202 protein-coding genes, 2 tRNA genes and 2 pseudogenes (1 of these 206 cut by a window edge) are annotated in these 226,129 nt (G+C 72.1%); 115 read left to right on the top strand and 91 right to left on the bottom strand.

Going from position 1 to position 226,129, the window contains the following annotated elements:
- The 11 genes and pseudogenes from ACZ6JS_RS11035 to ACZ6JS_RS10985 form a co-directional block, all read left to right on the top strand.
- Window positions 1–48, top strand: the 3' end of a protein-coding gene (locus ACZ6JS_RS11035; protein WP_469297346.1) for an SRPBCC family protein. The gene continues 783 nt to the left of window position 1, outside the view; the window shows 48 of its 831 coding nt (coding positions 784–831); its start codon lies beyond the left edge, outside the window; the stop codon is at window positions 46–48.
- A gap of 50 nt (window positions 49–98) precedes the next feature.
- Window positions 99–881: an aldose epimerase family protein gene (locus tag ACZ6JS_RS11030; RefSeq protein ID WP_469297345.1), complete on the top strand. Its 783-nt coding sequence runs from the start codon at window positions 99–101 to the stop codon at window positions 879–881.
- A 21-nt stretch (window positions 882–902) separates the two neighbouring features.
- Window positions 903–1,442, top strand: coding sequence for an orotate phosphoribosyltransferase (gene pyrE, locus ACZ6JS_RS11025; RefSeq protein ID WP_381784957.1), 540 nt, complete (start codon window positions 903–905; stop codon window positions 1,440–1,442).
- A 238-nt stretch (window positions 1,443–1,680) separates the two neighbouring features.
- Window positions 1,681–2,703 (top strand): class II fructose-bisphosphate aldolase, encoded by a 1,023-nt coding sequence (fbaA, locus tag ACZ6JS_RS11020; protein ID WP_469297344.1) that lies wholly within the window; start codon window positions 1,681–1,683, stop codon window positions 2,701–2,703.
- 282 nt (window positions 2,704–2,985) lie between these two features.
- Window positions 2,986–3,099 (top strand): annotated as a pseudogene (locus ACZ6JS_RS11015) (hypothetical protein); the annotation flags it as partial.
- Window positions 3,100–3,394: 295 nt separating this feature from the next.
- Window positions 3,395–3,691 (top strand): hypothetical protein, encoded by a 297-nt coding sequence (locus tag ACZ6JS_RS11010; protein WP_469297676.1) that lies wholly within the window; start codon window positions 3,395–3,397, stop codon window positions 3,689–3,691.
- 480 nt (window positions 3,692–4,171) lie between these two features.
- Complete coding sequence (locus ACZ6JS_RS11005; protein WP_469297343.1) at window positions 4,172–4,585, top strand: DUF3151 domain-containing protein; 414 nt, start codon at window positions 4,172–4,174, stop codon at window positions 4,583–4,585.
- A 166-nt stretch (window positions 4,586–4,751) separates the two neighbouring features.
- The gene (locus ACZ6JS_RS11000; protein ID WP_469297342.1) at window positions 4,752–5,597 is read left to right on the top strand and encodes a tryptophan 2,3-dioxygenase family protein; all 846 of its coding nucleotides are present in this window, start codon (window positions 4,752–4,754) and stop codon (window positions 5,595–5,597) included.
- Window positions 5,590–6,810 (top strand): kynureninase, encoded by a 1,221-nt coding sequence (gene kynU, locus ACZ6JS_RS10995; protein ID WP_469297341.1) that lies wholly within the window; start codon window positions 5,590–5,592, stop codon window positions 6,808–6,810. The genes ACZ6JS_RS11000 and kynU overlap by 8 nt, the downstream gene beginning before the upstream one ends.
- Window positions 6,811–6,981: 171 nt before the next feature.
- Window positions 6,982–7,860 (top strand): alpha/beta hydrolase family protein, encoded by an 879-nt coding sequence (locus ACZ6JS_RS10990; protein ID WP_469297340.1) that lies wholly within the window; start codon window positions 6,982–6,984, stop codon window positions 7,858–7,860.
- A gap of 312 nt (window positions 7,861–8,172) precedes the next feature.
- Window positions 8,173–8,346, top strand: a complete 174-nt coding sequence (locus ACZ6JS_RS10985; RefSeq protein WP_469297339.1) for a hypothetical protein — start codon at window positions 8,173–8,175, stop codon at window positions 8,344–8,346.
- Window positions 8,347–8,388: 42 nt separating this feature from the next.
- Here ACZ6JS_RS10985 and ACZ6JS_RS10980 read toward each other — a convergent pair whose 3' ends face one another.
- From ACZ6JS_RS10980 to ACZ6JS_RS10970, 3 genes are all read right to left on the bottom strand, one after another.
- The gene (locus tag ACZ6JS_RS10980) at window positions 8,389–9,348 is read right to left on the bottom strand and encodes an MASE1 domain-containing protein (RefSeq protein ID WP_469297338.1); all 960 of its coding nucleotides are present in this window, start codon (window positions 9,346–9,348) and stop codon (window positions 8,389–8,391) included.
- A 44-nt stretch (window positions 9,349–9,392) separates the two neighbouring features.
- Window positions 9,393–10,268: a PP2C family protein-serine/threonine phosphatase gene (locus ACZ6JS_RS10975; RefSeq protein WP_469297337.1), complete on the bottom strand. Its 876-nt coding sequence runs from the start codon at window positions 10,266–10,268 to the stop codon at window positions 9,393–9,395.
- A gap of 199 nt (window positions 10,269–10,467) precedes the next feature.
- Window positions 10,468–11,751: an adenylosuccinate synthase gene (locus ACZ6JS_RS10970; RefSeq protein WP_469297336.1), complete on the bottom strand. Its 1,284-nt coding sequence runs from the start codon at window positions 11,749–11,751 to the stop codon at window positions 10,468–10,470.
- Window positions 11,752–11,934: 183 nt separating this feature from the next.
- Here ACZ6JS_RS10970 and ACZ6JS_RS10965 point away from each other — a divergent pair, with 183 nt between their 5' ends.
- From ACZ6JS_RS10965 to ACZ6JS_RS10955, 3 genes and pseudogenes are all read left to right on the top strand, one after another.
- On the top strand, window positions 11,935–12,774 hold the full coding sequence (locus tag ACZ6JS_RS10965) for a diacylglycerol kinase catalytic domain-containing protein (protein WP_469297658.1): 840 nt from the start codon (window positions 11,935–11,937) through the stop codon (window positions 12,772–12,774).
- Complete coding sequence (locus tag ACZ6JS_RS10960) at window positions 12,771–13,331, top strand: hypothetical protein (RefSeq protein ID WP_469297335.1); 561 nt, start codon at window positions 12,771–12,773, stop codon at window positions 13,329–13,331. The genes ACZ6JS_RS10965 and ACZ6JS_RS10960 overlap by 4 nt, the downstream gene beginning before the upstream one ends.
- Window positions 13,295–13,441 (top strand): annotated as a pseudogene (locus ACZ6JS_RS10955) (ABC transporter); the annotation flags it as partial. The gene ACZ6JS_RS10960 and the pseudogene ACZ6JS_RS10955, both read left to right, overlap by 37 nt.
- Window positions 13,442–13,542: 101 nt before the next feature.
- Here ACZ6JS_RS10955 and ACZ6JS_RS10950 read toward each other — a convergent pair.
- The 7 genes from ACZ6JS_RS10950 to ACZ6JS_RS10920 form a co-directional block, all read right to left on the bottom strand.
- Window positions 13,543–14,751, bottom strand: a complete 1,209-nt coding sequence (locus ACZ6JS_RS10950; protein ID WP_469297334.1) for a cytochrome P450 — start codon at window positions 14,749–14,751, stop codon at window positions 13,543–13,545.
- A gap of 29 nt (window positions 14,752–14,780) precedes the next feature.
- Entirely contained in the window at window positions 14,781–15,440 is a 660-nt protein-coding gene (locus ACZ6JS_RS10945) for a response regulator (RefSeq protein WP_469297333.1), read from the bottom strand.
- The gene (locus ACZ6JS_RS10940; protein WP_469297332.1) at window positions 15,437–16,774 is read right to left on the bottom strand and encodes a sensor histidine kinase; all 1,338 of its coding nucleotides are present in this window, start codon (window positions 16,772–16,774) and stop codon (window positions 15,437–15,439) included. Before ACZ6JS_RS10940 ends, ACZ6JS_RS10945 begins: the two co-directional genes overlap by 4 nt.
- Window positions 16,775–16,862: 88 nt before the next feature.
- A complete protein-coding gene (locus tag ACZ6JS_RS10935) occupies window positions 16,863–17,534 on the bottom strand; it encodes a response regulator (protein ID WP_469297331.1) in 672 nt (223 codons plus the stop codon).
- Window positions 17,531–18,892 (bottom strand): sensor histidine kinase, encoded by a 1,362-nt coding sequence (locus tag ACZ6JS_RS10930; protein ID WP_469297330.1) that lies wholly within the window; start codon window positions 18,890–18,892, stop codon window positions 17,531–17,533. Before ACZ6JS_RS10930 ends, ACZ6JS_RS10935 begins: the two co-directional genes overlap by 4 nt.
- Complete coding sequence (locus tag ACZ6JS_RS10925; protein ID WP_469297329.1) at window positions 18,885–20,078, bottom strand: acyltransferase family protein; 1,194 nt, start codon at window positions 20,076–20,078, stop codon at window positions 18,885–18,887. The genes ACZ6JS_RS10930 and ACZ6JS_RS10925 overlap by 8 nt, the downstream gene beginning before the upstream one ends.
- Window positions 20,071–21,186, bottom strand: a complete 1,116-nt coding sequence (locus tag ACZ6JS_RS10920; RefSeq protein WP_469297328.1) for an alpha/beta hydrolase — start codon at window positions 21,184–21,186, stop codon at window positions 20,071–20,073. Before ACZ6JS_RS10920 ends, ACZ6JS_RS10925 begins: the two co-directional genes overlap by 8 nt.
- A 215-nt stretch (window positions 21,187–21,401) precedes the next feature.
- Between ACZ6JS_RS10920 and ACZ6JS_RS10915 the strand changes: the two genes are divergently transcribed.
- A complete protein-coding gene (locus ACZ6JS_RS10915) occupies window positions 21,402–21,893 on the top strand; it encodes an HIT family protein (RefSeq protein WP_469297327.1) in 492 nt (163 codons plus the stop codon).
- Between the two features lie 92 nt (window positions 21,894–21,985).
- Here the strand turns inward: ACZ6JS_RS10915 and ACZ6JS_RS10910 are convergent, their stop codons facing one another.
- The 4 genes from ACZ6JS_RS10910 to ACZ6JS_RS10895 all read right to left on the bottom strand — a co-directional run bounded on the left by ACZ6JS_RS10910 (window position 21,986) and on the right by ACZ6JS_RS10895 (window position 25,436).
- On the bottom strand, window positions 21,986–22,228 hold the full coding sequence (locus ACZ6JS_RS10910; protein WP_469297326.1) for a nuclear transport factor 2-like protein: 243 nt from the start codon (window positions 22,226–22,228) through the stop codon (window positions 21,986–21,988).
- Window positions 22,229–22,453: 225 nt separating this feature from the next.
- Window positions 22,454–24,016, bottom strand: coding sequence for a serine/threonine-protein kinase (locus ACZ6JS_RS10905; protein ID WP_469297325.1), 1,563 nt, complete (start codon window positions 24,014–24,016; stop codon window positions 22,454–22,456).
- A gap of 282 nt (window positions 24,017–24,298) precedes the next feature.
- Window positions 24,299–24,814, bottom strand: coding sequence for a MarR family winged helix-turn-helix transcriptional regulator (locus ACZ6JS_RS10900; protein ID WP_469297324.1), 516 nt, complete (start codon window positions 24,812–24,814; stop codon window positions 24,299–24,301).
- A complete protein-coding gene (locus ACZ6JS_RS10895; RefSeq protein ID WP_469297323.1) occupies window positions 24,807–25,436 on the bottom strand; it encodes a DJ-1/PfpI family protein in 630 nt (209 codons plus the stop codon). Before ACZ6JS_RS10895 ends, ACZ6JS_RS10900 begins: the two co-directional genes overlap by 8 nt.
- Window positions 25,437–25,753: 317 nt before the next feature.
- Between ACZ6JS_RS10895 and ACZ6JS_RS10890 the strand changes: the two genes are divergently transcribed.
- From ACZ6JS_RS10890 to ACZ6JS_RS10880, 3 genes are all read left to right on the top strand, one after another.
- A complete protein-coding gene (locus ACZ6JS_RS10890; protein WP_469297322.1) occupies window positions 25,754–27,112 on the top strand; it encodes an aminotransferase class III-fold pyridoxal phosphate-dependent enzyme in 1,359 nt (452 codons plus the stop codon).
- A gap of 192 nt (window positions 27,113–27,304) precedes the next feature.
- Window positions 27,305–27,970 carry a GntR family transcriptional regulator gene (locus tag ACZ6JS_RS10885; protein ID WP_469297321.1) on the top strand — a complete coding sequence of 222 codons (666 nt, stop codon included), beginning with the start codon at window positions 27,305–27,307 and terminating at the stop codon, window positions 27,968–27,970.
- A 96-nt stretch (window positions 27,971–28,066) separates the two neighbouring features.
- The gene (locus tag ACZ6JS_RS10880) at window positions 28,067–28,717 is read left to right on the top strand and encodes a hypothetical protein (protein ID WP_469297320.1); all 651 of its coding nucleotides are present in this window, start codon (window positions 28,067–28,069) and stop codon (window positions 28,715–28,717) included.
- Between the two features lie 159 nt (window positions 28,718–28,876).
- Here ACZ6JS_RS10880 and ACZ6JS_RS10875 read toward each other — a convergent pair whose 3' ends face one another.
- A complete protein-coding gene (locus ACZ6JS_RS10875) occupies window positions 28,877–29,626 on the bottom strand; it encodes an SLATT domain-containing protein (RefSeq protein WP_469297319.1) in 750 nt (249 codons plus the stop codon).
- A 290-nt stretch (window positions 29,627–29,916) separates the two neighbouring features.
- Between ACZ6JS_RS10875 and ACZ6JS_RS10870 the strand changes: the two genes are divergently transcribed.
- The 7 genes from ACZ6JS_RS10870 to ACZ6JS_RS10840 all read left to right on the top strand — a co-directional run bounded on the left by ACZ6JS_RS10870 (window position 29,917) and on the right by ACZ6JS_RS10840 (window position 36,016).
- The gene (locus tag ACZ6JS_RS10870) at window positions 29,917–30,261 is read left to right on the top strand and encodes a YbaB/EbfC family nucleoid-associated protein (RefSeq protein WP_076044258.1); all 345 of its coding nucleotides are present in this window, start codon (window positions 29,917–29,919) and stop codon (window positions 30,259–30,261) included.
- A 52-nt stretch (window positions 30,262–30,313) separates the two neighbouring features.
- Entirely contained in the window at window positions 30,314–30,913 is a 600-nt protein-coding gene (gene recR / locus ACZ6JS_RS10865; protein ID WP_030010802.1) for a recombination mediator RecR, read from the top strand.
- The gene (locus tag ACZ6JS_RS10860; RefSeq protein WP_469297318.1) at window positions 30,906–31,553 is read left to right on the top strand and encodes a DUF5063 domain-containing protein; all 648 of its coding nucleotides are present in this window, start codon (window positions 30,906–30,908) and stop codon (window positions 31,551–31,553) included. The genes recR and ACZ6JS_RS10860 overlap by 8 nt, the downstream gene beginning before the upstream one ends.
- A gap of 120 nt (window positions 31,554–31,673) precedes the next feature.
- Window positions 31,674–32,948 carry an aspartate kinase gene (locus ACZ6JS_RS10855; RefSeq protein WP_031147550.1) on the top strand — a complete coding sequence of 425 codons (1,275 nt, stop codon included), beginning with the start codon at window positions 31,674–31,676 and terminating at the stop codon, window positions 32,946–32,948.
- Window positions 32,945–34,021 carry an aspartate-semialdehyde dehydrogenase gene (locus ACZ6JS_RS10850; RefSeq protein ID WP_469297317.1) on the top strand — a complete coding sequence of 359 codons (1,077 nt, stop codon included), beginning with the start codon at window positions 32,945–32,947 and terminating at the stop codon, window positions 34,019–34,021. The genes ACZ6JS_RS10855 and ACZ6JS_RS10850 overlap by 4 nt, the downstream gene beginning before the upstream one ends.
- Before the next feature lie 169 nt (window positions 34,022–34,190).
- Window positions 34,191–34,925 carry a SigE family RNA polymerase sigma factor gene (locus ACZ6JS_RS10845; protein ID WP_469297316.1) on the top strand — a complete coding sequence of 245 codons (735 nt, stop codon included), beginning with the start codon at window positions 34,191–34,193 and terminating at the stop codon, window positions 34,923–34,925.
- Window positions 34,922–36,016, top strand: coding sequence for a hypothetical protein (locus tag ACZ6JS_RS10840; protein ID WP_469297315.1), 1,095 nt, complete (start codon window positions 34,922–34,924; stop codon window positions 36,014–36,016). The genes ACZ6JS_RS10845 and ACZ6JS_RS10840 overlap by 4 nt, the downstream gene beginning before the upstream one ends.
- Here the strand turns inward: ACZ6JS_RS10840 and ACZ6JS_RS10835 are convergent.
- Both ACZ6JS_RS10835 and ACZ6JS_RS10830 read right to left on the bottom strand, forming a co-directional pair.
- The gene (locus ACZ6JS_RS10835) at window positions 35,983–36,807 is read right to left on the bottom strand and encodes an SURF1 family protein (RefSeq protein WP_469297314.1); all 825 of its coding nucleotides are present in this window, start codon (window positions 36,805–36,807) and stop codon (window positions 35,983–35,985) included. The two genes, ACZ6JS_RS10840 and ACZ6JS_RS10835, sit on opposite strands and share 34 nt — an antisense overlap.
- 37 nt (window positions 36,808–36,844) lie before the next feature.
- On the bottom strand, window positions 36,845–38,656 hold the full coding sequence (locus ACZ6JS_RS10830) for a S9 family peptidase (RefSeq protein WP_469297313.1): 1,812 nt from the start codon (window positions 38,654–38,656) through the stop codon (window positions 36,845–36,847).
- A gap of 87 nt (window positions 38,657–38,743) precedes the next feature.
- On the opposite strand from ACZ6JS_RS10830, the gene ACZ6JS_RS10825 reads away from it, so the two are divergent.
- The 5 genes from ACZ6JS_RS10825 to ACZ6JS_RS10805 are packed head-to-tail and all read left to right on the top strand — an operon-like array spanning window position 38,744 to window position 41,710.
- Window positions 38,744–38,911: a hypothetical protein gene (locus ACZ6JS_RS10825; RefSeq protein WP_469297312.1), complete on the top strand. Its 168-nt coding sequence runs from the start codon at window positions 38,744–38,746 to the stop codon at window positions 38,909–38,911.
- A gap of 25 nt (window positions 38,912–38,936) precedes the next feature.
- Window positions 38,937–40,238, top strand: a complete 1,302-nt coding sequence (gene codA / locus ACZ6JS_RS10820; RefSeq protein WP_469297311.1) for a cytosine deaminase — start codon at window positions 38,937–38,939, stop codon at window positions 40,236–40,238.
- 6 nt (window positions 40,239–40,244) lie between these two features.
- Window positions 40,245–40,829 (top strand): HD domain-containing protein, encoded by a 585-nt coding sequence (locus ACZ6JS_RS10815; RefSeq protein WP_469297310.1) that lies wholly within the window; start codon window positions 40,245–40,247, stop codon window positions 40,827–40,829.
- A 59-nt stretch (window positions 40,830–40,888) separates the two neighbouring features.
- Window positions 40,889–41,383: a DUF5956 family protein gene (locus ACZ6JS_RS10810; RefSeq protein ID WP_469297309.1), complete on the top strand. Its 495-nt coding sequence runs from the start codon at window positions 40,889–40,891 to the stop codon at window positions 41,381–41,383.
- A 48-nt stretch (window positions 41,384–41,431) separates the two neighbouring features.
- The gene (locus tag ACZ6JS_RS10805; RefSeq protein WP_469297308.1) at window positions 41,432–41,710 is read left to right on the top strand and encodes a hypothetical protein; all 279 of its coding nucleotides are present in this window, start codon (window positions 41,432–41,434) and stop codon (window positions 41,708–41,710) included.
- A 70-nt stretch (window positions 41,711–41,780) separates the two neighbouring features.
- Here the strand turns inward: ACZ6JS_RS10805 and ACZ6JS_RS10800 are convergent.
- Window positions 41,781–41,854, bottom strand: a tRNA-Pro gene (locus tag ACZ6JS_RS10800).
- Window positions 41,855–41,955: 101 nt separating this feature from the next.
- Window positions 41,956–42,894 carry a metallophosphoesterase gene (locus ACZ6JS_RS10795; RefSeq protein WP_469297307.1) on the bottom strand — a complete coding sequence of 313 codons (939 nt, stop codon included), beginning with the start codon at window positions 42,892–42,894 and terminating at the stop codon, window positions 41,956–41,958.
- A gap of 67 nt (window positions 42,895–42,961) precedes the next feature.
- On the opposite strand from ACZ6JS_RS10795, the gene ACZ6JS_RS10790 reads away from it, so the two are divergent.
- The gene (locus ACZ6JS_RS10790; protein ID WP_469297306.1) at window positions 42,962–43,423 is read left to right on the top strand and encodes a GatB/YqeY domain-containing protein; all 462 of its coding nucleotides are present in this window, start codon (window positions 42,962–42,964) and stop codon (window positions 43,421–43,423) included.
- 100 nt (window positions 43,424–43,523) lie between these two features.
- Here the strand turns inward: ACZ6JS_RS10790 and ACZ6JS_RS10785 are convergent, their stop codons facing one another.
- The gene (locus ACZ6JS_RS10785; RefSeq protein WP_469297305.1) at window positions 43,524–45,809 is read right to left on the bottom strand and encodes a transglycosylase domain-containing protein; all 2,286 of its coding nucleotides are present in this window, start codon (window positions 45,807–45,809) and stop codon (window positions 43,524–43,526) included.
- Between the two features lie 385 nt (window positions 45,810–46,194).
- Between ACZ6JS_RS10785 and ACZ6JS_RS10780 the strand changes: the two genes are divergently transcribed.
- On the top strand, window positions 46,195–46,545 hold the full coding sequence (locus ACZ6JS_RS10780) for a WhiB family transcriptional regulator (RefSeq protein ID WP_030648100.1): 351 nt from the start codon (window positions 46,195–46,197) through the stop codon (window positions 46,543–46,545).
- Window positions 46,546–46,574: 29 nt separating this feature from the next.
- Here the strand turns inward: ACZ6JS_RS10780 and bagB are convergent, their stop codons facing one another.
- On the bottom strand, window positions 46,575–47,828 hold the full coding sequence (gene bagB, locus ACZ6JS_RS10775) for an ATPase BagB (RefSeq protein WP_469297304.1): 1,254 nt from the start codon (window positions 47,826–47,828) through the stop codon (window positions 46,575–46,577).
- A complete protein-coding gene (gene bagA, locus ACZ6JS_RS10770) occupies window positions 47,825–48,805 on the bottom strand; it encodes an ATPase BagA (protein ID WP_469297303.1) in 981 nt (326 codons plus the stop codon). The genes bagB and bagA overlap by 4 nt, the downstream gene beginning before the upstream one ends.
- Window positions 48,806–48,877: 72 nt before the next feature.
- Here bagA and ACZ6JS_RS10765 point away from each other — a divergent pair, with 72 nt between their 5' ends.
- From ACZ6JS_RS10765 to ACZ6JS_RS10745, 5 genes are all read left to right on the top strand, one after another.
- Window positions 48,878–49,039, top strand: coding sequence for a DUF4177 domain-containing protein (locus ACZ6JS_RS10765; protein WP_007264966.1), 162 nt, complete (start codon window positions 48,878–48,880; stop codon window positions 49,037–49,039).
- Window positions 49,036–49,509 carry a RidA family protein gene (locus tag ACZ6JS_RS10760; RefSeq protein WP_386189401.1) on the top strand — a complete coding sequence of 158 codons (474 nt, stop codon included), beginning with the start codon at window positions 49,036–49,038 and terminating at the stop codon, window positions 49,507–49,509. The genes ACZ6JS_RS10765 and ACZ6JS_RS10760 overlap by 4 nt, the downstream gene beginning before the upstream one ends.
- Window positions 49,510–49,635: 126 nt before the next feature.
- Window positions 49,636–50,544 (top strand): NUDIX hydrolase, encoded by a 909-nt coding sequence (locus tag ACZ6JS_RS10755; protein WP_469297302.1) that lies wholly within the window; start codon window positions 49,636–49,638, stop codon window positions 50,542–50,544.
- Window positions 50,541–51,386 (top strand): MBL fold metallo-hydrolase, encoded by an 846-nt coding sequence (locus ACZ6JS_RS10750; RefSeq protein WP_469297301.1) that lies wholly within the window; start codon window positions 50,541–50,543, stop codon window positions 51,384–51,386. Before ACZ6JS_RS10755 ends, ACZ6JS_RS10750 begins: the two co-directional genes overlap by 4 nt.
- A complete protein-coding gene (locus tag ACZ6JS_RS10745) occupies window positions 51,383–51,685 on the top strand; it encodes a hypothetical protein (RefSeq protein ID WP_469297300.1) in 303 nt (100 codons plus the stop codon). The genes ACZ6JS_RS10750 and ACZ6JS_RS10745 overlap by 4 nt, the downstream gene beginning before the upstream one ends.
- Window positions 51,686–51,714: 29 nt before the next feature.
- Here the strand turns inward: ACZ6JS_RS10745 and ACZ6JS_RS10740 are convergent, their stop codons facing one another.
- Together ACZ6JS_RS10740 and ACZ6JS_RS10735 are read right to left on the bottom strand one after the other, a co-directional pair.
- Window positions 51,715–52,536, bottom strand: a complete 822-nt coding sequence (locus tag ACZ6JS_RS10740) for a nucleotidyltransferase domain-containing protein (RefSeq protein WP_469297299.1) — start codon at window positions 52,534–52,536, stop codon at window positions 51,715–51,717.
- A gap of 144 nt (window positions 52,537–52,680) precedes the next feature.
- Window positions 52,681–53,355, bottom strand: coding sequence for a Crp/Fnr family transcriptional regulator (locus ACZ6JS_RS10735; RefSeq protein WP_003981529.1), 675 nt, complete (start codon window positions 53,353–53,355; stop codon window positions 52,681–52,683).
- A gap of 249 nt (window positions 53,356–53,604) precedes the next feature.
- On the opposite strand from ACZ6JS_RS10735, the gene nth reads away from it, so the two are divergent.
- The 3 genes from nth to ACZ6JS_RS10720 all read left to right on the top strand — a co-directional run bounded on the left by nth (window position 53,605) and on the right by ACZ6JS_RS10720 (window position 56,496).
- On the top strand, window positions 53,605–54,474 hold the full coding sequence (gene nth, locus ACZ6JS_RS10730) for an endonuclease III (RefSeq protein WP_469297298.1): 870 nt from the start codon (window positions 53,605–53,607) through the stop codon (window positions 54,472–54,474).
- An 83-nt stretch (window positions 54,475–54,557) separates the two neighbouring features.
- Complete coding sequence (locus ACZ6JS_RS10725) at window positions 54,558–55,280, top strand: NUDIX hydrolase (RefSeq protein WP_469297297.1); 723 nt, start codon at window positions 54,558–54,560, stop codon at window positions 55,278–55,280.
- Window positions 55,281–55,293: 13 nt separating this feature from the next.
- Window positions 55,294–56,496: a MarP family serine protease gene (locus ACZ6JS_RS10720; protein ID WP_469297296.1), complete on the top strand. Its 1,203-nt coding sequence runs from the start codon at window positions 55,294–55,296 to the stop codon at window positions 56,494–56,496.
- A gap of 322 nt (window positions 56,497–56,818) precedes the next feature.
- Here ACZ6JS_RS10720 and ACZ6JS_RS10715 read toward each other — a convergent pair whose 3' ends face one another.
- From ACZ6JS_RS10715 to ACZ6JS_RS10695, 5 genes are all read right to left on the bottom strand, one after another.
- On the bottom strand, window positions 56,819–57,778 hold the full coding sequence (locus tag ACZ6JS_RS10715) for an alpha/beta fold hydrolase (RefSeq protein ID WP_469297295.1): 960 nt from the start codon (window positions 57,776–57,778) through the stop codon (window positions 56,819–56,821).
- Window positions 57,775–58,233: a phage holin family protein gene (locus ACZ6JS_RS10710; RefSeq protein WP_469297294.1), complete on the bottom strand. Its 459-nt coding sequence runs from the start codon at window positions 58,231–58,233 to the stop codon at window positions 57,775–57,777. The genes ACZ6JS_RS10715 and ACZ6JS_RS10710 overlap by 4 nt, the downstream gene beginning before the upstream one ends.
- 67 nt (window positions 58,234–58,300) lie before the next feature.
- A complete protein-coding gene (nhaA, locus tag ACZ6JS_RS10705; RefSeq protein ID WP_469297293.1) occupies window positions 58,301–59,734 on the bottom strand; it encodes a Na+/H+ antiporter NhaA in 1,434 nt (477 codons plus the stop codon).
- Window positions 59,735–59,942: 208 nt separating this feature from the next.
- Window positions 59,943–61,940, bottom strand: a complete 1,998-nt coding sequence (gene acs / locus ACZ6JS_RS10700) for an acetate--CoA ligase (RefSeq protein ID WP_469297292.1) — start codon at window positions 61,938–61,940, stop codon at window positions 59,943–59,945.
- Between the two features lie 161 nt (window positions 61,941–62,101).
- A complete protein-coding gene (locus tag ACZ6JS_RS10695) occupies window positions 62,102–64,597 on the bottom strand; it encodes a bifunctional SulP family inorganic anion transporter/carbonic anhydrase (RefSeq protein ID WP_469297291.1) in 2,496 nt (831 codons plus the stop codon).
- A 237-nt stretch (window positions 64,598–64,834) separates the two neighbouring features.
- Here ACZ6JS_RS10695 and ACZ6JS_RS10690 point away from each other — a divergent pair, with 237 nt between their 5' ends.
- The gene (locus ACZ6JS_RS10690; protein ID WP_469297290.1) at window positions 64,835–66,136 is read left to right on the top strand and encodes a polysaccharide deacetylase family protein; all 1,302 of its coding nucleotides are present in this window, start codon (window positions 64,835–64,837) and stop codon (window positions 66,134–66,136) included.
- Here the strand turns inward: ACZ6JS_RS10690 and ACZ6JS_RS10685 are convergent.
- Window positions 66,090–67,148, bottom strand: coding sequence for an ATP-binding protein (locus ACZ6JS_RS10685; RefSeq protein WP_469297289.1), 1,059 nt, complete (start codon window positions 67,146–67,148; stop codon window positions 66,090–66,092). The genes ACZ6JS_RS10690 and ACZ6JS_RS10685 overlap by 47 nt on opposite strands.
- A 109-nt stretch (window positions 67,149–67,257) precedes the next feature.
- On the opposite strand from ACZ6JS_RS10685, the gene ACZ6JS_RS10680 reads away from it, so the two are divergent.
- On the top strand, window positions 67,258–68,079 hold the full coding sequence (locus ACZ6JS_RS10680) for a Fic family protein (protein WP_469297288.1): 822 nt from the start codon (window positions 67,258–67,260) through the stop codon (window positions 68,077–68,079).
- A 371-nt stretch (window positions 68,080–68,450) separates the two neighbouring features.
- On the opposite strand, the gene ACZ6JS_RS10675 is transcribed toward ACZ6JS_RS10680, so the two are convergent.
- Complete coding sequence (locus tag ACZ6JS_RS10675; protein WP_469297657.1) at window positions 68,451–69,287, bottom strand: HAD family hydrolase; 837 nt, start codon at window positions 69,285–69,287, stop codon at window positions 68,451–68,453.
- A gap of 532 nt (window positions 69,288–69,819) precedes the next feature.
- Here ACZ6JS_RS10675 and ssd point away from each other — a divergent pair.
- From ssd to ACZ6JS_RS10640, 7 genes are read left to right on the top strand one after another with little or no spacing between them, the layout of a single operon-like run.
- Window positions 69,820–71,028, top strand: coding sequence for a septum site-determining protein Ssd (ssd, locus tag ACZ6JS_RS10670; protein WP_469297656.1), 1,209 nt, complete (start codon window positions 69,820–69,822; stop codon window positions 71,026–71,028).
- Window positions 71,025–72,173: a TadA family conjugal transfer-associated ATPase gene (locus ACZ6JS_RS10665; protein ID WP_469297287.1), complete on the top strand. Its 1,149-nt coding sequence runs from the start codon at window positions 71,025–71,027 to the stop codon at window positions 72,171–72,173. The genes ssd and ACZ6JS_RS10665 overlap by 4 nt, the downstream gene beginning before the upstream one ends.
- The gene (locus ACZ6JS_RS10660; RefSeq protein ID WP_469297286.1) at window positions 72,170–73,054 is read left to right on the top strand and encodes a type II secretion system F family protein; all 885 of its coding nucleotides are present in this window, start codon (window positions 72,170–72,172) and stop codon (window positions 73,052–73,054) included. The genes ACZ6JS_RS10665 and ACZ6JS_RS10660 overlap by 4 nt, the downstream gene beginning before the upstream one ends.
- Complete coding sequence (locus ACZ6JS_RS10655) at window positions 73,054–73,827, top strand: type II secretion system F family protein (RefSeq protein WP_469297285.1); 774 nt, start codon at window positions 73,054–73,056, stop codon at window positions 73,825–73,827. The genes ACZ6JS_RS10660 and ACZ6JS_RS10655 overlap by 1 nt, the downstream gene beginning before the upstream one ends.
- Window positions 73,828–73,874: 47 nt before the next feature.
- On the top strand, window positions 73,875–74,072 hold the full coding sequence (locus ACZ6JS_RS10650) for a DUF4244 domain-containing protein (RefSeq protein WP_469297284.1): 198 nt from the start codon (window positions 73,875–73,877) through the stop codon (window positions 74,070–74,072).
- Window positions 74,073–74,115: 43 nt separating this feature from the next.
- Window positions 74,116–74,445, top strand: a complete 330-nt coding sequence (locus ACZ6JS_RS10645) for a TadE family type IV pilus minor pilin (RefSeq protein ID WP_469297283.1) — start codon at window positions 74,116–74,118, stop codon at window positions 74,443–74,445.
- Window positions 74,442–74,891 (top strand): Rv3654c family TadE-like protein, encoded by a 450-nt coding sequence (locus ACZ6JS_RS10640; protein WP_469297282.1) that lies wholly within the window; start codon window positions 74,442–74,444, stop codon window positions 74,889–74,891. The genes ACZ6JS_RS10645 and ACZ6JS_RS10640 overlap by 4 nt, the downstream gene beginning before the upstream one ends.
- Before the next feature lie 45 nt (window positions 74,892–74,936).
- Here ACZ6JS_RS10640 and ACZ6JS_RS10635 read toward each other — a convergent pair whose 3' ends face one another.
- Window positions 74,937–77,408, bottom strand: coding sequence for a DEAD/DEAH box helicase (locus tag ACZ6JS_RS10635; RefSeq protein ID WP_469297281.1), 2,472 nt, complete (start codon window positions 77,406–77,408; stop codon window positions 74,937–74,939).
- A gap of 81 nt (window positions 77,409–77,489) precedes the next feature.
- On the opposite strand from ACZ6JS_RS10635, the gene bldG reads away from it, so the two are divergent.
- The 10 genes from bldG to ACZ6JS_RS10585 all read left to right on the top strand — a co-directional run bounded on the left by bldG (window position 77,490) and on the right by ACZ6JS_RS10585 (window position 93,515).
- Window positions 77,490–77,831 (top strand): anti-sigma factor antagonist BldG, encoded by a 342-nt coding sequence (gene bldG / locus ACZ6JS_RS10630; protein WP_030028781.1) that lies wholly within the window; start codon window positions 77,490–77,492, stop codon window positions 77,829–77,831.
- 122 nt (window positions 77,832–77,953) lie between these two features.
- Complete coding sequence (locus tag ACZ6JS_RS10625; protein ID WP_469297280.1) at window positions 77,954–78,394, top strand: ATP-binding protein; 441 nt, start codon at window positions 77,954–77,956, stop codon at window positions 78,392–78,394.
- 257 nt (window positions 78,395–78,651) lie between these two features.
- On the top strand, window positions 78,652–81,051 hold the full coding sequence (locus tag ACZ6JS_RS10620) for a sodium-translocating pyrophosphatase (RefSeq protein ID WP_469297279.1): 2,400 nt from the start codon (window positions 78,652–78,654) through the stop codon (window positions 81,049–81,051).
- 162 nt (window positions 81,052–81,213) lie between these two features.
- Entirely contained in the window at window positions 81,214–81,780 is a 567-nt protein-coding gene (locus ACZ6JS_RS10615; protein WP_469297278.1) for a small secreted protein, read from the top strand.
- Between the two features lie 135 nt (window positions 81,781–81,915).
- On the top strand, window positions 81,916–83,430 hold the full coding sequence (locus ACZ6JS_RS10610; RefSeq protein ID WP_469297277.1) for a DUF7059 domain-containing protein: 1,515 nt from the start codon (window positions 81,916–81,918) through the stop codon (window positions 83,428–83,430).
- 590 nt (window positions 83,431–84,020) lie between these two features.
- Window positions 84,021–86,846 carry a type I DNA topoisomerase gene (gene topA, locus ACZ6JS_RS10605; RefSeq protein ID WP_469297276.1) on the top strand — a complete coding sequence of 942 codons (2,826 nt, stop codon included), beginning with the start codon at window positions 84,021–84,023 and terminating at the stop codon, window positions 86,844–86,846.
- 122 nt (window positions 86,847–86,968) lie between these two features.
- Window positions 86,969–90,199: a dTMP kinase gene (tmk, locus tag ACZ6JS_RS10600; RefSeq protein ID WP_469297275.1), complete on the top strand. Its 3,231-nt coding sequence runs from the start codon at window positions 86,969–86,971 to the stop codon at window positions 90,197–90,199.
- A gap of 73 nt (window positions 90,200–90,272) precedes the next feature.
- The gene (locus ACZ6JS_RS10595) at window positions 90,273–91,484 is read left to right on the top strand and encodes a DNA polymerase III subunit delta' (RefSeq protein ID WP_469297274.1); all 1,212 of its coding nucleotides are present in this window, start codon (window positions 90,273–90,275) and stop codon (window positions 91,482–91,484) included.
- 234 nt (window positions 91,485–91,718) lie between these two features.
- Entirely contained in the window at window positions 91,719–93,290 is a 1,572-nt protein-coding gene (locus tag ACZ6JS_RS10590; protein ID WP_469297273.1) for an alpha/beta hydrolase, read from the top strand.
- 151 nt (window positions 93,291–93,441) lie between these two features.
- Window positions 93,442–93,515, top strand: a tRNA-Thr gene (locus ACZ6JS_RS10585).
- A 745-nt stretch (window positions 93,516–94,260) separates the two neighbouring features.
- Here ACZ6JS_RS10585 and ACZ6JS_RS10580 read toward each other — a convergent pair.
- From ACZ6JS_RS10580 to ACZ6JS_RS10555, 6 genes are all read right to left on the bottom strand, one after another.
- Window positions 94,261–98,352: a non-ribosomal peptide synthetase gene (locus ACZ6JS_RS10580; RefSeq protein WP_469297272.1), complete on the bottom strand. Its 4,092-nt coding sequence runs from the start codon at window positions 98,350–98,352 to the stop codon at window positions 94,261–94,263.
- Window positions 98,353–98,426: 74 nt separating this feature from the next.
- Window positions 98,427–99,728, bottom strand: a complete 1,302-nt coding sequence (locus ACZ6JS_RS10575; protein WP_469297271.1) for an MFS transporter — start codon at window positions 99,726–99,728, stop codon at window positions 98,427–98,429.
- A 13-nt stretch (window positions 99,729–99,741) separates the two neighbouring features.
- Window positions 99,742–100,995, bottom strand: coding sequence for an aspartate kinase (locus tag ACZ6JS_RS10570; protein WP_469297270.1), 1,254 nt, complete (start codon window positions 100,993–100,995; stop codon window positions 99,742–99,744).
- A gap of 15 nt (window positions 100,996–101,010) precedes the next feature.
- The gene (locus ACZ6JS_RS10565) at window positions 101,011–101,829 is read right to left on the bottom strand and encodes a homoserine O-acetyltransferase/O-succinyltransferase family protein (protein WP_469297269.1); all 819 of its coding nucleotides are present in this window, start codon (window positions 101,827–101,829) and stop codon (window positions 101,011–101,013) included.
- Window positions 101,826–103,205: an aspartate aminotransferase family protein gene (locus ACZ6JS_RS10560; RefSeq protein WP_469297268.1), complete on the bottom strand. Its 1,380-nt coding sequence runs from the start codon at window positions 103,203–103,205 to the stop codon at window positions 101,826–101,828. Before ACZ6JS_RS10560 ends, ACZ6JS_RS10565 begins: the two co-directional genes overlap by 4 nt.
- An 11-nt stretch (window positions 103,206–103,216) precedes the next feature.
- Window positions 103,217–104,554, bottom strand: a complete 1,338-nt coding sequence (locus tag ACZ6JS_RS10555; protein WP_469297267.1) for a SidA/IucD/PvdA family monooxygenase — start codon at window positions 104,552–104,554, stop codon at window positions 103,217–103,219.
- Between the two features lie 434 nt (window positions 104,555–104,988).
- On the opposite strand from ACZ6JS_RS10555, the gene ACZ6JS_RS10550 reads away from it, so the two are divergent.
- The 3 genes from ACZ6JS_RS10550 (at window position 104,989) to ACZ6JS_RS10540 (ending at window position 110,853) form a co-directional block, all read left to right on the top strand.
- Window positions 104,989–108,114 carry an AfsR/SARP family transcriptional regulator gene (locus tag ACZ6JS_RS10550; RefSeq protein ID WP_469297266.1) on the top strand — a complete coding sequence of 1,042 codons (3,126 nt, stop codon included), beginning with the start codon at window positions 104,989–104,991 and terminating at the stop codon, window positions 108,112–108,114.
- A gap of 157 nt (window positions 108,115–108,271) precedes the next feature.
- A complete protein-coding gene (locus ACZ6JS_RS10545; RefSeq protein ID WP_469297265.1) occupies window positions 108,272–110,185 on the top strand; it encodes a RiPP maturation radical SAM C-methyltransferase in 1,914 nt (637 codons plus the stop codon).
- Window positions 110,185–110,853, top strand: a complete 669-nt coding sequence (locus tag ACZ6JS_RS10540; RefSeq protein WP_469297264.1) for a DUF5825 family protein — start codon at window positions 110,185–110,187, stop codon at window positions 110,851–110,853. The genes ACZ6JS_RS10545 and ACZ6JS_RS10540 overlap by 1 nt, the downstream gene beginning before the upstream one ends.
- Window positions 110,854–110,891: 38 nt before the next feature.
- Here ACZ6JS_RS10540 and ACZ6JS_RS10535 read toward each other — a convergent pair whose 3' ends face one another.
- From ACZ6JS_RS10535 to ACZ6JS_RS10470, 14 genes are all read right to left on the bottom strand, one after another.
- On the bottom strand, window positions 110,892–112,988 hold the full coding sequence (locus ACZ6JS_RS10535; RefSeq protein WP_469297263.1) for a protein kinase domain-containing protein: 2,097 nt from the start codon (window positions 112,986–112,988) through the stop codon (window positions 110,892–110,894).
- Between the two features lie 20 nt (window positions 112,989–113,008).
- Complete coding sequence (locus tag ACZ6JS_RS10530) at window positions 113,009–115,207, bottom strand: protein kinase domain-containing protein (protein WP_469297262.1); 2,199 nt, start codon at window positions 115,205–115,207, stop codon at window positions 113,009–113,011.
- The gene (locus ACZ6JS_RS10525) at window positions 115,207–116,142 is read right to left on the bottom strand and encodes a protein kinase family protein (protein ID WP_469297261.1); all 936 of its coding nucleotides are present in this window, start codon (window positions 116,140–116,142) and stop codon (window positions 115,207–115,209) included. Before ACZ6JS_RS10525 ends, ACZ6JS_RS10530 begins: the two co-directional genes overlap by 1 nt.
- 39 nt (window positions 116,143–116,181) lie before the next feature.
- The gene (locus tag ACZ6JS_RS10520; protein WP_469297260.1) at window positions 116,182–116,688 is read right to left on the bottom strand and encodes an immunity 49 family protein; all 507 of its coding nucleotides are present in this window, start codon (window positions 116,686–116,688) and stop codon (window positions 116,182–116,184) included.
- 36 nt (window positions 116,689–116,724) lie between these two features.
- Window positions 116,725–117,579, bottom strand: a complete 855-nt coding sequence (locus tag ACZ6JS_RS10515; protein ID WP_469297259.1) for an immunity 49 family protein — start codon at window positions 117,577–117,579, stop codon at window positions 116,725–116,727.
- A gap of 17 nt (window positions 117,580–117,596) precedes the next feature.
- Window positions 117,597–120,461, bottom strand: coding sequence for a hypothetical protein (locus tag ACZ6JS_RS10510; protein ID WP_469297258.1), 2,865 nt, complete (start codon window positions 120,459–120,461; stop codon window positions 117,597–117,599).
- Window positions 120,458–120,886, bottom strand: a complete 429-nt coding sequence (locus tag ACZ6JS_RS10505; RefSeq protein ID WP_469297257.1) for a DUF6507 family protein — start codon at window positions 120,884–120,886, stop codon at window positions 120,458–120,460. The genes ACZ6JS_RS10510 and ACZ6JS_RS10505 overlap by 4 nt, the downstream gene beginning before the upstream one ends.
- 56 nt (window positions 120,887–120,942) lie before the next feature.
- Entirely contained in the window at window positions 120,943–121,257 is a 315-nt protein-coding gene (locus ACZ6JS_RS10500) for a pore-forming ESAT-6 family protein (protein WP_031147707.1), read from the bottom strand.
- A gap of 66 nt (window positions 121,258–121,323) precedes the next feature.
- Window positions 121,324–121,656, bottom strand: a complete 333-nt coding sequence (locus ACZ6JS_RS10495; protein WP_469297256.1) for a hypothetical protein — start codon at window positions 121,654–121,656, stop codon at window positions 121,324–121,326.
- A gap of 130 nt (window positions 121,657–121,786) precedes the next feature.
- Window positions 121,787–123,205, bottom strand: a complete 1,419-nt coding sequence (locus ACZ6JS_RS10490; protein WP_469297255.1) for a DUF6177 family protein — start codon at window positions 123,203–123,205, stop codon at window positions 121,787–121,789.
- Between the two features lie 16 nt (window positions 123,206–123,221).
- On the bottom strand, window positions 123,222–127,196 hold the full coding sequence (gene eccCa / locus ACZ6JS_RS10485; RefSeq protein WP_469297254.1) for a type VII secretion protein EccCa: 3,975 nt from the start codon (window positions 127,194–127,196) through the stop codon (window positions 123,222–123,224).
- 2 nt (window positions 127,197–127,198) lie between these two features.
- Window positions 127,199–128,524, bottom strand: a complete 1,326-nt coding sequence (locus ACZ6JS_RS10480) for a MinD/ParA family ATP-binding protein (RefSeq protein WP_469297253.1) — start codon at window positions 128,522–128,524, stop codon at window positions 127,199–127,201.
- A gap of 21 nt (window positions 128,525–128,545) precedes the next feature.
- Window positions 128,546–129,901: a type VII secretion integral membrane protein EccD gene (eccD, locus tag ACZ6JS_RS10475; RefSeq protein WP_469297252.1), complete on the bottom strand. Its 1,356-nt coding sequence runs from the start codon at window positions 129,899–129,901 to the stop codon at window positions 128,546–128,548.
- Between the two features lie 109 nt (window positions 129,902–130,010).
- Window positions 130,011–130,412 (bottom strand): hypothetical protein, encoded by a 402-nt coding sequence (locus ACZ6JS_RS10470; protein WP_469297251.1) that lies wholly within the window; start codon window positions 130,410–130,412, stop codon window positions 130,011–130,013.
- 475 nt (window positions 130,413–130,887) lie between these two features.
- On the opposite strand from ACZ6JS_RS10470, the gene ACZ6JS_RS10465 reads away from it, so the two are divergent.
- From ACZ6JS_RS10465 to ACZ6JS_RS10455, 3 genes are all read left to right on the top strand, one after another.
- Window positions 130,888–131,415, top strand: coding sequence for a GNAT family N-acetyltransferase (locus tag ACZ6JS_RS10465; protein ID WP_469297250.1), 528 nt, complete (start codon window positions 130,888–130,890; stop codon window positions 131,413–131,415).
- A gap of 56 nt (window positions 131,416–131,471) precedes the next feature.
- Window positions 131,472–131,987 (top strand): SigE family RNA polymerase sigma factor, encoded by a 516-nt coding sequence (locus ACZ6JS_RS10460; protein ID WP_469297249.1) that lies wholly within the window; start codon window positions 131,472–131,474, stop codon window positions 131,985–131,987.
- A 67-nt stretch (window positions 131,988–132,054) separates the two neighbouring features.
- A complete protein-coding gene (locus tag ACZ6JS_RS10455; protein ID WP_469297248.1) occupies window positions 132,055–133,344 on the top strand; it encodes a hypothetical protein in 1,290 nt (429 codons plus the stop codon).
- Window positions 133,345–133,357: 13 nt separating this feature from the next.
- On the opposite strand, the gene ACZ6JS_RS10450 is transcribed toward ACZ6JS_RS10455, so the two are convergent.
- Window positions 133,358–135,073 carry a bifunctional 3'-5' exonuclease/DNA polymerase gene (locus ACZ6JS_RS10450; RefSeq protein WP_469297247.1) on the bottom strand — a complete coding sequence of 572 codons (1,716 nt, stop codon included), beginning with the start codon at window positions 135,071–135,073 and terminating at the stop codon, window positions 133,358–133,360.
- Between the two features lie 208 nt (window positions 135,074–135,281).
- Here ACZ6JS_RS10450 and ACZ6JS_RS10445 point away from each other — a divergent pair, with 208 nt between their 5' ends.
- On the top strand, window positions 135,282–136,478 hold the full coding sequence (locus ACZ6JS_RS10445) for a DUF2786 domain-containing protein (RefSeq protein ID WP_469297246.1): 1,197 nt from the start codon (window positions 135,282–135,284) through the stop codon (window positions 136,476–136,478).
- Window positions 136,479–136,717: 239 nt separating this feature from the next.
- Window positions 136,718–136,963, top strand: coding sequence for a DUF397 domain-containing protein (locus ACZ6JS_RS10440; protein WP_030656519.1), 246 nt, complete (start codon window positions 136,718–136,720; stop codon window positions 136,961–136,963).
- A gap of 101 nt (window positions 136,964–137,064) precedes the next feature.
- On the opposite strand, the gene ACZ6JS_RS10435 is transcribed toward ACZ6JS_RS10440, so the two are convergent.
- Window positions 137,065–137,574, bottom strand: a complete 510-nt coding sequence (locus tag ACZ6JS_RS10435; RefSeq protein WP_469297245.1) for an ATP-binding protein — start codon at window positions 137,572–137,574, stop codon at window positions 137,065–137,067.
- 339 nt (window positions 137,575–137,913) lie between these two features.
- On the opposite strand from ACZ6JS_RS10435, the gene ACZ6JS_RS10430 reads away from it, so the two are divergent.
- The 9 genes from ACZ6JS_RS10430 (at window position 137,914) to ACZ6JS_RS10390 (ending at window position 147,284) form a co-directional block, all read left to right on the top strand.
- Complete coding sequence (locus ACZ6JS_RS10430) at window positions 137,914–138,792, top strand: helix-turn-helix domain-containing protein (RefSeq protein WP_469297244.1); 879 nt, start codon at window positions 137,914–137,916, stop codon at window positions 138,790–138,792.
- 89 nt (window positions 138,793–138,881) lie between these two features.
- Window positions 138,882–140,339 (top strand): aldehyde dehydrogenase family protein, encoded by a 1,458-nt coding sequence (locus ACZ6JS_RS10425; protein ID WP_469297243.1) that lies wholly within the window; start codon window positions 138,882–138,884, stop codon window positions 140,337–140,339.
- Between the two features lie 61 nt (window positions 140,340–140,400).
- Window positions 140,401–142,500, top strand: a complete 2,100-nt coding sequence (gene mrdA, locus ACZ6JS_RS10420) for a penicillin-binding protein 2 (protein ID WP_469297242.1) — start codon at window positions 140,401–140,403, stop codon at window positions 142,498–142,500.
- Between the two features lie 83 nt (window positions 142,501–142,583).
- Window positions 142,584–143,096 (top strand): DinB family protein, encoded by a 513-nt coding sequence (locus ACZ6JS_RS10415; RefSeq protein WP_469297241.1) that lies wholly within the window; start codon window positions 142,584–142,586, stop codon window positions 143,094–143,096.
- Between the two features lie 117 nt (window positions 143,097–143,213).
- A complete protein-coding gene (locus tag ACZ6JS_RS10410; RefSeq protein ID WP_469297240.1) occupies window positions 143,214–143,828 on the top strand; it encodes a PadR family transcriptional regulator in 615 nt (204 codons plus the stop codon).
- 82 nt (window positions 143,829–143,910) lie between these two features.
- Window positions 143,911–144,843 carry an ATP-binding cassette domain-containing protein gene (locus ACZ6JS_RS10405; protein WP_469297239.1) on the top strand — a complete coding sequence of 311 codons (933 nt, stop codon included), beginning with the start codon at window positions 143,911–143,913 and terminating at the stop codon, window positions 144,841–144,843.
- Window positions 144,840–145,622, top strand: a complete 783-nt coding sequence (locus ACZ6JS_RS10400) for an ABC transporter permease (RefSeq protein WP_469297238.1) — start codon at window positions 144,840–144,842, stop codon at window positions 145,620–145,622. Before ACZ6JS_RS10405 ends, ACZ6JS_RS10400 begins: the two co-directional genes overlap by 4 nt.
- A 75-nt stretch (window positions 145,623–145,697) precedes the next feature.
- A complete protein-coding gene (locus ACZ6JS_RS10395; RefSeq protein WP_469297237.1) occupies window positions 145,698–146,456 on the top strand; it encodes a MerR family transcriptional regulator in 759 nt (252 codons plus the stop codon).
- Between the two features lie 117 nt (window positions 146,457–146,573).
- Window positions 146,574–147,284, top strand: a complete 711-nt coding sequence (locus ACZ6JS_RS10390) for a DedA family protein (protein ID WP_469297236.1) — start codon at window positions 146,574–146,576, stop codon at window positions 147,282–147,284.
- Between the two features lie 169 nt (window positions 147,285–147,453).
- Here the strand turns inward: ACZ6JS_RS10390 and ACZ6JS_RS10385 are convergent, their stop codons facing one another.
- Together ACZ6JS_RS10385 and ACZ6JS_RS10380 are read right to left on the bottom strand one after the other, a co-directional pair.
- On the bottom strand, window positions 147,454–149,097 hold the full coding sequence (locus tag ACZ6JS_RS10385) for a threonine/serine exporter family protein (protein WP_469297235.1): 1,644 nt from the start codon (window positions 149,095–149,097) through the stop codon (window positions 147,454–147,456).
- Window positions 149,098–149,274: 177 nt separating this feature from the next.
- Window positions 149,275–149,769 carry an inorganic diphosphatase gene (locus ACZ6JS_RS10380; protein WP_030031597.1) on the bottom strand — a complete coding sequence of 165 codons (495 nt, stop codon included), beginning with the start codon at window positions 149,767–149,769 and terminating at the stop codon, window positions 149,275–149,277.
- Window positions 149,770–149,902: 133 nt separating this feature from the next.
- Between ACZ6JS_RS10380 and dacB the strand changes: the two genes are divergently transcribed.
- The 6 genes from dacB to folE all read left to right on the top strand — a co-directional run bounded on the left by dacB (window position 149,903) and on the right by folE (window position 157,512).
- Window positions 149,903–151,375, top strand: coding sequence for a D-alanyl-D-alanine carboxypeptidase/D-alanyl-D-alanine endopeptidase (gene dacB / locus ACZ6JS_RS10375; RefSeq protein WP_469297234.1), 1,473 nt, complete (start codon window positions 149,903–149,905; stop codon window positions 151,373–151,375).
- A 38-nt stretch (window positions 151,376–151,413) separates the two neighbouring features.
- Window positions 151,414–152,565, top strand: coding sequence for a zinc-dependent metalloprotease (locus ACZ6JS_RS10370; RefSeq protein WP_469297233.1), 1,152 nt, complete (start codon window positions 151,414–151,416; stop codon window positions 152,563–152,565).
- A gap of 309 nt (window positions 152,566–152,874) precedes the next feature.
- Window positions 152,875–153,945, top strand: coding sequence for a tRNA lysidine(34) synthetase TilS (gene tilS, locus ACZ6JS_RS10365; RefSeq protein WP_469297232.1), 1,071 nt, complete (start codon window positions 152,875–152,877; stop codon window positions 153,943–153,945).
- A gap of 64 nt (window positions 153,946–154,009) precedes the next feature.
- A complete protein-coding gene (gene hpt, locus ACZ6JS_RS10360; RefSeq protein WP_030228417.1) occupies window positions 154,010–154,570 on the top strand; it encodes a hypoxanthine phosphoribosyltransferase in 561 nt (186 codons plus the stop codon).
- 203 nt (window positions 154,571–154,773) lie between these two features.
- Complete coding sequence (ftsH, locus tag ACZ6JS_RS10355) at window positions 154,774–156,798, top strand: ATP-dependent zinc metalloprotease FtsH (RefSeq protein WP_469297231.1); 2,025 nt, start codon at window positions 154,774–154,776, stop codon at window positions 156,796–156,798.
- A 105-nt stretch (window positions 156,799–156,903) separates the two neighbouring features.
- Window positions 156,904–157,512 carry a GTP cyclohydrolase I FolE gene (folE, locus tag ACZ6JS_RS10350; protein WP_030845998.1) on the top strand — a complete coding sequence of 203 codons (609 nt, stop codon included), beginning with the start codon at window positions 156,904–156,906 and terminating at the stop codon, window positions 157,510–157,512.
- Between the two features lie 22 nt (window positions 157,513–157,534).
- Here folE and ACZ6JS_RS10345 read toward each other — a convergent pair whose 3' ends face one another.
- The 6 genes from ACZ6JS_RS10345 to ACZ6JS_RS10320 form a co-directional block, all read right to left on the bottom strand.
- Window positions 157,535–158,023 carry a DUF3180 domain-containing protein gene (locus tag ACZ6JS_RS10345; protein WP_469297230.1) on the bottom strand — a complete coding sequence of 163 codons (489 nt, stop codon included), beginning with the start codon at window positions 158,021–158,023 and terminating at the stop codon, window positions 157,535–157,537.
- A gap of 52 nt (window positions 158,024–158,075) precedes the next feature.
- Window positions 158,076–158,684 (bottom strand): 2-amino-4-hydroxy-6-hydroxymethyldihydropteridine diphosphokinase, encoded by a 609-nt coding sequence (folK, locus tag ACZ6JS_RS10340; protein WP_469297229.1) that lies wholly within the window; start codon window positions 158,682–158,684, stop codon window positions 158,076–158,078.
- Window positions 158,681–159,040 (bottom strand): dihydroneopterin aldolase, encoded by a 360-nt coding sequence (folB, locus tag ACZ6JS_RS10335; protein WP_030010912.1) that lies wholly within the window; start codon window positions 159,038–159,040, stop codon window positions 158,681–158,683. Before folB ends, folK begins: the two co-directional genes overlap by 4 nt.
- A 132-nt stretch (window positions 159,041–159,172) precedes the next feature.
- Window positions 159,173–159,616: a nuclear transport factor 2 family protein gene (locus ACZ6JS_RS10330; RefSeq protein WP_365193201.1), complete on the bottom strand. Its 444-nt coding sequence runs from the start codon at window positions 159,614–159,616 to the stop codon at window positions 159,173–159,175.
- A gap of 25 nt (window positions 159,617–159,641) precedes the next feature.
- The gene (gene folP / locus ACZ6JS_RS10325) at window positions 159,642–160,514 is read right to left on the bottom strand and encodes a dihydropteroate synthase (RefSeq protein WP_469297228.1); all 873 of its coding nucleotides are present in this window, start codon (window positions 160,512–160,514) and stop codon (window positions 159,642–159,644) included.
- Between the two features lie 163 nt (window positions 160,515–160,677).
- Complete coding sequence (locus tag ACZ6JS_RS10320) at window positions 160,678–162,525, bottom strand: phosphatidylglycerol lysyltransferase domain-containing protein (protein ID WP_469297227.1); 1,848 nt, start codon at window positions 162,523–162,525, stop codon at window positions 160,678–160,680.
- Window positions 162,526–162,677: 152 nt separating this feature from the next.
- On the opposite strand from ACZ6JS_RS10320, the gene ACZ6JS_RS10315 reads away from it, so the two are divergent.
- On the top strand, window positions 162,678–163,787 hold the full coding sequence (locus ACZ6JS_RS10315) for an alpha/beta hydrolase (RefSeq protein ID WP_469297226.1): 1,110 nt from the start codon (window positions 162,678–162,680) through the stop codon (window positions 163,785–163,787).
- A gap of 59 nt (window positions 163,788–163,846) precedes the next feature.
- On the opposite strand, the gene ACZ6JS_RS10310 is transcribed toward ACZ6JS_RS10315, so the two are convergent.
- Complete coding sequence (locus tag ACZ6JS_RS10310; protein WP_469297225.1) at window positions 163,847–164,809, bottom strand: ABC transporter ATP-binding protein; 963 nt, start codon at window positions 164,807–164,809, stop codon at window positions 163,847–163,849.
- 150 nt (window positions 164,810–164,959) lie between these two features.
- Between ACZ6JS_RS10310 and ACZ6JS_RS10305 the strand changes: the two genes are divergently transcribed.
- The 4 genes from ACZ6JS_RS10305 to ACZ6JS_RS10290 all read left to right on the top strand — a co-directional run bounded on the left by ACZ6JS_RS10305 (window position 164,960) and on the right by ACZ6JS_RS10290 (window position 168,445).
- On the top strand, window positions 164,960–165,658 hold the full coding sequence (locus ACZ6JS_RS10305) for an ABC transporter permease (protein WP_469297655.1): 699 nt from the start codon (window positions 164,960–164,962) through the stop codon (window positions 165,656–165,658).
- A gap of 3 nt (window positions 165,659–165,661) precedes the next feature.
- Window positions 165,662–166,330 (top strand): ABC transporter permease, encoded by a 669-nt coding sequence (locus ACZ6JS_RS10300; RefSeq protein ID WP_469297224.1) that lies wholly within the window; start codon window positions 165,662–165,664, stop codon window positions 166,328–166,330.
- Between the two features lie 32 nt (window positions 166,331–166,362).
- Complete coding sequence (locus tag ACZ6JS_RS10295) at window positions 166,363–167,343, top strand: ABC transporter substrate-binding protein (protein WP_469297223.1); 981 nt, start codon at window positions 166,363–166,365, stop codon at window positions 167,341–167,343.
- Between the two features lie 97 nt (window positions 167,344–167,440).
- On the top strand, window positions 167,441–168,445 hold the full coding sequence (locus ACZ6JS_RS10290; RefSeq protein WP_469297222.1) for a hypothetical protein: 1,005 nt from the start codon (window positions 167,441–167,443) through the stop codon (window positions 168,443–168,445).
- Window positions 168,446–168,463: 18 nt separating this feature from the next.
- On the opposite strand, the gene ACZ6JS_RS10285 is transcribed toward ACZ6JS_RS10290, so the two are convergent.
- Window positions 168,464–169,057, bottom strand: coding sequence for a TetR/AcrR family transcriptional regulator (locus ACZ6JS_RS10285; protein ID WP_469297221.1), 594 nt, complete (start codon window positions 169,055–169,057; stop codon window positions 168,464–168,466).
- Window positions 169,058–169,171: 114 nt separating this feature from the next.
- On the opposite strand from ACZ6JS_RS10285, the gene ACZ6JS_RS10280 reads away from it, so the two are divergent.
- Window positions 169,172–170,038, top strand: a complete 867-nt coding sequence (locus tag ACZ6JS_RS10280) for an NAD(P)-dependent oxidoreductase (RefSeq protein ID WP_469297220.1) — start codon at window positions 169,172–169,174, stop codon at window positions 170,036–170,038.
- A gap of 25 nt (window positions 170,039–170,063) precedes the next feature.
- Here ACZ6JS_RS10280 and ACZ6JS_RS10275 read toward each other — a convergent pair whose 3' ends face one another.
- Genes ACZ6JS_RS10275 through ACZ6JS_RS10265 form a run of 3 tightly spaced genes read right to left on the bottom strand, consistent with a single transcriptional unit; the run spans window position 170,064 to window position 172,375 of the window.
- Window positions 170,064–170,273, bottom strand: coding sequence for a hypothetical protein (locus tag ACZ6JS_RS10275; RefSeq protein WP_469297219.1), 210 nt, complete (start codon window positions 170,271–170,273; stop codon window positions 170,064–170,066).
- A gap of 29 nt (window positions 170,274–170,302) precedes the next feature.
- Complete coding sequence (locus ACZ6JS_RS10270) at window positions 170,303–171,187, bottom strand: arylamine N-acetyltransferase family protein (RefSeq protein WP_469297218.1); 885 nt, start codon at window positions 171,185–171,187, stop codon at window positions 170,303–170,305.
- Between the two features lie 45 nt (window positions 171,188–171,232).
- Window positions 171,233–172,375, bottom strand: coding sequence for an NADH-quinone oxidoreductase subunit D (locus tag ACZ6JS_RS10265; RefSeq protein WP_469297217.1), 1,143 nt, complete (start codon window positions 172,373–172,375; stop codon window positions 171,233–171,235).
- Between the two features lie 31 nt (window positions 172,376–172,406).
- On the opposite strand from ACZ6JS_RS10265, the gene ACZ6JS_RS10260 reads away from it, so the two are divergent.
- The 4 genes from ACZ6JS_RS10260 (at window position 172,407) to ACZ6JS_RS10245 (ending at window position 175,328) form a co-directional block, all read left to right on the top strand.
- Window positions 172,407–172,898 carry a PH domain-containing protein gene (locus ACZ6JS_RS10260; protein WP_469297216.1) on the top strand — a complete coding sequence of 164 codons (492 nt, stop codon included), beginning with the start codon at window positions 172,407–172,409 and terminating at the stop codon, window positions 172,896–172,898.
- Window positions 172,895–174,391 carry a PH domain-containing protein gene (locus tag ACZ6JS_RS10255; protein ID WP_469297215.1) on the top strand — a complete coding sequence of 499 codons (1,497 nt, stop codon included), beginning with the start codon at window positions 172,895–172,897 and terminating at the stop codon, window positions 174,389–174,391. Before ACZ6JS_RS10260 ends, ACZ6JS_RS10255 begins: the two co-directional genes overlap by 4 nt.
- A 71-nt stretch (window positions 174,392–174,462) precedes the next feature.
- Complete coding sequence (locus ACZ6JS_RS10250; RefSeq protein WP_469297214.1) at window positions 174,463–174,735, top strand: hypothetical protein; 273 nt, start codon at window positions 174,463–174,465, stop codon at window positions 174,733–174,735.
- On the top strand, window positions 174,732–175,328 hold the full coding sequence (locus tag ACZ6JS_RS10245; RefSeq protein ID WP_469297213.1) for a hypothetical protein: 597 nt from the start codon (window positions 174,732–174,734) through the stop codon (window positions 175,326–175,328). The genes ACZ6JS_RS10250 and ACZ6JS_RS10245 overlap by 4 nt, the downstream gene beginning before the upstream one ends.
- Before the next feature lie 44 nt (window positions 175,329–175,372).
- On the opposite strand, the gene ACZ6JS_RS10240 is transcribed toward ACZ6JS_RS10245, so the two are convergent.
- Window positions 175,373–176,047: a response regulator transcription factor gene (locus tag ACZ6JS_RS10240; protein WP_030846041.1), complete on the bottom strand. Its 675-nt coding sequence runs from the start codon at window positions 176,045–176,047 to the stop codon at window positions 175,373–175,375.
- 17 nt (window positions 176,048–176,064) lie between these two features.
- Window positions 176,065–177,267 (bottom strand): sensor histidine kinase, encoded by a 1,203-nt coding sequence (locus ACZ6JS_RS10235; protein WP_469297212.1) that lies wholly within the window; start codon window positions 177,265–177,267, stop codon window positions 176,065–176,067.
- 106 nt (window positions 177,268–177,373) lie between these two features.
- Here ACZ6JS_RS10235 and ACZ6JS_RS10230 point away from each other — a divergent pair, with 106 nt between their 5' ends.
- On the top strand, window positions 177,374–178,384 hold the full coding sequence (locus ACZ6JS_RS10230) for an SAM-dependent methyltransferase (RefSeq protein ID WP_469297211.1): 1,011 nt from the start codon (window positions 177,374–177,376) through the stop codon (window positions 178,382–178,384).
- 105 nt (window positions 178,385–178,489) lie between these two features.
- On the opposite strand, the gene ACZ6JS_RS10225 is transcribed toward ACZ6JS_RS10230, so the two are convergent.
- Both ACZ6JS_RS10225 and ACZ6JS_RS10220 read right to left on the bottom strand, forming a co-directional pair.
- Complete coding sequence (locus ACZ6JS_RS10225) at window positions 178,490–180,040, bottom strand: M28 family metallopeptidase (RefSeq protein WP_469297210.1); 1,551 nt, start codon at window positions 180,038–180,040, stop codon at window positions 178,490–178,492.
- Window positions 180,041–180,319: 279 nt separating this feature from the next.
- On the bottom strand, window positions 180,320–181,444 hold the full coding sequence (locus ACZ6JS_RS10220) for a DUF5937 family protein (protein ID WP_469297209.1): 1,125 nt from the start codon (window positions 181,442–181,444) through the stop codon (window positions 180,320–180,322).
- 197 nt (window positions 181,445–181,641) lie between these two features.
- Between ACZ6JS_RS10220 and ACZ6JS_RS10215 the strand changes: the two genes are divergently transcribed.
- Window positions 181,642–181,851 (top strand): hypothetical protein, encoded by a 210-nt coding sequence (locus tag ACZ6JS_RS10215; RefSeq protein ID WP_469297208.1) that lies wholly within the window; start codon window positions 181,642–181,644, stop codon window positions 181,849–181,851.
- Between the two features lie 81 nt (window positions 181,852–181,932).
- On the opposite strand, the gene ACZ6JS_RS10210 is transcribed toward ACZ6JS_RS10215, so the two are convergent.
- Both ACZ6JS_RS10210 and ACZ6JS_RS10205 read right to left on the bottom strand, forming a co-directional pair.
- Window positions 181,933–182,133 carry a DUF397 domain-containing protein gene (locus tag ACZ6JS_RS10210; protein WP_469297207.1) on the bottom strand — a complete coding sequence of 67 codons (201 nt, stop codon included), beginning with the start codon at window positions 182,131–182,133 and terminating at the stop codon, window positions 181,933–181,935.
- A gap of 14 nt (window positions 182,134–182,147) precedes the next feature.
- Window positions 182,148–182,999: a helix-turn-helix domain-containing protein gene (locus ACZ6JS_RS10205; protein ID WP_469297206.1), complete on the bottom strand. Its 852-nt coding sequence runs from the start codon at window positions 182,997–182,999 to the stop codon at window positions 182,148–182,150.
- A gap of 200 nt (window positions 183,000–183,199) precedes the next feature.
- Between ACZ6JS_RS10205 and ACZ6JS_RS10200 the strand changes: the two genes are divergently transcribed.
- Window positions 183,200–183,637: an ATP-binding protein gene (locus tag ACZ6JS_RS10200; RefSeq protein ID WP_469297205.1), complete on the top strand. Its 438-nt coding sequence runs from the start codon at window positions 183,200–183,202 to the stop codon at window positions 183,635–183,637.
- Between the two features lie 41 nt (window positions 183,638–183,678).
- Here the strand turns inward: ACZ6JS_RS10200 and ACZ6JS_RS10195 are convergent, their stop codons facing one another.
- From ACZ6JS_RS10195 to ACZ6JS_RS10175, 5 genes are read right to left on the bottom strand one after another with little or no spacing between them, the layout of a single operon-like run.
- Complete coding sequence (locus tag ACZ6JS_RS10195) at window positions 183,679–184,488, bottom strand: type III pantothenate kinase (RefSeq protein ID WP_030656442.1); 810 nt, start codon at window positions 184,486–184,488, stop codon at window positions 183,679–183,681.
- Between the two features lie 3 nt (window positions 184,489–184,491).
- On the bottom strand, window positions 184,492–185,460 hold the full coding sequence (gene nadC, locus ACZ6JS_RS10190) for a carboxylating nicotinate-nucleotide diphosphorylase (RefSeq protein ID WP_030846085.1): 969 nt from the start codon (window positions 185,458–185,460) through the stop codon (window positions 184,492–184,494).
- 2 nt (window positions 185,461–185,462) lie between these two features.
- Window positions 185,463–187,199, bottom strand: coding sequence for an L-aspartate oxidase (locus tag ACZ6JS_RS10185; RefSeq protein ID WP_469297204.1), 1,737 nt, complete (start codon window positions 187,197–187,199; stop codon window positions 185,463–185,465).
- Window positions 187,196–188,188: a pantoate--beta-alanine ligase gene (gene panC, locus ACZ6JS_RS10180; RefSeq protein ID WP_469297203.1), complete on the bottom strand. Its 993-nt coding sequence runs from the start codon at window positions 188,186–188,188 to the stop codon at window positions 187,196–187,198. The genes ACZ6JS_RS10185 and panC overlap by 4 nt, the downstream gene beginning before the upstream one ends.
- The gene (locus tag ACZ6JS_RS10175) at window positions 188,185–189,150 is read right to left on the bottom strand and encodes a Rossmann-like and DUF2520 domain-containing protein (protein ID WP_381785869.1); all 966 of its coding nucleotides are present in this window, start codon (window positions 189,148–189,150) and stop codon (window positions 188,185–188,187) included. Before ACZ6JS_RS10175 ends, panC begins: the two co-directional genes overlap by 4 nt.
- A gap of 54 nt (window positions 189,151–189,204) precedes the next feature.
- On the opposite strand from ACZ6JS_RS10175, the gene ACZ6JS_RS10170 reads away from it, so the two are divergent.
- From ACZ6JS_RS10170 to ACZ6JS_RS10140, 7 genes are all read left to right on the top strand, one after another.
- A complete protein-coding gene (locus tag ACZ6JS_RS10170; RefSeq protein WP_469297202.1) occupies window positions 189,205–190,341 on the top strand; it encodes a threonine aldolase family protein in 1,137 nt (378 codons plus the stop codon).
- Window positions 190,342–190,535: 194 nt separating this feature from the next.
- Entirely contained in the window at window positions 190,536–190,721 is a 186-nt protein-coding gene (locus ACZ6JS_RS10165; RefSeq protein WP_469297201.1) for a DUF397 domain-containing protein, read from the top strand.
- An 84-nt stretch (window positions 190,722–190,805) separates the two neighbouring features.
- Window positions 190,806–191,390, top strand: coding sequence for a hypothetical protein (locus ACZ6JS_RS10160; RefSeq protein WP_469297200.1), 585 nt, complete (start codon window positions 190,806–190,808; stop codon window positions 191,388–191,390).
- A gap of 85 nt (window positions 191,391–191,475) precedes the next feature.
- Window positions 191,476–191,643 (top strand): hypothetical protein, encoded by a 168-nt coding sequence (locus tag ACZ6JS_RS10155; protein WP_030763779.1) that lies wholly within the window; start codon window positions 191,476–191,478, stop codon window positions 191,641–191,643.
- 113 nt (window positions 191,644–191,756) lie between these two features.
- Entirely contained in the window at window positions 191,757–192,266 is a 510-nt protein-coding gene (locus ACZ6JS_RS10150; RefSeq protein WP_469297199.1) for a BlaI/MecI/CopY family transcriptional regulator, read from the top strand.
- A gap of 11 nt (window positions 192,267–192,277) precedes the next feature.
- Window positions 192,278–192,808 (top strand): amino-acid N-acetyltransferase, encoded by a 531-nt coding sequence (locus ACZ6JS_RS10145; protein WP_469297198.1) that lies wholly within the window; start codon window positions 192,278–192,280, stop codon window positions 192,806–192,808.
- 165 nt (window positions 192,809–192,973) lie between these two features.
- Complete coding sequence (locus tag ACZ6JS_RS10140) at window positions 192,974–193,312, top strand: histone-like nucleoid-structuring protein Lsr2 (RefSeq protein WP_037921217.1); 339 nt, start codon at window positions 192,974–192,976, stop codon at window positions 193,310–193,312.
- Here the strand turns inward: ACZ6JS_RS10140 and ACZ6JS_RS10135 are convergent.
- The gene (locus ACZ6JS_RS10135; protein ID WP_469297197.1) at window positions 193,291–193,875 is read right to left on the bottom strand and encodes an SCO3374 family protein; all 585 of its coding nucleotides are present in this window, start codon (window positions 193,873–193,875) and stop codon (window positions 193,291–193,293) included. The genes ACZ6JS_RS10140 and ACZ6JS_RS10135 overlap by 22 nt on opposite strands.
- A gap of 462 nt (window positions 193,876–194,337) precedes the next feature.
- Between ACZ6JS_RS10135 and ACZ6JS_RS10130 the strand changes: the two genes are divergently transcribed.
- Window positions 194,338–196,863 carry an ATP-dependent Clp protease ATP-binding subunit gene (locus tag ACZ6JS_RS10130; RefSeq protein ID WP_469297196.1) on the top strand — a complete coding sequence of 842 codons (2,526 nt, stop codon included), beginning with the start codon at window positions 194,338–194,340 and terminating at the stop codon, window positions 196,861–196,863.
- An 80-nt stretch (window positions 196,864–196,943) separates the two neighbouring features.
- On the opposite strand, the gene ACZ6JS_RS10125 is transcribed toward ACZ6JS_RS10130, so the two are convergent.
- Window positions 196,944–199,892, bottom strand: a complete 2,949-nt coding sequence (locus ACZ6JS_RS10125; RefSeq protein WP_469297195.1) for an NACHT domain-containing protein — start codon at window positions 199,890–199,892, stop codon at window positions 196,944–196,946.
- A 338-nt stretch (window positions 199,893–200,230) separates the two neighbouring features.
- On the opposite strand from ACZ6JS_RS10125, the gene ACZ6JS_RS10120 reads away from it, so the two are divergent.
- The gene (locus ACZ6JS_RS10120) at window positions 200,231–200,815 is read left to right on the top strand and encodes a M23 family metallopeptidase (protein ID WP_469297194.1); all 585 of its coding nucleotides are present in this window, start codon (window positions 200,231–200,233) and stop codon (window positions 200,813–200,815) included.
- Window positions 200,816–200,897: 82 nt separating this feature from the next.
- Here ACZ6JS_RS10120 and ACZ6JS_RS10115 read toward each other — a convergent pair whose 3' ends face one another.
- The 6 genes from ACZ6JS_RS10115 to ACZ6JS_RS10090 all read right to left on the bottom strand — a co-directional run bounded on the left by ACZ6JS_RS10115 (window position 200,898) and on the right by ACZ6JS_RS10090 (window position 206,645).
- A complete protein-coding gene (locus ACZ6JS_RS10115) occupies window positions 200,898–202,043 on the bottom strand; it encodes a LamG-like jellyroll fold domain-containing protein (RefSeq protein ID WP_469297193.1) in 1,146 nt (381 codons plus the stop codon).
- A gap of 55 nt (window positions 202,044–202,098) precedes the next feature.
- Window positions 202,099–203,439 carry a two-component system sensor histidine kinase CseC gene (gene cseC / locus ACZ6JS_RS10110; RefSeq protein ID WP_469297192.1) on the bottom strand — a complete coding sequence of 447 codons (1,341 nt, stop codon included), beginning with the start codon at window positions 203,437–203,439 and terminating at the stop codon, window positions 202,099–202,101.
- Window positions 203,436–204,149 carry a two-component system response regulator CseB gene (gene cseB / locus ACZ6JS_RS10105; protein ID WP_469297191.1) on the bottom strand — a complete coding sequence of 238 codons (714 nt, stop codon included), beginning with the start codon at window positions 204,147–204,149 and terminating at the stop codon, window positions 203,436–203,438. The genes cseC and cseB overlap by 4 nt, the downstream gene beginning before the upstream one ends.
- 28 nt (window positions 204,150–204,177) lie before the next feature.
- A complete protein-coding gene (locus tag ACZ6JS_RS10100) occupies window positions 204,178–204,804 on the bottom strand; it encodes a hypothetical protein (protein WP_469297190.1) in 627 nt (208 codons plus the stop codon).
- A gap of 65 nt (window positions 204,805–204,869) precedes the next feature.
- Window positions 204,870–205,436 carry a SigE family RNA polymerase sigma factor gene (locus ACZ6JS_RS10095; protein WP_030763752.1) on the bottom strand — a complete coding sequence of 189 codons (567 nt, stop codon included), beginning with the start codon at window positions 205,434–205,436 and terminating at the stop codon, window positions 204,870–204,872.
- 273 nt (window positions 205,437–205,709) lie between these two features.
- A complete protein-coding gene (locus ACZ6JS_RS10090) occupies window positions 205,710–206,645 on the bottom strand; it encodes an HhH-GPD family protein (RefSeq protein ID WP_469297654.1) in 936 nt (311 codons plus the stop codon).
- 560 nt (window positions 206,646–207,205) lie between these two features.
- On the opposite strand from ACZ6JS_RS10090, the gene ACZ6JS_RS10085 reads away from it, so the two are divergent.
- A complete protein-coding gene (locus tag ACZ6JS_RS10085) occupies window positions 207,206–207,946 on the top strand; it encodes a hypothetical protein (RefSeq protein WP_469297189.1) in 741 nt (246 codons plus the stop codon).
- A 136-nt stretch (window positions 207,947–208,082) separates the two neighbouring features.
- Here ACZ6JS_RS10085 and disA read toward each other — a convergent pair whose 3' ends face one another.
- Both disA and radA read right to left on the bottom strand, forming a co-directional pair.
- The gene (gene disA, locus ACZ6JS_RS10080) at window positions 208,083–209,207 is read right to left on the bottom strand and encodes a DNA integrity scanning diadenylate cyclase DisA (RefSeq protein WP_356810152.1); all 1,125 of its coding nucleotides are present in this window, start codon (window positions 209,205–209,207) and stop codon (window positions 208,083–208,085) included.
- A gap of 312 nt (window positions 209,208–209,519) precedes the next feature.
- On the bottom strand, window positions 209,520–210,938 hold the full coding sequence (gene radA, locus ACZ6JS_RS10075) for a DNA repair protein RadA (RefSeq protein ID WP_469297188.1): 1,419 nt from the start codon (window positions 210,936–210,938) through the stop codon (window positions 209,520–209,522).
- 170 nt (window positions 210,939–211,108) lie between these two features.
- Here radA and ACZ6JS_RS10070 point away from each other — a divergent pair, with 170 nt between their 5' ends.
- On the top strand, window positions 211,109–212,881 hold the full coding sequence (locus ACZ6JS_RS10070; protein ID WP_469297187.1) for a BACON domain-containing protein: 1,773 nt from the start codon (window positions 211,109–211,111) through the stop codon (window positions 212,879–212,881).
- Window positions 212,882–212,912: 31 nt separating this feature from the next.
- Here the strand turns inward: ACZ6JS_RS10070 and ACZ6JS_RS10065 are convergent, their stop codons facing one another.
- On the bottom strand, window positions 212,913–213,662 hold the full coding sequence (locus tag ACZ6JS_RS10065) for a DUF3109 family protein (RefSeq protein WP_469297653.1): 750 nt from the start codon (window positions 213,660–213,662) through the stop codon (window positions 212,913–212,915).
- A 186-nt stretch (window positions 213,663–213,848) separates the two neighbouring features.
- On the opposite strand from ACZ6JS_RS10065, the gene ACZ6JS_RS10060 reads away from it, so the two are divergent.
- From ACZ6JS_RS10060 to ilvD, 4 genes are all read left to right on the top strand, one after another.
- Window positions 213,849–214,796, top strand: coding sequence for a Ppx/GppA family phosphatase (locus ACZ6JS_RS10060; RefSeq protein WP_469297186.1), 948 nt, complete (start codon window positions 213,849–213,851; stop codon window positions 214,794–214,796).
- A 405-nt stretch (window positions 214,797–215,201) separates the two neighbouring features.
- A complete protein-coding gene (locus ACZ6JS_RS10055) occupies window positions 215,202–216,029 on the top strand; it encodes a sugar phosphate isomerase/epimerase family protein (RefSeq protein ID WP_469297185.1) in 828 nt (275 codons plus the stop codon).
- Window positions 216,026–216,646 (top strand): TetR/AcrR family transcriptional regulator, encoded by a 621-nt coding sequence (locus ACZ6JS_RS10050; RefSeq protein ID WP_469297184.1) that lies wholly within the window; start codon window positions 216,026–216,028, stop codon window positions 216,644–216,646. The genes ACZ6JS_RS10055 and ACZ6JS_RS10050 overlap by 4 nt, the downstream gene beginning before the upstream one ends.
- Before the next feature lie 120 nt (window positions 216,647–216,766).
- Window positions 216,767–218,617, top strand: coding sequence for a dihydroxy-acid dehydratase (gene ilvD / locus ACZ6JS_RS10045; RefSeq protein ID WP_469297183.1), 1,851 nt, complete (start codon window positions 216,767–216,769; stop codon window positions 218,615–218,617).
- A 111-nt stretch (window positions 218,618–218,728) separates the two neighbouring features.
- Here ilvD and ACZ6JS_RS10040 read toward each other — a convergent pair whose 3' ends face one another.
- Window positions 218,729–220,873 (bottom strand): serine/threonine-protein kinase, encoded by a 2,145-nt coding sequence (locus ACZ6JS_RS10040; RefSeq protein ID WP_469297182.1) that lies wholly within the window; start codon window positions 220,871–220,873, stop codon window positions 218,729–218,731.
- A 106-nt stretch (window positions 220,874–220,979) separates the two neighbouring features.
- Between ACZ6JS_RS10040 and ACZ6JS_RS10035 the strand changes: the two genes are divergently transcribed.
- From ACZ6JS_RS10035 to proC, 5 genes are all read left to right on the top strand, one after another.
- Complete coding sequence (locus ACZ6JS_RS10035) at window positions 220,980–221,282, top strand: SH3 domain-containing protein (protein WP_469297181.1); 303 nt, start codon at window positions 220,980–220,982, stop codon at window positions 221,280–221,282.
- A 59-nt stretch (window positions 221,283–221,341) separates the two neighbouring features.
- Window positions 221,342–221,902, top strand: coding sequence for a hypothetical protein (locus ACZ6JS_RS10030; RefSeq protein WP_469297180.1), 561 nt, complete (start codon window positions 221,342–221,344; stop codon window positions 221,900–221,902).
- 78 nt (window positions 221,903–221,980) lie between these two features.
- Window positions 221,981–222,778 carry an ABC transporter ATP-binding protein gene (locus ACZ6JS_RS10025; protein ID WP_469297179.1) on the top strand — a complete coding sequence of 266 codons (798 nt, stop codon included), beginning with the start codon at window positions 221,981–221,983 and terminating at the stop codon, window positions 222,776–222,778.
- Window positions 222,775–223,512: an ABC transporter permease gene (locus tag ACZ6JS_RS10020; RefSeq protein ID WP_469297178.1), complete on the top strand. Its 738-nt coding sequence runs from the start codon at window positions 222,775–222,777 to the stop codon at window positions 223,510–223,512. Before ACZ6JS_RS10025 ends, ACZ6JS_RS10020 begins: the two co-directional genes overlap by 4 nt.
- A 112-nt stretch (window positions 223,513–223,624) precedes the next feature.
- The gene (proC, locus tag ACZ6JS_RS10015) at window positions 223,625–224,434 is read left to right on the top strand and encodes a pyrroline-5-carboxylate reductase (protein ID WP_469297177.1); all 810 of its coding nucleotides are present in this window, start codon (window positions 223,625–223,627) and stop codon (window positions 224,432–224,434) included.
- A 42-nt stretch (window positions 224,435–224,476) separates the two neighbouring features.
- On the opposite strand, the gene trpS is transcribed toward proC, so the two are convergent.
- Entirely contained in the window at window positions 224,477–225,475 is a 999-nt protein-coding gene (gene trpS / locus ACZ6JS_RS10010; protein ID WP_469297176.1) for a tryptophan--tRNA ligase, read from the bottom strand.
- Window positions 225,476–226,129: the final 654 nt, after the last annotated feature.

Here is a 226,129-nt window from a genome sequence, read left to right as displayed (position 1 = left end):
CTCGCCTCGGCCGTCGTCATCGGCCGGGCCCTGCGCCGCCGCCGCTGACCTGCGGCCTCAGGCCCTCCACCCGGCCGGATTCACCTAGGGTCAACCGCATGAGTACGCAACTGAGCGCCGGCGGCACCGAGGTGACTGTCGACCAGGAGAACGGCTGCCGGATCAGCAGTCTGCGCATCGACGGGACCGAGCTGCTGCGCCAGGGGACGAGGTACGGATCCTTCCCGATGGTGCCGTGGTGCGGCCGCATGAAGGACGGCCGCTTCCACAACGGTGCGACCGTGCACCAGATGCCCCTGGACCATCCGCCGCACGCCCTCCACGGTCTCGGCCGCGACGTGCCGTGGCGGCCGGCCGGCGCCACCGCCACGGAGGCCGCCTTCACCTACGACCTCGTCGACCCCTGGCCGACCCCCGGCCGGGTCACCCAGGTCGTCACGCTCGCCGAGGATTCGCTGACCCTCGCCATGGGCGTCGAGACGTACGGGGACTCCTTCCCGGCCCAGGCCGGCTGGCACCCCTGGTTCCTGCGGAACCTCGGCGGCCGGGACGTGGAGATCGCCTTCGACCCCGCCTGGCAGGAGGAGCGCGGCGCCGACCACCTCCCCACCGGCAAGCGGATCGACCCGGCGCCCGGCCCCTGGGACGACTGCTTCGGCATGCCCGACGGTGTCGACGTCACCCTCACCTGGCCCGGCGCGCTGGAGCTGCGCATCACCAGCAGGTCCGAATGGGTGGTCGTCTACGACGAGCAGGCAGAGGCCGTCTGCGTCGAGCCGCAGTCCGGCCCGCCGAACGGGATCAACACCGCTCCGCGCCTGGTCACCCCCGTCGACCCGTTGGAGGTCTCCACGACCTGGACGTGGCGGCGGCTCGCCTAGGCCGCAACTAAGCTCGTCGGCATGAGTGACGTACGGGATGCGCTTCTGCAGCAGATCAAGGACAAGGCCGTGGTGCACGGCAAGGTGATCCTCTCCTCCGGCCGGGAGGCGGACTACTACATCGACCTCCGTCGGATCACCCTCGACGGCGAGGCGGCACCACTGGTCGGCCAGGTCATGCTCGACCTCACCGCCGAGCTCGACTTCGACTGCGTCGGCGGCCTCACCCTCGGCGCCGACCCGGTCGCCACCTCCATGCTGCACGCCTCCGCCGCGCGCGGGCAGCGCCTGGACGCCTTCGTCGTCCGCAAGGCGCAGAAGGCGCACGGCATGCAGCGTCGTATCGAGGGCACCGACGTGAAGGGCAAGCGCTGCCTGGTGGTCGAGGACACCTCGACCACCGGCGGATCCCCGCTGACCGCCGTCGAAGCCGTCCGCGAGGCCGGCGGCGAGGTCGTGGCCGTCGCCACGATCGTGGACCGCGGCGCGGCCGAGGCGATCGCCGAGGCGGGGCTGCCGTACCTCACCGGCTACCGCCTCGAGGACCTCGGCCTGTCCTGACCGGCCACTGCGACAACTGGCGACAAAGATCCCCGGCCGCCCTTCAGGGGGGTCTGACCTGGTCTTTCCCCGCGGCCCGGGATGTTTCACGTGAAACATCCCGGGCCGTTCGCCCATCACGTGAGACCGGTGGGCTGGACCCTTGCGCGGAGTCTGGAAAGATAGGCGCGACGATGACGTCGCCCCCAGGTCAGGGCCAGCAATAAGCACACTCCCCGCACATCCAAGGAGCGGACAGATGCCCATCGCAACCCCCGAGGTCTACAACGAGATGCTCGACCGGGCGAAGGCAGGCAAGTTCGCCTACCCGGCCATCAACGTGACCTCGTCCCAGACCCTGCACGCTGCGCTGCGGGGCTTCGCGGAGGCCGAGAGCGACGGCATCATCCAGATCTCCACCGGTGGTGCGGAGTTCCTGGGTGGCCAGCACAACAAGGACATGGTCACGGGCGCCGTTGCCCTGGCGGAGTTCGCGCACATCGTCGCCACCAAGTACGACATCACCGTCGCGCTGCACACGGACCACTGCCCCAAGGACAAGCTGGACGGGTACGTACGTCCGCTTCTGGACATCTCCGCCGAGCGCGTCGCCCGCGGCCTGAACCCGCTGTTCCAGTCGCACATGTGGGACGGCTCCGCCGAGACCCTGGCCGACAACCTGGCCATCGGCCAGGAACTGCTCGCCAAGGCCGTCGCGGCGAAGATCATCCTCGAGGTCGAGATCACCCCGACCGGCGGCGAGGAGGACGGCGTCAGCCACGAGATCAACGACGAGCTGTACACCACCGTCGAGGACGCCATCCGTACCGCCGAGGCCCTGGGCCTGGGCGAGAAGGGCCGCTACCTGCTGGCAGCCTCCTTCGGCAACGTTCACGGCGTGTACAAGCCGGGCAACGTCGTCCTGCGCCCCGAGCTCCTCAAGGACCTCCAGGCCGGGGTCGCGGAGAAGTTCGGCAAGCCTTCGCCGTTCGACTTCGTCTTCCACGGCGGTTCGGGCTCCACGGCCGAGGAGATCGCCACCGCGCTGGAGAACGGCGTCGTGAAGATGAACCTGGACACCGACACCCAGTACGCCTTCACCCGCCCGGTCGTGGACCACATGTTCAGCAACTACGCCGGTGTCCTGAAGGTCGACGGCGAGGTCGGCGTCAAGTCGAAGTACGACCCGCGCACCTGGGGCAAGGCCGCCGAGGCGGGCATGGCCGCGCGCGTCGTCGAGGCGTGCGCGAACCTGCGCTCCGCCGGCACCAAGATCAAGTAGTCGGCAGCAGCAGCCGCAGCAGCCGCAGCAGCCGCAGCAGCCGCAGCAGCCGCCGCGACTGCAGTCGCCCAGGAGGGCCCGGCCCCCGTCCCACGACGGAGGCCGGGCCCTCCGGCGTTCCCGGGTCGGGCGGGGTCGGGCCAGGCCGGGGCCGGTCGTGGCGGGTCGGGGGGAGGGGCGCGGACGCCGGTGGACGGTGGCTCCGCGATGGTGTGAACTTCATCCGGGGGCGAGGGGGACAGGGGCGCATGAGGGCTGGACGACCGCAGGTGAAGCAGGACCGTGCGGTGCGCACCCGCCGGGCGATCCTGGAGGCCGCCGCGGTGGTGTTCGAGGACCGGGGGGTACGACGCGGCCAAGCTGACGGAGATCGTCAGCCTCGCCAAGGTCACCAAGGGTGCGCTCTACTTCCACTTCGAGTCCAAGGAGCACCTGGCGCAGGCCGTGATCGAGGCCCAGGTGAGCATGCATGCGCCGCTCGCCCCGCAGGAGTTCAAGGCGCAGGAGTTCGTCGACGTCGGCATGGTCTTCTCGCACCGTCTCCGGTACGACGTGCTGATGCGCGGCAGTGCACGCCTCACTCTTGAGCACAACGGTCGGGAGCTGGACCGGGCGGCGCCGTACCTGGGATGGATCGATCTGCACACCGCCCTGATGGCAGAGGCGGAGGAGCGCGGCGAACTGCTCCCACGTGGACCCGTCGGCGGCCGCGCGACTGGTGGTCGGGGCCTTCGCCGGGCTCAACGTCATGTCGCAGACGCTCGGCCTCGACCTGGACCGGGAGGTCTCGGCGCTCTACGCGAGCGTGATGCCGGGCCTGGTGGTCCCGGCCGTCGCGGAGCGGCTCGACACCGCGCCCGGCCGCGGCGCCAGGGCCCTGCACGACCCGGACGAGGCCTGCCGGTGCGACCGCTCCGCAACGCAGCCGCCCCTGACGCCTCCCCGCACACCCCGCGAGCCGGTCGAGGCGACCATCCCCGCGAACTGACCCGGCCGCGCCGCCCGCGGAGAACCCACCGCCCCGCACCCGCCACCGCAGCGCCCAGCAGATCCTGCGCCCACCCCGCACCGGCCCCGGCCGTGGCGGCGGCGAGGGGCCGGACGGTTCCCCGGCCCCCGGATCCCGTCGGGTGGCACCGAGGAGGCCGTCAGGTTCTGCGGAGCACCCCATCCCGCACCCCGCACCGCACACTCCGCCCCCGGCACACGAGGGGAACGGCGGGGTTTTGCGGAGCACCGCCCCGACCCGGTCGGAACGGCGCCCCCGAGGAGGGTCGCGGGTTCTGCGGACCACCGCAGCGGCGGCGCCGGGGGGCCGGACGGTTCCGCGGCCCCCGGCTCCCGTCGGGTGGCACCGAGGAGGCCGTCAGGTTCTGCGGACCACCGCACCCCGCACCGCACACTCCGCCCCCGACACACGAGGGGAACGGCGGGTTTTGCGGACCACCGCACCCGGCAGACTGGGGGCATGTCCATTCACCAGAACCTGCTCGGGGGCCCCGCCCCCACCCACCTCCCCGACGAGCCCGGCCGTGAGGCCCTCGCCGCCGGCACCCCGGCCGTCGAGGTGGCCGCCGCGCACCCCACGTCCTCCCTCGCCTGGGCGGTCCTCGCCGACGAGGCCTTCGCCGCCGGCAGCACGGTGGAGTCGTACGCCTACGCCCGTACCGGCTACCACCGCGCTCTCGACGCACTGCGTCGCGCCGGGTGGAAGGGCCACGGCCCGGTCCCGTGGGAGCACGAGCCGAACCGCGGCTTCCTGCGCGCCCTGCACGCCCTGGCCCGCGCGGCCGAAGCGATCGGCGAGAAGGAGGAGTACGAGCGCTGCACGACCTTCCTGCGCGACTCGTCCCCGACTGCGGCGGACACGCTGAGCGCCTGATGCCGTACAGCGGGGAGTGACACGCGGACATCTCATGTGGTCTGCCTCACTCCCCGCTGGAGCGCCGGCGTGACGGCGCCCTATGATGCGGGCAGGGGACCGGGGCTCCACTCACCTCACGGAAGGAGCGGACCGCTACCCGGAAGCACGTGTCGAGGAGACAGCGATGTCGAACACCCTTGATGCCTCCGGAGTCGGCGGGGACACCCCGAACCTCGACTTCGACGGCACGACCCCGTACGAGGACTACGTCCAGGCGGACGTCCTCACCCACCTCCAGCACCTCCGCTCGGACGACCCCGGCGAGATGGTCTTCCTGGTCACGACCCAGGTCATGGAGCTGTGGTTCACGGTCATCGTCCACGAGTGGGAAACCGCCGCGAAGGCTCTGCGCGAGGACCGCATCCCCGTCGCGATGGATGCGCTGAAACGTTCCCTTCGTGAACTGGAGGCCCTCAACGCCTCCTGGCGCCCGCTCGCCCAGCTCACCCCGGCGCAGTTCAACGCCTACCGCGGTGCCCTCGGCGAAGGTTCCGGTTTCCAGTCGGCGATGTACCGCCGGATGGAGTTCCTGCTCGGCGAGAAGTCGTCCTCCATGCTGGTCCCGCACCGCGGCGCGCCGCGCGTCCACGCGGAGCTGGAGAAGGCCCTCCAGGAGCCCAGCCTCTACGACGAGGTGCTGCGCCTGCTGGCCCGCCGCGGCCTGCCGGTCCCGGAGTCCGTCCTGCACCGCGACCTGTCGCTGCGCTACGAGGCCTCCCCCGAGGTCGAGGCCGTCTGGACCGGCCTGTACGCCGCCCCGGACGAGAACCTTGACCTCCACCGCCTCGGCGAGGTCCTCACCGACGTCGCCGAGCTCGTCTGGCGCTGGCGCAACGACCACCTGGTCGCCACCCGCCGCGCGATGGGCGCGAAGACCGGCACGGGCGGCTCCGCTGGCGTGGCCTGGCTGGAGAAGCGCGCGACGAAGAACGTCTTCCCGGAACTCTGGACGGCGCGCAGCCATGTCTGACACCTCTGGCACCGCCACGGACCTCGAGACCGGGCTGCGGGACCGCGCGGCCGCCCTGGACGCCGCCGACGAGCTGGCGAAGCTGCGCGAGCGCTTCACCCTCCCCGAGGACGTCGTCTACCTGGACGGCAACTCGCTCGGCGCCCTCCCGGCCGGCGTGGCCGCGACCACCGCGGACGTCGTCGCCCGGCAGTGGGGCGAGCTCCTCATCCGCTCGTGGGACGAGAGCGGCTGGTGGACCGCGCCCGAGCGAATAGGCGACAAGATCGCCCCGCTGCTCGGCGCCGCCCCCGGCCAAGTGGTCGTCGGCGACTCCACCAGCGTCAACCTCTTCAAGGCCCTGGTCGGAGGTGCCCGCCTCGCGGCTCCCGGCCGGACGAAGCTGCTGGTCGACTCCGCGACGTTCCCCACCGACGGCTACATCGCGCAGTCGGCGGCCCGGCTGGCGGGCCTGACCGTCGTCCCGGTCGACCCCGCGCAGGCGGCGGAGGCGATCGACGCGGACACCGCCGTGGTCCTCCTCAACCACGTCGACTACCGCAGCGGCCGGCTCCACGACCTGCCGGCCCTCACGGCGGCGGCCCGCGCCGCCGGGGCCGTCATGGTCTGGGACCTCTGCCACTCCGCGGGCGCCCTGCCCGTGGGCCTCGACGCGCACGAGGTCGACCTGGCGGTCGGCTGCACGTACAAGTACCTCAACGGAGGGCCCGGCGCCCCCGCGTACCTGTACATCGCCGCGCGTCACCAGGACGCCTTCGACTCCCCCCTCCCCGGCTGGAACGGCCACGCGGACCCCTTCGCGATGACCCCGGCCTACGAGGCGGCGCGGGGCGCGACCCGCGGCCGCGTCGGCACCCCGGACATCCTGTCCATGCTGGCGCTGGAGGCGGCGCTCGACGCATGGGACGGCGTCGCCGTCGAGGCGGTACGTGCGAAGTCCCTCGCCCTGACCGACTTCTTCCTCGAATGCGTGGCCGCGTACGTCCCGCAGGGCCTGGTCGAGTCGGTCACCCCGGCCGAGCACGAGCGCCGGGGCAGCCAAGTCTCGCTGCGGACCGAGAACGCCCGCGAGGTCATGGGGGAGCTCATCGCCCAGGGCGTCATCGGCGACTTCCGCGCACCCGACGTCCTGCGCTTCGGCTTCACCCCGCTCTACGTCGGTTTCGCCGACGCGGAGCGCGCAGCGCGCACGCTGGGTCACGTTTTCGGGTGACGCGGTAGCGAAACGTCACATCACCGGGCGGGCGGGGCTACGGCTCCGTCCGCCCGGTCATATTCCGGGCCCAGCACGGAACCTGCTGTTCCAGACTGATACGGTCCCGCTCTGCCGGAACACCGGAACATCTGTCCCCGCTGTCCCACGCGTTACCGAGAGGTTGAGCCGATGACCGACCCCGCCGCCGTGGAACGGGACGCCGCCGAGGCCGCCTCGGCCTTCGCCCATCCGGCGGTCGCACCGGACGTGACGGCCGCATACGGGGAACACCCCGACCACGTCGTCGACTTCTACGTCCCGCGCGGCGAGACCGCGGGCCCGGTCCCGCTCGTGGTGGTCCTGCACGGCGGAGCGTGGCGGGCCCCCTACGACAGGCAGCATGTCACCCCCTTCGCGGACTTCCTGGCGCGGCGCGGTTTCGCCGTCGCCAACGTGGAGTACCGGCGCGGAAGTTCCCTGCCGAACCAGAACGCCGTGGGGCCGGTCGCCGGGCGCTGGCCGGAGACGTTCGACGACGTCGCCGCCGCGATGGACGCCCTCCCGGGCCTCGTTGCGACCGCCCTGCCGCAGGCCGACCTCCGCCGCGTCGTCGTCACCGGCCACTCGGCGGGCGGCCACCTCGCGCTGTGGGCCGCGGCCCGGCACGTGCTGCCGTACGGCTCGCCGTGGCGGCTGTCCGCCCCGCCGATGCTGCGCGGGGTGGTGGCGCTGGCGCCGATCGCGGACTTCGCGGTGGCGGAGGAGCTGGGCGTGTGCGGCGGGGCGAGCGCGCAGCTGCTGGGCGGTGGCGACCACTGGGACGAGCGGCTGCCGTCGGCCGACCCGGCGTCGCTGCTGCCGACGGGCATCGCCACGGCGGTGGTCCAGGGCCGGGACGACATCGTGGTCCCGCAAGCGGTGGCCGAGGCGTACGTGGCTGCGGCCGCCAAGGCGGGGGAGATGGTGGGGCTGACCCTGCTCGACGGGGTCGGCCACTTCCCGCTGATCGACCCCGCGGCGGACGCCTGCGCGGTGGTCGCGGAGGAGATCTCCCAGTTGGCCTGGTAGCGGACTTCGGCCTTCCGCCGCAACCGGTGACGAGGGCGAAAACCCACGGGGGGTTGGGCGGCACACTGGTTACGCTGATCGAGATTTGATCCGGGCGCGGGCAACAAGGCCGCCGACCACCCGGGGCCGGCGGCGGAGATCACCGGCGAAAGCCACTCCGCACACGGCCTGGGGCTCACGACCAAGATCACGGGCCCGGACGCCGAGCTCGACGTCGTCGTCGACTGGGGCGGCGGGGCGACGGAGAAGAGGACGGTCAAGGGCTCCGGCGGGATCTGTCACGACCACGTCCATGCCGAGGTCGGCGAGTACGTGGTGAAGGTGGCGGTCACCGGCGTCGCAGGCGCCATTCAGGCCTCCAACCAGGTCACCTTCGCCACCTCGGGCTCCAAGTCCCCGCCGCACGCGCCGACCCGGCTGCTGGACACACGCGACGGCACGGGCGCCACGGCGGGCAAGGTCTTCGGCTACGACGAGAGCAACTGACCCTCCGCCGGGCGCCCCGGGGACGGCCTCCCCGGGGGCGCTTCAGCGTTCGGGCGGTCTGCCGCCCGGAGCCAGGTGCTCCACCAGTTCGGCCAGATCCTCGCAGACCTGTTCGATACGCAGTCGTACGTTGTTCTGCTCGGTGACGAGCGCGGACAGCAGCAGCCCGGTCAGGGCAGCCGCTCCGTTGAGGGCCTGGAGGTTGACCATGAGCTCCAGCAGGCCGTAGTCGACGAACGGCCCCGCGTGGTCGTGAGCCGCCGAGATGGCCAGGACCGAGATCAGCATGGCGCACGGCGCGCTTCCGGCGAACTGGAAGCGTACGGCCGCCCAGATCAGCAGCGGGAAGACGAGGAAGAGCACGGACAGGTGGCTGCGGGTGGCCACAAGGGTGACGATCACGGACGTGACCGCCAGGGCGGACGCCTCGGCCAGCCGGTAGTCGTCCCGGGGCAGCCGGGCCCGGCGCAGAACGAGCAGCAGCGGGGTCAGAACGAGCACCCCCATGGCGTCCCCGACCCACCAGGCCGCCCACACCGGCCAGAATCCGCCCCGGGGCAGATCGCCGGTGAGTACGAGGGTCCAGGTGCCGGCCGTCGCGCTGATCAGCATCGGCAGCAGGCCGCCCAGGAAGACGAGCGCCAGAGCGTCGCGCAGCCGGTCCATCTGCGTGCGGTAGTCCACAAGGCGCAGCATCAGGTAGGCGCACACCGGCGCGATCGTGTTCCCCGCGAGGATGCCGAAGTCACTGAGGTCGAATTCGCTAATGCGTTCGATGGCGAAGTAGGTGCCGAGGGCGATCCCCGGCCAGACCCGCAGGCCCAGCCAGAGCAGGGCGGCCAACGCGATGCCGGTGGGCAGCCACAGCGGGGTGACCTGCGCGCCGTCGACGGTCACGCTCTGGCGCAGCCCGATCCGCCCGCCGATGTAGTAGGCGACGGCGACGGCGAGGATCAGTAGGAGCAGTTCGGCCGGACGTCGCCATCCTTCGGTGCGCACCACGTCATCAGACAACAGCCCGCGGGCCGGGCGGGCCGTGACACGCGCTACGCCGTGCCCTGGGGTTGCGGGCCGGGGTCCGGGCCCGAGTCCGTCCCCGGGGCCGTTGCGGCCGCGTCGTGGCTGAGGACGAGCACCGCGGCGTCGTCCGCGTGGCCCGTCGAATCGGCCACCTTCATCACCTCGGCGGCCAGCTCTGCGGGGTCGGTGCCCGCAGCCTCCCGGACGACCCTGACCACGCGCTCCAGCCCCACCTCCAGGGGAAACCGCGGGCCCTCGACCACGCCGTCGGTGAGCAGGACGATCGATCCCGCCTGGGTCAGCCGCCGTCGGGTCACCGCGTACGCCGACCCGGGCACCAGGTTCAGCGGCAGCCCGCCGTTGTCCTCGGCTATGCCGTACCGGCCGTCGACCGTGGCCCAGACAGCGGGGACGTGGCCGGCCCGGGCGCTCTCCAGCTCCCAGGTGTCCGGGTCGAAGCGGAGCAGGCTGCAGGTCGCGAAGAGGTCGCGGTTCATCGAGAGCAGCACCTCGTTGGCCCGGCTCAGGACCTCGCCGGGATCGACGACGACGGCGGCCACGGCCCGCAGGCAGATCCTGACCTGCCCCATGAAGGCGGCGGCGTCGACGTCGTGCCCCTGTACGTCGCCGATGCAGAAGGCGAGCGCGCCCTCCGGCAGCCGGAAGCCGTCGTACCAGTCGCCGCCGATGTCGAGGCCGTGCCGGGCGGGCGAGTAGCGGGCCGCGGTGCGCAGGCCCGGCAGGGAGGGCAGCGCGGTGGGCAGCATCTCGCGCTGCAGGGCCTCGGCCAGTTCCACGCGGGCCTGCTGGAGCTCCACGCCCTGCCGTGCCTGCGCGGTCAGCCGGCCGAGCATGCTGAGCAGGTCGGCGCTGGCCACCCGAGGGGGACGGCGCCGGCTCATCGAAGGCTCCGACGATGGTGCATCCGTCCCTGCTTCCGCCGCGGAAAGGACCTGCCCATCATATTTCCGCCCACGCGGACCGCGCCCCCCGAGACGGCTCAGGGCCGGCGACGTCCGCCCGCGGTGAAGTCGAGGTGCGACAGCCCGAGGGGCGGGACGCGCTGTGCGCGTCCCGCCCCTCGGGTGGTGGGCTCCCTGCCTACAGGAACGAGTTGATCTCGATCGTCTCGGTGCGGCCGGGGCCGACGCCGATCGCGGAGATCGGGGCGCCCGACATCTCCTCCAGGGCCTTCACGTAGGCCTGGGCGTTCGCCGGCAGGTCCTCGAAGGTCTTGGCCTTGGTGATGTCCTCGGACCAGCCGGGGAGGTATTCGTAGATCGGCTTCGCGTGGTGGAAGTCGGTCTGCGAGTACGGCAGCTCCTCGACGCGCTTGCCGTCGATCTCGTACGCGACGCACACCGGGATCTGCTCCCAGCCGGTCAGCACGTCCAGCTTGGTGAGGAAGAAGTCGGTGAGACCGTTCACGCGGGTGGCGTAACGTGCGATCGGCGCGTCGAACCAGCCGCAGCGCCGGTCGCGGCCGGTGGTCACACCGCGCTCGCCGCCGATGCGGCGCAGGTCCTCGCCGTCCTGGTCGAACAGCTCGGTCGGGAACGGGCCCGCGCCGACGCGGGTGGTGTAGGCCTTGAGGATGCCGATGACACGGCTGATCTTCGTGGGGCCGACGCCGGTGCCGGTGCAGGCGCCGCCTGCGGTCGGGTTCGACGAGGTGACGAAGGGGTAGGTGCCGTGATCGACGTCGAGCAGGGTGCCCTGGCCGCCCTCGAAGAGCACGACCTTGTCCTCGTCCAGCGCGTTGTTGAGGATCAGGGTGGTGTCGGCGACGTACGGCTTGATCTGCTCCGCGTACTGGAGCATCTCCTCGACGATGGCCGCGGACTCGATCGCGCGGCGGTTGTACAGCTTCGCGAGGAGCTGGTTCTTGCCCTCCAGCGCCGCTTCGACCTTCTGGGTGAGGATCGACTCGTCGTAGAGGTCCTGGACCCGGATACCGATGCGGTTGATCTTGTCCGCGTAGGTCGGGCCGATGCCGCGCCCGGTCGTGCCGATCTTGCGCTTGCCGAGGAAGCGCTCGCCGACCTTGTCGAGAGTGACGTTGTACGGCGTGATCAGGTGGGCGTTGCCGCTGATGAGCAGCTTGGAGGTGTCGATGCCGCGCTCGTTGAGACCGCGCAGCTCGGAGAGCAGGACGGCCGGGTCGACGACGACGCCGTTACCGATGACCGGGGTGCATCCGGGGGAGAGGATGCCGGAAGGGAGAAGGTGCAGCGCGTACTTCTGGTCGCCGACGACGACCGTGTGGCCGGCGTTGTTGCCGCCCTGGTAGCGCACTACATAGTCAACGGATCCACCGAGCAGGTCGGTGGCCTTTCCCTTGCCCTCGTCACCCCACTGAGCTCCGAGCAGCACAAGAGCGGGCACAGGCGTACACCTCTTCCGGATGGGGCATGTCCAAGGCCAGGGGGGCGTACGACGATGTACGCGGGCTGAGCCGTCGGACGGGTTGCCCCGGAATAGACGAAGGCCCTGGCGCAATAGCGCAAGGGCCTCTTGCACAAAGATGCTACCCGAGGAAGGACCGAGGTGTCGGCTCCAGAGCCCACCATGAGCGAAGCGGGCGCGCCGGTAGGCGGTCTGCTGGTGCTCGTCGACCCGGTCGCCCGCCGTCTTGACGGCGAGTCCGTGCGGATCGCGAAAGATGTGTTGTCAGCGGGAGCGGCGGCGAAGATCTGCCTCCCGGATTCGCAGGAGGAGTTTGCGCGGGCGCTCGCCCGCCGGGGTCATCGGCAGCCGGTGATCGTGGGCGACGACCGGGCCCTGGTGCGGGCCGTGGGGCTGCTGCACCGGGAGCGGGGGCTCGGCGAGAGCGCTCTGGCGCTGGTTCCGGTGGGGCCGGTGGGGTCCCTGGCGCTGGCGAGGTCCCTGGGGGTTCCCCAGTCCGCCGTCGCGGCGGCCCGGGCGGTGCTCGACGGCTCGGCCCGCACGTGCGACCTGCTGGTGGACGACAGTGACGGGGTGGTGCTGGGCGCGTTGCGGATCCCGCCGCTGCGGGGGCCGGAGCGGGTTCCGAGACCGGCCGGGCCGTCGGTGTGGAGCGCGTACCGCTCGCTGGTGCGGACGCTGGTCCGGCCGGTGGCGGCGGCGGGCGGGGTGGGCGGCGGGCACCACAGGTTGCGGGTGGAGGCCGACGGGGTCCTGCTGGCCGATGTGGACCAGCCCGTGGCGGACGTCTCGGTGCGCACGCGGGGTGACGGGGAACCGGCGGAGGTCTCGGTGCGTACGGGCGGCGGCTTCGGCGGCTCGACGGTGACGGCCCGGGCGAAGACGGTGACGGTGTCGGGCGCGGACTTCCGCTACCGGGCCGACGGCGCGATGGCCGGTCCGGTCCGCCGCCGTACGTGGACGCTGCGCCCCGGGGTATGGACGCTCACCCTGCCCCGGTGACCGAGACGGCGCGGGCGGTGCGGGCGACGGCGGCGCAGGCGCAGCCGTCGGTGTCGTCGCAGGTGCAGGCGCTGGGTGACTGGCGGCGGGACGCGCTGCTGCTGTGCCTGCTGCCGGTGTTCTGCTGGCCCGCGGTGGTCGCTGCGGTGCTCACGAGCCCGGGGATGCTCGCGGTGCTGCTGGGCCCGGTGGTGCTCGGGGTGCGGGAGCTCCGCGCCGTCCGCCGGGCGCGCCGCGCGCTGCGGGACCCGGCGGTGCGCTGGGTTCGGTACGAGGCCGCGGTGGAGCGGACGCGCCGACGGCTTCCCGTGGTCGTCCTGCTCCTGGGCGGGGAGCGGCACGTGCTGACCCTGGGGGTGCTGGGACGGCGGGTCCTGCCACCACGCCCGTGGCCCCGTAGGGAACCGGCGCCGTCCGTTCGGGTGGTGATGCTGGCGGGGGACCCGGGGCGGGGCGGGGTCCTGTGGGTCCCGGACGCCCGCCGGCTGGGCCTGGCCCGGCCTGTCCGCTCGTGCGGCCGGCCCGCCAGGGCCGCACCGCGGAGACCGGCACCCTAGCCGTTCTCCGCCACCTCACCCGTACGTCGATCAGCGCCGAGCTCGTCGGACCGCCGAACGGCATGGCCCACCTGCCGGGCGGGCACGAGGTGAAGGTGCAGGGCTGGAGGTTCCTGAACGCCCTCGCGGCGGCCTGCCCTGACGACAGTCATGCAGGCCTCCCGGCCTGCGCCGCCGCGACATGACCGCCTGAACCCGGAAAAGGGACGGCCTAGAACTCCACGAGCAGGCGCTTCAGCCCGCGGATGACGTACCCGTCATGCCACTGCGGCTCCTCGACGAGCCGCAGTGGCGGAACGCCGTCCGCCAGCAGCGCCCCGAACGATGCCTCCAGCTCCCGCCGCGCCAGCGGCGCCCCCAGGCAGTAGTGGATCCCCGCCCCGAAGGTCAGGTGCGGATTGTCGGCCCGTTCGAGGTCCAGGCTGTCGGGGTCCTCGAAGCGGGCCGGATCCCGGTTCGCGGATCCGAAGAGCAGTGCGACCTCGGCCCCGCGGGGGATGTCGGTGTCGCCGACGCGGATGTCGTCGAGCACCCAGCGCTCGAACATCTGCAGAGGAGTGTCGTACCGCATGAGTTCATCCACAGCTGTGGACAACTTTTCGGCATCGTGGCGGGCGCGGAGCGCAGCGAGCTGGTCGGGGTTGCGGAACAGGGCCCACCACCCGTTGACCGTGGTGTTGACGGTGGCCTCGTGCCCGGCGTTCAGCAGGAGGACGCAGGTGGAGATCATCTCCTGCTCGCTGAGCCGTCCCTCGTCGTCATGGGCGGCGATCAGCCCCGAGACCAGGTCCTCGCCGGGGCGCGTGCGCCGCTCGGAGATCAGCTCCCGCAGGTACGCGCTGAAGTCGATGCTCGCCCGCACCGCCCGCCGCGCCGTCTCCTCGTCCGGCCGGAGCTCGAACATTCCGCAGATGTCCGCCGACCAGGGCCGCAGCAGCGCCCGGTCCGACTCGGGCACACCCAGCAGCTCCGCGATCACGGCCACCGGCAGCGGCTCGGCGACCGTGGCGAGCAGGTCCCCGCCGCCGTCCGCGAGCAGCCGCCCCACCAGTTCCCCGGCCATCCGCTGCACGGCCGGCACCAGCCGCTCCACCGTCCGCGGGGTGAAGGCCTTCGCCACCAGCCGGCGCACCCGCGCGTGCGCCGGATCCTCCAGATCCAGCAGTCCGTTGCCGTTGAGGACGTGGAACGGCTCGTGCTCCGGCGGCGGCCCCTCCCGCCCGAACTCCTCGTGCGAGAACCGGTGAAGATACGTCCGACCCAGCCGCCGGTCCCGCAGCAGCGCGCTCACATCGGCGTAGTGCGGCACCAGCCACTGCCCGGTGGCCTCCCACCAGATGGCCCGCCCCCGCTCCCTCAACTCCCGGTAGGCCGGGTACGGATCGGCGACGAACGCGGCATCCCACGGATCAAAGCCCATCCCCGCAGACTAAGCGCTCCGCCTCCGGATCAGGCCGGTGTCACCAGGCGGGTCTCGTAGGCGAACACCGCCGCCTGCGTCCGGTCCCGCAGGCCCAGCTTCACCAGGATCCGGCTCACATGGGTCTTGATCGTGGACTCCGCGACGATCAGCCGGTCGGCTATCTCCGCGTTGGAGAGTCCCTGCGCGATCAGGATCAGCACCTCCGTCTCCCGCTCCGTCAGCTCGCCCACCCCCGCCGGATCCGCGAGTTTGCGCGCCTCGGAGATCTTCGAGAACTCCGCTATCAGCCGCTTGGTCACCGAGGGCGCCAGCAGGGCCTCGCCGGCCGCCACCACACGCACTCCGTCCGCCAGCTGACGGGCCGAGGCATCCTTCAGCAGGAACCCGGAGGCCCCCGCCCTCAGCGCCTGGTACACGTACTCGTCGAGGTCGAAGGTCGTCAGGACCAGGACCTTCGCGTCCGTGTCCGCGGCCACGATCTCCCGCGTCGCCTCAAGGCCGTTCATCAGAGGCATCCGGATGTCCATCAGCACCACGTCCGGCCGCAGCGCCGCAACCCGCGCGATGGCCTCCCGGCCGTCGACCGCCTCGCCCACCACCTCGATGCCGTCCATGGCGTTCAGCAGAACCGAGAACCCTTCGCGGACCATCATCTGGTCGTCGACGATCAGCACCCTGATCGTCATACCGTCCCCTCCTGCGGCTCGGGCACCGGCTCGGGACGGTTGCGCACCGGAATGAACACCGCGACCTCGTAGCCGCCGGTCTCCGTACGCGCGGCCGTCATCTCCCCCTCCAGCATGGCCACCCGCTCCCGCATCCCGGTGATCCCGTGGCCGGCCCCCGGCGAGGGCGGCGCATCCCCGGTCGGCGCCTCGTTGACGACGCGTATCCCCAGGCCGCCCAGGACGTACGACACCTCCACCCCCGCCGCCGCGCCCGGGGCGTGCCGCAAGGTGTTGCTCAGGGCCTCCTGGATGATCCGGTACGCCGACAGCTCGACGCCCTGCGGCAGTTCCCGCACCGCGCCGGTGACCGTCTTCTCCACACTCAGCCCGGCCTCGCGCACATTGGCCAGCAGTCCGTCCAGCGAGGCCAGCGTCGGCTGCGGGGCGTCCGGCGCCTCGTAGTCCGCGGAGCGCACCACACCCAGGACCCGCCGCAACTCCGTCAGGGCCGCCACGGCGTTCTCCCGGATGGTGACGAACGCCGCCTCCAGCTCCGGCGGCGGGTTCTTCACCCGGTAGGGAGCGGCCTCCGCCTGGATCGCGACCACCGACATGTGGTGCGCCACCACGTCGTGCAGCTCCCGCGCGATCGTGGTCCGCTCCTCCAGCAGCGTCCGCTTGTCCCGCTCGACTGCCGTGACCTCCTGCTGCGCGCTCACCTCCGCCTTGGCGTGCCGGCGTATCTGGATGCTGCCGGCGATCACCAGGGCGAAGGCCGAGGTCACCGCCATCTCCGGCGCGTTCGACCCCCACTCGCCGGTGAACACCACGGAGATGGCGGCTCCCAGCGCGAGGGTCAGCGCCCACATCCACACTGCCACCCGGGGTCCGGTCCGCAGAGCGACGACGAACAGGACGACGATGTAGGAGAAGAAGGCTCCCGGGGTCCACGGCCAGCTGACGCCCCCGCCGAGGGCGGCCAGGACCACCGTCATCGCGACGGCCGCCCACCACGCGCCCACCGGCCGCACCAGCGTCATGAGGACGGGAACCGCGGCTATCAGCCCCATGACGAGCCGGCCCAGATCGCCCAGGTAGCTCGACTGCCCGTCCATCGTGAAAAGCACAGCGAGGAAGGCCAGCGCTCCCACCGCCGCATGCTGCCGCCACGGCGCATACCGCCGTATCCCCTTGGGGAGCCGTCGCGAGAAGCGGCCCGGGGCCCCTGCCAGCGGCAGCGGCCGGTAGGCGAACGCATCGGTGAGGAGGTCCTGGCGCAGGGTCGCGATCACCTCCGATGCCAGTCGGAATTCAGGCGTCCGGGCTGTCCCCCCGGTGGTCGTCTCGGTCATACGCACAACCGTAGGTCTGTACCGCCTTCGTCCGCGTCGCCGCTGATGGGGATATACCAGGGTCCCTCTCAAGTACTACACGGGTCCGTCAGTAGCCCGCCGGACGGATCAGACCGCTCTCGTACGCGAACACCGCCGCCTGCGTGCGGTCCCGCAGTCCGAGCTTCACCAGGATCCGGCTCACATGGGTCTTCACGGTCTGCTCGGCCAGGACCAGGTGCTCGGAGATCTCCGCGTTCGACAGACCCTGGGCGATGAGCGACAGCACCTCGGTCTCCCGCTCGGTCAGCACGTCGATCCGGGCCCGCGACGGCGCGCGCGGCGCCCCCAGCCGGGAGAACTCCGTGATAAGCCGCTTCGTGATGTTCGGCGACAGCAGCGCCTCACCGGCCGCCACCACTCGTACCGCCTCCGCGAGCTGGTCCGCGGACGCGTCCTTCAGCAGGAACCCGGAGGCCCCGGCCCGCAGCGCCTCGTACACGTACTCGTCGAGGTCGAAGGTGGTCAGCACGAGCACCTTCACCGCGGCGCCGGGAACCCGGGTGATCACCGACGTGGCCTCGATACCGCCCATGCCCGGCATGCGGATGTCCATCAGCACCACGTCCGGGGCCAGCTCGGCGACCTTCGCCACGGCGTCCGCCCCGTCCACCGCCTGCCCCACGACCTCTATGTCGGGCTGCGCGTTGAGAAGCACGGTGAAGCCCTGCCGCACCATCATCTGGTCGTCGGCGATCATCACCTTGATCGGTGTGCTCATGGTGCCTTCTTCGTCTCGGTGCCCGTGCCGTTGCCGGCGGGCGGGTTCTGCGGAGCCATCGGGAGCACAGCGCTGACCTCGTACCCGCCGTCGGGGCGTGGGCCCGCGGCCAGCTCGCCTCCCAGCATGCCCGCCCGCTCCCGCATGCCCAGCAGCCCGTGCCCCGCTCCCTGCGAAGGCGGGGCCGGCCGGGTCGGCGCGCTGTTGGCGACGCACAGGTGCAGTTCGCGCGGACCGTACGCGACGCCGACCTCGACCCGCGAACCAGGCGCGTGGCGCAGGCAGTTGCTCAGCGCCTCCTGCACGATCCGGTAAGCGGTGAGCTCCACCCCGGGGGCCAGCGCCCGGCGTATGCCGGCGACCTCCGTGGTGACGTCCAGCCCCGCCCCCCGCACGTTGTCCACGAGGCCGTCCAACTCGGCCAGGGTCGGCTGCGGATGCTGCGGGGCCGCAGGATCACCTGGCTGTTCGGAACGCAGCACCCCCAGGACACGGCGCAGCTCGGTGAGGGCCTCCAGTGCGTTCTCACGGATGCCCGCCAGGTTCTCCTTGAGCTCCTCGGACGGATTCTCCACGAGGTGCGGGGCGACCTGCGCCTGGATGGAGATCACCGACATGTGGTGGGCGACGACGTCGTGCAGCTCGCGGGCGATGCGGCTGCGCTCCTCCAACAGGGTGCGCCGTGCCCGCTCCTCGGCCGTGAGCGTCTCCTGCTCGACCAGTTCGCCGCGGGCCAGCCGCAGGGCGCGCAGCGCGTAACCGAGGAGCCCGACGAAGCCGAAGAGGACGGTGGCTCCCACGGAGGAGATCTGGCTTCCGTCCGGACGGAAGGTCAGCTCGGCCGCCCCCGTGAGGGCGACGGAGATGCCGACGACCCATATGGTCATCCGGGGCGGCACCCGCAGGGCGACCAGCAGCAGCACGGGGGCGAACGCGAAGATCCCGCCGGGCGTCCACGGCCACGTCTGGCCCTGACCGACGCTGCCGTGGATCAACCAGGCGCTCCAGCCCGCGGCGAGCAGGCCCAGCCACCAGGCGGCGATCGGGCGGAACATCGCCAGCCAGATGGACAGCGCCGTCAGCAGTGCGACGGCCAGCGGCGGGCCGCCTTTGACGGCGTAGTGGTCCATGAGCTGCTCGGTGGTGAGGAACGCGAAGAACACCGCCGCGTAGGCGACGAGCGCGTGCGGCAGCCGGGCCAGCCACCGCGGCCGGCCCATCCGGGGCAGGGGATCGCGCCGCAGCGTGAACAGCTCCAGGGCCAACGCCATGCCCGGTGTGGCCCGCTTGACAACATCGGAGGGCTCCGGCTCGGCCGTGGACACGCGCTGTTCGTTCACGTCGGTCAGCCTAGGCATGGGTGATCTCCTCGACGGAAGTGCCCGGAACGCAACGGGCTGCCGTGGCCGTGGCCGACCGCGCAGGCCGGGCCTGTTCGTAGGCGCGGAAGGCTGCCCAGCACAGGCCCAGCGCGGCAGCGAACACCGGCAGCCACCCCACCCGGGCCGCTATCCAGCCCACCGAGTCCGGCGCGGTGTGCAGCCCCGGCAGGCGGGCCGGTACCAGCAGCCCGAGGGCGGTCACGGCCATCATGGCGGTCTGGTGCCACAGGAAGATCGTCATGGCGGAGAGGTTCACCAGCGCCGCCTTCGCCCAGGCCGCCGGGCTGCGCATGAGCCGGGCCAGCCGGTCGCGGGCCAGCAGAGCCAACCCGCACTGGGCCAGTCCGAACGCGACCGCGGCCAGCGTCGGCGGGTTGAGGTTCGAGACGGTCGCCCCCGGCACGCCCACCATGGACCCGGGATACCCGCCCCACAGGACCAGCGCGGCGGTGGCCGCGGCGCCGGCGCCGGCCAGGAGCAGGAGCCGGCCGCGCCGGGCGAGGGCCCCGCGCGACCACGCGGCGCCCAGCGTGAAAGGAACGAGCCAGCCGGCGGCCACGTTGGCCCAGCCGATCCACTCCGGCCCGCCCGCCCCGAAGCGCCACAGGTCGACCCCCGCCACCACGGCGGCCGGCCACACCGGGCTGATCCGGGCCACCAGCGGAGTCGCGGCGGTGAGGGCGGCGAACACCAGCAGGAACCACAGCGGCGACAGGACCAGCTTGACCAGCGTCCGTACGGTGTCGAGCTCCGCCCCGCCGACGAGCATCCCGCACGCCACGACCGTCCAGAGGACGAGCACCGCGGCGACCGGGCGGAACAGCCGGCCCAGCCGCTGCCCGACCCAGGCTCCGTACGAGGTGCCCCGCTCGCGGGCCGAGGCGTACCCGAGGGCGGCGACACGGCCGCCGACCAGGAAGAAGACGGCCAGTGTCTGGAACACCCAGGACACCGGGGCCAGCCAGGGCATGTGCGCCAGCGGGCTGGTCCCGCGCAGGCCGCCGTCGTCGACGGTGGTCAGGGAGGTGACCAGCCAGTGGCCGAGGACCACGCCGAGGATCGCGAGGGCCCGGAGGGCGTCCACGGCCCGGTCCCGGTCGGCCGGCGTGGCCGCCTCGATGCCAGCCGCCAGGGCGGACCAGCGGGAGCGGATTTCACGCATGGCCGCCCTCCCGGGCGGGATCGCTGCCGAGGACGATGGCGGCCAGGGCGTCGAGGGACCGGGTGCCCGGCTCGAGGTAGTCGCTGTGGCCGCCGCCTCCGGCGGCGAAGGTCCGTGCCCCGAAGGCGGGGTCGACCGGGTCGGTGCCCAAGCCGAGACCGCCGAGCCTGACGTGCGGCACGCCGGCTATCCAGTCGGCACTGCCCCGGCCGGCCCATACCCGGGCCGAGGTCGGCAGCTCCCGGACGGATCCGGCCCCGGTGCCCGGACTGCCGTACAGGACCACGTCACCGACCGCGGGGCCGGTCGCGGTCCGCGCGCAGACGACAGAGCCGTAGGAGTGGCAGAGCAGCGAGATCTGCGCGCCCGGTGCGGCCATGTACCCCAACCGGTCCAGGAACGGACCCAGTTCGGCTGCGGCCTGGTCGGCCCGGCCGGAGGTCAGCACGGTCGTGCTGACAGTCCCCGGCGTGTCGTACCCGAGCCAGCCGACCACGGCGGTGCGCGCATGTCCGGCTCGCAGGCGCTGCTGGAGGGAGACCGCTCCGGACCGGAACCTCTCGTACGTGTCGAGGGTGGTGTCCGATCCGGGCACCAGGACGGCGATCCGTTCGGCGGTCGCCAGCTCGCCGAACACCTCGACGGCCCGGCCCCTGCCGCGGCCGTCGAAGGCGAGGAACTGCGCCGAGCCGGCCGCCGCCATCGCCCGCAGCCGGCCGGCCCGGCCGGAGCGGGCGGCGTCCTGCGCCATCCGGACCGCTTCGGCGATGTTGTCGCGGTTGGCGGCATAGCGGCTCTGGGCCGGGGCGCCCTCGGCGAACACTGCGGGCGTCGGGGCGGGCACCTGCGCCGAGGCTGCGGCGGACACAGGGACTATCACGGCCGCCGCGACCAGCGAGGCCAGCAACGTACGGCGCAGCCGACCGCCACGTTCGCCGCCCGCCTTCCCGGAGCCGAACACGGCCTCACCGGCGCCGACTCCCCCCGCCCTGTCCGCCGTGCCCGCTGCCCGCGCCGACTCTTCCGCCGTGCTCGCCGTGCCCGCCGTGTCCGCTGCCCGTGCCCTGTCCGCCCAGTTGTCCGCCGCCCGTGCCGTCCCCGTGGCCATGGTGTGTTCCCTCGGTGTCCGGAAGGGCCGTCAGCGCCCCTCTCCACCACCGAAGTTAGAAATCCGAGCCCCTGGTCGGCGTCCCGCCATGGAGCCGTGTCCGTACCTAGCTCTCAGGTATGACAGGGAATACTTCAGAGCCAGAACGCCCCACCCTTTGCCCTCCCAGTGGAAAGTCCAACTCCCCTTCCCGGAAAAGCCCTTGGAGTTTCGTAGTGACAGATGGCGATTGGCGCCTCGACCGCATCGGCAGCGCGCACCGCGGGGTGAACCCGACCGTCCTGCGCCGCCTCGACGCCGGTTTCGCAGTCATCGGGGATTGGCAGTTCCTCCCCGGCTACTCGGTTCTGCTGACCGACGACCCGGCCGTGACCCGGCTCTCGGACCTGTCCCGGCCGCGCAGGGCGGCGTACCTCTCGGACATGGAGCGGCTGGCCGAGGCCGTCGAGCGGGCCTGCTTGCGACTCGACCCGGCCTTCCGCCGGGTCAACATCGAGATCCTCGGCAACACCGATCCGTACCTTCACGCCCACATCTGGCCGCGCTACGACTGGGAACCCGAAGCCCGCGTCAGGCTGCCCGTGTGGCTGTACGAGGAGGAGTGCCGGCGCGCCGAGCGGTACGCCCTGGCTCCGCGCCACGACGCCCTGCGGGCAGCGATCGGCGAGGAACTGGACCGGCTCGGAGCGGCCGAGCCGACGCCCTGACCCGGGCGGAGGCGTGCAGCCGCCCGGTTCTCCGGTCGGTGTCCCCCAGGGCGGGTGGCGAGCGGCGAGCGGGGGGTGGCGAGCGGCGAGGCTCAGTCCACGGCCAGGGGTTCGGCGTATCCCGCCCGTCGGCGCGGGGCGGGATCCTGGCCGGGGCTGGTCCAGTGCTCCCTCGCCTCCACGATCTCCCCGTCGCGCACGGTCCACAGGGAGACGGCCCGGTAGAGGACGTGGCCCTGCGGCACTTCCACCTCGGTGACGACGTGGTCCTCGTCCGCCAGGATCCGCAGGACGCTTCCTGGCTTGGCGTCGACGTCTCCGTCGTCGCTGTTCACGGCGGTGAATGGGCGAGCCCCACGACGCGTTCGGCGCTCACGGGCCATTCGATGACGGCGTCCGCGGCGATGAGCCCGGCCACGCCCCCCGTCGCGTGCCCCGATCCCCTCCCACGGTCGTGCCCCTCCCCTCAACGGCTCCATGCGCCGCAGCGTCCGACAGGACCGTCCGGCGCAACAAGCTCTGCGTGCGAGCTCATTGACCCCGACACGAACGGGTGCGGGCTACTGCCTGCGGTAGTCGAGCGGAGGACTGTCACTGCCCGCGAGCTCCCTGCGCAGGGCGCCGTCAGGCAGCCGCCGCAGCCGGCTCGGGCCGCCCGCCGTGCAGGTCGGCGGGGCGCCGGAGGTGACGGTCGAGGCCTCCACTTCCACGGAGTCGGGGTCGGAACCGTCGGGGTCGGAACCGGGGGCGCTGCGCAGGGCCGCGGTCCAGGCACAGGCGAATCCGGGGTCCTGGACGGCCAGGGACATCACCTGCTCCCCGACGCCGGCGCGCGAGAGGGTGAGCCGCCAGGTCTGGCTGCCCCGGACGGCCTGCCAGGTCCCGACGAAGGCCGCGGGAAGGCCCTCACCCACCGGGGCCGCGGCGGAGCCCAGGGCCGATGCGGAGGCCGAAGCGGAAGCGGAAGCCGATCCCGAGCCTGCCGCGACCGGCGTGCGGGGACCCGTGACGGGCGGTCGCGGATCCTCGGCCCCGCTCATCACCGCGTACACCGTGCCGGCGGACAGGGCCGCGACGACCGCGGCCACCGCGAGGAGCAGGGCCGTGGACGCCGTCCGGGGCCTGCGAGGAGGTTCCGGTTCCGGCGGCGGGTACGCGGAGTAGGAGGGCGGCGGTGGCGCCGGCACCGCACGGTCCGGCCCGGCGTCCTCGCGGTCGAGCAGTTGTACGGCATGCTGCCCGAGCCGGGCCACCAGCGGGGTCGGCAACCACGGCTCCAGGGCCCTTCCGTCGGCCACGGTGTCGTCGGCGCCGACGCGGGCCAGTACCTCGGCGGGGCCGGGCCGCGCGGCCGGATCCCCGTGCAGGCAGTCCCGTACGAGGCCGAGGAGTTCCGCCGGTACGCCGACCAGGTCGGGTTCCGCTCCGGGACTGCGCAGCGGGAGCGCCGCCAGGCCGCCGGGCTGCTCCGCGTCGCCGAAGGGCGGTCGGCCGGTGGCCGCGTACGCCAGGACCGCGCCGAGGCAGAACACGTCGCAGGCGGCGGTCGCCGGCCCGCCGCGGATCTGCTCCGGGGCCATGAAGCCGGGGGAGCCGAGGACCTCGCCGATCCGGGTCGGACCGGCGTCGTACCCGGTGGGGGTTCGGGTGATGCCGAAGCCGGTGACGCGGGGACCGTCGAGCGCGATCAGTACGTTCGAGGGCTTCAGGTCGCGGTGGACGATGCCGGCCCGGTGGAGGTCCTGGAGGGCGTGCGCGAGGCCCGCGGCCAGGATCCGCAACGTACGGTCCGGCAGCGGGCCGAAGCCGTGTGCGACGACCCGGCGCAGGCTCGGCCCGGCGACGTAGTCCGTGGCGAACCAGGGGGTCGCGGCCTCGGTGTCGGCGTCCAGGACCGGCGCGGTCCATTCGCCGCCGACCCGGAGGGCCGCTGCGACCTCCTGGCGGAAGCGGATGCGGAACTCCTCGTGGGCGGCGAGCCCGGGGTGGACCAGCTTGACCGCGACGGTACGGCCGCGGTCGGAGCGGGCGAGGTAGGACAGGCCCGTACCGCCGGCGCCGAGCCGGGCCAACAGGCGGTAGGGGCCGATGCGGTGCGGGTCGTGCGGATGCAGTTGTTCCATGGCCGGGTGGTCCTTCCCCTGCTGGCCGAACAGCTCCGCCGGGAAGGACGGTTGGCGGCTCCCACCGGTTGCCTGCCGGTCGACCTCGCCGGACTCGAACACCCAACCGGCCCGAACCCCAACCGGGCCCGCACCGGTCCCGGACCCCAACCGGGCCGACCCCGGAGGCTCGGGCCCGGCGACTTCGGCAGCCGGATCCGACGGGCCGGACCGATCCGACGGGGGATCGATCGGACGGGCCGGACCGATCCGACGGGGGACCGATCGGACGGGCCGGACCGATCAGACGGGGGACCGATCGGACGGGTCGGCGGGATCGGACGGGTCCCGCGGCGCGGGCAGCGTGTCCAGCGCCGCCGCGAGCCGCTCCAGGACGCGGACCGTCTCCGCGAAGGCGGCGTCCCCCAGCTCCGCCGCGAGACGGGCGGCCATGGCCGAGTGGCCCGGCCCGATCCGGTCCACCGCCGCGCGGCCCTCCTCCGTCGGGCGCAGAAGCTTGGCCCGCCGGTGCGCCGGGTTCGGAGCGTACTCGGCGAGGCCCTTGGCGACGAGGAGGTCCGCGATGCGCTGGACGCTCTGCCGGGTGATCCCCATGCTCCGGGCGATGCCCGCGACGGGCAGCGGCTCCCGCAGTACCGCTCCCAACACCTGCCACCAGGCGGCGGTCAGCCCGGCGGGCCGTGCCAGCTCCTCGGAGAGGGAGAGGAACTGGCCGTTCAGCCGGAACACCCCGAGTGCGGTGCGGCTCAGCAGGTCCTGCCGGGTCCGAGGGGACCCGAGCGCCGGCGGCTCAAGCATCGCCCGCCGCCGATGCCGCCATCAGGACCGGGTACGCGCTCTCGTCCGAGTGGTGGAAGAGCCCGTACCAGGCGTCCAGGACGTCCGGCTTGTAGACGTCCAGGCGGGCGAAGACCTCGCGGGCGAAGGCGACCGGTTCCGTCGGCCCCGCCGTGATCAGGTCCCCGTCGGTCACCGCGTCGGCCTCGACGTAGTTCTCGGCGCCTGCGTAGCCCGGCTGTTCTGCCAGGTAGAAGGAGACCGCGCTGGTGTGCCTGCGGTCGTCCAGCAGGCCTTCCCGGGCGAGGCCCGCGGTGGCTCCGCAGATCGCCGCGACCGGCACTCCGGCGGCCAGGAACTCCCGTGCCTTCGCCGCGAAGGGCGCCAGCTCGTCGCCCGTGTCCCACAGGGAGGCCCCGGTGAGGATCAGCAAGGAGGAGTCCTCCGGTCGCAGATCGGCCAGGCCCAGGTCAGGCTGGATGCGGATGCCGCCCATGGTGGTGACCGGCGCTCCGGCGGCGAGGCCGACCGTCCGCACGACGTGGCCGCGCTGGGTGAGGTGCGCGGTGGTGTGGCCGGTCTCCCAGTCGGCGTAGGTGTCGTAGACCGCGAGGTGGACGGGCTTGCGAGCGGTCTCGCTCATGGTGTTTCGCCTCCAGCGTCGGATGGTGCCAGGTGCCTGCGGCGCTCACCGTGGCCGAGGTGCCGCGGTGCAAGTGATGCACGTGGTGCCTGCGATGCCGACGGTGCTCGTGGTTCATCCCGCGCCGGCGCGCCGTACCGGCTTCGGCGTGGGCTTCCACGAAAAGCGCCTATGACAAGAGACTGTCATAACGACAGGATGCTGTCAATACTTCGGGAGGCTGCTCCGGAGGCGCAGACAGACTGCCGAGACCGGCCCGCCACCCCCATACAGTCCGCCGATATCCCTCCCCACCTGCGCACTTCTAGCGTGACCTCATGACCCCTCATGCCACCCCGCACACCCTTGCCGCCGTGAAGGACGCAGATCGGAAGCACGTCTTCCATTCCTGGTCCGCCCAGGCCCTGATCGACCCGCTCGCCGTCGCGGGGGCCGAGGGCTCCTACTTCTGGGACTACGAGGGCAAGCGCTACCTCGACTTCTCCTCCCAGCTGGTGAACACCAACATCGGCCACCAGCACCCCAAGGTCGTCGCCGCGATCCAGGAGCAGGCCGCCCGGCTGTGCACCCTCGCGCCCGGCTTCGCCGTCGACGTCCGCTCCGAGGCCGCACGCCTCATCGCCGAGCGGACCCCGGGCGACCTGGACAAGATCTTCTTCACCAACGGCGGCGCCGAGGCCGTCGAGAACGCCGTCCGCATGGCCCGTCTGCACACGGGCCGCGCCAAGGTGCTCTCCACCTACCGCTCGTACCACGGAGCCACCGCCGCCGCGATCAACCTGACCGGCGATCCGCGCCGCTGGCCTTCCGACACGGCCGCCGCGGGCGTCGTGCACTTCTGGGGCCCGTACCTCTACCGCTCCGCCTTCCACGCGGGCACCGAGGCCGAGGAGTGCGAGCGCGCCCTCGCCCACCTCGCCGACACCATCGCCTTCGAGGGCCCGCAGTCGATCGCGGCGATCATCCTGGAGAGCGTGCCGGGCACCGCCGGCATCATGGTCCCGCCCGCCGGCTACCTCGCGGGCGTACGCGAGCTCTGCGACCGTCACGGCATCGTCTTCATCCTCGACGAGGTCATGGCCGGCTTCGGCCGCACCGGCAAGTGGTTCGCCGCCGACCACTGGGACGTCACCCCCGACCTGATCACCTTCGCCAAGGGCGTCAACAGCGGCTATGTGCCGCTCGGCGGCGTAGCCATCTCCGCTGCGATCGCCGAGACCTTCGCGACCCGCCCCTACCCGGGCGGACTGACGTACTCCGGCCACCCGCTGGCCTGCGCCGCCGCCGTCGCGACGATCAACGCCATGGAGGAGGAGGGCGTCGTCGAGCACGCGGCCCGCCTCGGCGAGAACGTGATCGGCCCGGCTCTCGCGGAGCTCGCCGAGCGCCACCCCTCGGTCGGCGAGGTCCGCGGCCTCGGCGCCTTCTGGGCCCTGGAGCTCGTACGGGACAAGGAGACGCGCGAACCGCTCGTCCCGTACAACGCGGCCGGCGCGGACAACGCGCCGATGGCCGAGTTCGCGGCGGCCTGCAAGGCGTCCGGCCTGTGGCCCTTCGTCAACATGAACCGAACCCACGTCGTCCCCGCCTGCACCATCACGGAGGCGGAGGCGAAGGAGGGCCTGGCCCTGCTGGACGAGGCGCTGACGGTCGCCGACCGCCACACCACCGCGTAACCGCCCGGGCCGGCCCGCCCGGTCCAGGGCGTACGCACGGGCGGGCGGTTGGTGGCGGTGGCCGGTTCGCTCCGGTGTGATTCTCGTCCTCACAGGCGGGCGGATCCGCACATAACCCCCACCAACCGTCCGGTTTCGGCCTCGCTGTCTGGCCTATGGTGTCCGGAGTTCTACGACAGGAGACGGACCCCTATGCCAGGCAGCGGAGCTGTCACCCGCAACACACTTCGCCAGCAGATCGCGGACGCGCTGCGTGACGAGGTGCTCGCGGGACGCCTGCCTCCGGGGACAGAGTTCACGGTGAAGCAGATAGCCGAGCAGTACGAGGTCTCCGCGACCCCGGTGCGCGAGGCGCTCGTGGACCTCTCGGCCCAGGGGCTTCTGGAGCTGGTCCAGCACCGGGGCTTCCGCGTGCGGATCTTCTCGGTGGACGACTTCCGCGGCATGATCGAGGCGCGGTCGCTGGTCGTGGACGGCATCTTCCGCCGGCTCGCCGAGCGGGGCGCCACCCCCGGCTCCGGCGAGATGCTGGTGTCGGTGCGGCGCCGTGGCGAGGAGGCGCGCAAGGCGGCCCAGAGCGGCTCCCTGGAAGTGCTGATCGGCTACGACCTGCGCTTCTGGCGGGAACTGAGCGGGCTGGTCGCCAACACCTACATCACCGAGTTCCTGCACCGCATCCGCGTGCAGTGCTGGGTCTTCGCCGTCCCCCACCTCCAGCGCGAGCCGCAGCTGCGGGAAGCCCTCTGGGACGGCCACGGCGATCTGGTGGACGCCGTGACCCTGGCGGACGCCGACGCGGTACGCCGCATCGTGCACGGCTACAACGAGCACGCGCTGGCCTGGGCCGCGCGCCTCTGAGCCCCGGCCGGCCCCCCAGTTCTGCGCACCCCTTCGCGGAGGGTGTCCGGCGCACTACGCTGGCCTGATCGGCGACAACGACTGATCGGAGGCCGTGTGGCCTGTGACCTGTGGCTGGTCCCTCTTGTCGACGTGCTGTGCCACAGCCCCGACAACCCCTTCGCGGAAGAGATCGCCTCGTACGACAAGGCGCTGGGTGAGGCCGGACTCCCGTCCGTGCCCGTGTTCGCTTACATGCCGGGTCTGAGCGGGGACGTCGCCCCGGTCGCCGGTTTCGACTACGACGCCCTGCATTTCCTGAGACGGGCCTACCTGCTCCAGCTCTGCGGCCTGCCGGTGACGCCGGTGGACGAGCTGGGCGGGGACTACGAACAGCTGCTGGAGATGTTCGAGCCCACAGCGCAGCAGTCGCACCTGGTGTGGCACTACGACCACGCGGGCGCCTACGTGCCCGTCGACTTCCCGGCGCCCCTGGCGAACGAGGAACTGCTGGCCGGGGGCGGACCGCTCGGGTCCGCGCAGGGGCTCCTGCGGGAGCTGCTCTTCGTCGCTCCCGCCATCGGGATAGACCCGGGGAACCCGCCCGCGGCGCCGGCGCCGCCGGGGCGGCCCACGTCGCTGGAGGAGCCGGCGGGACCGATCGCGTACGACGGCAGCCCCTTCGCCCGGGAGCGGCACGTCTGGCTGGGACTGCACGCGGCGGCGACGCGCAGTCTCGGACAGGGCTCGATGATCATCTTCAGCTGAGCCGGTGACCTGCACGGGCACTGCACGTGGACCTGTCGTCGTGCAGTAGCTGAAGTAGCTGAAGTAGCTGAAGTAGCTGTACAGCCGTATCTCGACCTGCACGTCCACCCGCATCCGTACCGGTGGGCGGGGCGGCACCGGCCCGCCCCCTCCACCGGTTCAGCGGGGCTGTTCCGGGGGCCGCTGCCGCGGCATGTTCGGGCGGGTGCCCGGCGGCAGCGGGAAGCGGGCCGGCGGGATGTACGCATCCGCCCCGCGCGCCCCGGGAGCCCCCAGTGACTGCATCACCAGCGGCGCCGGCCCGGACCGGAACTCCACCATCCAGTCCGCCGTCTCCGACCGCACCAGCTCCGTGATGTCCTCGGAGAAGCGGCGCAGCACGGTCAGGCACCGCTCGGCGGCCTCGCTGGCGGTGCCCTCGGTGGGCCCGAGCACCTCGCGGACGTTCTCCGAAGCCCAGTCGAACTGGAGCGTCTGGAGCCTGCGCTGCACCGCCTGGGCCGTGGCCACGTCCCGCATCCACCCCGAGGTCAGTCCGAAGAACCGGTCGCAGGCCAGCGCGGCCGCGCCCAGCAGGAGCGCCAGGTACCCGTACGTCGATCCGCCCGGCGCCGAGCCCGTCAGCTCCAGCACCGGCATCGCCGCGCCCGTGACGGCGCCCAGGGCCGCGCCGACGCGCAGTACGCGCGCCCCCCGGCGCTTCCACGCCCGGTCGGACAGGTACCACTCGGCCGTGCGCAGCGCGTCCGCCTCGACCCGCCGGTAGAGCTCGTCGAGCCGCTCGGCGGGCTCCCCCCAGTCCCCGAGGGGGAAGGGCCGGCCGGTCAGATCGCCCGCCGCCATCGGCCCGCCGCCTTCCTCCCGGGGATCCCGGGGTGGCCCCTCGGGCTGCATCTCCGGCTGGCTCACCCGGCACTCCCTCTGCCTGCGCTGACGTGTGGTGGTGCGCGTGTGCGCAATGATGCGCATGCTCTTCCTACCTTCGAATGACGGGCGATGGACAACGAATCCCGGGATTTCCGCTCGCAAGGAGGTCTCCATCAGGTACGCGTACGCCCCGACTCTCACTCGAAAGAGTTGGTCCTCACGGCGTAGGGCGCGGCGCCCGGGGAGCACGTAGTCTCGGATTGACCAAGCGTTCCGAAGGTCTCGGGGTCGCGAAGGTCCCGACGGTACCGACGTACGGAAGTGAGAGCCCTGTGATTCCCGGTGGTGGCCAGCCCAACATGCAGCAGCTGCTCCAGCAGGCCCAGAAGATGCAGCAGGACCTCGCCGCCGCGCAGGAGGAGTTGGCGCGGACCGAGGTCGAGGGCCAGGCCGGCGGCGGCCTGGTCAAGGCGACCGTCACCGGCTCCGGCGAGCTGCGCGCGCTGGTGATCGACCCGAAGGCCGTGGACCCGGAGGACACGGAGACGCTCGCCGACCTCGTGGTCGCGGCGGTCCAGGCCGCCAATGAGAACGCCCAGGCGCTCCAGCAGCAGAAGCTGGGCCCCCTCGCGCAGGGTCTGGGCGGCGGCAGCGGGATTCCCGGCCTGCCGTTCTAGCAGTACCCTCCCCCGGTCCCTCCATCCGACGAAAGCGAAAGAAGGCAGTCCGTTGTACGAAGGCGTGGTCCAGGACCTGATCGACGAACTGGGCAGGCTGCCCGGCGTCGGGCCCAAGAGCGCGCAGCGGATCGCCTTCCACATCCTGCAGGCCGAGCCCACCGACGTCCGCCGCCTCGCGCACGCGCTGCTCGAGGTCAAGGACAAGGTCCGCTTCTGCGCCGTGTGCGGGAACGTGGCGCAGGAGGAGCGGTGCGGCATCTGCCGCGACCCGCGCCGGGACACGACGGTCATCTGCGTCGTCGAGGAGCCGAAGGACGTGGTCGCGATCGAGCGGACCCGCGAGTTCCGGGGCAAGTACCACGTCCTCGGCGGCGCGATCAGCCCGATCGAGGGCGTCGGCCCGGACGACCTGCGCATCCGCGAGCTGCTGGCGCGCCTGGCGGACGGCGAGGTGACCGAGCTGATCCTCGCCACCGACCCGAACCTGGAGGGCGAGGCGACCGCCACCTACCTCGCCCGCATGATCAAGCCCATGGGCCTGAAGGTCACCCGCCTGGCCAGCGGGCTCCCCGTCGGGGGAGATCTGGAGTACGCGGACGAGGTCACGCTGGGGCGGGCCTTTGAAGGAAGGCGACTTCTCGATGTCTGACGCAACGCTGCACGCTCTCGGCCAGGATCCGGACGACTTCGCCGCCTCGATCGCGGACCAGATCGAGTCGTTCATCGTCGCGGTCACCGAGGTCGCCAAGGGCGAGGACCCCGACAGCGCGGTGCCCTTCCTCCTCCTGGAGGTGTCCCAGCTGCTGCTGGCGGGCGGCCGGCTGGGCGCGTACCAGGACGTGCTGCCCGAAGAGCGCTACGAGCCCGACCTCGGCCCGGAGCCGGACGTCGACGACCTGCGCGAGCGGTTCGCGATCATGCTGGAGCCGGTCGACGTCTACTCCGAGGTCTTCGACCCGTACGAGCCGCGCAAGGCTCCCGTCGCCCACCGGATCTCCGACGATCTGGCCGACGTGGTCGCCGACCTGCGGCACGGCCTGATCCACCACCAGGCGGGCCGCATCACGGAGGCGCTGTGGTGGTGGCAGTTCTCGTACTTCACCAACTGGGGCCCGACGGCCTCGGCGACGCTGCGCGCCCTGCAGTCCCTGATCTCGCACGTGCGCCTGAACCAGCCGCTGGCGGCCCTGGACGGCCTGGACACCGACGAGGACATCACCGAGGACGACCTCGCGGAGCAGGCCGGACAGGTGATGGCGGAGGAGCTCGGCGGCCTGGGCCGCAGGTGATCCTCCGGCGCGGGAACCCGGACTGTGATCTGTTCGTCTCATGATGTGGTACGAGGCGGTCGGATCCCGGGCGCTCGTTAGACTGCACCAGCAATGAGACGGACTGAGCGAGGAGCGCACGTGGGCCTTGTCGTGCAGAAGTACGGAGGCTCCTCCGTAGCCGATGCCGAGGGCATCAAGCGCGTCGCCAAGCGGATCGTGGACGCCAAGAAGAACGGCCACCAAGTGGTCGTCGTGGTGTCCGCGATGGGCGACACGACGGACGAGCTGATCGATCTCGCCGAGCAGGTTTCCCCGATGCCTGCCGGGCGTGAATTCGACATGCTGCTGACCGCCGGAGAGCGGATCTCCATGGCCCTGCTGGCCATGGCGATCAAAAACCTGGGCCACGAGGCCCAGTCGTTCACCGGCAGCCAGGCAGGCGTCATCACCGACTCGGTCCACAACAAAGCGCGCATCATCGATGTCACGCCGGGCCGTATCCGCACCGCGCTGGACGAGGGCAACATCGCCATCGTCGCCGGTTTCCAGGGCGTGTCCGCGGACTCCAAGGACATCACCACCCTGGGCCGCGGCGGTTCGGACACCACCGCCGTTGCGCTCGCCGCGGCGCTGGACGCCGAGGTCTGCGAGATCTACACCGATGTCGACGGCGTCTTCACCGCGGATCCCCGTGTCGTGAAGAAGGCCCGGAAGATCGACTGGATCTCCTCCGAGGACATGCTGGAGCTGGCGGCTTCCGGTTCCAAGGTGCTGCTGCACCGCTGTGTCGAGTACGCACGCCGATACAACATCCCGATCCACGTCCGGTCCTCCTTTTCGGGACTGCCGGGCACCTGGGTCAGCAACGAGAATCCGCAAGGGGACGAGCAGGTGGAGCACGCCATCATCTCCGGAGTCGCTCACGACGTCTCCGAAGCAAAGATCACGGTCGTCGGCGTCCCGGACAAGCCGGGCGAGGCCGCGGCGATCTTCCGCGCCATCGCGGACGCCGAGATCAACATCGACATGATCGTGCAGAACGTCTCCGCGGCCTCGACGGGCCTCACCGACATCTCCTTCACGCTGCCCAAGGCCGAGGGCCACAAGGCCATCGACGCCCTGGAGAAGGCGAAGGGCGCGATCGGCTTCGACTCCCTGCGCTACGACGACCAGATCGGCAAGATCTCCCTGGTCGGCGCCGGGATGAAGACGAACCCGGGCGTCACCGCCTCCTTCTTCCAGGCGCTGTCCGACGCGGGCGTCAACATCGAGCTGATCTCGACCTCGGAGATCCGCATCTCGGTGGTGACCCGCCAGGACGACGTCAACGAGGCCGTCCGCGCCGTGCACACGGCCTTCGGCCTCGACTCCGACAGCGACGAGGCCGTCGTCTACGGAGGCACCGGACGATGACCGCCGCCCGGTCGACCCCGGCTCCGGCACTCGCCGTCGTCGGGGCGACCGGAGCAGTCGGTTCTGTCCTGCTCCGGATGCTGTCCCAGCGGGCGGATGTCTGGGGCGACATACGCCTGATCGCCTCCGCGCGCTCGGCCGGCCGCATGCTGTCCGTGCGCGGGCAGGAGTGCGAGGTGCTCGCCCTCACCGAGGACGCCTTCGACGGTCTCGGGCCGGGCGACGTCGCGCTGTTCCTGACCCCTGCCGAGGTCTCGGCCCGGTGGGCGCCCGTCGTCACCGCGCGCGGCGCGGTCGTCGTCGACCAGTCCGCCGCCTTCCGGGAGGATCCCGAGGTGCCGCTGGTGGTGCCCGAGATCAACGCGCACGCGGCGCGCCTTCGGCCGCGCGGGATCGTCGCAGCCCCCGACACCGTCACCGCGGCGATGATCGCCTCGCTGGGCGCGCTGCACGCCGAGTGGGGCCTGACCGAGCTGGCCGTGTCCACCTACCAGGCGGCGAGCGCGGCCGGACGGGCCGGTTCCGAGGCGCTGCGCCGCCAGTTGTCGTTGGTGGCCGGCACCTCCCTGGGCGAGCAGCCCGGCGACGTGCGCCGTGCGGTGGGCGAGGACACGGGCCCCTTCGCGGGCCCCCTGGCCCTCAACGTCGTGCCGTGGTGCGGCGAGCTGGACGAGGACGGCTGGTCCTCGCACGAACTGGCCGTACGGGCGCAGACCCGCCGGATCCTCCAGCTGGAGGCGCTCCCGGTGTCGGTGACCTGCGTCCGGGTGCCGGTGCTGACCGGTGACTCGCTGACGGTTCGGGCCGGCTTCGAGAACGAGGTCAAGGCCGCGCACGCCCGGGAGATCCTGGAGGCCGCCCCGGGCGTGGTGCTCGTGGACGACCCCGCGGCGGGGGAGTTCCCCACCCCCGTGGACGCCGCCGGGACGGATCCTGCCTGGGTGGGGCGGGTGCGGGCCTCGCTCGACGACCCGTACGCGCTGGAGTTCTTCGTGTGCGCGGACAATCTCCGCCAGGGGGCGGCACTGAATGCCACGCAGATCGCGGAACTGATCGCAGGTGAATTTGCGTAATTCGCTTTGTAGGATCGGTGCCGATCCCTTGATCAAGGTGATGGCCCGACTGCCGTTTCGCTGGACGGGGCAATCGGGAAGAGCGGGTACGCATGAGCGCAATACGGATTTCTCCGATGAGGCTTCCCCGCGCGTACAACCCTGACGGGGGGACGCGTGTCCTACAGGCGTGGCAGAGGCACTGCTCGAACTGGCCGTCCCACCGGCACGCACGGGGATCCTCCCGCCGCGCCGGGATTTCCGCACGCCCGGCGGCGGTCTTCCCGTGATCGTTCCCGTCCCGCCGTCGGGGACCCCGCAGGCCCCCGCGCGGACTGCCGCACCGATCCCGGGCGGCCTCGTGCCCGCGCAGCGCGACAGCGCTGAGGCGGACGCGGGCGGCAAGGACGAGACCGCCGAGGTGGTGCCCGGCACCACCGTCGACCACCTCACGGCGACCTACCAGACCCACTACCGCTCGCTCCTCGGCCTCGCCGCGCTGCTCCTCGACGACACCGCCTCCTGCGAGGACGTCGTGCAGGAGGCGTTCATCCGCGTGCACTCGGCACGCAACCGGGTCCGCGACCGAGAGAAGACCCTGGCGTACCTGCGCCAGACCGTCGTGAACCTCTCGCGTTCCGCCCTTCGCCGGCGCATCCTCGGCCTCAAGCTGCTGTCGAAGCCCATGCCGGACATGGCGAGCGCCGAAGAGGGTGCGTACGACCAGCTGGAACGGGACGATCTGATCAAGGCGATGCGGGGGCTGCAGCGCCGCCAGCGCGAGGTGCTGGTGCTGCGCTACTTCGCGGACATGACGGAAGCCCAGGTCGCCGAGACGCTGGGGATATCGCTCGGCTCGGTCAAGGCGTACGGATCGCGGGGCATTGCCGCGCTGCGGGTGGCGATGGAGGCTGCGCAGTCATGATGGACGACCACACGGCGGCGGCCGGCGCGGACGCCGAAGACGAGCTGCGGATCCTCCTGCGCGGCGCCGTCGAGGGCATCCGGCCCTCCGAGGACGCGCTGGACCGGATCCTGCACGGCGTCCCCGCGCGGCGCCGGGCCCGCAGGCGACGGGCCGTCGTCGGCGCGGCCGCGGCCGCGCTGCTCGCGGGGACCGCGATCCCGGCCGCCCTGCACCTCGCGGGCGGCGAGGGCACGGCCGCGGACCGCCAGGCCATGGCCGGGCACGAGGCGCACGCCGGCGACAAGCAGGGCGGCGCTTCCGACCCGCACCAGAACGGCTACGGGTCCTACCCGAAGGCCGGCGGCTCCCGCAGCGGCTCCCCGGCCGCGGGCGGCGCCACCGGGCAGCCCGACCCCTCCCAGGGCGGCGCCACGGCGGGCGGCTCGACATCGGGCCCGGCGGGCACCGGGGCCTCGGGCGGCCCGGCCGGTTCCGGAACCGGTCCGGCGGCGGGCACCGGTCCGCTCCCGCCGGTGGCGGCGCCGGGCGTGCCCGGGTGCGGTGCCGAGCAGCTCGGCGTCGTGGGCTATGTGCGCAACCCCGAGGGCGATGGCCGGGTGGCCGGCGGCTTCCGGGTCACCAACGTCTCCTCCCAGGGCTGCGCCGTCACCGGACGGGACACCGTAGCCGCGGCCTCCGCGCCCGTCGCCACGCTCGTTCCCGGCTCCGGGGTCGCCGTGGTCGACCACACGGCGGGCGGCCCGGGCAGCGGGCTGCTGCCCGACCCGTCGGCTGAGGCGCCGGTGGTGGTGCTCCCGCCGAACAAGTCCTACGAGGTCCGCTTCGCATGGGTGCCGCCGGGCGAGCCCTGCGCGGCGAACGGCTCGGACGGGACCGCCAAGCCGCCGCTGACCAGCTCGGCGGGCACGTCGGGCGCTCCGGGCAGTGAGGCGGCGTCGGAGCCCCAGACGGGCACGCCCCAGGCGCCGAGCGTCGTCGAGGTGTCCCACACGCCCCAGACGAGCGGGGCACCGACGACGCGGACGACGATCCCCGACGCCTGCGGCGGCACGGTCTACCGGACGGGTGCGATCCCGGTCGACGACTGATCCTGCGCGGCGGCTTCGGCGGGTGCGGCGGCTTCGGCGGGGTCGAGCAGGCCCGCCTCCGCGTCGCGGAGCGTTTCCACCTCGCGGCGGTAGAGCCGGAACCACATGAAGAGCACGAAGGCGACGAAGACGAACCACTCGCCGGTGTAGCCGAGGTTCTGGAAGGCCTTGAGGTCGAGCCCGGTGTTCGTCGGCGCCTGGGCAGGCACCGGAAGCATCCCGTCCACGGGGGTCTGCACGGTCAGCCAGGCGTCGTACAGGTCGTGCGGGACGAGGTTGACCAGTGTGGCCGCGGCGATCACGCCGAGCTGCCCGGCGGGCAGCCCGCCCTGGGCGTGGACGCCCTTGGTGCCCGAGTTCTCCGAGGCCTGCAGCGCTCCGGTCACCTCCACCCGGCCCGTCGGCGCGGCCGGCGCCTTCGCGGGGTCCGCCGCACCCGGCAGCCAGCCCCGGACCACCGGGAGGGCCTTGCCGGAGTCGGTCTTCAGCAGCGTCAGGACGTAGAAACCGGACGCCCCGTCGAGCCGCCGCTCGGGCACGAGCATCTGCTCGGCGTACTCCCCGGACGCGGAAGCCAGCCGTCCGGACGTCTCCGTATCGACGGGCAGCAGCGAGTCCAGCGGGGCCGCCACCTGGTCGACGGGCCGTTCCGAGGCCGCCTCCCGGTGGCTGTCGACACGCGCCTCGAACCTGCCGAGCTGCCAGGACCCCATGAACAGGCAGAAGGGGACCGCGAGCGCGACGAAGACGTTGATCCCCCACCAGCGCGGGGTCAGGAGAAACCGGTGCACCCCACCACGGTACGGGGGGTACACCGGCCACCGGTCCTCAGGGTCGCGCGGGCAGGTGCTTCAGCGCGAACTCCAGCTCCATCCGGACCTGCTTGATCCGCTCCTCCACCACCAGCGACCCGTGCCCCGCGTCGTAGCGGTACACCTCGTGCACCGCCCCGCGGGCCACGAGCCGGTCCACGTAGTTGTCGATCTGCCGGATCGGGCAGCGCGGATCGTTGACGCCGGCCGCGATGTGGACCGGGGCCTTCACCTCGTCCACGTACGTCAGCGGTGAGGACGCCTCGAACCGGTCCGGGACCTCCTCCGGCGTACCGCCGAAGAGGGTGCGGTCCAGGGCCTTCAGCGCCTCCATCTCGTCGTGGTAGGCCGTCACGTAGTCCGCGACCGGTACGGCGGCCAGGCCCACGGCCCAGACGTCGGGTTGCGTACCGAGCCCCAGCAGGGCCAGGTACCCGCCCCAGGAGCCTCCCGACAGGACGAGCCGCTCCGGGTCCGCGAGGCCCGACGAGACCGCCCACGCGCGGACCGCCTCGACGTCCTCCAGCTCGATCAGGCCGACCCGGTGCTTGAGGGCGTCGGTCCACTCGCGGCCGTAGCCCGTCGAGCCGCGGTAGTTGACCCGGACCACCGCGAAGCCGTGGTCCAGCCAGGCCGCAGGGGTCGCGGCGAAGGCGTCGCTGTCGTGCCAGGCCGGCCCGCCGTGGAGCTCGAAGATCGTCGGGAAGGGGCCGTCGCCGTGGCCCGCCGGCCGCTGCACGAGCGCATGGATCCGGCCGCCCGGACCCTGCACCCAGGCGTCCTCCACCGGCACCGAGCCCGGCGGCCGCAGGCCCGGCGGTTCCAGGACGACGCCGCCCGAAGTGGACCGCACCACCGAGGGCTCGGCAGCAGAGGACCACAGGTACTCCACCGTCCCGTCGGGCCGCGCGGTGGCCCCCGACACCGTCCCCGGCGGCGTGTCGACGCGTACCAGCTCCTCCGCGGCCAGGTCGTAGCGCCACAGCTCGCTGCGCGCCTCGAAGCTGTGCGCGACCAGCAGCGCGGAGCCGTCCGGGTACCACTCGGCACTGACGTCTCCCGGCAGGTCGATCGCGAGCTCCTGCTCGGCGCCGGTGGCCACGTCCCACACCAGCGGCTCCCAGCGGCCGCGCCGCTGGTGGCCGATGAGCAGCCGCGTGTCGCCCGCGACCGGGGCGAAGCCGAGGACCTCCAGGCCGAGCTCCTGCGTCCCCCCGCGGGAGTCGTCCAGTTCGGCGACGGTGGTCCCGTCGAGGGTGAGGACGCGCAGGGCCGAGTGCATGGCGTCGCCGTGCTCGGTGTGCTCGATGGCCAGCAGGGTGCCGTCGCGCGACAGGTCGCCGACGCCGACGGACTCCCGGTGCCGGTAGATCACCGTCGGCTCGCCACCGTCCGGGCGGACCACGTGGACGGTCGAGCCGTCCTCGTCGGTCGAGCGCCCCACGACGGTGGTGCCGTCGCGCCCGATGGCCAGGCCGGCCGGGTACGAGGGGTCCAGGCCGGGGGTGGCCGGCTCGTCGGGGCCGCCCGCGAAGGGCTGGCGCACCCACGTGCCGAACTCGTCGCCGTCGGTGTCGGAGAACCACCAGATCCACTCGCCGTCGGGGGAGAGGACGCCGTCGGTGGTGCCGTTGGGGCGGTCGGTGGCCTGCCGCTGCAGGCCGGTGGCGCGGTCCCAGGCGTAGATCTCGAAGGTGCCGGTCGCGTTGGAGACGAAGAGCGAACGGTCCGGGGCGTCCTCGGCCCAGTCGGGCAGCCCGACGCGCGGCGCACGGAACCGCTTCTCCCAGTCGGGCGTCTCGGGGGTGGTCTCGCTGTCGGTGGTCATGCGCCCATTGTGGCCGCAGCGGCCCCCGGGATGCCGACTGCTCCGAACGGGCGCACAGTGGAACCCGGACTCCAAGGAGGAACGAGCATGGCCAAGAAGGCCCGCACCGGCCACCACACGCACCAGGACTCCGAACGCGCGCTGGCGAAGAACACGGCCGCCGAGGCCCGCGCGAAGGCCGCGTTCAAGGACCCCCACTCCACGGCGGCGAAGACGCGCGGCATGCAGCAGAAGGCCCAGGCCAGGCGCGGCTGACCGCTTTCGTCCGTACGCTGGCGCCATGCGGATGATCGTCCGGGGCGCCCGGCTGCTCCACACGTCAGGGCTGTCCGACATCGAGGTCGGGGAGGACGGCCGCATCGCGCGGGTGATCCCCTACGACGACCAGAAGGAACCGCCGGCCACCGGCCTCCTCGTCGAAGCCCACGGAGGCCTGCTCACCGCACCCTTCGTCGAACCGCACATCCACCTCGACACGGCGCTGACGGCCGGCGAGCCGAGGCCCAACACCTCCGGCACCCTGTGGGAGGGCATCGCCTGCTGGAGCGAGCGCAAACGCACCCTGACCCGCGAGGACGTGATCGCGCGGGCCACCGAGGTGCTGCGCTGGCAGGCCGCCAACGGCGTGCTGCACGTCCGTACGCACTGCGACGTCACCGACCCGTCCCTCACGGCGCTCGAGGCGCTGCTCGAAGTGCGCGACCGGGTGCGGGACGTCGTGGACCTGCAGATCGTCGCGTTCCCGCAGGAGGGCATCGTCTCCTTCCCCGACGGCGAGGCGCTGCTGCGCGAGGCCGTCGCGCGCGGGGCGGACGTCGTCGGCGCGATCCCGCACTTCGAGGACACCCGCGAGGACGGCGTCGCCTCCCTGCGGACCGCCTTCGCGCTGGCCGAGGAACACGGCCTGCGGGTGGACGCCCACTGCGACGAGATCGACGACGAGCAGTCCCGGTTCGTGGAGGTGCTGGCCACTCTCGCCCTGCGCTCGGGCCTGCGCGAGCGGGCCACCGCCTCCCACACGACGGCCATGGGCTCCTACAACGGCGCCTACAGCTTCAAACTCCAGCGGCTGCTGTCCCGTTCGGGCATCAACCTGGTCGCCAACCCCTTCGCCAACCTCAACCTCCAGGGCCGCTTCGACGCCTACCCCAAGCGGCGCGGCCTCACCCAGGTCCGCGAGATGCTGGCGGCCGGGGTCAACGTGGCCTTCGGCCACGACGACGTGATGGACCCCTGGAACGCCCTCGGCACCGCCAACCCGCTCCAGACCGCCCTCGTCGGCCTCTACGCCGCCCAGCTCACCGGCGCCGACGACATCCCGGTGGCCTTCTCGATGGTGACGGACCGTGCGGCGCGCGTCCTCGGCCTCGGCGCCGACGAATACGGCATCACCGCCGGAGCCCCCGCATCCTTCGTCCTCCTGCCCGCGCCCTCCCCCGAGGAGGCGATCCGCCGCCAGGTGCGCCCCCGGTACGTGGTCTCGCGCGGCTCCGTCCTCGCCGAGACCCCGCCCGCCCCCACCCGGCTGACCTGGCCCGGAGAGCCCCCGTCGGACGTCGACTTCAGCCGCCGCCTACGCTGACGTGCCATGACGTGGACGCTTGACACCAACTCAGCCCGGGCCGCCCTGGAGATCGCGTCGGAGTACGCGGACACGGCGCTTCTGAACCACTCCGTGCGCTCCTACGCCTTCGGCGCGCGGTACGCGCAGGACCACGGACTGGACCACGACCGGGAGCTCTTCTACGTGGCGGCCCTCCTGCACGACCTGGGCCTGACCGCGCCGTTCGACAGCCACACCCTGCCCTTCGAGGAGGCGGGCGGCCACGTGGCGCGCGTCCTGACGGCGGGCCTGGGCTGGCCGGCGGCCCGTCGGGCCCGCGCCGAGGAGATCATCGTCCTGCACATGCGGGACGACGTGGGCGCGGCCGAGGACGTCGAGAGCCACCTCCTCCAGGTGGGCACGAGCGCCGACGTCTCCGGTCTGCGCCTCGCCGAGTTCGACCCGTCCTTCACGGCCCGCCTGCTCGCCGCCCACCCGCGCGCCGGCTTCGGCCCCGCCTTCACCGCCCTCGTCGAGGACCAGGCGAAGCGCAAGCCCGACTGCGCGGCCGCCGCCTACGTCGCGAGCGGCGCGGCCGAACGCATCGCGGCCAACGCCATGGACGCATGACGCGGGCGGTCGCGGCGCAGGTCACGTGGATCCGCCACCGCTTCGGATAGCGTGCCCGCATGTCGTGGGACGAGGACGGAACACCCCACCCGCTCGCACAGCGCCGCACCGGCCGCAGCGAACTGGAGGCGGACCGGCTGCCCGAGATGCGGGAGCTGGAGGTGCTCGGCTGGGAGCCGGCGCCCGAGGACCTGCGCTGGGTGTTCCTCCCCTACGTCTGGCCCCCGGCGGCCCGCACCTGGATCCCCGACCGCTCCACCCACTGGGCCGTGGACACCGAACTCGACGGCCACGGCCACATCACCGGCGTGGAGTGCGCCCCGCTCCCCGAGCCGGACGTGCGCGCCCTGGACCGGGAGGCCGACGAGGCCCTCGCCGCCCTCGGCCTCCCGCCCCGCCCCCGCGGCCGCATCTGGCTGCTCCGTCCGATCGGCCCCTTCACCACCGTCGCCGCGGTCCTCGACCACCTCGACGCCCTGGCCGCGGAAGCTCCCTCCCCGGACCTCCCGTCCCTGGCCCGCACGGAGCTGGCCGCGCTCCACGAGAGCTTCTAGGGGCTGTTGGCTACCCTGGACACGGGGGCAGCGGCGGGAGGCGGTCTCATGAGGCGGCGGCATCACTTCCACATCGACCACGCGGGTCACTCGGTCAGTGCCACGGTCCAGACCGGTCACACGGCGGTCGTCGAGGTCCTGGTCGACGGCAAGGAGACGGGCCACGCGACGACCCACCACGACCACCCCGTGACCGTCCGCGTCGAGCTGCCGACGGACCCCCCGACGAAGGTCTCCGTCCGCGCCACCCCCGGCCCGGGCATCCCCCGCTGCGTCTTCGAGGCCCCGGCCATGGAGCCCCACATCATGTCGCCCCGCCCCTACTGACGAGCCCCCGAAACGCAGGAAGGGCCTGATCCGCTGAAGCGGATCAGGCCCTTGACCTGGTCTTACGAAGTCGGGGTGGCGGGATTTGAACCCACGACCTCTTCGTCCCGAACGAAGCGCGCTGCCAAGCTGCGCTACACCCCGATCGTCGCCCTGAAGTGTTGCTGTCCTGGCGACATCGATTACTTTAGCGGACCTCTCGCCGGAGACGAAATCCGGTTTTCGCGGAGCGGGTGGCGGGGTCCTTACGCCTTCGGGGCCAGCGTCAGGAGCGTGGCCTCCGGCGGGCACGCGAAGCGGACCGGGGTGAAGCGGTTGGTGCCGCAGCCGGCCGAGACGTGCAGGTAGGAGCGGTGGCCCGCCGCCTCGTGCGTGGACAGCCCCTTCACCCGCTTCGTGTCGAGGTCGCAGTTGGTGACCAGGGCCCCGTAGAAGGGGATGCACAGCTGGCCGCCGTGGGTGTGGCCCGCGAGGATCAGCGGGTACCGGTCGGCGGTGAAGGACTCGAGGACCCGCAGGTACGGGGCGTGCACCACGGCCAGCGAGAAGTCCGCGTCCGCCTCCGGCCCGCCGGCGACGCTCTCGTAGCGGTCCCGCTTGATGTGCGGGTCGTCGAGGCCGGTGAAGGCCAGCTCCAGCCCTTCCAGCTTCATCCGGGCCCGGGTGTTGGTGAGGTTGAGCCAGCCGGCCGCATCGAAGGCGTCCCGCAGCTCCTCCCACGGGTTGTGCACGGCGCCGACGACCGGCTTGTTGCCGTTCAGCCCGTGCCGGCCCTGGACCTTCTCGACCAGGTAGCGCCCGGGGTTGCGCAGCCGCGGCCCGTAGTAGTCGTTCGACCCGAAGACGTACACGCCGGGGAAGGACATCAGCGGGCCGAGGGCGTCGAGTACCTCGGGCACGCCCTCGGTGTCGGAGAGGTTGTCGCCGGTGTTCACGACGAAGTCGGGGCGCAGGCCTGCCAGCGACTGCAGCCAGGCGCGCTTCTTGCGCTGCCCGCCGACCATGTGGATGTCCGAGACCTGGAGGACGCGCAGTGGGCGCATCCCCCGGGGCAGCACCGGCACCGTGACCCGGCGCAGCCGGAAGGACCGTGCCTCGAAACCGGCGGCGTAAGCCACACCCGCGGCCCCCACCGCAGCGATTCCGGCAGCCGCTTTCAGTGGTACTCCGTAACGCGCACGCATGGACCCATCGTCGCAGACCGGAAAACAGGCGAGCGCCACCGTCCCCGCACCTGGCACACTCACCTGCATGACCACGCTCAAGGCCAAGCTCCAGGAAGACCTCACCACCGCCATCAAGGCGCGCGACGAGCTGCACTCGTCCACGCTGCGCCTGACCCTTGCCGCCATCACCAAGGAGGAGGTCGCGGGCAAGGAGGCCCGGGTGCTCTCCGACGAGGAAGTCCTCAAGGTGATCGCCAAGGAGGCCAAGAAGCGCCGCGAGGCCGCGGATGCCTTCGCGCAGGGTGGTCGTCCCGAGCAGGCCGCGCGGGAGAGCGCCGAGGGCGAGTTCCTGGACACCTACCTGCCCAGGCAGCTCTCCGACGAGGAGCTCGCCGGGATCGTGGCGGAGGCCGTGGAGGAGGCCCGGTCGGCGGGTGCCGAGGGGCCGCGGGCCATGGGCGCCGTCATGAAGATCGTGAACCCGAAGGTCTCCGGACTCGCGGAGGGCGGGCGTGTCGCCGCCGCTGTGAAGAAGGCGCTCTCGTAAGAGGTCGGGAGACACAGGCGCAGACAGACAGATGGGGAGGGCCCCGGCCGTATCGGCCGGGGCCCTCCCCCATGGCGTCTGCGCGTACCGCCCGCGACGGCTACTGGCCGTCGCGGCCGCCGATCACCGTACCCGGGTCGATCGTGATGCCGGGGAAGGGGTTGTCCGTCTGGCCGGCCCCGCCGCCCCCGCCCGGGCCGCCGGTCTGGCCCGCGGTCTGGCCGTCGGGCCGCCCGCCGGGCTTGCCGTCGCCGCCGGGCTTGCCGGGCCGGCTCGGGTTGGTGGACGGCTTGTTGCCGCGGGGGCCGCCGGAGGGGATGTTCGGTTCCGCGATGTGGACCGTGGTGAAGCGCAGGGCCTCGCGGCCGGACAGCGCGCCCGTGATCGCGTCCTTCCAGATCGGGCCGGGCAGGCCGCCGCCGAAGACCTTGTTGTAGGACCTGCCGCCGATCACGATGTTCTCCATCGTGATCTTCTTGGCACCGCCCGAGCCGACCCATACCGCGCCGGAGACGTTCGGGGTGTAGCCCACGAACCAGGCGTTGTAGCGGGAGTCGGTCGTACCGGTCTTGCCCGCGCTGTCGCGGTCGGTCAGGCCGGCCCGCTCACCGGTACCGGAGTCGACCACGCCGCTCAGCAGGGTGTTGATGGTGTCGGCGGTGTTCTGCGACATCGCCCGCTCGCACTTGCTCTTGGGCACCGCGAGCGCCTTGCCGTGCGCGTCGGTGATGGACTCGATGGCGACGGGGGTGCAGTAGACGCCGCGGTTGGCGAAGGCCGCGTACGCGTTGGCCATCGTCAGCGGGGACATCTCCTCCGAGCCGAGCGCGATGGCGGGGCCGTCGGCCAGCTTCGCGCCGCTCGCCGGGACCACGCCGAGCTTGGCCGCCATCTCCGACACCGGGCACAGCCCGATCTCGCCGATCATCTCGACGAAGTAGGTGTTGATGGACTTCTCCATCGCCGTGCGCAGCGCGTACGGGCCGATCTCGTCCTCGGTCTCGTTCTCCGCTTCTTCCTTGCGGGTGTTGACGTATTGCGAGCCGTCGCAGCGGGGGATCGGGCTCGGGTAGTCGAGCTTGTTCGGGGCCTGGTAGACCTTGGTCGGCGGCATGCCCCGCTCCAGGGCGGCGGCGGCGATGAAGGGCTTGAAGGTCGAGCCGACCTGGAAGCCGAAGTTCGAGCCGCCCATCCGCTTGTCCACGGAGTAGTTGATCTGCGTCTCGTTCTTGCCGAAGCCGTACGGCTTGGACTGGCCCATCGCCAGCACCCGTCCGGTGCCCGGCTGGACCATGGTCACAGCCGTCGCGATGGAGTCCTCCTGGTAGACGTGGTCCTTGATGGACTCGTTGGCCGCGTCCTGCGACTGCGGGTCCAGGGTGGTGCGCACGGTGAGGCCGCCCTGGTTCCAGACCTTCGCCCGCTCCTCGCGCGTCTTGCCGAAGACCGGGTCGGTCAGGAAGGTGTTGCGCACGTAGTCGCAGAAGAAGCCCGCGCCCTTGACCGCCGTGATGCAGCCGTTCTTGGGCCTGGTGACCTTGAGGGTGACCGGCTTCGCCTTCGCCGCGTCGGCCTCCGCCTGGGAGACGTCCTTGGTGTCGGCCATCCGCTGGAGGACGATGTTGCGGCGCTTCATGGCCTCCTGCGCGTCGTTCACCGGGTCGTAGCGGCTCGGCGACTGCACGACGCCCGCCAGCAGTGCCGACTCCTCCAGGGTCAGGTCCTTGGCCGGCTTGCTGAAGTAGCGCTGGGCGGCGGATTCGATCCCGTAGGCCTGCTGGCCGAAGTAGGTGATGTTGAGGTAGTTCTCGAGGATCTTCTTCTTCCCGAGCTCCTCCTCGACCTGGATCGAGTACTTCAGCTCGCGGATCTTGCGGCCGAGGCTCTTCTCCTGGGCCTCGCGCACCTTGGTCTCGTCGTCGCCGGCCTCTTCGACGAACACGTTCTTCACGTACTGCTGGGTGAGCGTGGACGCGCCCTGAGCCGCGCCGCCCTCCTGCGCGTTGCGGTTGACCGCGCGCAGGATGCCCTTGAGGTCCACCGCTCCGTGCTCGTAGAAGCGCGAGTCCTCGATGGCGACGATGGCCTTCTGCATGTACGGGGAGATCGACGTGAGCGGGACCACCTGCCGGTCGCGCGAATAGACGGTGGCGATCACGCCACCCTCGGCGTCGAGAATCGTGGTCCGCTGGCTCAGCGGCGGTGTCTTGAGATTGGCCGGAATCTCGTCGAATCCCTCGACCGTGCCCTTGGCGGCCAGCCCCAGGGCGCCTGCAGCCGGAATCGCCATGCCCGCCAGCACGACTCCGGAGAGAACGGACACCCCGAGGAACTTGGCGGCCTGCTGGCTCCCGGTGAGCCCGCCGCCCGAGCGCTTCTTTCCCATGGAGGGCAGCCTACGTTCTGATTCGCCGGACACACGCGAATGCCTTGGCCTAAGCTGACCCCAACTGTCACAGCAGTCCGGTGCCACATCAACCCCTCGGCTTGATTTTCACCCTTCCCGAATGGGGTGGACTGATGTCCGAATCCCGCCGCCCCGGTGAAGTCGATCCGCCGATTGCACCCGAATCGTCGGAATGGTCGGGCATGTCGCCGGATCACTCCGTCGGGTGATCTGCCGCTTACCCATAGTCCGTTCGGACCATTCAAGATTGGGCCCGTCGGGGGTGTTGCACTGTGCCCGCCTTCCGTAACGTCCTCAACTGGCAGCGGTGAATATGCCGCTACCGCCGTGGGGGAGCCTCGATTCGGGAGAGGACGGCGCCGGGATGGGCTGGGTTACCGACTGGAGTGCGCAGGCAGCCTGCCGCACTACCGATCCGGATGAACTGTTCGTTCAAGGAGCGGCACAGAACAGGGCCAAGGCGGTGTGCACCGGATGTCCGGTGCGGACCGAATGCCTGGCCGATGCGCTCGACAATCGCGTCGAGTTCGGCGTGTGGGGCGGAATGACCGAGCGGGAACGACGTGCGCTGCTGCGCCGGCGTCCCACCGTCACCTCGTGGCGACGGCTGCTCGAAACCGCCCGTACGGAGTACGAGCGCAGCACGGGCATCCTCACCATGGATGCAGACGCGGAGATCGACGTTCCGTACGAGACGTACGCGGCAGCCGGGTAGGGTACCGGCCGCCACCTTCGTACGAACGCCTACGCTCCGGCCGGCACCCCGGCCGCGAGTCGTTCTCCGATGGCCCGCAGCCCGGCGAGGTCGTGCACATCGCCGGGCAGGGCGGCCACTTCGGCCACCGCCACCTCGGGGTGAAGCGAGGTGAAGCGATCACGCGTGCGCTGCTCACGCGCGATCACCTGCATCCGTTCGGCGTGCAGGCGCAGCAGTCCTGCCGTGATCCGGTCGACGGCCGTGGTGTCGTCATCGGCGCCGGGGGGTTCGGCGGCCGTGTCACGAAGTCCAGCTTTCCCGGCCTCCTGATCGACAATGCCGCCCTCTTCAAGATTCTCTGCGGCGGCCAACGCCCTTTCGGCGGACAGCTGGTCGGCGCCGGAAGCATGCACGCGGTTGAGCACCAGGCCGGCCAGCGGCATGCGCTCCGCGGCCAGCCGCTCCACGAAATACGCCGCCTCGCGCACAGCGTCCGGTTCGGGCGCCGCGACCACCAGGAAGGCCGTACCGGGTGCCTGGAGCAGCCGGAAGGTCGCGTCGGCACGCGTGCGGAAGCCGCCGAACATCGTGTCCATCGCCGCCACGAAGGTCTGTACGTCCTTGAGCAGCGACGCGCCCATCAACTTGCTGAGGGTGCCGGTCATCATCGACATGCCGACATTCAGGAACTTCATGCCGGCCCGGCCGCCCACCTTGGCCGGAGCCATCAGCACCCGGATGAACTTCCCGTCCAGGAAGGACCCCAGGCGCTTGGGTGCGTCCAGGAAGTCCAGCGCCGACCGGCTCGGCGGGGTGTCCACGATGATCAGGTCCCAGTCGTCCCGGGCCCGCAGCTGCCCGAGCTTCTCCATCGCCATGTACTCCTGCGTGCCCGCGAAGCCGGCCGACAGCGACTGGTAGAAGGGGTTGGCGAGGATGGCCCGGGCGCGCTCGGCGTCCGCGTGCGCCTCGACGATCTCGTCGAAGGTGCGCTTCATGTCCAGCATCATGGCGTGCAGTTCGCCACCGCCCTCCCCGGCGGACGCCACCTTGCGCGGGGTGTTGTCCAGCGAGTCGATCCCCATCGACTGCGCGAGCCGCCGCGCCGGGTCGATGGTCAGCACGACCGCCTTCCGCCCGCGCGCGGCCGCCCGTACGCCCAGTGCCGCAGCCGTGGTCGTCTTGCCGACGCCGCCCGCCCCGCAGCACACGATGATGCGGGTATCCCGGTCGTCCAGCAGCCGGTCGACCGCCAGCCGCGGCGGAGTGTCCAGGCCCACCGTGTCCACCCCCTCGCTCATTCGGCCACCGACTGCTTCCGAAGTTCCTTGGCCAGCTCGTACAGCCCTGCCAGATCCATCCCCGCCCCGAGCAGGGGCAGTTCGTACGTCGGCAGGTCCAGGCCCGCCAGTACGGCGCGCTGCGCGCGCTCCAGCTCCACCCGGCCCGCGTGCTCGGCGGCCTGCGCGAGCAGCGGCTCGACCAGCCGTTCGGCCAGTCCGCCGCGGCGCGCGCCGCCCAGGCCCGCCCGGGACAGCGCCTTCGCGACCCCGGCGCGGTGGTCCTCGGCGGCGGTGCGCAGGGTGTCCTCGTCCAAGTGGTGCGGGCGGACCATGTTCACGACGACCCGTCCGACGGGCAGCCCCGCCTCGCGCAGTTCCTCGATGCCGTCCGCGGTCTCCTGGACGGGCATCTCCTCCAGGAGGGTGACCAGGTGCACCGCCGTCTCGGGGGACTTGAGGACCTTCATGACGGCCTGCGCCTGGTTGTGGATCGGGCCGAACCGGGCCAGGCCCGCCACCTCGTCGTTGACGTTCAGGAACCGGGTGATCCGTCCGGTCGGCGGCGCGTCCATGATCACGTGGTCGTAGACGTACTGTCCGGCCTTGTCCTTGCGGCGCACCGCCTCGCAGGCCTTGCCGGTCAGCAGCACGTCGCGCAGGCCGGGGGCGATGGTCGTCGCGAAGTCGATGGCGCCGAGCTTCTTCAGCGCGCGTCCGGCCGAGCCGAGCTTGTAGAACATCTGGAGGTAGTCCAGCAGCGCCCGTTCGGCGTCGATGGCGAGCGCGAAGACCTCGCCCCCGCCCGGGGCCACCGCGACCTTCCGCTCCTCGTAGGGGAGTGCCTCGGCGCCGAAGAGCTGCGCGAGCCCCTGCCTGCCCTCGACCTCCACCAGAAGAGTCCGTCTGCCCTCGCGCGCGAGGGCAAGCGCTAGTGCCGCGGCGACCGTGGTCTTGCCGGTGCCGCCCTTGCCGCTGACCACCTGAAGCCTGCTCACATCGACCGAGCCTAACCACTCGGCTCCCGGGGCGCGCATGAGCCCCGCATCTCAGGCACTACCCTCGCTCCCATGACCAAGAAGTTCGAATACGCGACGGTCCCGCTGCTGGTCCACGCCACCAAGCAGATCCTGGACACCTGGGGCGAGGACGGCTGGGAGCTCGTCCAGGTCGTGCCCGGCCCGAACAACCCCGAGCAGCTCGTGGCCTACCTCAAGCGGGAGAAGGCATGAGCGGCGTCGTCGACGCGAAGCTGGCCGAGCTCGGCCTGACCCTGCCCGAGGTCGTCCCGCCGCTGGCCACGTACCAGCCGGCCGTGCGGTCGGGTGCCTACGTCTACACCGCGGGTCAGCTCCCGATGGTGAAGGGCAGCATGCCGGTCACCGGCAAGGTCGGCGCCGAGGTCTCGCCGGAGCAGGCCAAGGAACTGGCCGCCACCTGCGCGCTGAACGCCCTGGCCGCCGTCAAGTCCGTCGTCGGCGACCTCGACAAGATCGCGCGTGTCGTGAAGGTCGTCGGCTTCGTCGCCTCGGCCCCCGACTTCACCGGCCAGCCGGGCGTGCTGAACGGCGCGAGTGAGCTGCTGGGCGCAGTCCTCGGCGACAAGGGCGTCCACGCCCGCAGCGCTGTCGGTGTGGCGGTCCTGCCGCTCGACGCGCCCGTCGAGGTCGAGATCCAGGTCGAGCTGGTCCCCGGGGCCTGATCCCCGCGGGAGCCGTACGGATCGGGGCGCGGCGCCGCTCGCCGGGCCCGCCCCGTTCCGGTCGCCGCGCGGCGACCGCTGCGGGCGACCCTCGAACATCGGGCCGGATGGCCGTAGCATCCGGCCATGCCGAATGGTCAGCAGCAGCCCCCCGCCGGGGGCCAGTGGTACCCGCCCGAATGGCCCGACCGCATCCGCGCGCTCGCGGACGGCTCGCTCACCCCGGTGCAACCGCGGCTCGCCGCCACCGTGATGCTCCTGCGCGACACTCCGGACGGGCCCGTCGTCCACATGCTGCGCAGAAGGGCCTCCATGGCCTTCGCCGGCGGTGCGTACGCCTATCCGGGCGGCGGGGTCGACCCCCGCGACGAGGAGCACCACGTCGGCTGGGCCGGCCCCTCCCAGGCTGACTGGGCGGCCCGGCTCGGGACCGACCCCCGCACCGCCCAGGCCATCGTCTGCGGCGCCGTGCGGGAGACCTTCGAGGAGGCGGGCGTCCTGCTCGCCGGCCCGACCGCGGACACGGTCGTCGGCGACACCACCGGCGACGACTGGGAGGCGGACCGGCAGGCCCTTGTGGCCCGGGAGGTGTCCTTCGCGGGCTTCCTCGAACGCCGCGGCCTGTGGCTGCGCTCCGACCTGCTCGGGGCGTGGGCGCGCTGGATCACCCCCGAGTTCGAGCCGCGCCGCTACGACACCTGGTTCTTCGTGGCCGCCCTCCCCGAGGGACAGCGGACCCGCAACGCCTCCACCGAGGCCGACCGGACCGTCTGGATCCGCCCGGCCGACGCCGCCGGCGGATACGACAAGGGCGAGCTGCTGATCATGCCGCCCACGATTTCCACGCTGCGCTCCCTGGAGCCGTACGGGAGCGCCGCGGACGCGCTCACCGCGGCTGCGGCCCAGGACCTCGCCCCGGTGCTGGCGCAGGCCGCGCTGGAGGGTGGCGAGGTGGTACTCAGCTGGCCGGGCCACGACGAGTTCACCAAGCGCGTCCGCCTCGGGCGCCCCGGAGGCACCGGAGGCCCCGCATGAGCGACGCCGCAGCACTGCCCGGACAGCCCCGCGGACTCGTCGCATCCGGTCCGGCGACCGCCCGCGCGGTGAACGTACTGGCCCCCAACCCGTCCGCGATGACCCTGGACGGCACCAACACCTGGCTGCTGTCCGAGCCCGACTCGGACCTCGCCGTCGTCGTCGACCCCGGCCCGCTGGACGAGGCCCACCTGCGGGCGGTCGTCGACACCGCCGAGCGGGCGGGCAAACGGGTCGCGCTCACCCTGCTCACCCACGGGCACCCCGACCACGCCGAGGGCGCCGGCCGTTTCGCCGAGCTCACCGGCACCAAGGTGCGCGCGCTGGACCCGGCCCTGCGCCTGGGCGGAGAGGGCCTCGCCGCCGGGGACGTGATCCGCACCGGCGGGCTGGAGCTGCGCGTGGTCCCGACCCCGGGCCACACCAGCGACTCGCTCTGCTTCCACCTGCCCGCCGACCGGGCGGTGCTGACCGGCGACACCATCCTCGGCCGCGGCACCACGGTGGTCGCGCACCCCGACGGCCGCCTCGGCGACTACCTGGACTCCCTGCGCCGCCTGCGCTCCCTCACCGTGGACGACGGTGTGCACACCGTCCTGCCGGGCCACGGGCCGGTCCTGGAGGACGCGCAGGGCGCCGTCGAGTACTACCTGGCCCACCGGGCGCACCGGCTGGCACAGGTCGAGACGGCCGTCGAGAACGGCTTCACCACGCCCGAGGCGGTCGTCGCCCAGGTGTACGCGGACGTCGACCGGTCCCTGTGGCCGGCGGCGCAATGGTCCGTCCGGGCCCAGCTCGAGTACCTTCAAGATCACGGACTGATCCCTGGAGGACCGGAATGAACACCATGTTCCTGCTCGTCGTGCTGATAGGCACCGCGGGATGGATCACGTCGACGGTATCGCTGCGCGTGAAGAGCCTCCAGATGCAGGCGGACCGCACGGAGCGCCGCCTGGCGCTGCTCCTGGACCACCTGGGCATCGAGGAGCCGGAGCCGGCGGGCATGGACGAGGTGCGGGCCCTGATCCGCGAGGACCGGCAGATCTCGGCGATCAAGGCCTACCGCCGCATCACCGGCGCCGGCCTGGCGGAGGCCAAGCTGGCAGTCGAGGCCCTCGCCGTCACCGCGCAGAAGGACTAGGCCGTCTCTTCCGCTCCGGAAGGGACGGCTCAGGTCCTGCCCCCGCCCCGGGGTGGCCGCGCCTTGGTGCCGTGGCGGGCCGTGTACTCGTCCGCGAGCCACGGGCCGAGGTCCTCGACGTACGAGAGCGGCACGGCCGGGTCCTCGACCGGGTCCCGGGCCACCGCGGCCGCGGCCCGCATCTGGGCGGCGCGCTCCGGGTAGTAGCTGCCGAAGACTTCCGCGGACTCGGCCAGATCGCTGGTCCAGCCGCCCCATCGAGGCATGACCAGCGTGAATCCCGTGCGCACGAGGCGGCGTGCGAAGAGCCGGCTCAGGCGCCGGTACTCCTGCGGTGCGGAGGCCTCCCGCAGGCGCGTGCGCCACGCGGGCAGGAGCGAGGCCAGGTCGCCGTTGGTCTCACGGGCGAGCAGGCTGTCCGGCCGGTAGCGCGGCAGGTGTTCGGCCAGGTCCGCGCCGAGCAGCGGGGTGCAGAGGCAGGCGAGGAACCAGCCGAGGTCGAATCGTTCCTCCTCGCTCAGCACGGTGTCCTTGTCGTGGAGCAGGACGCCGACCCCGTCGATCTCCTCGAAGTCCTCGTCGATGCCGCGCGAGAGGACCTCGGCTGTGTCGCGGTCGTCGTCCGAGGGCGCGTGGTGCAGCACGAGGAGCAGGTCGAGGTCGGAGCGCCCGGGCCTGGCCGTCCCGCGCGGCACGGACCCGTACAGGTACGCGCTGTGCAGCCGGCGCCCGTACGCCTCGGCCGTCCGCTCGCGCGCGGCGGCCACGACCGCTCGGAATTCGCTCTGGACCTGCCCCAGGGAGCCCTCGCGCTCGAAGTACCCGCAGGCGTCCAGACCCCTGTGCTCCATACCTCCACTGTGCACCGATCCGCCCCACGGGTGTTCGAGGAGCCGGGGGGGCCGGGGAGGGGCCCGCGGGGACGGACAGCCCGGGCACGCGGAAGGGTCCCGCCCGGCCGGGCAGGACCCTTCTGATGCGACTGTCGGTGTCCGTCAGCGGGAGCGCTTCGCGAGGCGCTCCACGTCCAGCAGGATCACCGCACGTGCCTCGAGGCGGAGCCAGCCTCGGCCGGCGAAGTCGGCGAGGGCCTTGTTCACGGTTTCGCGGGAGGCGCCGACGAGCTGCGCGAGCTCTTCCTGGGTGAGGTCGTGCACCACGTGGATGCCCTCCTCCGACTGCACGCCGAAGCGGCGAGACAGGTCGAGGAGCGCCCGGGCCACCCGGCCGGGAACGTCGGAGAAGACCAGGTCGGACATCTGGTCGTTGGTCTTGCGCAGGCGCCGGGCGACGGCGCGCAGCAGCGCGGTCGCGACCTCGGGCCGGGCGTTGAGCCAGGGCTGGAGGTCGCCGTGGCCGAGGCCGAGCAGCTTGACCTCGGTCAGCGCGGTGGCGGTGGCGGTGCGCGGGCCCGGGTCGAAGAGCGACAGCTCGCCGATCAGCTCGCCGGGGCCGAGGACGGCCAGCATGTTCTCGCGCCCGTCGGGGGAGGTGCGGTGGAGCTTCACCTTGCCCTCGGTCACGACATACAGCCGGTCGCCGGGGTCGCCCTCGTGGAACAGGGCGTCACCGCGTGCGAGGGTCACCTCGCCCATGGAGGCGCGGAGCTCCGCGGCCTGCTCGTCATCGAGCGCCGCGAAGAGCGGGGCGCGCCGCAGAACGTCGTCCACGAGTCTCTCTCCTATGTCGACCAGCTCAGGGGACCGCTCCCCATTTTGCCGGACGGCTCAAACAGTGCGATCAATCACAAGGATGCCGGACGGACGGGCGTGCTGTGCGGCGGGAGGCCAATCGGAGTGGTGTTACCTGAGGTCCAGGCGGGTGTCAGCGCCCGGCCTTAGGCTGGCCGGGTGTCCAATAAGCCGGTGAGAGCACAGGCCAAGGGGTCCGCAGGAGTGACGGACGCCCAAAATTCAGCTGTGGGCGAACAGGCCCCTTCGGAGGCGCCCCCGAAGGCCGCGACCGCCTCCCAGGGCAAAGTTTCGGCCAAGAAACCGAAGGCTGCCAAGCCGGAATCCCGCCTGGCCATGGTGCGTCGGGCGCGCCGCATCAACCGCGAGCTGGCCGAGACCTACCCGTACGCCCATCCGGAGCTCGACTTCCGCAATCCCTTCGAGCTGCTCGTTGCGACGGTGCTGTCCGCCCAGACCACCGACCTGCGCGTGAACCAGACGACGCCGGCGCTCTTCGCGGCCTATCCGACTCCCGAGGCCATGGCCGCGGCCGTCCCCGAGGAGCTGGAGGAGCTCATCCGCCCGACCGGGTTCTTCCGGATGAAGGCCAAGTCGCTGCTGGGCCTCTCGCAGGCGCTGCGGGACGACCACGGCGGTGAGGTCCCGGGCAGGCTGGAAGACCTGGTCAAGCTGCCGGGCGTCGGCCGCAAGACCGCCAACGTGGTCCTCGGCAACGCCTTCGGCGTCCCCGGGATCACGGTGGACACCCACTTCGGCCGGCTGGTGCGCCGCTGGAAGTGGACCGAGCAGGAGGACCCGGAGAAGGTCGAGGCGGAGATCTGCGCGATCTTCCCGAAGAGCGAGTGGACGATGCTCTCGCACCGGGTCGTCTTCCACGGCCGCCGCATCTGCCACGCTCGCAAGCCCGCCTGCGGGGCCTGCCCGATCGCCCCGCTCTGCCCTGCGTACGGGGAGGGCGAGACGGACCCGGACAAGGCGAAGAAGCTGCTCAAGTACGAGAAGGGCGGCCAGCCGGGCCAGCGGCTGAGCCCGCCGCCGGACTACCCCGGCCTGCCCGCGCCGCCGCTCGGCGCGGTCGCCGCGCAGGAGTCGTAGGAGCCCTAGGAACGAATCGGTACCCGGACCGCGTTTGCGGTGTGGGAGACGCTGTTGACAGAGGAACGCGGACAGGAGCGCCTATGACGCGCGGTACACGGGACGAGGCCGGGGTCACTGCGGGAGTGCGCGAGGGGGGCGGCCCGCCCGTCACCACCGCGGGGCTGCCCGACTGGCTCGATCCCGTCGTCAAGGCCGCCCGGACCGTGGAACCGCGGCAGCTGAGCCGGTTCCTGCCGCCCGAGGACGGCCGGGGGCGGCAGTCGGCCGTCCTCATCCTCTTCGGCGAAGGCCCCCGCGGCCCCGAGCTGCTCCTGATGGAGCGCGCCGGCACGTTGCGTTCGCATGCGGGCCAGCCGTCCTTCCCGGGTGGCGCGCTGGATCCGGAAGACGGTGATCCGCAGACCACGGGCCCGCTGGCGGCCGCGCTGCGCGAGGCCGAGGAAGAAACCGGACTCGATCCTTCCGGTGTGCAGCTCTTCGGGGTGCTGCCCCGGCTCTACATTCCCGTCAGCGAGTTCGTCGTGACCCCGGTCCTCGGCTGGTGGCACACCCCGAGCCCGGTCGGCGCCGTGGACCCGGCCGAGACGGCCCGGGTGTTCACGGTTCCGGTGGCCGATCTCACGGATCCCGAGCACCGGGTCACCACGGTCCACCCGCGGGGCCACCTGGGCCCCGGATTCACCGTCGAATCGGCCCTCGTCTGGGGTTTCACAGCCGGGGTGATCGACCGGATCCTGCACTTCGCCGGCTGGGAACGCCCGTGGGACCGATCACGTCAGGTCCCGCTCGACTGGCACGCATGAGACGGTGGCCCACGTGAACGTGCTGGACATCCTGTTGCTGCTCGCCGCCGTGTGGTTCGCGATCGTCGGCTATCGCCAGGGGTTCGTCGTCGGCATCCTGTCGGTGATCGGCTTCCTGGGCGGTGGCCTGGTCGCCGTTGCCCTGCTCCCGCTGATCTGGGACCGGGTGACCGACAACGGCACCCAGGTGTCCACCACGGTCGTCGTCATCGCCGTCGTGGCGATCATCATCTGCGCCTCGGTCGGCCAGGCGCTGACCACCCACCTCGGCGGCAAACTCCGCCGCCAGATCACCGGTACGCCGGCGCGCGTGCTCGACGCCACCGGAGGCGCCCTGGTCAACGTCGTCGCGATGCTCCTGGTGGCCTGGCTCATCGGCTCGGCGCTCGCCGGCACCTCGCTGCCCACGCTGGGCAAGGAGGTCCGCAACTCCAAGGTGCTCCTGGGCGTTTCGCGGGTGCTGCCCGACCAGGCGAACAACTGGTTCTCGGACTTCAGCTCCACCCTCGCGCGCAACGGCTTCCCGCAGGTGTTCAGCCCGTTCTCCAACGAGCCCATCACCGAGGTGCAGGCGCCCGACCCCGCGCTCGCCACCAGCCCCGTCGCGGACGTGGCCAAGCGCTCGATCGTGAAGGTCGTCGGTACGGCGCCCAGTTGCAGCAAGGTGCTGGAGGGCACCGGCTTCGTCTTCGCGCCCGGCAAGGTCATGACCAACGCGCACGTCGTCGGCGGGGTCGGCGAGCCGACCGTGCAGATCGGCGGCGAGGGCAAGCTGTACGACGGCAAGGTCGTGCTCTACGACTGGGAGCGCGACATCGCGGTCCTGGACGTGCCCAAGCTGAAGGCGCCGCCGCTGGAGTTCACCGACAGGGACGCGGCGAGCGGCAGCGACGCGATCGTCGCCGGCTTCCCGGAGAACGGCGCGTACGACGTCCGCGCGGCCCGGGTCCGCGGCCGAATCAATGCCAACGGACCGGACATCTACCACCGCGGTACTGTCCGACGGGACGTCTACTCGCTGTTCGCGACCGTCCGCCAGGGCAACTCCGGCGGCCCGCTGCTGACGCCCGACGGCAAGGTGTACGGGGTGGTGTTCGCGAAGTCCCTCGACGACCCGAACACCGGCTACGCGCTGACCGTGGACGAGATCCGCGACGACATCGAGAAGGGCCGGACGGCCGAGCGCCGCGTCGAGAGCCAGGGCTGCGCCCTCTGACGCGGTGCCCCCGCCGGGTCCCTACGTCCGTGGATGCCGCAGGCGTGCGGAGACCCAGCGGGCCCGGCGGCGCAGGATGAGGGGGATTCCGAGGCGTGGGTCGTGGCCGTGGCGGCCGGCCCTCTCGTGCGTGCCCGGCGTAGCTGCCGAGCGTCGTTCGTGCGCGGTGTCACCGTAGTCGTGCGTCCAGCTCATACTCGGCTCTGTGCCCGGGCCCCAAGGTCCGTAACCCCGTACGGGGCGGCCAATTGGCCTATGCGCCGGGCAATTGAATGCCTGTAAGACGATCGGACTGCTGAACTGCCGTCCGGGCGACGGGCGGTCACCGGTCCGGCTCAGGGTCCTTCAGCCAGTTCACCAGCTCGGTCGAGAAGGCGACGGGGTCCTCCTCGTGCGGGAAGTGTCCGAGCCCGTCGAACAGCCGCCACCGGTACGGCGCTTCTACGTACTCGCCGGACCCGGCGGCGCTGCGCGTGCGCATCACCGGGTCGAGCGAACCGTGCAGGTGCAGTGTGGGTACCCGGACCGGCCGCTTCATCCGCCGGTTGAACTGCAGCCCGTCGGGTCGGGCCATCGACCGCATCATCCAGCGGTAAGGCTCGATGGAGCAGTGGGCGGTGGACGGGATGCACATGGCCCGCCGGTACACGGCGAGGTCCTCCTCCTCGGGCGGCCGCGGCCCCGACCAGTCGCTGATCAGGTCCCCCACGAGGGCCCCGCCGTCGGCGACGAGCTGCCGCTCGGGGACGAACGGCCGCTGGAAACCCCAGATGTGGGAGCTCGCCCGGGTCTGCCCGAAGTCCGACAACATCGCCGAACGCCACCGCCGTGGGTGGGGCATGGACGACACGACGAGGCGGCGCACCAGCTTGGGCCGCATCACGGCCGCCGTCCAGGCGAGGTATCCGCCCAGGTCGTGCCCGACGAGCGCGGCGTCCGGCTCGCCGAGGGACCGTACGACCCCGGTGATGTCGAGGGCCAGGTTGGCGGGGTCGTAGCCGCGCGGGGTGCGGTCGCTGCCGCCGACCCCGCGCAGGTCCATCGCGACGGCCCGGTACCCGGCGTCGGCCAGCGCGGTCAGCTGGTGCCGCCAGGTCCACCAGAACTGCGGGAAGCCGTGCAGCAGCAGCACCAGCGGTCCGTCACCGACTTCGGCGACATGGAAGCGGGCGCCGTTGGCGGCCACGTCCCGGTGCGTCACCGCTTTCCCGCCGGGGAGGTCGAGCCGCACAGCTGTGGCGGCCGTGGGCGGAATGCTGGGGTCCGGCGTGGGCGCTGTCATGAGGACGAGCGTGCCACACCCACAGCCTTGTCACTGACCGGCCGCGGGTGCGGCTTGACGGTCCCGACCAGCGCGGCGGTCTGCTTGACCGAGGCGATGGACTTCTCCGGCGGCTTGACCTTCTTGAACTTCCGCACGGCGATCAGCGCGAGCACGCCCGCGATCAGCAGGAACGCGCCGCCGACGATCAGGAAGGACCAGGCCAGACCGAGCCCCAGGTTGTGGATCCCGTACGCCGCGGCGAAGGTCAGCACCGGGAGGGAGAAGACGGCGAACACTCCTGCGACGGAGATGGAGGCAGTACCGCTGCCCACGCGCTTGACGTCCTCGCGGAGTTCCGCCTTGGCCAGGGCGATCTCGTCGTGAACCAGGGCGGACATCTCGGCGGTGGCCGAGGCGACCAGCTGGCCGAGTGTGCGCTCGGCTCCCTGCGCCTCTTGGTCCACTGCGCTCATCGCTCTCTCCCTCTGTCGTCCGCCACCTGGCGGCGGTCGTGCGTCTGTCCCTGCGTCGTCACTCAGATCATGCCGGACGGTCGGCCTCGGTGGTGGACCCGGCTGCGGTTTGGAGCGCGGCGGCGGCCGCCTTCTCCGCCCTGCGGCGGTGTTCCGCGGCCCGGTCCTCGTAGATCTTCGCCATCCGCAGGTGGTACTCGGGGTTGCCCTCCTCGTAGATGTCCGGGATGCCGTCGCGGTCCTCGTCGCGCTCCTCGGCCTCGGTGAGCGCGCGGTATCGGCGGTCGCGGAGCTTGAGCAGGACGCAGGCGATCACGGCGGCGATGAGCGAGCCGAAGAGGACGGCGGCCTTGATCTCGTCGGTGAGGGTCGCGTCGCCGGCGAAGGCCAGTTCGCCGATGAGGAGGGAGACGGTGAAGCCGATGCCTGCGAGCGAGGCGACGGCGAGTACGTCGGGCCAGGCGAGGTCCTCGTTCAGCTCGGCCTTGGTGAAGCGGGCGGCCAGCCAGGTCCCGCCGAAGATCCCCACGGCCTTGCCGACGACGAGGCCGAGGACCACGCCGAGGGTCTCGGGACGGGTGAAGACCTGCGCGATGGCCTCGTCGGAGAGCGAGACTCCGGCGGAGAAGAGCGCGAAGAGGGGCACGGCGAGACCGGCCGAAAGGGGCCGGACGAGGTGCTCGATGTGCTCGCCGGGGGAGGTCCGCTCGCCTTCCCCGCGCGTGCAGCGGAGCATCAGGCCCATGGCGACGCCCGCGATGGTGGCGTGGACGCCGCTGTTGTACATCAGGCCCCAGATGACCAGGGCGAGCGGGACGTAGACGTACCAGCCCCGGACTGCGCGGCGGAGAAGGAACCAGAACAGGGCCAGTCCCACGAGCGCACCGCCGAGTGCCAGGAAGTCGATCTCGCTGGTGAAGAACACGGCGATGATCAGGATGGCGAAGAGGTCGTCGACGACGGCGAGGGTCAGCAGGAAGGCGCGCAGGGCGGAGGGCAGGGAGGTGCCGATGACGGCGAGGACGGCGAGTGCGAAGGCGATGTCGGTGGCCGTCGGGACCGCCCAGCCGTCCATCGAGCCGTTGCCCGTGACGTTGACCAGCACATAGACGAGCGCGGGCACGGCCATGCCGCAGAGGGCGGCGATCACCGGGAGCGCGGCGGCCTTGGGGTCGCGCAGATCGCCCGCCACGAGCTCGCGCTTGAGCTCGATGCCGGCGACGAAGAAGAAGATGGCGAGGAGTCCGTCGGCCGCCCAGTGCTGGAGCGAGAGGTCCAGGCCGAGGGAGGCGGGGCCGATGTGGAAGGACCGGACGCTCGCGTAGCTCTCCGAGACGGCGGGGATGTTGGCCCACAGCAGGGCGGCGATCGCAGCCGCGAGCAGCAGGACGCCGCCCACGGTCTCGGTGCGCAGGGCATCGGCGATGTAGCGGCTCTCGGGCAGCGAGAGGCGGCCGAACAGCTTGCGGCTCTTGTGGTCGGTGGGACTGGGCGCGGCCACGGCGGGCACCTCCGGGGGCTGTTGGACGGCATGGCGGAACTCGTTGCCGACCAGACTTCCCGGCGCACCCTGTGGTCTTTCTTTACGCTTTGAATACTTTACAGGGTGTACGCAAGGGCGTATCCGGCGATCGTCACTTTATGCGCGAAAGGGGCACTCGGCGCGTCGCGTCGAGTGCCCCTCCCGTGCGGTCGCCGGGGTCGCCGTATCAGTCCTCGCTGCCGGCGGCGGGGAGCTTGCGCTGGATGAGGTCCATGACCGAGGAGTCGGCGAGCGTGGTGACGTCGCCGACCGCGCGGTTCTCCGCCACGTCGCGCAGCAGGCGGCGCATGATCTTGCCCGAGCGGGTCTTCGGCAGCTCCTGGACCGGCAGGATCCGCTTCGGCTTGGCGATCGGCCCGAGCGTGCTGCCCACGTGGTTGCGCAGGTCCGCGACCAGGCTCTCGGTCTCGGAGGCGCTGCCGCGCAGGATGACGAAGGCCACGATGGCCTGGCCGGTGGTCTCGTCGGCCGCGCCGACCACGGCCGCCTCGGCGACCGAGTGGTGCGAGACGAGCGCCGACTCGACCTCCGTGGTCGAGATGTTGTGGCCGGAGACCAGCATGACGTCGTCCACCCGGCCCAGCAGCCAGATGTCGCCGTCGTCGTCCTTCTTGGCGCCGTCGCCTGCGAAGTACTTGCCCTCGAAGCGCGACCAGTAGGTGTCGATGAAGCGCTGGTCGTCGCCCCAGATGGTGCGCAGCATCGACGGCCACGGCTCGGTGAGGACCAGGTAGCCGCCTCCGCCGTCCGGGACCTCGTGCGCCTCGTCGTCCACGACGGTGGCGGAGATTCCGGGCAGGGCGCGCTGGGCGGAGCCCGGTTTGGTGTGTGTGACGCCCGGCAGCGGGGAGATCATCATCGCGCCGGTCTCGGTCTGCCACCACGTGTCCACGATCGGGCAGCGGTCGCCGCCGATGTGCTTGCGGTACCAGACCCAGGCCTCGGGGTTGATCGGCTCGCCGACCGAGCCCAGGACGCGCAGGCTCGACAGGTCGAACTTCGCGGGGATGTCGTCGCCCCACTTCATGAACGTGCGGATGGCCGTGGGTGCCGTGTAGAGGATCGTGACGCCGTACTTCTGCACGACCTCCCAGAAGCGGCCCTGGTGCGGGGTGTCCGGTGTGCCCTCGTACATGACCTGCGTGGCGCCGTTCGCGAGCGGCCCGTAGACGATGTAGGAGTGCCCGGTCACCCAGCCGATGTCGGCCGTGCACCAGTAGACGTCGCTCTCCGGCTTCAGGTCGAAGACCGCGTGGTGGGTGTAGGCCGCCTGCGTGAGGTAGCCGCCGGAGGTGTGCAGGATGCCCTTCGGCTTACCCGTGGTCCCCGAGGTGTAGAGGATGAAGAGCGGGTGCTCGGCGTCGAAGGCCCGGGGGGTGTGCTCGGCGGACTGGCGGGCGACCGCCTCGTGCCACCAGACGTCGCGGCCCTCGGTGAAGGCGGTGTCCTGGCCGGTGCGGCGTACGACGAGCACGTGCTCGACCTGCGGGCACTTGGCGACGGCCTCGTCGATGGCGGGCTTCAGGGCGCTGGGCTTGCCGCGGCGGTAGCCGCCGTCGGCGGTGATGACCAGCTTGGCGTCGGCGTCCTGGATGCGGGAGGCGACGGCGTCGGCGGAGAAGCCGCCGAAGACCACGGAGTGCGCGGCGCCGATACGGGCGCACGCGAGCATCGCGACGACCGCCTCGGGGATCATCGGGAGGTAGACGGCGACGCGGTCGCCGGCCTCGACACCCAGCTCGGTCAGGGCGTTGGCGGCCCTGGACACCTCATCCTTGAGCTCGGCGTAGGTGATCGCGCGGCTGTCGCCGGGCTCGCCCTCGAAGTGGATGGCGACGCGGTCGCCGTTGCCTGCCTCGACGTGGCGGTCCACGCAGTTGTACGCGACGTTCAGCCTGCCGTCGGAGAACCACTTCGCGAAGGGCGGGTTCGTCCAGTCGAGCGTTTCGGTCGGCTCGGTGGCCCAGGTCAGCCGCCGGGCCTGCTCGGCCCAGAAGCCCAGCCGGTCCGCGTCGGCCTGTGCGTACGCAGCCTCTTTCACATTGGCGGCGGCGGCCAGATCGGCGGGCGGTGCGAACCGCCGCTCCTCCTTGAGCAGATTGGCCAGGCTCTCATTGCTCACGACATCTCCCTTTCCCAGGGTGTCCGTTGTGTCCCCGGGCATAGCTCATCAGTCTGCGGCCCAGGTGACAAGAGGTATCCTGAAATTGGTTTAGACCTATATCACGGAGACGGCCCGCACCAGAACGGCGTGCGAACGGCCCCTCCCCGCTGCAGGGTGCGGGAAGGGGCCAATCGATGGCACGGATTCCGGAGGGTATCGGTTCAGGCGTGCTGGCCGACGGTGTCGAAGACCCTGCAGTCGAAGAAGTCCTCGCCCTCGGACAGCAGGTACGCCTGGGCCTCACCCACGTGGAAGTACATCCCGTGCAGCTCCAGGGTGCCCTCGGCGAGCCGCCTGGCCACCGATTCGTGCGCCCTCAGGTGCTCCAGCTGCTGGACCACATTGGTCAGGCACAGCTGCTCCACCGCGTCCGCGGGCAGCCGCCCCGCGATCCGGGCCCAGGCGTGGTGGCGGCTGGCCATCCGCTCCAGGCTGGGCAGCCCGTGCCGCAGCCACCGGCGCAGCGGGGTGACCGCGACCCCGGGCGCGGAGCTGAGCAGGGCCTGCATCGCCCCGCAGCCCGAGTGCCCGCAGACCGTGATGCTGTCCACCTGCAGCACGTCCACCGCGTACTCGATGGCCGCCGCGACGGAATCATCCGTGGACTCCGCGCCGGGCAGCGGCACGAGATTGCCGACGTTGCGGACGGTGAACAGGTCTCCGGGTCCGCTCGCCGTGATCATGCTGGTCACCAGGCGGGAGTCCGCGCAGGTGATGAAGAGCTGCGAGGGCCGCTGCCCCTCGCGGGCCAGCCGGGCCAGCTCGTCGCGGACATGGGGCGCGGTGTCACGCTGGAAGGCGCTGATCCCGCTGGCCAGTTGGCCCGCCCCGCGCCGCCGGGACGTCGCCGGGCGGCCTTGTGCCCCGTCGCCGTCCGCGTCCGCGGTCACCGCTGCCGCCATGGTCGCGGCCGTGGCCGTGGCCGTACGGGTGGAAGGGGCGCGGTGGTCGCAGTGGTTCTGCCAGGGCGTCCAGGGGCGGCAGCACTGGTGTGTCCCGCGCTGCTGGGTGCGCCTTGACCGCTCGCCCTGGTGGCCGCCCTCGGCGTGGCGGGCGTCGTGGCCGCGCCCGACCCCCTGGGTCCCGGCCGCCCCGTCGGCCCCGTCCGACTCGTCGGAGGAGTCCGCCGTGCCGGCCGCGCCCGGGTCCGCCCCTGTGATCCGGGCCGCCTGCCCCGAGCGGCCGGTGACCTCCAGGGATCCTCCGTGCGCCAAGTGGGACTGCTGCCAGTCCTGGATCGTCTCGTAGGCGGCGTGGTCCATGAAGGAGCCGTCGAGCTCGACCACGGCGTGCACGTCGTGCGGGATCTGGTTGAGCACCCGGCTCAGCCGCGGCACCGCGAGGAAGGTCAACTGGCCCCGCGCCCGCACCCGGTGGACGCCGCTGTCCAGTCGTTCCAGCGTGATCCGGGTCCGTGCGAGCCGGTGCAGGGCCAGGGCGACCGCCACGGCGATGCCCACGGCAACGCCCTCCAGCACCCCGCCGAGCACCACGGCCACGATGGTCGTCCCGTACACGATGGCCTCCCGGTGCCGGGTGACGCTGCGCAGGTGCGTGATGCTGACCATCTGCACACCCACTGCCATCACCAGGGCGGCCAGCGTGGCCAGCGGGATGAGGTCGAGGAGCGGGACCAGCAGGAAGGCGGCGAGCAGCACCCAGAAGCCGTGCATCATGGACGACTTCCGGCTGGCCGCACCGGACTTGACGTTCGCCACGCTGCGCACGGCCACACCCGTGATGGGCAGTCCCCCCAGGGCCCCGGAGACGATGTTCGCCGCGCCCTGCCCGCGCAGCTCCCGGTCGAGGTCGGCGCGCGGCGGGCGGTTGTCCGTACCCCGCTCGGAGGCGATCAGCTTGTCGGTCGCGACCGCGGAGAGCAGGGACTCCACGCTTCCGACCAGGGTGATGGTCAGTACGGCTGCGATGAGGCCGAGGACCGGCCCTTCGGGCATCTCGGGGAGGGCGTGGCTGCGCCAGGACGGCAGGTCCACCCGCGGCAGGCTGAGCCCGGCCAGTGCGGCGAAGACGGTGGCCGTGGCGACGGCGGCGAGGGGTGCCGGCACCTTGCGCAGGCCGCGGCCCGCCCGCCCAGGCAGTCGCGGCCAGCCGAGCAGGACGATCAGGGTCAGTGCGCTGACCCCGAGTGCCACCGGGTGCAGGTCGGCCAACTGGGACGGCAGGCCGAGGACGTTCGCCACGGCCGAGCTCTGCGGGGTGCCGCCGAGCACGATGTGCAGCTGGGCCAGGGCGATGGTCACGCCGATGCCCGCGAGCATGCCGTGCACGATGGCCGGGCTGACCATGAGCGCCGACCGGGCGGTGCGCAGGGCGGCGAGGCCGAGCTGGCAGAACCCGGCGAGCACTGTGATCGCGCATGTGGTGCGCCATCCGTACCGCTGGATCAATTCGGCGGTGACCACGGTGAGTCCGGCGGCGGGCCCGCTGACCTGGAGGGGTGCGCCGCCCAGGCGCCCGGCGACGATCCCGCCCACCGCGGCCGCGACCAGGCCGGCCTGGAGTGGGGCTCCGGTGGCCAGGGCGATGCCGAGGGAGAGCGGGATGGCGATCAGGAAAACGGTGATGGAGGCGGAGAGGTCCGCGGGGAGGTCTTTGCGAACCCCTCCGGGTGTGCGTGTGGGGAAAGTGGCTGTCATGGGGTCCCGTCTCCTCGGGGATGAGGGTTGCAGCGGCGGGAGTCTCAACACTCAGTAAATGGACGGTAATGGAGAGTAAAGATGAGTGGTGGATAATTCGGGCAATTGGCCTACGAATTAGCGCTAAAGGGTGATTAAGCATTTTGTCCGGCTTGTCATACCTTCCTCACGCTGGACCGCATGGGACGTTGCGGCGCGGAAGTCCTGCGATGCAACAGCGAGGGAGAGGTGGGGCGGATGATCGCTGCCACGAAGAAGATCGCCGGCGGCCTGGTCGCCACGGCGCTGGTCCTGGGCGTCGCCGGGTGCACCGCCTCGGAACCCGCGAAGTCCCCGGCCGCCGGGGGCCCGAACGCGCGCAAGGGCGCTGCCGAGGCCCCCGGCAGTGTCCATCGCCCCATCGGCGACGGCTCGACCGCGTACACCGGGCCGCAGCCGAACGTGCAGAAGCCGCAGAAGCTGAAGCCGGGGGAGAAGCCTCCGCAGTTCGTGGTGTTCTCGTGGGACGGGGCCGGCGAGGACAGCCAGAAACTCTTCTCCCACTTCCGCGAGGTCGGCAAGAAGTACAACGCCCGGATGACGTACTTCCTCAGCGGTGTGTACATGCTCCCCGAGGAGAAGCGTTTCCTCTACACGGCTCCGCAGCACTCGCCCGGTCGCTCCGACATCGGATTCGGCGACCTCAAGGGCATCAAGGACACCGCCACCCAGGTCCGCGCCGCCTGGCTGGAGGGCAACGAGATCGGGACCCACTTCAACGGGCACTTCTGCGGGCCCGACGGCGGCGTCGGCACCTGGTCCGTGGACGAGTGGAAGAGCGAGATCGACCAGGCCAAGTCCTTCGTCAAGAACTGGAAGACCAACGCGGGGCTGAAGCAGGAGGAGGCGCTCCCCTTCGACTACGACAAGGAGCTCATCGGAGCCCGCACCCCCTGCCTCGAGGGCCAGAAGAACTTCATGCTGGCGGCGAAGGGCATGGGCTTCCGCTACGACTCCAGCGGAATCAGCAAGCAGATCTGGCCCAAGAAGACGGACGGACTCTGGGACATCCCGCTCCAGCTGGTGCCCATGCCGGGCCGCGCCTTCGACACGCTGAGCATGGACTACAACTACATGGTCAACCAGTCCGGGACGACCTCGCAGGGCGACCCCTCCCAGCACGCCTACTGGGGCGACCAGATGCGCGACGGCCTGCGCCAGGCCTTCGACCGCGTCTACCAGGGCAACCGCGCGCCGCTGATCATCGGCAACCACTTCGAGTCCTGGAACGGCGGCACCTACATGCGCGCCGTCGAGGAGTCGATCAAGGGCATGTGCACCCAGAAGGAGGTCCGCTGCGTGCCGTTCCGGGAGCTGGTGGACTGGCTGGACGCCCAGGACCCGAAGGTCCTGGAGTGGATGCGCACCCTCGACGTCGGCGAGGCGCCGAAGGAGGGCTGGGCGAAGTTCCTGACCGCGGGGCCGCCGGCGCCGCCGGCCGCCCCCGTCGGCGTCAAGCCGGCTGCGGAGCCGGCCGAGGAGACTGGGGACGAGGGCTGACGATCTCCTCGGCGTCCGCGCCGCCGTCGAACGCGCCGAGGGCGTCCAGTCCTTCGCGCAGGACGAAGCCGGGGTCGACCTGCTCCGCCAGGTCGGCCCCGGTCTTGGCGTTGCCCCAGCTCTCCGCGTTCTTGAGGTGGAAGCTCACCATCTGCTGGGTGTACCGGTCCCAGTCGCGGTGCGCGTACGAGTCGTCGGCGGCGTCCTGGAGCGCCTGGAGGGCGAACCGGTTGGTCGCCTCCAGCAGTTCGAAGGAAGCCGGGCGGCCCTTCTCCATCGCCCGCACCCAGTCGGAGTGCCCGAGGGTGACCAGCAGGTCCTCGCCGACTTCGTCCTGGAGGAACTCGATGTCCTCGGGGCCCTGGACCTTGTTGCCGACGACCTTGAGCGCGACCCCGAAATCCCGGGCGTACTCCTTGTACTGGCGGTAGACGGAGACGCCCTTGCGGGTCGGCTCGGCGACCAGGAAGGTCACGTCGAAGCGGGTGAACATGCCCGAGGCGAAGGAGTCGGAGCCCGCCGTCATGTCGACGACCACATACTCGTCCGGTCCGTCGACGAGGTGGTTGAGGCAGAGCTCGACCGCGCCGACCTTGGAGTGGTAGCAGGCCACGCCCAGGTCGGCCTCGGTGAACGGCCCTGTGGCCATGAGCCGTACGGGCTCCCCGTCGAGCAGGACCGTGCGCGCGCAGGCCTCGTACACCGGGTTTTCCTCGGTGACGCGCAGCAGGCGCGAGCCCCGGCCGGGCGGAGTGGTCTTGATCATCGTCTCGGCGGACGCGATGCGCGGGTTGGAGCCCCGCAGGTACTCCTTGATCAGGGGGAGGTGCGCGCCCAGTGCGGGCAGCGCGGCGGCCTCGTCCTCGGCGAGCCCGAGCGCGGCGCCCAGGTGCTGGTTGATGTCGGCGTCCACCGCGACGACGGGGGCTTCATTGGCGGCGAGGTGGCGGATGAAGAGGGAGGACAGGGTCGTCTTGCCGCTGCCGCCCTTCCCTACGAAAGCGATCTTCATGTTCACCAAGCGTAGTGGGTGAGTAGCGCTGAGTTGTCAAGGTGAGTGAAGAAGACCACTCCAAGGAGGGGTCGGTGCCATGCCCGCTCAGTGCGTAGGCTCCCTACTTATGAGTAGCGCTTCTGACCCGCTGGCCGGCCTCGCCGGACTGCCGGGTGTCGCCGATTCGGTGGACTCCGTACGCAAGGCCGTGGACCGGGTCTACGGGCACCGGGTGATGCGCCGCCGCAGCGCTGAGATCACCTCGGAGGCCGCCCTGCGCGGCGCCCGCGGCAGCGCGGCGCTGTCCGGCGCGGACTGGGCGCTGGAGGAGGTGCGGCGGCGCACCGACTTCGGCGCGGAACCGGAGGCGCTGACCGTCGGCGCCGCGCTGCGGCTCACGGCGGAGGCCGGCCAGCTGCTGAGTATCTGGCGGCAGTCGCCGCTGCGCGTCCTGGCGCGCCTGCACCTGGTGGCGGTCGGGTCGACGGCCGAGGGGGACGTGGTCGGCCGCCCGCGCCTGGCGGGCGAACCGGTGGTCGAGCCGCTGGTGGAGGCGCCGCTGCCGGGGGCCGACGAGGTCGCCGGCCGACTGGACGGCCTGTCCCGGATCGTCATCGCGGGCGGTTCGGCCCCCGCTCTGGTCACGGCGGCGGTGGTGCACGGGGAGCTGCTGGCCCTGCGGCCGTTCGGCTCGTACAACGGTCTGGTCGCGCGCGCGGCCGAGCGGATCGTCCTGATCAACAGCGGGCTGGATCCCAAGGCCGTCTGCCCGGCCGAGGTCGGCCACGCCGAGCAGGGCGCCGAGGCTTACCTGGCGGCCTTCGAGGGCTACCTCTCCGGGACCCCCGAGGGAATGGCCGCCTGGATCGGCCACTGCGGCCGTGCGGTCGAACTCGGGGTGCGGGAGTCGACGGCGGTCTGCGAGGCCCTGCAGCGCGGAGCGGCCTGATCCCTCCGCGGTGTTCGGGGGCCGGACATGGGTTGCGGCGACACCGTACTGCTCCGGTGTCGCCGCTGGCATTTACGCCCAGTTACCAAGCGTCCTCGAAAGTTGCCCATCAGGTCGGGTACTTTGCCCGTCACCTGGTGCGGCTGGCCCGTAATCGACGGGTCGACGTCGCGTGGGTGCTCGGCGTTCATGCTTCGGTCCGTGGGCCTTACTGCGTTTTAAAGATGATCCTCTCGGATGTTCTTTGGTCTCGCGGGCCGTTGCTTTATTTGTACTCCGCTTCGCTGCTATGCGAAACCCCTAGCTCCACTTTTTACTATCCGGACGGACAGGGGTGAACCGGACAGCCCGAATCGGTACGGGTGGGGCAATCAGGCGGAGCGCGCGGCCGACAGGGCGAGTGCCCGGCGCCGGTTCGCGTACCAGACCAGTCCGGCGGTGGCGGCTGCCGCGCCCACCGCGGCCGCGGCGATCAGCGCCGGGCGCGCGGGCATCGACAGCCCGGGGAGTCGCTGCTTCAGCCGCACGGGCCGGTTGAAGACCAGCACCGGCCATTCGCGGGCCGTCGCCTCCCGGCGCAGCGCGCGGTCGGGGTTGACGGCGTGCGGGTGCCCGACCGCTTCCAGCATCGGGATGTCGGTCGCCGAATCGCTGTAGGCGTAGCACCGGGCGAGGTCGTAGCCCTCGGACTCGGCGAGCTCCCGTACGGCTTCCGCCTTGGTGGGCCCGTAGGCGTAGTAGTCGATCTCGCCGGTGAAGCAGCCGTCCTCGCCCACGACCATGCGGGTGGCGACGACGCGGTCCGCGCCGAGCATCTCCCCGATGGGCTCGACCACCTCCGCTCCGGAGGTCGACACGATCACCACGTCACGGCCCGCCATGTGGTGGTCCTCGATCAGGGAGGCGGCCTCGTCGTAGATGATCGGGTCGATGAGGTCGTGCAGGGTCTCCGCGACGATCTCCCGCACCTGCTGCACGTTCCACCCCTTGCAGAGGGCGGACAGGTACTCCCGCATCCGCTCCATCTGATCGTGGTCGGCGCCGCCGGCCAGGAAGATGAACTGGATGTAGGCGGTGCGCAACACGGCTCGCCGGTTGATCAGGCCGCCTTGGTAGAAGGACTTGCTGAACGTCAGGGTGCTCGACTTCGCAATGACCGTCTTGTCCAGATCGAAGAAGGCTGCGGTGCGAGGCGAGGAGTGCGGCAAGGGCTGATTTTCCACGCCCCGAGCATATGCGCCCACCATTCGGCGTAAGGTGTGGCGCGTGGGTTTGCCTGAGAGGGCTCTCGGGTACACCATGGAAGTCACGGATCGTTCGCGACCGTGCTAACCCGGTCTGGCTCCTCCCCCCCCCGAGTCGGACCGTGGGGACGACCCCCGCTCTCCCCCCCGGCGGGGGTCGTCGCATGTCCGGACGCGGTTCGCGTCCTCGGTCTCGGCCTCGGCCCACCATCACCTCGGCCCTTCCTCCTGCGCGGGGCGCGCCTGTCGCATGCCCTCGCCACGTCAAACCCGTGACGCTGTGTAGTGGTTCCCGTGCGCTCCGGAACTCACCTGCGAGGGTGACCGGGTTATTCACAATCGATGGGTTGTCCACAGTTATTGGGCAAGATCCACTTCTTTTTCCGGATCGCTGCACGGTGATTCCAGCCGCGAAGTCCGCGGTGCTGGGATTTGCAGTGAGAAGGGGGCGGAGATCGTGGCTCGATCGAAGTCGTGCGAAACATCGAAGTCCGTGATGACCGGAAGGGTGGCGGGCGCTGGTGCGGCCGTCGCGGCGGCGCCTGCCGCCGGGTCCGCCGGAGGCCGGCCGCTGATCGTCACCGAAGACCCCCTGCTGCTCGACGACTTGCTGAGGCTGTGCGCGGCGGCGGGGGCCGAGCCGCACGTGCCCCGTGCGGTGTCGGGGCTCAGTCGTGCGGCCGCGGAAGCGGAGGGCGGACCCACCGACAGTGCGGTCGAGCCAGTGGACGCCTCAACTGGCTTCAATGGCAAGCAAGTTGGCTGGGAGTCGGCCCCGCTCGTGCTGGTCGGGGACGATGCCGCGGGGCGCGTGCGGGGCATGCCCCGCCGGGCCGGGGTGTTCCTCGTGGGACGGGACCTGGACGACCCCCTCGTGTGGCAGCGGGCGGTGGAGATCGGAGCCGAGGAGGTGCTGCGCCTTCCCGATGCCGAGAGTCGGCTCGTGGACCGGATCGCCGACGTCGTCGAAGGAGCCGGACGGCCCGCCCTCGCCGTCGGCGTGATCGGGGGCAGCGGCGGAGCGGGCGCCTCCACCCTCGCCTGCGCCCTCGCCGTGCGGGCCGCCCGCGGCGGCGAGCGGACCATGCTCATCGACGGCGACCCGCTGGGCGGCGGCATGGACGTTCTGCTCGGCGGCGAGGGCGCCGAAGGGCTGCGCTGGCCGGACTTCGCGGCCTCCCGGGGACGGGTGGGCGCAGGAGCCCTGGAGGAGTCACTGCCCGAACTGCACCGACTGCGGGTGCTCAGCTGGGACCGAGGGGACCGGGTGGTCGTGCCGCCGGCCGCCGTCCGCTCGGTGGTCGCCGCCGCGCGCCGCCGGGGCGGCGTCGTCGTGGTCGACCTCCCGCGTCGGGTCGACGAAGCCGTGGCCGAGGTACTGGCCCAGCTCGACCTGGTGCTGATGGTGGTTCCGGGCGAGCTGCGGTCCGTGGCCGCGGCGGGGCGGGTGGCCGCCGGAGTACGGATGGTGGCCCGGGACGTCCGCGTCGTCGTGCGGGGCCGTTGCCCGGGAGGTCTCGATCCGGAAGCCGTCGCGGGGCTGCTGGGGGCGCCGCTGGCCGGCGAGGTGCCCGTCGAGGTGGGGCTACCGGGACGGGTGGCCGAGGGGGAGCCGCCGGGCGCCGCAGGCCGCAGCGCCCTGGCCCGCTTCTGCGACGGCTTCTGGCAGCGGGCCCTCGGCGCCGGTCAGGCGGTGCCGGCATGAGCGCGGTACTGCTGGACGCGGTGCGCCGGCGGCTCGCCGAGAGCGGGGCGGAGCCGACCCCGGCGCGGGTGGCGGCCGCTCTGCGCGCCCAGGGCCGACTGCTGGGCGACGAGGAAGTACTGGGTGCGGCTGCCGAGTTGCGCTCCGAACTGGTCGGCGCGGGGCCTCTGGAGCCGCTCCTGGCCGACTCGGAAGTGACCGACGTGCTGGTGGCCGCCCCGGACCGGGTGTGGGTGGACCGCGGTGGCGGGCTGGAGCTGACCGGAGTGACCTTCACCGATGCGGGAGCCGTCCGGCGGCTCGCCCAGCGGCTGGCAGCCGTGGCGGGGCGGCGTCTGGACGACGCCCGGCCCTGGGTGGACGCCCGGATGCCCGACGGCACCCGGCTGCATGCCGTGCTGCCGCCGGTCTCGGTCGGGTCGGCCTGTCTCTCGCTGAGGGTGGTGCGGCCCCGGGCGTTCACACTGGAGGAACTCGTCGCGGCGGGCACGCTGCCGCCGGGCGGGCAGCGGCTGTTGCGGGACATGATCGAGGCCCGCTTGTCGTTCCTCGTCTCCGGCGGGACGGGGACCGGCAAAACCACCCTGCTCAGCGCTCTGTTGGGGCTGGTGGGCCCGGGCGAGCGGATCGTGCTGGCCGAGGATTCGGCAGAGCTGCGCCCCGACCATCCGCACGTGGTGCGGCTGGAGACCCGGCCGGCCAACCAGGAGGGTGCGGGGCTGGTCACGCTCGCCGACCTGGTCCGGCAGGCGCTGCGGATGCGGCCCGACCGGCTGGTGGTCGGCGAGGTGCGCGGCGCCGAGGTGGCGGACCTGCTCGCCGCACTGAACACGGGCCACGAAGGGGGCTGCGGCACGGTGCACGCCAACGCCGCCGCCCATGTGCCGGCCCGACTGGAGGCGCTGGGGACGGCCGCAGGACTCGACCGGGGCGCCCTGCACAGCCAGTTGGCCGCCGCGCTGACCCTCGTGCTGCACCTGGTGCGGGACAGGGAGGGGCGGCGCCGGGTGGCCGAGGTGCACGTGCTGGAGCGGGACGCCGCCGGACTGGTGGTGACCGTGCCCGCGCTGAGGTGGGCCGCCCGGGGCTTCGTACGCGAACAGGGCTGGGAGCGGCTGCGTCCGCTGCTGCGAGGTGTCCGGTGAGCGCGGGAGCGGGGCTGCCGCTGCCGCTGTTCGCCGGGGTGCTGTGTGCGGGCGCGGCCGCCTGGGGGATCAACGGGGGCGACCGGGTGTCCCGGCGGGCCCGGGTGGTGCTTGCCGGAGGAGGGCGGCCGCCGGCCTGCGGTCCGCCGCGCCTGGAGCTGCTGCTGGGCGCCCTGCAGGTACGGGCCGCGCGGTGGCGGGAGTGGGCCTGCCTCGGGGCCGGGCTGGTGATCGCGGTCCTGGGCGGGTCGGTGCTCCCACTGCTGGCCGGCGCGGCCGCGGTGCCCCTGGTGCGGCGGTGGCTGTGGGTGCGGGCGCGCGAGCGGGACCGCACCGCGCGGGCCGCCGAGGTGGTGGCCCTGTGCGGCGCGGCGGTGGGTGAACTGCGGGCCGGGGCCCAGCCGGGGCAGGCGCTGATGGCGGCGATGCGGCGGACGGCCGCCGGCCCCGGCGGGCCGGGTGCGGCGGAGGCGGGAGTGCTGGCCGCCGCGGCGTTCGGCGGCGACGTGCCCGGAGCGCTGCGCCAGGCGGCGCGGGAGCCCGGCGCGGAGGGGCTGGCCGGGATGGCAGCCTGCTGGCGGGTGTCGGTGGACGGCGGCGCGGGGCTGGCCGCCGGGCTGGACCGGCTGGAGGGAGCCCTGCGGGCCGAGCGGGACCGGGAGGAGTCGCTGCGGGCGCAGTTGGCGGGGGCGCGGTCGACGGTGCTGGTGCTCGCCCTGCTGCCCCTGGTGGGCCTGTTGATCGGCACCGGGCTGGGCGCGGATCCGCTGCGGATCCTGCTGCACACCCCCATGGGGTGGGGCTGTCTGCTGGCGGGCGGGGTGCTGGAGGTGCTGGGGCTGCTGTGGTGCCGGCGGATCGTCCGGGCGGGGGAGCGGTGATGGCCGGCTTCTCCGTCCACAGGCTGGGGATCGTCCTGGGCGCGGCGGCGGCCCTGTGGGTGGTGTCGGCGGTGGCGGCGCGGGTCAGGGCGCGCGCCGTGCGGCGCAGGACCGCGGTGCTGCTGGGGGAGCGGCCGGGGACGGGCAGGCCGGTGTTCGGGTCCGCGCTGCGGGGGGCGGTGGTGGCGTGGGCGGCTCCGGCCGGGGCGCTGCTGGCGGGCTTGGTACTCGTCGGCGGGGTGGCCGGTGCGGTCGTCGGCCTTCTGGCCGCGGTCGTGGTGCGGCGCCTGCGGGCCCGGCCCGGGCCGCCGGCCGGGGTGGATCCCCGGGAGGCCGAGCGTCAGCTGCCGTTCGCCGCCGATCTGCTGGCCGCGTGCCTGGCGGCCGGGGCCGGGCCGGTGGAGGCCGCGGAGGTGGTGGGCGAATCGCTGGGCGGGCCGGTGGGCGAGCGGCTCGCGAGCGCCGGCGCGGAGCTGCGGCTCGGCGGCGAACCGGGTGCCGGATGGGGAAGGTTGGCACAGTTGCCGGGCGCCAGGCCGCTCGCCGAGTGCCTGGAGCGGGCCGCGCGGACCGGAGCGCCCGCGGCGGAGCCGATGTCCCGGCTCGCCTCCGGGCTCCGGGAGGACCGGGCCCGCCGGGCAGGGGCCAGGGCGCAGCGGGCCGCGGTCCTCGTCACCGCACCGGTCGGGCTGTGTTTCCTCCCCGCATTTCTTTCGATCGGGGTCGCGCCGGTGGTGATCGGTATGGCCTCGGGACTTCTCTCGAACCCCTGAAGTCCCATTGACCACACATCAACAACGGAAATCCACAGGAGGTTGCCATGAGGATCATCTGGTTTCGTGTTCGGGCGGCGCTCGTCGGTCGTAGGAGCGACGCGGGGATGTCCACCTCGGAATACGCCATGGGCACGATCGCGGCCTGCGCATTCGCGGCCGTTCTCTACAAGGTGGTGACGAGTGAAGTCGTCGCCACCGCCCTCCAGTCGACCATCGGGAAGGCGCTCGATGTGCCCTTCTGAGAAGAAGTCGGGGAGAGGCCGGGGAGGCCGGGACCGGGGATATGTGACGGCGGAGGCGGCCCTGGTGATTCCGGCGCTGGTGCTCTTCGCGGCATCGCTGGTGTGGGCCCTGATGGCGGCGGCCGGGCAGATCCGGTGCGTGGACGCGGCCCGGGCCGGTGCCCGTGCGGCGTCCAGGTCGGAGCCGGCGGAGGTGGCGGTGGCGGCGGCACGCGAAGCCGCTCCGCCGGGGGCGCGGGTGGAGCTGGAGCGGGCGGGCGACCTCTGGAGGGTCCGGGTGGCGGCGCCCGTTCCGGGGCCGGCCGGGATCCCGCTGCGGCTGGGAGCGCAGGCGGTGGCCCTCGCCGAGGACAGCGTGGGGCCGCCGCCGTGAGCCGGGACCGGGACCGGGGCTCGGCCACGGTGTGGGCGGCGCTGGTGGCGACGGTTCTGGGCGCGGTGTTCGCGGGGGTGCTGCTGCTCGGCCAGGCCGTCGTGGCCCGTCAACGGGCGGCTGCGGCTGCGGACCTGGCGGCGCTCGCCGCGGCGGCCACCTGGGCGCACGGCCCGGACACCGCCTGCGCCACGGCGCTCCGGGTGGCCCGGGCGCAGGGCGCGGAGCTCGCCGGGTGCCGCCTCGGGGGCGAGGTGGCCGAGGTGACCGCCCGGGTGGCGGCGGGCCCGTTCCGGCCCGAGATCCGGGCCCGCGCGGGTCCGCCCCGGGAGCCGTCGGTCCGAGGACCCCTGCCGCTCGTAGGGGCGGCGTCCGGGAGAACGGGGCCTGGCGGGGCGGCGTCCGGGAGAGCCCCTGAGGGAGACGGCGTCCGGGAGAACGCCTGAGGGGCGTCCGGGAGGGGCAGGGACTGGCGGGGGCGGTCCGGGCGGTCAGGGGACGGGGGACGGGGGCTGCGGGGATTCGGAGAGGAGGCGGGTGAGGAGGCGGATGGCGCCGCGCTTGTGGAGGGGGTCGTTGCCGTTGCCGCACTTGGGGGACTGGATGCAGGAGGGGCAGCCGGCCTCGCACTCGCAGGCGGCGATGGCGTCGCGGGTGGCCGTCAGCCAGGCGCGGGCCGTGTGGAAGGCCCGCTCCGCGAAGCCGGCGCCGCCGGGGTGGCCGTCGTAGACGAAGACCGTGGGGAGGAGGGTGTCGGGATGCAGCGGCACGGAAACGCCGCCGATGTCCCAGCGGTCGCAGGTGGCGAACAGCGGCAGCATGCCGATGGAGGCGTGTTCCGCGGCGTGCAGGGCGCCGCCGAGGATCTCCGGGTTGATCCGGGCCTCGTCGAGCTGGTCCTCGGTCACCGTCCACCACACGGCCCTGGTGCGCAGGGTGCGGGGCGGCAGGTCCAGCTTGGCCTCGCCGAGGACCTCGCCGGTGATCAGCTTGCGGCGCAGGTAGGAGACGACCTGGTTGGTCACCTCCACGGAGCCGAAGCAGAGCCGGGCCGAGCCCCAGGGGACCTCGGTCTCGGTTTCCAGGATGGAGATGGAGGTGGTGTCGCGGGCTGTGGTGGAGAAGGGCGGGTCCGCCGCCTCCACCAGGGCCGCCGAGCCCTCCAGGTCCAGGTGCTGCACAAGATACGTGCGGCCCTGGTGGAGGTGGACGGCCCCCTCGTGGACGGTGGTGTGGGCCGCCGATTCGTCGACCGTGCCCAGCAGCCGGCCCGTGGAGGCCTCGACGATCTGCACGGGGCGGCCGCCGCCGCCCCGGATGTCGGTCAGGTCCGAGGCCCGCTCCCGGCGGGTCCAGTGCCAGCCTGCCGCCCGGCGGCGCAGCAGCTTCGCCGCTTCGAGCTGGGGGAGGAGTTCCTCGGTGGCCGGTCCGAAGAGGTCCAGGTCCGCCTCGGTCAGCGGGAGCTCCTCCGCAGCCGCACACAGGTGGGGGGCGAGGACGTACGGGTTGTCGGGATCCAGGACGGTGGCCTCCACCGGTTGGCGGAACAGCGCTTCCGGATGGTGGACCAGGTAGGTGTCGAGCGGATCGTCCCGGGCGATCAGCACGGCCAGTGCGCCCTGGCCGGAGCGCCCGGCCCGGCCCGCCTGCTGCCACAGGGAGGCCCGCGTGCCCGGATATCCGGTGATCAGCACGGCGTCCAGGCCGGAGACGTCCACGCCCAGCTCCAGAGCGGTCGTGGCGGCCAGCCCCAGCAGCTCGCCGGAGTGCAGGGCCCGCTCCAGGGCCCGGCGCTCCTCGGGCAGATAGCCGCCGCGGTAGGCCGCGACCCGCCGGGGCAGGGACCGGTCCACCTCCGCGAGGCGCTCCTGGGTGATCACGGAGATCAGTTCGGCGCCCCGCCGGGAGCGCACGAACGCCACCGTACGGACGCCCTGGACCACCAGGTCGGTCAGCAGGTCGGCGGTCTCCGCGGTGGCCGTACGGCGTACGGGAGCGCCCTTCTCGCCCCGCAGCTCGGTGAGCAGCGGCGGCTCCCAGAGGGCGAAGACCATTTCGCCGCGCGGTGAGGCGTCATCGGTGATCTCTGTCACCGGTACGCCGGTCAGCCGGGAGGCGGCCGCCGCCGGGTCGCTGGCGGTGGCGGAGGCCAGCAGGAACACCGGCTCGGAGCCGTAGCGGGCGCACAGCCGCCGCAGCCGGCGCAGGACCTGTGCCACGTGGGAGCCGAAGACCCCGCGGTAGGTGTGGCACTCGTCGATCACCACGTAGCGCAGGGTGCGCAGGAAGGAGGACCAGCGCGGGTGGGCCGGGAGGATCCCGCGGTGCAGCATGTCGGGGTTGGTCAGGACGTAGTTCGCGTACTGGCGCACCCACTCGCGCTCCTCGACGGGCGTGTCCCCGTCGTAGACCGCGGGGCGGACGGCATTGCCCAGCGGGGCGGCCAGGTCCCGTACGGCGCGCCGCTGGTCGGCCGCCAGGGCCTTGGTGGGGGCCAGGTACAGGGCGGTCGCGCCTCTGCCGTTCGGCGCCTGGGCGCCGTCCGCGAGGGCCGAGAGCACGGGGGCGAGGTAGGCCAGGGACTTGCCCGAGGCTGTGCCGGTGGCCACGACCACGGATTCGCCGTCCAGGGCGTGTTCGGCGGCTGCGGCCTGGTGTTCCCACGGATGGCCGATCCCGGCGGACTGGATGGCGGCTACTACATCCGTTCGGATGCGGTCGGGCCAGACTGCATGACGGCCCTCACGAGGGGGCAAGTGCTCCGTATGGGTGATGCGCGCAGACCGGAAAGGCCCCCGTGACAGGCGGTCCAGGACCGTGCCGGGGGTGGGTCGGGAGTCCGCGTCTGCCGTGGGCCGTCCGGGACCGTGAGTGTTGGCCATCGGAACCGAGTGTGTCACCGGCGTGCGGGACAATGGTCGGAAGGCGTCGTGCGCGCCTGCCGGTAAGTGATTGAATGCCATTGCGGCAGCCAATCCCTCACCTACCTTCGGGTGGGGAGGCCCCTGGGGGGCGCCGCTCGATAGCAAGGTGCTGGAGGATCCGTGGACCTGTCCCTGTCGACTCGCACTGTCGGCGACCGTACGGTCGTGGAGGTCGGTGGCGAGATTGATGTGTATACCGCGCCCAAGCTGCGCGAGCAGTTGGTCGAGTTGGTGAACGACGGCAGCTACCACCTGGTCGTCGACATGGAGCGAGTGGACTTTCTCGACTCCACCGGGCTTGGTGTGCTCGTGGGAGGTCTCAAGCGCGTTCGCGCGCACGAGGGTTCGCTCCGCCTGGTGTGCAACCAGGAGCGCATCCTGAAGATCTTCCGTATCACCGGTCTGACCAAGGTGTTCCCGATCCACACCACGGTGGACGACGCCGTCAACGCCACCGACTGACGGCTCCGGACGGCCCCCGGCAGTCTCCGGGCAGCTGGGGGCCGGCAAGGAGAGCGGGGGTGCCGGGCCATGGATGGTCCGGGCCCCTGTCAAGGCACGCCCGTAGTCCGAGGGGGACGCGCATGGCCACCGTTGAACTGCGCTTCAGCGCCCAGCCCGAACACGTCCGGACGGCCCGCCTGGTCGCGGCCGCCGTGGCGCGCAGGGCCGGCGTGGAGGAAGCCGTCCTCGACGAGGTCCGCCTCGCCGTGGGCGAGGCGTGCTCGCGTGCCGTCGGACTCCACCGGAGCAATGGCCTGACGGCGCCCGTCCGGGTGGTGCTGACCGAAGAGGACAAGACGTTTTCCATCGAGGTCGGCGACGAGGTTCCCGGCCCGGCGGGGATCCCGGCCGACACCGTGTCCGGCATCGCCGCGGTCCAGGACTCCGACGGCGACACCGAGGACGAGATGGGGCTCGCGGTGATCAGCGGGCTCGTCGACGACGTCGAGGTGACCAGTGGGGAATCGGGCGGGACCATCCGGATGAGCTGGCCCGTCTCGGGGTCTTCCGATCTTCCGTGAGATCCACGACGTCCGCATTACCTCCTATCTTCTGATCTTTATCAAGGCCCTGCTGAGCAGGGCCTTTTTCATTTCCGCGGATCAATGAGCAGCCGTCAATGCTTTTGCCCCATTACCACTTTCGAGGGTAATGGAGTGACGCGATCTATTGCTGAGGAGCAGGAGCACGCCAATTGCGTTTCCTGCGCACTGTTTTGATCGGGGTGCGCTCCCTACAATCCGTCCACATCTTGAGCTCATCACGTCAAGGAGGACGAATGACGGGGCTCTTCACCCCTCTCGCGCCGGATAGCACCGCTGATCTGGCATCCGCAGTACTCACCGATGACAATCGGCTCATCGTGATGGTCATTGCGGCCGTGGCACTCGCCGCACTCATCGTCGCGCAGTTCCTGGTCCGCCAGGTCCTCGCCGCCGACGAGGGAACCGACAGCATGAAGAAGATCGCCGCCGCCGTCCAGGAAGGCGCGAACGCCTACCTCGGTCGGCAGCTGCGCACCCTCGGCATCTTCGCCGTCGTGGTCTTCTTCCTGCTCTTCCTGCTCCCCGCCGACGACTGGAACCAGCGGGCGGGACGCTCCGCCTTCTTCCTCGTCGGCGCCGTCTTCTCTGCGGCCACCGGCTACATCGGCATGCGCCTCGCGGTCCGCGCCAACGTGCGCGTCGCCGCCGCCGCACGCCGGGCCACCCCGGCCGAGGGGGAGCCCGCCAAGGACCTGACCGAGGTCTCCCACCAGGCGATGAAGATCGCCTTCCGCACGGGCGGCGTGGTCGGCATGTTCACCGTCGGCCTCGGCCTCTTCGGCGCCTCCTGTGTCGTGCTGGTCTACGCCGCGGACGCACCCAAGGTCCTGGAGGGCTTCGGTCTGGGCGCCGCCCTGATCGCGATGTTCATGCGCGTGGGCGGCGGAATCTTCACCAAGGCCGCCGACGTCGGCGCCGACCTGGTCGGCAAGGTCGAACAGGGCATTCCGGAGGACGACCCGCGCAATGCCGCGACCATCGCCGACAACGTGGGCGACAACGTCGGAGACTGCGCCGGTATGGCGGCCGACCTCTTCGAGTCCTACGCCGTCACCCTCGTGGCCGCGCTCATCCTCGGCAAGGCAGCCTTCGGCGACCTGGGTCTGGCCTTCCCGCTGATCGTCCCGGCCATCGGCGTCATCACCGCCATGATCGGCATCTTCGCGGTGTCCCCTCGCCGCAGCGACCGCAGCGGCATGACCGCCATCAACCGCGGCTTCTTCATCTCGGCCGTGATCTCCCTGGTGCTGGTCGCGATCGCCGTCTACGCCTACCTGCCGTCCAGCTACAAGGACCTCGTCGGCGTCGAGAACGCGGCGATCACCAACCACTCCGGCGACCCGCGCGTCCTGGCCGTCGTCGCCGTCGCCATCGGCATCGTGCTGGCGGCCCTGATCCAGCAGCTGACCGGCTACTTCACGGAGACCAACCGCCGTCCCGTCCGGGACATCGGCAAGTCCTCCCTGACGGGAGCCGCCACCGTCGTCCTCGCCGGCATCTCGGTCGGCCTGGAGTCCGCCGTCTACACGGCGCTGCTGATCGGCCTCGGCGTCTACGGGGCCTTCCTGCTCGGCGGCACGTCGATCCTGCTGGCGCTCTTCGCGGTGGCCCTCGCCGGTACCGGCCTGCTCACCACCGTCGGCGTCATCGTCGCCATGGACACCTTCGGGCCCGTCTCCGACAACGCCCAGGGCATCGCCGAGATGTCCGGCGACGTCGAGGGCGCCGGCGCGCAGGTCCTGACCGACCTGGACGCCGTCGGCAACACCACCAAGGCCATCACCAAGGGCATCGCCATCGCGACGGCCGTGCTCGCCGCCGCCGCGCTCTTCGGCTCGTACAACGACGCCATCGCCACCGCGGTCAAGGAAGTCGGCGCCAAGGCCGGGGAGCTGAACCTCAGCCTGGACATCGCGCAGCCCAACAACCTCGTCGGGCTGATCCTGGGCGCGGCCGTGGTCTTCCTGTTCTCCGGCCTCGCCATCAACGCGGTCTCCCGTTCCGCGGGCTCGGTGGTCTACGAGGTGCGCCGCCAGTTCCGCGAGCACCCCGGGATCATGGACTACAGCGAGAAGCCCGAGTACGGGCGCGTCGTCGACATCTGCACCAAGGACGCGCTGCGCGAGCTCGCCACGCCCGGCCTGCTCGCCGTCCTGACCCCGATCGCGGTCGGCTTCAGCCTCGGTGTGGGCGCCCTCGGGGCCTTCCTCGCCGGCGCCATCGGCACGGGCACGCTGATGGCGGTGTTCCTCGCCAACTCCGGCGGCGCGTGGGACAACGCGAAGAAGCTGGTCGAGGACGGCCACCACGGCGGCAAGGGCAGCGAGGCCCACGCGGCGGTCGTCATCGGCGACACGGTCGGCGACCCGTTCAAGGACACCGCCGGTCCCGCGATCAACCCGCTGCTCAAGGTCATGAACCTGGTGGCGCTGCTGATCGCCCCCGCCGTCGTGCAGTTCAGCTACGGCGCGGACAGCAGCCCGACCGTACGGGCGATCGTCGCGGTCCTTGCGATCGGCGTCATCATTGGCGCGGTGTACATCTCCAAGCGCCGCGGCATCGCCGTGGGCGACGAGAACGACGGGACGGCCGAGCGGGTGGCCCAGTCGGCCGACCCGGCGACGGTCTCCTGACCGAGGCCCCGGCCGGAAAACGGGCCGGGCCGGGCAGGGCCGGCCGTGCGCCCGAACGGCGGACAGGCGAAGCGGACTGACGCGTCGTCTGTCCGCCTTTGTGCGTCCCCGGATGGCAGGCGTGTATCTTCCGGGCCGAGAGCCTTCGAAGGGACCAATCCGGTGAACAAGAAGCTTGCGGCCGCGTTGTCGGGCAGTGCGGTGCTGATGCTCGTCCTGTCCGGCTGCGGCGGGGACGACGGCGACGAGAAGGCCAACGCCTGGGCCAAGAAGGTCTGCGACCAGTGGCAGCCCGAACTCAAGAAGATCGAGACCGCCAACGCCGACATCAAGCGCGTGGCCACGGAGAGCAGCAAGCCCGACGAGGTCAAGCAGACCGACGCGGCGGCCTTCGCGGCCATGTCCGAGTCGTACAAGACGATGGGCAGCGCCCTGCAACAGGCGGGCGTGCCGCCGGTCAAGAACGGCGCCACGACCCAGGAAGCGGCGGTGAAGGGCTTCGAGGCGACCTCCAAGGGGTACGCCGACCTGAAGGCCAAGATGGACGCCCTCGACCCCGCGGACCAGACGAAGTTCGCCGACGGCCTCAAGGAGGTCGCGGGCGGTCTGCAGGAGGCGACGAAGGGCGGCCAGGACGCGCTCGCCACGCTCAACGCGGGCGGTCTCGACAAGGCCATCAACAACCAGAAGGGGTGCCAGGTCGCGGCGACCTCGGCAGCGCCCAAGTAACCGGCCCGCAGGGCGCGTACCGCGCCGCACGAGGACCCGGGCGGCCGGGCTCCCGCGAGGGAGCCCGGCCGCCCCTTTCGTGGATCCGGGCCGGCGGTGACCGGCGGGACGGGCCTCAGCGGACACAATGGACGGGTGAGTACCACCAGCCTCCCCACCCCCGACCACGCCGCCGAGCTCCGCAGCGCGATGCTGGCCGCCGGCTTCACCGCCGACGGGCTGCTCGACCTGCTCGGCGCCCCCGCCTACGCCGCGCTGGCCCGCAGCGAGACGGTCCCCGCCCTGCGCGCCACCCGGGGTGGCGGCGACGGCCCGCTCGCCACCCTGGTCCGGCTGTTCCTGCTCCAGCAGCCCGTGCCGTACGTGCACGCCGCGACGGCGATGCCGGTCGAGGCCGCCCTGGCGGACGGCTGGCTGCGGCGCGAGGGCGACGAGGTGCACGCCGCCGTCGACGTGCGCCCGTACGGCGGCCCCGACGGCGAGGACTGGTTCATCGTCTCGGACCTGGGCTGCGCCGTCGGCGGGGCCGGCGGGATCGGCAGCCGCGAGGAGGGCGTCGTCCTCGGCGTCGGCGGCGCCTCCACGACCCTGGCGGGGATCACCGTGCGCACCCCGGTCGGCTCCGCCCTCGACGTGGGCACCGGATCCGGCATCCAGGCGCTGCACGCCACCCGGCACGCGACGCGGGTCACCGCCACCGACGTCAACCCCAGGGCCCTCGGATTCACCCGTTTGACACTGGCCCTGTCCGGGGCGCCCGAGGCCGAGCTGCTCACCGGCTCGCTCTTCGAGCCGGTCGGCGACGCGACGTACGACCTGATCGTGTCGAACCCGCCGTTCGTGATCTCCCCGGGAGCGCGGCTGACGTACCGCGACGGCGGCATGGGCGGCGACGACCTGTGCCGGACCCTGGTCCAGGAGGCGGGCGCACGGCTCAATCCCGGCGGGTACGCGCAGTTCCTCGGCAACTGGCAGCACGTGGAGGGCGAGGACTGGCGCGACCGGCTCCGCTCCTGGGTACCGCGCGGATGCGACGCCTGGATCGTCCAGCGCGACGTGCAGGACGTCACGCAGTACGCGGAGCTGTGGCTGCGCGACGCCGGCGACCACCGCACCGACCCCGAGGAGTACGCCCAGCGCTACGAGGACTGGCTGGACGAATTCGAGGCACGCAAGACCAGGAGCGTCGGCTTCGGATGGATCACCTTGCGCCGGACCGACGCGGCGGAGCCCTCGATCGTGGTCGAGGAGTGGCCGCACACCGTGGAGCAGCCGCTCGGCGACGCCGTCCTTGCCCACTTCGCGCGTCAGGACTACCTGCGCGAACACGACGACGCGGCCCTGCTGGAGGCCCGCTTCGTGCTGGTCGAGGACGTCGTCCAGGAGCAGGTCGGCTCGCCCGGCGCGGAGGACCCGGAACACGTCGTGCTCCGGCAGAACCGCGGAATGCGGCGCGCCACGAAGGTCGACACGGTCGGCGCGGGCTTCGCGGGAGTGTGTGACGGCTCACTGAGCGCCGGACGGATCCTGGACGCGATCGCGCAGCTGATGCAGGAGGACCCCGTCGTGCTGCGCGACCGGACTCCGGAGGCCATCCGGCTGCTGGTCGAGCAGGGTTTCCTGGAGCCCGTGGCGACCCGCGGCCAGTAGCCGGCACCGTGATGTAACCCTGGGTTCGCCCGGCGTATGCCCGGGGCTGTCAGCGTGCTGTGCAGCGGGGTCCGGGGGGGGTCCCGGGAGGGGCCCGGGGGTGAGGGGAACGGCGCGGAAGGCGGCCCGGCGATCTTCGCGGAGGCCGTGTTCCCGCTGCTCGGGGCCGCTCTGCAGGCCTGGACGGGAGCGCGCGCCGGCCGCCGTGCGCCGGTGGTCGAGGGTGCGCGCCCCGTCACGGTCGAACCATCGCCTCCGCTTCTTCGGCGGGGCTGCGCGGGCCGTCGGGGATCCGGCGCGCCGGTCGGATCCGGCGCCGCCGCGAGGGGCGCGGCCGAGGTCGCGGCAGCGGCTCCGGAAGCCGACGCGGAACGGGGTGCGGGGGCGGGGCCAGACGGCCCCGCGGCCACTCGGCCCGGTGATCGGGAAGGGTCCGGCGCGGCATCCGGGCGGCAGAAACGGCACTTGTCGGGTTACCGTTCGAGTGGCCGTTGCGGGCTTGTGCCGTTTGACACGGGGGCGGGTTGTACCGTCACACTCCGCAGCGTCGCCGTACTGCGACCGAGTGCCGACCGGAGAGAAGAGCCAAGTTGTCCCCGACTAGCGAGACCGCAAAGGGCGGCCGCCGACTCGTCATCGTCGAGTCCCCTGCCAAGGCGAAGACGATCAAGGGCTACCTCGGCCCGGGATACGTCGTCGAGGCGAGCGTCGGGCACATCCGCGACCTCCCGAACGGCGCGGCCGAGGTTCCCGACAAGTACACCGGTGAGGTCCGCCGCCTCGGCGTGGACGTCGAGCACGACTTCCAGCCGATCTACGTCGTCAACGCCGACAAGAAGGCCCAGGTCCGCAAGCTCAAGGAGCTGCTGGCCGAGTCCGACGAACTCTTCCTCGCCACCGATGAGGACCGCGAGGGCGAGGCCATCGCGTGGCACCTGCAGGAAGTCCTGAAGCCCAAGGTCCCCGTCCACCGGATGGTCTTCCACGAGATCACCAAGGACGCGATCCGCGACGCCGTCGCCAACCCGCGCGAGCTCAACCAGCGCATGGTCGACGCCCAGGAGACCCGCCGCATCCTCGACCGCCTCTACGGCTACGAGGTCTCGCCGGTCCTGTGGAAGAAGGTCATGCCGCGTCTGTCGGCCGGCCGCGTCCAGTCGGTGGCCACCCGCCTCGTCGTCGAGCGGGAGCGCGAGCGCATCGCGTTCCGCTCCGCCGAGTACTGGGACCTGACCGGAACGTTCTCCACCGGCCGCGCTGGCGACCCGTCCGACCCGTCGTCGCTGGTCGCCCGCCTGAACGCGGTGGACGGCAAGCGCGTCGCGCAGGGCCGCGACTTCGGGGCGAACGGGCAGCTCAAGAGCGAGGTGCTGCACCTCGACGAGTCGGGCGCGCGGTCGCTGGCCGCCGCGCTCGCCGACACCGCGTTCGCCGTCCGGTCGGTCGAGTCCAAGCCGTACCGCCGTTCCCCGTACGCCCCCTTCCGCACGACGACGCTCCAGCAGGAGGCCTCGCGCAAGCTGGGCTTCGGTGCGAAGGCGACGATGCAGGTGGCGCAGAAGCTGTACGAGAACGGCTTCATCACCTACATGCGTACGGACTCCACCACGCTGTCCGACACCGCGGTGTCGGCCGCCCGGGCGCAGGTCACCCAGCTCTACGGGGCCGACTACCTGCCGGAGAAGCCGCGCGTCTACGCCGGCAAGGTCAAGAACGCGCAGGAGGCGCACGAGGCGATCCGTCCTTCGGGTGATCGTTTCCGCACCCCGGCCGAGACGGGCCTGACCGGCGACCAGTTCCGCCTGTACGAGCTGATCTGGAAGCGCACCGTCGCCTCCCAGATGAAGGACGCCACCGGCAACAGCGTCACCGTGAAGATCGGCGGCCGCGCCTCGGACGGCCGCGACGCCGAGTTCTCCGCGTCCGGCAAGACGATCACCTTCCACGGCTTCATGAAGGCGTACGTCGAGGGTGCTGACGACCCGAACGCCGAGCTCGACGACCGCGAGCGGCGCCTGCCGCAGGTCGCGGAGGGCGACGCGCTGGCCGCCGAGGAGATCACGGCGGACGGCCACGCGACCAAGCCGCCGGCCCGCTACACCGAGGCCTCGCTGGTCAAGGAGCTGGAAGAGCGCGAGATCGGCCGCCCGTCGACCTACGCGTCGATCATCGGCACGATCCTCGACCGCGGCTACGTCTTCAAGAAGGGCACGGCCCTCGTGCCGTCCTTCCTGTCCTTCGCCGTGGTGAACCTGCTGGAGAAGCACTTCGGGCGGCTCGTCGACTACGACTTCACGGCGAAGATGGAGGACGACCTCGACCGCATCGCGCGGGGCGAGGCCCAGTCCGTGCCGTGGCTGAAGCGGTTCTACTTCGGCTCCGAGAACGCCACCGAGGTCGTGCCGGCCGACGGCGACCACCTCGGCGGCCTGAAGGAGCTGGTCACGGACCTCGGCGCGATCGACGCCCGGGAGATCTCCTCCTTCCCGGTCGGCGAAGGCATCGTGCTGCGCGTCGGCCGCTACGGGCCGTACGTGGAGCGGGGCGAGAAGGACTCCGAGGGCCACCAGCGCGCCGACATCCCCGACGACATGGCTCCGGACGAGCTGACGGTCGCCTACGCCGAGGAGCTGTTCGCGAAGCCGAGCGGCGAGTTCGAGCTCGGCAAGGACCCGGTCAGCGGCAACGAGATCGTCGCCAAGGACGGCCGCTACGGGCCGTACGTGACGGAGATCCTGCCCGAGGGCACGCCGAAGACCGGCAAGAACGCGGTCAAGGCACGCACGGCCTCGCTCTTCAAGACCATGAGCCTGGACACGGTCACGCTCGACGACGCCCTGAGACTGATGTCGCTGCCGCGCGTCGTCGGGACGGACGCCGAGGGCGTGGAGATCACGGCCCAGAACGGCCGCTACGGCCCGTACCTGAAGAAGGGCACGGACTCGCGGTCGCTGGAGAGCGAGGACCAGCTCTTCACGATCACGCTGGACGAGGCCCTCGCGATCTACGCACAGCCCAAGCAGCGCGGGCGGGCCGCGGCCAAGCCGCCGCTGAAGGAGCTGGGCACCGACCCGGTCAGCGAGAAGCCGGTGGTCGTCAAGGACGGCCGCTTCGGGCCGTACGTGACGGACGGCGAGACGAACGCGACGCTGCGGCGGGACGACGACGTCGAGACGATCACGCCGGAGCGGGGCTACGAGCTGCTCGCGGAGAAGCGGGCGAAGGGCCCGGCCAAGAAGACGGCGAAGAAGACCGCCGCCAAGAAGGCCCCGGCGAAGAAGGCGACCGCGACGAAGGCCGCGGCCGCGAAGACGGCGGCCAAGAAGACGACGACCGCCAAGAAGGCGGTGGCGAAGAAGACCGTCGCGAAGAAGACCGCGGCCAAGAAGACGGCCGCCGCCCCGGCGGACGAGTAGTCGCGACGAGAGCCCCGCGCGAAGCGCGGGGCTCTCGTGCTTGCGGAAGGTGGGTCCGGGGTCACACCCGGGCTTGTCCACAGGCCTCCGCAGCCGCCAAGCGCAGCGGATAGGCTGGGCGGATGACGCGAGCCGAGCAGCCGGCGGTCGTGACCGCCCCGGCGAACCCCACCTACGACGAAGCCCTAGCCGCGGATTCCCGCGAGCGTGCGGTGCGCGCACTGCTGCGCACCCCCCGGCTGCGCCGCCTGTGGAGCGCCCAGCTGGTGAGCGGCATCGGTGATGCCCTCGCCCTGCTGGTGCTGGTTCTGCTGGCCCTTCAGGCAGCGGTCACCGAAGGCGCCTTCGGCGGCGGATACCGCGGTGCGGCCCTCGCCGTGGCCGCCGTCTTCGGCGTCCGGATCCTCGCCACCCTGCTCTTCGGCGCCGTCCTGCTCGGCCCGCTGGCCGGCCTCCTCGGCGCCGGCGGCAAGCTGGACCGCCGCTGGACGATGATCGGAGCCGACGGGGTCCGCCTCGGCCTCTTCGTCGTCGCCCCGCTGTGGCTCGACTGGATCCCGGCCCACGCGCTCACCGCGCTGCTGGGCACCGTCTTCGTGTCCGGCGCCGCCGAGCGGCTGTGGACGCTGGCCAAGGAGAGCGCGGCCCCCGCCCTGCTGCCCGAGCCGCCGCCGGAGGGTGCCACCGTACGGCCGCTCCCGGACCACATGGACGCCCTGCGGCGCCTGACCCTGCGTACGGCGTTCGCGGCGCTCCCCGTCGCGGCGGCCGCGCTGCTCGCCGCGACCCTCGTCGGCAAGGCCCTCGGCCTCGGCGTCGCCTGGTTCGCCGCGAACCAGGCCGCCCTCGGCTCGTACGTCGCCGCCGGCCTCTTCGCCGCATCGGTCTCGCTGCTGCTCCCGCTGGTGCTGCCCACCGCGGCGACCCCGCGTCCGCGTTCACCGCTGGAGGGCCTGCGCGCCCCCAAGGCGGGCGACCGGCCGGACAAGGGCCGTACGGGCGCCGTCCCGCTGCTGGTCCTCAGCTGCGCCGCGGTCGCCGGAGCGGTGTCCTGCGGCGTCGCCGTGGCCGTTCTGCACGCCTTCGACCTGGGCGGGGGCCCGGCCGCCTTCGCGCTGATCGTCATCGCTCTCGTCGGAGGCACCGCCGCCGGCATCCGCGCCACCCAGGCCGGCAAGGTGCTGCCCGGCCTGTCCCGGCGCCGGCTGCTGGCCCTCGCCATAGCGGTGGCCGGCCTCGCGCTGCTGCTCAGCGGCCTCGTCCCGGACACCGCGACGGTGCTGTTCCTCTCGCTGCTCGCCGGTACCGCGGCGGGCGTAGCGGCCAACACCGGCCACACCCTGCTGGACCAGGAGACGGAGGAGTTCCGCCGGGCGCGGGTCACCGAGCACCTCCAGGCGGTCGTACGGGTGGCCGTGGCCGTCGGCGCCGTCGCCGCGCCCGTCCTGGCCGCGCTGATCGGCCCGCACCGGCTCACCGGAGCCGAGGCCGTCCTCTCGCACGGCGGCGCCGCCTTCACCCTGATGCTCGTCGGCGCGCTGCTGCTGCCCGTCGCCGTGGTCGTGCTCACCAAGGCCGACGACCGCCGCGGCGTGCCCCTGCGGCGCGACCTGCGCGACGCGCTGCGCGGCGGGGAGCCCGTACAGGCCCCGGCCGCCACCGGCTTCTTCATCGCGCTGGAGGGCGGCGACGGAGCGGGCAAGTCCACCCAGGTCCAGGCGCTCGCCGAATGGATACGGGGCAAGGGACACGAGGTCGTCGTGACCCGGGAGCCGGGCGCCACCCCCGTCGGCAAGCGGCTCCGCTCCATCCTGCTCGACGTGTCCTCGGCCGGACTGTCGAACCGCGCCGAGGCGCTGCTGTACGCGGCCGACCGCGCGGAACACGTGGACACGGTGGTGCGCCCGGCCCTGGAGCGCGGCGCGATCGTCATCTCGGACCGCTACATCGACTCCTCGGTGGCCTATCAGGGTGCCGGGCGCGACCTCTCACCGACGGAGATCGCCCGGATCTCGCGCTGGGCGACCAGCGGGCTCGTACCGAACCTGACCGTGCTGCTCGACGTGTCGCCGGAGGCGGCGCGGGAGCGGTTCACGGAGGCGCCGGACCGGCTGGAGTCGGAGCCGGCGGAGTTCCACCAGCGGGTGCGGTCCGGCTTCCTGACCCTCGCCGCGGCCGACCCCGGCCGCTACCTGGTGGTCGACGCCGGCCAGGACCCGGACTCGGTGACCACGGTGGTACGCCACCGGCTGGACCGGATGCTCCCGCTCTCCGAGGCGGAGGTGGCCGCGCAGGCGGAGGCCCGTCGCCTCGCCGAGGAGGAGGCACGGCGCAAGGCCGAGGAAGAGGCTGCGCGCAAGGCCGAGGAGGCGCGGCTGCGGGCCGAGGAGGAAGCGCGCAAGGCCCGTGAGGCCGAGGAGGCCCGCATCAGGGCCGAGGCCGAGGCCGCCCGCAAGGCGGAGGAGGAGCGGCTGCGGGCCGAGGAGGAGGCCCGGGCGCGGGCCGAGGCCGAGCGGCTGCGCGTGGAGGCCGAGGCGAGGGCGCGGGCGGCGGAGGCCGAGCGGCTGCGCAAGCAGGCCGAGGAGGAGGCCCGGCTGCGGGCGGAGGCCGAGGAGCGGCGGCTGGAGAAGCAGCGGCGGGCCGAGGAGGCCCTGCTGAAGGCCGAGGAGGCGCGCCGGCTCGTGGAGGCCTCGGCGGCCGAGGCCGCGGCGAAGGCGGCGGCTGCCGCTGCCGCCGCGGAGGCCCGGGCCGCTGCCGCGGCTCCGGCAACCCCGGCGCCCGGTCCCGCTGCTTCGGCGCCCAGGATCGACATGACGAAGGAGCCTCACCCGGACGACGCGGTGACGATCGAGACCCCGGCGGTCAAGCGGGTCGTCCGGCCGGACGACGTCACCCAGACCGTCCCGGTGCCGAAGGTCGACCCGGCGTCGGCATCCGCCGCGGACGAGACGGCGGTGCTGCCGCCGGTGCGTCCGGCCGACGAGACGGCGGTGCTGCCGCCCGTACGCCCGGACGCCCCGCAGGGCTCGGGCACGGGCAGCGGGGCCGGCAGCCGCCCGGGCACCGGCTCCGGCAGCGGGGGCCATGCCCGGTCCGCCACGCGGCCGACGGCCCGGCGCCCCGAGGAGGACCCGGCCGACCGGGTGCCGTCGGGCATCTTCCGGGACTCGAGCAACGACCGGACGCGGGAACTGCCGGTCGTCGACGACGACGGCCGACCGCGGCGTCCCCGCCCGGACTGGGCGGAGGAGACCCCGCTCGACGACCTGCCGACGCTGGCGGACGAACTGCTGGGCCGCCACCGCGACGACGAGGACGACGAGGGCGAAGGCGGAGCGCGCCGCCGCCGCTGACGGAGGCCGTACGGGATTGTCGGTGGCGCCCGACACAATGGGTGTACGGAGAGTGAGAGGTGGTGGGGCGCCGATGCCCGTATGGGACGACCTGGTGGGCCAGGAGCGGATCCGGACGCAGCTGGCCGCCGCTGCTCGCGACGCCGATGCACAGGTCACGGCTGCAAAGGACGGGACAGCGCCGCCCGCCGCGTCGAAGATGACCCACGCCTGGCTCTTCACGGGACCGCCGGGATCGGGGCGGGTCACCGCCGCCCGGGCCTTCGCGGCGGCCCTGCAGTGCACCAGTCCGGACCGCGCTCTCGGCGGCGAGCCGGGCTGCGGGTTCTGCGACGGCTGCCACACCACGATGGTCGGCACCCACGCGGACGTCTCCAGCATCGCCGCGGTCGGGAGCCAGATCCTCGTCGACGACATGCGGGACACCGTCCGCAAGTCCTACACGTCCCCGGCGACGGGCCGCTGGCAGATCATCCTCGTCGAGGACGCGGAGCGGCTGAACGAGAAGTCCGCCAACGCCGTCCTCAAGGCCGTGGAGGAGCCCGCGCCCCGCACGGTGTGGCTGCTGTGCTCGCCCTCCGTGGAGGATGTGCTGCCCACCATCCGCTCCCGCTGCCGCCACCTCAGCCTCAGCACGCCGTCGGTCGAGGCCGTCGCCGACCTGCTGGTGCGGCGGGACGGCGTCGAGCCGTCGGCGGCCCTGGCCGCCGCCAGGGCCACGCAGGGGCACGTCGACCGCGCCCGCCGGCTGGCCACCGACGAGGGAGCCCGGGAGCGCAGGGCGACGGTCCTGAAGCTCCCGCTCCGGGTGGACGACGTCGGCGCCTGCCTCAAGGCCGCCCAGGGGCTGGTGGACGCCGCCGCCGAGGACGCCAAGCTGATGGCCGAGGAGGTCGACACCAAGGAGACCGAGGACCTCCGTACCGCCCTGGGCGCGGCCGCCGGGACGGGCGGGCGGATGCCGCGCGGCACGGCAGGCGTCATGAAGGAGCTGGAGGACAAGCAGAAGCGGCGCCGGACCCGGACCCAGCGCGACAGCCTCGACCTTGCCCTCACCGACCTGACCGGCTTCTACCGCGACGTCCTGGCCCTCCAGCTGGGCTCGGCCCTCGCCATCGCCAACGAGGACATACGCCAGGACCTGGAGCGCATCGCGAGGGCCTCCGGGCCGGAGCGGACCCTGCGCCGGATCGAGGCGATCATCGCCTGCCGGGACGCCCTCGACCGCAACGTCGCACCGCTCCTCGCGGTGGAGGCGATGACGATGTCGCTGCGCGCGGGCTGACCTCCACCCCCGGTTCCCGCCGGGTGCTCCCGTGCGGCTGCTCCCGCCCGGTGCCCGCCCGGCCACACCTTGCTGGGTCCACTCCGGGCCGGCGGGCTCACCCGTAAGGGCGAACCGGCCTCCGGGCCGGAGAGGGCCGGGACCCTGCGCTGCCCGGTGGGCGCCACGGAAGGCCCGGATCCGTCCGGAGCAGAGGGACCGCCCGCTCCCGCCGGCAGGACGTAGGCTCCGAGGATGGACACCAGTCGCGCGCTGCGTACCACCGGGACCGTGATCGCAGCGGCCGGGCTGCTGCTCTCCGGGTGCACCTCGGGCGGGTCGGAGACGCTCCGGACCGCCGCGTCCGCGAGAGGGGAGGCCGGCGCCACGGCGTCGGTGCCGCCGTCCCCCGACGCGGCGGCGATGGGCCCGTACTACGCGCAGAAGCTGACCTGGCGCGACTGCGGTGTCGCCGGATTCCAGTGCTCCACGATGAAGGCCCCGCTGGACTACGCGAACCCCGGCGCAGGCGAGGACGTGGACATCGCCGTGGCCCGCCGGGTGGCGACGGGCCCCGGCAAGCGGCTCGGCTCGCTCGTGGTGAACCCGGGCGGCCCCGGCGGCTCCGGCATCGGCTACCTCCAGGCGTACGCGGGCATCGGCTATCCCGCCCCGGTGCGCGCCCGGTACGACATGGTGTCCTTCGATCCGCGCGGCGTGGAGCGGAGCAGTCCCGTCGAGTGCCTGACCGGCCCGGAGATGGACAAGTACACCCAGGTGGACCAGACGCCGGACGACGCGGCCGAGCGGGCCCGCCTGGTGGCCGCGTTCAAGGAGTTCGCGGCCGGCTGCGAGTCCCGCTCGAAGCGGGTCCTGCCGCACGTCTCCACCGTCGACGCCGCCCGCGACATGGACCTGCTGCGGGCCGTGCTGGGCGACGGGAAGCTGAACTACGTCGGGGCCTCGTACGGCACCCTCCTGGGCGCGACGTACGCGAACCTCTTCCCCGACCGGGTCGGCCGGCTGGTCCTGGACGGTGCGATGGACCCCACGCGGGAGGCGCTCGACCTCAACCGGGACCAGACCGAGGGCTTCGAGACGGCCTTCACCTCCTTCGCGAAGGACTGCGCGGAGCAGCCCGACTGTCCGCTGGGCAAGGGCAGCCCCGAGGAGGTCGCCGCCCGCTTGAAGGACTTCTTCCGCAAGCTCGACGCGCAGCCGGTGCCCAGCGGCGACGACAAGCGCCCGCTCGGCGAGGCCCTCGCGACGACCGGGGTGATCGCGGCGCTCTACGACGAGAACGCCTGGTCCACGCTGCGCGAGGCGCTGGCCTCGGCGATGAACGGCGACGGGGCGGGCCTGCTGAGCCTCGCCGACAGCTATTACGAGCGCGGGGCGGACGGGAAGTACGCCAACCTGATGTTCGCGAACGCCGCCGTCAACTGCCTCGACCAGCCCGCGGCCTTCACCGGCCCGGACGCGGTCGACGCGGCCCTGCCCTCCTTCCGGAAGGCCTCACCGGTCTTCGGCGCGGGCCTGGCCTGGGCCGCGTTGAACTGCGGGTACTGGCCGGTGAAGCCCACGGGCAAGGCAGGGCCGCTGACCGCGAAGGGCGCGGCGCCGATCGTGGTGGTCGGCACCGTCCGCGACCCTGCGACCCCCTACAAGTGGGCGCAGGCCCTGGCCGGCCAGCTGGAGTCGGGCACCCTCCTCACCTACGACGGCGACGGCCACACGGCGTACGGGCGCGGCAGCGACTGCATCGACACCGCGATCAACCGCTACCTGCTGGAGGGCAAGCCTCCGGCGGACGGCAAGAAGTGCTGACCGGCCGCCGGGCACCGGCGATCCATGCCGGACATGTGGCAAATGCCGGCTGGTGTGAAACCTGGTTCGGTGCACGCCTTCGCACCCTGTAGACTTGGCGCCGCTGCTGATGAGAGCACCTCTTCGAGGGAATACTTGTCTGACCAGCGGTGCCGCCTTAGCTCAGTTGGCCAGAGCAACGCACTCGTAATGCGTAGGTCTCGGGTTCGAATCCCGAAGGCGGCTCTGTGGAAGCCCCAGGACTCACTCGCCGTGACCTGGGGCTTTTGCTATGTACGGGAGCCGGTCGGGGGCGCGCGGCGGCCGGGCTCGAAGCCCTGTGCGTGACCGATGCGTGACCGATGCGCGAGCGGAGGGCGGCAGCCCTTCTTAGCGGCCTTCTCGGCTTTGCCGTTCTTCTTCCCCCTGGCCTTCGCCTTCGCGGTCCGGCACGGGATCGGCGCCGGGTCCCACCGGCGCAGCTCTTCCTCGATGAACGCCGAGGAGAGACCAGTGGTCGAACGCCTAGCAGCACGATGCCCGCGACCTCGCGCCGACGCCACGGGTGAGGGTCCCTCGTAATACGCGCTTCGGAAAGCCCAGTCGAAGACTGCGTCACCTTCCACAGGGTGTGGATCGAGCAGGCGCGGTTGCTGCCGTACGTCGAAGATGACGTTCTCCGGGTTCAGGTCCGCGTGCAGGACCCGCCGAGCTCCTGCGTTCGTTGGCGGATGCGAGGCAAGGACATGGCGCCGGTGGATCGAGCCGGCCGCCGATTGCGTCGCCCGTGCGGGATTGGTCGGCGCCCCCGGGATCTCGGTGGCCGCCCTGGCCCGCCGCAATGCCTGGGTCTCGGGTTCGAATCCCGAAGGCGGCTCATCTGGAAACCCCAGGTCGGAATCTTCCGGCCTGGGGTTTCGTCATCTCCGGTGCGGCGGGGGGCGGCGGTCGGTGTGCGGCGGGTGAGGCGCCGCACACCGACCGACCTGTGTCAGTGCTCGTCCGCGCCGAGGAGTGCCTTGGCGGCCTGCTGGACGCCGGGGGCGCGCAGGAAGGTGTAGTGGTCGCCGGGCACGCGCACGGTCCGGGTGCCGGCTCCGAGGAGCGCGGTCCAGAGCGCCGACAGGTCCGGTGACTGCTCGGCCGAGACCACCACGACGGGGGCAGCCACGGGCTCCGGGCGGTGTCCGCCGATCAGGGTGATGTGCGCCTTGAACACCTGGAACCTGCGGTTGATGTCCTCCTGGACCTCCTCGGTGTCACCCGATCCACCGGTCAGCTTCTCGCCGAACCAGCGCAGTTGCGCGGCCACCGGCGTCGTCTCGGGGTCGGGCAGTTCGCCCGCGTCGGGGCCGAGGGCCCGGGCGCCGTCCAGGACGAACTGGGCGGCGAAGGCCTGCTCGCTCACACCGGAGACGTCGTCCGCGGAGAAGGGGGTGTCCAGCAGGCCGACCAGGGCCACTTCCGCGCCCGAGGCCTCCAGGCGGCGGGCGACCTGGAGGGCGAGCAGCCCGCCCATGGACCAGCCGGCCAGGCGGTACGGACCCGACGGCTGGGCCTCGCGGATGGCCGCGGTGTACGCGTCGGCCATCTCCTGCAGGTCCTGCCTCGGCTCGCTGCCGGCCCGCAGGCCCGCGGCCTGCACGCCGAGCACCCGGTAGCGCTCCTGGAGTTCCTGCATCAGCCCGAAGTACGGGTAGACGGTGCCGCCGACGGCGTGGATGAGGAACAGCGGGTCGCCGTCGGTCTTCTCCGACAGGGGCACGACGGTGTCCGAACCGGAGCCGGCCGGGCCTGCGACGGCGGCGCCGCTCGGCTCGACCGCGCCGTCGGCCTCGTCGAGGCCCTCGAGGTCGTCCAGCGGGGCGTCCTCGAGGCCGTGCTTGGCGACCAGGGTCGCGGCGAGCCGGGCGGGTGTGGGGGCGAGGAAGATCGCGGTCACGTCCGTGTCGACCCCGAGGTCCTTGCGCAGGCGGGTGATGACCTGCATCGCCTGCAGGGAGTTGCCGCCCATCTCGAAGAAGTTGTCCTCGATGCCCACCCGCGGCAGCTTGAGGATGTCGGAGACCATGTCGGCGAGGACCGTCTCCAGGATGGTGCGCGGGGCGACGTAGTCACCCGCGTCCCCGGCGCCGTCCGGCGCGGGCAGGGCGGTGCGGTCGACCTTGCCGTTCGCGTTGAGCGGGAAGGTGTCGAGGATGACCAGGTGGGCGGGGACCATGAACGCGGGCAGCGCCTCGCCGAGGTGCCCGCGCAGGTCGGCGGTGGTGACGGCCGGCGCGTCGGGGTTGGTCCGCGCGTAGCCGATGAGGTTCTTCTGTCCGGCCTGGTCCTCGCCGACGATGATGATGGCCTGGGCGACGGAGGGGTGGGCGGCGAGGACGGCTTCGATCTCGCCGAGCTCCACCCGCAGGCCGCGGATCTTGACCTGGTGGTCGAGACGGCCGAGGTACTGGAGGTTGCCGTCCGGCAGGCGGCGCGCCAGGTCGCCCGTCTTGTACATGCGCGCGTCGGGGACGTCGCTGAACGGGTCCGTGATGAAGCGCTCGGCGGTCAGCTCGGGCCGGCCCAGGTAGCCGCGGGTGACGCTGGCCCCGCCGATGTGGAGTTCGCCCGCGACGCCGACCGGTACGGGGTTGAGGTGCTTGTCCAGCACGTAGGCCGTGTAGTTCGTCAGGGGCAGGCCGATCGGCGGGGGGTCGATGCCGTCGTCCTGGCACCGGGCCATGGTCGAGCCGACCGTGGTCTCGGTCGGGCCGTAGCCGTTGATGAAGCGCATGCCGGGGCGTGCCCAGTTGCGGACCAGCTCCGAGGAGAAGGCCTCGCCGCCGGCGATGACCACGCGCAGGCTCGGGAACTGCTCCTCCGCGAGGAGGTTCAGCACGGCCGGGGGCAGGCACATGAAGGTGATGCCCTCGCCGCGGATCAGATCGGCCAGCCGCGGCGGGGAGAGCAGGGTCTGTGTGCTGCCGAGGACCAGGGTGGAGCCGGACAGCAGCGCGCCGAAGATGTCCAGGACGGACACGTCGAAGTTGAGGGAGGCGAACTGCAGGATCCGGTCGCCCGGGCCGAGCGGCCAGAACTCGATCTCGGCGTAGCAGAAGTTGACGGCGTTGCGGTGCTCGACGACCACGCCCTTGGGGCGGCCGGTGGAGCCCGAGGTGTAGATGACGTAGGCGACGTCCGACGGGCTCGCGGTGGCCTCGACGGGGCTGTCGTCCAGCGCGGTGAGCTCGGTCCAGGACCGGTCCAGGTCGAGGACCGTGACGTCGTCGGTGGGCACCGCGGACGCGCTGGCCTCGTCGGTAAGGACCACGGCCATCTTGGCGTCCTCGACCATGAAGGCGAGGCGGTCGGCCGGGTACTCCGGGTCCAGCGGCACGTAGCCGCCGCCGGCCTTGAGGATGCCCATCAGGCCGACGATGCGGCGTACCGTGCGCTGCATGCTGACGCCGACGAGGGACTCCGGGCCGACGCCGAGTTCGCGCAGCCGTCGGGCGACCTGGTTGGCACGGGCGTCGAGCTGGGCGTAGGTCAGGCCCTCGCCGTCGAGTTCGACGGCCATGACGTCGGGGTGCGCCGCGACCTTGGCCTCGAAGGCCTGGTGCAGGTTCCAGTCGGGGAAGTCGGCCTTGTCGCTGTTCCAGGTGACCAGTTCCTGGTGGAGCTCCGCCTCGGTCATGATCGGCAGCTGCGAGATGCGGGCGTCGGGGTCGTCCACGACACCGTCGAGCAGCGTCTCGAAGTGGCCCAGCAGGCGCTGCGCGGTGGCCGCGTCGTACAGGGCGGTGGCGTAGCTGAGGTTCAGCCCCAGCCGGCCGCCGCTCTCGACGGCGGAGACGAGCAGGTCGAACTTGGCCGCCTCGGCGGGGAGTTCCTCGGAGGCCCAGGTCATGCCGGCCGGCCGGAGGTCGCGCTTCTGGTCGTCGGAGAGCATGAAGCCGACCTGGAACACCGGGGATCGCGAGGGGTCGCGGGGGGCCTTGGCGGCCTCCACGATCTTTGCGAACGGCAGGTCCTGGTGGCCGAAGGCGCCCAGCGTGGCGGCCTTGGTGCGTTCCAGGACCTCGCGGAAGGTCGGGTCGCCGGACAGGTCGACGCGGACCGGCAGGGTGTTGATCAGGTAGCCGATCACCGGCTGCAGTTCGGGGCGGCTGCGGTTGGCGCTGACGGTGCCGACCACGATGTCGTCCTGGCCGCTGTAGCGGTGGAGCAGGACGTGGTAGGCGGCCATCAGGGTCATGAACAGGGTCGCGCCCTCGTCCCGGCCCAGGGTGGTGAGCCGGGTCAGGATCTTGTCGCCGAGGTCCCTGGACTCCGTGGTGCCCTGGTAGGTCTGGACGAGGGGGCGGGGACGGTCGGTCGGCAGCTGGAGGACGGGCGCGCCCTGGAGGTTCTCGCTCCAGTACTCGGTCAGCTCCTTCAGCGTCTCGCCCTGCAGCCGGTCGCGCTCCCAGACGGCGAAGTCGGCGAACTGGACCGGCAGCTCGGGCAGCTGCGCGGCCGTACCGGCGGCGGCGGCGGAGTACGACTCGGCCAGCTCCGCGAGCAGCACGGGGAAGGAGGAGCCGTCGAAGACGGTGTGGTGGACGGTTATCAGCAGGACGTGGTCCTCGTCGGCCAGCTGCTGCAGGTGGGCCCGGAACAGGGGGCCGCGCTCCAGCTCGAACGGGCGGGCCGTCTCCTTCTGGGCGGCGGCGCGCCAGTGCTGCTCGATCTCGTCCGCGGCGACGGACCGCTGGTCCAGGAAGGCCAGCTCGACCGGGCCGGCCGGGTCGACGACCTGTACGGGCGTGCCGTCCACGGTGACCAGGCGGGTGCGCAGGGCTTCGTGGCGGGCGACGAGGGAGTCCAGCGCCGTGCCGAGGGCCGCGCGGTCGAGGGCGCCGGTCATCCGTACGGCGCCGGCGATGGTGTAGGTGGATTCCCCGGGAGCCAGCTGGTCGATGAACCAGAGCTGCTCCTGCCCGTACGAGAGGGGCAGGTTCTGCAGCGCGGGCGAGCGGCGGGGGATCGAGGAGATCGGGGGGGCCGTGCGACGCAGCCTGGCGGTCAGCGCGGCCCGCTGGGAATCGGTCAACATGACTGGTTGGTCCTTCTTTCGAACAGTGGATGGGGCGGCGTCAGGTGCACGGTCACGACTTGGCCGCGCGTGACTCAGGCGACGGTTTGGGGCTGGTCCGCTTCGACGGGACCCTGTGGCATCTCGCGCAGCCGGTACACGGGCGAGAAGACGATCCACACGGCCGGCAGTGCGATGCCCGCGACGCCGACGGCGAGGGCGGCGCGCAGCCCGAACAGTGAGGCGAGCGAGCCGGCCAGCAGTGCGCCGAGCGGGATCGTGCCGTAGAGGATGAGCCGGTAGCTGGCGTTCATCCGCCCCAGCAGGCGGGCCGGTGTGACGGTCTGGCGCAGCGTCAGCGAGTTGACGTTGAAGACGGCCAGGTGGAAGCCGTGTACGGCGAGCGTCGTGCCCAGGACCGTCAGGGAGACGGGTCCTGTGTCGCCGGGCACGAGCAGCACCAGCGGCGACAGGCAGGCCAGCAGGGTGACCAGGCGCAGCGCCGGGCCGAAGCCCATGCGCTTGCTGATCCGGCCGGAGAACGTGGCGCCCAGCAGGGCGCCGACCGAGCCGGCTCCGACGACCAGGCCGAGCTGGAACGGGGTCAGTCCCAGTGTCCTCACCGCGTAGACCAGGAAGACGGTCGTCATGACGTTCTCGAACAGGTTGAACACGGCCGACTGCGTCGCCAGGTGGCGCAGGATCCGGCTGCCGACCACGGTGCGCAGGCCTTCGACGATGTCGGCACGTACCGACTTCGGCTCGGCGGGCCGCTCCGGTTCGGCCTCCGGGCGGCGGATCCACCACAGGGCCACGGCCGAGGCCAGGTAGGTGGCGGCGCCCACGGTCAGTGCGACGGGTGCGGTCAGTGCGCCGACCAGGAAGCCGGCCAGCCCGGGGCCGGCGATGCCGGCCACGGAGTAGCTGGCCGTCATCTTGCTGTTGGCGTCCGCCAGGTCGTCCTTGTCGACGAGCCCCGGGATGTAGGAGAGGATCCCCACATCGAAGAGGACCGTCGCCACGCCGGCCATGAACCCGACGGCGTAGAGCCAGGGAAGCGAGAGCACGCCGAGCAGGTGGGCGAGCGGCAGGGCGCCGATCAGCAGGACCCGGACCGCGTCCGCGGCGATCAGGGTCGGCCTTCTGCGCCGCCGGTCGAACCAGACTCCGGCCAGCAGGGTCACCAGTACGTACGGTGCGAACCTGGCCACGTTGAGCAGGCCGATCTGGAACGCGCCGGCGTTCAGGGTGATGACCGCTGCCAGCGGCAGCGCGATGTCGGTCACCTGCGAGCCGACGAGGGAGACCGTCTGCCCGCTCCAGAGTTTGACGAAGTCCCGGTTGGCGAGGACGCCGCGTCGGCCCGCGGTGTCCTCCCGTCCCTGCGTGGTGGTCATGCTCCCGCCCCTCTCAGTTGGCCAGTCCCGCGCCGACGGGCTGCGGGGCGGCAGCGTCGGTGTGCAGGTTGAAGGCGCGGTGCAGGACCCGGGCGGCCTCGTCGACCGCACCCGAGGCGACGTGGCAGGAGACTCGGCTGGGGGTGCTGGTGACCAGCACCGGTCTGATGCCCGTGCGCTCCAGGGACTCCAGGATCTGCAGGGTGACCTCGGACCGGTTGCCGCAGGCGTCTCCGGCCACGCTCACGCTGCCGAGCTCCTCGTCGTGGACCCTGACGGTGGCGCCGATGTCGCCGAGGGCGGCGATGACCGCCTGCGGCTCGGCGCCGGGCGAGGTGAACCGGAGCTCTCCCGGGCTGCCGATGATGGATCCGACCGGCAGGCCGTGTCCGGCGAGCGCGGCCGAGACCTGCGCCGGCGTCAGGCTGTCGACCTGGTAGAGCGGGTCGTGCCGGCGGTGGGCCACGCCGATGATCCTGGCGGTCTCGAACATGTCGTTCTCCTCCCTGGCTTCTGTGATCCACGTGCCCGGCTCGCCGGTGAACGAGGACCGGACGTGGATGGCGACGCCGTGCGCCGCAGCGAGCTCCACCGCCCGCGGCTGCATCACCTGGGCGCCCGCCTCGGCCAGTTGGAGCATCTCCTCGTGGCCGAGCCGGTCCAGGCGCCTCGCGTCGGGGACCACCCGGGGGTCGGCGGTGAAGACCCCCGGGACGTCGGTCCAGATGTCGCACTCGGGCAGCCCGAGCGCGGCCGCCACGGCGATCGCCGAGGCGTCCGAGCCGCCGCGGCCCAGCGTGGTGACGTCTCCGTCGTCGGTGACGCCCTGGTAGCCGGTGACCAGGACGATCAGCCCCTGTTCCAGGGCCGCCACGATCCGGCCGGGGTCGATGGACTGCATACGGGCGTTGCCGTGCGCGGTGTCGGTCAGCACTCCGGCCTGGCGGCCGTTGAGGGAGACGGCGCGCTCGCCGAGCTCGTGCACGGCGATCGCGGCGAGTGCGCACGACATGGATTCGCCGACCGCGAGGAGAGCGTCCAGCTCCCTGGCGTCGGGTTGTGCCGTGAGGACGTTCGCCATTTCCAGCAGGTCGTCGGTGGTGTCCGACATCGCGGACAGGACCGCGACGACGTCCGCCCCCGCGCGCCTGGCCTCGACCAGCCGCTGGGCGACCCGGCGCAGCCGGTCCATGTCGCCCACCGAGGAGCCGCCGAACTTCCATACCACCGGACGCAGCGCGCGTCCGGTCGGGCGTGTTGCGGACACAGGTCCCCCCGTCCTCTAGCGCGCGGCCGACTGGTCGCCGACCAGTCGGACCCAGCTCGCGAAGAACGCCAGGCTGTGGCTGCGCCACAGCCGCAGCGGCTGGTCGAGGTCCACGCCGACCGGTGCCTTGACCCCGGCCACCTGCTGGTCGACGTCCCTGCGGTACTCCTCCGCCAGGCGCGAGCCGTAGTACTCGGGGTGGCCGGTGTGCATCAGCACGGAGTGGTCGTAGGACTCGGCGATCACCGTGCCCGCGCCGTCGGCCCGGGCCAGGGCGCGGACCGTGGTGCTGGCGTCCAGTGCCTTGTCGTCGAAGCCGGCGAAGCGGCTGTGCGTCGACCAGAAGCGGTCGTCGAGCGACGAGGCGATGGGGCCGTCCTGCGCCAGCAGCTCGGTCTCGTACATGCCGGAGACCTTGGCGCTGTAGATGTCCTTGGGCAGACCGTAGACCAGGTGGCCCACGCCCATCGCGCCCCAGCACAGGCCCAGCAGCGGCGAGCCCTGCGCGTGGACGTCCTGAACCATGTCGTTCAGCTCGTCCATGAAGCGCACCTCCTCGAAGGGGAGGTGTTCCACCGCCGCGCCGCTGACGATCAGGCCGTCCAGCGGTGCGTCCGCGGTGGCCTCCTTGTAGGTGCGGTAGGTCGCGGCGATGCGGGCGGGGTCGTCCAGGTTGTAGCGGCGGGAGGAGATCTTTATCCACTGCAGTTCGAACGGTCCCGACAGGGCCAGCTGCGGCAGCAGCCAGTTCTCGTACTGTTCCGCGTTCGGCATCAGGTTGACGATGCCGATCCGCGGCGGACGGCCGGTTCCTCCGGACACGAGGGTGCTCATCGGCCCGCCTCCGCGGTGAGTTCCGCCTCCAGCGCGGCGAGCGAGTCGCGCAGGATCGCCACGGCGTCGTCGGCGATCTCATGGGTGATGTTCAGCGCCGGCAGCAGTCGCACGACGCTGTCGCCACGGCCACCGAGCTCGACGATCAGTCCGCGGCTCAGCGCCTCCTGCTGGAACCGGGCCGCGACCTTGGTCGCGTCGACGGTCGCGGTGCCGGCCATCTCCATGCCGAGCATCAGGCCCAGGCCGCGCACGTCGGAGACGAGCGGGCTGTCGCCGAGCCGCTTCAGCTCGCCGAGCAGGTGCTCGCCGATGACGCGGACGTGCGGGAGCAGTTCCTCGCGCTCGACGACGTCCAGGAAGGCGTTGGCGCTGGCGAAGGCGAGGTTGTTGCCGCGGAAGGTGCCGATGTGGCTGCCCGGCGACCAGGTGTCCAGGTGCTTGCGGTAGAGGATGGCGGCGACCGGCAGCCCCATGCCCGACAGGCCCTTGGAGGCCACGACGACGTCCGGGGTGATGTCGTACTGCTCGAAGGCGAACCAGGTGCCGGTGCGGCCGCAGCCGGTCTGGACCTCGTCCACGATCAGCGGGATGCCGAGCTCGCGCGCGGTGTCCGCGACCCGGTGGACGAACTCGCGGCGGGCCGGGATGGCCCCGCCCTCGCCCTGGACCAGCTCCATGATGATCGCGGCCGGCAGCTGCACCCCGCCGTGGGTGTCGGTCAGCGTGTTGACCAGGACCTCGGCGCAGTTGGTGGTGCAGGTCCCCGGGGCGAGGCCGATCGGGCAGCGGTGGCAGTAGGAGTACGGCGTGAAGTGGATGCCCGGCAGCAGGTTGTGCAGACCGGTCTTCGGCGCGTGCTCGGAGGTGAGGGACATGGCCCCCTGGGTGGAGCCGTGGTAGGCGCCCTGGAAGACGACGACCTGGCCGCGGCCGGTCGCCTTCTTGCACAGCTTGATCGCGGCCTCGACGGCGTCGGAGCCGGTGGGGCCGCAGAAGTGCATCTTGACGTCGTCGCGCATGTGCTCGGGCAGCATCGCGATCTGACGGCGCTTGAACTCGTCGCGCACCGGCGTCGGGAAGTCGAGGCCGTGCGTCAGCTTCGGCAGCTGCTCCGTCACGGCGGCGACCAGCTCGGGATGGTTGTGGCCCAGGGCGAGGACGCCCGCGCCCGAGAGGAAGTCGATGTACCGGCGGCCGTCGAGGTCGGTGATGTACGAACCGGACGCCTCGGCGATCGCGACCGGGATCCGGCGCGGGTAGGTTCGGGCGTTGGACTCGGTGGCGGCCTGGCTGTCGAGCAGCAAGCGCCCGTTGGGACCGGGCTGGGCGAGGTCGACCACCGGTTTCGGGGAGGTCGCATCAAGGGTCTGCATGATCGTCTCTCTCAGATCTCGGAGCCGGCCGCCTGGGCGGCGACGAGGTCGGCAGCTCCCTGCTCGGCGACCAGGCGCCGCTCAAGGCTTTCGACGATGGCCTGGGAGCGCAGCGCCAGCAGGCTGAAGGAGCCCGCGTCGCCGAGCCCGTGCGTCGACTCGCACAGCCCGTTGACGAAGATCGGCGGCACCTCGCGCTCGAAGGCCGGGTGCGGGACCACGCCGTAGTCGTAGCCGACGGACAGCGGCTGGTCGTCGGTCACGCCGAGCACGTCCGCCAGGTCCCTGAGCAGCGGCGGGAGCTGCTCGGTGCGGCCGGTGATGCCCAGGTCCAGGTAGCCGGTGGCCAGGACCACCCGGTCGGCGTGGATCCGCTCGCGCTCACCGGTGATGTGCTCGGTGACGTCCAGCGCCACGCCCTCGGCGGTGCGCTCCACGGACTCGATGCGGCGGTTGGTTGCCAGCCGTATCCGCTCGCGCCCGTCGAGCTCGTCCTCGTACATGCGCATGTACAGGGCGCTGACCACGTCCGCGTCGGCTGCGGAGTAGTTGGTGGGCCGCAGCTGGTCGCGCAGCCGCTTCTTGCCCTCCTCCGTGGCGTGGAAGTAGTACTCGACGAACTCCGGGAAGTAGACCTCCTCGGAGAACGGGCTGGTGTCCTTGAGCCGGTAGCCGAAGCCGGTCATCACGTTCACGATGCGGGCGGCCGGGAAGCGCCCGATCAGGTCGAGCACCACCTCGACCGCGCTCTGGCTGGCGCCGACCACGGCGAGGGTGCCGTCGAAGTCCCGCTCCAGGTCCGCGATGTTGGGCAGGAACTGGGAGGTGTGGAAGAGGTGCGGGGCCGGCACGTCGCCGAAGACGGCGGGAACGTTCGGGGTGCGGCCCGGGGCCACCACGACGGAACGCCCGTGGTAGGTCGTGCCGTCGGCGACGGTGACCTCGACCAGGGGGCCGTCGACGGAAGCCGCCATCTTGATGCCGGTGACCTCGCGGCCGTAGTCCACGTCGGCCTGAACGGTCTCGGCGACCCACTGGACGTAGCGCGCGTATTCCTTGCGCAGCGGATAGTGGGAGGGCAGGTTGAGGTGTTTGAAGAGACGGCCCTGCTCGTGCAGGAAGTTGGTGAAGGTGTAGCGGCTGCGCGGGTTGCGCGGCGTCACCAGGTCACGCAGCGGATTGTTCTGGATGTCCGAGCCGTCCAGGAGCATGGCGCGCTGCCAGTAGGGGCCGGGCTCGCGTTCCAGGAACTTCACCCGGGCCTGCGGCCACAGCTCCTCGAACGCGACGGCGACGGCGACGTTCGCGGGTCCGTATCCCACACAGAGGACGTCATATGCATCGTGCACGCTGAATCTCCAAAGTTGAGTTGCACAGGCCTGCCGACGGCATGCCGGCTGATTCACGGACGGGAGACCGCCTGCACATCCGCGCAAGCGCCGTCGGAGTACGGCCCGGCCGCATGACGGCCGGCGAAGAACGCGCCGTCGCTGAGGGGTCCCGCTGCGTGCGGGACCGCCCACTGCGCGGCGTCCGGGCCGGTGGGGTCGCTTGCCGACGCGGGGCCGGCGGTGTCTCCGGCCGATTGATCGGTGTCCGCATTTCTGGTCATTTGAACTGCAGCTTCCGTCGCCGTCCGAGATGTAACGAGCTTTTCACTGACCGCTACCGGTTGCCTTCCGCCAGGCTTCCGACCGTGCGGTATCGTCCAGAGCCGCAGGTCATCAGGTGGGGGTGGGAGTCCTGTATCCGCATGAGGCGGACAGGATCAGAAGGGGGCTGCGTGGCATTCGAGTTCCGTGTTCTCGGGCCGATCACGGCATGGCGCGACGGACTCGCAGTCAGGCTCAACGGGCGCAAGACGAGATCGGTGCTGGCAGCGCTGCTGCTCCGCTCCGAGCACGTCGTCCCGGTGGAACGACTCATCGCGATCCTGTGGGGGGAATCGCCGCCGCCGACCGCCGTGGCCCAGATCCAGAAGTGCGTGTCCCAGCTGCGGGGCGAGTTCGGGCCAGAGTTGATCATTCGCTCGGGCAACGGCTACCGCCTCCAGCTCGGTGAGCACCGGTTCGACCTGAGGGCCTTCGACCAAGCCGTCGCGGACGCGAGGGCAGCGCTCGGGCAGGACCGCCGACTCGACGCGGTGGAGGCGTTCTGCGCCGGTCTCGCCCAGTGGCGGGGGGAGCCACTGGCCGACGGTACGGAGGAGCTGATCCGGACCGAGTCGCCGGCGCTCGAGGAGCGCCGGATCGGCGTCGTCATGGAGCGCATCGAGGCGGAGCTCGCCCTGGGCCGCCACGGCGAACTCGTCAGCGAGCTGAAGGCGCTCGTCGGTGAGCAGCCGCTGCGGGAACGGCTGCGCGGTCAGCTGATGCTGGCCCTCTACCGCTGCGGCCGGGTGGCCGACGCACTGGCGGTCTACCAGGCCGGGCGCACCCTGATCGCCGAGGAGCTCGGTCTGGAACCGGGGGGCGAGCTCCAACGGCTCCACGAGGCGATCCTGGTGGGCGGCCCCGGCCTCGACCTGCCCCGCAAGGCCCCTGCCGCCGAGGAGGCACCCGAGCGGGTCTGGTCTCCCATCGCCCAGGTGGTGCCCGCCCAGCTTCCGCCTTCGATAGCCGACTTCACGGGGCGTGCCGAGCAGGTCGGCCGCATCCGCGAGACGCTGACGACGGGCGACAAGGAATCACTGGCGCTCGTCGCCCTTTCGGGCAAGGGCGGCGTCGGCAAATCCACCCTCGCGGTGCAGGCCGCGCGCCGAGTGGCCGAGCAGTTCCCCGACGGTCAGCTGTACATACGCCTGCGCACAGCCGACGCCCGGCCGCTGGATCCCCTGGTGGCGCTCAAACGCTTCCTGCGCGCGCTCGGTGTCGGGGAGGAGGGCATCCCGGACGACCTGGAGGAGTGCAGCGAGCTCTTCCGCAGCCGGACCGCCTCGTCCCGGATGCTCATCCTGCTCGACGACGCCGTCAGCGAGGCGCAGGTGAGACCGCTGCTCCCCGGCTCGCCCAGCTGCGTCGTGCTGATCACCAGCCGGCCCCGGCTCGCCGGACTGGAATCCGCCACCCACGTCGACCTCGACGTGTTCAACGCGGAGGAGTCCGGGGCCCTGATCGAACGGATCGCCGGACGCCGCCTCGTCGGCGACGAGGCCACTGCGGCGGAGGTCGCCCGGCTGTGCGGCTACCTTCCGCTGGCCGTCCGGATCGCGGCCGCGCGGCTCGCCCAGCACTCCCAGGGCGGCATCACCCGGTTCGCCCGCCGCCTCGCCGACGAGCGGCGGCGACTGGACGTGCTGGTCTCCGGCGACCTCGAGGTGCGGGCGACGCTCGCGACCGGCTACCAGGAGCTGGAGCCGCGCGAGCGTGAGGCGTTCTGCCTGCTGGGGCTGATCGACACACCGGACTTCGCTTCCTGGTTACTCGCCCCGCTGCTGCGCATCACCATCGACGAGGCCGAGGACCTGATCGAGGAACTCGTCAGCACCCAGCTCCTCGACGTCGTCGGATGCGACGCCGCCGGTCAGACCCGCTACCGGTACCACAACCTGGTCCGCCTCTACGCCAAGGAGCGCGCCCAGGCCGAGTACTCGCCCGCGCAGTGCCGGGAAGCGCTCTCCAGGGTGCTGGACGGGTGGCTCACCCTGTCCACCACGGCCGCGCAGCGCATCACCGGTGCGCGGTCCCGGCAGTGGCCGGCGGCGGAGCAGGGTGCCACGCACCGCTACGACGGTTTCGACCGCTCCGACGTCGACTACATCGTCGAGGACCCCTACCTCTGGTTCGAGGCCGAGCGCCCGGCACTGGCGTCCGCGGTCGCGATGGCCTGCTCGAACGGATTCGGCCGGATCGCCTGGGAACTGGCGGACAGCACCACCGACTTCCTGGAGCTGCGACACCTCTACGATGACTGGGAGGCCAGCCACCGGCTCGCCCTGGCAGCGGCCGAAGCCGACGCCGACACCGTCGGTGTCGGCGTCATGTCCCTGCGGCTGGCCGCCCTGCGGTGCATCCGCCGGGACCCGGAGGCCGGCCTGGAACTCGCGGACCGGGCGGGCGCCGTCTTCGAGGAGCTGGGCCTCGGCGCCCTGGAGAGCGAGTGCCGGGTGATCCGTGCCGGGGCGCTGCGCGCGCTCGGCCGGCTGGGGCCGGCCCTCACCGAGGTGACCCGGGCCGCCGAGTCCGCACTGGCCTCCTCCAGTGGGCTCGCGCAGGTGCTGGCCGCCCGCGAGCTGGGCACGATCCGTTACGAGCAGAGGCGCTGGGAGCTGTCGTCGGCCGCCTTCCAGGAGGCGGTCCGGCTCAGCAGGCTGACCGGCAACCGGCGTGAGGAAGCCCTCGCGCTGCGGCACTGGGCCGTCGTACTGCGCCACCGCGGGGAGCTCCAGGAGGCGCGGGAGAAGGCGGAGACGGCCCTCGCGGCGTTCCACGAGCTGGGGGACCGCCCCTACGAGGCGTTCAGCGGACTCACCCTCGGCCTGAGCCTGCTGGAGCTGCGCGACCCGTCCGCCCGGCGGTTCATCGAGGAGGGACACGCCGTCCTGCGGGACATGAACCTGGAGTTCGGCATGGGCGAGCTCTTCTACGTGCTCGCCTCCCTCGAACTCGCCGACGGCGACATCGACCGGGCCGTCGACCGGCTGGCCCAGTCCATCCGGTGGCTGGGCACGGAGCCCGTCCACCACGTGCTGCTCTCCGCCGTCGAGTTGCTCTGCCGGGCACTGGATGCCGGGGACCCGGCGGCGGGCCGGGTCCTGCGCACGGAACTCGCCGAACTGTCCGCCTGCGTCGGCACACGGGCACCCGCCCACCGCCTCGATTCGATCCTCGCCCAGGTTGCACGCAGAGTGACCGGAAGGAATCCGGTAGTGACTCTGCCTAGAGTTCCGGTTCTGCAACCGCTCCACTGACCACGGAAACGGACGGCGATCATCGTGAAGAAGACCACCATCCACGTCGACCCACGCGAGATGGCGGAAAGCAGGAGATCGGGCACGGACGTCATCGGCGTGCGCAGGACTCTTGCGGCGGAAGGACTCTGAGACCGACCGGAGGGCTGCTCGGCACATGCGTGTGACTCTGGTGAACATGCCGTGGGCTTCCTTGGACACGCCGTCCCTCGCGCTGGGGATCCTGCATTCCGTCGGCCGCTCGCACCGGGCGGACGTGGAGACGGTGAACGCCAACCTGGACTTCTACGACTGGGCGGCGGAAGCGATCGGACTGAGGGTCGAGGACTACGAGTTCTTCGCCAGTCACGCGTACTTCGAAGGCTACGGGGACTGGGTGTTCTCCAGTGCCCTCCACGGAGTACCGGCGTGGCGGGTCTGTGAGTTCGAGGACCGGATGGCGTCGGGCCTCAGCCCGCACCTGCGGGCCGTGTGCCTGGCCCTGCACGAGGCGTCCGCGCGGTTCGTCGAGGAACTGGCCGTGAAGATCGCCGACACCCGTCCGGACCTGGTGGGATTCACCACCACGTTCCAGCAGAACACCGCCGCCCTGGCCACGGCCGCGGCGGTCAAAAGGCTGTCGCCGGGGACCGCCACGGTCCTCGGCGGCGCCAACTGCGACGGACCGCAGGGGGAGGCGCTGCACCGCAACTTCCCCGCCGTCGACTACGTCGTGCGCGGCGAGGCCGAGCGGGCGTTTCCCATGCTGCTCGAAGCGGTCCGCGGGGAGGTGGAGCCGGGGACGATCCCGGGACTGTGCTGGCGCGGGGACGACGGCACGCACCGGGCGAACGCGATGGCCCGGTTCCCCCTGCCGCCCGGAGAGTTGAAGCAGCCGGACTACCGGCCCTACTTCACCCGGGTGCAGGAATCGGCGGCCCGCTCCAGGATCGAGCCGAAGCTGGTGCTGGAGGGCTCGCGCGGGTGTTGGTGGGGCGAGAAGCACCACTGCACGTTCTGCGGGCTCAACGGATCGTCGATGGCCTTCCGCAGCAAGGCCCCCGAGACGTTCGTGAACGAGATCGTGGAACAGGCCCGGCTGCACCAGGTGCTCGACGTCCTCGTCGTGGACAACATCCTCGACATGGGGTACCTGCGCAGCGTGATGCCCGCTCTGATCGAGACGGGCCACGACCTCCGCTTCCACTACGAGATCAAGTCGAACCTCCGCTACCGCCATCTGCAGACGCTCGCCGACGCCGGCCTCGTACAGGTCCAGCCCGGGATCGAGAGCCTCAGCAGCCGGGTCCTGCGCCTGATGGACAAGGGCGTCACCGGCTGCCAGAACGTGCGCCACCTGCGGGACGCCCAGTCCGCCGGCCTCTGGGCCACGTGGAACTACCTCTACGGCTTCCCCGGCGAGAAGGAGAGCGACTACACCGAGGTGATCAGGCAGTTCCCCGCCCTCACCCACCTCACCCCGCCCGACGGTGTCACCCGCATCGAGATCGAGCGGTTCAGCCCCTATTTCGACCGTCCGGAACTCGGCTTCTCGCCGCTGCGGCCCGCTTCGCACTACGCCGTGGTGTACGACCTGCCGGAGGCGGAGCTGTACGACCTGGCCTACCTCTTCGACGCCCCGCACGCCGGCATCGGCGAAACCCTCGCGAAGCGGCTCGACGCCGCCGTCGAGCGGTGGCGCGACCAGCACCTGCACAGCAGCCTCACCCGCTACGACATCGGATCGCGAATCGTCCTGACCAACCGGCGGGAAGGCTTCGACTGGACGACGAGGAGCATCACGGACCCGGTCGAGGTGTCCGCGTTCCGGCTCCTGGAGGACCCGCGGAGCGTCCAGTCGCTGACCCACCGGCTCAGCGCCAGGTTCCCCACCAGCGTCTCCCCGGCCCGCGTCGCCGAACTGCTCGCGCAGTGGAGCCAGGACGGGCTTCTCTACGAGGACGCCGACCGGTACGTCCACGTCGTGCCGCTGGGCACCAACGCGGAGCTGACCCGGCTCGGCGGCTCGGCCCCGGACCTGACCCGGGACTTCGCACGGGCCCCGGGCCCCGGCTTTGAGGACCCCCTGTGATGACTGCCCGCAAGCCGGTGATCGACCTCTGGCGTGACTACCGGGACCACGCGCGGACGCTCCCGGGCATGCACCTCGGCAGCGTCGCCGTCTCCGACGCCTCCGCGGACGCGGCGCGCACCGCCCGAGAGCTGTACCGGACGGGCGTGCGCAGGGCCGAGTTCAGCACTCTCGTGGACCTGTCCGCCGCGGCCGAGCCTATCTGCGCCGTACGGGTCCTGGACCTGGTCCGGGAGCTGACCGCCTGGGGCGTCGTCGTCGACTGGCGCGTGCGGCTGCCCGATGCGGGGACGTGCGCGGGCGGCCCGTCGGCGTCCACGCTCAGCCACCTCTACCCGCCGTCCCGGATCGAGGGACCGGCCGGCGCGGCGGAACTGCGATCGACCTGGGCCGAGGGCTTCTTCCTGGGCAAGTGCGTCGTCCGCCACGGACCCGGCTTCCTGGAGATCCGCGACCACCGGCCCGGTGTGCTGAACAGGATCGTGATCGACGAGCCGGAGTACCTCGCCGCGGTGGAGGCGGTTCGGGCGGACCCGTCGGCCGACGGCGTCAGCCCCTCCGTCCGCGGCGATCTCGCGGCGGAGTCCCTCCTGCTCGCCGTCGGCGACCTCTGGTGGTGGGCGCCCCACCGCCCCCACCGATGGCCGCAGCCGCCCTTCCGGGTGTGACCCCGGCGGGACGGCCGGCGCTCGCGGCCCCCCAACGCTCAGAACACGGGCAGGGCGCCGAGCGTCGTGCCGTCCAGGAGGAACACGCGGTTCGCGTCTGCCGTGATCCAGTAGCGGGTCGGGTTCTTGATGATGCGGAAGACCCAGGGCGTCCGGTTCTCGGACGAGAGGTCGACGACGTTGATGCCCGCCTCCGTCCTGTTGACGGTGACCGACCACATGCCGTTGCCCTGCACGACGAGCGGGCTGGGCGGGTCGCACTCGAGGAGACCTCCGTAGTTCCAGTCCGTTCCCCGGCCGGTCCGGAGGTCCAGGCGGAGGGGGAGCGTCAGAACCGTCGCGTACACGTGGTCGCCGTGGATGGTCGGAGGGCCCCAGAAGACCGGGGTGCCGTTCGGCGGCTTGGGGTTCTCGGCCGTCCAGAGCTCCTTGCCGTCGACGACGTCGACGACGGTGAGGTTCTTGCCGGTCACGCACAGGGTGCGGCCCGACACGGCGACCTTGGCCCGGCCGTCGTCGGACTGCTTGCGTCGGTCCCACACGGTGCGGCCGTCGGCCGTGTCGAGGGCGACGACGGTACCGTCCGCCGCCGTGACGACGAGCCGGCCCTGGGCCGCCAGGCCGCGGGAGGCGGCCTCCTTGCCGAGGTCCGCGTCGACGCCGACGGTCCAGCGGACCTTGGCATCGGACCGGCCGATGCTGCGCACCCGGCCCCGGTCGGTGATCACATAGACGGCCTCGTCGTCCGCAGCCAGGAGGGAGGCCGCCTCGGCGGGGGCCGTCCACTTCGGCTCGCCGGTCGAGGCGACGAAGGTCACGAGGGTGCCGTCGCGGTCGGCTGCCGCCACCAGCCGGTCGGACAGGGACAGGTAGCGTTTGGCGGCCACGACCTTCCCGGCCGACCACCGGGGGGTGCCGTCGACGACGCTGCGCGCGGCGATGCCGCCCTTCGGCGCTCCGACGATGACGACGTCCCGTACGGGGAGGGGAGCGGGCGTGTCCTCCGCGACGGCCGAGGAGACGCTCCACAGCGGCCCGGGTGTCTCGCCGAGAACGTAGTCGCCCTTCTTCGCGTCCAGGACCTTGGCCGTCGGGGTCCGTACCGCGGGCGGGATGTCGAAGGGGCCGGAACGGTTCGCCACGATCCACCACGCCGCGGTGCCGCCGCCGGCCGCCAGCACGGATCCGCCGACGGCAAGGCCCGTCAGCAGGCGCCGACGCGAGACGGAGCGCGGCGCGCTCCCGCCCGGCACGGTGGTCAGCCGGTGGAGGCTGTGCTCCCTGGTCGTGATGTCCTGCGCGATCGCTCCCCGCCGCCAGGCCCGTTCGGCGCCCCGGGGCGGGGCGGACGACCGGGCGATCAGGTCCGGCAGGGGCCGCGACGCCGGGTCCCTGGCCAGGAGCGGGGCGATCAGCGGGCGGAGGGCCGGCGGCACGCGGTCCAGGCGCGGCTCGCCGTGCACGACCTCGTACTGCACGGCCGCGACGTGCGATCCCTCGTACGCATGGGCCCCGCTCGCCGCGAACACCAGGACGGCCCCCAGGGAGAAGACGTCGGCCGGCGGACCGACCCGCTGCCCGAGGACCTGCTCGGGCGCGCCGTACCCCGGGGTGACCGGGACCTGGCCCGTGGCGGTGAGGGTGAGGCCGTGTTCGGGGCGGGCGATGCCGAAGTCGATGACGCGGGGGCCGGTCGCGGTGAGCACGATGTTGTTGGGCTTCAGGTCCCGGTGGACGAGGCCGACGGCGTGGATGTCGTGCAGCGCGCCGGCGAGCGCGGCCGCCAGGGCCCGTACGGTCGGCTCGTCCAGCGGGCCGTGGGAGCGCACCGCCTCGGCGAGCGTGGGCCCGGTCAGGAACTCGGTGGCGATCCACGGGCGTCCGCCCTCCGTGCGGGTGTCCAGGACGCGGGCCACGGACCCGCTCTCGACGGCCCGGGCCATCCGGGCCTCGCGGACGAACCGCTGGGTGAGGTTCGGGTCGTGCGCCAGGTGGGGGTGCAGCACCTTCACCGCGGCCGCGTGCCCTTCGCCGTCCTGACCGACGTAGACCTTGCCCATGCCGCCTTCGCCGAGGACGGCGAGGATGCGGTAGGGGCCCAGCCGCAGCGGGTCTCCGGATTCCAGGGGCTTCATCGTGTGGGCTTTCCGTGAGCTCAGGACAGGGGGTACGCGGCGACGTATTCGCCGCCGATGGCGATGAGCCGCTTGGCGGCCGGGTCGGCGAAGTACCGTGCCCTGGCGGCCTTGAAGGGACGGCTGACGGCGCCGGTCCGGATGTCGGCGGCCATGAGGGCGGCGGAGGCCGCGGAGTAGGCGTACACGTACGAGATCCCTACCGCGGGCGGGGTGGCCAGGTCCTCGGCGGTGACCGTGCGGGTCTTCTCCGCCCACCGCAGAACGCCGGTCGTGGCGTCGAGCGCGACCATGCCGCGGTTCTCCTCGACCGCGTACACCACGCCGTCCTTGACGGCCGGCGGGCCGAACCGTGCCGTCGGGGTCGCGCCCGCGAAACGCCAGGCCGCCTTGCCGTCGGTGAGGCGGAGCGCGGCCAGTTCCCCGGACGCCGGGTAGACGTGCCGGTCGTCCACGGCCAGGTGGGCCCGGTTCAGGACCGGCTGCGGGCTCTGGAGCGGCTTGTCCCACAGCGCCCTGCCCGTCAGGGCGTCGTGCACGACGAGGCGCGGCTCGCGCTCTGCGGACTGCTGGACGAGGGCCAGGTGCCCGCCCACGGCCCGGGCGGACAGGAAGTGCAGGTGGGGGGAGCCTTCGGGGCGGGCGGGCAGCGGGACCTCCCAGACCTTGCCGCCGGAACGGGCGTCGATCTTCAGCAGGAACCACGTCTGGTCCTTGCCGAAGCCGTCGCGGTTGTGGCTGCCGCGGCCTCCCACCAGGTAGACGGCATCGGTGCTCGCGCAGAGCACCTGTGTTCCGTAGAGGATCGCCCGCAGGTCCTTGAGCACGCTGAAGGGGGCGTTGAGCTTCCCGGTGGCCGTGTCGACCGTGGAGACGCGGAGCGGGTCGGCCTCGTCGAGGGTGTAGTCGGCGGCGTAGACCTTCGTCCCGTCGGTGCCGGTGCGACGCATGAAGTAGACGCCGGGATCGGTCCACTTGGCCGCTCCCGTCGCGGGATCGAGGCCCTTGACGCCGTACTCGCCGACGACGAGGAGCCCGTCCAGGGTGAGCGGGGCGGGCGGGATGAGCGGGTCGGCGTAGCTCACGGGCTCCTGCCAGAGGAGGTCCCACGCGGGGCCCGTGGCGGGGGCCGCAGCCGGCTTCGGAGCGGTGGCGCCCGCACGGTCGAACCAGGCCCAGGCGCCGCCTCCGACCGTGGCCGCCCCGAGCACGGAGCCCCCGCCGAGGACCAGGAGCCGGCGGCGGGACAGGACGGACGGGGACGGTGACGGCGGCTGAGCGCTGCTCGGGTGGGTCGCGGCGAGGCCGTGTCCCGGTGGGGGCGGCAGGCGGTGGGGCGCGTCGTTCCAGACGCCGCCGGCGCGGCGGGCGATCTCCGTGAGCAGCGCTTCGGGGAGCCGCTCGGCGAAGCCGCCCTCCCCGGTGCGCAGCCGGGCGGCGAGCTCCTCGGTGGTGGGCCGGTCGGCCGGGTCCTTGGCGAGGCAGTGCGCCAGGACGGGTAGCAGGGCCGGCGGAACGCCGGTGAGGTCGGGGTCGGCGTAGCGGACGCGGTAGACGAGGTCGGCGTGGGCTCCGGTGCCGAAGGGGCCGTGGCCGGTCGCCGCGTAGGTGAGGACGCCGGCGAGGGCGAAGACGTCACCGGCGGATGTGTGTTCCTGGCCGGTCGCCTGCTCAGGGGACATGAAGGCGGGCGTGCCCGCGGCGGTGCCGGTCCGCGTGAGGTGGTCGTCGCCGAGGGCGCGGGCGATGCCGAAGTCGATGACCTTGGGGCCCTCGGCCGTGATCATGATGTTGGAGGGCTTCAGGTCGCGGTGGACGACGTCCGAGGCGTGGAGCTGCGCCAGGGCCGCGCACAGGGCGGCTCCCAGGGCGCGCAGCGCAGGCTCGGGCAGGGGTCCTGCCAGGGATATGGCCTCGTCGAGGGGCGGGCCGAGGACGTACTCGGTGGCCAGCCAGGGGGTGTCGGCGAGCGGGTCGGCGTCGAAGACCCGGGCGCCGTGGACGGGGCCCATGACGCGGGCCGCGTCCGCCTCGAGGCGGAAGCGGGTGCGGGCGGCGGGATCGGTGGCGGTGCGGGCGTGCATCGTCTTCAGCGCCACCGTCCGGCCGGTGGCCGAGCGGGCGAGGTAGACGGTGCCCATGCCGCCGCTGCCCAGGCGGGCGATCAGGCGGTGGCCGCCCAGCGCGTGCGGGTCGTCGTGTGCGAGGGGGAAGAGCATCAGCGGTCGATCCGGTGAGCAGGAACGGGGAGTTCGGTCGCGAGGACCCGTGCCGACTGGCGTGCGAGAGCGACGACGACGCCTGCCGGGAGCGGGCTCGGGAGCGGGCTCGGGGTCGCGGTCGGGGTCGTGGCCGGGGTCGTGGTGTCCAGGACGGTCGCCTCGTGCGCTGTTTTCGCGCCCGCGGGCGACTCCAGGACGCCGAGCAGCTCGTACGCCTGCGGCCGCCGCGCGGGGTCGCGGGAGAGGCAGTCCGTGACCGGTTCGCGCAGGAAGTCGGGCAGTTCGTCGCGTTCGGGGACGGTGTGGCCGGTGGCGGCGTAGGCGAGTACCGCCCCCAGCGCGTACACGTCGCCCGGGGGGCGGGGCCGGCCCCCGGCCGCCTGCTCCGGGGCGAGACTGCCGGAGTCGAGCCCCGGCAGGCCGCTGCGCCGCCGGCCGTCGGGAGCCGCGGCCCGCACCGCGCCGGAGCAGCTCAGGCGGGGGCCGTCGGCGGTGAGCAGTACGGCGGCGGGGGACAGGCCCGCGTGCGTGACGCCCTGCGCGTGGGCGGTGGCCAGCGTCCGGGCGAGGGCCGCGCCGAGGGCCCGTACGACCGGGTCGGGCAGGGGCCCGCCATGGGCGCGCAGGGCGGCGGGCAGGGGGAGGGCGGGCTCGTACGGGGCCGTGCACCAGGGCAGTTCCGCGCCGCCGCCGACCTCGCCGACCGGCAGGAAGCCCGGTACGGAGAGCCGGCGGGCGCCTTCCGCCTCGATGGCCCAGCGGGTCGGATCGGTGTCGGGGCGGGGGAGCCGGGCGAGGAACGTGCGGTCGCCGTCGGCGCTCCGGACGACGAAGCGCCGTTCGGCGGCGGTGTGTTCGGGCTCGTCGTCGAGCCGGCCCAAGGTGATGAGGGGCCCGATCTCCGGAGGGTCGTCGTGGCGCAGCGGTTCCACCGGTGGATCTCCCCCTGTCTGTGTCGATCTACGGCCACCCTACGTGGGGAACTCGCCGCACCAGTTGCGGCCCAGGAGGGCAGCGGGCAGGTACTCGGACCCGACCTCGACCGGGATGCCCGCGTCGTGGGCGATGCAGGCCATGGCGAGCGGTGCGAGGGCGACGAGGCCCCTGGCGTCGTTGGCTCGGGCTCGCCTCGCTGCTCCAGTGATCCTTGTGCCACTGCAAGGCGGTGGCGAGGCCTGGTTGAAGCCGGACTGGTTGTTGCGGAGATCCGGTGGAGCATCTCCATCGGCGGGTACGCCGGCCGTCCGGCCGTATCGGGGTCGCGGGGCGACCTCCGGTGCGGTGCCGTCCACCGCCGCCACGAGCTTCCGGCTGAGCTCCGGACCACCGGTCCCACAGGTCCGAAGGGTGTCGGTCCAGGCGAAGACGTGGTCGTCGGCGCGACCGTTCTCCCCGGCACCCTCTTCCGCGTGCTCCGTGGGAAAAGGGTGGCGGATGACGGTGGAGCCCCCTGTGCCTTCCCTGACGTAACACGCCACTTGGCCCGCGGAGCACCGGCCCGTGGGGCGGGCCGGCTACGCGTCGAACTCGCCGCGCCAGGCGAAGTCGAGAAGGGCTTCGGGGAGATAGTCGGTCTGGATCTCGACCGGGATGCCGTTGGCCTTGGCCAGGCAGGCGATCGCCAGCGGGGCGATGGCCACGACGCCCAGGATGTTGTGCGCGCGGTCCTCGTCGGCGGTCCAGTACTCCTTGTGCCACCGGACGGCGTCGGCCAGGGCCTCGTTGAAGCCGGCGGCGTCGTTGCGCAGGTACCGGTAGAGCATCATGATCGGCGGGTACCGGAGCTTGCCCATCTCCTCCGCGTCGATGACGCGTGCCTGATCGGGAGCGCTCAGGTCCACGGCGCGCACCAAGTGCGTGCGCAGGTCGTCACGGCGGAGCCAGAAGCTCTGGAGGGTCTCCACCCAGGCGTAGGTGTATTCGTCCAGGGCTCCGCCGAAGTCGCGCAGCAGGGACACGGGCACCCGGGCCAGCATGTCGAGGCGGGCCGCTTCGCGGGTGATGACGGCGAGGTAGAAGGCGTCGAGCCAGGTGTCCGCGTTGAGGTAGGTCTGTGGTCCGGTGGTGGCGAGGTGGCGTTCCTCCTGCCGGATCTTGCAGGTGACCGTCTCCCGGTCGGGGTCGGCGGCGGCGAAGACGGCGGAGTGCACCTGCATGGCCAGCAGCCAGGACTCCCAGGTCTCCAGCATGACGGAACCGGGGTCCCCCACGGTGCGGACGAGAGCGACGTTCAGCGACTCCATGACGGCATCCGACCTGGAGTTGTGCGAGGTCTCGATCCCCTCCAGCGCTTCGGACAGCGACTCCTCCATGACGGGAACCACCGCCGCCATCTTGTCCTTCTGATAGTCCTGGCGAGGCACGATCACGGACGCTGTCTCCTTTGTCATATCTTGAAGAATTCGAGGACGGCCCCAGCGTACTTACCGCCGCCGTCGGTGGCCTTGACCATGGCGTACTCGAGGTTTCCGTTGTCCAGAGCCGTCTTGAGCTCCTTGGCGAGTTCGGCGTTCGTCCACACCTTGCCCGCGGCATCGGTCACTTCCAGGTCAGGCCGGCGCTTCATCTCGGCGATGATCGTCCGCAGGTAGGGCTCGGTTCCCTGCTTGACCATGAAGCCCTTGGCCGGACCGAAGCCCTTGCGCCACAGGAGACCGGACGAGGGCGCCTTCGCCTCGATGACCATCAGCTTGCCGTCCGGGCGGCGGTACAGCTGGTCGAACATGTTGGCGCCGTTGGGCGTCTTGGGCAGCGGCTGTTCCACCGAGCCGGGGAACTTCTCCGGGACCACGTGCTGCCGCGCCGCCTCCTCACCCAGGCGTTCCGAGAACGAGGTGTTGTTCGAGGTGCCCTCGCCCCACCGCTCGGTCATGCGCGTGTCGAAACGCTCCTGCGCTTTGGCCAGTTCGGCCAGCGTCTCGGCGGTGGGGGCGTTCTTGTGCGCACGCTCGGCGTTGGCGAGGTCAACCGAGACCTTGCGGTCCCGGGCGACGTCGTCGAGGTGGTCAATGGCGGGGTGGGTCTCGTCGCGGACGAACGGGTCCTTGCCGAACCTGGTCTCGGAGCCGGCGGACGGGAGGCTGTTCTTCGAGATCCAGGCCCCGTCGCTGTCCTTGGCGAGGATGGGCAGCTCGACCCCGTCGATCTTGGTCTGGATGCTGTGGCGGTGTCCGTCCACCCGGTAGTACTGCTCGAACCATGCCTTGTCGTCATTGGCCTTCTGCACGAACTCGTCCTGCTTGGCCTTGACCTGCTCCGGCGTCAGCTGCTGCCCGGCCACCGGGGGAGTCGGCTGGCCGTCCTGACCGCCCGCCGGGTTTGTCCCGTCGCCCGCGCCCCGGGCCGCGTCGTCGCCCAGGTTCGGGATGTCGTCGAAGCCGTTGGGGCCGCGGCCGCCCAGCGGATCGTGCGTGCCGCCGGTGCCGCCGGGGCCGTCGCCGTGGGCGGCTCCGGAGCCCGGGCCGTCCGCGTGGGTGCCGGCCGTGGACGGGGTGTCCGCGTGGGTGCCGCCGGTCGGGGACGGGGTGTCGCCGCCGCGGGACGGGGGGTTGAGGTCATTGCGCGGCATGTTGTCGGGGGCGTGGCCGCCCGGGGTGTGGTCGCCGCCGCGGCCGCCGACGCCCGCCAGCTCGTGCTCGGGGACCCGGACCGGGGTGGCGTCGACGCCGCGCGGGGTGTTGTCGATCGCGTGGATCGGGTCGGAGATGTCGGAGCCGAGGCGTATGGCGTCGTCGCCGCCGCGGCCGCCGACGCCGGCGAGTTCGAGTTCCGGGACCCTGACCGTGGCCGGGGTGTCGACCTTCGGCGTCTCGACGCGGGGGACGTTCGCGTTCGGCTCCTTCGGGGAGTCCTTGCCGGCCTGGGAGAGTGAGCCGTCCGCCTCGTAGATGTTGCCCTTGGGGTCCATGAACTGCGCCGGGCCGTCCACGGGGAGTTTGACCGTGCCCGGGGGGAACGTGGTGGTGCCCTCGGGCAGTTTGATGTTGCCGTCGGGGAGTTTCGTCGCGCCGTCCGGGACGGCCGTGCCCGACGGGAGGTGGATCGCGCCGTCGGGGAGGTGGACGGCTCCCTCGGGGAGGGCGATCGCGCCGTCGAGGTTGATGTTCGGGACCTGGACCTGGCCCATGCCCTTCAGGCCGGCCATCACGTCGCCGATCTTCGAGAAGCCCGCGCCCGCGCCCTTGAAGATGTACGTCATCGGGTCGATCGCGTGGCCCGCCTTGCCCGCGAAGGACAGGGTCTTCGCGACCGCGCCGGCCTTGCCCGCACCGGAGACGGCGCCGCCCGCGCCGCCGGTGAAGATCGTGGTCACGACGTTGAAGGTGACCGCGCCCGCCGCGCGGGACGGGTTGGAGCCCCACTGGTCCCATGCCAGGAGCGCCTTGCCGGTCTCCTTCATCGCCGTACGGGAGTCCCGCAGCCACGAGGGCAGCTTGTCGTCCGGCGCGGACAGGAACAGCGGCCCGACACCCGGGATCGACGAGATCGCAAGACCGGTGCCCAGCTTGGCCAGACCCGTCCAGGACTGCTTGAACACGTCCCAGCCCTGGAGGCCCACCAGGCCGCCCAGACCCTTGAGGGTGCCCCACACACCGTCGACGACGACGCCCTTGCCGAACTCCCAGGCGTGCTCCCACACCTGCCACGCCGGGATGGACTCCTCCACCGCGTCGCCCCAGGGCAGGGACTTCGACTGCTTCATCGCCTCGGCGTCGTAGCCGTACATGTCCTTGGCGTTGGAGCCGTCGTTCACCCGCAGCGGCTTGCCGCCGACCAGCGCGACGATCTTGGCGTGGGCGGCCCGTTCCACTTCCTGGAACTGGGCCCACACCTCGGCGATCTCGTTGCGGCGCTCGAGGTTCTCGTCGATCAGGTCGCCGTCTTCACGCCACTTGTCCTCCTTGGAGACCTTCGTGCGGAACGCGGCCGCCTCCGCCTTCAGGCTCTCCAGCTTCTTGACGATGGGCGCGGCGTCGCGCGAGTACGTGCCCAGCGCGCCGGCGATCGTGCACATGTCGGAGCTGAGCTTCAGGCCCAGGTCCGAGACGGGCTTCGTCGTCGCGAAGAGCTGGTCCGCCTCCGGTGCCTGGTAGAAGGCCTGGAGGCCGCCGAAGCTGGTGTGGACGTCCGAAGCCTTCGTCGACACGGTGGCACCGCCCGACGAGATCAGCTTCACCTTCTCGTCCAGCGTCGCCAGATTGCCCGTGAAGACCGGCACCTCAGCCGGATCGACCGGCGCGTCCCCGCTCACTTCTTGCCCCCGGTCTTCTCACGCAGGATGTCGAGGTTCACCGACCTGGCGGCGTCCTGGGCGGCCTTCGCCTGGTCCAGGTCGCCCTCCAGGTACTCGTTCGTCGCCGCGACCGCGCCGAGGATGCACGCCTCGATCCGCTCGGCCATCGACTTGAACTCCGGCTTGCGGGCGGTCAGGTACTCGCCCAGTGCGGCCGCGACCGGCCCCATCGCCTTCTGGCTGAGCGGCGGAGCACCCACGGGAACCGGCCCCTGCAGTTTCGTCTCCGCCTGCGAGCCGGGGACGGCCGTCCCCGCGGCCTGCGCCGCCTCCGACATGGCTGTGAGCAGCGCGTTCAACGCCTTCTCCAACTCGCCGGCGTTCCCGCCGACCGTCTTCAAATGGCCCTGCACACCTTGCGGCTTGATGTCCCACGACGTCATGGACGACCTACCCCCGTGTCCCCGACTTCCCTACCGACCCGCTGAAACGATTCCGCTCAGCCGATGTTGTCGACTGCGGCCTTCGCGCGCTGGAGCGTCTGGCGCGCCGTCGCGTCGTTCTTCTCCAGCGTCGTGTTCAGCAGCTGGATGATGTTCTTGACCTCCTGCGAGGCGTTCTTCCAGCGCAGTTCCTTGGCGTGGTAGTCGTCCGCCACGCCGTCCGCCGCGAAGTCCGACATCGCCGCGGCCACCTGCGCCTCACGCGCCGCGATGACCTGCTCCAGCTGGCCGATCACCGCCTTGATACCGCCCTGCGCCTCCGTCGAGGCGCCCACGTCGTACGCGCGACGGTCCGTCCCACCTGCACCCATGACAACCCACACTCCCCGTGAAGAAGAATCGGAAGAAGACCCGGTGAAGACCGGTACCCGGCCCGCCTAGCGGCCGCGGAAGCGGGCGGCGTCGAAGTTCGCCGAACCCTGCGTCTGCCGCGCGTTCTCGCCCTGCTCCTGGTCACCCGACCCGAACGCCTGCTCCATGCCCGACTGACCGCCCAGGATCGCCGCCAGCGAGGCGTTCAGCTCCTTCGCGATCCCGTCCGCACGCAGCTTGAACGAGTCGAACGCCACCTTGCCCTGCCCCTGGAACTTGCCCTCCAGCGGCTGCGCCGCGATCACCAGCTGCTTGACCAGCGCACCCAGGTCGGTGTTCGAGTTGCGCGAACCCGACATCAGGTTCGTCAGAACCTGGGTCCCCATGTCGAACTTCATCCCACACTCCCCCGCACTCTCGACAGCTCAAAAACCAGTCATCAGTATGACCGGTTCTATCAACATACATCGCAGCTGCAACTAGCAACGAGCCAGTTGTGACTTACTCATGACAAACCGCCAGGCATCTTCACGATCCCTTCAGATGCCTCGTCAGCCGCTCGAATTCCGCCCACCCCGTCAGGTCCGACGGATCCCCCGGCAGCGGGTAGTAGTAGCCCGGGCGCGACTTGGGCCCCAGCCGCACCGGCTGTTCGGCCAGCGGCGTGCGCCGGGCCCGGTCGTCGGGCATGCCGCGGACCTCCTCCGATCCCAGGACGAAGGCCAGCGGCACCCCCGGCCCCTCGAAGCGCGGCGGTACCAGCAGATCGCGGCGGGCTTTGCGGAGCTGTACGAGCATCGACTGCAGGCGGTGGCGGGTGACGAGGGCCTCCGCGACCCGGGTCAGGGCGTCCAGAGGCGGCTGCTCGCCCTCGCCGTAACCGAGCGCCATCGTCACGGTCTCCTCGACGCCCGCCTTCGTACGGCTGACCCGCACCGTCGCCAGACCGGGCCGCTCCGGGCTTCCCACCACCACGAACCAGGTCGGCTCGGGGGCCCGGGCGAACGCGACGTCGGTCAGCCGGCCCGGCGACCAGGGCAGGTTGGCGGGCTCGGCCGTGCCCCAGCCCGCCGGAGGGGCGCCCGTCAGCTCGCGCCACACCGTCTCCAGGGCCCCGCCGAGGACCAGCCGGTCGTCCGCGGGGTGGATGGTGCGGAAGGTGATGGCCAGCTGCCGCTGCGCCGTCTCCGCGACCTCCCGGTACGAGGCGGCCACCGCGGTCCGCGGGTCGTCCTCGGTGGCGTCCGGCGCGACGACCGTGGCGAACATGCCCTCCTGCCAGCGCAGCACCGCGCCCGAGAGGCCGTCGTAGTAGCCGTCCCGCTGGTCCTGCACGACCCACCGCGAGGGCCAGTCCGGCATGTTGGCCAGCACCGCCGGGGACAACACCGTCCCGGGCGGGGTCACGATCTGCAGGCCCCGCTCGGCCGCGGCGGCCGCCCGGAAGGCGTCGGACAGCCAGGCCGTCATCGCGACGACCGGGCGGTCCATGATGACCACGGCGACATTCCGGGTCAGCACGTCGACGGCGGGCTGCGCCGCCGCCGGCGTCGGCGCCACGCTGATCCCGTCGCTCTCCACCACCGCCACCGACCGCGCGGCCTCCGGGGGCCAGGCGCTCCCCGAGGCCAGCGAGGCCAGACGGGCCGCGAAGGTGCCCGCCAGGCGCTCGGCCTCGGGGACGCCGGTGGTGGCGCGGGCCTCGGTCCACCAGTAGGGCACCCGCGGCGGAGTGGCCCCGAGCAGCCGCTCCGCCTCCCCCTCGACCTGCACCAGCAAGGGCGCCTCGACCGAGACGAGCGGCCGCCCCTGCTCGTCGCAGAGCTGCACCACCGCCCCCTCGCCGGCCGTGTCCACCAGCTTGTCGGGGCCCCCGGAGAGCAGGCCGGCGAGCACCGTCCAGGGGGCGGGCATCTGCTGGGTCAGGGCGATGACGTCCTTGGTCATGTGGTCCGGCGGCCCTTCACTCGGCTGCGTACACGGTCTGGATCAGGCGGTTGGACTGGCCCCTGCGGACGAGGACGCCGCGGCCGGCCGGGTGCTGGGCGGCGTACACCCCGGGGAAGAGCTGGCCCTCGCTGCGGTCGCCGGCCATGACGACCGCCGAGGCCCCCGATTCGCGCAGGCCCTGCACCAGCGGCTCGTACATGCCGCGCGAAGCGCCCGCGACGCGGCGGGTCAGCACGAAGTGCAGGCCGATGTCCGCCGCCGACGGGATGTAGGGGACGAACGGGGCCAGCGGCGACTGTCCCGCGGTGGTCAGCACGTCGTAGTCGTCGACGAGGACCACGATCCGCGGGCCGCCGCCCCAGCTGCCCGGCTCCAGGTCCTCCAGCGGGGCGCTGTCGTCGGGCATCCGCCGCTCCAGCTCGGTGGCGATGCCGGCGGCCAGCCCGGCGCACATCTTGGCGTTGTAGGCGTAGCCGCCGTTGAACTCCTCCGGGACCACTCCGCGCAGGCTGCGCCGCGGGTCCATGATCGCGAAGACCAGCTCGTCCTCGCCGTAGCGTTCGATGAGGCCGCCGGCGATGGTCTTGAGCAGGTTCGTCTTGCCGCACTCGCTGTCGCCCATCACCAGCAGGTGCTGGTCGTGGTGGAACAGGTCCAGCAGTACGGGCGCCAGCGCGGTCTGGTCGAGGCCGATCGGCACCCGCTTCGGCTCGGCGACCGGCCCCGGCAGCAGGTGCGGCTCAAGGACGTGCGGGAGCACCCGCACCGGCTGGGCGGCGTCGCCGCTCCAGGTGGCGCGGATCGTGCGGGCCGTGCGCTCCAGCACCGCCCCCAGCTCCGAGGTGTCGCGGAGGCCGTCCGTGCGGGGCAGCGCCACCTGCGCGAAGAGCTTGCCGTCGGTGAGGACGCGGCCCGGCTCGTCCGGCGAGAGGGTCTCGGCGAGCTTGCGCTCGATGCTGGACTCGCTGGGGTCGTTGAGGCGCAGCTCGACGCGGGTGCCGAAGTTCGACTGGGTGGCGATGCGGACGTCGTTCCAGCGGAGCATGCCCGCGACGACGTGGATGCCGTAGCCGCCGCCGCGCTTGAGGATGTCGACGACGGCGTCGTCGAGCTCCTCGAAGTCGTCGCGCAGCGCGCCGAACCCGTCGATGACCAGGACGATCTCGGCGGAGGCCAGCTGCGGCAGCCGGCCGGCCGCGTGCAGGGTGCGCAGTTGCTCGACGGAGTCGATGCCGTGCTCGCGGAAGAGGTCCTCGCGCAGGGCGAGCATGGTGCGCACCTCTTCGACGGTGCGGGCCGCGCGCTCGCGGTCGGCGCGTCCCGCGACACCGCCCACGTGCGGCAGCCCGGACAGGGCCTGGAGGCCGCCGCCGACCAGGTCGAGTCCGTAGACGCCGACCTCCTGCGGGGTGTGGGTCAGGGCGAGCGAGAGGACCAGGGTCCTCAGCAGGGTGGTCTTGCCGGACTGCGGGCCGCCGATGACGGCGACGTGGCCGCCCGCGACGGTGAGGTCGAGGTACCACCGGCCCTGCCACTGCTTCGTCGGGTCGTCGAGCAGGCCGAGCGGCACCACGAGCCGGTCGCGGCGGGCGGTGAGCTGCATTCCGCGCACGCCCACGTCGAGGGGCCCGGCGACGGAGTCCAGGGAGATCGCGTCGGGCAGCGGGGGCAGCCAGATGCGCCGCACCGGTCCGGCGGCGTGCTGCAGCTGCTCGACGATGACGCCCATCTCGGTGGGACCGGTCTCGCGGCGGCGCGCCGAGGGCTCCTGTCCGCCCGTGCTCTCCGGCTCGGACAGGGAGTTGAAGGCGCCGTACTCCAGAGCGAGCGGGCCGCTGTCCTCGTCCTCGGAGCGCTGGACGGGACCCCGGTAGCCGCCTGAGACGTAGCTCGCCTTGAAGCGCTCGTAGTGGCTGGTGTCGACCTTGAGGTAGCCGAACCCGGGCAGCGGCGGGAGGTGGAAGGCGTCGGTGGTGTCCAGGACGGTGCGGGACTCGTCGGCGGAGAAGGTGCGCAGGCCCAGTCGGTACGACAGGTAGGTGTCCAGGCCCTTGAGCTTGCCGCCCTCGATGCGCTGGCTGGAGAGCAGCAGGTGTACGCCGATGGACCGGCCGATGCGGCCGATGGACAGGAACAGGTCGATGAAGTCGGGCTTGGCGGTGAGCAGTTCGCCGAACTCGTCGATGACGACGAACAGGTGCGGGAGCGGGTCCAGGTCGGGCCGGCGGTCGGCGCGCAGCGCGGCGTAGTCGCCGATGTCGGCGACGTTGCCCGCGTCCTTGAGGACCTGCTGGCGCCGCTTGACCTCACCGGCCAGGGAGGCGTGGACGCGCTCGACGAGACCGGCCTGGTTCTCCAGGTTGGTGATGACTCCGGCGACGTGCGGGAGGTCGGCGAACGGTGCGAAGGTCGCGCCGCCCTTGTAGTCGACGAGGACCAGGGCGAGGTCCTCCGGCGGGTGCGTGGCCACCAGGGCGAGGACGAGGGTGCGCAGCAGCTCGGACTTCCCGGAACCGGTCGCGCCGACGCACAGGCCGTGCGGGCCCATGCCCAGTTCGGAGGACTCCTTCAGGTCGAGCAGCACGGGTTCGCGGGCGTCGCTGATGCCGATGGGGACGCGCAGGAAGGCGCGTTCGCCGCGCGGGGCCCACAGGCTCGCCAGGTCGAGGCGGGCCACGTCGTCGATGCCGAGCAGGTCGGCGAAGTCGACCGGCCCGGACAGCGGGGCGTCGATGAGGGACTCGGCGGACAGGCGCAGCGGCGCGAGCATCCGGGCCAGGCCCTCGGCGAAGGGGATGCCGACCTCGTCCACGGTGCCGTGGGCGCTGATGGGCTCGTCCTGGCGCAGGTCCTCGATGAGTACCCGGTCGCCGTCGACGGTGATCCGTACGCCGACGTGGCCGGGTTCCTGGATGCGCTGGTCGAGCAGGTGGAGGACGGTGACGCCCATCTCGCGCAGGCCGACCGCGTCGTCCGGGCGCGCCAGTTCGACGGCGTCCTCACCGTGTCCGTCGGTCACGACGAGCAGTCGGGACGTCATGGACAGGGCGTCCTTGCCGGACAGCCCCCGGCGGACCTCGGCGGCGTAGGAGGCGCGGCGGCGCAGTTCCGGGCCGATCTGCCGGGCGAGCTGGTCGGTGGAGGGGGCGATGCGGCGGGCTGCCACGGGGCCGTCGAGCTGCTCGGTGTCGAGGAGGTGCGGCATCCACTTGGCCCACTCCCAGTCGGGGAGCCGGTCGCCGGGCACGGCCAGTGCGATCGCCACGTCGTCGGGTGCGTGCATGGCGGCGGCCTGCACCAGCAGGGCGCGTGCGACGCGCAGGCAGTCCTCGCGGGGGCCGATGACGCTGACGTTGCCGATGCGGTCCAGCGGCACGGTGAGCGGGAGCTCGGTTCCGTTGCGGAAGCGGGCCGTGAGCGCCGAGGCCTCGTTCAGCATGAACTGGTCGGGCGGGGTGAGGACAGTGGAGCCCTGCTGGCCGATCTGCAGGTCGCGGACCGGCATCTCGCCGGTGCCGACGCGCACGCGCAGGAAGTCGCCGTCGGTGCGTCGCCGTTCCCACAGCCGGGCCGGGTCGCGGACGATGTCGTACAGGGCGTGCGGCGGCGGGTTGAGCACGTCGGCGTGCTCGCCGCGTGTGCGTTCCTCGGCGGAGAGCTCCTCGCGCAGGTCCTCCAGGTAGGCGAGGTAGGCCTCGCGCTGGGTGCGGCGGGTGCGCTGGGCCTTGCCGCGCTGGGAGAAGACGAGCGCGACCGAGCCCACGATGGTGACCACGAGGATCAGGGCGCCGAGTGCGGCGAACTGGCTGTTGCGGACGACCGTCATCATCACGACGGACGACATGACGCCGGCCACGGGCAGCAGCGACATCGCGATGCTGCCCGCCTTGCCCTCCGGGAGGTTGGGCGGGGCCTCGATGGTGCGCGCCTCGGGGGGCGCCGGCGGCCTGACGGTCCGCGCCGGGCGGTGGATCAGTCGGGTACTCATCGTCAGTGGCGCTTCTGGGAGAGCTGGAAGACGTCCGCGGAGAGCCGGGCGGCGGTCTGCCGGGTCGAGTGGGCGAGCAGTTCGGTGCGGATGGGGCCGCCGTCCGCCAGGTGGCGGTCGTAGGGCAGGACGTGCACGCTCGGCCCGGCGGCCTCCAGGGTGCGGACCGCGTCGGCGAGGTCGACGCCGGAGTGCGGGGCCTGCTCGGTGATGACGACGGCGGTGCTCGCCAGCATGTGCGGCGGCAGGCCCTTCATCCACTGGAGGACGGCGAAGGTGCTGCTGACGCCGTCCAGGGTGGCGGGGGTGGCGAGCACCCGGGCCTGGGAGGCGGAGAGGGCGACGCGGGCGACCTCGGCGGGGAGGGTCTCGCAGTCCACGACGGTGACGCCGAAGTAGCGGCGCAGCGCCACCATGGCCCGTTCGTAGGAGCGGGTGTCGAGCATCGCGCCGATCTGGCCCTGACTGCCGGGCAGCAGCCAGGCGTTGTCGCGGAGCTGGACCAGGTAGCCGGTGATGTCGAGCAGCGACATCTGGGGTTCGACGATGTCGGCGAGGTCACCGGTGGTCCAGCGCAGGCTCTCGGCGCCGAGGCGGATGGGCAGCGAGCCGAGCGCGGGGTCGGCCTCGACGAACAGGACGGGGTCCTGGCGGTAGTGCGCGTAGGTGGTGCCGAGCAGGGCGGCGACCGTGGACTTGCCGGCGCCGCCGCGGATGGAGGTGACGGCGATCTGCCGGCCGGTGGTCACCGGCTGCTGGAGCAGTTCGGCGGCGCGGGTGGCTTCGGCGACCTCGCGGGCGGCCGACGAGGAAACGGTTCTCCGTACGGCGCGCAGGGCGCGGGCGCTGAACGGCTCCCCGTGCCGCGGCTTGCGTCCGGTTCCCGAGAGCTGCCGGTCCACGGCGGGCTTGGAATCGGGGGTCGTACGGGACCGCTGGCCGTGGCCCGCGGTGGCGTACGCACCCGGCTGCGGCTGGGCCTGCGGGTACGCCTGGGCCTGCGGCGTGAGGGCGCCCCGGGGGCCGGCCGGCGCCGGGGCGGCCGTGCCCTCGGCCGGACCGGACTGCGGGTACCCGTACGCGGGAGCCTGGGCGGGAGCGTGCCCACCGGGGCCCGCCGCCGGGCGCTGCGCGCCGGCGCCCTGCGGCCCGGCGCCGGGGAGCTGGTGCTGCTGGTACCCGTGCGCGGGGGCAGCGGTGCCCGGGGCGGGAGCCTGCGCGGCGGGACCCGCCTGCTGCTGCGGCCCTGCCTGCCCCTGGGCCGGAGGCTGCGCCCCGCCCTTGAGGTCGCGCAGGACGTCGCCCTGCCAGTTCTCTGCGTTCGGCATGTCTGCCCCTGCCCCTCTTCCTCAGAACTTGTTGAGCAGCTGCCCGTACACGCCGAACACCCCGACGGCGAGCGGGAAGAGCCCCACCATGCCCACCGATTCGACGAGGTCGGCCGTGCGCCGCAGCCGGACCTGCACATGGTCCGGCGGCTGCACCGCGAGGACGAGCAGCGGCAGCAGCGCCGCCACGGCCAGGACGGCCAGCGGACCGGCGCCCCCGTCGTGGCCGGTCCACAGCATCACCAGGCGTACGACGAGCAGCGCCGCGGCTGCGATCAGCGCGACGACCTCCGCCACCAGCGGGAAGGCGCGCGCCCTCGACAGCAGTACGACGGCGACGAGCGACGGCAGGGCGACCGTCCACACGGAGGGCTTCTCGGCGAGCGTCAGCAGCCAGCCGGCGGCCGCGGCCGAGATCGCGGTGACGATCGTGGCGAGCGCGAGCCCCCGGTGCGTGGCGGCGAGCGCGTTGCCCACCTCGTGGCGGCTGACGGAGGCACCGCCCGAGCGGCGGTCGTCGAGGGCCGTGAGCCCCGAGGCCATCAGGGCGAGTCGCGGCAGCAGGCCGAGCAGCACCACGGAGACGAGGGCCATGACCGCACCGAGCCGGGCCGGGTCGCTCTGGACGGCGGCCACGGCCTCCCACAGGGCGGTGATCACGGCGGTGGCCGCGGCGCCGAGGAGCCCGCCGCGGCCGAGCGGGGAGCAGTGGCCGAGCAGGGCCAGCGTCAGGACGAGCGCGCCCGCGACGGCGGCCAGACGCGCGGTGCCCGGCCAGCCGTAGGCGTCCGCGGCGGTCCACGCGGTCAGGACGCCCAGCCCGCCGGAGGCGAGCAACAGCGCTGTCGCCAGGCCCCGGTTGCCCTGGCCGATCCGCGAGACGACGGCGCCGGTCGCCATCAGGACGAGCGTGACGGCGGCCAGGGCGCCGGCCAGCGAGTCGAGGGCGAACTCGCGGCGGGCGAGCAGCGCGGCGGTCACCGTGAACGCGACGGTCGCCACGCCCGCGCTGCCCCGCCGGGCGGCGGGACGCCAGCGCCAGGCCTGGAGGTCGAGGTCGTCGGAGACCAGGTCGGTGACGTCGTGGACCACCGGGGCGGGGGGTGCGGAGTGGCTCCGGACCAGGCGCAGGACGGCTCCGTCGGCTATGCCGGCCGACGCGAGCGTGCTGTCGTGCGGCAGCGCGGAACCGTCCGACGCGATCAGCTGACGGGTCAGCGGTCGCGAGGCGGCCCGGTCGTCGAGCAGCTGGAGTATGTCCGGGAGCAGTTGACCGATCGGCGTGTCGGACGGCAGGACCATGTCGGCCCGGCGGCGCTCGCCGATCAGGGTCACCCTGCTGAGTTGCGCCCGGGAAGTCGTTGCTGTGCTCACCACTTGCGGGAACCTATCATCGCGGGTTTGCGACCTTTCGGGGCGAAGGGGGACAGGGCGCTGCTGCCGGACTGTGAAATCTCCCGGATCTGCACGCCTGATGCTTCTTCCTCTACGACTGCACCGGCGCGGGCGACTTGGCCGAGTGCGAGGGGGAGGGCTGTGACGTCTTCGACGGTTTGGGAGACCTCGACGGCTTCGCCGCCGACGGGCTCGCCGGGGCGGACGGCTGCTGGGACTTGCCGGGCTGCCCGAGCGGCTGCAGCTGACCCTGTTGCTGCTGTTGCTGCTTCTGCTGCTCGGCCTTCTGCTTGGCGAGCGTGTGCTGGACGAAGGACCAGCCGACGCAACCCGCGCACAGGACAGCCGCGATGGCGATGCCCGCGAACAGCTTCCCGAGCCGTTCGTCCGCCGTGCGCCGCGCCCGCTGGGCGCCGAACAGCAGGGCGTCCCTCATCCTGCGGCGGCGTACCGCCACCGACTCCAGAAGCTGGCTGTCGTAGTCCCGTGCCATCTGTCGTCCGTCGCCCCCGGTCCCGGCTCGTCGAGCGCCTGTCACCGCTCCAGGGCGCGGCTGCTGAGTGTGCGCCATGCCGAGCCCCCGTGTTTTGCCTCTGCAACATAGAGCATGCATCCGAATCCGGCACACCCGGACCGGGGAGTGAACCGGGGCGGGAACCGGAGAGTCGGCGGTCGCCCGGGCGGTCACGGCCCGGCGGCCGGGTCCAGCGCCGACCGTCTGCCCGCCCGGTCCGCGGGCCGCCCTGTGGCACTGCCCGACACGGACACCGACCATCAGGGCGGCGGGCCCAGCACCCTCTTCGGGGAGGCGATCGGCAGGAGCGTGACCCCCGACCGCGTCTTCGCGCCGCCGGCCCGGCCCGTGACCGGGTACCGAGCGACCGCCGGCCGCAACCGCCGCCGTAGCGTGGGCCCTTCGGGACGGTTTCCGCCGTCCCGGGCGCCACGCACACCCCAAGGAGAGGCACATGACCGGTCAGGCAGCGCAACAGCAGGTCAACCAGTCCGCCACGCAGGCCGGTCCGGCCGTCGTGGTCCGCGTGGCGGGCGAGGCGGACGTCGAGACGGCGGCCACGCTGTTCCGCGGCTACCTGGACTTCTACGAGGTGGACGTGGAGGACCCCGGCGCCCCGCGGGCCTTCCTGGCCGAACGCATCGCGAAGGACGAGTCACTGGTCCTGCTCGCCGACGTCCCCGGCCGCGGGACCGTCGGCTTCGCCCAGGTCTACCGTGCCTTCTCCTCCCTGGCGCTGACGACCGCCTGGGTGCTCAACGACCTCTACGTCGCCCCCGCCGGCCGCCGCACCGGCGCCGCCCGGGCGCTGCTGCGCGAGGTGTTGCGCCGGGCCCGTGAGGCCGGGGTGTCGGGTGTCCAGCTGGAGACCGCGTACGACAACTCGGCCGCGCAGGCGCTCTACGAGGCGGAGGGCTTCGTCCGCGAGCAGTTCCACGTGTACTTCCACGATCTCGGCGCGGGGACTTCCGCAGGGGCGTGAAACATTCCCGTACGGCCGTCGCGTCAATGGAGTGGGACGGACGCGAGGGGGAGTGGATGCGACAGGGTCGCAGGGACGGGTTCCGTGACTTCGCGGCAGGCCGGTCGGGGCACCTGTACCGATCGGCCTGCCTGCTGGCGAGCGGGGACACGCACCTCGCGGAGGACCTGGTGCAGGAGACCCTGGGCCGGATGTACCTGCACTGGGGCCGGATCTCCCGCGTGGACAATCCGGCGGCGTACGCGCAGACGGTGCTGGTACGGGCCTACCTCACGCACCGGCGGCGCCGCTCGGCGGGGGAGCGCCCGGTCGGCGAGCTGCCGGACACCTCGGCGGTGGCGGCCGGCGGTGGTGATCCGGCGCTGCGGATGACCCTGCTGGAGGCGCTGGGCCGGCTGGCGCCGAAGGACCGGGCGGTGCTGGTGCTGCGCTACTGGGAGGACCGCAGCGTCGAGGAGACCGCCGACGCGATGAACGTCAGCTCGGCGGCGGTCCGTACCCGCTGCTCGCGGGCGCTGGCCCGGCTGCGGGAGCAGCTGGGCGGCAGCCTCTCCGCCTTCGCGGAATTCTGAGGGCGCCGGACCTCCCGCGCCCCCGCACGGCCCCTCCCCACCCTTGAAACGGAAGGTGTAGTTCCTCATGCCCTTTGAAGATGATCTCGGCGCGGCCCTCCGGCGGACGGGGGAGGACTTCACGATCGACCGGCACGCCCTGGTGGACGCGGGCGAGGAGCGCGGCCGGCGCCTGGTGGCCCGCCGCCGGGCCGGGGTGGTCGGCGGATCCGCACTGGCCCTGGCCCTGATCGCGACCGCGGGCGCCTACACCGGCGGCCTCCTCGACGGCCCGGACGGCGCGGAGGGGGTTCAGGTCGCGGCGCAGCCGACCCCGACCGGCGGCTCCGGCGGGACCGGCGGCGGGCCGGACGACGGGGACGGGAAGGGGCCCAGGACCGGCAGCGGCGCGGTCAGCGCGGAGCGGATGATGGCCAATCTGGAGAAGGCCCTGGCGGTCGAGGGCGGGAAGCTGGAGGTCAGGGCGGGGCGCGGCACGGAGAGCGAGGGCGGCGCGGCCGTCTCCGGCGTGTACGACGACGGGAAGGGCAAGGCGGCAGTCAGCGTCAGCCTCTCCCGCGTGGACCCCCTGGGCAGCCAGGCCGGCCAGCTGACGCAGTGCGGGGACAAGACCGTCCAGGGCTACGACGACTGCCGGACCGAGCGGCTGCCGGACGGCTCGAAGCTGCTGATCCTCAAGGGGTACGAGTACGCCGACCGCCGGGTGGACACCAAGTGCTGGCGGGCCGTGCTCGTCACCCCGGCGGGCTTCCTCGTCGAGGCCTCCGAGTGGAACGCCCCGGCGGAGAAGGATGCGGCCGTCACGCGGACCGACCCGCCGCTGGGCAGTGCGCAGTTGAAGACCCTGGTCACCTCGCAGGTCTGGCGCCCGGCGCTGAACGACCTGCCGCCCGCCGAGCCCGATCCGGTGCAGCCGGGCGCCGGATCGGACACGCCGCTGCAGGACCGCAGCGCCGCCGAAGCCCTGGAGTCGCTGCTTGTCCCGGTCGGCATCCCGATCATCTCCCGGGGCGGGGAGGGCTCGTACGGATACGCCGTGCTCGACGACGGCAAGGGCTACTCCCTGGTCCAGCTCAATGTCAGCACGGGCGAGAGCACCTCGGGCTTCGCCGGAGCCGATGTCACCAGCGAGTCCGACGGCACGAAGGTGAGGATCACGCAGGGTTCCGCCGGGAAGGGCGAGGGCGTGGTCCAGTGGACCGTGGACATTCTGCGCAAGAACGGCCTGCGGGTGACGGTATCCGCCTTCAACACCGGCAACCAGAACGGCGCCCCGACCCGCAGGGCGCCCGCTCCCACACTGGAGCAGCTGAAGGGGATCGCACTCGCGCCGGGCTGGAACCGCGACCGCAACTAGAGACTCGGAGCGGTCATTTGGCGTCGGCGTAGCACTCCACGACCGCCGTCGTGAACGGGAACCGGACCGGGGTGTCGCCGAAGGCGATCCGGCCGGCGCGGTCGCCGGCGGCGCGGATCGCCTCCACCACGGCCCCGGCCTCCTCGGCCGGGCAGTGCACCATCACCTCGTCGTGCTGGAAGAACACCAGCTCCGCGCGCATCCCGGCGGTCGCCTGCCGCAGGGCCGCGAGCATCAGCAGGGCCCAGTCGGCGGCGCTGCCCTGGACGACGAAGTTGCGGGTGAACCGGCCGCGGGCCCGGGAGTCGGTGGAGGCGTAACCCGGCGTCCAGCCGACCTCACGGTCCGGCCGGGCCCCGGCGTCGGCGTCCGGTTCCCCCTCGCCCGGGTCGACGCCTCCGTCCCCGGCCTCGTGGCCCTCGCCGGAGCCGGCGGGCGGCGGGCAGGTGCGGCCGAGCCACGTGCGTACGAGCCGGCCCTCTTCGCCGGCCTTCGCCGCGTCGTCCACGTACGCCACGGCCCGGGGGAAGCGCCGGCGGAGCGCGGCCAGGTTCTTCAGGCCGTCGCCGGAGGTCTGCCCGTAGACGGCGCCGAGAACGGCGATCTTGGCCTTGTCGCGGTCGCCGGAGAAGCCCTGGCGGGAGACGGCGGTGTAGAGGTCCTCGGGCCGTCCGGCGACCTCCATGAAGGCGGGGTCGCGGGAGATCGCGGCCAGCACGCGCGGTTCCATCTGGTCGGCGTCGGCGACGACGAGCCGCCAGCCCGGGTCGGCGACGACGGCCCGGCGGATCACCTTCGGGATCTGCAGGGCCCCGCCGCCGTTGGTGACCCAGCGGCCGGTGAGCGTGCCGCCGGGGATGAACTCCGGGCGGAATCGTCCCTCGTGGACCCAATCACCGAGCCATGACCAGCCGTGGGCGGTGTAGATCCGGTACAGCTTCTTGTACTCGATCAGCGGCTCCACGGCGGGGTGGTCCAGCTCCTGGATCTCCCAGCGGCGGGTGGACCTCAGCCTGATGCCGTCCTTGGCGAAGGCCCGGACGACCTCGGCGGGCAGGTCGGGCCGTACGCGCCGGCCGAAGGCCGCCGAGACGCGGTCGGCCAGCTCGGCGAGGCGCCGGGGCTCCCCGCCGCCCGCGTACCGTTCCCCGAGCAGCTCGGTCAGCAGGGCGCGGTGGACGTCGGCCCGCCAGGGCAGGCCGGCGCGGTTCATCTCGGCGGCGACGAGGAAGGCCGCGGACTCGGCGGCGACGAGCAGCCGCATCCGGTCGGGGTGGGCGGTGGCGCCCTGCCGCTTCGCCTGGTCGGCGTGGACGGCGAGCACGGCGTCCAGGGAGACCGGGGCGGGCTGAGGGTCGAAGAGGGAGTCCTGGGCGCGCGGGTCGGCGGCGCGCTGCGGCGGATCGGGCGGCACGGGGGCGTTGTTCAGCCGGGCCCAGGCGGCGGCGACCGAGCGCGGCTCGCCGGAGCGGCCCTCGTGCCCGAGGAGCAGCAGCTCGGCGTCCTCGATGTCGTGGCACCGCTCGACGCGGACACCGGAGGCGAGCAGGCGCGGGTAGACGGCGGCGGTGGACCGCCAGACCCAGCGGGTGCCGGAGGGGGCGGAGCGGATCGCGTCGGCGGGGTCGCGGACGCGCATCCGGACTCCGTCCGCGGGGTGTACGGATGCGGCGTGCCACCACCCGTCGCCGTCCTCGGCGAGGGCCCACCGGGGAGTGCGGTCGCTCATGGGTGCGAGTGTCCCACCGGGGTCCGACAGTGGCCGCGCGGCGGGCCGTGGGCCGTGGCCCCGGCGGGGCGCCGGGTCCGGGGGCCGCCGCCCTGGGACCCCGCGTCGCAGGCGCCGCCGGGTCCGGCGACCGGGGGCTCCGCCCGTGCCCCGGGCCCGAGCACCGCCCGGAACGGGACGCGAAGGCGGACATGCCAAGCTGAGAGGTGTGACAGACCTTGCCGAGACCGTCGACCGCGCCTTCGCCGCAGCCCTCTACGCCCAGGACGACGCCGGCCTGGACACCGGTGCCTCGCTGCTCGTCGCCGATTCCCGGCACTGGTCCGGCGTGGGCCGGGAACTGCTGGCGCGCGGGGAGGCGTACGTGCGGCAGGGCTGGGAGCGGGGCTGGCGGCCGGCCGACGTGCTGCGGCTGGTCCGCCGGGACCTCGACGAGCGGCACCTGCGGATCACCGGGGACCTGATCGCCGCCGAGGCGCGCCGCTACGCCTGCCTCCCGGAGCGCTGGACCACGGCCGAGGTGTGGTGGCAGAGCGACGAGGAGTACGCCGACGGGCTCGCGCGGCGGGAGCGTGCCGACCGGTTCACGCTGGCCACCGCCTTCCTGGAGGTGCTGCGGCTGCTGATCCGGCTGCCGTCGATCGAGCCGGTGGGTCCGCTGCCCGGCGACCCGGTCGACGCCCTCGCGGAGCACGCCCACATCGAGCCGCGCATGCTGGGCCGGATCCGGGCCCTGCTCGCCAAGGCCGAGGCGACCACCTACCCGGAGGAGGCCGAGGCGCTGAGCGCCAAGGCCCAGGAGCTGATGGCCCGGCACACCGTGGACGAGGCCCTGCTCGCGGCGAGCGGCAAGGGCCCCGCACAGGTGCCGGCGGCCTGCCGGGTCGGTGTGGAGCCGCCGTACGAGGAGGCGAAGGCGGTGCTGCTCGACGCGGTGGCCACCGCCAACCGCTGCCGGGCGGTGTGGAACAGCGGCTTCGAGTTCTCCACGGTGGTCGGCTTCGAGAGCGACCTGGAGGCGGTGGAACTGCTCTACACCTCGCTCCTGGTGCAGGGGACGGCCGCGATGACGCGCGCGGAGGCCGCGCAGCGGTCGGGCGGACGCAAGCGGACCAAGACCTTCCGGCAGTCCTTCCTGCTGGCCTACGCCAGCCGGCTCGGCCACCGGCTCGCCGAGACCGCCGAGCATGCGGCGACCGAGGCCCCGGACAACCTCCCGGCCCTGGTGGCCCGCGACGTGGCGGTCACCTCCCGGGCCGAGGAGATGTTCCCGCGGACCACCACCACCCGGCTGCGCGGCGCCACCGACCACGCGGGCTGGGAGGACGGCACGGCGGCCGCCGACCGGGCCCACATGGGCGGCCGCCGCCGCCCGCTGCCCCGGCACACCCGCCGGCCGCGGTGAGCGCCACCCCGTCGGGCACGGGCCGGTCGGGTCGTGCGGCCCCGGCCTCGCTCGACCGGGGCCGTGCCCGTCGTGCGGCCCCGGCCTCGCTTGACGGGCGCGGATGCCGCCGGCCCCCTGGGGCGGACCTGTCTGTGATCACCGGAACACCCCGCGTGCACGTGCATCTGCGCATGCAGCAGCTGGTGAACACAGCTATGATCCGGTGGAGTTGACATCTGCACTATCGGGGGCTTCCTGTGGACCACGCGTACAACGGGATGGCAGCTGCAGAACTCGCTTCCTTGTTTGAGCTGACGTGGCAGAAGAGCAGACACAGCAACTCGCAGGGTTCCTGCGTGGAGTTCGCGAAGCTGCCGGGAGGCGACGTAGCCATGCGCAATTCGCGCTTCCCGGACGGTCCGGCGCTCGTCTACACGCCGGCCGAGATAGAAGCCCTGCTCCTGGGCGTCAAGGACGGCGAGTTCGATCACCTGATCGGCTGACGGAACGGCGCATTCATCGAGCCATGCACGTGCACTGGCCGGGACCGATCGCAGCGATCGGTCCCGGCCAGTCGCGTATATGCGTCGCGTGTCGGCGGTGCTCAGTCGTGGAGCAGGAACAGCGCCCAGACGACCTTGCCGGTGAGCCGCCCAGCGAGCGGGTGCCAGCCCCAGCTGTCGCTGTAGGAGTCCACCAGGAACAGCCCCCGCCCGGACTCCAGGTCGCAGTTCTGCTCGGTACGCTCCGGCGAGAACGCCCCGCCGGGCCGGTCCTCGCTGGGGTCGCGCACCGCGCACACCAGTCGGGTGCTCCACCGCATCAGGTGCAGCCGCACCGGCGGTTCCGGCTCGGCGGCCGGCCCCCGGGACTCCTCGGGCAGGGCGTGCCGCAGGGCGTTGGTGACGAGCTCGGAAACGACCAGGGCCACATCGTCGAAGCGCTCGTCGAGGCCCCACTGGGACAGCGTCGAGCGGGTGAAAGTGCGCGCGCCCCGCACCGCGTCGAACCGTGCGGGCAGAGCGCATGAGGCGGACCCGGAGACAGCCGTGGGGTCGACCGGGGGAAGCCCCTGCCGTAACGGCTCGAGCACGGTCGATCCATTCGTCCCCATGCGAGGCACTCCCGGGATTCGCGGACGAAGCGGTTGGCTTGTGTCCAAAGAGAACTGCGGGGTGGGTCCCGCGCCGGCGCGAAGAGCACGCAGGTGCGCGGGGACCATCGTTCCGAATGCTCGGGCCGGATGCAAGGGCAGATGCACGTGCACGCGCCGGACCTGTCCCCTCACGTGACGGTTCTTGCTCATTTCTTCCTACGCATACTTACGGACTTCTTTTCCCGGAGACGGGATTCCGTTACAGAACGAGTACGGCCCGATGCGTTTTGGTGGCAGACTGCGGCCTCTGGGGTGCGGGGGCCCCGAGCACGCGCACACCACGCGCACGCCAATGCGATGGGGAGGGCAGTACTAGTGACCGCAGAAGCAAGCGGTTCTGTGGTGCGCCGCATCCTCCTGGGCTCCCAGCTCAGGCGACTCCGAGAATCCCGCGGCATCACCCGTGAGGCGGCCGGCTACTCGATCCGCGCATCCGAATCGAAGATCAGCCGCTTGGAGTTGGGAAGGGTGAGCTTCAAGGCACGGGACGTGGAGGACCTCCTCACGCTCTACGGAGTCACGGACAGCACCGAGCGCGAGTCCCTGCTGGGACTGGTCCGCGAGGCCAACGCGACCGGCTGGTGGCACAGTTACGGCGACGTGCTGCCGGGCTGGTTCCAGACGTACATCGGGCTGGAGGGTGCCGCGTCGCTCATCCGGATCTACGAGGTGCAGTTCGTCCACGGCCTGCTGCAGACCGAGGCATACGCCCACGCCGTCGTCAGCCGCGGCATGCCCGGCGCCACCGCCGCCGAGATCGACCGCCGCGTCGCGCTGCGCCTGGAACGGCAGAAGGTGCTCGTCTCCGAGAGCGCCCCCGTCTTCCACGCCGTCCTCGACGAGGCCGCCCTGCGCCGCCCGTACGGCGACCGGAACGTCATGCGCGGCCAGTTGGAGCACCTCATCGAGATCTCCGAGCGGCCCAACGTGCAGCTCCAGGTGATGCCCTTCTCCTTCGGCGGACACGCGGGCGAGAGCGGAGCCTTCACCCTCCTTCGCTTCCCCGAGTCCGACCTGCAGGACATCGTCTATCTGGAACAGCTCACCAGTGCGCTCTACCTGGACAAGGACGAGGAAGTGGGGCAGTACGGCCGGGCGATGGAGCGGCTCCAGGCCGACTGCCCCGATCCCGACCGGACCCGGGATCTTCTCCGCGGCCTACTCCAACTGTCTTGATCCGCACGTAGTATGACGTCTGATCAGTGCATGATGACCGATCGGTCTCCGGTGCAGCGCACGGGTGCGCGCTCGCAGTAAGGGATGGCATGTCCATATTCAGCGACCTCGCTCACCAGTACATCGACGGCGAATGGCTGGCCGGCAACGGTTCGTGGGACATCATCGACGTCAATCCGTACAACGGAGAGAAGCTCGCGGCCATCACCGTGGCCACCGTCGAGCAGGTGGACCGGGCGTACCGCGGCGCCGAGCGCGCCCAGCGGGAATGGGCAGCGACCAGCCCGTACATCAGACGCGCGGTCCTCGAGCGCGCCCTGCGGATCACCGAGGAGCGCGAGAAGGAGATCGTCGAGGCGATGATCGACGAACTCGGCGGGACCCGTCCCAAGGCCGAGTACGAGGTCCACCTCGCGATGGAGTTCATCCGCGAGTCGCTGCAGCTGGCCGTCCGCCCCGAGGGCCGGATCCTGCCCTCGCCGGTGGAGGGCAAGGAGAACCGGGTCCAGCGGCTGCCCGTCGGCGTCGTCACGGTGATCAGCCCCTTCAACTTCCCCTTCCTGGTCACCCTGAAGTCGGTCGCGCCGGCCCTGGCCCTGGGCAACGCGGTCGTCGTCAAGCCGAACCAGAACGCCCCCGTCGTGGGCGGCGGGGTGATAGCCAAGATCTTCGAGGACGCGGGGCTCCCGGCCGGCCTGCTGAACGTGCTGGTCACCGACATAGCCGAGATAGGCGACGCGCTCCTGACGCACCCCGTCCCCAAGGTGATCTCCTTCGCCGGGTCGGACCGGGTCGGCCGGCACGTGGGCGCGGTCGCCGCCCGCCACTTCAAGCGCACGGTCCTGGAGCTCAGCGGCAACAGCGCGCTCGTCGTCCTCGACGACGCCGACCTCGACTACGCGGTGGACGCGGCCGTCTTCAGCCGCTTCGTCTACCAGGGCCAGGTCTGCATGGCCGCCAACCGGATCCTGGTCGACGCCTCCGTCGCCGAGGAGTTCACCGAGAAGTTCACCGCCCGCGTGCGGGGCCTGAAGACGGGTGACCCGCACGAGGCCGACACGCACATCGGCCCGCTGATCAACTCCTTCCAGGCCGACGCCCTGACCGCGCTCGTGGAGCAGGCAGTGGAATCCGGCGCGCAGGCACTCGTACGGGGGTCTACGCGCGGCAACCTGGTCGAGCCGACAGTGCTCGCCGGGATCCCCGAGGACTCCCCGCTGCTGGGCCAGGAGATCTTCGGCCCGGTGGCCCTGCTGGTGGTCTTCGACGGCGAGGACGAGGCCGTACGGCTGGCCAACGCGACCCCGTACGGGCTCAGCGGCGCCGTGCACACCCGGGACGTGGAGCGGGGCGTCCGCTTCGCCCAGCGGATCGAGACGGGGATGATCCACGTCAACGACTCCACGATCGGGGACGAGCCGCTGGCCGCGTTCGGCGGCGAGAAGGCCTCGGGCCTGGGCCGGCTCAACGGCGAGGCCACGGTCGAGGCGTTCACCACCCAGAAGTGGATCTCCGTGCAGCACGGTCGGACGGCCTTCCCGTTCTGATCAAGGGTCCCGACACCCCTAGACTCGACCGGGCGTAGGCAGCCGCCCGGGGGAGAACGAGTTGAGCAACATACCGGAGACCGGCCGGACCCCTCGGGTCCAGAACCGGCTCGTCGTCATCCAGGTCGTGGTCTTCTCCCTTCTGCTCACGCTGGGCGGACGGCTCTGGTACCTCCAGATCCGCAACGGCACGGACTACACCGACGAGGCGAAGAACAACCACGTCCAGCAGGTGGTCCAGCCGGCCGTGCGCGGCTCGATCCTCGACTCGCGCGGGGTCCCGCTCGCCGACAACGCCACCCACCTGGTGGTCTCCGCCAGCCGCACCGAGCTGCTGACCATGAAGGACAAGGGCAAGGCCGTCCTGACCCGGCTCGCCGGGGTCCTGGGCATGGACCCCCAGGAGGTCATCGACAAGGTCCGGCTCTGCGACTCCAAGACCAAGCAGCCCTGCTGGAACGGCTCTCCCTACCAGCCGATCCCGGTCAGCGACGAGGCGACCACGGAGCAGGCCCTGCAGATCCGTGAGCACCCCGAGGACTTCCCGGGCATCACGGCCGAGGCGACCGCCCTGCGCCGCTACGCAGCCCCGGACCAGGCCAACACCTCCCAGGTGCTGGGCTACCTCTCCCCGGTCACCGACGAGGAGATCGCCAAGGCGAAGAAGACCGACTCCCCGTACTTGCGCTCCGACCAGGTGGGCCGCTCCGGCCTGGAGCGCACCTACGACAAGGAGCTGCGCGGCAAGGCCGGCATCACCCGCTACGAGGTGGACAACCTCGGCCGCGTCATCGGGCAGGGCGAGACCGACCCGGCGCAGCCCGGCTCGAACATCGTGACCTCCATCGACTCCCGCGTGCAGGCGGTCGCCGAGCGCGAGCTGAACAACGCGATGATCGACGCCCGCAAGGTGCACGACAGGAACACCGGGCGCAACTACGAGGCCGACTCGGGCGCGGTCGTGGTGATGGAGACCAAGACGGGCCGGATCGTGGCGATGGCCTCGAACCCGACCTACGACCCGAACGCCTGGGTGGGCGGCATTTCGGCGAAGGACTACGCCTCCCTCACCGACAAGGAGTCCAACTACCCGCTGCTGAACCGGGCGATCCAGGGGCAGGCGGCGCCGGGCTCCGTCTTCAAGGTGGTCACCTCGACGGCGGCGGTCAACGCCGGCTACCCCTTCAACAACCGCTACCCCTGCCCCAGCTCGTACTCGGTGGGCAACCAGACCTTCACCAACTTCGAGTCGCAGGGCCACGGTGACATCACCATCGGCCGGGCCCTGGAGGTCTCCTGCGACACGGTCTACTACCTGATCGCGGACCAGGAGTGGAAGAAGGACGGGGGCATCAAGCCGAAGAAGGACCCGAACGACTGGTTCTTCAGGACGGCCCACGAGTTCGGTCTGGGCAAGCGCACCGGCATCGACCTGCCCAACGAGGTGCCCGGCCGGATCCCCGACCGCAAGTGGAAGCAGGACTTCTTCGACGCCAACAAGGACGCCTGGTGCCGGGACGGCAAGAAGAACGGCAGCTTCGCGGAGAAGATCGCCTACGAGAACTGCCGCCAGGGCAACCAGCTGCGCGAGGGTGACGCCATCAACTACTCGATCGGGCAGGGCGACACCCTCGTCACCCCGCTGCAGATGGCGTCGGTCTACGCGGCCATCGCCAACGGCGGCACCCTGCACCAGCCCAGCGTCGGCAAGGCGATCGTCAGCGCCGACGGGACGTCGGTGAAGGAGATCGCCCCCAAGGAGACCGGCAGGCTCCCGATGGACGCCAGGACGCGCGACAACATCGACAAGGCCCTCGCCGGCGTGGCCACCGACGGCAGCGCCGCCTGGCGCTTCGTGGGGTGGCCGCAGAAGCAGATCCCGATGCACGCCAAGACCGGCACGGCCGAGGTCCAGGGCAAGCAGACCACCTCGTGGTTCGCCTCGTACACGGAGGACTACGCGATCGTCATGACGATCTCCCAGGGCGGCACCGGCTCCGGGGCCTCCGGGCCGGCCGTCCGCAAGATCTACGAGGCGATGTACGGCCTCGACCCCACGGGCAAGCAGGACCTCGGCAAGGCGCTGCTGCCGAAGCCCGCCACAGAGTTGCCCCCGATGCGGCCGGACGACGAGATCTCCCCAAACGGAGCCGCCAACTAGGACAGCATCTGACCGCATCCCTCCGTAGCGTAGGAGTTGTCGGGGGAGAGGCCCCCGCTACATCACGCAGAGGCGGTCCGGTCATGGCGCAGATGTCCACCGAGGTCCTCGGCGACGAGCGCGGCACGCTCCTCGCCTTCGTCGAGGCCCAGCGCGCGGCGATCCGCGAGACGCTCCTCGGGCTCGACGAGGAGCAGGCGGCGAGCCGCCCGAGCGCCAGCGAGCTCAGTCTGTCCGGGCTGCTCAAGCACGTGGCGGAGGTCGAGCTGAACTGGCTGCGGCTGGCCCAGCAGCGGCCGAACGAGCGGCTGCGCGACGAGGCGAGCTACGGCGACAGCTTCCGCCTCGTCGAAGGCGAGTCCATCCCGTCCGTCCTGGCCTTCTGGGACGGGGTCCGGCAGGAGACGGAGGCCTTCGTCGCCTCCGTGGCGAGCCTGGACGAGACGTTCCCGCTGCCGCCGGCGCCCTGGTTCCCCAAGGACGCCAAGGTGTCGGTCCGCTGGCTGCTGCTGCACCTGGTGGAGGAGTTCGCCCGGCACGCGGGCCACGCGGACATCGTCCGCGAATCCCTCGACGGCACCAAGGCGATGGGCTGAGGTCTGTCCTGTCATCCCCGGTGGATCAGCGCGAGGCGCCGTGGCGGCTTGCGCCCGCCGGGGATTGCGCAGCAGCCCTCAGACGGGGGCCGGACGGGCGGGGCTTAGCCTGGCCCCATGTCAGCGATCCGGCTTCTTGTCCTCGGCGCCGTCCGCCAGCACGGGCGGGCCCACGGCTACCAGGTGCGCAACGACCTGGAGTACTGGGGCGCCCACGAGTGGTCGAACACCAAGCCGGGATCGATCTACCACGCGCTCAAGCAGATGGCGAAGCAGGGCGTCCTGCACGCCCACGAGGTGGCGCCGAGCGCGGCGGGCGGACCGCCGCGCACCGAGTACGAGGTGACGGACGCCGGCCGCGAGGAGTACTTCAGGCTGCTGCGCGAGGCGCTCGGGGCGTACGACCAGAAGGCGGACGTGCTGTCGGCGGCGATCGGCTTCATGGTCGACCTGCCGCGCGAGGACGTGCTCGGGCTGCTCCGGGAGCGGCTTGCGAAGCTGGCCGGCTGGCGGTCGTCGGTGACCGACCACTACACGCCGGAGGGCGGCCCGGAGGCGCTGGGCCACATCGGCGAGATCATGCACAGGTGGGTCCACTCGGCGGACGCGGAGGCGGACTGGACTCGGGGGCTGATCGCCCGGATCGAGGGGGGCGCGTACTCCTTCGCCGGCGAGGGCGGTGAACCGTTCGTCGGGGTGCTGGCGGACGGCCAGGAGAACCCGTACGCCTAATCAAGTTTGACTAGCCCGCGAGCGGGCATTACCTTTTGCGGCTCGCAGTAATCAAATTTGACTAACGATTTCGGGGTGGGGAGTGGCTTTGGCGATCTCCGTCGAAGGTGTCCACAAACGCTACGGCGACAAGCAGGCCCTGGCCGGGCTCGACCTGGAAGTGGCCCCCGGCACCGTGCACGCGGTACTCGGTCCCAACGGCGCCGGGAAGACCACGGCCGTGCGGATCATGAGCACCCTGCTCCGCCATGACGAGGGGGTGGTCCGGGTGGCGGGCCACGACGTCGCCGCGGACCCGGCGGCCGTCCGCGCGCGGATCGGGCTCCTCGGCCAGCACGCGGCGCTCGACGAGGAACTGGCCGGACGGCAGAACCTCGAGATGTTCGGCCGCCTGCACCACCTGGGGGCGCGCCGGGCCGGGCGCCGCGCCGACGAACTGCTGGAGCGCCTCGGCCTCGCGGACACCGGCCGCAAGGCGGTCAAGCAGTACAGCGGCGGCATGCGGCGCCGGCTCGACCTCGCCGCCTCCCTGATCACGGACCCGGAGGTGCTGTTCCTGGACGAGCCCACCACCGGCCTCGACCCGCGGGGCCGCGCCGAGGTGTGGAGCGCGGTCCGCTCCCTGGTCGGCGGCGGCACCACCGTGCTGCTCACCACGCAGTACCTGGAGGAGGCCGACCGGCTGGCCGATCGGATCGCCCTGATCGACGGCGGCCGGGTCGCGGCCGAGGGCACGGCCGACGAACTGAAGGCCCTGGTGGGGGCCGACCGGATCGTCGTCGTCCTGCGGGACGCGGCACGGCTGGCGGAGGCGGCGCGCCTGCTGCCCGATCCCGTGGTCGACCCCGACACCCTGACCCTGAGCTTCCCGGTGGAGGACCGCATGGCGGGCCTGGCCCGGACCCTGCGGACGCTTCAGGAGGCGGGCGTGGAGGCCGTCGACCTCGCCGTCCGGCGCCCCACGCTGGACGAGGTCTTCCTGTACCTGACCGACCGCGAGGAGGTGGCCGCATGAGCGCGGCATGGGTGGTCTCGGACTCCTGGACGATGACCCGGCGCGAGCTGGCGCACTGGGCGCGCCAGCCGGTCCGGATGCTCGTCGGCCTGGTCTTCCCCGTGATGATGCTGCTGATGTTCGGCTTCCTGGTGGGCGGCGGCCGCGGGATCGACGGCGAGTACGTCGAGTTCCTCGTCCCCGGGATGCTCGCCCTCACCATGGTCTTCGGGCTGGAGGCCACCCTGACGGCCCTCACCCAGGACCTGAACAAGGGGGTGATCGACCGCTTCCGCGCCATGCCGATGTCCTCCTCGGCGGTCCTGGTGGGCCGCAGCGCCGCCGACATGCTCCAGTCGGCCGTGGGACTGCTGGTCCTGGCCGCCGTCGGGCTCCTGCTCGGCTGGCGCTGGCACGGTGGCGCGGCCGCCGCGCTGCTCGCCTTCGGGCTGCTCCTGCTGCTGCGTCTCGCGATGCTGTGGATCGGGATCTGGCTCGGCATGGTCGCGGGCCGGCCGGAGCTGGTGCAGGCGGTGCAGATCCTGGTGTGGCCGGTCGGCTTCCTGTCCAACGCGTTCGCCACGCCGGAGTCGATGCCCGGCTGGCTGGGAGCGGTGGTGGAATGGAACCCGCTCTCGGCCACGGCCACGGCCGTCCGCGACCTGTTCGGCAACCCGGCCGCGGCCCCGCCCTCATGGGCCGCCGACCACGCCGCGCTGCTGGCGGTCCTGTGGCCGCTCCTGCTGCTCGCGGTCTTCTTCCCGCTGGCGGTGGGCCGCTACCGGGGCCTGAGCAGGTAGCCGTCGAAAGGGACTTGCACCTCACGCGGCGTGAGGAACCACAGTGAGGGCGTACCCGAGCAGAGGAGGGGAGAAATGGGTTTCTCCGTGGGCCAGGTCGCCGGTTTCGCCGGCGTCACGGTGCGCACCCTGCACCACTACGACGAGATCGGGCTGCTCTCCCCGGGCGGCCGCAGCCACGCGGGACACCGGCGGTACGACGACGCCGACCTGGACCGGCTGCAGCGGATCCTGTTCTACCGGGAGCTCGGCTTCCCCCTCGACGAGGTCGCGGTCCTGCTGGACGACCCGCGATCGGATCCCCAGGAGCATCTGCGCCGGCAGCATGCCCTGCTGACCGAGCGGATCGCCCGGCTCCAGCAGATGGCCAAGGCCGTTGAGCACGCCATGGAGGCGAAGAAGATGGGCATCAACCTCACGCCCGAGGAGAAGTTCGAGGTCTTCGGTGACAAGGACCCGGAGAGTTACGCGCAGGAGGTGGAGGAGCGCTGGGGCGACACCGAGGCGTACGCCGAATCGCAGCGCCGCACGGCCTCGTACACCAAGGACGACTGGCAGCGGATGCAGGACGAGTCCGCCGAGTGGGGCCGCCGGTACGTGGCGGCCATGGAGGCGGGCGAGCCCGCCGACGGTGAGCCGGCGATGGACCTGGCCGAGGAGCACCGCCTGCACATCCACAGGTGGTTCTACGACTGCCCGTACGAGATGCACACCTGCCTCGGCGAGATGTACGTCGCGGACGAGCGCTTCACCGCGTTCTACGACGCGATGAAGCCGGGCATGGCCGTGCACCTGCGCGACGCGATCCTCGCGAACGGCGTGCGCAACGTGTAAGCGGAACATCACGCAGACGCCCCCGCCGGTACCTGGAACCGGGCGGGGGTCGTGTGCGTTGATAATTGAAACCGCCCCCATCGGCACTTCCCCTCGATCCAGGAGAGCCCGGAACCCGTGTATACGCTTGCGCTCGGCCCTGAGTGGCTGTCCCCGGACTACCTGATCTCGCACTTCGGCCTGATCGGCATCCTGGTCATCGTCTTCGCCGAGTCGGGTCTCTTCGCCTTCCTCCCCGGCGACTCCCTGCTCTTCACCGCGGGCCTGCTGGTCGCGGACGGGCAGTACATCAAGCAGCCGCTGTGGCTGGTCTGCACCCTGATCGTCGCCGCCGCCATCATCGGCGACCAGGTCGGCTACATGATCGGCAAGTACTTCGGGCCGAAGCTCTTCAACCGGCCGAACTCCAAGCTCTTCAAGCGGGAGAACCTGGACAAGGCACACGAGTTCATGGACAAGCACGGCCCCAAGGCCATCGTGCTCGCCCGCTTCGTGCCGATCATCCGCACCTTCGCCCCGATGGTCGCGGGCGCCGGCACGATGAAGTACCGCACCTTCCTGACCTACAACGTCATCGGCGGCATCGGCTGGGGCGCGGGCGTCACCGTCGCGGGCTACTGGCTCGGCCAGATCGAGTTCATCAAGACGAACGTCGAGCCGATCCTCGTCGGCATCGTCCTCATCTCCGTCATCCCGGTGGTCTTCGAGGTGCTGAAGGCCCGCAAGGAGGCCAAGGCGAACGCCGGCCAGGCCCCGGAGGCGCTCGCCGCCGCCGACGGGACCGGCCCGCAGTCCCCCGGCCCGCGCGGGCGCCACGCCAAGCGCTGAGACCGCACACGCGCCGAACGGGCCGCACGCCCTCCCCGCAGGGGCAGGGGTGCGGCCCGCTGCGCGTGCGACGGCACCCGGATCGAGGCAGCCTTCGCGCCGCCCGCCGTCCCGGCGGCCGCGGCAGCCGTCGTCCTCGCCGCCTGCGGTGGCGGCGACGAGGAGGCGGTCAGTAGCCGCGGGTCCGCTTCGCCGCAGCGCGGCCCTTGGTCCTCGCCGCTCCCGGGATGCGCATGAACAGCCGGGAGGTCTCAGACCCCAGGTTGACCCCGATCGCGATGGCCAGCGCGATGGCCGCGGCGTTCACCAGGGAGCCCAGCCCCTCGTTGAGCCGGTTCTCGGCGATCAGCAGCAGCCCGTAGTACGTCGCCGAGCCGGGCAGCAGCGGCCCGATGGCGGCCGTGACGTACGGCAGGGCGGAGGCGAAGCGGTAGCGGGAGAAGAGCTGCCCGAAGAGGCCCACCAGCCCCGCCGCGACGGCCGTCGACGGCACGGGCGGGATCCCGCCCGCGTAGTGCAGCGCCCCGAAGGTCACCCACGCCACACCGCCGTTGAGCGTCACGATCCACACCGTGGAGCGTTCCTGCTGGAGCAGGATCGCGAAGGTGAAGACGAGCACCATCGACGCCGCGATCTGGACCAGTGGCCGCTGGGTGATCTGCAGGACCTCCTCCGGCTTGGGCGACGCGCCCAACTGGAGCCCGAGGTAGAGCACGACCAGCACGCCCATGATGATGCCGATGAAGAGGTACATGACCTCCAGGAGCCGGGCGGCGGCGGTGATGTAGAAGCCGGTCAGGCCGTCCTGCACGGCCGCGACCAGGGCCCGCCCCGGCAGCAGCGCGAACAGCCCGCCGGTGATCACGGCGGAGGCCTTGATGTTCTCGATCTCCGCGAGCTTGAGGGCCACCCCGAAGGCGGCCGGCGGCATCGCCGCGGCCACGAACTGGTAGAACTCCGGCAGCCCCCGCCCGGCACACAGCCACGCGAGCCGGTCGCCGAGGACCGCGCCGAGCGCCGCCGCGAAGAAGACCAGCACCCCGCCGCCGACCAGGATCGAGGCGGCCCCGGCGAGCAGCCCCGCGGCCGCCGTGAGCACCCACGTGGGGTACGGGTGCCGGTTGCGCCGGATCTCGGCCAGGCGCCGGTAGGCCTCCTCCAGCGTGATGTCGGTGTCCGGCGAGCTGATGTCGGCAACCAACCGGAACACGGCCGCCAGGCGGGTGTAGTCGGTGCCCCGGCGGCGCACGGTCCGGCTCGCCGAGACCGGATGGTCGACCAGCGACGGCTGGTGCGTGATCGACAGCATGGTGAAGGTGACCGTCGGCTCGCAGCGGTCCAGCCCGTAGGAGCGGGCCACCGCGAACATGGCGGCCTCCACGTCCTCGGAGCCCTCGCCGCCCGACAGCAGCAGCTCGCCGATGCGCAGCGTCAGGTCGAGCACGCGGCCCACGGCGGGCCCCGCCTCGCTCGGCCGCTGCACGAGGTCCGGGACGGGGCGCACGTCGACCGGCATGCGCAGCATCGTGCGCATGCGGTCCTGCCAGGGCGACTCCTTCATCTGGGCGACGGGGAAGCCCTGGCCGGGGGTGTAGGCGGGCGGGGACTGCGCGGCGCTGTAGGTGGCCGGCGCGGCGAAGGCCGAGCCCTCCGGTTCGGGCCGGGCCGGTTCGGTGTTCGGCGGGCGGACGAACTCCGAGGTGGGGTGGTCGTCGTCGGGGACTCCCGGCTCCATGCCGGGAGGCGGCGCGAAGGCGCTGTGCGCCTCGTCGGACTGGGGCTTCCTGTCCTCGGCCCCGTCGGCCTCCGCCACGCGTCCTCCAGTTCGTGATCACCCGGAGTATCAGTATGCGGAACCGTTTCCTCCCCGTCGAAACCTGGTTCTCCGGCCCGGGAACACGACGGCGGGCGGCACCCCCCGAGGGGATGCCGCCCGCCATGTCACGGGGGCGCGGGGCAGTGCCCCGGCCGGTCACCGCCGAGCGTGAGCTCAGTGGTGGCCGCCCTGCGCCTCCAGGCGCTTGTACGAGGCCTCGATCTCGGCCTCGGCCTCGGCGCGGCCGACCCAGTTCGCGCCCTCGACCGACTTGCCCGGCTCCAGGTCCTTGTAGACCTCGAAGAAGTGCTGGATCTCCAGGCGGTCGAACTCCGACACGTGGTGGATGTCGCGCAGGTGCTCGACACGCGGGTCGGAGGCCGGGACGCACAGCAGCTTGTCGTCGCCGCCCGCCTCGTCCGTCATGCGGAACATGCCGATGGCGCGGCACTTGATCAGGCAGCCCGGGAAGGTGGGCTCGTCAAGGATGACCAGCGCGTCCAGCGGGTCGCCGTCCTCGCCGAGGGTGTTCTCGACGAAGCCGTAGTCGGCCGGGTAGCTGGTCGAGGTGAAGAGGCGACGGTCCAGACGGATCCGGCCGGTCTCGTGGTCCACCTCGTACTTGTTCCGCGAACCCTTGGGGATCTCGATGGTGACGTCGAACTCCACGTCCTGCTCCTCCATGATCAGCTTCATTGCTTCGAGACGGCATTGATTCAACTGCGTGCGCGTCCGGCCCATCCCTGTCGGGTGGGGTGCCATGCTCGCGGCAAGACGCAGTGGTTAAGTGTCCCTCACGCATATGTGTGATCGCGAAAGGGGCTGGTCCGAGGTGCCATTGGTGAAGACGTGGCAGCTCACCGCAGGTGCGGCCGTCGCCGGCCTCGCCCTGTCGGTGGCAGCGGTGGCCGCCGCCGGTCCGTGGGACTCCGGCCAGCGTAAGGCCGAGCGCGACAAGGCTGCCTCCTGGGGCCGTACGGGTGGCGCAGATCACGGTGGCGGGGTCGGCGCCGGGCCCCTTCCGCAGGCCGCGCCCAGCGCCCCCGGGGTGCTGGGCGCCGTCGGCCCCGGTGTCCCGCGGGGGCAGGCCGCCGCGGCCGCCCCGTCCGACACGCTGGCCGCCAGGCTGGGGCCGCTGCTGGCCGATCCGGCGCTGGGCACCGCCCGTACCGCCTCCGTCGTGGACACCGCCACCGGGCAGGTGCTCTACGAGTCCGGGGCGCGGAACGCCATGACCCCCGCCTCCACCGTCAAGATCGCCACCGCGGCGGCGGTGCTGGCCGCGCTGGGGCCCGAGCACCGGATCAGGACCACCGTCGCACCCGGTGCCACTCCCGGCCAGGTCGTCCTCGTCGGCGGCGGCGACCCCTCCCTGACCGCGAAGAAGAAGAGCCCCGCCGGATCCGGCGGCAGCCTCGTCGCCCTCGCCGCCGATGCCGCCCAGGCCCTCAAGGCCGCCGGCACCGACACCGTGACCCTCGGGTACGACGACAGCCTCTACAGCGGCCCCGTCCGGCACCCGATCGGCGTCAACCCCAACATCGCCCCCGTGACCGCCCTGGCAGCCGACGAAGGCCGCCCCGACGACTCCACCTCAGGGCCCGTGGACCGCACCGACGACCCCGCCAGGGCCGCCGCCCGCGCCTTCCGCACCCTGCTGGCCGAACGCGGCATCAAGGTCACCGGTGACCCCGCCCGGGCCAAGGCCGCCGCCGGCGCCCAGCCGCTGGCCGTCACCCGGTCCACCCCGGTGGCCGGGCTCGTCGAGCGGATGCTGACCAACAGCGACAACGACATCGCCGAGGCCCTCGCCCGGCAGACCGCCCTCGCCTCCGGCCAGCCCGCCAGCTTCGAAGGGGCCGAGAAGGCCGTCACCGCCCGGCTCGCCGGCCTCGGCATCGACACGACGGGCTCCCGCTTCGCCGACGGCAGCGGCCTGAACCGCGCCGACAAGGTCAGCGCCGGCCTGCTGACCGGGCTGCTCGCCAAGGCCGCCGACCCCCGGCACCCCGAGCTGCGGCCCGTCCTCACCGGGCTGCCCGTCGCCGGCTTCACCGGGACCCTGCGCGCCCGCAACGCGGGCACCTCCCCGGCCGCCGGCGTGGTCCGCGCCAAGACCGGCACCCTCACCGGAGTGAACTCCCTGTCCGGCACCGTCGTCGACTCCACCGGCAGGCTCCTCGCCTTCGCCTTCCTGGCGGCCGGCAGCCCCGGCCCCGAGGGCGCCGAGAAGGGCCTGGACAAGCTGGCCGCGGCCGTAGCGGGCGCTCCGTAGGGGGTCCGCCGGACGGCTCGCCCACGTACGGTTGACGCATGACGAGCATCAGTGGTGCGGAGATGGTCGACTGGAACCTCGCGGTGGCGACCGCGACCCGGCTGGTACGGCCCGGCCCGGAGGTCACCCGGGACGAGGCGCGGGCCGTCGTCGCCGAGCTGCGCGGGCACGCCAGGACCTCGGAACGGCACGTGCGCGAGTTCACCCGGATGATCCCCGAGGGGGCCGCCGTCCCCGACACCCCCGTCCTGGTCGTCGACCGGGCCGGCTGGGTCAGGGCCAACGTCGCCGGATTCCGGGAGCTGCTCATGCCGCTCCTCGGCAAGATGCAGGACCGCCGCGCGAGCGCCCCCGGCGGAGCCGTCCTCGGCGCGGTCGGCGGCAAGGTCACCGGCGTCGAGCTCGGCATGCTGCTGAGCTTCCTGGCCTCCAGGGTCCTCGGGCAGTACGAGACCTTCGCGCCCGCCTCCCGTGACCTGCCGGCCTCCGCGGCGGGCGGCAGGCTGCTGCTCGTCGCCCCGAACATCGTGCACGTCGAGCGCGAGCTGGAGGTGGCCCCGCACGACTTCCGGCTGTGGGTCTGCCTGCACGAGGAGACGCACCGTACCCAGTTCACGGCCGTTCCGTGGCTGCGCGCCCACCTCGAAGGCGAAATCCAGACGTTTCTGGGCGCCACCGACGTCGACCCGATGACGGTCCTCGAACGCATCCGGGACGCCGCCCAGTCCTTCGCCGGCGCCCGCCCGGACTCCGAGCGCGGGGACGAGGCCCGCTCCTTCGTCGAGCTCGTGCAGACCCCCGAGCAGCGCGAGATCCTCGGGCGCCTCACCGCCGTCATGTCCCTGCTGGAAGGCCACGCCGATTTCGTCATGGACGGCGTCGGCCCCCAGGTGGTGCCCTCGGTCGCCGAGATCCGCGAGAAGTTCCAGCAGCGCCGCGCCAGCGGGGCGGGCCGGCTCGACGCCGCCCTGCGCAAGCTGCTCGGCCTCGACGCCAAGCTGCGCCAGTACCGCGACGGGGAGCGCTTCGTGCGGGCCGTCGTCGGCCAGGTCGGGATGGAGGGCTTCAACCGGGTCTGGACCTCTCCCAACACGCTGCCCACCAAGGCGGAGATCGACCGGCCCGCGGACTGGGTGGCCCGGGTCCACGGCAAGGGGGGCGAGGAGGGCGGAGAGAGCCGGGAGGGGTGACGCCGGGAGCACGGGCCGGCCGCGGGTCGGCGGGCCCGTCCCGCCAGGGGCCGCCGCTTCCCCCGCGTTCACCCGTGCCACACGTGACGGAGAGGCCTAAACATGTCTCACCGGGGGAAGCAGCGTCACCCGTCCGAGGGACCGTGAGCCGTAGAAGGGCGTGCGATGCTCGGGGAACGGCTCGGCTCTGTCACCATCAATGCACTCTGAGTGACATCCTCTCCGTTCGCGGGGGCGGCCGGGCGAGCGCCCCCCAGCACACCACCCGAAGCCTCCGAGGCATCCGAACTCCATCGAAGGGCACCGGACATGGGTCCCCATCCTGCGGTCGCGGCGATACGCCTGGCGGTCCGCCGCGTACTCCACGACGTCCTCACCGAGCTCACCGACCTCCCCCGGACCCCGTCCGGAGGTATCCCCCGTGCCGACCGTCGCACCGGCGCGGGCACCCCGCCACTCGTGCTCGTCGCCTGCTCCGGCGGCGCCGACTCCATGGCCCTGGCCTCGGCCCTCGCCTTCGAGGCCCCCAAACTCGGCATCCGGGCCGGCGGCATCACCGTCGACCACGGACTGCAGGACGGCTCCGACCAGCGTGCCGCCGAGGTCGTCGCCCGCATGACCGCCCTCGGCCTCGACCCGGTGGAGTCCGTCGCCGTGCGCGTCGGCCGTGACGGCGGCCCCGAGGCCGCTGCCCGCGACGCCCGCTACGGCGCCCTGGACGAGGCCGCGGACCGCCTCGGCGCCGCCGCCGTGCTGCTCGGCCACACCCGGGACGATCAAGCGGAAACCGTCCTGCTGGGACTCGCCCGCGGATCCGGCATCCGCTCGCTCTCCGGCATGCCCGAGGTCTCGCAGGGTCCCGGCGGCCGCGGCCGCAGCCACCGCTACCGCCGCCCCTTCCTCCAGGTCGACCGGCAGACCGCGCGCAAGGCGTGCATGGTCCAGTCCCTGGCCGTCTGGGACGACCCGCACAACATGGACCCGGCCTACACCCGCTCCCGCCTGCGCCACGAGGGACTGCCCGCCCTGGAGAAGGCGCTGGGCAAGGGCGTCGTCGAAGCCCTCGCCCGCACCGCCCAGCTCTCCCGCGACGACGCCGACGCCCTGGACGCCTGGGCCGCCGAGGCCGACCGCGGGGTGCGCGACGAGGACGGCCGGCTGGAGTGCGCCAAGCTGTACGCCCTTCCCCCGGCCGTCCGCCGCCGCGTGCTGCGCAGGGCCGTCGTCGCCGCGGGCTCTCCCGCGGGCTCGCTCTTCGCCCGCCACATCGAGGAAGTCGACCGCCTCATCACCGGATGGCGCGGTCAGGGCGCCATCAACCTGCCCGGCCGGGTGGAGGCCCAGCGGCAGGGTGGCAGACTTGTCATCCGGCAGGGCTGATTGGTGCTGAAGCACGGCTGAGTCCTCCGGGGGGACCCCGGAGCCCCGGCCGACAACGAAAGTGATGCGGGTGGACGAGAAGGACATGGGCAGCGACCTCCAGTCGGTGCTCATCACCAAGGAAGAGATCGACGCGAAGCTGGCCGAGCTGGCCGCGAAGATCGACGCGGAGTACGCGGGCAAGGACCTGCTCATCGTCGGCGTGCTCAAGGGCGCCGTCATGGTGATGGCGGACCTGGCGCGCGCCTTGTCCACCCCGCTCACCATGGACTGGATGGCGGTGTCCTCGTACGGCGCCGGAACCCAGTCCTCCGGTGTGGTGCGGATCCTCAAGGACCTGGACACCGACATCAAGGACAAGCACGTCCTGATCGTCGAGGACATCATCGACTCCGGTCTGACGCTGTCCTGGCTGCTGTCCAACCTGGGCTCCCGCCAGCCGGCCTCCCTCGAGGTCGTCACGCTGCTGCGCAAGCCCGAGGCCGCGAAGGTCGCGATCGACGTGAAGTGGGTCGGCTTCGACATCCCCAACGAGTTCGTCGTGGGCTACGGCCTCGACTACGCGGAGAAGTACCGCAACCTGCCGTTCGTCGGGACCCTCGCCCCGCACGTCTACGGCGGCTGACCCGCCCCGCCCCCGGGCGATCCGGTGTCCGGCCGGGGAACCTGGGGGCGATTCCCGCCGTTGGAGCAGGGGAAGGCGGGTCTGTCACCCGTCCCACGGGCCGCGGGTGACAATTCAGGGGTACATTCCGAAGAACAGTCTTTACTCACACAGCAGCATTTACCTACGGGCAGGAGGGACGGGGTGCCTGGCGCCCCGTATGGATGGACGTGAAGCGATACTTCCGTGGGCCGGTCATGTGGATCGTGCTGGCCGTCCTCGCCGTGGTCGTGTTGATGAATGTCGTCGGCTCCGGCGGCGGCTACAAGTCGGTGGACACCAGCGAGGTCATCAAGGCGATCAACACTGGCCAGGTGGAGACAGCCAAGCTGACCACCGGCGACAGCCAGATGATCAAGATCGAGCTGAGCGAAGGCCAGAAGCTCGGCAAGCACGACGGCACCAAGTTCCAGGCCAACTACATCGGGGATCAGGGCGTCCAGCTCGCCCAGAGCCTCCAGACCAAGTACGACGCCGGTCAGATCCCGGACGGATACTCCGTCACCCCGGACAAGACCAGCCCGTTCCTGAGCGTGCTGCTCTCGCTCCTGCCCTTCGTCCTCATCGTCGTTGTCTTCCTGTTCCTGATGAACCAGATGCAGGGCGGCGGCTCCCGAGTCATGAACTTCGGGAAGTCCAAGGCCAAGCTCATCACCAAGGACACGCCGAAGACCACGTTCGCCGACGTCGCGGGCTCGGACGAGGCCGTCGAGGAACTCCACGAGATCAAGGAGTTCCTCCAGGAGCCGGCGAAGTTCCAGGCCGTCGGCGCCAAGATCCCCAAGGGCGTGCTCCTCTACGGGCCGCCCGGCACCGGAAAGACCCTGCTGGCGCGTGCCGTCGCGGGCGAGGCCGGTGTTCCCTTCTACTCGATCTCCGGTTCCGACTTCGTCGAGATGTTCGTCGGCGTCGGCGCCTCACGTGTCCGTGACCTGTTCGAACAGGCCAAGGCCAACGCCCCGGCGATCGTCTTCGTCGACGAGATCGACGCCGTCGGCCGACACCGCGGTGCGGGTCTCGGCGGCGGCCACGACGAGCGCGAGCAGACCCTCAACCAGCTGCTCGTCGAGATGGACGGCTTCGACGTGAAGGGCGGCGTCATCCTGATCGCCGCCACGAACCGGCCCGACATCCTCGACCCGGCGCTCCTGCGCCCGGGCCGCTTCGACCGGCAGATCGCGGTCGACCGTCCCGACATGCAGGGCCGTCTGGAGATCCTCAAGGTCCACCAGAAGGGCAAGCCGGTCGCCCCGGACGTCGACCTCTCGGCCGTCGCCCGCCGCACCCCCGGCTTCACCGGTGCCGATCTCTCCAACGTCCTCAACGAGGCCGCGCTCCTCACGGCCCGCTCGGACAAGAAGCTGATCGACAACCACATGCTGGACGAGGCGATCGACCGCGTCGTGGCGGGTCCGCAGAAGCGGACCCGGATCATGTCGGACCGCGAGAAGAAGATCACCGCGTACCACGAGGGCGGCCACGCCCTGGTCGCGGCGGCCTCGCCGAACTCCGACCCGGTCCACAAGATCACGATCCTGTCCCGCGGCCGGGCCCTGGGCTACACCATGGTCCTGCCCGACGAGGACAAGTACTCGACCACGCGCAACGAGATGCTCGACCAGCTGGCGTACATGCTGGGCGGGCGCGCGGCCGAGGAGCTGGTCTTCCACGACCCGACCACGGGCGCGGCGAACGACATCGAGAAGGCCACCGCCACGGCGCGGGCCATGGTCACCCAGTACGGCATGACCGAGCGTCTCGGTGCGATCAAGTTCGGCGGCGACAACACCGAGCCGTTCCTGGGCCGCGAGATGTCGCACCCGCGGGACTACTCGGAAGAGGTCGCGGCGCTGGTCGACGAAGAGGTCAAGAAGCTCATCGAGACCGCGCACAACGAGGCCTGGGAGATCCTCGTCGAGAACCGCGACGTCCTCGACAACCTAGTCCTCGCGCTGCTGGAGAAGGAGACGCTGGGCAAGGAGGAGATCGCCGAGATCTTCTCGACCATCGTCAAGCGTCCGGCCCGCCCCGCGTGGACCGGATCCTCCCGCCGCACCCCCTCCACCCGTCCGCCGGTGCTCTCCCCCAAGGAGCTGCAGCTGACGAACGCGGCGAACGGCACGTCCGCCGTCGCGCCGGTCTCCACGGAGAAGGGCATCGAGGTGGCCCCGGAGGACCGCCCCGAGTAACCGGAGGGTCGACCCACCCGGAATGGAAGCCGCGCCCCCCAGGTTCTAGCCTGGGGGGCGCGGCACATTTGTACGACCGCGTGTGCGGACAGGAACGAGGATGAAATGACCGACCCAGTGACCTTGACCGGTGACGAGGGCAGGATCGGCGAGTTCGACGAGAAGCGCGCGGAGGCGGCGATCCGTGAACTCCTGATCGCGGTCGGCGAGGACCCGGACCGTGAGGGTCTACTGGAGACCCCGGCCCGCGTGGCGCGCGCATACCGGGAGATATTCGCCGGCCTGTACCAGAAGCCCGAAGAGGTCCTGACGACGACGTTCGACCTGGGCCACGACGAGATGGTCCTGGTCAAGGACATCGAGGTCATGAGTTCGTGTGAACATCATCTGGTCCCCTTCCACGGCGTGGCGCATGTCGGCTACATCCCGTCCACCGACGGGAAGATCACCGGCCTGTCGAAGCTGGCCCGCCTCGTGGACGTGTTCGCCCGCCGCCCTCAGGTGCAGGAGCGCCTGACCACGCAGATCGCGGACTCCCTGATGGAGATCCTGGACCCGCGCGGGGTCATCGTGGTCATCGAGTGCGAGCACATGTGCATGACCATGCGCGGGGTCCGCAAGCCCGGCGCGAAGACCATCACCTCGGCGGTCCGCGGCCAGCTCCGCGACCCCGCCACCCGCAACGAGGCGATGAGCCTGATCATGGCCCGCTGACCGGTGCCCACCCGCCCGGGGGTCAGGCCCGGGCGGGGGATTCCGGGGTGGGGTCCTCGTCCTCGGGGAGCTTGAGGACCCGCTCCAGGAAGAGCGCGGCGGCGATGACCGCGATGCCCGCGAGGACCGAGAAGCCGGCATACCAGGCCTGGTCGCGGCGGGCGGGGACGTCGAGGGAGTCGGTCAGCAGGAAGACCCCCACACCGCCGTACATGCCCGCCACCAGCGCGGCCACCAGCGCACTGGCCTGCCCGAAGACCACCGCGCGGGCCGCCATCAGCGGCTCCACGCCCTTCGCGCCCGGGCGGCGCTCCCGCTGGGCCTTGAGCCGGGCCTTCAGGGACAGCGCAGTGGCCAGCAGCACCACGGCGATGACCCCCAGGACGATCGGCGCGGCCAGCGGAACGCCCGGCAGGGTGCCGTACGTGTTCCACAGCCGGGCACCGGCCCAGGACAGGACCCCGGCGACCACGAAGATGCCCGCCAGGATCCCCGGCCTCAGTTGCTTCACTTGCCCGCTCCCCGCCTTCCGCGCAGTCCGTCAGCAGTCCACAGGCTAACGACTACTCGGGGAGGTGGAGTTCCAGGTCGGGGCGCGGCGTGACGCCGCTCAGGCCGATTCCGGCCAGGAGGGCGGAGACCGGGCCGCGGCCCGGGAGCTGGGCCTCCGGGTCGATGTCGTGCCAGGGGGCCAGCACGAAGGCGCGCTGGTGGGCGCGGGGGTGCGGGAGGGTGAGGACCGGGTCGTCGCAGACGCGGTCGGCGTACGCGACGATGTCGACGTCGATCGTGCGCGGGCCCCAGCGCTCCTCGCGGACGCGGTCGAACGCCTCTTCGATGGCGTGCCCGCGCTCCAGCAGCGAGGACGGCGGCAGGGTGGTCTTCACCGCGATGACCGCGTTGAGGTACGAGGGCTGCGAGCCGGGCTCGACGCCCCACGGCTCGGTCTCGTAGACGGGGGAGACGGCCTTGACCCGCAGGCCGGGGGTGTCGCCGAGGGCGTCGACGGCGCCCTGGAGGGTCTCCAGGCGGTTGCCGAGGTTCGCGCCGAGCGCGATGACGGCCCATTTCGGGTTGGACAGGGTCACGTCCGCCGCGTCGACCGTCTCGACGACGGAGGCGGGTACCGGCTGGACGGTGGGGTCGCTCTGAGCGTTCAGTCCGTTGTTCATGCGCGGCTCCGGGTGATCGTGATGGTCACGTCGTCGAAGGGGACGGTGATGGGCGCGTCCGGCTTGTGGACGACGACCTCCACCTGCGCCACCGCTTCGTGCTTGAGGCACTGCTGGGCGATCCGCTCGGCCAGTGTCTCGATCAGGTCGACGGGCTCGCCCTGGACGACGTCGACGACTTCCTCCGCGACTACCCCGTAGTGCACGGTTTTCGCCAGGTCGTCTCCGGCCGCCGCGGGGCGGGTGTCGAGGTGCAGCACGAGGTCGACGATGAAGGTCTGGCCCTCCTCGCGTTCCCGGGGGAAGACGCCGTGGTGCCCGCGAGCCTTGAGGCCGCGCAGCGCGACACGATCCACGCGAATCACTCCTGCTTTCGTAGGTGCTTCCGGCCTCGGGGCTGCCCCGGGGCCATGGGCCTGCGCCGAGTGCGGTCGGCGTCGTCCGACTTCGAATTTACCTGCGAAACAGTCCGGTACCCGCCGTAGGGGTCAGGAGGAGGGGTCCTCGTCGTCCTCGTCGGACTCCGTGAGGACGGGAGAACCGTGGTGGGACCAGAGGCGCCAGCCCTCGGATGTGCGTCGGAACACATTCGTGGCGACGACCAGCTGGCCGACGAGCGGGCCGAGCTCTCCGCCGTCCTCGGCGGGGCCGCCGCTGAGGATGTTCTCCGTGCACGTCACCAGTGCGGTGTCGCCTATGACGGCCACCTTGGTGTCGGTGAGGAAGAACTGGATGTACTCGGTGTGGGACATGATCAGCGCGTACGAGCGCAGTACCTCGCCGCGGCCCGAGAGCACCGGCCAGCCGGGGTGCACGCAGGAGATCTCGTCCTCGAGCCAGAGCGCCGACAGAGCGTCGAAGTCCCCCCGCTCCATTGCCTCGTAGAAGGCCGTGTTGACCTCTTCGACCGCTTCGATGTCGGTTCTGCTCACTGTTCTCCTTGTGGGTCGATGAGGGTCAGAGTGCCCCTTCCACGGCGCGGGCCACCCGAACCGCGTCGGCGGTCGCCCGTACCTCGTGGACCCGTACGGCCCAGGCGCCCTGGTGGGCGGCGATCGCGGAGACGGCGGCGGTGGCGGCGTCGCGTTCGCGGGCCGGCGGCGGGGCGGCGTCGGCCGCGCCGGCCAGGACCCGGCCGAGGAACCGCTTGCGCGAGGCGGCGACCAGCAGCGGGAAGCCCAGGGCGCGCAGGTCGGTCATGTGTGCGACCAGGGCCAGGTCGTGCTCGGCGTTCTTCGCGAAGCCGAGACCGGGGTCGACGAGGAGCCGCTCGGGGGCTATGCCGCCGGCGACGACCGCGTCGATGCGGGCCCGGAGTTCGGCGGTGACCTCCGCGATCACGTCGTCGTAGACGGCGAGGCTGTTCATGTCGGCGCTGAAGCCGCGCCAGTGCATGACCACGAAGGGGACCTCGGCCGCGGCGACGGCCGGGATCATGCCGGGGTCGGCGAGACCGCCGCTGACGTCGTTGACCAGGGCGGCGCCGGCGTCGACGGCGCGGGCGGCGACGGCCGCGCGCATGGTGTCGACGGAGACCGTGACGCCCTCGGAGGCCAGGCCGCGCACCACGGGGACGACGCGGCGCAGCTCCTCCTCCTCGTCGACGCGGGTGGCGCCGGGGCGGGTGGACTCGCCACCGACGTCGACGAGGTCGGCGCCCTGGGCGACGAGGTCGAGCCCGCGCTTGACGGCGGCGGTGGTGTCGAACCAGCGGCCGCCGTCGGAGAAGGAGTCGGGGGTCACGTTGACGACGCCCATGACCGCGCAGCGGTCCCAGTCGGGCAGACCTGCGACCCGGCCCCTGTCGGTGGCTCCGCGCTTCGTGTTCATGGGTCAAGGGTAGGGCTGACCTGGATATGACAGCTCCTGCCACTGTCCCGTCGCCGGCACCCCTCCCTCACACCGCCCGGGCTCGGGGACCGGGCGGGGTAGGCCGAAGGCCCGGGCGGGTGGACCGGCCGGGCCTTCGGGGGTGTCGCGGGTGCGGTGCGGGCTACGCGGCCTGGACCTCGCGCTCGGCCTGCTTCGGGACGGACGGCACCAGGTTGTGCGTGCAGGTGCGGACCGGCTTGGGGCGGCGGCGGCTGGCGAACAGGCGCGGCAGGGCCAGCGTCACGAAGCCCTCGGCCTGCATCGCGGCGAAGCCGATGCGGGGCAGGTCGCGGGTGGTGCGGAAGACGACGAAGCGCGGCTCCCAGCGGGGGCGGAACTTCGCGTTGAACTTGTACAGGGACTCGATCTGGAACCAGCGGGAGAGGAAGACCAGCAGGCTGCGCCACATCCGCAGGACGGGGCCGGCGCCGATCTTCTCGCCGCGGGCCAGCGCCGAGCGGAACATCGCGAAGTTCAGGGAGACCTTCTCGATGCCGAGGGCCGGGGAGGCCTCCAGGGAGGCGACGATCAGCAGCTCGTTCATACCGGGGTCGGCGCCGCGGTCGCGACGCATCAGCTCCAGCGACATGCCGTCCTTGCCCCACGGCACGAAGTGCTGGATGGCCTTCAGGTCGCCGAAGGGGCTGGTGTCGCCCTCCTCGACGCGGTGGGCGGTGGCGATGAAGCAGTCGCCGTCGCCCGGGTCGCCGACCCGGCCCAGCGCCATCGAGAAGCCGCGCTCGGTGTCGGTGCCGCGCCAGGCCTCGGCCGCGCCGCGGACCTGCTCCAGCTCCTCCTCGGTCAGCTCGCTGACCCGGCGGACCTTGGTGGTGTAGCCGTTGCGCTCGATGCGCTTCACCATCTGGCGGACATTGCGCATGGCACGGCCCGAGAGGGAGAAGTCTTTGACATCGACAATCGCCTCGTCACCCAGCTCCAGGGCGTCGAGACCGGTCTCGCGGGTCCAGACTTCGCCACCGGTCTCGCTGCAGCCCATGACGGCCGGGGTCCAGGAGTGGGCCTTGGCCTCGTCCATGAACCGCTCGATCGCGCCGGGCCACGCCTCGACGTCGCCGATCGGGTCGCCGGAGGCGAGCATCACGCCGGAGACGACGCGGTAGGTGACGGCGGCCTTGCCGCTGGGGGAGAAGACGACGGCCTTGTCGCGGCGGAGCGCGAAGTGGCCGAGGGAGTCGCGGCCGCCGTGCTTGGCGAGCAGCTCGCGCAGCCTGCCCTCGTCGTCGGCGGTGAGCCGGGCGGCGGGGTGTTCGGGGCGGAAGGCCAGGTACATGGTGGTGAGGGCGGTCAGCATGCCGAGCGCGCCGAGGGAGTAGCCGACGGTCCAGGAGACCTGCCCGGCGTAGTTCACGGGGCCCTCGAAGCCGAAGAGGCCGTAGACGACGTGCTTGATCTGCTCGTACAGGCTCGGGTTGCCGACGACCCGGTTCGGGTGGACGTTGACGATGAGCAGGCCGAGCCCGATGGAGCCGGCGCTCATCAGGACGAAGTTGGCGAGCGCCTTCCAGCGGCTGCGCGGGTCGGGCAGGGCCTTGAATTCACCCTGGTGGCGCAGCAGGAGTGCGAAGAGCACCGCCGCGATGACGACGCCGGGGATCGAGTGCCGGTACAGGAACTGCGCCACGGCCCCGGCCGGCAGCAGGACGACCGCCGCCCGCCAGGCACGGCGCTTGCGGCGCTTGAGACCGTGCGCGAGCAGCAGGAGCAGTACGCCCGCGCTGATGGCGAGGGCGGCCGCGAACGGGCCGAAGACCGGCAGCACCTCTGCCACCGCGTGGATCCGGCTGTGCCGGAAACGGGGGAAGACACCCGCCGCGATGTCCAGAAGGCCGACGATCATGACGGCCGTACCTACCAGGCCGGGCACCGACTCCGGCTGTGGGCCTCGGAAGATTCGGCGGACCCTGCTCGGAACCTGTCCCGACTTATCGCCATCTATCCTGCTAGACATCGCTTCCCGTTGCTCCGCGAGAGATCAAGTGGCCGAAGGCCGCGACAGCCTCCGGTGTGTGGTGCGTCCCTTAGGACGACATCGACGGACAGCGGGTTCACTCTTCCGTCGGAAATTTCCAGTCCTGCCATCAGAAAGTCGACTGACTGCTCATGGGTCTCACCAGTAATACGGTCCTGGCGCTGGCCGTCCTCGCCGGTGTGCTGCTGTTCGCGGCCACCATCTGGTTCTGGCCGAAGCTCTCGGGCCGCACCTGGCGTGCGTTCGCCGGCCGTATCGGGCTCCTGCTGGCGACCCAGCTGGCGCTGTTCTCGGCTGTCGGGCTCGCGGCCAACAAGTCGTTCCTGTTCTACGGTTCGTGGGCCGACCTGTTCGGTCAGGAGACGTCGATGGGCAAGGTCGTCGACCACTCGATGAGCAGCAAGGACATCAAGGTCGTCGACAAGCAGAAGCTGGACGTCCCCGGCGGCGCCAAGCCCCAGGTGGGCGGTCAGATCCTGAAGGTTGCCATATCCGGGCAGAAGTCGAAGATTACGAGCCCCGGCTACGTGTGGCTCCCGCCGGAGTACTTCCAGCCGCAGCACAAGGACGAGAACTTCCCGGCGTCCGTCGTCCTGACAGGCTATCCGGGCACCGCGGAGAACCTGATCAAAGGGCTCGACTACCCGATGAAGGCCTTCAGCCTGTCCAAGTCGGGCAAGATGAAGCCGATGATCCTCGTCATGCTGCGCCCGACGGTGGCGCCGCCGCGGGACACCGAGTGCGTCGACGTCCCCGGCGGCCCGCAGACGGAGACCTTCTTCGGTGTGGACCTCCCGCAGGCCATCCAGGACACCTTCCGGGTCGGCAAGAAGCCGGAGAACATGGGCTTCATCGGCAACTCCACGGGCGGTTACTGCGCTCTGAAGATCGCCGCGCACTACCCGCAGACCTTCGGCGCCGCCGCGGGCCTGTCCGCGTACTACGACGCTCCGGACGACCCGACGACCGGTGACCTGTTCCACGGCGACGAGAAGCTGAAGAAGCGTGCGGACATCCTGCACGTGATGGACAACAAGAAGCCGGCCGGTACGTCCTTCCTCGTCACCAGCAGCGAGAAGGGCGAGCCGAACCTCTCGGACACCAAGAAGTTCATCAAGAAGGTGCAGGGCCCGGACCGGGTCTCGTCCATCATCCTCGACAGCGGCGGCCACAACTTCAACACGTGGCGCCGTGAGATCCCGCCGATGCTGATGTGGATGAGCGGCCGCATCCAGGCCTGACGGCCGTGCGGTGCGACGGCTGGAGCAGGGGCCCGACCGGAAGGTCGGGCCCCCTTTTCTCATGCCTCCTGCAACTCCGCCCGGCGCAGCGCCCGGTGGACGCCCTCGGGGGTCAGTACGCCGGCCAGCTCGCCGGTGTCCGGGTCCGTCACGCCGATCCGGCCCGAGTCCTCCTGGAGCAGTGCGGCGAGCGCCTCGCGCAGCGTCGCGCCGAGTTCCACCGACGCCCCGGGCACCGTCCCCTCGGCCGGTGCCAGGTCGTCGGCCCCGAGCGTGGTGACGGCGAGCCGCTTGAGCCCCCGGTCCGCGCCTACGAAGGAGGCCACGCGGGGCGTGGCCGGGGCTCCGAGCACCGCCGCCGGCCGGTCGAACTGCTCGATGGTGCCCGTTCCGTAGACGGCGATGCGGTCGCCGAGCCGGATCGCCTCCTCCAGGTCGTGCGTGACCAGCAGGATCGTCTTGCGCACGGTCCGCTGCAGGGCCAGGAACTCGTTCTGGAGCCGCTCGCGCACCACCGGGTCCACGGCGCCGAAGGGCTCGTCCATCAACAGCACCGGCGGGTCGGCGGCGAGCGCGCGGGCGACGCCGACGCGCTGGCGCTGCCCGCCCGACAGCTGTTCCGGGTACCGGCTCCCGTACACCGACGGGTCCAGTCCCACCAGTTCGAGCAGCTCGGCCGCCCGGGCGCGGGCCGCGGCCCTGGGGGTGCCGATCAGCTGCGGCACGGTAGCGGTGTTCTCCAGCACGGTCTTGTGCGGGAAGAGCCCGACCTGCTGGATGACGTAGCCGATGCGGCGGCGCAGCTCGACCGGGTCCGCGGCCGCGATGTCCTCGCCGTCCAGCAGGATCCGGCCGGAGGTGGGGTCGATGAGCCGGTTGACCATCTTCATCGTGGTCGTCTTGCCGCAGCCGGACGGTCCGACCAGCGTGACGAGCTCTCCCTCCGCCACCTCGAAGGACAGGTCCTCGACGGCCGTCGTCCCGTCGGGGTAGCGCTTGGTCACATGCTCGAATCGGATCACGGACCCATCTTTCCTCACGGGCGCCGCCCGATTGTGAAGGGCGTGTTGCCCCCGTGCGAAGGATTCCGGCCATGGACTGCGATGGGGGTTAGGGTCGTCCAAGGCCGGGCGATCGAGCATGTGTACGTTGGGAGACGGGGGGTGAGGCGCGTGCCGGGGCGGAACTGCCTGGTGGCGAACGACTGGATCTGCTGGGACTACGTCACCTCCCGCTCCCAGGAGCTCACCGACGCCACCGTCGAGCATGTGTGGATCACCGGCGCGGCCGTCCTGATCGGCCTGGTCGTGTCCGTGCCGCTCGCCCTGCTGGCCCGCCGCGGCAGGCGCTGGTCGGCGCCCGTGCTCACCTTCACCACCCTGCTCTACACGGTCCCCTCGCTGGCCATGTTCTCCCTGCTGCTGCCCGTCTTCGGGCTCTCGGCGGCGCTGGTCGTGACCGGTCTGGTGCTCTATTCGCTGACCATCCTGGTCCGCAACGCGCTGGCCGGCCTGGAGGCGGTTCCCGAGGAGGTGCGCGAGGCCGCGCGCGGCATGGGATACGGGCCGGGGCGGCTGCTGTGGCAGGTGGAACTGCCGCTGGCGCTGCCCGCGCTGCTCGCCGGCGTACGGATCGCCACGGTCTCGACGGTCGCACTGACCACGGTCGGCTCCATCGTCGGCAAAGGCGGCCTCGGCAACCTCATCGCGCCCGCGGTGACCAGCTCCTTCAAGGCGCAGGTCCTCACCGCCTCGCTGCTGTGCGTACTGCTGGCGCTCGCCGCGGACCTGCTGCTGCTCGGCCTGCAGCGGCTGCTCACGCCGTGGACCCGGGCCGGCGGCCGGCCGGCCGGCCGGGGGAAGGGGGCCTGACGCATGGGTGTGGCGGGAGGGGCCTGGGACTGGCTCGCGAACGGCGCCAACTGGTCCGGGGAGAACGGTGTCTGGCACCGGCTCGGCGAGCACGTCTACGTCAGCGGGCTCGCCCTGGCGATCGCCTGCGCGATCGCGCTGCCGGTCGGCCTTTACCTCGGCCACCTCGGCCGGGGCGGCACCCTCGCGGTCAACGTCTCCAACGTCGGCCGGGCCGTCCCGGTCTTCGCGGTGCTGGCGCTCTTCATGGTCTCCCCGCTGCGCAACGCGGGCTACCTGCCGACGGTGGCCGCCCTCGTGCTGTTCGCCGTCCCGCCGCTGCTGACCAACGCGTACGTCGGCATGCGCGAGGTGGACCGTTCGGTGGTGGAGGCCGCCCGCGGGATGGGCATGTCCGGCGGGCAGCTGTTCTGGCGGGTGGAACTCCCGCTCGCGCGCGGCCTGGTGATGACCGGGCTGCGTTCGGGCTCCGTGCAGGTCATCGCCACGGCCACGATCGCCGCCATGGTCGGGCAGGGCGGTCTCGGCCGGATCATCACCGCCGGCTTCAACACCTACAACACCCCGCAGGTCGTCGCCGGGGCCCTGCTCGTGGCCGCCCTGGCCCTGCTGGTGGAGGGCGTGCTCGTGGCGGCGGAACGGCTGCTGCCCCGGGCCGGCGCCCGCCGCTGATTCCCGTCCCTCTTCTCGAACGGAGCAACTCCATGACCAAGACCACGCGCGTTCTCGGCGCGTCCCTGGGCGTCCTGGCCCTGACGGTGTCGCTGGCCGCGTGCGGCGGTGACAGCCTGGAGAAGAGCAAGGACGGCGGCTCCTCCGCCGCCCCGGCCGCGGGGGGCAAGGGCAGCCTGGTGATCGGCGCGGCCGGGTTCACCGAATCGAACGTGCTGGCGGAGCTGTACGCGCAGGTCCTGGGGGACGCGGGCTACAGCACGTCCGTCAAGACGGTCAACAACCGCGAACTGTACGAGCCGTCGCTGGAGAAGGGCGAGATCGACGTCGTCCCCGAGTACGCGGCCACGCTCGCGGAGTTCCTGAACGCCAAGGTGAACGGGCCGAAGGCGCCCGAGGAGAAGCCGGTCGCGTCGAGTGACGTCGCGGCGACGGTGGCGGGCCTGGAGAAGCTGGCGGCCCCGCTCGGGCTGAAGGTGCTGCCCGCGGGTTCGGCGGTCGACCAGAACGCATTCGCGGTGACCAAGGAATTCGCCGAGAAGAACAACCTCAAGTCCCTTTCCGATCTTGGCAAGTCGGGCCTGAAGGTGAAGATCGCGGCGGGCGACGAATGCTCCGTCCGCCCCTTCTGCGGCCCGGGACTGACCAAGACATACGGAATTCAAGTTTCCGGTATTGACCCGAAGGGCGTCGGCACCCCGCAGGCCAAGCAGGCGGTCAAGGACGGCGTCGACCAGCTGGTGCTCACCACGACCACGGACGCCACCCTCGACAGCTTCGGCCTGGTCCTGCTGGAGGACGACAAGAAGCTCCAGAACGCGGACAACGTGCTGCCCGTGGTCAACGCAAAGGACGCCGGGGCCCCCGAGGTCGCGGCCGCGCTCGACAAGCTGACCAAGGTGCTCACGACCGCCGACCTGGCCGACCTGAACCGGAAGGTGGACGCCGAGCGTGCCAAGCCGGCCGACGTCGCGAAGGCCTACCTGGAGGCGAAGGGCCTTGTGAAGAAGTAGTGCCTACTGGTTGATGGAGAAATGTGGGGTAACTGCCCGGGAACAGATTGCCGGGTGGGTACCCCACACGACCTCTACGCCCTGTAAATTTCAGGCCATGCCCCGTGGACGCCACCGCAATCCCGAACCCCTGCACCGGCTGCTCACGCCGACGGCCGTTGCCGGTGTGTCCGTCACCAGCGCCGGCGCCGCCTGGCTGCTGGCCGGCCCCGACGACGGAACCGCGCTGAGGCTGCTCGTGGCGCTCGCCGCGGCCGCCGGGATCGCCGGCGCCGTCGTGATGCGAGCCTGGGACCGCAGCGCGGGACGCCGGGTCGCGGAACTCGCCCGCGAGCGGGTCAAGGACGAGTGGCGCACCGACGAGCGCATAGCCGAGCTGGAGTCCGACCTCGAAGAGGCCCGGATGCTGCGGGCCAGGCTGGATGCCAAGCTGCGCGCCAAGCGCGTCGAACTGGCGGGCCTGCGGGGCGAGCACGCGGCGCTGCTGCGCCGGTACGCCACGGCCGAGACCGAGCGCGCCAGCGCCCTGGAGAAGCGCCGGCTGCTGGCCATCGAGGCCTCGTCGACCACGGCTGCGGCCGATCCCAAGCAGCTTCCGGCCGTCTCCGAGGAGCGCACCTCGGCCGGCGCACCCACCTCGGTGGGCTACGCCCGGGCCCACGCGGCCATGGTGGCGCTGGCCCGCAAGGCGCAGGAGCGGGCGCTGCCCAGGGCGCGGGCCGCGCGCGAGCTGCCCACGGTGCCGCCGGCCGCGGGCCCCGCCGCCTCCTTCCCGGCCCGCCGTCAGGCGGCCGCCGTGGCCCCGTACGCGGCCCAGCGGCGTACGGCCTCCCGCGTCGAGGGCGGTTTCGACTTCTTCGGCACCAAGAACTCGGCGCAGGCCCGCGCGGCGATCGAGGCGGTGCAGAACGAGGACCTGGCCGACGTGGTGGGCGCCGAGGCCCTCGCCGTGCACAAGGCGGAGTCCGCGCAGCAGACGGCCGAGCCGGAGTTCAAGCCGCCGACCGACGAGACCCGCGCGGTGGGCCAGGTCATCGACCTGACGGCCCACGACGAGACCGAGCCGATCGACGTGGTGCGCCTGCGCACCGCGATCTCCTGACCGCCCCTTCCCTGCCCCTCAGGGCCCGTACGAGGCCACCAGCCGGGCCAGGTGCCGGCCCGCCAGCAGGAGCGGGGTCCGGCTCTGGGTGACCTGTGAGGTCATTTCGGCGCCCTCCAGGGTGTTGACCACGGTGATCGCCAGGTCTCGCGCCTCCTGCTCCGGGTAGCCGGAGGCCAGGAGCTTCGCGGCGACCAGCTCCTGCCAGTGGGCGAAGGCCCGGGCGCAGGCCGCCTGCAGATCGGGGAGGCGGCCGACCGTCTCCAGGGCGGTGGCCGTCACCGGGCAGCCGTCGCGCCAGTCGGACGCCTCCAGGGCCTCCGCGAGCAGGCCGGTGATCGCCTCGACCGCCTCCGCGGGGTCCGGCCGGGCGGCGAGCCCCGTGCGCAGGAGCGCGGCGAACTCCTCGTCGCCGAAGTGGATCGCGGCCACTGCGAGTTCCTGCTTGCCGCCCGGGAAGAAGTGGTACAGCGAGCCCAGGGTGGCCCCTGCCTCCCGAACCAGCTGTTTGACCGGGGTGTTCTCGTACCCGCCGTGCTGCATGAGGCGGGAGGCGGTGCGGACCAGGCGCTCGCGCGTTCCCGGCTCTGTCTTCGTCCCTGTCGCTGCCATGGCCGGATCCTACCCAACATATTGGATAGAGCGCTCGCTCTAATCCCGTGCTACGGTCGTGCCGAGCGCTGGATAGAGCGTTCGTTCTAGTCACGTGTACCGGGGGAGAGTTCCATGAACAACACCAAGATCACCGTCGTGGGCCTGGGTCCCATGGGCCGGGCCATGGCCGCCGCCTATCTCGACGCCGGCTACGAGGTCACCGTGTGGAACCGCAGTGCCGGCAAGGACACCGACCTCGTCGCACGCGGCGCGCGCAGGGCGGCGGACGCAGCCGGGGCCGTCGCCGCGAGTCCGCTGGTCGTGCTCAGCCTGATCGACGTCGAGGCCATGTACGGCACGCTCGGCGACGCCGACCTCACGGGCCGCGCGCTCGCCAACCTCTCCTCCGACCTCCCGGACAAGGCCCGCGCGGCCGCACGGTGGGCCGAGGAGCGCGGCGCCGCGTACCTCACGGGCGGGGTCAACGTGCCGCCCGCCGGCATCGGACAGGAAGGGTCGTCGATCTTCATCAGCGGCCCGCGAGAGGTCTACGAGGAACACCGGTCGGCGCTCGACCTGCTCGCCGCCACCGACTACCGCGGCGCGGACCCCGGCTACGCGCAGCTCTACTACCAGCTCAACATGATCCTCTTCTGGACCGCCTACACGGGCTGGTACCAGGCGGTCGCCGTGGCCCGCGCCAACGGCCTGACGGCGTCGGACATCCTGCCCTACGCCGGCTACACCGCCGACACCATGCGCGGTTTCTACACGCAGAGCGCCGCGCTCATCGACGCCGACGACCACCGCGGCGAGGACCAGCGCCTGACGATGTGCGCCGCCAGCGTCGAGCACATCCTGCACACCGCGGCGGACTCCGGTGTGGACACCGCGATCCTGGCCGCGCACGCGGAGCTGTACCGCCGCGGGGTCGACGCGGGCTACGGCGACGAGAGCAGCTCGCGCCTGATCCGGCTGCTGGCTGCCAAGGAGGGCTGACGGTCGGGTCGGCCGGGTCGGCGCCTCAGAACAGCGGCAGCTGTCCCGGGACGTCGGGCAGGACGAACCCGTCCAGCGTGGGTGCGCAGGCGCCGAGCACCACCCGGGCCCGGGACCCGGGGCAGGACACCAGGTCGCCGCGGGCGGCGGGCGGGTCGTGGCGGGCGATGCGGCCCGCGGTGACGGCGCAGTCGCGGCCGCAGGCGGGGCAGGCCCGGCGGGGTGAGTGGGACATGGCGCCCAGTCTGCCCTGCCGCACCGACATCAGTCCCGCGCCGGTTCCGCGGCGGCCGCCCGCCGCTGGGCCAGCCACACCTCGTGCACCCGCTCCACCCGGGCCCACAGGGCAGCCCGGTCGGCGGGCGTCAGGTCCTCGAGGTCCAGCCCGAAGATGCCGTCCAGGACCGAGAGGAGTTCCTCAGGCCCGGACAGCACCCGCTCGGCGGTCTGTTTCCCGCCCTCCAGGCGGGTCAGGACCTTCCCGCGCAGGCAGTCCGCGCCGCCCGCGTCGCGTCGGAACACCGCGAAGACCCGCACGAAGGGGGACTCCTCGTTCGTGGACAGCCACGTGTGCATGCCCTCGAAATCGGCGGTCGCCGCGGGGGCGTCGCGGAAGTTCATCCGGCGCGCACCGCCCGCCGCGGCGAAGAAGGACCAGCCCGGGCTCTCGCCCTCCAGCGGATCCAGCCGTTCCAGGGAGTAGCTGAAACCATTCTGCTCGTACGGGCCCGCGACGAGCGGCAGCGGTTCGTACGGGCCCATGTCCCCGAGTCCGGCCTCCACCCAGTACTCCTCGCCCCCGACGCGGACGGTCAGGGCGAGGTGGTCGCCCCGCACCGCGCGCGACGCGGCGTCGGCGCTCACGGCCCCGACGTGCCGGGTCACCTCGTAGCCCAGGGATTCCAGGAGCAGGGCGAAAGCGCCGTTCAGATGGAAGCAGTAGCCGCCCCGCCCCGCGGCGAGCCGCCGCACCGACAGCTCGGGGTCGATGCCCGGCGGCCGGCCGAGCTGTATGTCGATGTTCTCGTAGGCGATGCGCTCCACATGCGCGCGCTGGAGCGCGAACAGCCCCTCGGCGCAGGGGGCGCCGAGGTCGAGGTCGGCGATGCCGAGACGCCGCAGGTAGCCGTCGAAGAAGTCCGTTGTCATCCGGCCAGGCTAGGCGCGGAAGGCGCTACTCCCCTTGAATTACGGCTACTTGTCGATGTCGCCGACCACGAAGAACAGCGAGCCCAGGATGGACACCATGTCCGCGACCAGCTGCCCCGGCAACAGCACGGCCAGGGCCTGGATGTTGTTGTAGGAGGCGCTGCGCAGCTTCAGCCGGTACGGGGTCTTCTCGCCCTTGGAGACCAGGTAGTAGCCGTTGATGCCCAGCGGGTTCTCGGTCCAGGCGTAGGTGTGCCCCTCGGGCGCCTTCAGGACCTTGGGCAGGCGCTGGTTGACCGGTCCCGGCGGGAGGTCGTCCATCCGGTCCAGACAGGCCACGGCGAGGTCGAGGGAGTTGTGGGTCTGCTCCAGCAGGCACTCGAAGCGGGCCAGGCAGTCGCCCTCGGTCCGGGTGACCACCTTCAGGACGTCCTGGAGCTCGCCGTAGGCCAGGTACGGCTCGTCCCGCCGCAGGTCGAAGTCCACGCCGGAGGCGCGGGCGATAGGGCCGGACACCCCGTACGCGTGCACCGCCTCCGCGGACAGGACCCCTACGCCGCGGGTACGGCCGCGGAAGATCTCGTTGCCGCGGACGAGCCTGTCGTAGACGTCCATCCGGCTGCGGACGTCGGCGATCGCGGCGCGGGCCCGGCCCAGCCAGCCGGCCGGGAGGTCCTCCTTGAGACCGCCCACGCGGTTGAACATGTAGTGCATACGGCCGCCGGAGATCTCCTCCATGACGGCCTGGAGCTCCTCGCGCTCGCGGAAGGCGTGGAAGATCGGGGTGATCCCGCCCAGTTCGAGCGGGTACGAGCCGAGGAACATCAGGTGGTTCAGCACGCGGTTCAGCTCGGCCAGCAGGGTCCGCATCCACACGGCCCGCTCGGGGACCTCCATGCCCAGCATCCGCTCGACCGCCATCACCACGCCGAGCTCGTTCGAGAACGCCGACAGCCAGTCGTGGCGGTTCGCGAGCATGACGATCTGCCGGTAGTCACGGGCCTCGAAGAGCTTCTCGGCGCCGCGGTGCATGTAACCGACCACCGGTTCGGCGCTGGCGATCCGCTCGCCGTCCAGGACGAGGCGCAGGCGCAGCACGCCGTGCGTGGAAGGGTGCTGGGGGCCGATGTTGAGCACCATGTCGGTGCTCTCCGCCGCTCCGCCGATGCCGACCGTCGTCTCCGTCATGCGGGCATTGTCTCAGCCCTACGCTGGGGGGATGGATACGGGGACGAAGGCTGAGACGGGCGAGCCCGGCTGGGTCGGGCTGCCGGGCGGGCTGCTCACCCTGCGGCGGACGCTGCTCGTGGGCTGGACCTGCCTGCTGGCGGCGGCGACCGGGCTGCTGCTCGGCCTGCTCGTGGGCCCGGAGTGGGCGGCGGCGGGGACGTTCTGGCTCGCCGCGGGGGCTTGGGGCTGGGTGCTCATCGGCCGCAACTGGCGGTCCTGGCGGTACACCGAGCGCGCCGACGACCTGCTGATCAGCCGGGGAGTGCTGTGGCGGGAGCAGACCGTGGTCCCGTACGGCCGGATGCAGCTGGTCGAGGTCACCTCGGGCCCGCTGGAGCGGCGCTTCGGCCTGGCCTCACTCCAACTGCACACGGCTGCGGCGGCCACCGACGCCCGGATCCCCGGGCTGGTACCGGCCGAGGCGGAGCGGCTGCGCGACCGGCTCGCCGCCCTCGGCGAGGCAAGGTCGGCGGGCCTGTGACCTCCGGTGCGGTGGGCGGTGAGCCGGGCGCCCCGGAGCCGGTGGACGGGCAGCCGGTGAGCGCCGGTGCGGTGGGCGGTGAGCCGGGCGCCCCGGGGGCGCCGGGGGGTGAGCCGAAGGAATCAGGGCCGGCCGGGGCGACCGGCTCGACGGGTGGCGCCGCGGAGGGGCCCGGCCGACAGGCCGTGGCCGAGCGGCGGCTGCACCCCTTCACACCGCTGCGCCGTGCCTGGGTGCCGATCGCCGCGACCGTCGGCCTCCTCGCCCAGCAGGGCGACCGGGCGGCGCGCTGGGTGGCGGACCTGTCCACGCTCCTGCGGTTGGTGACGCTGGTGGGCGTGGTCCTGATGTTCGGCGTGTACGGCTTTCTGAGCTGGTGGTTCACCCACTACGCGGTGACCGACACCGAACTGCGCATCCGGACCGGGCTGCTCTTCCGCCGCACCGCGCACATCCGGCTGGACCGGCTCCAGGCCGTGGACGTCACCCGGCCGCTGCTGGCCCGGCTGACCGGAGTCGCGAGCCTGCGGCTCGACGTGATCGGCACCGAGGAGAAGGACCAGCTGTCGTTCCTCGGCGAGAAGGAGGCCGTCGCCCTCCGCGCCGAGCTCCTGGCCCGCGCCGCGGGCTTCGCCCCCGAGGAGGCGGTGCGCCTCGGCGAGGCCCCGCAGCGTGAACTGCTGCGGGTGACCCCGCGCGAGCTGGCCGTGTCGCTGATGCTCAGCCTCGGCGTCTGGGCCGCGCTGGCCGGCGGGATCGTCGCGCCGTTCTTCGTGTGGTGGATCAGCTCCAGCCCGTGGGCGGCCGTCGTCACCCTGCTCCCCATGCTGGGCGGGGTCTGGGCGGCCACCGTCGGCCGCTTCCTCACCGAGTACGACTGGCGGGTCGCCGAGTCCCCGGACGGGCTGCGCCTGGATCACGGGATGCTGGACCGGGCCCACGAGACCGTGCCGCCCGGGCGCGTGCAGACGGTACGGATCGTGGAGCCGCTGCTGTGGCGGCGCAGCGACCGGGTCCGCGTGGAGCTCGCCGTGGCCGGGTCGAAGAACGAGGTCCTGGTTCCGGTGGCCTCGCGGGCCGCCGCCTACGCCGTGATCGCGCGCGTCCTGCCCGGCGTGGACCTGGCGGGCCTGTCCTTCTCGGGCTCGCCGGGCACCGGATCGCGCTGGGTGGTCCCGGTGTGGTGGAAGGGCTACGCCCTGGCGCTCTCGCCCGAGGTGTTCGCCGCCCGGCACGGCCGCCTGTGCCGCCGTACGGAGATCGTCCCGCACGCCAAGGTGCAGAGCGTCCGCCTCTCCCAGGGCCCCTGGGCCCGCGCCCGCGGCGTCGCCGACGTCCACGTGGACACCGGCGCGAACGGCACGGTCACCGCCCGGCTGCGGGCGGCCACCGAGGCCGCCCGGCTGTTGCACGACCAGGCCGCCCGCTCCCACACCTCCCGCGCGACGGCCCGCCCGGACCGCTGGATGACCGGGCCCGGCCCGGAGGCGTGAGCCGCGCCGGGGCCTCGCACGAGCGTCAAGGAGATCTTGACAAGGTGATCATGTCAAGATTTCCTTGACGTATGCTGACTTCGCGATCCAAGGACCACCGGGACCACACGCCCGCCACCCCGGCCATGGCCCCGGCCCTGCCGGTGGCCGTGCTTCTGCCCGCCGTGAGCGTGATGTTCGGCGACCGGCTCGGCACCCCCGCCACCATCGCCCTGATCCTCGTGGGCCTCGTGTTCATCGGCTGCACGGCCGCCCAGGGCGCCCGGGCGGCGCGCTCCGAGCAGGCGCGTCGCGACCAGGAGGTCCTCGACGCCCTCGAACCCCTTGCCGGACCGGGCCGATGAGCGGCGAACCGCTGCTCCAGCCGGTGGAGGCGGACCGGATCCGGGAGGGGATCGCCGCGGCCGTCCTCGGTGCCCCCGAGGGGCTGGCGGAGTCGCTCGAACACGACCCCCACGGATACCTGCGCCTGTTGGACGCCTCGCGCGTCGGCGCCGAGGAATCGAGCCGGCTGCTGCGCGAGGCTGTTCAGGGCGCCAGGGCCGCCGGACACAGCTGGGACGCGGTGGGCCGCGTCCTGGGTGTGAGCCGGCAGGCCGCCCAGCAGCGCTTCGCGGGCAAGGCGGGGGGCGGCGCGGGCCCGTCGGCGCCGCCCGCCGGGGAGCCCGGCGGCCCCGAGCGCCGGACCCTCGGCGGCCTGACCGCGTTCAACGAGATGGCCGCCCTGGAGGAAGCGGGCCGCGAGGGCTGGCACGCGGTCGGCTACGGCCCCTTCTTCCACGAGGTGGAAGCCTCCGACCATCCCTGGGAGCACTGCCGGGTGACGCTCCCGTCCGTCGCGCGGCACCGGCGGATGGAATCAGAAGGCTGGATTCCGGTCGGGGCGGGCTGGTTCCCCTGGCGCTACTACAAGCGCCCCCTCGACCAGGGCACCTGACAGCGGCGGCGGCAAGGCCCCGGCGGGGCGGCCGCCGGGGCCGGCTATCCGGCCCCGCCGCCCGCGCGGACCAGGCCCGTCTCGTAGGCCAGGACCACCACCTGGACCCGGTCGCGCAGACCGAGCTTGGTCAGGATGCGGCCCACGTGGGTCTTCACCGTGGCCTCCGACAGGACCAGCCGCGCCGCGATCTCGCCGTTCGACAGCCCCTGCGCCACCAGCAGCATGACCTCGCGCTCGCGCTCCGTCAGCCGCTCGATCTCCTTGTGCTCCGGCTCCTGCGTCGTCGTCGGCAGCATCGGCGCGAAGCGGTCCAACAGGCGCCGCGTCGTGGACGGCGCCACCACCGCGTCCCCGCTGTGCACCGAGCGGATCGCGCCGAGCAGTTCGGCCGGCGGCACGTCCTTCAGCATGAAGCCGCTCGCACCCGCCTTCAGGCCCGAGAAGGCGTACTCGTCCAGGTCGAAGGTGGTCAGGATGATCACCTTCGGGTGCTCCGCCGGCTCGCAGATCCGTCGCGTCGCCTCGACACCGTCGAGCCTCGGCATGCGGACGTCCATCAGCACCACGTCCACCTTCGTGGCCCGCAGCACCTCCAATGCCTCCAGGCCGTCACCCGCCTCGGCGACGACCTCCATGTCGGGCTGGGCGGCGAGCACCATGCGGAAGCCGGTGCGCAGCAGGACCTGGTCGTCGACCAGCATCACTCGGATGGACATCAGTTACCTCGTCCTCGTCATCTCTTCTTCAGGGGCAGCAGTGCGCTGATCCGGAAGCCGCCACCGGGCCGCGGCCCCGCCTCCAGGGTTCCGCCGACCATACCGATCCGCTCTCGCATGCCGATCAGCCCGTGTCCGGCGCCGTCCGCGCCGCCGTCCTCGTACAGCTCGTGGGCCGCGCCCCGGCCGTCGTCCTCGACCAGCAGGCCGAGCCCGTCGTCGAAATAGACCAGCCGGACGCTGGCCTTCGCATCGGACCCGCCGTGCTTGCGGGTGTTGGTCAGCGCCTCCTGCACGATCCGGTAAGCGGTCAGCTCGACGCCGCTGGGCAGGGGCCGCGGGGCGCCCTCCACTTCGAAGTCCACCGTGAGCCCGGCCGCCCGTACCTGCTCGACCAGGACCTCGATCTGCTCGACGTCGGGCTGCGGCACGTAGTCCTCGGACTCCTGCGGCTCGCCCGTGCGCAGGACGCCGAGCAGCCGGCGCATCTCGGCGAGGGCCTGGCGGCCGGTGCCGGAGATGGTCTGGAGGGCCTCCTTGGCCTGCTCGGGGGCCACGTCCATGACGTACGCGGCGCCGTCCGCCTGCACCACCATCACCGAGACGTTGTGCGCGACGACGTCGTGCAGCTCGCGGGCGATCCGGGCGCGCTCGGCGGCCACGGCCACCTTGGACTGGGCCTCGCGCTCCTTCTCCAGCCGGTGGTTGCGCTCCACCAGCTGGGCGTAATAGGCCCGCCGGGTCCGCAGGGAGTCGCCCAGCACCCAGGCCAGGACGAAGGGGACGATCATGAAGATGGCGAAGAGGACGTTGTCGACGTCGTTGGCGCCCTTGTCCACGCCGTACCGCAGGAAGTAGAGCGGCGCGGCCGCCAGCCCCCAGCCCAGTGCGGTGCGCGAGACCCAGCGCGGCACCTCGCTCGCGGCGACCGTGTAGAGGATCACGAACATGGCGATGTCGTAGAAGCCGGCGACGATCCCCGCGGCCAGTTGGAGCAGGCCCGCCCCGAGGGTGAGCCAGAACATCGCCTGCGTCCACTTGCGGCGCAGGGCCAGAGCCGTGCTCAGAGCGATCACCACCGGGACGGCGACGATCTTCAGGGGCCGGCTGATGTCGGGCTCGCCCGTGACGTTCAGCATCGAGACCCCGAAGAAGAGCACAGCCCAGAAGCTGTCGACGCCCGTCGGGTGTCTGCGGAGGAAGTCGTAGAGGCGCTGCACGTAACCCAGAGTAGGGAACGGCGATAGGTGCTGGAGTCAACCAGAGGTCCGAACCTGGCACCGGGGACATACTCCCCAAGGTGGAGGGTGAGCATAGCCTTCGGTGATGAGCACTCCTGGTGAAGCCGCCGCGGTCCGGTGGCGCAGTGCGATGGACGCGGCGCTGTACGGGCCCGGCGGCTTCTACGTCCGCCCCGCCGGCCCGGGCCCGGCCGGCCACTTCCGTACCTCCGTGCACGCCTCCGCCCTGTACGCGGGTGCCGTGGCCCGGCTGCTGCGGTGGGTGGACGCGGAGCTCGGGCACCCGCGGGAGCTCGACCTCGTCGACATGGGCGCCGGGCGGGCCGAACTGCTGTCCGGGGTGCTCGCCGCGCTCGACCCGGAGACGGCGGCGCGGGTGCGGCCGTACGCCGTGGAGCGGGCGGAGCGGCCCGAGGGGCTCGATGCGCGGATCCGCTGGACCGGGGCGGTGCCCGAGGGCGTGACCGGGCTGCTCTTCGCCAACGAATGGCTGGACAACGTACCCCTCGACGTCGCCGAGGACGGGCACTACGTCCTGGTCGCGCCGGACGGCACGGAGAGCCGGGGCGGCCCGCTGGAGGACGCGGACCGGGCCTGGCTGGAGCGCTGGTGGCCGGGCGGCGGCCGGGCGGAGATCGGCCGCCCGCGCGACGAGGCCTGGGCCGCGGCGGCCGGGAGCCTGGAGCGGGGCCTGGCGGTGGCGGTGGACTACGCCCACGCCCGGCGGGCCAGGCCCCCGTTCGGCACCCTGACGGGATTCCGCGGCGGCCGGGAGGTCCCGCCGGTTCCCGACGGCAGCTGCGACGTCACCGCCCACGTGGCACTGGACGCCTGCGCCGGGCCGGGATCGGTGCTGCTGACCCAGCGCGAGGCCCTGACCGCCCTCGGGATCTCCGGCGCCCGGCCCCCGCTCGCCCTGGCCTCGTCGGACCCGGCGGCCTACGTACGGGCCCTGGCCTCGGCCGGTGAGGCGGCGGAGCTGACCTCCCGCTCCGGTCTGGGCGCCTTCGGCTGGCTGGTGCAGCCGGTGGGGATGCGGGCGTGGCCGGAGCCGGACTCGCGGCCGGAGCAGGAATCGGGGCCGCCGCAGGCCTGACCGGTGCGGCCCGCGTCCCGCCGCCAGCGGCCGGCCTGTGGCGGACACGGGGGAGGGGCCGGATCCGGATCCGGCCCCTCTGACGACACCCGCTACCGTCGCAGGCTACTGCGTGACCTCGTCGTGGCCCGGGTGGAGGCCGCCGCCACCGCCGCTGCCGCCGGGGGTCGGCGTCGACACGACCGGCTTCGACAGCGGGGCGAGGTCCCAGGCGTAGTGGCCGACCGCGTCCGCGATGACGTCGACGTTGATGTCGAGCGCCTTCTGGTCGATGTTGGTGATGTCGTCGCCCTCGCCGTGGTAGTTCACGTCGTAGGCCACACCGGCCTGGCCGCCGAACTTCGCGGCCTCCTCGGGCGTCTTGATGCCCTCGGCGCCGGTGAAGGTGCCGCCGGACGGGATGCCGACCTCGATGAACGGGCCGTAGTCCGAGCGGCCGGAGAAGTCCGTGCCCGCGTGCGGGATCTTCTTCGAGTCGAGGAAGTCGGTGATCCCCTTCTCCAGCTGGGCGGAGCCCTCCGGGCCGGGGCCCGCGCCGACGCCGTCCGAGTCGTCGCCGTCGTAGACGAAGTACGCGGCGTTCGGAGAGCCGATCATGTCGAAGTTGAGGTAGAGCTTGATCTGCTTCTTCTGCGCGTCCGTCAGACCGCCGACGTAGGCCTCGGAGCCGAGCAGGCCGAACTCCTCGGCCGACCACCAGGCGAACTTGACCTTGTTCTTGATCTTCTTCTGGTCGCTCGCGAGCCGCTGGGCGACCTGGAGGATTCCGGCCGAGCCGGATCCGTTGTCGTTGATGCCCGGGCCTGCCGCGACCGAGTCGAGGTGCGCTCCGAGGAAGACGGTGTTGTTCTCGTCGCCGCCCTTGGTCTCGGCGATGACGTTGAAGGTCTTGCGGTTCTCGCGCAGCTCGCGGATGTCGAGGGTCAGCTCGACCGGGCCGGCGGCGGCCTCGGCGGCCAGCTTCTCGCCGTCCTCCTGGGTGATGCCGCCCGTGGGGACCTTGCCCGCGGCCGGGTCGCCTATGGTGCCGTTCAGGGCTCCCGCGGTGTTGTTGTAGATGACCGCGCCGACCGCGCCGGCGGCCGCCGCGTTCTGCTGCTTGACCGCGAAGGTGCAGCCGCCGCGCTTGACCAGGGCGATCTTGCCGGTGAAGGCGCCCGCGGCGAAGTCGCCGGGCTCGCAGCCGTTGGTCCCGTCCGCGTCGACCGGGGCGACGGCGACCGGGGCCGTCACGCCGCCCTCCGGGGAGTTCGCCGTGTAGGTCATCAGGTGGATCGGGACGTCGCGCCCGTTCGCACCGTTGACCGTGAGCTTCTCCTCGATGGTCTCGACGAAGACGAAGTCGAACTCGTTGCGGGTGACCGTGTAGCCGGCCGCCTTCATCACGGCTTCGACGTACTTGGCCGACTGCTCGTGGCCCTTGGAACCGGCCGCGCGGTTGCCGTTGTTGTAGTCGGCGATCGACTGCAGGACCTTGAGGTGGTTGAAGGCTCCCTTGCCGGTCGCGTCCTTGACCAGCTTGCGGGCCAGCGCGTCACCGCGCGCGGCGTCGCTCTGCGGGCTGGTGGCGCCGGCCGGTCCGGCGAGCAGCAGCGGTGAGACGAGGGCGGTGGCTGCCAGGGCGGCGGTTGCTGCGGCTATACGGCGTGAGGGCATGAAGGTCCTTCCACGACTGGGCGAGCAGGGCAGGGCGGAGCTGGGCACGACCGGCGGAACGAGGTTGATCCGGGCACGACGGGCGGAGCAGGGCACAGCACGGCGGAACGCGACGGACCGGACGTGCGGACGCGGTGCGCGTTACGTGGGCGAACAGTGAGCGCACGTTAGACAGCAAGTGGCCATCATGGCCAGAGTTTTCGCTGATTTCGGTTTATGAATTCCGTATATCGGTGACTCTGGACCGGTCGAATCCGGCCAACCACCTGCCGGTTGGCACTACCGGAGGATGCCCTCGACGAAGTCGGAGCCGATTCGGGCGACCGTACCCAGATCCAACTGGTGCTGGGCATAACGGCCCTGCCTCCGCGTATGCATCAGACCGGCCCTTTTCAGGACGGCCAGGTGCCGCGACACCTCCGGCGCGGTGATCCCGTGCACGTTCGCCAGCTCACTGGTCGTGTACGGGGCCCGGGCCAGACTCCGGCACAGCATCATCCGCATCGGGTGCGCCAGGGCCTCCATCCGCAGCTGGAGCAGCTCCACCGAGCCCGACCCGGAAGCCGGCTCGGAGGTGCCGAGCGGATAGTGGACCACCGGCCTCCAGTCCGGTGCGTGCAGGACCAGCAGATGCGGCCAGCCGAAGTTGGTGGGCACGAAGACGAGGCCGCTGCCTATTCGGGGATCGGTCGCCGTGGCCGTCCCGTGGACCATCTTGTCGGCCGTGATGGTGGTGAGGCCCTCGTCGACGCTCAGGGCCGCCGAGGCGTCCTTCAGTGCGGCCGCCAGGCCCTTGCGGCGCAGCAGCTCGGCCTTGTGGCGTGCGTCGGCGCTCTGCCCGGGCTCGAGGCGCTCCCACGTCTGCGCGAAGAACGCCTCGTCGCAGTCCTCCAGGAGCCGCCGCAGCCACACCCGCACGGCCGCGGTGTCGTCCAGCAGCCGCACGGAGAACTCCAGCTGCCGCGGCCCGCGGGCGGCGGCGAGCTCCAGCGCCCTGGCCCGGGCCACCGGGTCCTTCAGCGGCGAGGGCCCGCCGCCCTCGTTGTAGAGCGCCAGCCGGCAGTGCTCCAGCGCGGCCCCCACGAACCGCTCGTCGTCCAGCCGGTCGAGTACGTCGAGCTCCTCGGCCAGCGTCGCCGCCGGCAGCCCGGCCTCCCCGGGGATCCCGGCGAAGGGCATGAAGATGTCGGAGAAGGAGCTGCGCCACAGGAACTCGGCCTCCAGCAGCCGGTCCGCGAGACACGGATCGAGCGAGGCGGAGGTGGCGGTGGTCCAGGAGGCGAGCCGCGGGTGGTGCGACGGCTGCGAGAGAGCGTGCAGAGCCATGCAGAGTTCCGCGAGCGGGGAGGGCGCGAAGGCGATCCGCTCGTGGGGGAGCCCGGCGATGTCGATGGTGACGCTCATCCGGCCATTCTGTCCGTTCCCGCACGTCGGGGACGTCGGCTCCGGGCCTCGGGCGCCTCCGTACGGGTGGCCGCGCGGGCTCAGGCACGGCCGCCGGACGAGTGATCGTCACCGCCCGGGACGGTTATCGGCCGGGACGGTCGGCGCGGAACGTCAACCGTCGTGCGCGACGGGGCCGACGGGGTGAGGGTGGAGTCATGACAGCCATCGAGCAGTACCTCATCGACACCTACCGCGCGTCCCAGCACGGGGAACCCATGCCCCCGCCGCCCGGCCGCGACGACGTCGCCGTCGTTCGCGCGGCCCGCTCCTACCAGCAGCTCCAGGCCGTTCTGGACGGCGGCGAGGCCCGCCACCCGTGGCGCGCCGCCCTGCGCCGGATGCTGACCCGCCCGCACCCGTGCTGAACCGTGTCCGGGAGTGACCGGTGGCCGCAGGACGGTGGCTGCCGACCAGCGGCAGACCGTCCGCCACTGCCCGGCCCTGGATCAGCCCTGTCGCACCGGCGGGGCAGCCTTGACCGTCTGGAGGAAGGCCGACCACGCGGCTGGGGAGACGGTGAGGTGATCCCTGCCGGGGTCGTCGCTGCCGGCCACCTTCACGGCCGCGCCGCGGGCGGCCGCAGCGACGTGCACACAGGCCTCTCCCTCCTGGCAGAACGACGACTTTCGCCAGCTGAGCCGAGTCATGGGGACTTCTCCGTTCACAGGGCACGCAGGATGCTGTGGATGAAATCCCGGCTCTTCCCGCGTTCGAGGGCTGCGCCCTCCATGCGGTCCAGAAGCAGCCGGTACTTGGCGAGCTGGGCCTCGGCGTCGACCAGTGCGGGGCCGTGGGACTGGTCGAGGTGGACGGTGTCGAGCTGCGGTACGGGCCCGTGGACGTAGTAGATCGACTGACCCGACCCGGGAAAGGAACCCGCGTCGAAGGGGATCACCAGAATCCGGACATGGCTCAGCTCTCCCATCTCCAGCAAATGGGTCAGCTGGGCCTTCACGACGGAGTGCCCGCCGAACTTCATCCGCAGGGCCGCTTCGTGGATGATCGCGGTGTACGGGACCGGGTCGCCGCGGTGGAGTACTTCCTGCCGCCTGATGCGGTGGGCAACGCGTTGCTCCACGTCCTCCGGGGGCAGCGGCGGCAACACGTGCCCGAAGATCTCCCGGGCGTGCTCCGCCGTCTGCAGCAGGCCGGGCACGTGGACGGTGTAGGCGGCCCGCAGCGCCAGACCGTGGTGCTCCAGCTCGGCGAGGTCGAGGAGGCCGGGCGGCAGGATCCCCCTGTACTGCTCCCACCAGCCCTTCGTGCGGTCGCCTGCCATTGCGGCCAGTGCGTCGACGAGCAGGGGGTCGCAGACGGAGTACACCTGTGCCATGGCGTGGACGCGTTCGGGGCTGACTCCGAACCTGCCCGTCTCCACGTTGCTCAGCTGGCCCTGGCTGGTGCCGAGTTGACGAGCAGCCTCGGTCGCCGTGAGCCCAGAGCGTTCCCGCAACTTGCGCAGCTCAACGGCGACGCGGATGCGTCGGGCCGTGAGTGCTACCCGCCCCGCCATGGCACTCCCTTCCGGCGACTTTCTCACTCACACGAGCGAATGAGGTCCTGGATCCCACGAGATCCGCGCAAATAACACTTGCGCGACCCTAGTCTGGGACGCAGGCCACCCCGCCCGGAAGTACCCCGCTCGACGGAGCGGCACGGTCACCGGGCAGCAAGCGCAATGCGACCAACACCCCTCCGTGATCGGAGACTTCCATGCCTGCCACCGTATCTCCGTCGTGGGCCTACAGCCTGCAACTCCCGCAAGATCCCCGCGCCCCAGGCCTCGCCCGTCAGACCCTGCGTTCCGTGCTCCGGACCCACGCGATGAGCGCACTCGTGGAGACGGCGGAGCTGTTGGCCGGTGAGCTGCTGGCCAACGCCTACCTCTACTCCGACGGCCCGTACACGCTCCGGCTCCGGGCCATGGGGTCCACCCGGCTGCGGGTCAGCGTCTGGGACAGCAATCCGCACATCCCTGCGCCCTTCGGAGCGGACTCCCCCGTCGCGACACCGCAGTCGGGCGCCGAGCGGGGCCGCGGGCTGTTCCTCGTACGGGCATACGCCGCGAACTGGGGCGGCTATCCGCTCGGCGGGGCGGGGTTGTACGGGAACGCCGGCGGAAAGCTGCTGTGGGTCGAAGTCCGCGCCTGACCGGGAGGGCGGCTGTATCCGCGGCCCCCCTCCCGGCGGCGTCACTCGAAGTTCGGCGCGTTGCGCTGGTACACCAGCCGCAGTCCGATCAGCGTCAGCCACGGCTCGTGGTCGTCGATCACCGAGGACTCGCCCAGCACCATCGGGGCCAGACCGCCGGTCGCGATGACCCGGACGTCGTCCGGATCGCCGTTCGGCCCGGCCAGCTCCTTGGCCATCCGGGCCACGACCCCGTCGACCTGACCCGCGAAACCGTAGATCACGCCCGACTGCATGGCCTCGACCGTCGACTTGCCGATCACGTGGCGCGGCCGGGCCAGCTCGATCTTGCGCAGCTGGGCACCCCGTACGCCGAGCGCCTCCATCGAGATCTCGATCCCCGGCGAGATCACCCCGCCCACGTACTCGCCCTTCGCGGACACCGCGTCGAAGGTGGTCGCCGTACCGAAGTCGACCACGATCGCCGGGCCCCCGTAGAGCTCGACCGCCGCGACCGCGTTGATGATGCGGTCCGCGCCGACCTCCTTCGGGTTGTCCATCAGGATCGGCACGCCCGTCTTGATGCCCGGCTCCACCAGCACCGCCGGCACGTCGCCGTAGTAGCGCCGGGTGACCTCGCGCAGTTCGTGCAGGACCGACGGCACCGTCGAGCAGATCGCGATGCCGTGGATCCCGTCGCCGAGCTCGCTGCCGAGCATCGGGTGCATGCCCATCAGGCCCTGCATCAGCACGGCCATCTCGTCGGCCGTGCGCCGCGGGTCGGTCGAGATGCGCCAGTGCTCGACGATCTCGTCACCGTCGAACAGGCCCAGGACCGTGTGGGTGTTGCCTACGTCGATGGTGAGGAGCACCGGTTACACCGCCTCGCGCAGATCGAGACCGATGTCCAGGATCGGCGAGGAGTGGGTCAGCCCGCCGACCGCCAGGTAGTCCACGCCGGTCTCCGCGTACGCCCGGGCGGTGTCCAGCGTCAGCCGGCCCGAGGACTCCAGCACCGCGCGGCCGGCCACCAGCGTGACGGCCTCCTCGGTCTCCGGGACGGTGAAGTTGTCCAGCAGGATCAGGTCGGCGCCCGCGTCCAGGACCTCGCGGACCTGGTGCATCGTGTCGACCTCGACCTCGATCGGGACCTCCGGGAACGCCTCGCGCACCGCGTTGAAGGCCTGCGCGACACCGCCCGCCGCGACCACGTGGTTGTCCTTGACCAGCGCCGCGTCCGACAGGGACATGCGGTGGTTGACGCCGCCGCCGCAGCGGACCGCGTACTTCTCCAGCGAGCGCAGCCCCGGCGTCGTCTTGCGGGTGTCGCGGACCCTGGCCTTCGTGCCCTCCAGGACGTCGGCCCAGCGGCGGGTGGCCGTCGCGATGCCCGAGAGCCGGCACAGGATGTTCAGCGCGCTGCGCTCGGCCGTCAGCAGGTCGCGGGTGCGGGCACGGACCGACAGCAGCACCTCGCCGGCCTTGACGGTGTCGCCGTCCTCCGCGTGCCGCTCCACCTCGAAGGCCTCCGTGCACACCACGGAGAACACCGCCTCCGCGATGCGCAGCCCCGCCACGACACCGTCCTCGCGGGCGACGAAGTCGGCGACGGCCTCGGCGTCCTCGGGGACCGTGGCCACGGTGGTGACGTCCACGCCGCCGTCGAGGTCCTCGGAGAGCGCCATGTGGGCGATGTCCTCGACCTCGATCGGGTCCAGGCCCGCGTCCGCGAGCAGCTGCGCGAGCGCCGGGTCGAGGCCGCTCTCCTCGCCGTCGCCGCAGGCGCAGTCGTCACCGCAGCCGCCGTCGTTCTGGTCGATGAGGGGAAGTTCGGGGGTGCTCACGGTCACTGCTCCAGGCTCGGGTTGCTCAGGGGGTGCACGGACGGGAAGTCCGCGGAGTCGGTGGGTACGACGACCAGGGCCCGCTTCTCGGTGGCCGAGAGCCGGACCACGAGGTGGCGGCGCCACCGGGCATCGTCCCGGTCCGGGTGGTCCTCGCGCCAGTGGCAGCCGCGGGTCTCCTCGCGCCGCCGCGCGGCGGCGACCAGGACCCGCGCCACGCACAGCAGGTTCGTGGCCTCCCAGGTGTCCACACCCGGTTCGGCGGTCTTGCCGTGCGCCTCGAGATCGTTCAGGGCGGTGGCGTACAGCCCTTCGAGGGCCTCGGCCGCCGCCTCCAGCGACGCCGCGGAACGGAGCACGCCCGCGCCGTCCGTCATGATCCGCTGGATCTCGTACCGGGCCCCGGCGGGCTGCAGCGGGCCGGTCGAGGGGACCGGGACGCCGGGGCCGCCTCCGCCGTGCTCCTGCGACGTGATGTCCTCGGCGATCCGCTCGGCGAAGACCAGGCCCTCCAGCAGCGAGTTGGAGGCGAGCCGGTTCGCGCCGTGCACGCCCGTGCACGCGACCTCGCCGCAGGCGTACAGGCCGGGGACGGTCGTGCGGCCGTGCAGGTCGGTCCGTACACCGCCGGAGGCGTAGTGCGCGGCGGGCGCCACCGGGATGGGTTCCGTCACCGGGTCGATCCCGTGCGCGCGGCACGCGGCGAGGATCGTCGGGAAGCGCTGCTCCCACATCGGCGCACCGAAGTGCCGGGCGTCCAGGTACATGTGCTGCGCGCCCTGCTCCTGCATGCGGCGCATGATGCCCTTGGCGACGATGTCGCGCGGTGCCAGTTCGGCGAGCTCGTGCTGGCCGACCATGAAGCGCACGCCGTCCCCGTCGACGAGGTACGCGCCCTCGCCCCGCACGGCCTCCGACACCAGCGGCTGCTGCCCCTCGGCGTCCGGCCCCAGGAACAGCACCGTCGGGTGGAACTGCACGAACTCCAGGTCGGAGACCTCGGCCCCGGCGCGCAGCGCGAGCGCCACGCCGTCGCCGGTGGACACCGACGGGTTCGTGGTGGCGGAGAAGACCTGGCCCATGCCGCCGGTCGCGAGGATCACGGCGGGCGCGTGGACGGCGCCCACACCGTCGTGCTGGCCCTCGCCCATGACGTGCAGGGTGACACCGGCCGTGCGGCCCTGCGCGTCCTGGAGGAGGTCGAGGACGAGCGCGTTCTCCACGGTCTCTATGCCCGCGGCGTGCACGGCCTCGACCAGCGCCCGCGAGATCTCGGCGCCGGTGGCGTCGCCGCCCGCGTGCGCGATCCGCCGGCGGTGGTGGCCGCCCTCCCGGGTCAGCTCGATCTCCCCGGTCTCGGCGGAGGTGTCGAAGACCGCGCCGGCCGCCATCAGCCGCCGTACCGCGTCCGGGCCCTCGGTGACGAGCACCCGTACGGCCTCCTCGTCGCACAGGCCGGCGCCCGCGACCAGGGTGTCGTCGAGGTGCTGCTCGGGACTGTCGCCCTCGCCGAGGGCCGCGGCGATGCCGCCCTGCGCCCAGCGGGTGGAGCCGTCGTCGAGCCGGGCCTTGGTCACCACGACGGTACGGCGGCCCGCGGCCGCGCAGCGCAGCGCGGCGGTCAGCCCCGCCACACCGGAGCCGACGACCACGACGTCGGCGTCGAGGGACCAGCCGGGCGCCGGCGCGTGCAGCCGTATGCCGGTGCTGCCGGCCGGGCCTCTGCCAGGGGTGCTCACGAGTGTGCTCCGAATTCCAATGGGATGTTGTCGATCAGCCGGGTCGTGCCGACCTTCGCGGCGACGGCCAGCACGGCCTGCCCGGTGAAGTCGGGACCGGCCTCGGTGAAGTCCTTCGGGTCCACCAGCGCCAGGTAGTCCAGCACCAGCGGCGGCTCCGAGCGGGCCGCGTCGTCCAGCACGTGGCCCGCCGCGGCCCGTACCGCGTCCGGCAGGCCCGTGCAGGCCGCCGAGACGGCGTGGGCGTCGGCCGAGGCGCGGATCTCGCCCAGCCTGGCCAGGGCGGTGGCCCGCTCGTCGCTGGCAGGGGCGGCCTCGGCGCGGGCCCGCAGCGCCGCCTGCGCGGCGAGCCGGTCGCGGCCGGCGAACAGGGCGCGGGACAGCGCCAGGGCGGTCCGCCGGTCCGCAGGGGTGAGGTAGCGGTTGCGGGACGACAGGGCCAGGCCGTCCTCCTCGCGGACGGTCGGTACGCCGACCACCTCGACGGGGAAGTTCAGATCGGTCACCATCCGCCGGATCAGAGCCAGTTGCTGCGCGTCCTTCTGGCCGAAGAGGGCCAGGTCGGGGCGGGTCAGGTGGAGCAGCTTGGCGACGACGGTGAGCATCCCGTCGAAGTGGCCGGGCCGGGTGGCCCCTTCGAGGCGCTCGCCCATCGGGCCGGCGCTGATCCGCACCTGCGGGTCACCGCCCGGGTAGACCTCGTCGACGGCGGGGGCGAAGACCGCGTCGGCGCCCGCCCCTTCGGCGACCGCCAGGTCCGCTTCGAGGGTCCGGGGGTAGCGGTCGAGATCCTCACCCGCCCCGAACTGCAGCGGGTTGACGAAGACGGTGACGACGACCTGGCCCTCGGGCCCGACCTGTTCGCGGGCCGTACGGATCAGGGTGGCGTGGCCCTCGTGGAGGGCGCCCATGGTCATCACCACGGCCCGCCGGCCGGTGCGCGGCAGCTTGTGCAGCTCATCGGCGGTGTGCAGCAGCAGCTCGGTCACTGGTCGCCCCCGTCAGGGTCCGTGTCGGCGAGTACGCCGAGCAGGTCCTCGGCGAGTTCGGGCTTGAGCAGACCGTGCGCGAGGGCCCGGTCGGCGGTGGTGCGGGCCATCGCCAGGTACCCGGCGACGGTGCCCGGCGCGTGCCGGCGCAGCTCCGAGACGTGCGCGGCGACCGTCCCCGCGTCGCCGCGGGCCACCGGGCCGGTCAGGGCCGCGTCCCCGGAGCGCAGGGCGTTGTCGAGGGCCGCGCCGAGCAGCGGGCCGAGCATCCGGTCGGGGTGTGCCACCCCGGCCTTGCGCAGCAGCTCCAGCGACTGGGCGACCAGCGTGACCAGGTGGTTCGCACCGAGGGCGAGAGCCGCGTGGTACAGCGCGCGGTTCTCCTCGGCGATCCACTCGGGCTCCCCGCCCATCTCGATGACCAGGGCCTCGGCGGCCAGCCGCAGCTCGTCGGGGGCGGTGACGCCGAAGGAGCAGCCGGCCAGCCTCTGCACGTCGACCTCGGTGCCCGTGAAGGTCATCGCCGGGTGCAGAGCCAGCGGCAGGGCGCCCGCCCGGCGCGCCGGGTCGAGCACGGAGGTCCCGTACCGGCCCGAGGTGTGCACGAGGAGCTGGCCGGGGCGGACCGCTCCGGTCTCCGCGAGCCCTTCCACGAGCGCCGGCAGGGCGTCGTCGGGGACGGTCAGCAGGACCAGGTCGGCCAGTTCCAGCACCTGGGCGGGCGGCACCAGCGGCACGTCGGGCAGCATCCGCGCGGCGCGGCGCACGGAGGTGTCGGAGACGCCCGACACGGCGACGGGCCGGTGGCCCGCCTGCTGGAGCGCGCGGGCCAGCGCCGGGCCGACCCGGCCCGCCCCGACGACGCCGACGGTGAGCCGGGCAGGGCGTGGCTGCTGTGATGGATTCACGCGGGGAATGCCTTCCGTTCCAGTCCGCGGGGGTACCGGACGATACGCCGCCATGCTAGCCCGTGGGGCTCTTGGCCGGTCGGGGACGAGGGGCGAGGATCAGGGGTCATGAGCGACAGCAACGACGAAGCGCAGCGCACGGCCCGGCTCGTGGCGGCCTGGCGGGCGGCGGGGAAGACCCTGGCCCGCAGCCCGCGCGAAGCCACGGTGGGGGAGTCGCTGGCGCGGCTCGCCGAGGCCTCGTACGACTACGACATGGACGCGCCGGGCGACATCTACGGCGACGGGATCGTCGCGGAGCTGGAACGGCGGGTCGCGGAGCTGCTCGGGACGCAGGACGCCGCGTTCTTCCCCAGCGGCACGATGGCGCAGCAGATCGCGCTGCGCTGCTGGGCCGGCCGCACCGGGAACCCGGTCGTGGCGCTGCACCCGATGAGCCATCCGGAGATGTGGGAGGGCGAGGCCCTGTCGACGGTCTCCGGGCTGCGGGTCGTCCACCCGACGACCGAGTCGCGCCAGATGACCGCGGAGGAGGTCGAGGACGTCCGGGAGCCCTTCGGCACGCTGATGCTGGAGCTGCCGCTGCGCGAGGCCGGGTTCCTGCTGCCCACCTGGGAGGAGCTCCGGGCACTGGTGGAGGCCGGCCGGGAGCGGGAGGCGGCGATCCACTTCGACGGGGCCCGGCTGTGGGAGTCCACCGTCCACTTCGGCCGCCCGCTGCCGGAGATCGCCGGCCTCGCCGACTCCGTGTACGTCTCGTTCTACAAGTCGCTCGGCGGCCTGAGCGGGGCGGCCCTGGCCGGGCCGCGGGAGTTCGTGGACGAGGCCAGGGTCTGGCGCCACCGCTACGGGGGCCAGATCTTCCGCCAGTTCCCGCAGGCCCTGGCCGCGCTGGCCGGGCTGGAACGGGAACTGCCGCGGCTGCCGTCGTACGTGGCCCAGGCGCGGATGGTGGCCGGGGAGCTGCGCGAGGCCCTCGCGAAGTCCGGCGTCCCCTGGTCGCGCGTCCACCCCGAGGAGCCGCACACACACCAGTTCCAGGTATGGCTGCCGTACGAGCCGGACCGGCTGACGGATGCTGCCCTGCGGCAGGCGGAGGAGACGGGCACGGTCCTCTTCCGCCGCTGGTCGGCAGGCGGGCCGCCGGGCCTCGCGGTGACCGAGGTGGACGTCACCGAGCCGGGCCTGTCGTGGACGCAGTCCGACGTCCACGATGCGGTCACGGCCTTCGCGGCCCGCATCTGACGCCGCCCGGACGGGGCCGGGAACGGCCCCGCCGCAGTCGGGCGCCCCCCGCCGCCTGCGCGCGGCCGTACCATCCGCACCCCCGCAGGGCAGCGGCGAAACGCCGAATTGCGTGAAAGTCGCCGGTGAGGACCGTCACCGGAGTTACCGTCCTTTGACCGCAATTACCGGCCACCGTGCCCGGAGGAGACACCATGACCGCTCAGCCCGCGTGGCGGAAGTCCTCGTTCTGCGGCGATGGCGACGCCTGCGTCTACGTCGCCGTCACCCCCGGCGCCCTCGTGAAGGTCGCCGACCGCGTCGACCCCGCCCACCTGGTCCTCGCCACGACCCAGGCCGCCTGGGCGGACTTCCTGCGCGCGGTCAGGGAGACCGGCTGAGGCCGGTGCCGACGTCCGGCCGCGCCGCGCCGTACGCGCCCGCCTTCAGGGGATTTTGTCCGATTAGCGCGTATCTTCGGCCCCATGCCCACGCCCTACGGATCCCGCGGCGGCATGGCGTTCAGCGCTGCTGAGCTGCACGTGCTCAGGCGTTCGCTCGCCCACGCCCTTCAGTCCTCCTCGGCCCCCCTGGCGGCCGAGGAGGTCCAGGACTGCCTGCGCCTCGCGCAGTCGGTGGACGAAGCGGTCCGGGAGGCGGGCCGGCTCAGAGCCTTCGTCCTGGACGACCTGGCCCGCTACCGGGGCGCACTGCCCGGCAGCCTCTCCGGCTACGTGGAACTGCTCCGGCAGGCCCTCGCGGCCGGCTACGAGCCGACCCCCGACGACCTCGCCGCCCTGCGCGCACTGCGGGCCAATCCGGCCGCCGCCGCGCTGCTGGAGCGGGCCCGGGCCGTCGCGGAGCGCTCCGTACGGCGGCGCCTGACGACGGCCTCCGCGCCCCGCGCCCGCCTGCTGACCCTGGCGGCCGGCCGCGAGGAGCCGCCGCGGCCGGCGCCGGCCCCCAAAGAGCGCCCGCGCCCCGAACGGCCGGTCCCCACCCCCGGCGAGGTCTTCCCGCCGCGCCGCAGGCCCACCCCGCCCCCGGCGTCCGGGCTCGCCGTCATGTGAGCGCGCCCGGCAGATCCGGTGGCGGGACGGAACGCACCCCTCACCCACCCGGACCGGCACGGGTGCGTTTGGCTACGCTGGGGCCATGGACTACGTCTCCGCGCTCGTGCCCCCCTTCGTGATGGCCGCGTTCTTCATCGCCCTCGTCGTGACGATCGTGAAGAGCCAGGGAGGCTCCAACAAGGCCAAGGAGGACGCGGCGGTCGACGCCGTGATCGCCCGGGCGGAAGCCGCCCGCCAGCAGCAGAACTAGAACCCGGAGCCCCCCCCGCGGGCGCGCGGCCGTACGGGTCGTGCGCCCGATCTCTGCCGCGTTGCCGAGTGAATGGCCGGGCAATTCCGCACAACCCGCACTATCGTGCTGTTGTGCCTCGCCCCCTGGGAGAACTCGAAGACGCCGTCATGACGCGGGTGTGGCAGTGGAACCGCCCGGTCACCGTTCGGGAGGTCCTGGAAGACCTCCAGCAGGAACGGTCCATCGCGTACACCACGGTCATGACCGTTATGGACAATCTCCATCAGAAGGGCTGGGTCCGCCGGGAAGCCGAAGGCCGCGCCTATCGATATACGGCGGTCTCCACCCGCGCCGCCTACTCGGCCGCACTTATGAACGAAGCCTGGTCGACGAGCGACAACCCCGCCGCCGCTCTCGTCGCCTTCTTCGGCATGATGTCCGCGGAACAGCGCGAAGCCCTCCGGGACGCCGTCCGCGTCGTCCAGCACGACGACGAGTCCGCCGGCGAAGCCCCGGCGGAACCCCGCTCGGAAGGCCGCGTCGAACCCTTCGCTGAACCCTCCGCGGAACCCTCCGCACCACCGCAAGGCGAAGACGGGTCCGCGGAGTCCGCCGAGCCCCCGAGGCCGCCGGGGCGATAGCGTCCGCAGCCATGGGAGAGTTTTCCTCTGCACATGCAGAAACAGTGACGATCCGCCGCGCCCGCACCCGCGATGTTCCCGCCCTGCGCCGGCTCCTCGACCAGTACGTGCAGCAGCGGATCCTGCTCGACAAAGCACCTGTCGTCCTTTACGAGGACATCCAGGAGTTCTGGGTCGCGGAACGCGAGAGTGATGCACAGGTGGTGGGCTGCGGTGCACTCCACGTGATGTGGGAAGACCTGGCCGAAGTGCGCACTCTCGCCGTCGACCGCGACTTGAAGGGCGCCGGTGTCGGCCACCGGGTGCTCGAGCAGTTGTTGAGCACGGCCCGCACGCTCGGGGTGAGCCGGGTTTTCTGCCTGACCTTCGAAGTCGAGTTCTTCGCGAAGCACGGCTTCGTCGAGATCGGCGAGACCCCGGTCGACACCGATGTCTACATGGAGCTCTTGCGTTCCTATGACGAGGGCGTCGCCGAGTTCCTGGGTCTCGAACGAGTGAAGCCGAACACCTTGGGCAACAGTCGGATGCTTCTGCACCTCTGATCGATGGCCTCAGCTTTTACGGCGCCCCGCGCACCTGTGGCCTATGTCCGAATCGCGCACGTTTCCCGCCTCCTTGCGGTCCTGAACCTCTCCCGGGGGGTTTGTGTTTTCCAGGCAAAAGCGGTTTCCTTTCCGCGTACTGCTTTTCGATGAAAGGAAATCCCGGTGGCACAGAAGGTTCAGGTCCTTCTTGTCGACGACCTCGACGGTGGCGAGGCGGACGAGACGGTGACGTTCGCTCTGGATGGCAAGACCTACGAGATCGACCTCACCACCGCCAACGCTGAAAAGCTCCGCGGTCTGCTCGACCCGTACACCAAGGGCGGCCGCCGCACCGGCGGCCGTGCCACCGCGGCCCGCGCCAAGGGCCGCGCCTCCGCGGCGACCGGCAACCCGGACACGGCCGAGATCCGCGCGTGGGCCAAGGAGAACGGTTACAACGTGAACGACCGCGGCCGCGTCCCGGCCGAGATCCGCGAGGCCTACGAGAAGGCCAAGGGCTGACGGACCCCGTTCGTACGCCCCCCCAGGCGCGCCCGGTGGCACTCCGTCGCCGCCGCCGCGACCAGGCGTACGAGGTCGGGCCCGCGAGCGGGCCCTGCGGCCCGCCCGGGACCGGGCAGGGCCGGCAGCAGCGCCTCACACCCCTGCTCGGGGGGTCGCAGCCAGACGGCGGCCCCCCGGGGCCTTTCTCCCGGGGGCGGTACCGGAGGAGCCGGGGCGGTGATCCGCCCGCCCGCACCCAGGGCGGTCAGATCCAGGGCGACCCCGCCCCACTCCAGCCAGTCGAGCAGCCCGTCGAGCTCCTCTGCGCTTCCCGGGGCCACGAGGAACCGCATCCGGCGCCCCATCAGGGCCACCGGACCCGTGGCGACCGGCCGGCGCAACAGCGCCGCCCCCGCGTCCGACGGCAGCTCCAGCACGTCGAAGCCGATGCCGGTCGCGAGCTGGGCCGGCGGCCCGCCCGTGACGGTCCAGCCGAGCACTCTCCCGTACCAGGCGGCGTACGCGTCCTCCTGGGGCGCGACGCGGGGCGGCGGGACGGTCGGCAGGACGGTTGCGGCCATGTCCGGAGCAACTGCAGAAACGCTTCGGGGTTACGGTAGATGTGACGTTCCGCACTCACGGATGTGCGGAACGTAAACGTCCGCGGTGGTGGAGTCCCACATTCGAGACGGAACTCTGTTCGCCCTCAGCGGAGGGAACCGGCGCCACCGGCATGGAGTGTCAGCCCTTACGGGTAAGACATTCCTAGTGGATCGGGGCGACACGCTGTTTTGACCGGCTTCCGTTCGCCGTCGGCGTACACGCATGACGGGTATCTGCCTGGCCTGCGGGAACATCGTCTCGCACCATCGAGTTGGAGCAGTTGTCGGCTCTTCAAGCCGGTTTTCCCGCTGATGCAGGGGTGAGCCGTGGACGGATGTCGGCAGTTGGAATGAGCTGTCCCGCCCCACGGGACTAGCATGCGGAAGGACAGGGCGGGGACCGACCCCGAACTGCCCGACCGCTCTGAGGAGCGATAAACGATGTTCGAGAGGTTCACCGACCGCGCGCGGCGGGTTGTCGTCCTGGCTCAGGAAGAAGCCCGGATGCTCAACCACAACTACATCGGCACCGAGCACATCCTCCTGGGCTTGATCCACGAGGGTGAGGGTGTCGCCGCTAAGGCCCTGGAGAGCCTCGGGATTTCGCTCGAGGCTGTTCGCCAGCAGGTTGAGGAGATCATCGGTCAGGGGCAGCAGGCCCCGTCCGGCCACATCCCCTTCACCCCGCGGGCGAAGAAGGTCCTGGAGCTTTCGCTCCGAGAGGCCCTCCAGCTCGGCCACAACTACATCGGCACCGAGCACATCCTGCTCGGCCTGATCCGCGAGGGCGAGGGCGTCGCGGCCCAGGTCCTCGTGAAGCTGGGCGCCGATCTCAACCGAGTCCGGCAGCAGGTCATCCAGCTGCTCTCCGGCTACACCGGCGGGGGCAAGGAGTCGGCCACGGCCGGCGGCCCGGCCGAGGGAACCCCCTCGACCTCGCTCGTCCTGGACCAGTTCGGCCGCAACCTCACCCAGGCTGCCCGCGAATCCAAGCTCGACCCGGTCATCGGGCGCGAGAAGGAGATCGAGCGGGTCATGCAGGTGCTGTCCCGCCGTACCAAGAACAACCCGGTCCTCATCGGCGAGCCCGGCGTCGGCAAGACCGCCGTCGTCGAGGGCCTGGCGCAGGCGATCGTCAAGGGCGAGGTCCCCGAGACCCTCAAGGACAAGCACCTCTACACGCTTGACCTCGGCGCCCTGGTCGCCGGTTCCCGTTACCGCGGTGACTTCGAGGAGCGCCTGAAGAAGGTGCTCAAGGAGATCCGCACCCGCGGCGACATCATCCTGTTCATCGACGAGCTCCACACCCTCGTGGGTGCGGGCGCCGCCGAGGGCGCGATCGACGCCGCCAGCATCCTCAAGCCCATGCTGGCCCGTGGTGAACTCCAGACCATCGGTGCCACGACGCTCGACGAGTACCGCAAGCACCTCGAGAAGGACGCGGCCCTCGAGCGCCGCTTCCAGCCGATCCAGGTGGCGGAGCCTTCCCTCCCCCACACGATCGAGATCCTCAAGGGCCTGCGCGACCGCTACGAGGCCCACCACCGCGTCTCCATCACGGACGAGGCCCTCGTCCAGGCGGCGACGCTGGCGGACCGCTACATCTCGGACCGCTTCCTCCCGGACAAGGCGATCGACCTGATCGACGAGGCCGGCTCCAGGATGCGCATCCGCCGGATGACCGCGCCGCCGGACCTCCGCGAGTTCGACGAGAAGATCGCGGCCGTGCGCCGGGACAAGGAGTCGGCCATCGACTCCCAGGACTTCGAGAAGGCGGCTTCTCTCCGTGACAAGGAGAAGCAGCTGCTGTCGGCGAAGACCAAGCGCGAGAAGGAATGGAAGGCCGGCGACATGGACGTCGTCGCCGAGGTCGACGGCGAGCTCATCGCCGAGGTCCTCGCGACCGCGACCGGCATTCCCGTCTTCAAGCTCACCGAGGAGGAGTCCTCGCGACTGCTCCGCATGGAGGACGAGCTCCACCGTCGGGTCATCGGCCAGAAGGACGCCATCAAGGCGCTCTCCCAGGCGATCCGCCGTACCCGTGCGGGTCTGAAGGACCCGAAGCGCCCGGGTGGCTCGTTCATCTTCGCCGGTCCGTCCGGTGTCGGTAAGACCGAGCTCTCCAAGACGCTCGCCGAATTCCTCTTCGGCGACGAGGACGCGCTGATCTCCCTCGACATGTCGGAGTTCAGCGAGAAGCACACGGTTTCCCGCCTCTTCGGTTCGCCCCCCGGTTACGTGGGCTACGAAGAGGGCGGCCAGCTCACCGAGAAGGTGCGCCGGAAGCCGTTCTCCGTCGTCCTCTTCGACGAGGTCGAGAAGGCCCACCCGGATATCTTCAATTCCCTTCTCCAGATCCTGGAGGACGGTCGCCTGACCGACTCCCAGGGCCGGGTCGTGGACTTCAAGAACACGGTCATCATCATGACGACCAACCTGGGCACCCGGGACATCTCGAAGGGCTTCAACCTGGGCTTCGCGGCGCAGGGCGACACGAAGACCGGCTACGACCGGATGAAGGCGAAGGTCAACGAAGAGCTCAAGCAGCACTTCCGGCCCGAGTTCCTGAACCGTGTCGACGACACGGTCGTCTTCCACCAGCTCACCGAGGAAGACATCATCCAGATCGTCGACCTGATGATCGCGAAGGTCGACGAGCGCCTCAAGGACCGCGACATGGGTATCGAGCTGAGCGGCGACGCCAAGCTCCTGCTCGCCAAGCGCGGCTACGACCCGATCCTGGGTGCCCGGCCGCTGCGCCGGACCATCCAGCGCGAGATCGAGGACATCCTGTCGGAGAAGATCCTCTTCGGCGAGCTGCGTCCCGGTCACATCGTGGTCGTCGGCAAGGAGGGTGAGGGCGAGGAAGCCAAGTTCACCTTCCGCGGCGAGGAGAAGTCGGCCCTGCCCGACCTCCCCCCGATCGAGGCCACGGGCTCCGGCCCGGACCTGTCGAAGGGCGCGTAACGCCTGGGTGCGATGCAAGCACCACAAAGGGGCGGCCCCGGAACCCACGGTTCCGGGGCCGCCCCTTTTTTCCCGCGCGGCTACTGTTCGTACACCGTGCTGTACGGCTCGATCTCGGCGCCGGGGAACCGTTCTGCCAGCCGTGCCTCCAGCCGGGGCGGCAGCTCCTCGGCCCCGTAGAGCCGCAGGGACCGCAGCGACGGCAGCCTGCCGTGCTCGACGAGACCCTCCAGCACCTCGTCCGGTACGGCGAGCTCCTCCAGCTGTTCGAGCCGCGACAGCTCCACCCAGTCCGTCGGCCCGGCCGGCCGCCAGCGGTGTCCGAGGTTCAGGACGCGCAGCCCCGCGTGCCGGCCCAGGCCGGTCACGTCGACCGTCGGAGCCTCCAGGCGCTGGATCTCCATGCCCGCCCCGGGCGGCAGAGTGCCGGCCGACCAGTGCAGCGGTGTGTACAGCTCCAGCGCGTGCAGGCTGGTCCAGCTCGAGACGACGTCGTGCAGCCCAGGGGCGGACACGCAGAGACGGGCCACCTGCAGAGGCAGACCGCGCAGAGCTGTCACATCGGCGTGCCGGCCGCACCTGATGACCTCCAGCTCCGCCAGCGAGGTCTGTCCGCGCAGGAAGTCGAAGTCGCGGAGGTCTCTGAGGTTGAGGCTCAGGCACGCCGCCTGAACGCGCGAGCAGAGCTCGGAAAGGGCCCGGTAGGAGACGTCCTCGGTGAAGAACAGCGCAGGGTGGCGCTCGAAGGCGTGCAGGGCGTCGGCCTCCTCGTCGGTGCGGATCCGCAGGACGGGGGCGGGGTCGAGGCGTTCGATGACCTCACGGGCGTACTCCCGTGTGTCGAAGCGGACCCACAGCGCGACGAGGGCCGCCCGGACCCGGTCGGACTCGGCGGCGCGGAAACCGGCCAGGTAGGGGATCGCAAGCTCCGAGAGGGTTTCGCCCGCGGCCGTGACGGCCATCAGGGCCTCGTGCTCGTCCGCCGTCGCCGGGTCGACCAGCAGCTCCAGCACCAGCGGGCCGGTCCGGCCCAGCTCCTCTGCCTCCTGCTCGCTGCGGGGCGGCAGCAGGTGCCGTACGGCTGTCTCGGCCTCCGCGCGCAGTGCGGGATCGAGCTCTGCCGCGTACTGCAGGGAGGCGTAGGCGAGGAGCACGGACCGGTTCGTGGCCCGGTCGAGCAGGGCCCGGATGATCTCGGTGCGTTCGCGCGGGCGGCCCTGGGCGACCGCCATGCGGATGACGTCCTCCCACTGGTCGTCGTCCGCGTGGAGGGCCAGCTCGTCGACCCCGCCCTCGTCCAGGGCGGCCCGCGCGCCCAGGAAGTCCTGGAAGGTGCGGTGGACGAACTCGACGGTGTCCACCGTGGGCGCCCGCAGCAGGCCGGTGCGCTCCAGGAAGTACGCGAACACGGCTCGCGCGTCGCCGAGGACTGTGGCGGCGGGCACTGCGGGCAGCCGTTCGGCGATCAGTGCCTCGGCCCGGGACCGGTCCATCTCGGTGCGGCCGTTGCGGACCAGCCAGTGGGCGAGCCGCTGGAGCAGCTGGAGCTGGGGTTCCTCCGCCAGGCAGGGCCGCCGCAGGCCCCGCTCGCGGTCGCGGCGGTGCAGCAGCATGGACAGGGCGGCCGCGTACAGCTCCTTGCGGCCGGTGGGCAGGAAGCCCCGGCGTTCGCGGTGCAGGGCGCAGATCAAACCGCACAGCAGGGGATTGGCGGCGAGGCGTGCCAGGTCGGGTGTGGTGCGTACGGCGTTCTGCAGAAGCTCCGCGTAGCCCTCGGGGACGGCTGCGGCGGTGTGCCAGCGCTCGATGAAGGCCCGTACGTTCGCCGGGCTCATCGGATCCAGGGTGACCTCGGTGAAGGCTTCGCCCGAGAGCCAGTCCCGCCGGACGGCAGAGGGCCGGGAGGTCACCAGCCAGCGGTTGCCGGGATAGGCGGTGATCAGGTCGGCGAGCCAGTCCCGGGCGCCTTCCCGTTCGTCCTCGGGGATCTCGTCGATGCCGTCGACCAGCAGCAGCGCCCGCCCGTCGCGCAGCACGCGGTTCTCCCACCCCTCGGGTGCCTCCCCGGCCAGCGGGGTGCCGGCGAGGAAGTCGCGGGGCGCTGGCAGCCGCTCGCCGTGCCGGGTCAGGGTGCGCAGGGGGAGGACGTACGGGACGGGCCCGTTGCCCGGGCCCGCCGCCGCGGTGAGGGCCAGCCACTGGATGAGGGTGGTCTTGCCGGATCCGGCATCTCCGCGCAGCAGGACCCGGTCGTGTTCGGGGAAGAGCCGCTCGGCGGGCAGGAAGCGCGGTGCGGGGTTCCGCGCGGCCTCGGGGGCGTCGGCTTCGGCGGACCGGGCCGTGAGGCTCACGTACGCCGCGTCCAGCGGCCAGCGGGAGGAGCCCGGTTCCAGGTCCAGGCCGAAGATGGTGAGGGTGGAGTGGCGACGGGCCACGTAGGCGAGGTAGCGCTCCTCGAAGGCCGCGTCGCGGCCGTCCTGGCGGGGCAGGCGGGTCAGCAGCTCGTCCACCTTCGCGATGGTCTCGGCGTGCAGCTTGCTCTGCTCGACCAGGGTCGCCGCCACGAAGGTGGAGCGCTGGGTGAAGAAGTTCAGGATGTGCAGGCAGGCCAGTTCGACCAGGCGGTCGTGGAAGAGGCCGGCGTCCCGGGAGAGCCCGGGGTGCGGGGCCGCGGCCCGGAGCCGGCGGGCGAAGGCCTCGGGGCCGAGGCGGACGGCCTCCACGTCCGAGAGGGTGAGGTCGCCCAGCGCGTGGAGGGTCACCGCGAGGGCTGCCGCCACCCCGGCCTCCTCGCCGGGCGGGAGCGGTCGTTCGCCGGGGGCCCGCAGGGCCTCGCGCACCAGGCGGTCGGCCAGCCTGCGCAGGTCCGCCGCGTCGAGGTCGCGTTTCTCGTGCCAGGAGACGTAGGACGAGATGCGCTGGGGGCGGTCGACCAGGCCCGCGCCCGCACCTTCGGTCCGTAAGAGCTTCTTGATCAGGGGCGCCACGACCGCCGAAGCAAGTCGGATCCCCGCTGCTGTCGGGTCCACGAGCCCGGAGCGTAGCGCCGGTCACATTCCCATGGTCATGAGTCGGTGGATCCCGGCCCCGGCCGGTGACAAGCCGCACAGGGCAAATCGGACATACTAGGGGGTTTCGTAGATCAAAAGGGCGCTCTGGAGGGGTTTCGCCCCTGCGGGATCCCGTCAACGGGCCACGTCACCCCGGCTCACCTACGAGCTCCGGTAGTAAACAGGGACGTTTGGGGAACTCCGGACATCCGGGTTACCAAAGATGAGCCAACCCGGCACATGGCTGAGCGTGCCGGGTCACTTCATGCCCGAGACGGGCGTGATCGCCCACGTCCCCGGCCCCGGAGGTCTGCTCTATGTCCGCGAAGCGCGTCATCACCCGTTCTACCCGTATCACCGTCGGCGCAACCCTCGGTGCTGTGCTGGCTCTCGGGGCCGGGACGACCGCCGCCTTCGCCGACGCTCCGCAGACGGCTCCCGCCGCCACCGCCGACGTCGCCGCAGCGGCGAAGAAGAAGGCCGGCCTGTGGGACAAGCCGCTGGAGAGGTACACGCTCTCCGCGACCTTCGGCAAGGGCGGCAGCATGTGGGCCCGCAAGCACTCCGGCCAGGACTTCGCCGTCCCGGTCGGCACCCCGGTCAACGCCGTGGCCGCCGGTGTGGTCGTCAAGGCCGGTCCGAACGGCGGCGGCGACGGCCCGGCCTACGGCAACGCCATCGTGATCAAGCACGCCAACAACAAGTACTCGCAGTACGCGCACCTGTCGAAGATCCAGGTCAAGGTCGGCCAGAAGGTCTCCGTCAAGCAGCGCATCGCCCTGTCGGGCAACACCGGAAACTCCAGTGGCCCGCACCTGCACTTCGAGATCCGTACCACCCCGAACTACGGTTCGGCTCTCAACCCGGTGGCCTTCCTGCGCACCAACGGCGTCAGCATCTGACCCGTGCCGCACCCCGCGTGACTGACGCCGACCGACCCTTGTGGCCGGTCGGCGCCGTCGTATGCGGCCGTCCCCGGCCGGGTCAGGTGAGCAGCCAGGCGTGGGTCGGCTTCGGCGCCGGTGAGAGCTTGCCCTCCTTGTACCCGGCGGCCTGCTCCTGCGTGAACGCCGAGTCGTAGACCTTGATGTTGTGCAGGGCGCCCTGCCACGGTCCGGTCCAGATGTTGTGGTGCTTGGACCGGCCGAGCTGGAGCGGGCCGGGGGCCTGCCAGATCGGCGGCACCGGCGTCTCGCCGGCCTTCTTGCCGTCCACGTAGAGGGCGATGGCCTTCTTCTCCGCGTCGTAGGTGGCCATCAGGAGCGTCGGCGTCTTGAGGATGGTCAGCCCCTCCGCCGCCACGGTCCGCGTGGTCGCGGCCGCACCCTTGTCGCCCGTCTGCACGCGGAAGATCCAGGCCTGCTTGCCGTTCACCTCGTTCACGCCCAGCTCGAAGGAGAACGACTCCCCGTCGCCCTGGCTCATGATGATCCGCGAGCCCTTGGTGGCGGAGCTGTAGGCGCGCGCCGTGACCGTGAAGCTCTTCGTCACGTCGACGACCGGCTCGGCGGACTGCCCCCAGGAGTTCCCGTTGCCCCTGCCGACGACCTGGAACCGCTTGCCCAGCGGGCCGACCTTGAGGTCGGGGCCCAGCCGGATGCCCATGCTGCCGTAGCTGTCGCGCAGCAGGGTGTCGTCGCCCGCGACGGTGGCCGTGTAGGCGGTCGGCGACTTCGAGTCCTCCGGCTCGGGCGAGACCGAGGTCGACGGCTGGGCGTCGGCACCGCCGCCACCGTCCTGGCTCCCCAGCAGGAAGAACGTTCCACCGCCGGCGAGGAGCGCCAGTACGGTCACCGTGCCGCCCAGCATCCACAGCTTCTTCCTGCGCCGCTCGGCATCGGACCGTTCGGCCATGGCCTCCCAGTCCGGCTGCTGCGACGCGCCGGGTATGTCGGGGCCGGCGAGCATCGTGAAGGCCGGCTGGGCCGGGGCGGCCGGCGGCCACTGACCGCCGTCCGCCTCCTGCTGGTACGGGTTCGGCTGCTGCCCGGCCTGCGGGTAGCCGTAGCCACCGCCGCCGGCCGGGTAGCCGTAGCCGTTCTGGGCGGGCGGTCCCGGCGGGAACCCGTAGCCGCTGCCGGGGGCGGGCTCGGGCTGCGGGCTGCTCGGAGGATTCGTGCCGTCGGTCATGGAACGGAGCCTAAGTCACGCACCCGTGGGCAGGCACTGCCCGGTGCCCCCGGTGTCAGTCCGGCGGCAGCTTGAGGACCGGGAAGCTGCCCGTCGCCGTCGGAGCCTGCTCCGGCAGCCACAGCACCGCGACCGCTCCGGCCGCCCCGTCGGCGGGCGTGCCCGCCGCCGTCACCGAGCGGCCCAGGACACCCGGAGCCGCCACGTTGCGGAACGTCAACCGGGCACCCAGCACCCGCGCCTGACCCTCCGCGATGGTCAGACCCAGTCCGTGCCCCACCCCCGCGCGGTCCGTCGATCCGGTACGGAACCGGCTCGGACCCTCGCGCAGCAGCGCCTCGGGGAAACCCGGCCCGTGGTCGCGGACCCGTACGACCCGTCCCTCGACGTCGACCTGGATCGGCGGCTGCCCGTAACGGGCGGCGTTGGCGAGCAGGTTGCCCAGGATCCGCTCCAGCCGCCGCGGGTCGGTGCTGACGACCTCGTCCGCGACGACCCGTACGGTCGCCTCCGGCATCAGCGCCCTCACGCGCCGGCTCACGAACTCGCCCAGCGCCACGTCCTGGAGCTCCGCCCGCTCCGAGGCGCTGTCCAGCCGGGCCACTTCGAGCACGTCCTCCACCAGCGCGCGCAGGGCCTGCGCCCGGTCCCGGACCAGCTCCGTCGGGCGGCCCGGAGGCAGCAGTTCCGCAGCGGTCAGCAGGCCCGTCACCGGGGTTCGCAGCTCGTGCGCGATGTCGGCGGTCACCCGCCGCTCGGCCTCCAGCCGCTGCTGGAGCGCGTCGGCCATGGCGTCCACGGCCCGCGCGAGGTCGTCCGTCTCGTCGCGGACGACACCGCCGACCGCGTCCCGTACCCGTACGTCGGGATCACCGTGCGCCACCCGTTGCGAGGCGGCCGCCGCCTTGCGCAGCCGGCGCGAGATCTGCCCGCCGATGAGCACGCCGAGGGCCGAGCCGGCGATCACGGCCGACAGGCCGCCGATGACCAGGGCCCGGTCGAGGTCGTTGAGCAGAGTGGTGCTCTCCCGGAACGGCGTGTGCAGCGACAGCACCATCCCGTTCCCGAGCGGTACGGCGGCCCACACCTCGGGGAGACCGTGCGGGCGTTCCTGGACGTAGGTCCCCCGCCGTCCCGACTGCGCCTTCTGCCGCAGCTCGACCGGGAGTTCGGGGTCGTTGAGCTTGGCCCCCATGGGGGGCTTGCGCCCTGCCTCGGCGTTGCGGGAGATGAACTGCACGCGTTCCAGCTGCACATCGCGCGCGCTCTCCAGCATCGACACGCGGGCAGCGCTGTGCACCACCAGGCTCAGCGCGATCGTGACGAGGGCGCCCACGGCGGCGATGGCGAGTGTGATCTTCCAGCGGATCCCCGTGCGGAGGGTGAACCGTCTCATGCTTTCAGCTTGTATCCGAAGCCCCGGACCGTTTCGATGCGGTCCTGTCCGATCTTGGTGCGCAGGCGCTGGACGTGGACGTCCACGACGCGGGTGTCGCCGCCCCAGTCGTAGTCCCAGACCCGCTCCAGGAGCCGGTCGCGCGACAGGACGGTGCCCGGCGCGGAGGAGAACTCCAGCAGCAGCCGCATCTCGGTCGGCGTCAGCGACACATGGGCGCCCGATCTGCGGACCTCCATGCCTTCGGTGTCCACTTCCAGGTCACCGAAGGAGAGCACCCCGCGTTCGGCGTCCGGGTCGTGGTCGGAGGCGCCCGCGGCGCCGTTCTGCGGGCCGCCGGAGTGGTCGAAGCGGCGCAGCACGGCGCGGATCCGGGCGACGAGCACGGATCCGTCGAAGGGCTTGGTGACGTAGTCGTCGGCGCCCGCCTCCAGCCCGAGCACCACGTCGATGCTGTCGGCGCGCGCCGACAGCATGATGACGGGGACGGTGGACTCGTCGCGGATGCGGCGGCACAGGCTCACGCCGTCCATGCCCGGCACCATCACGTCCAGCAGGGCGATGTCGGGCCGGCGCGCACGGAAGGACTCCAGGCCTGACAGGCCGTCGGGCATGGCCGTGACCACGAACCCGTCGCGCTCCAGCGCCAGGGTCGTGGCCTCACGGATGACGTCGTCGTCCTCCACGAACAGGACATGGGTCTCGGCCATGCGCAAGCCTCGCCTCAGTTCTTCTTGCTCAGTTCTTCTGACTCGTGGCCGGGGCGGGCTGGGCTCCGCCGTCGACCACGTTGCTGTACTCCGAGTGCACCCGGTCCTGCTCGGTGAACTTCTCCCCGTTCCAGCGGTACGTGATCACGTCCTCGCCCGACGGATAGGCGAGCGTGTCGCTCTTTCCGTAGACCTGCTTCGTGACCACCAGGTCGCCCCGGTCGATCTCCGCGTAGACGGGTGGCTGTTCGTCCGAGAACACATTCTCGTACCTGCCGCCGTCCGCCCGGTACACGTACGAGCCGCGGCCCAGGGCGTCGGCGCAGGACAGGACGTTCACGACGATGTCCCCGACCGGACCGCCGGTGACCTTCCCGTAGCTCACGTCCACCGGGTACTCCTTGCCCGTGCAGGGCTTGAGGTCCCGCTTGACCTCGGAGCTGACCTTGGGGTCCGCCATGAGCAGTGCGACCGGGTCCACCTTCTTCAGGGGCGCGCCGGACCCGGAGGCCGAGGGCGCGGCGGTGTCGGTCGGCGCGGTCCTGGAGACGGTGTCGGTGCGTGCGGGACCGCCGTCGCGCAGGCCGGTGCCCCCGGTGGCGCAACCGACCGCGAACACGGCTGTGCCGACGAGGACGATGGTCCCCGCCGACATCAGCACCAGACTGCCTCTTCCCCGGAAGAGGGGGGGAGAGCTCCTGCCGTCCAGATCTTGGCCGTTCAGGCCGCGCACCGCTCACGCCCCTCGTACCGCATGGTGTGGTCACCGCGCTCCAGCGCACGCATGTCCAGGTCCCGGCTCTCCAGCTCCTGCCGGAGCCGGGCCAGGGCGCGGTGCAGAGTGCTCTTCACGGTTCCCGCCGACATTCCGAGCGCCGCGGCTGTCTCCTCGGTGCTCATCTGCTCCCAGTGTCGCAGGACGACCACACTGCGCTGCTTGGGCGCGAGCACCTTGAGGATGTCCATCAGCAGGGCGCGGTCGGCCCGCTGGTCGGAGCCGTCCTCGACGGACGCGTCGGGGAGCTGCTCGGTGGGGACCTCTTCGAGCTTGCGGGCGCGCCACCACTCCGTACGGGTGTTGATCATGACGCGGCGGAGGTAGGCGTCGGCCAAAGACTTGTCGGCGATGCCGTCCCAGCGGCCGTAGGTGCGCACGAGGGCCGTCTGCAGGAGGTCCTGGGCGTCGGTGGGGTCCGGAACCAGCCGCCGGGCACTGCGCAGCAGGGCGTCCTGCCGGGTGCGTACGTACTCTTCGAACCCGAGTACCTCGCCGTGCGCCTGCGCCATTTCAGACCGCCTCCGTTCCGTCCAACCGCTCCACCGCTGTCTTACGGGGACGACGGTACGGAGGGGTTGTCACGAGCCTGTGCGAGCCAGCCTTCGGTGGGAGCACGGACACCCATAGGTTGTGTAACAGCGCCTGTGAGCTGCGGTTTCCCGGCAACAAGCGGAATTGCTGACTCAGCTTCAGCGGCGGCTACGGGCGGTGGCGGACCGGCGCACGGTCCGTTCCCGGACCGCCTCCCGTCCGCCGCCGAACGCCTCTGCGGTCATGCCGGGTCATGCCTGCGGCCGGGTCTGCGGCAGTCGGTAGAGGCCGCCGTCGAGGGGCTCCACCAATCCGTCGGAAACCAGCCCGTCGAGCGCACGGGCCCGCTGTACCGGCTCGTTCCAGACGGTGTCGAGCACGGCCTGCGGAACGGGTCCCACCGCCTCCCGCAGGACGGCCAGGAGTTTCCCGCGCACCTGCCGGTCGGTCCCGGCGTACGTCTGCCCGCGTCGCGGCGGCCCGTCGTGCGCGGGCTTCCCGGCCAGGCGCCACGCGCACAGCCCCGCCACCGGGCAGCGCGCGCAGTCCGGGCTCTTCGCGGTGCACACCAGCGCACCGAGCTCCATCGAGGCCGCCGCCCAGCGGGCCGCGGTGGACTCGTCCTCGGGCAGCAGCTCGCGGGCCAGGCGCCGTTCGGCGGCGGTGGTCGCGTTCGGCGGGTACTCGACCCCCGTGGCGGCGCGCGCGAAGACCCGCCGGACGTTGGTGTCCAGGACGGCGTGCCGCTGCCCGTACGCGAAGGAGGCCACCGCGGCGGCGGTGTACTCGCCCACCCCGGGCAGCGCGAGGAGCTGCGCGTGCTCCCGCGGTACGTCGCCCCCGTGCCGCTCCGTTATCGCGGCGGCGGCGCCGTGCAGCCGCAGGGCCCGGCGCGGGTAGCCGAGCCGCCCCCAGGCCCGTACGGCCTCACCGGGGGCCTCGGCGGCCAGGTCGGCGGGGCGGGGCCAGCGGGCGAGCCACTGCTCGTAGACCGGCAGCACCCGGCTGACCGGGGTCTGCTGGAGCATGAACTCGCTGACCATGACGCCCCAGGGGCCGGCCTCGGGGCGGCGCCAGGGCAGGTCGCGGGCGTGCTCCTCGAACCACGAGATGACCGGGGAGTGCAGTGCGTGGGAGGAGTTGGCGGGCACGTCGCGGGAGCCGTCGCGGGACACGTCCGGCGACATGTCGGGCGACACGTCGGGGGAGGAAGAGGGGGATGCAGTCATGGCATACGGCATCCTGGCACGTTTCGGACCTCGGGGGAGGACGCGCCGGCCGGGCCCGGCCCCGTCAGCCGGATGCCCGCCGGAATGCCCCTCGGATGCCCGCCCGACCGCACCGTGTGGGCGGTGGAGGCCACCGGGCCGGTGGGTGCCAGGACGGCGAGTGCGGCGGCCGAACCGCCCAGCAGCAGGCCCGGTGCCACGTCGTGCGGGTGGGAGAACGCCGACGAGGACACGGAAGAAGGACATCGGCAGCGGGCGAGGCAGGTGACGGCGCGGACGAGGCCGAAGTGTCCATGGTCACCGAACGTACTCAAACCGGATTAATGTCCATGTCGGCCCTTTGGCCGGTTCCCGCCGATTCCGCTTGCGCCCGCAGGATGATCATCCGCAAATCAAGCCCGCTGCGCGGCATGTGGGGCACTGATCGGGCCGCGAATCTTTGTAAGGTTCCGTTCGTGGGATCTCTGCGCAATCCGGTCGGGCCGCTCCCCTCCTCCATCTACTGGCGACGGAGGGCTGTGCTGGCGTCAGTCGTCGCGCTCCTCGCGCTGCTCGCCGTATGGACCGTCAGTTCCGGTGGGGGGAAGACGAGTACGAACGGAAAGGGCGAGGGCCGCCCCGATCCCGTCACCTCCATCACTCCGGGACCGGCCGGCACGGGCCCCGCCATCAGCGCCGCACCCGGTGGGCGCCCCGAGTCCGGAAGCGCTGGCACCACCGGCGCCGAGGGCGGCCCGGGCGGCGGTGCGGGCAAGAACGGCGAACCGGGCAACGGCACCGGCGCCGGCGGCGGTTCGGGGTCCGCCAGCGGCGGCGCGGGCGGACCGGCGGCGGTCCCGGCGGACTCGCCGCTCCCCACGTGCGCGACGTCGGCGCTCCAGTGGGAGGTCAAGAGCGCGAAGAACGAGTACGAGGCGAACGAGAAGCCCCGCCTCGAACTGATCGCCCGCAATACCTCCGGAACGACCTGCAAGGTCGATCTCGGCCCGAAGCAGGCAGTCCTGACCATCCTTCAGGCGAGCAGCAACAAGGCGGTGTGGTCCTCCGCGGACTGCCCGACGGGCGCCGGCAACGCCTTCTTCCGCCTCCCCGCGCAGGGCGAGACCAAGCACACGCTGGACTGGGACCGCAGGTTCAGCGCCGCCGACCAGTGCCAGTCGCCTCCGGCGGGTTCCGCGGCTCCCGACACCTACGTGGTCGAGGTCAAGTCCCCCGGCATGCCGGTGGCCCGCACCTCGTTCGTCCTCAAGCAGGACTGACCCGGCCCCCGCCGCCGACTCCCGGCCGGCCGGCCGCCGGCGGTTGAGGGGCGGGGTCCCGGGCGGAGCCCCGGCAGCGGCGCGGTCGGCGCACACCGAATGGCCGGCCGATCGGTCGGCCGGGCGAAGCCGCAGGTTAGACGTACCGCTCCAGGATGGACGACTCGGCCAGACGGGACAGGCCCTCGCGGACGCTCCGCGCGCGGGCCTCGCCCACGCCGTCCACCGTCTGCAGGTCGTCGACGCTCGCGGCGAGCAGTTTCTGCAGACCGCCGAAGTGCTCCACCAGCCGCTCGATGATCGCGCCCGGCAGCCGCGGCACCTTCGCCAGCAGCCGGTAGCCGCGGGGCGACACCGCCGAGTCCAGCGTCTCGGGCGAGCCCGTGTACCCGAGCGCCCGTGCCACGATGGGCAGTTCCAGCAGCTCCGGGTGGGTCAGGGCGTCCAGCTCCGCCAGTGCCTCGTCCACCGTGCGGGAACGCTTCGCCGTCGGCTCGGGCACGTAGTCCCGGATGACCAGTTCGCGCTCCTGCTCGATGCCCACCGTCAGTTCGTCCAGCTGGAGCGACAGCAGTCGCCCGTCCGTGCCCAGTTCGACCACGTACTCGGCGATCTCGGTCGCGATCCGGCGGACCATTTCCAGCCGCTGCCCGACCGCCGTCACGTCGCGCACCGTGACCAGGTCCTCGATCTCCAGAGCCGACAGCGTGCCCGCGACCTCGTCCAGGCGCAGCTTGTACCGCTCCAGCGTGGCCAGCGCCTGGTTCGCCCGCGACAGGATCGCCCCGGACTCCTCCAGTACCCGCCGCTCCCCGTCCACGTACAGCGCGATCAGCCGCATCGACTGCGACACCGACACCACCGGGAAGCCGCACTGCTTCGAGACGCGGTCGGCCGTGCGGTGGCGCGTGCCCGTCTCCTCCGTGGGGATCGACGCGTCCGGTACGAGCTGTACGCCGGCCCGCAGGATCTTGGTGAGGTCCTTGTCGAGGATGAGCGCGCCGTCGAGCTTGCACAGCTCGCGCAGCCGGGTCGCGGTGAACTCCACATCGAGGACGAAGCCGCCCGTGCACATCGCCTCGACGGCCTTGTCCATGCCGAGGACGATGAGGCCGCCGGTGTTGCCGCGGACGATCCGCTCGAGGCCGTCGCGCAGTGGCTGACCGGGTGCGACCGCGCTCAGCGAGGCGCGCATGAGCGCGTCGTGCTTGGAGCTCGCGCCGGACTTCCCGGGTGCTGATGCCCCGTCCTTGGCTGCCACTGCACTCCTCCGGTCGCGGGTTGCGCCGCCTGGCGCGGGGGCACGAGGACGTGCGTACGGCCGGGCGGACCAGCACAAAGTCTACCGGCGCGCGCTGCGGCCCCGCCGTGGCTTGGCCAGGTAGGGCCCGGCGGCAGCCCCTCCGGCCCCCCTGACCAGGGCGGCGACCGGTCGGTCGGCCGGGTCGATCATGACGGCCCGCTCGGTTCGATCATGACGGCACCCTCCGTTCGATCACGACCGCGGGCCCTGACCGCCCGCCCGGGCCGTGACCGACCGCGCGGGCGGTGTCCCGCTGCGCGGGCCCGTGGCCTACTGCGCGGCAGCGGACCGCTCCTTGGCCGGCGTACGGGAGCGCCCGCGCGGCAGCACCCGCAGTGCGTCGCCCATGTCGGCCACCTCGGTGACCTTCATCCCGGGCGGCACCTTGCCCGGGTCCGCCGGCACCAGCGCGTGTGTGAAGCCCAGCCGGTGCGCCTCCGCCAGCCGCCGCTGCACCCCCGTCACCCGCCGCACCTCGCCGGCCAGACCGACCTCGCCGATGGCCACCAAATTCTTCGGGAGCGGTACGTCGCTGGCGGCGGACGCCAGCGCGAGCGCGATCGCCAGGTCGGCGGCCGGCTCGGTGAGCTTCACCCCGCCCACGGTCGCGCTGTAGATGTCGCGCTTCCCGAGCGCGGTGATCCGGCCGCGCTGCTCCAGCACCGCCAGCATCATCGAGACGCGCGAGGTCTCCAGGCCCGACGTGGTCCGGCGGGGAGAGGGGATCTGCGAGTCGACGGTCAGCGCCTGCACCTCGGCGACCAGTGGCCGCTTCCCCTCCAGCGTCACGGTCAGGCAGGTCCCCGGAACGGCTTCGGCGCGCCGGGTCAGGAACAGTCCGCTCGGGTCCGCGAGCCCGGTGATGCCCTCGTCGTGCAGCTCGAAGCAGCCGACCTCGTCGGTGGCGCCGTAGCGGTTCTTCACGCCGCGTACGAGCCGAAGCCGCGCGTGCCGGTCGCCCTCGAAGCTCAGCACCACGTCCACGAGGTGCTCCAGCAGGCGGGGGCCGGCGATGGCGCCGTCCTTGGTGACGTGGCCGACGAGGAGGGTGGCCATGCCCCGCTCCTTGGAGGCACGGATCAGGGCGCCCGCCACCTCCCGCACCTGTGCCATGCCGCCGGGTGCGCCGTCGATCTCGGGCGAGGCGACGGTCTGCACGGAGTCCAGGACGAGGAGGGAGGGCTGCACGGCGTCGAGGTGTCCGAGCACCGCCGACAGGTCGGTCTCGGCGGCGAGGTACAAGTGGTCGCTCAGCGCCTTGATGCGGTCGGCCCGCAGCCGCACCTGGCTCGCGGACTCCTCACCCGTGACGTACAGCGTGCGGTGCGTGTCGCTGGACGCCTTCGCCGCCACGTCCAGCAGCAGCGTCGACTTGCCGACGCCGGGCTCGCCGGCCAGCAGCACGACGGCGCCGGGCACGAGCCCGCCGCCCAGGACGCGGTCCAGCTCGTCCACCCCGGTGCTGCGCGCGGTCGCCGTCCGCCCGTCGACCTGGGCGATCGGCAGCGCGGCGGTCGACACCCGGCCGGCCGCGGTGGTCCGGACGGCGGGCGCCCCCATCTCCTCGACGGTGCCCCAGGCCTGGCACTCCGGACACCGGCCGAGCCACTTGGCCGTCGTCCACCCGCACTCGGTGCAGCGGTACGACGGTCGGTCCTTGGCGGATGAACGAGCAGTGCGGGCAGCCATGCCGCTCACGGTAGCCGCCCGCACCGACAGCCCGGGCCGCGCGGTGCCGGCCGGGGCGGCGCCGCCCACGTCAGGGCGGTCGTCAGTGCACCACCGATCTGTTCACCCGTAAGGGCTAAAACCGGGGAAGGCTTCCAAGGCGCCCCCTGCGCGCCGCCTACGGTCGCCAGGTGAACAGCAGCAACCAGGCACACCCCGCACAGCGCACCGGCGCACACCGGGCGCACGGGCGCACGGCTCACGAAGAGGAGCCGCCGCGCCCCTTCCGGCACGAGCCGTATCTCGACGGCCTGTTCACGTACTGCTTGTCGGTCCTGTGCGATCACGACACCGCGACCGACGTGCTCGGAGACGTCCTCGCCGTCGCCGAGCGGCATCCCGGCCGGTGCCCCGACGAGGGCGACCGCCGGGCCTGGCTCTACGCGCTCGCCCGCTGGGGCTGCCTGCGCCGGCTGGCGGAGCAGCGGCGCATTCGACAGGGAGCGCATTCCGCCCGGCGTGCGCCGGAGCACACCGTGCGCGACCGTGCGCCGGGGGGCGCAGCCGCCGACGGGCCGGCCGCGGACGCCCATCGGCAACTTGACGTGAGCGCCTACCGCCGCACCGAGCTGGCCCGTCTCGCCTGGCCGGAGGCCGCAGGAACCACGCCCGCGCAGCGCGAGGCACTCGAACTCGCCGTTCGCCACCGCCTCGCCGTCCCCGAACTCGCCGCCGTCCTCGGCACGCCCCCCGCCGCCGCCCGGGAGCTCCTGACCGGCGCCGCCTGCGAGGTGGAGCGCACCCGCGCCGCGCTCGCCGTGGTCGAGACCGGCAGCTGTCCCAGCGTCGCCCAGCTCACCGGCGCGGACGCGGACGGCAACGGCGGTGACGTACTGCTGTCCAGCACCCTGCGCGCCGAGCTGGTCCGGCATGTCGACGACTGCCCCCGCTGCCGGCGCGTCGCCGAACGCGTCGGAGCCGCCGCTCCCTGGCCCGGATCCGGCGGCGTCAACACCGCCGCGCTGCCGCTCGTACCCGCCCCGCGCACCGCGATCCACGCGGCGATGGCCCGCTCCGGCCGGGGCCGCGGTCGCAGCCCCGGTCCGCGCTTCGACCGCACCGGCTTCCCGATGGACCCCAAGGACCGCGCCGCCCGCCGCGACCGGCTGCGGGCCCGGGCGGTGACCACCACCGTCGTCGCCACCGTCGTCGCGGCCCCTGTCCTGGCGCTGTGGGCCTCGTACCGCGGCGAGCACGGCACCGGCGAACCCGTCGGCAACGGCTCCCCCCGTATCTCCGCCAGCGAGACCGAGCTCCCGACCGCCCGGATCGACGGCCGCCCGCTGACCGCCTACGAGAACGCGGGGAACGCCGCCACCACCACCGGCGGTCCCGGCTTCGCCGAGAGCGGCGACTCCTCCGACGTCTCCGTCGAGGTGATCAGCACCGGCCCTCCGGCCACCCCCGACCACGCCGGAGCCCCCGGCCGGCTCTCCGTGGCCGCGTCCTCGCGAGGCGCCCTGACCCTGCTCACCCTCACCGCCTCCGGCGGCGCCCCCGTCGACTGGCGGCTCTGGTCCGACGCGCCCTGGCTGCGCGCGAGCCGCACCGCGGGCACCCTCGAGCCCGGAGAATCGGTCACCCTGCACATCGCCGTGGACCCCGAGGCGCAGCCTGTCGGCGCCTGGACCGCCCGGGTGGGAATCGACCCGACGGGTGCGGTGGTCTCCGTCCGGGGCCGGGGCCGACCCGCGTCGACGCCGATCCCGCAGCCCGAACCGACGCATCCGGCGAGCCCGTCGCCGTCACCGGACCAGACCCAGGGGCCGACGCCGACGCCCTCCCCCACGGAACCCACGACTGCGCCGCCGTCCCCGACGCCCGCGCCGACCCCGACGGACGGCGCAGGCGGCACGGCTTCCCCGGCGCCCGGCCCGGCACCGTCCGGGCCGGCGGGGGGCTGACGCGGCACGGCCGACCGGGCCGAGGCTTCGTCTACGGGGTCGGGTCCGCGGGGTGCGGAGCCATCGGCAGCAGCGAGGCCAGCCGGGCCTCGCACAGCTTCACGAGCGCCTCGTATCCCTCCTTGCCCATCAGCTCCGTCAGCTCGGCGCGGTACGACACGTACACCGGGTCCCCGGCGCCGTGCGCGGACGTCGCCGACGTGCACCACCAGTGCAGGTCGTGGCCGCCCGGGCCCCAGCCGCGACGGTCGTACTCGCCGATCGACACCTGCAGCACCCGGGTGTCGTCGGGCCGGTCGATCCAGTCGTACGTCCGGCGGATCGGCAGCTGCCAGCAGACGTCCGGCTTGGTCTCCAGCGGCTCCCTGCCCTCCTTCAACGCGAGGATGTGGAGCGAGCAGCCGGCACCGGCGGGGAACCCCGGCCGGTTCAGGAAGATGCACGCCCCGTCCCAGCGGCGGGTCTGCTTCTCCCCGTCGTCGTCGGCCTGCGTCCACCCGCTCTCGCTGCCGACGTCGTGGAACTGCCACAGCTCGGGCGTCAGCCGGGCCACGTGCTCCGCGACGCGCTTCTCGTCGTCCTCGTCGGAGAAGTGCGCGCCGAGCGTGCAGCAGCCGTCCGAGGCCCGGCCCGCCTGGATGCCCTGGCAGCCGCTGCCGAAGATGCAGGTCCAGCGGGAGGTCAGCCAGGTCAGGTCGCAGCGGAAGACCTGCTCGTCGTCGGCGGGGTCGGGGAACTCCACCCAGGCCCGCGGGAAGTCGAGCCCCTTCTCGTCGGCCATGGCTTTGGCCTTTCCGGGCTTGGGGGGCTTGCCGTTCCTGGTGCGCTTGGTGCTTGCGCGCTGGTCGTCCTTGCCCGTGTCCTTCTCCGACCGGGTCTTGTTGGCCTTCTTCGTATTTGGCACAAACCCAAGCCTAAGCGCCCCTTACACAACCCCCGAGCGTTCCTCGCAGTAGCGTTTCCCCCCATGAGACTCGGTGTCCTGGATGTGGGTTCGAATACGGTCCATCTGCTGGTGGTGGACGCGCACCCCGGCGCGCGCCCACAGCCGGCGCACTCGCACAAGGTGGAAATAAGGCTGGCGGAGCTCCTCGACGACGCCGGCGCGGTCACCCCCGCAGGCGTCGAGCGTCTCCTCTCCGTCATCAACGAAGCGGTGCAGGCCGCCGAGGACAAGGGCTGCGAGGACGTCCTCCCCTTCGCGACCAGCGCCGTGCGCGAGGCCACGAACGCGGACGAGGTGCTGGCCCGGGTCAAGGCGGAGACCGGTGTCGACCTGCCGGTGCTGAGCGGCGAGGACGAGGCGCGGCTCACCTTCCTCGCCGCGCGCCGCTGGTTCGGCTGGTCCGCCGGGAAGCTGCTGGTCCTGGACATCGGCGGCGGATCCCTGGAGATCGCGTACGGCATCGACGAGGACCCGGACGCCGCCGTCTCCCTCCCGCTGGGCGCGGGCCGCCTCACCTCGGGCTGGCTCCCCGGCGACCCGCCGGACGCCCTGGACATCCGGGCGCTGCGGCGGCACGTGCGTGCGGAGATCGCCCGGACGGTCCGCGAGTTCAGCCGCTTCGGCGCCCCGGACCACGTCGTGGCGACGTCGAAGACCTTCAAGCAGCTGGCCCGCATCGCGGGCGCGGCCCGCTCGGCGGACGGCCTGTACGTGCAGCGCGACCTCAGCCGCAAGGCGCTGGAGGAATGGGTCCCGCGCCTGGCCGCGATGACGACGGCCCAGCGGTCCGCCCTCCCGGGCGTCTCGGAGGGCCGGGCGAACCAGCTCCTGGCCGGTGCGCTGGTCGCCGAAGGCGCCATGGACCTCTTCGGCGTCGACGAGCTGGAGATCTGCCCGTGGGCCCTGCGCGAGGGCGTGATCCTGCGCCGCCTGGACCACCTCCCGACCCCGGGCGCCGGGCCGGCGTAGGGGGTACGGGGGGCACGCGCACCCCGGCGTCGTCCTCTTCCGTCCACGACCAGCGCACCGACCAGGGCGAAAGGGTGTGCCGGGGCACTTCGAGCCGGTCCGCCCGAGCCGCCGGCCCCGGAGCCTCACGCCTCCGGGGCCGGCCGGTGGGAAGCCCTCCGCGAAGGGTTCGTGGGACGCAGGACCGGCTTCGACCGCCCGGGCGGCGGTGTGTTCGCGGAAGCCCGCGTCACAGGCCCATGACAGGGCGCCGGCGGCGTCCTCGGGGACGCGTGCGTCCAGCGAGGCCGGGGGCGGTCCGTCATCGCGGCCGCCGTCTTCGGGTGGAGCCGGGCGACGGCCGGAACCCGGCCCGCGTGGCGGCCGTCACGTACCGGGCGGGCGCGGGCCCCGTACCCTGTCCCCGTGGCAGAACCCGTCCGCATCCCGACCGCGAGAGTCGCCCTGTCCACCGCCTCCGTCTATCCGGAGTCCACGGCGACCGCCTTCGAGATCGCCGCGCGCCTCGGATACGACGGCGTCGAGGTGATGGTGTGGACGGATCCGGTCAGCCAGGACATCGACGCGCTGCGCCGCCTGTCGGACCAGCACCAGGTGCCGATCCTGGCCGTCCACGCGCCCTGTCTGCTCATCACCCAGCGGGTGTGGTCCACCGATCCGTGGGTCAAGCTGCAGCGCGCCCGGTCGGCGGCCGAGAAGCTCGGCGCGTCCACGGTCGTCGTGCATCCGCCGTTCCGGTGGCAGCGCCAGTACGCGCGGGAGTTCGTCTCCGGCATCTGGCGGATGGCCGAGGAGACCGACGTGCGGTTCGCCGTGGAGAACATGTACCCGTGGCGGTACCGCGACCGCGAGATGCTCGCCTATGCGCCCGAGTGGGACGTGACGAAGGACGACTACCGGCACTTCACCGTCGACCTCTCGCACACCGCGACCGCCCGCACGGACGCGACCGCGATGATCGACCGGATGGGGGAGCGGCTGGCCCACGTCCACCTCGCCGACGGCAACGGATCGGCGAAGGACGAGCACCTGGTGCCCGGCCGGGGTACGCAGCCCTGCGCCGAGCTGCTGGAACGCCTCGCCCGGAGCTCCTTCGACGGCCACGTGGTCATCGAGGTCAACACGCGACGCGCGATGTCCTCGGCCGAGCGGGAGGCCGACCTCGCCGAGGCGCTGGCCTTCACCCGCCTGCACCTGGCCACCGTCGGCCGCGACGGGGCCCGCAGGCCGTGACCGGGGAGAGCAAGCCGCGCCGCCGGGGCCCGGGCCGGCCCCGCCAGGACGAGGCAGAAGAGGGTCCGGGCACCCAGGAGCGCATCCGGCTCGCCGCCCGCGAGGTGTTCGCGGAGCGCGGCTACGACAAGACGTCCGTGCGCGGCGTCGCGAAGGTCGCCGGCGTGGACCCGGCCCTGGTGCACCACTACTTCGGCAGCAAGGAAGACCTCTTCGCCGCGGCCATCGAGGTCAGCATGGAGCCGGCCATGGTGGTCCCCGCCGTCATCGGGGAGGGACCGGACGGCATCGGCGAGCGGCTGGCGCGCTACTTCCTCGGTGTCTGGGAGAACCCGGTCACCCGGGCCCCGCTGCTGGCCGTGATCCGGTCCGCGCTCACCCACGAGGCCGCCGCCAAGGTGCTGCGCGGCCTCGTGCTGCGCAGGGTCCTGGAGCGGGTCGCCGCCGACCTGGACGTGCCCGACCCGACCTTCCGCGCCGAACTCGCCGCCTCCCACATGGTCGGCATCGCGATCCTGCGCTACGTCCTCCAGGTCGAGCCCCTCGCCTCCGCGGACCCGGAGGACATCGTGGCGCTCGTGGCCCCTACGCTCCAGCGCTATCTGACCGAGGGCTGAGCCGCCCGTCCCGTCATGCGGACATGGCGTCCGGATCCCGGGCGGTGGGCGTAGCCTCGTACTGAGCCATATCCGCAGTCGCGGCTGACCGTACAGCCGCACTCATGGGGAGTGAACCGCATGCCCGAGCTGAGGTCCCGCACCGTCACCCACGGCCGCAACATGGCGGGCGCCCGCGCCCTTATGCGCGCGTCGGGCGTAGCGAGCGAGGACATCGGCAAGCCGATCATCGCGGTCGCCAACTCCTTCACCGAGTTCGTCCCCGGTCACACCCACCTGGCGCCCGTGGGCCGGATCGTCTCCGACGCCATCCGTGCGGCCGGTGCGATCCCCCGCGAGTTCAACACGATCGCCGTCGACGACGGCATCGCGATGGGCCACGGCGGCATGCTGTACTCGCTGCCGTCCCGCGACCTGATCGCGGACAGCGTGGAGTACATGGTCGAGGCGCACTGCGCCGACGCCCTGATCTGCATCTCCAACTGCGACAAGATCACCCCGGGCATGCTGATGGCCGCCATGCGCCTCAACATCCCGGCCGTGTTCGTCTCCGGCGGCCCGATGGAGGCCGGCCAGGCCGTCCTCGTCGACGGCACCGTCCGCAAGCTGGACCTGATCGACGCCATGGTGGACGCCTCCAACGAGAACGTCTCCGACGAGGACGTGCTCCGCATCGAGGAGAACGCCTGTCCCACCTGCGGCTCCTGCTCCGGCATGTTCACCGCGAACTCGATGAACTGCCTGGCCGAGGCCATCGGCCTGGCCCTCCCGGGCAACGGCTCGGTCCTCGCCACGCACACCGCCCGCCGCGCCCTGTACGAGGACGCCGGCCGCACGGTCGTGGAGATCACCAAGCGGTACTACCAGGACGGCGACGAGTCCGTCCTCCCCCGCAACATCGCCACCCGCGAGGCCTTCGAGAACGCCATGGCCCTCGACATCGCCATGGGCGGCTCCACCAACACGATCCTGCACCTGCTGGCCGCCGCGCAGGAAGCGGGCCTGGACTACGACCTCAAGGACATCGACGCCGTCTCGCGCCGCGTCCCGTGCCTGGCCAAGGTCGCCCCGAACGTGGCGCCCGGCGGCACGTACTACATGGAGGACGTGCACCGCGCCGGCGGCATCCCCGCCATCCTCGGCGAACTGCACCGCGGCGGGCTCCTCAACAAGGACGTGACGACCGTCCACTCCGCGGGCCTGGAGGACTGGCTGGCGAAGTGGGACGCCCGTTCCGGCACGGCCACCGACACGGCCATGGAGCTGTGGCACGCGGCCCCGGGCTGCGTCCGCTCCGCCACCGCCTTCTCCCAGTCCGAGCGCTGGGACGCCCTCGACCTCGACGCCGAAGGCGGCTGCATCCGCTCCGTGCAGCACGCGTACTCCAAGGACGGCGGCCTCGCGGTCCTGCGCGGCAACATCGCCGTCGACGGCTGCGTCGTGAAGACCGCCGGCGTCGACGAGTCGATCTGGACCTTCGAGGGCCCGGCCGTCGTCTGCGAGTCGCAGGACGAGGCCGTCGACAAGATCCTGCGCAAGGAGGTCAAGGCGGGCGACGTCGTCGTCATCCGTTACGAGGGCCCGCGCGGCGGCCCCGGCATGCAGGAGATGCTCTACCCGACGTCCTTCCTCAAGGGCCGCGGCCTCGGCAAGGTCTGCGCGCTGGTGACGGACGGCCGCTTCTCCGGCGGCACCTCCGGCCTGTCCATCGGCCACGCCTCCCCCGAGGCGGCGTCCGGCGGCGACATCGCCGTCGTCGAGGACGGCGACCTGATCCGCATCGACATCCCCAACCGGTCCATCGAGATCGTCGTCGACGACGCCACCCTGGCGGCCCGGCACGAGGCCCTCGGCGGCGTCTACGCCCCGAAGAACCGCGAGCGCAAGGTCTCCGCGGCCCTGCGCGCCTACGCCGCGATGGCCACCAGCGCCGACAAGGGCGCGGTCCGCGACGTCACCCGGCTGGGCTGACCCGGCCCCACCCCGGCAGCGACGCCCCCGCACCGCACCGCACAGTGCGGGGGCGCCCGCGTCCCACCGCGGGCGTGACCGGCGCCGGCGCGGCCGCGCTCACGCCGGCGTTCACCAGCGGGCGGGGTCGCCCGCGTCGACCGCGAACACCGATCCGTCGGGCGCGCCCGAGAACACCCGCCCGCCGCCGGCCACCGGGGCCGGCAGCGTCGACGCGTACGTGTCCCTGCCGTCCGCCATCCGCGGCCTGGTCTGGCCCGCCGGCCTGCCGTCGGCCGCGTCGACGGCCAGCAGCCGCCCGTCCGGCGCCGTCAGGTGGACCCGGCCGTCGGCCACCACCGGACGGGACGCCACCGTCACGCCCGTCTCCAGCCGCCACCGCTCCTGCCCGGCCCCGACCGCGACCAGCGTGCCGGAGGTCCCGAACAGGTAGGCGACCCCTTCCCGGTCCACCGCCGCCTCCGCGTCGAACAGCGGCGCCGTGAGCCGCACCCGCTGCGCGGTGCCCGCCGTCAGATCGGCGCGCACGACGGCGGTGGTCCTGGAGGACGCGTCGACGTCCATCAGGTACAGGCCGCCGTGCACCGCGCCGAACGGCCGCAGCCGCCCCGGCGTGCGGAACTGCCGGGTCGGCGTCCCGCTCGCCGGGTCGACGGAGGCGAGCTGGGTGGATCCGCTGCCGTCGGGCGTCGCCACGTACAGGTCGGGCGCCGCGCCGCCCTCCTGCCCGTCGCCGGTCCACCACACGGAGCCGACCCCGCCGATCTGCCGGGTCCAGCGGGCAGTGCCGGCCGCCGCGTCCAGCGCGGTGACGCTGCCGTTCGTACCCACCAGCAGCACCTGCGCGCCCGCGGGCACCGCCTGCGAGCCGGCGGGCAGCTTGTGCCGCCAGCGTTCCGCACCCGTCGCCGGGTCCAGTGCCCGGAGCGTCTCGCTGCCGGGTGCCACCACGAGGACCCGTCCGCCGGCGTGCAGGGGCGCCCCGGGGGTCGGCGTCCCCTTCGCCGGGGAGGTGGCGGCCGCCTCCAGGCTCCACACCGTCGAACCGTCCGCCGGGTCGAGCCGCGCCGCGGTGAGGCCGGGTCCGGCGCAGTACAGGGCCTCCGCCTGCCAGGAGCAGGCCCCGATCCGGCTGCCGGTGCCGGCCTCGCCCAGGGGCACCGACCAGGGGGAGAAGGCCTTCGCCGGCGCCGCGTCCTCCTTCCCGGCGATCCGGGCGGGCGCGGATCCGGCGGCCGGCCCGTGGCCCAGGTAACCGCCGACGGCGCCGCCCACCAGCAGCAGCCCGATCCCGGCCCCCACCGCGAGCCGGGTCCGCCGCCTGCGCGGAGCCGGGGGCTGCTCCGCGAGCGCGGGAATCCGCTCCCGGCGGTGGGTGAGCAGCTCGGCCCCGTCGGGTTCCCGCGGGCGGGGGATGAAGGCCTGGGTGTCCTCGGAGGTCGGGTACGCGACCGCCCGCATCTCGGCGATCAGTTCCTCGGCGGTGGGCCGCTCCTGCGGGTCCTTGGCCAGGCACCGTTGGACGAGCGGTACGAGCTGCCGCGGCAGCCCCGTCAGGTCGGGTTCGCTGTGCACCACCTGGTAGGCCACCAGGTAGTGGCTGTCCGAGTCGAAGGGCCCGCGGCCCGTCGCCGCGTGCACGAGCACCGCGCCGAGGGCGAAGACGTCCGCGGCCGTCCCCACCTCGCGGGGCCGCTGGAACTGCTCGGGCGCCATGAACGGCGGGGTCCCGATCAGCTTCCCGGTCTCGGTCCGCAGGTCGCTGTCGGCCGGCCGCGATATCCCGAAGTCGATGACCCGCACGCCGTCGGGTGCCATGAGTACGTTGCTGGGCTTGAGGTCGCGGTGGACGACGCCCGCCCGGTGGATGTCGCGGAGCGCCTCCGCCAGACCGGCGGCGAGCCGCGCCAGTTCGGTGCGGTCGAGCACCTTCCGCCGTACGCGTTCGGCGAGCGTCGGCGCGTCGATGAACAGGGTGGCCATCCAGGGCCGTTCGGCGTCCGGGTCGGCGTCCACGACAGGCGCGGTGAACGCCCCGCTCACCCGGCGCGCGGCGGCGACCTCCTGCCGGAAGCGGGCCCGGAACTCAGGGTCCACCGCGTGCTCGGCGTGCACGATCTTGACGGCGAGTTTCAGCCCCGAGCCCGACGTGGCGAGGTGGACGACGCCCATGCCTCCGGAGCCGAGCACCGATTCGAGCCTGTACTGCCCGGCGTACTCCGGAAAGCCCGCGTAGTCCGCGCGCAGCGAATGCACCGCTCACCACCCCCGCCGGAGCCTAGTCGATGACCCGTACGCATCTCCAAGGTCCTGCTACCCTGCGCGAGTTGCGCACGGCAACGCCCATGGGGGGAGATTTCGCATGTCGGTGGAGAACGATTCCAGCCAAGTCCAGAGCCTCGCCGCCGGCTCCGGTTACCCGTCCTATCCGGTTGCTCCCGGGTACCGGCTGAACGTCCGCAGCGGTCCCGGCACCAACTACTCGGTGATCGACGTCCTGCCGCTCGGCGCGACTGTCACGCTGCGCTGCCAGACCGAGGGCACCACGGTCTCGGGCCCGTACGGCACGACGGACATCTGGGACTGCATCGGGAACGGCCGCTTCGTCTCCGACGCGTACGTGAGGACCGGCAGCGACGGCTACGTGGTCACGCACTGCGGCTGACCCGTCTGACACGTGAGACGCGCCCGGCCCGGGCGGCCCGGCGGGGGATAATCGCTGCTGTGAGCGACGACCAGCGAGACCAGACCCCCGCCGAGCCGGCCTCCCCGGCCCGGGCCGCGGCCTCGGCCGCGTCCGAACCGGCGGTCCCCGCCGGACCGCAGCCGGAGCCGCTCCGGTTCTTCGGCACGACCTGGGTGAACCACGAGAGCGGCTACGGCCTGCGCCGCGCCGCCCTCTGCGTCGGCTCCCTGGTGACGGCCACCGCAGCCGCCGTGCTGCTCCGCCTCTCCTACGAGGGCCTGGAGATCGGCAACGTCGGCCCGTTCCTCAGCATCTCCGTCGTCGTCCTCTTCGCGATCGCCAGCGCCATCGCCTTCGTCAAGACGTGGGACTCCTTCAGCCGGCGTCCTGCCCCGTCCTCCGACGAGGCCGCCCTGAAGGGCCTGAAGACGATCGGTTTCATCGGCTCCCTCATCGCGTACTCCCTGCGCTGCCTGACCGAGGCTCCGGGCGAGAAGCTCCACCGCGCCGAGTACGAGCGCGCCCAGGCCGAATACGCCCGGCGCCGCAGCACCCGTACGGGGAACCCGGCGGCCCGGCGCCCCAAGCGCAGGAAGTAGCCCGCAGCCGCGCGTCCGGGCACCCTCGCCTCTCCCGGTCATTGACGCCCGGGCACCGCCAGGAGCATTATTCATCACATGATGAATAAACAGCACGGCGGAGGGCCGGCCGCCGTGCACGCCCACGGCCTGACCGTCCGCCGCGGCACCGGCCGCACCCCGCGCACCGTCATCGCGGACATCGCCTTCGACGTCCCCCGCGGCCGCATCACCGGCCTCCTCGGCCCCTCCGGCTGCGGCAAATCCACCCTCCTGCGCGCCATCGTCGGCACCCAGGCCCACGTCACCGGCACCCTCGACGTCCTCGGCCGGCCCGCCGGCCACCCCGACCTGCGTTCCCGCATCGGCTACGTCACCCAGGCGCCCTCCGTCTACGACGACCTCACCGTCCGCCAGAACCTCGACTACTTCGCCGCGATCCTCGACCCCGGCCGGGCCGCCGCAGCCCGCCGCGCCGACGCCGTGGACCGCGCCATCACCGACGTCGACCTCACCACCCGCGCCGGCGCCCTCGCCGGGAACCTCTCCGGCGGCCAGCGCAGCCGCGTCTCCCTCGCCGTCGCCCTGCTCGGCACCCCCGAACTGCTGGTCCTCGACGAACCCACCGTCGGACTCGACCCCGTCCTGCGCCGCGACCTGTGGAACCTCTTCCACGACATCGCCGGCACCCGCGGCGCCACGATCCTCGTCTCCTCCCACGTCATGGACGAGGCCGAGCGGTGCCACGACCTGCTCCTCATGCGCGAAGGCCGCATCCTCGCCCAGGACACCCCCGACGCCCTGCGCGCCCGCACCCGCTCCGCCACCGTCGAGGAGGGCTTCCTCCGCCTCGTCGACGAGGCCGACACCCTCGCCGCCCAGGAGCAGACCCGATGAACACCGCCCGCACCACCGCCACCGCCGGCCGCGTCCTGCGCCAGCTCCGCCACGACCCGCGCTCCATCGCCCTGATGGTCCTGGTGCCCGTCCTGATGCTCACCCTGCTGCGCTTCGTCTTCGACGGCAGCCCCCGCACCTTCGACAGCATCGGCGCGTCACTCCTCGGGATCTTCCCCCTCATCACCATGTTCCTGGTGACCTCCATCGCCACCCTGCGCGAACGCACCTCCGGAACCCTCGAACGCCTCCTCGCCATGCCCATCGGCAAAGGCGACCTCATCGCCGGCTACGCCCTCGCCTTCGGCACCGTCGCCGTGATCCAGTCCCTCCTCGCCAGCGGCCTCGCCCTCTGGGCCCTCGGCCTCGACGTCGTCGGCTCCCCCTGGCTGCTCCTGCTCGTGGCCCTCCTCGACGCCCTCCTCGGCACCGCCCTCGGCCTCTTCGTCTCCGCCTTCGCGGCCTCCGAATTCCAGGCCGTCCAGTTCATGCCGGCGGTGATCTTCCCCCAGCTGCTCCTCTGCGGGCTCTTCGCCGCCCGCAGCACCATGCACCCGGTCCTCGAACGCATCTCCGACGTCCTGCCCATGTCCTACGCCGTCGACGGCATGACCCAGGTACTCACCCACACCGACATGACCGCCGACTTCGTCCGCGACGTCGTGATCGTCGCCGCCTGCGCCGTCCTCGTACTCGCCCTCGGCGCGGCCACCCTCCGCCGCCGTACCCCCTGACCGCACTGCGGACATCCCGGGCCTGCCCGCCGCCCGGGTGCAAGGATGAGGACACGTACGCGTACGCCTGCACAGCCCAGGCGGAAGAACAGTTCGGCGAGGTGGATCGGGCATGACCCAGACAGTCGCAGTCCTCGGTACCGGCAAGATCGGCGAGGCCCTGCTCAGCGGAATGATCCGCGGCGGCTGGCCCGCCTCCAAGCTCCTCGTCACCGCGCGCCGCAGCGACCGGGCCGAGGAACTCCGCACCCGCTACGGCGTCGAGGCCGTCTCCAACGCCGAAGCCGCCAAGCGCGCCGACACCCTCATCCTCACCGTGAAGCCCCAGGACATGGCCAAGCTCCTCGACGAGCTGGCCCCGCACGTCCCCGCGGGCCGGCTGGTCATCAGCGGCGCCGCCGGTATCCCGACCTCCTTCTTCGAGGAGCGCCTCAGCCCAGGCACCCCCGTCGTGCGCGTCATGACGAACACCCCCGCCCTCGTCGACGAGGCCATGTCCGTCATCTCCGCCGGCAGCCACGCCACCGCCGAGCACCTCGCCCACACCGAGGAGATCTTCGGCGGTGTCGGCAAGACCCTGCGCGTCCCCGAGTCCCAGCAGGACGCGGCCACCGCCCTCTCCGGATCCGGGCCCGCCTACTTCTACTTCCTCGTCGAGGCCATGACCGACGCCGGCATCCTCCTCGGACTGCCCCGCGCCCAGGCCCACGACCTCATCGTCCAGGCCGCCATCGGCGCCGCCGTGATGCTGCGCGACAGCGGCGAACACCCCGTCAAGCTCCGCGAGGCCGTCACCTCCCCGGCCGGCACGACCATCAACGCGATCGTCGAGCTGGAACGGCACGGCGTACGCGCCGCCCTGATCGCCGCCCTCGAAGCCGCCCGCGACCGCAGCCGCGAGCTCGCCTCCGGAAACACCTGAACCGCGGGTGGGGCCCCGACCCCGCCGGGGCCCCACCTCCGGCTACGGCCTGAGCAGCCCGATCGCCTCGTACGCCCGGTCCACCACGGGCCGCGCCAGCTCCCTGGCCCGCTCCGCGCCCTCCCGCAGCGCCCTGTCCACCTGCGCGGGGTCGGCCGCCAGCTCCGCGTGCCGTTCCTGCAACGGCCGCAGCAGCTCGATCACCGCGTCGGCCACGTCCCGCTTCAGTGCCCCGTACCCGCTGTACCCGTCGGCGAGCGCGGCCGGATCGCCGCCGGTGCACGCCGCCAGGATGTCCAGCAGGTTCGCCACCCCCGGCCGTGCCTCCCGGTCGTGGACCACCGCACCGTCCCCGCTGTCGGTGACGGCCCGCATCACCTTCTTGCGCACCACCCCGGGCTCGTCGAGCAGGTAGACGATCCCCGATCCGTTCTCGTGGGACTTCCCCATCTTCGACGTGGGGTCCTGGAGGCCCATGACCCGCGCGGCCACCGCCGGATGGGTGGCCCTGGGCACGGTGAAGGTGTGTCCGTAGCGCTGGTTGAAGCGCACCGCCAGATCACGGGTCAGCTCGACATGCTGCCGCTGGTCCTCCCCGACGGGCACCTCCCCGGCCCCGTAGGCCAGGATGTCCGCCGCCATCAGCACCGGGTAGGTGAGCAGGGACAGCCGTACGCCGTCCCCGGCAGCCTGCGCCTTCGCCGCCTTGTCCCTGTACTGGATCATCCGGCGCAGTTCCCCGTCGCTTGCCGTGCACTCCAGCAGGTAGGCCAGCCGCGTGTGCTCGTCGACGTGACTCTGTACGAAGAGGGTGCAGCGCCGGGGCTCCAGCCCGGCCGCGAACAGAAGCGTCGCGGCCTGCCGGCTGAGCCTGCGCACGCGCGCCGGCTCGTGCTCGACGGTCAACGCGTGCAGGTCGACGACGCAGAACAGGGCGTCCTCCGGCTCCTGCTCGGCAGCGACCCACTGCCGTACGGCGCCCAGGTAGTTCCCCAGGGTCATGTGTCCGGTCGGCTTGATCCCGCTGAAGATCCTCGTCATGTCCTGCTCTCCCTGTGAGTGCGTGAGTGGTGTCGGGTCACCGCGCCGGGCGACCGAGCCACTCCCGGGAGGGGAGAAAACAGAACGGCCGCCGAGGCGGCGGCCGTGAGCGCATGCGTGCTCGCGTGGAGGTCGGCCGCCGTCAGGCGGCCCACCAGCGAAGGCTGAGCGTGGGCGCATGCGTAGTCATGGGAGCCAGCGTAGACCGCTGGACAGGAGGACGCCGCGAGTTTGGCCCGCACCGTGCGGCAACGGTCGGCCGGGGGTTGACACGGGTGTGCCCGGTCCGTAAGGTTCTTCGAGTTGTCCGACGTGAGCGCCGACCCCGGTCGGTCCCCGGACAGCCATTCCGCACTACACATTCGAACGAACGACGCACTTTGTCGTCCCGTTTTCATGCGTATTTGCGAATGAGGAATCCGTGTCCGAGGACGCCGTCGCCGATTAGGTTCGGAGGCGAGGAATCCGCTACTGTCTCACTCGCCGCAAGGGCCTAACAGCCCGCGCAGCACAACCCGCTGACTGGGAATCAGGCCCGAAAGGATCTGATAGAGTCGGAACCGCCGGAAAGGGAAACGCGAAAGCGAAAACCTGGAAAGCACCGAGGAAGTCGGACACGAAAGAGTCTGATAGAGTCGGAAACGCAAGACAGCA

It is taken from the genome of Streptomyces sp. NPDC046349, from assembly GCF_055587885.1.
Note: the sequence above shows the minus strand (reverse complement) of the source record. Positions and strands in the feature narration are given on the sequence as shown.

Bases quoted from the DNA above. Each gene is read 5' to 3' on its own strand.
- ACZ6JS_RS11030 (WP_469297345.1), top strand. From the start codon at position 99: ATGAGTACGCAACTGAGCGCCGGCGGCACCGAGGTGACTGTCGACCAG.
- pyrE (WP_381784957.1), top strand. From the start codon at position 903: ATGAGTGACGTACGGGATGCGCTTCTGCAGCAGATCAAGGACAAGGCC.
- fbaA (WP_469297344.1), top strand. From the start codon at position 1,681: ATGCCCATCGCAACCCCCGAGGTCTACAACGAGATGCTCGACCGGGCG.
- ACZ6JS_RS11005 (WP_469297343.1), top strand. From the start codon at position 4,172: ATGTCCATTCACCAGAACCTGCTCGGGGGCCCCGCCCCCACCCACCTC.
- ACZ6JS_RS11000 (WP_469297342.1), top strand. From the start codon at position 4,752: ATGTCGAACACCCTTGATGCCTCCGGAGTCGGCGGGGACACCCCGAAC.
- kynU (WP_469297341.1), top strand. From the start codon at position 5,590: ATGTCTGACACCTCTGGCACCGCCACGGACCTCGAGACCGGGCTGCGG.
- ACZ6JS_RS10990 (WP_469297340.1), top strand. From the start codon at position 6,982: ATGACCGACCCCGCCGCCGTGGAACGGGACGCCGCCGAGGCCGCCTCG.
- ACZ6JS_RS10975 (WP_469297337.1), bottom strand. From the start codon at position 10,268: ATGAGCCGGCGCCGTCCCCCTCGGGTGGCCAGCGCCGACCTGCTCAGC.
- ACZ6JS_RS10965 (WP_469297658.1), top strand. From the start codon at position 11,935: ATGAGCGAAGCGGGCGCGCCGGTAGGCGGTCTGCTGGTGCTCGTCGAC.
- ACZ6JS_RS10950 (WP_469297334.1), bottom strand. From the start codon at position 14,751: ATGGGCTTTGATCCGTGGGATGCCGCGTTCGTCGCCGATCCGTACCCG.
- ACZ6JS_RS10945 (WP_469297333.1), bottom strand. From the start codon at position 15,440: ATGACGATCAGGGTGCTGATCGTCGACGACCAGATGATGGTCCGCGAA.
- ACZ6JS_RS10940 (WP_469297332.1), bottom strand. From the start codon at position 16,774: ATGACCGAGACGACCACCGGGGGGACAGCCCGGACGCCTGAATTCCGA.
- ACZ6JS_RS10935 (WP_469297331.1), bottom strand. From the start codon at position 17,534: ATGAGCACACCGATCAAGGTGATGATCGCCGACGACCAGATGATGGTG.
- ACZ6JS_RS10930 (WP_469297330.1), bottom strand. From the start codon at position 18,892: ATGCCTAGGCTGACCGACGTGAACGAACAGCGCGTGTCCACGGCCGAG.
- ACZ6JS_RS10925 (WP_469297329.1), bottom strand. From the start codon at position 20,078: ATGCGTGAAATCCGCTCCCGCTGGTCCGCCCTGGCGGCTGGCATCGAG.
- ACZ6JS_RS10920 (WP_469297328.1), bottom strand. From the start codon at position 21,186: ATGGCCACGGGGACGGCACGGGCGGCGGACAACTGGGCGGACAGGGCA.
- ACZ6JS_RS10905 (WP_469297325.1), bottom strand. From the start codon at position 24,016: ATGGAACAACTGCATCCGCACGACCCGCACCGCATCGGCCCCTACCGC.
- ACZ6JS_RS10900 (WP_469297324.1), bottom strand. From the start codon at position 24,814: ATGCTTGAGCCGCCGGCGCTCGGGTCCCCTCGGACCCGGCAGGACCTG.
- ACZ6JS_RS10895 (WP_469297323.1), bottom strand. From the start codon at position 25,436: ATGAGCGAGACCGCTCGCAAGCCCGTCCACCTCGCGGTCTACGACACC.
- ACZ6JS_RS10890 (WP_469297322.1), top strand. From the start codon at position 25,754: ATGACCCCTCATGCCACCCCGCACACCCTTGCCGCCGTGAAGGACGCA.
- ACZ6JS_RS10885 (WP_469297321.1), top strand. From the start codon at position 27,305: ATGCCAGGCAGCGGAGCTGTCACCCGCAACACACTTCGCCAGCAGATC.
- ACZ6JS_RS10860 (WP_469297318.1), top strand. From the start codon at position 30,906: ATGTCTGACGCAACGCTGCACGCTCTCGGCCAGGATCCGGACGACTTC.
- ACZ6JS_RS10850 (WP_469297317.1), top strand. From the start codon at position 32,945: ATGACCGCCGCCCGGTCGACCCCGGCTCCGGCACTCGCCGTCGTCGGG.
- ACZ6JS_RS10840 (WP_469297315.1), top strand. From the start codon at position 34,922: ATGATGGACGACCACACGGCGGCGGCCGGCGCGGACGCCGAAGACGAG.
- ACZ6JS_RS10830 (WP_469297313.1), bottom strand. From the start codon at position 38,656: ATGACCACCGACAGCGAGACCACCCCCGAGACGCCCGACTGGGAGAAG.
- ACZ6JS_RS10825 (WP_469297312.1), top strand. From the start codon at position 38,744: ATGGCCAAGAAGGCCCGCACCGGCCACCACACGCACCAGGACTCCGAA.
- codA (WP_469297311.1), top strand. From the start codon at position 38,937: ATGCGGATGATCGTCCGGGGCGCCCGGCTGCTCCACACGTCAGGGCTG.
- ACZ6JS_RS10815 (WP_469297310.1), top strand. From the start codon at position 40,245: ATGACGTGGACGCTTGACACCAACTCAGCCCGGGCCGCCCTGGAGATC.
- ACZ6JS_RS10810 (WP_469297309.1), top strand. From the start codon at position 40,889: ATGTCGTGGGACGAGGACGGAACACCCCACCCGCTCGCACAGCGCCGC.
- ACZ6JS_RS10805 (WP_469297308.1), top strand. From the start codon at position 41,432: ATGAGGCGGCGGCATCACTTCCACATCGACCACGCGGGTCACTCGGTC.
- ACZ6JS_RS10795 (WP_469297307.1), bottom strand. From the start codon at position 42,894: ATGCGTGCGCGTTACGGAGTACCACTGAAAGCGGCTGCCGGAATCGCT.
- ACZ6JS_RS10790 (WP_469297306.1), top strand. From the start codon at position 42,962: ATGACCACGCTCAAGGCCAAGCTCCAGGAAGACCTCACCACCGCCATC.
- ACZ6JS_RS10785 (WP_469297305.1), bottom strand. From the start codon at position 45,809: ATGGGAAAGAAGCGCTCGGGCGGCGGGCTCACCGGGAGCCAGCAGGCC.
- ACZ6JS_RS10780 (WP_030648100.1), top strand. From the start codon at position 46,195: ATGGGCTGGGTTACCGACTGGAGTGCGCAGGCAGCCTGCCGCACTACC.
- bagB (WP_469297304.1), bottom strand. From the start codon at position 47,828: ATGAGCGAGGGGGTGGACACGGTGGGCCTGGACACTCCGCCGCGGCTG.
- ACZ6JS_RS10765 (WP_007264966.1), top strand. From the start codon at position 48,878: ATGACCAAGAAGTTCGAATACGCGACGGTCCCGCTGCTGGTCCACGCC.
- ACZ6JS_RS10760 (WP_386189401.1), top strand. From the start codon at position 49,036: ATGAGCGGCGTCGTCGACGCGAAGCTGGCCGAGCTCGGCCTGACCCTG.
- ACZ6JS_RS10755 (WP_469297302.1), top strand. From the start codon at position 49,636: ATGCCGAATGGTCAGCAGCAGCCCCCCGCCGGGGGCCAGTGGTACCCG.
- ACZ6JS_RS10750 (WP_469297301.1), top strand. From the start codon at position 50,541: ATGAGCGACGCCGCAGCACTGCCCGGACAGCCCCGCGGACTCGTCGCA.
- ACZ6JS_RS10745 (WP_469297300.1), top strand. From the start codon at position 51,383: ATGAACACCATGTTCCTGCTCGTCGTGCTGATAGGCACCGCGGGATGG.
- ACZ6JS_RS10740 (WP_469297299.1), bottom strand. From the start codon at position 52,536: ATGGAGCACAGGGGTCTGGACGCCTGCGGGTACTTCGAGCGCGAGGGC.
- ACZ6JS_RS10725 (WP_469297297.1), top strand. From the start codon at position 54,558: ATGACGCGCGGTACACGGGACGAGGCCGGGGTCACTGCGGGAGTGCGC.
- ACZ6JS_RS10715 (WP_469297295.1), bottom strand. From the start codon at position 57,778: ATGACAGCGCCCACGCCGGACCCCAGCATTCCGCCCACGGCCGCCACA.
- ACZ6JS_RS10710 (WP_469297294.1), bottom strand. From the start codon at position 58,233: ATGAGCGCAGTGGACCAAGAGGCGCAGGGAGCCGAGCGCACACTCGGC.
- acs (WP_469297292.1), bottom strand. From the start codon at position 61,940: ATGCCCGGGGACACAACGGACACCCTGGGAAAGGGAGATGTCGTGAGC.
- ACZ6JS_RS10695 (WP_469297291.1), bottom strand. From the start codon at position 64,597: ATGACAGCCACTTTCCCCACACGCACACCCGGAGGGGTTCGCAAAGAC.
- ACZ6JS_RS10690 (WP_469297290.1), top strand. From the start codon at position 64,835: ATGATCGCTGCCACGAAGAAGATCGCCGGCGGCCTGGTCGCCACGGCG.
- ACZ6JS_RS10685 (WP_469297289.1), bottom strand. From the start codon at position 67,148: ATGAAGATCGCTTTCGTAGGGAAGGGCGGCAGCGGCAAGACGACCCTG.
- ACZ6JS_RS10680 (WP_469297288.1), top strand. From the start codon at position 67,258: ATGAGTAGCGCTTCTGACCCGCTGGCCGGCCTCGCCGGACTGCCGGGT.
- ssd (WP_469297656.1), top strand. From the start codon at position 69,820: ATGACCGGAAGGGTGGCGGGCGCTGGTGCGGCCGTCGCGGCGGCGCCT.
- ACZ6JS_RS10665 (WP_469297287.1), top strand. From the start codon at position 71,025: ATGAGCGCGGTACTGCTGGACGCGGTGCGCCGGCGGCTCGCCGAGAGC.
- ACZ6JS_RS10655 (WP_469297285.1), top strand. From the start codon at position 73,054: ATGGCCGGCTTCTCCGTCCACAGGCTGGGGATCGTCCTGGGCGCGGCG.
- ACZ6JS_RS10650 (WP_469297284.1), top strand. From the start codon at position 73,875: ATGAGGATCATCTGGTTTCGTGTTCGGGCGGCGCTCGTCGGTCGTAGG.
- ACZ6JS_RS10635 (WP_469297281.1), bottom strand. From the start codon at position 77,408: ATGGCATTCAATCACTTACCGGCAGGCGCGCACGACGCCTTCCGACCA.
- ACZ6JS_RS10625 (WP_469297280.1), top strand. From the start codon at position 77,954: ATGGCCACCGTTGAACTGCGCTTCAGCGCCCAGCCCGAACACGTCCGG.
- ACZ6JS_RS10620 (WP_469297279.1), top strand. From the start codon at position 78,652: ATGACGGGGCTCTTCACCCCTCTCGCGCCGGATAGCACCGCTGATCTG.
- tmk (WP_469297275.1), top strand. From the start codon at position 86,969: ATGACGCGAGCCGAGCAGCCGGCGGTCGTGACCGCCCCGGCGAACCCC.
- ACZ6JS_RS10595 (WP_469297274.1), top strand. From the start codon at position 90,273: ATGCCCGTATGGGACGACCTGGTGGGCCAGGAGCGGATCCGGACGCAG.
- ACZ6JS_RS10590 (WP_469297273.1), top strand. From the start codon at position 91,719: ATGGACACCAGTCGCGCGCTGCGTACCACCGGGACCGTGATCGCAGCG.
- ACZ6JS_RS10580 (WP_469297272.1), bottom strand. From the start codon at position 98,352: ATGTTGACCGATTCCCAGCGGGCCGCGCTGACCGCCAGGCTGCGTCGC.
- ACZ6JS_RS10575 (WP_469297271.1), bottom strand. From the start codon at position 99,728: ATGACCACCACGCAGGGACGGGAGGACACCGCGGGCCGACGCGGCGTC.
- ACZ6JS_RS10565 (WP_469297269.1), bottom strand. From the start codon at position 101,829: ATGAGCACCCTCGTGTCCGGAGGAACCGGCCGTCCGCCGCGGATCGGC.
- ACZ6JS_RS10560 (WP_469297268.1), bottom strand. From the start codon at position 103,205: ATGCAGACCCTTGATGCGACCTCCCCGAAACCGGTGGTCGACCTCGCC.
- ACZ6JS_RS10545 (WP_469297265.1), top strand. From the start codon at position 108,272: ATGCGTGTGACTCTGGTGAACATGCCGTGGGCTTCCTTGGACACGCCG.
- ACZ6JS_RS10540 (WP_469297264.1), top strand. From the start codon at position 110,185: ATGACTGCCCGCAAGCCGGTGATCGACCTCTGGCGTGACTACCGGGAC.
- ACZ6JS_RS10535 (WP_469297263.1), bottom strand. From the start codon at position 112,988: ATGAAGCCCCTGGAATCCGGAGACCCGCTGCGGCTGGGCCCCTACCGC.
- ACZ6JS_RS10530 (WP_469297262.1), bottom strand. From the start codon at position 115,207: ATGCTCTTCCCCCTCGCACACGACGACCCGCACGCGCTGGGCGGCCAC.
- ACZ6JS_RS10505 (WP_469297257.1), bottom strand. From the start codon at position 120,886: ATGACGTCGTGGGACATCAAGCCGCAAGGTGTGCAGGGCCATTTGAAG.
- ACZ6JS_RS10500 (WP_031147707.1), bottom strand. From the start codon at position 121,257: ATGGGTGCAGGTGGGACGGACCGTCGCGCGTACGACGTGGGCGCCTCG.
- ACZ6JS_RS10495 (WP_469297256.1), bottom strand. From the start codon at position 121,656: ATGAAGTTCGACATGGGGACCCAGGTTCTGACGAACCTGATGTCGGGT.
- ACZ6JS_RS10490 (WP_469297255.1), bottom strand. From the start codon at position 123,205: ATGACCAAGGACGTCATCGCCCTGACCCAGCAGATGCCCGCCCCCTGG.
- eccCa (WP_469297254.1), bottom strand. From the start codon at position 127,196: ATGAGTACCCGACTGATCCACCGCCCGGCGCGGACCGTCAGGCCGCCG.
- ACZ6JS_RS10480 (WP_469297253.1), bottom strand. From the start codon at position 128,524: ATGCCGAACGCAGAGAACTGGCAGGGCGACGTCCTGCGCGACCTCAAG.
- ACZ6JS_RS10470 (WP_469297251.1), bottom strand. From the start codon at position 130,412: ATGGCACGGGACTACGACAGCCAGCTTCTGGAGTCGGTGGCGGTACGC.
- ACZ6JS_RS10465 (WP_469297250.1), top strand. From the start codon at position 130,888: ATGACCGGTCAGGCAGCGCAACAGCAGGTCAACCAGTCCGCCACGCAG.
- ACZ6JS_RS10460 (WP_469297249.1), top strand. From the start codon at position 131,472: ATGCGACAGGGTCGCAGGGACGGGTTCCGTGACTTCGCGGCAGGCCGG.
- ACZ6JS_RS10455 (WP_469297248.1), top strand. From the start codon at position 132,055: ATGCCCTTTGAAGATGATCTCGGCGCGGCCCTCCGGCGGACGGGGGAG.
- ACZ6JS_RS10450 (WP_469297247.1), bottom strand. From the start codon at position 135,073: ATGAGCGACCGCACTCCCCGGTGGGCCCTCGCCGAGGACGGCGACGGG.
- ACZ6JS_RS10435 (WP_469297245.1), bottom strand. From the start codon at position 137,574: ATGGGGACGAATGGATCGACCGTGCTCGAGCCGTTACGGCAGGGGCTT.
- ACZ6JS_RS10430 (WP_469297244.1), top strand. From the start codon at position 137,914: ATGGGGAGGGCAGTACTAGTGACCGCAGAAGCAAGCGGTTCTGTGGTG.
- ACZ6JS_RS10425 (WP_469297243.1), top strand. From the start codon at position 138,882: ATGTCCATATTCAGCGACCTCGCTCACCAGTACATCGACGGCGAATGG.
- ACZ6JS_RS10415 (WP_469297241.1), top strand. From the start codon at position 142,584: ATGGCGCAGATGTCCACCGAGGTCCTCGGCGACGAGCGCGGCACGCTC.
- ACZ6JS_RS10410 (WP_469297240.1), top strand. From the start codon at position 143,214: ATGTCAGCGATCCGGCTTCTTGTCCTCGGCGCCGTCCGCCAGCACGGG.
- ACZ6JS_RS10400 (WP_469297238.1), top strand. From the start codon at position 144,840: ATGAGCGCGGCATGGGTGGTCTCGGACTCCTGGACGATGACCCGGCGC.
- ACZ6JS_RS10395 (WP_469297237.1), top strand. From the start codon at position 145,698: ATGGGTTTCTCCGTGGGCCAGGTCGCCGGTTTCGCCGGCGTCACGGTG.
- dacB (WP_469297234.1), top strand. From the start codon at position 149,903: ATGTGTGATCGCGAAAGGGGCTGGTCCGAGGTGCCATTGGTGAAGACG.
- ACZ6JS_RS10370 (WP_469297233.1), top strand. From the start codon at position 151,414: ATGACGAGCATCAGTGGTGCGGAGATGGTCGACTGGAACCTCGCGGTG.
- tilS (WP_469297232.1), top strand. From the start codon at position 152,875: ATGGGTCCCCATCCTGCGGTCGCGGCGATACGCCTGGCGGTCCGCCGC.
- hpt (WP_030228417.1), top strand. From the start codon at position 154,010: ATGCGGGTGGACGAGAAGGACATGGGCAGCGACCTCCAGTCGGTGCTC.
- ftsH (WP_469297231.1), top strand. From the start codon at position 154,774: ATGGACGTGAAGCGATACTTCCGTGGGCCGGTCATGTGGATCGTGCTG.
- folE (WP_030845998.1), top strand. From the start codon at position 156,904: ATGACCGACCCAGTGACCTTGACCGGTGACGAGGGCAGGATCGGCGAG.
- folK (WP_469297229.1), bottom strand. From the start codon at position 158,684: ATGAACAACGGACTGAACGCTCAGAGCGACCCCACCGTCCAGCCGGTA.
- folP (WP_469297228.1), bottom strand. From the start codon at position 160,514: ATGAACACGAAGCGCGGAGCCACCGACAGGGGCCGGGTCGCAGGTCTG.
- ACZ6JS_RS10320 (WP_469297227.1), bottom strand. From the start codon at position 162,525: ATGTCTAGCAGGATAGATGGCGATAAGTCGGGACAGGTTCCGAGCAGG.
- ACZ6JS_RS10315 (WP_469297226.1), top strand. From the start codon at position 162,678: ATGGGTCTCACCAGTAATACGGTCCTGGCGCTGGCCGTCCTCGCCGGT.
- ACZ6JS_RS10300 (WP_469297224.1), top strand. From the start codon at position 165,662: ATGGGTGTGGCGGGAGGGGCCTGGGACTGGCTCGCGAACGGCGCCAAC.
- ACZ6JS_RS10295 (WP_469297223.1), top strand. From the start codon at position 166,363: ATGACCAAGACCACGCGCGTTCTCGGCGCGTCCCTGGGCGTCCTGGCC.
- ACZ6JS_RS10290 (WP_469297222.1), top strand. From the start codon at position 167,441: ATGCCCCGTGGACGCCACCGCAATCCCGAACCCCTGCACCGGCTGCTC.
- ACZ6JS_RS10285 (WP_469297221.1), bottom strand. From the start codon at position 169,057: ATGGCAGCGACAGGGACGAAGACAGAGCCGGGAACGCGCGAGCGCCTG.
- ACZ6JS_RS10280 (WP_469297220.1), top strand. From the start codon at position 169,172: ATGAACAACACCAAGATCACCGTCGTGGGCCTGGGTCCCATGGGCCGG.
- ACZ6JS_RS10275 (WP_469297219.1), bottom strand. From the start codon at position 170,273: ATGTCCCACTCACCCCGCCGGGCCTGCCCCGCCTGCGGCCGCGACTGC.
- ACZ6JS_RS10270 (WP_469297218.1), bottom strand. From the start codon at position 171,187: ATGACAACGGACTTCTTCGACGGCTACCTGCGGCGTCTCGGCATCGCC.
- ACZ6JS_RS10265 (WP_469297217.1), bottom strand. From the start codon at position 172,375: ATGACGGAGACGACGGTCGGCATCGGCGGAGCGGCGGAGAGCACCGAC.
- ACZ6JS_RS10260 (WP_469297216.1), top strand. From the start codon at position 172,407: ATGGATACGGGGACGAAGGCTGAGACGGGCGAGCCCGGCTGGGTCGGG.
- ACZ6JS_RS10250 (WP_469297214.1), top strand. From the start codon at position 174,463: ATGCTGACTTCGCGATCCAAGGACCACCGGGACCACACGCCCGCCACC.
- ACZ6JS_RS10245 (WP_469297213.1), top strand. From the start codon at position 174,732: ATGAGCGGCGAACCGCTGCTCCAGCCGGTGGAGGCGGACCGGATCCGG.
- ACZ6JS_RS10240 (WP_030846041.1), bottom strand. From the start codon at position 176,047: ATGTCCATCCGAGTGATGCTGGTCGACGACCAGGTCCTGCTGCGCACC.
- ACZ6JS_RS10230 (WP_469297211.1), top strand. From the start codon at position 177,374: ATGAGCACTCCTGGTGAAGCCGCCGCGGTCCGGTGGCGCAGTGCGATG.
- ACZ6JS_RS10225 (WP_469297210.1), bottom strand. From the start codon at position 180,040: ATGCCCTCACGCCGTATAGCCGCAGCAACCGCCGCCCTGGCAGCCACC.
- ACZ6JS_RS10220 (WP_469297209.1), bottom strand. From the start codon at position 181,444: ATGAGCGTCACCATCGACATCGCCGGGCTCCCCCACGAGCGGATCGCC.
- ACZ6JS_RS10215 (WP_469297208.1), top strand. From the start codon at position 181,642: ATGACAGCCATCGAGCAGTACCTCATCGACACCTACCGCGCGTCCCAG.
- ACZ6JS_RS10210 (WP_469297207.1), bottom strand. From the start codon at position 182,133: ATGACTCGGCTCAGCTGGCGAAAGTCGTCGTTCTGCCAGGAGGGAGAG.
- ACZ6JS_RS10205 (WP_469297206.1), bottom strand. From the start codon at position 182,999: ATGGCGGGGCGGGTAGCACTCACGGCCCGACGCATCCGCGTCGCCGTT.
- ACZ6JS_RS10200 (WP_469297205.1), top strand. From the start codon at position 183,200: ATGCCTGCCACCGTATCTCCGTCGTGGGCCTACAGCCTGCAACTCCCG.
- ACZ6JS_RS10175 (WP_381785869.1), bottom strand. From the start codon at position 189,150: ATGGCGGCGTATCGTCCGGTACCCCCGCGGACTGGAACGGAAGGCATT.
- ACZ6JS_RS10170 (WP_469297202.1), top strand. From the start codon at position 189,205: ATGAGCGACAGCAACGACGAAGCGCAGCGCACGGCCCGGCTCGTGGCG.
- ACZ6JS_RS10165 (WP_469297201.1), top strand. From the start codon at position 190,536: ATGACCGCTCAGCCCGCGTGGCGGAAGTCCTCGTTCTGCGGCGATGGC.
- ACZ6JS_RS10160 (WP_469297200.1), top strand. From the start codon at position 190,806: ATGCCCACGCCCTACGGATCCCGCGGCGGCATGGCGTTCAGCGCTGCT.
- ACZ6JS_RS10155 (WP_030763779.1), top strand. From the start codon at position 191,476: ATGGACTACGTCTCCGCGCTCGTGCCCCCCTTCGTGATGGCCGCGTTC.
- ACZ6JS_RS10145 (WP_469297198.1), top strand. From the start codon at position 192,278: ATGGGAGAGTTTTCCTCTGCACATGCAGAAACAGTGACGATCCGCCGC.
- ACZ6JS_RS10135 (WP_469297197.1), bottom strand. From the start codon at position 193,875: ATGGCCGCAACCGTCCTGCCGACCGTCCCGCCGCCCCGCGTCGCGCCC.
- ACZ6JS_RS10130 (WP_469297196.1), top strand. From the start codon at position 194,338: ATGTTCGAGAGGTTCACCGACCGCGCGCGGCGGGTTGTCGTCCTGGCT.
- ACZ6JS_RS10120 (WP_469297194.1), top strand. From the start codon at position 200,231: ATGTCCGCGAAGCGCGTCATCACCCGTTCTACCCGTATCACCGTCGGC.
- ACZ6JS_RS10115 (WP_469297193.1), bottom strand. From the start codon at position 202,043: ATGACCGACGGCACGAATCCTCCGAGCAGCCCGCAGCCCGAGCCCGCC.
- cseC (WP_469297192.1), bottom strand. From the start codon at position 203,439: ATGAGACGGTTCACCCTCCGCACGGGGATCCGCTGGAAGATCACACTC.
- cseB (WP_469297191.1), bottom strand. From the start codon at position 204,149: ATGGCCGAGACCCATGTCCTGTTCGTGGAGGACGACGACGTCATCCGT.
- ACZ6JS_RS10100 (WP_469297190.1), bottom strand. From the start codon at position 204,804: ATGTCGGCGGGGACCATCGTCCTCGTCGGCACAGCCGTGTTCGCGGTC.
- ACZ6JS_RS10095 (WP_030763752.1), bottom strand. From the start codon at position 205,436: ATGGCGCAGGCGCACGGCGAGGTACTCGGGTTCGAAGAGTACGTACGC.
- ACZ6JS_RS10090 (WP_469297654.1), bottom strand. From the start codon at position 206,645: ATGTCGCCGGACGTGTCCCGCGACGGCTCCCGCGACGTGCCCGCCAAC.
- radA (WP_469297188.1), bottom strand. From the start codon at position 210,938: ATGGCTGCCCGCACTGCTCGTTCATCCGCCAAGGACCGACCGTCGTAC.
- ACZ6JS_RS10065 (WP_469297653.1), bottom strand. From the start codon at position 213,662: ATGGCCGACGAGAAGGGGCTCGACTTCCCGCGGGCCTGGGTGGAGTTC.
- ACZ6JS_RS10060 (WP_469297186.1), top strand. From the start codon at position 213,849: ATGAGACTCGGTGTCCTGGATGTGGGTTCGAATACGGTCCATCTGCTG.
- ilvD (WP_469297183.1), top strand. From the start codon at position 216,767: ATGCCCGAGCTGAGGTCCCGCACCGTCACCCACGGCCGCAACATGGCG.
- ACZ6JS_RS10035 (WP_469297181.1), top strand. From the start codon at position 220,980: ATGTCGGTGGAGAACGATTCCAGCCAAGTCCAGAGCCTCGCCGCCGGC.
- ACZ6JS_RS10025 (WP_469297179.1), top strand. From the start codon at position 221,981: ATGATGAATAAACAGCACGGCGGAGGGCCGGCCGCCGTGCACGCCCAC.
- ACZ6JS_RS10020 (WP_469297178.1), top strand. From the start codon at position 222,775: ATGAACACCGCCCGCACCACCGCCACCGCCGGCCGCGTCCTGCGCCAG.
- proC (WP_469297177.1), top strand. From the start codon at position 223,625: ATGACCCAGACAGTCGCAGTCCTCGGTACCGGCAAGATCGGCGAGGCC.
- trpS (WP_469297176.1), bottom strand. From the start codon at position 225,475: ATGACGAGGATCTTCAGCGGGATCAAGCCGACCGGACACATGACCCTG.